Raw genomic sequence first — 230,686 nt, 5'->3', positions numbered from 1 at the left:
ATTTTCCTGGCAAACCTTTTGCGGAAAAGGCGGTGCCGTCCCATACAACGTCATCTTCACCGACTTCTAGCAGATGGGCGGCGATTTTGCGAGCCTTTTCGCGAATTCTGCGCGCGCAGAGCGCTGCAGCAGCACCTGCCGTTGGCGTAGAGCGGCTGGCGTACGTTCCTAATCCATAAGGGGCAGTATCAGTATCTCCTTCCTCAATCAACACATCATCCGCACTCAATCCGAGCTCTTCCGCGATGATTTGGGCGAATGTCGTCTCATGCCCTTGGCCTTGGTGCCGCACACCGAGCCGTGCAATCACTTTGCCAGTTGGATGGACGCGAATCTCCGCGCTGTCGAACATCTTAATTCCAAGAATATCGAATGTATTTTTTGGTCCTCCACCGACAATCTCCGTAAAAGTGGAGATGCCAATACCCATGAATTCACCGCGGGCTCGTTTCTCTGCCTGTTCTTTGCGCAATTCGTCATACCCAATCCGTTCTAAGGCAAGTTTCAACGTTTTTTCGTAGTCTCCGCTGTCGTACACCCATCCAGTCGGAGATTTGTATGGGAACTGGTCCTTGCGAATGAAATTGCGGAAACGCAGTTCGGCCGGATCGATCTTCAACCTTTGCGCCAGTACGTCCATTGTCCGTTCAATCAGGTACGCTGCTTCTGTGACACGGAAGGAACAGCGGTACGCCACACCTCCAGGAGCCTTGTTCGTATAAACGGCATCCACTTCGACGAACGCGGCCTTGAAATCATACGAACCTGTCACAATGTTAAACAGGCCAGCCGGAAATTTGGTCGGATTAGCTGCCGCATCAAAGGCACCATGGTCAGCGATGGTTTTCACTCGCAGTCCCAACACTCTGCCATCCTCGCGCGCAGCAATCTCGCACGTCATGTGGAAGTCGCGTGCGAAAGAAGTGCTTGCGATATTTTCTGTTCGTGTTTCAATCCATTTAACAAGCACACCCAACTTCAGCGAAGCAGCAACCGCAACGACGTATCCCGGATAGACACCTACTTTGTTCCCAAAACCTCCGCCAACATCAGGCGAAATAACTCGAATCTGATGTTCAGGAATACCGCTTAACATCGCGATTACAGTTCGATGGACATGAGGTGCTTGGGAAGTAACATAAAACGTCAACCGACCTGTCGCTGTATTGTAATCTGCAACACACCCACACGGCTCAAGCGGCGAAGGATGGACACGCTGGAAGCGCACATCTTGCTTGACGACAACCGGTGCATCACGAAAGACGTTCTCTGTTTCTTCTCGATCTCCCGACTCCCAGTGCCAGATGTGGTTCGACTTTTTCTCCCGATCTTCACGGAGGATAGGAGCATCCGGCTCAAGCGCCTTGAACGGATCCACCACAACCGGCAATGGCTCATAATCGACTTCGATCAACTGCAGAGCGTCTTCCGCTTGGGCGCGCGTCTCCGCAACAACGGCGGCGACTTCTTGGTACTGAAACAGAACCTTGTCTACAGCCAACACCATCTGTTGGTCGCCATTCAAAGTCGGCATCCATGCAAGGTTCATTTTGGCTAGATCCTCACCTGTGAGCACCAATTTGACGCCGGGCGCGGCCAATGCAGCTGATGTATCGATTCGACGAATGCGGGCATGTGCGTACGGACTGCGTAAAATCGCCATATAAAGCATATTCGGCAGAATCACATCATCCACGTAGCGGCCTTTCCCGCGAAGAAACCGCGGATCCTCTTTGCGGGCAATCGATTTGCCCATTGGGCGCAACTCAGTCTGTTGAAGTGCCACTTGTGGCCACCTCCTCTAATGATTCTTGAGTCGCCATCTTGCTTGCAGCGGACTTGACAGCCTTCACGATATTCACGTATCCTGTACAGCGACAAATATTGCCGGAAAGTCCCTCGCGAATTTGCTCCTCAGTCGGCGCTGGATTTTCCTGAAGCAGTGCGTAGGAAGCCATTAGCATGCCTGGTGTACAGTAGCCGCACTGCAACGCATGCTCCTCCCAAAATGCTTTCTGCAACGGATGCATTTCGCCGTCTTTTTCCAATCCTTCGACCGTCAACACTTCACGCCCATCTGCTTGCACAGCAAATACGGTGCACGACTTAACGGCTTTCCCGTCCAACAACACTGTACAAGCACCACAGCTGGTTGTATCACAACCGATATGCGTGCCCGTTAGTTTCAGTTCATCGCGTAAGTAATAAGCCAACAGCGTACGTGGCTCAACATCTGATTCGTACAGTTGCCCATTGACCTTGACACGGATCTTCATTGGACCTCCACCTTTCCTTGCAACTCTTCCGCGATTTCGCGGAGTGCGCGTGCAGCAAACACACGTAAAAGATCCTTCTTATAGTCTGCGCTGCCCCGTAGATCACTAACAGGATCAGCATCTTCCGGCACAAGTTTTGAAATGTCCTCAATCGTCTTCGCTGTCAGACGTTCTCCGATGAGAGCTTCCTCTGCCTTAACAGCTCGCAAAGGGATCGGCCCGCAATTGCATATGCCGATGCCTGCCTCAGACACGCGACCGTCACTATCAAGAGCGACCTGCACAGCCAGCCCTGCAATTGCGAAATCGCCTGCTTTACGTTTAAGCTTCATATAGCGAGCGGCCACAGGTTTAGTTGGAATCGGCAGGTGCACCGCAACGGCAAGTTCATTTTCGTCCAGTGATGAGGCAAATGTATCCACAAAAAACTCGTCAATAGGAATCAACCGTTCTCCCTTCGGTCCCCGAGCTTCTACCACCGCATTTACAGCAATCATTGCAGTCCCCCAATCTGAGGCAGGGTCTGCGTGAACGAGCGAACCAACAACCGTCCCGAGGTTGCGAACCAATGGATCTGCAACCCAGCGGGCAGTGCGAGACAGAATCGGAAATTGTTCACGGAGTTCTGTCGCATGCTCCAATTCGGCTTGACGTGTCACCGCACCGATCCGCAATTTTCCGTTAACCTTGCTCCATCCTTTAAGCTCGTTGAGATTATTAATATCAATAATTACAGCGGGAGCCGCGACCCGTAATTTCATCATTGGTATTAAACTTTGGCCGCCCGCCAATACTTTGCCGTCATAGCCATACTCATCCATTAGGCGGATCGCTTCGTCGACAGATGTCGGTGCTTCGTATTTGAATGCATTGGGAAACATTTAGAAACCCCCTTTTGTCTAAATGACGAGAGCATTGTGAACAAGTCTTCTTTGGATGAACGCATTTCGCGCTTTCTCCAATTGTTGGATTCCCTCTCACCATCTCTCGTCTGACTAAGAATTTCGTTTCAATGTTTGAACTATCACTTGAATCTCCACATGACTAAAGCCGGCAGTTTCTGGCGTACTAGAGTTTTTTCTGCACCTATGTGAAAACGCTTACTATTGTTCCTCCAAGCTTTCCTGGACAAACATCCCACTGGTGTTTAGCGTTCTGTCGGCTCGGATCAAAATCGCTTTCCACTTCGTCGCCAATGACTTAAGTCACGAGCAGTCGTGGCATATAGATTTGTAAATGGTTCTGACCCGAACACAGCTAAACTGATCACCGCGCGTATTCTCTTAGTTACAAAAGAATGCGCTTTCATATTTCATATCACTTGAATCAACCTGCACATGAAGGTTTCAAACTGAACTATGATCCTTTGTTTTTTAATAAAGAAAGCGTTTATATCGATAGATAGAAGTAAATTGAATATGTGTATTAGCGATAGTAGCCTTAATGCAAGATATATTCGGTTTTAAATAAAATATTAACCCCCTTTCTGATGTCAAATTTTGTAGCTTCACTGTTTTGGTGATAAAGATTGCTCAAAACTTGTTGAAGGGATACATTCATTAACAATGAGGCAAGAATCTGAGGTGATCTTTGCAATTATTATTTATAGTAATAAATATTCAGAATTGTCAACTGTTTTAAAACAGTGTGAAAGTAATGTTTATTTAGCATTTAATCCAGAATCTTTGACTTCATCAAGTTAGCAGAGTTATTTTAGTAGTTTAACGACTGCGGGAAAGCAAGAACAACTTAGAGATGATCCAAGGTATCGATTCAAAATATAACGATGAGAATATTCAATAGAAAAAATAAAGTAAACGTGAAGTTGTTAGACAACCTAACTCTATTTCACACCCCTTTTGCTGACATTCCTTTTTATGTGAAGAATTTATCATCCTAATCCCATGCGGATAAATAAATGACTGACATGCCGCATCTGAAACTACTGCAAAGATAAATTATTACAATTGGGAATTCAAATGGTTGGTCAAAAAGGAGAAGAAAAATGGTTAGATCAAAAGGGGGAGAAGCGTCGAAAGACTTTTTAGGAATCCAGGGCGATATTTGGGATACAAAATGGGATATGTTATGTTGCTTGATCGGATCTATTGTTGCATTGCTCATCTTTTCTAAACTACATAACAGACTGTTAAAAAATGATGGGGCTTCCTCTAGGTTTTAACGGGTTTGGTGGAAATAAAATAAAACCCAATATCTCCAAAGTTTTTGCACAATAAATTTTGTAGCTATTGATAGAAAGCAACACGAAAAGGGTGTTTTCTCGACGAGAAAACACCCTTTTATTTGGGAGGGGAAAATAAGTAAATGAGTTTTCCTTCTATAAGTTGCTGAAGAGTACTCCATACACATTTCTTCTGATTTTTTGGATAATAATTGTTGCCGATCTAGCATCTTTCCCCTCTATCCATTCGCAGTATTGCTAAGCGTGGACAGAAGCAATGTGGTGTTAATCCCTTCTTTTTACTCTAGTTGGAGGCTGTGAATCATAGCCACCTATTCCCTCCCACTAACTCCTGTATAACGGGCGATCTAGCGCATATAATCGTCGATATCTTTCCTCACTTTTAAGCAGTTGTTGATGGCTGCCATCCATGGTGATTTTTCCTTTTTCAAGGAAAATGATGCGATCCATTTTCTCCACGCCCATCAAATGGTGCGTTACCCAAATGATCGTTTTTCCCTTCAGTGTATCGAAAATGGTAGCCAATAGGTTCGCTTCTGTGATTGGATCGAGCCCAACTGTTGGTTCATCCATAATGACTATCGGGGTGTTTTGCAATAATATCCGTGCTAGTGCTATTCTTTGCCGTTCACCGCCAGAAAAGCGAGAACCTGTTTCATGCATGTTCGTCTCATATCCTTTAGGCAATTGCATAATCATCTCATGCAATTGAACCATCTTGGCTGCTTCGTATACTTCTTCATCCGTTGCGTCCGGGTTGCCAAGGCGGATATTGTTCATGACGGATGTATTGAATAAATAAGGCTTTTGGTTAAGAACAGCCATTAATTTTGGAACAGCCGAACCCAACTCATGTACATTCATTCCATTTATGAGCACTTCCCCACGAGTCGGTACAAGCGCTCCTTGAATTAGTTTCAACAACGTTGATTTTCCGGATCCGCTGCGCCCGATAATGGCAATTTTCTCACCCTGTCTTATTTTTAAACTAAAATCGTCCAGCAGCGGTGTTTCCAAAGTATATCCAAATGATAAATGGTTTATTTCAATCGTTGCTTGAGATAAGTCCAACAACTCTTTCCATCCATCTGCTTCTATCTGAGGTTGAAAGGACTCTGCTTGAATGGCTTCAAGACGCTTTAATGAATCTTGATAGGATGATGTTTCACTAACAGCCCCTGCAATCGGTAAAAATGATTCTACTAAAGACAGTGCTGCAAGACCGCAAGCGGCAATTATTGTGGGCGAGAATTCTCCTCTTAGCGTTTGCTCATTGGCCCAATAGATGGCTGTAACGACAATGGCGCCAAGCACAATCTGATTCAGAACGTCCCGCCAATTCACAAACGAACGTTTCTTCGTTTCAAGTTCAAGCAGTTTTTGTTCTTGTGTTTCGTATTGCCGAATATAAGTCTTGTATTTCCCGCTGAATATCCAGTCGCTGATGCCGAAAATCGTATCGGTGAACTGTTGATAAAGTTGGTGTCTTCCCCTTTTCCATTGTTCATTTTTTGTTTTCATATAAATGTATGAAATAATTGGACCAACAAAAATCAACAACCCTATGAATACAGCCAGAAGAATGGCGAATGGAATCGAAAAAAGTCCTGCACAAATAATAACCACTGTGTAAATGACTAATGAAACAATCGAAGGAAACAGTATTTTTAAGTAAAAATCCTGCAAATGTTCAATATCATCGGCGAGTGCACCAAGAACGTCGCCTGTGCGTAAGCGGGAACGAAAAAACAATGCCTGCGGCTCAATGATTTTATATAAACGGACGCGCATTTCAGAAAGTATTTTCAAAATGAATTGGTGTCCCGTCAGTCTCTCCACATAGCTAAGCACAGCCCGGCCAATACCGAATGCACGGACACCGACAATCGGCACATAAACCATTAAAATGGATTCAGGTTGTGTCGCCGCTTTAGAAATTAAATAACCCGAAGTAAACATCAATGCTCCGCCAAAGAGAATGGTAAGCGAACCAAGAAAAATAGCCAACGCAAACAAGCCGCGATATTGACGCAAATAAGGGTAGATCCAATTCTTCATCAGATGCCCTGGTTACTAAAATTAAAATCGACACATCGCGATGGAACCAGGAAACATCGCTTGCCGCTCAGGAAACCCCTGAGTTCCATCAGGAAGGGAATTTCCCTTGTCATTCACCGACCGTGAAAGACACCCCGTGGATCGCGGTTAGCGACGGCGCCTGTCGTGCACCATTCCTTCCATCGGTCAGTACACGACAACGATTTTAGCAACCAGGTCTACACCTCCTTTAGTTGAAGTTGGTACTGATTCATCCAGCAGAATTTGTGCAAGATGTTCCATAACGACCATTCATGTTCTTGTTTGAAATTTTCGATTTTTTGTAACATCATGATTAAATATTGGCATTGTTTCATTCCGCTTTTCGATTGCTTGTAGGATTCTTCCATCGACCCTAACATGGCAATCAAATGGCGTTTCACTTTCGTTTTTATGGTATGCATGAGTTCTTTTGGCAATCGTTCACGATACCCTAATCCTCGTCTGCCAATCACCAAAGCGGCACTTTCATGGACGGATAACCCATACTTTTTCATATACTTGAATCGTCCGATGACGCTGGTATAGGCAGGGTTCACCTTTTTGACGCGAAACCCAAGCCTTAGTCCCCGGCGAAAGATCGTTTCCGACATCTTTTTCTTTTTGAAATGGTGGGTCAAGCGATTGAATCGTTTGTCCGTATCGTGCCGCTGTCTTAGTTGAATGTTTTCGATGACCACTGCCCCCACATTCTCTTGAAGCAGCCAGTCATACACATCTCGTACGGTTTCTCCAACGATGTTGTTTCGTTTATTCGCCCGCACATATTCGAGTTCATGGCAGTAAAACACTTTTGATTTGATGAAGTTTCCTTGTTTCGAAACGATGCTCACGGCGATGCGGTCAATGTTGATGTCAATTCCTGCGATTCGTTCCGCTTGAATCGGTTCATCATAGGCAAGTTCCCTGCCATATACCTCTTTTTCATAGATGAGATGAATGTAATATTCCCCGTTTTTGCGTTTGATCTCAACGGTATATGGTCGATATTCGATAATGGGCTTTCCTTTTGCATTCACTCCGACTTGTTCTCCCATGACGAGATCGATGATTTCCTCTTCATATTTTTCAGGAACAGACACAGGAAAGCGTAAACGGGGAGCGTGTTTCCCATTTTGTTGTTCCAGCGGGTTGGCGATTTCTACATACCATTGATTCGTGTTGTCGTCATACACGAGGCGAATATTTAAATTTCCTTTTTTGCTTTTATCCCCTCTGGCATACAACTGATTCGATCGTAAATCTTTCCATTCTTCGTTCGTGATTTTTCCTTTCAAGCGTTTGTAAAAGTTTTGTTTTCCGCCAAAAATCACACGTGGAATCGTTCCTTGGTCGAGATGGTGCTTTAGCTCGGCTTCTTTGGATTTCAGTTTTTCTAATCGTCGGTGTAATCCGTCTAAACACGTTGGAAGATCGACTTTTTTCGGTGTTTTTCTTCCATGTTGATACTCATCGATTTTCTTTTCGGTTTTTTCGATTTTCGCCCGCACATCTTCCAGCCTTATTGGAAGCAACTCACGTTGGGAAGAAATCAGCGATTGAGCCAGCATCACCGCGTCTTCGGCGTACCGTTTGTTGAGCTGAAATTGGCGCGGAAGGTGCTTGATGATGTCTTTGGCGTTCCTTCCTTCCAGCAAACGGTTGAACGCATATCGCTTCGCTGAACAAAAGACGCGCATCAACTCGTCTAATAAGTGAAGTTGTGTTTCATCATCGGAAACGATTTTCATCACCCGAACCGTTTTCATCCACTTGCCATCCCCCTATGTTTGGATTCTTTAGAACATATATTCGCCAAATCTTCTTCATTTCCTACATAATGAAGGGGAGATATTTTTTATCATAAGACAGGAGATGATGGAAAAGATGGAGAGCGTACATTCCTTCCTCAATGTCCAATAACAGGAGATCTTTACTTTTTTAACAAACTACTTATACCTCCATTTGTGTTTTAACAAGCTGATAATAAGTGGATTTCTGTCTTATTAACTGTTCGTGTGTTCCGATTTCCATTATTTTGCCTTGATCAAGAACAATGATTAAATCCATATCCAGCATCCAATGCAAGCGATGGGTGGCAAAAAATACGAGCTTGCCTTTAAACAATTGCAACATCGTCTCTTTTAATTCGTATTCTGTTTCAATATCAAGATGGGCAGTTGGCTCATCAAGCATGATGATAGGACGGTTGCTTAAGAATGCGCGTGCGAGGGCGATCCGTTGTTCTTGTCCGCCGCTTAGGCTCCGTCCACCTTCCCCTATGATTGTCTCAAGTCCCTGTGGAAGCGATCGAATCACTTCAGTAAGGCCCGCTCTCTCTGCGGCCTTCTCTACTTCTTTTACAGTTGCCTCTGGATGATAAAAACGAATATTGTTTAAAATGGTATCGTGAAATATATAAGGGTGTTGGGGAATATACGTTATTTGACTTTGCCAATTCAACTGAGATAAAGTCGTTAGCTTCTTGCCGTTTATCTGAAATTCACCTGATGTTGGTGTTAAAAATCCGCTTAAAATATCAATCAATGTGGACTTTCCTGCACCGCTGGCTCCAATAATTCCAATTTTTTTTGAGCCTGAAACAGAAAATTGGATATCTTGCAAAGCTGGACGACCGCTCTCAGGAAAATGTACACTTACTCCTTTAACCGAAAATGTACTTGTTGATTCCCAATGAGGGATTGGATCCTGTTTTTGCTGCAACGATTCTTTATCTAGGATTTCTTGAATCTTTTTGCCTGCTTCTTTGCCGTCAAGCGTCGCATGGTAATCGGCCCCCACCTCCCTGATTGGCAGGAAATACTCTGGCGCCAGGATCAGAATAGTCAATGCTGGATGCAGCTCCATCTTCCCGTTGATTAAATCTATTCCAAGAAAAACGGCGACGGTCGCTATGGAAAGCATTGTAAAAAAATCCAATGCAAACGAAGATAAAAAGGCAATACGCAAAGTTCCCATTGTAGCCCGTCGATATCTTTCGCTTACTAAAATAATTTGATTGATGTGCTGCCGGCTTAATCCCAAATATTTGAGTGTTTCCAATCCTCTCAAAGAATCGACAAAATGATTGGACAGCATTTGATAGGACTCATATTGGCGATCAGCCTTTATTTTTGCCGCCAATCCAAGCAAAATCATAAAGGCAATAAGTATCGGAACGGCTAGGGCTAAAATGACAGCAGAGCGGATATTGACAAAAAAGATAAAGATGCAGATCATGGCAGGGATAATTGCCGAATTCATCAATTTCGGAAGAATAAGCTCCAAATATCGTCGGAATTTCATAATCCCTTCCATAACCAAGGTGACTGTCTGTCCGGAGCCTTCTTCTTTTACAAAACGAGGGCCAAGTTGAAACAGTTTTTGCAACAATGATTCCCGGAACTCTTTACTCGTTCTGGCAGCAAAATGGTAGGCTATATTTCTTTTCCAAACGGTAAGCAGTTGGCGAACAACTAACGCAAGAAAGAAAATAATCAACTTTATAAAGACATTGGCAAACGAATCTCCCCCGAAAAGGGAGGAGATTGCGTCTGCCAAAAAATAAGCCTGAATAATAATGATAGCACCTTGAATAGTCGTTAATATCGCCAGCCCAGCTAAAACCGGCTTAATTCCTTTGTAAGAAAACAACGCCTTATCCATCAGTACGTTAAATGCTCCTTGTCAGATACTCGTTTGCGGAATACGTAATAGCTATAAATAGTATACCCTAAAACAAACGGTAAAATCGTTACGGCTACAATTGTCATTATTTTTAGGGAATATGCCCCGCTGGATGCGTTGTAGACCGTTAAATTAAAGGCTTTGTTCAAGGAGCTGACCATTACTCTTGGGAACAGTCCAACGAAAATCGATGATACCGTTAACACGATTCCAAGCCCTGTCATGGCGAACGCCATTCCTTCACGTTTATTGGAAATGAAAAAGTATGATAAACCAACAGCCAGAACAATTAATACGGCAATAATAAGCTCAAGGATAGGGCGCACCTCGAAAATATCTGTCATAGACCAAGAAAGCCCTACAAAGACGACAAGTGATGCAAATACGGCCAACACCAATTTTTTAGCCAATGCAGCCGACCGCTGTCTGATCTCTCCTTCTGTTTTTAAAGATAGAAAAGTCAAACCATGCAATAAGCACAATAATGTAATCGTTAAGCCGCCCCAAATGGAATAGATATTAATAACATCCGAGAACCCGGCTTCCATATTCATATCTTTATGGATCGGCACACCCTTAAGCATGCTTGTAAACAGAACACCTAGAAGGAACGGCGGCAGCATGCTTCCGAAAAAGATCACCCAGTCCCAAACATTCGTCCAGCGCGCATCTTCAACTTTGCGGCGATATTCAAAAGCAACGCCGCGTCCAATTAGGCTCAGCAAGACTGCCAGCATCAGTAAGTAATAGCCGCTGAACATCGTTGCATACCAGTGCGGAAATGCGGCAAAAATGGCGCCCGCTCCAGTGATTAGCCATACTTCATTCGCGTCCCAGAAAGGACCGATTGTATTCACCATTACGGTCCTCTCTTTTTGATCACGGGCAAGGAAGCGAGTCGACATTCCTACGCCAAAATCAAAACCTTCAAGAAAGAAAAAGCCGATAAAGAGTACAGAGATTAAGACAAACCAAATTTCACTCAATTCCATCTTAAACACCTGCCTTACTGAATGGATCTATGGATACCGTTGAATTTGCATCTTGATGTTCTATCGGTCCTCGTTTAATTTCGCGAACCATCAAATAAACCATCACGCCTGCAAGAATCGTGAATATCAGTGTGTACATAATGATGGAAAATAAAACGGTCCCTGCAGAAACATTTGGTGATACAGCGTCAGCTGTCGTCATCAATCCAAATACCGTCCATGGCTGACGACCCACTTCGGTCATGATCCATCCGAAAGTGTTTGCCAAAAACGGAAATGAAATAGCAGGAACTAGGATTTTCAAGAACATACTGCTTTGCTCAATTCGTCCCTTTTTCCACAGATACAGACCAATCATCGATAACAATATCATCGCTGTACCAAGGCCAACCATTAAACGGAAGCTCCAATACGTCGTCTTGACTGGAGGAATATAATTTGTACCTTCACCAACGATTGGATCGTATTTTTCCGCATATTCAGCTTGGAGAGTTTTCATTCCTTTTAAGCTGCCTTCAAATTTAGAATAAGATAAATAGCTTAATGCATAAGGAATGTTTAGTTCAAACTTATTTTCTTGTTTTTCTGTATCAATCAAGGCAAATACTGACCATGGCGCAGGATCAGGCGTATCTTCCCAAATCCCCTCTGCAGCTGCCATCTTCATTGGCTGTGTTTTTACAAGATATTGCGCTTGGGCATGTCCGGTGAAAGCAGTCCCCAAACTGCCGATGAAACCAATGATTAAGGCGATATTCATGGATTTTTTGTAAAAATCAACATGTTTCTTTTTTAATAGATTATAGGCACTTACACCAGCAATGAAGAATGCTCCAGTACACAATGCACCTGTGATGACATGAGGAAACTCCACCCATAATTGTCCATTCGTTATAAGCGCAAGAAAATCAACCATTTCCGCCCTGCCATTTCTAATTTCATAACCAACAGGCACTTGCATGAAGGAGTTTGCCGTTAAAATCCAAAAACCGGAAAGCATAGACCCAATAGATACAAGCCAAATGCTTGCCAAGTGCACTTTTTTAGGCAAACGATCCCATCCAAAAATCCAAAGGCCAATAAAGGTAGATTCCATAAAGAAGGCAAGCAATGCTTCAATGGCTAGGGGGGCCCCGAAGACGTCACCGACAAATCTAGAATAATCCGACCAGTTCATCCCAAATTGGAATTCCTGAATAATTCCTGTTACAACCCCTACGGCAAAATTAATCAGGAACAAATGTCCCCAAAATTTCGCCATTTTTTTATAAATCTCATTTTTCTTCACTACGTATAATGTTTGCATCAAAGCGATAATAAATGCTAGACCAATGGTAAGCGGCACGAAGAAAAAGTGGTAGATTGTAGTCAAAGCAAATTGTATCCTTGCCAACATTACTGGATCCATCGTAGTTCCTCCTTTAAGTTAAGTATTTCCTCGGAATTGGCCTGAGGCGATGTTATGTTCATAATTTCACATAACTAACTATATGTTCAAAACTTCACATAACTAGCACTTACCCCATCGCATTCCTCCCTTAAGAATTCATTAGAGCATGATCTGAGGTGATATCATGTTCATAAATTCACAAAATTAAACATTATTAACATGAGTAACATAAAAACTGTACAAAAAACTGGCTACTTTCCGAAGTGACAAAAACAAATCTATTGAACGAGAAACTTACCAATACTATAACAAAAAAACGATCATAAATTCTTTGACAGTTTGACAAATGTGTTACAAAATTACGACGAAATTCGTAAAAGATCTTATACATATATTAAAAATCGCTATAAAAAGCAGAAGTTGGCATCATTGATGGAACAGTTATCCATAAATAGATGATTGACAGGGGGCAAGTACATAATCACATTTGAAAGCGAAACATATAGTACTGGTACCAAAAGAAAAAAGAAGGAAATATCCTTTTAAAATCTTCCCGATCTAAAAATCGAATATAAAAGCCAGCAAAACATTAAGGTAGCGACGCAAAAGCCAATCTCGATCGCCGGAATTTTCCACAATAATGTCGATTGTCTTCCCATCGACGAGCCGATAATAATGCCAACCATAATGATGCTGAAGGAAAGCAAAACAATGCTAAACGATAAACGATTACTGATTTGGTCTAATTTTCTCAATAGAAAATCCAGGTCAGGGATGCCGATCTCCAGGCGTACTTTCCCTTGATTCATCAGTCTCGTTAATTCTTTTATATTTTTCGGCAAATCCACAAGCAGTTCCCCATAATCGGAAAAGCGTTTCCATGCCATTTCTGCTACGTTTTTCGGCCGCATCCGCTCCTTTAGCAGCTGGCGGCCAAACGGTTCGGCAAAGTCGATAATACTAAAGTCGGGATCCAATTTTTCCACGATCCCTTCCACCGTCAATAGCGCCTTCCCTAACAACGTTAAATCGCTTGGGATGCGGATCGAGTGGCGAAATGCAACATGAAGCAAATCCTGAACCGCCTCGCCGAGACTGACTTTGCTCAACGGAATATGATAATATTTTTCTCTCAATTGCTCGATATCTTCACGCAGCTGGCTTACATTTACCTCATCCGGCACCAAGCCCATATCTCCGATCGTTTTCATGACTCCATCGGTGCTTTGGCGCATCAAAGCGATAATTAAGGAAGATAAATGATATTTCATTTCTGGAGTGATTCTCCCTACCATGCCGAAATCAATGAACGCAATCACGTCTCCCGACAAAGCTAACACATTTCCCGGATGGGGATCTCCATGAAAAAAGCCTTCCATAAAAATTTGCTGGAACATTCCCTTCGCCAGCCGCTCCGCTAGAATTTTTAAGTTATAGCCGTGTTGTTTCAGCCGCTCAAGTTCCCCGAGTTTGATACCTTCTACATATTCCATCGTCAGTACTTTTTTTGTTGAATAGTCCCAAAACACTTTTGGCACATAAATAGTTGGATCGCTTTGAAACTGTTTGGAAAATTTCTCGGCATTGCGCGCCTCTATGGTGTAATCGAGCTCTAGACGAAGCGATTTCGATAGCTCGTCCAATATATCACGTATCTGATATTGCTCCGCCCACTCCAAGCGGCGTTCCGCAAGAGCGGTCAAATCTTGAAGAATTTCCAAATCTGTTTCTATGACCGATGCGATATGCGGCCGCTGAATTTTCACCGCTACCCTTTCACCGGAATGAAGGACCGCTCGATGAACTTGCCCGATCGAGGCAGCGGCAAGCGGAACTTCCTCAAAAGAACGAAAAATATGGTCCAGCTCTTCCCCCAACTCCTCCTCGATAATGCGGCGAACATCGGCAAACGAAAAAGGCGGGACTTGATCTTGCAATTTTTCCAGTTCACGAATAATGTGTTCTGGAATTAAATCGGGGCGCGTGCTAGCCAGCTGACCTAATTTCACGAAGGTCGGGCCTAGTTCCTCGAGCACAAGGCGGATGCGCTCGCCAATCGTTTTTTCATCCTTCTTTTTGCCTACACGCAGCCGTTGCGGAAGGGAAAGAAACTGGGAAAAGCCGATTTCCTCAACCACCATTTCAAAGCCATGGCGGAGCAATGCAACAGCGATATCGCGATAACGGCTTATATGGCGCATTCTTTTTCCAATCAATCCGTCCAGCCCCCTTAATGGACATGGGCCCCCGTGGGACCCCTGTTCGATTACTAATCTTCTTTTTCTTCTAATTTTTCTTCTAAGCGGCGGATTCGTTGTTCTAATTGTTGCAGTTCGTCTTTCGTCACCAAATCGAATTTATCGATCACTTGTTTGATCTGTTCGCGCACGATGCGCTGCAATTCTGCTTTTCTTTCGTCTGTTTGCTGCTTCCACTGTTCAATAATATCCTTCGATTCTTCAAGCGACAATTCTCCTTTTTTCACCAACTCATCAATTAATTTTTCCACTTGCTCCTTGCTCGCTAACGCCAATCCGAGTCCAAACGCCAGTCCTTTTTTAAGAATGCTCATAAGCTTGCAGCCTCCTTTAAGTTTTTACATCATGATATCACTTTCACAACGTTGTGTCGAGCGCTCCTATTCTCCGTGAAAGCGCCCCTCCCATTGACCAATAAAACATTTCCCCGCTTTTTATAGATTTCCTCCCAAGATGTCTTTTTTGTTAATTTTCCTTTTAGACTGTCTTTTTATGAATCAATATTTGTCTTCTGTTTCAATAAGAAAAACGCACCTATTTATATAAAAAAGCACCGACTTTTTTGCAAAGTCAGTGCCTTCATCAACAAATTCATCATCTCCAAGCTTTCCACTCACCACTGTCCGGGTCGATAGAAACAAGGCGAAGCCAGCCGTTTTTCACTTTTCTGCGGAAATAAGGATCGTCTTCGAACAAACGCTCGATATTTTGCTGTGGTGCTTCGATAATGACGAGCAACCGAAGCGGAGAATGGAATATTTCTTCGTCAGACGCCATGACCGACTGCCACGGAAGCCCGGCGAGCAAATCGCTTGCGTTTCCTTGCATGACGCCGATCCCAGCCGTGACCGTTTGCATCGTTTTGTTTCCGCTTCCGTAATAATGCGGGGCGACAGTCGATGCGTAATATTGCAAATTAATCCATTGCGCCACTGTCACCGGCCCGGTGATGATGTTGGCGAGCGCCTCGCCGGATGGATCTTTGCGCCAGTCATAGCTATGGAGAAATACTCTCCCTTCTAAATTACAATGCTTTGTTAACTCGCGGCGGCCAATGATCAACGCCGCGTTGCCGGCAAGCCCCCATTCCGGACGGATTTCGCTCCAGTCTTCCGCACGGCGATGTGCTTCGGCAAGCGGATCTTTCTTCTTGCCCTCTAAGCCCGGCAGCTTCGACAATCGCTCGTTATTCGCATTGCGGCTTACTTTTTTCAGCTTTCCTTGCAGCATATCAAACGCTTTTTGAGCCGCTTCCGAAAGCGTTGGTACATAAAGCCAGCAAAGTTCATCGACCGTTGTCATATGCTCGGCAGCAACAAAAACAGTGTCTTCTGGAATAACGATTCCTTCCTTTGCAAGGCCTTCCCGCACCTCTTTCAGGTTACATAGCGCGGCAAACACACGAGCATTGAATCCTCCGGCTGCCCCGCCGCACGCACCGCAATCAAGCGAAGAGGCGTAAGGATTGTTCGTTGTTGTGCTTTCATGGCCACAGACAACAACAAGCGGCGCAAATTGACTTGTAAGCCCCATTCCTTTGAATAGTTGATATACGTATCGTACTTTTTCCTCGGTAGAAAAACCTACTGGAAGATCCGTTGTTTCTGTTGTTTCCAAAGAAGATTCCCGATTGAGCGAAAGTTCTGTTGCCGGCTTTTGCGCCCAATTGTCTTGAAACTGGCGAAATACGCGTCCCGCTCCGCTTGGCGCTATACTTCGAGCAAGCGTATGCAAACCGAGCAAAGGTCCACTTACCTCTGGAAGCAACAAACTAGCAAACAAATGCTGCTTCATTTTCTTAAACGTGTGGCTGACCGAAAGCAGCGCGTTCCGCCGCCTGCGATATTCCTTTTCGTTTGCTGCCGATGTAAATTCTTGAACTTCATGCCGCGGCTCTACAATCACCGGGCAAGAAGCGTGTGCATGGCTGCTGTCTAGTTCACGCGTTTTGATGGGAAGACCGAAAAAACCAGCGCACCCGTATGTTTCGAATGGTCCTGCCTGCTCTAAATGACGACGGAAAGGCTCAGAACGAATATCCATACAAAAGATAAGCTGCGCGGCTGCTTGTTTTGGCTCATTTTCTTGGGAATGGGATGTAATCATCTCCTTTAGTTGCGCCTCTTGCGTATCTTCCCATGCCTCGAGCCAAAGCCTGCCGCGAACGATTTTGTCGAAACGATAAGCAAACGATAAACGTGCTTTCTGCTCAGCCTGTGGCAATTGCAGCCACTCTTTTGGCGTCAACCCTCCCCAATGCATCCATGCGGCTAGAAGCGGAAGGAGAAACGTTTCATCGTCATCTTTTTGTTTCGCAAATGGCAAATACGGAGCGATCAATGCCCACTCAAGCGAAAGACGAATTGCTAAATAATCAATAAGCAGCAAATGCGCTTGGCCGGACTGCTGCGAACGCCACAGCAGCATTCCTGCCCAACCAGGCAAGGAAAGAAGATGCGCTTCCAAATAGTCTTTCATCGCGCCATGCGGTATGCCGAGCAACATCAACGCTTGTCGCAATGCTTCTTCGGCATCATGCGGCAAATCTTGCAATCTCTCGCGCTGCTGTTTGCGTAATGATGGATCGTTGATCACAAGCTTCCGCCATGCGTAATAAAATCCTTTTTCTCGATATGGCATTGTCCATGAAGCTTGCGATTCATCTAAAAATAATTTGCACCATTTGATCATTTGATGGTCAAGCATACGCGCCCATTTCTCTTCTCCTTGCTCTTCAAGGAGAAGGCTTAGCGGTCGGATTAGTAAACGTTTGAAGTCGTATCGGAATCGCATGTCTTTCATTTTTGCCGCCAAACTTTTTAATGATGAAGACATTAACAGCTCGTTAGGAATTTCTTCGTGTAAAAGCGCAGCGCGGCAAAAACGTTCCGCTTCCTCACGCGGCATCGTCAGCGGCTGCTCATCAAGCCAGCGCTGAAGCCGCATTTCCAAAAACTTCGGATTCAGTTCCCCTTTCCGTTGAGCCGCGCGAAACATGGACATGCTTGGGTAAAGGTCAATATCTCGCAATAATTTTAAGCGATGCGCAACTTGCTCAAACGAAAAGTGTTCTAGACCCATCCATGGATGACGCGCGACAAACGTGGCAATCGGCCAAAGCGGGGCAATTGCCTTGCTGGCGTTTTTGACAAGCGCGTTTACATTTATATCTGTTGCGACATTTTCTCTCCGTCGCTCATGCACATTAGGACGTTCAAGTGATACGGTTGTCGTATTCATCCCCTAAATCCTCTCCTTCTTCAAATAAGCTGCAAGGTAATGCGGATGGCTTTCCACCGACTCGGAACGCGGTTCGCCAATATGGACGAGCCACATATACAATCGCACAAATGAATCTGATGAACGATGTGTGGAAAACCATATGCCTGCCAATCCACCAGTGATTAAGATAAAGACAGCTGCCATTTCTGTGATGATAGATGTCCTAAATAACGGCACCGACGTATGCAATAGCTTCATGAAGCTAACGTGCACCGCTCCAGATGCTAAGGCTAATCCTGCCAATACGATTAATCCGATCGTTCGTCCATTTTCGAAAACGGCGATCCTCCCCCAGACAAACGCAAGCGACCATCCAAGAATAAGGGCGCTTAACAATTTTGCGTTTTCTTCTGGTGACGTAAGCCAAAACATTACTCCTACGGCAAGACCAGCTGCCGCTCCGGTAAATAGCCATGTTTTAGACAAGTTTCGTGATCGATGGATGGTTTTATTCGGATTCGGCACGACCGAACCAGATTGTAAAAATAATGTCGCTTTAAACAAACCGTGCAACACTAAATGAATGACTGCCGCAACATAAGCGCCTAACGCGCATTGAATGAGCATCAATCCCATTTGCGCCATCGTGGAGGCAACTAATTGCCGTTTATAGTCGACTTGAACAAAACTAATTCCTGTGCCGATGAGCACCGAAATGGAGGCGAGAACCAGCAACAACATTTGCGATATATCACCGCTAAACAATGGAGAAAATCTTGTCAACAAAAGACCGCCCGCATTGATCAAACCAGCATGCATTACCGCTGAAATCGGGGTTGGTGTAACCGCCGACTCTAACAGCCAGCGCTGAAATGGCCATTGTCCGGCTGGAATGATCGCTGCCAATATAAGCAGCACATTCACCCCTGTTTTTTCCCACCATTCGAGATGGCGGATGCTTTCTGAGGACAAGGCAAGCGACAGCTGCCAATGTCCGGTTGCACTCCATAACCACAAACCAGCAGCAAACAAAGCAAGCCAGCTTAGTGAAAATACCATAGCCATACGCACCGCCGCTGTTCGTGCCGGACGCCATTCCCTTTTTAATCGTGTCAGCTGCGCAAGCCCCAATAGCGGCAAGCCCCAAAAGAGAACAAGCAAACGAATATCATTGTTCATCCAAGTCAGCGCCGCGGTACTGACCGTAAAAGTAAGCAGGGAAAAATACTTACGATACGCACGGTCGCCATGCAAATAACGGAGGCAAAAACGCGCTATCATCCAGCCGAGCGTCAAAATAAACAGCGCCATAAACCAGGCGAGAATATCAGAACGCCATAATCCGGCCGCGGCATGATGATCAGCGAAAATCAGCCCCGCTAACGCCGCAGCAATCGGCAACACCATCACTCCCACATGCACCTGCACATAATATAGCGGCATGCGCCGATCTAGAAGCAATAAAGAACTGATGAGAGCCATTCCAACCGTTGCGAATAACAAGATGAACCAAACCAACCGAATCCCCCTCTCTCTTTTCCGCAACAAAAAAACCGGCTATGTCGTCCTCTATCCACCGTGTTTTCCCTTTTCCATCAAAAGGGTACACGAATGGCATCGAGTACACATAGCCGGTTTATCTTCAACGAGCCTATGAAGGCTTTTTGAAGATCTACCAAATGCACGTATTACTGTTCTTCGGTTTACTTTCAACCACTCCGCTCTAAACGGACTGTTTGAAAGTCTACCGAATGCGGAACATTCAGATTTTATTATTATGTTATTTAATCTATACAGAAACGTAAAGTTTGTCAATACCATATTTACTTTATATCACTATTGTCCCATGTTCGGTGAATCTTTTTTACATCAAAACAAAAGCGGAGGCCATCACCGCTAATTCATCGAAAAAGCTCTTCAGCAGCCGTTCGCTGAGCGCACCTGCCGCATAGTGAACGAAAAGAAGTGGAATAGTATCATTGACATTCGATGGAACGCCGCCCGCGAATCGGTAAGAAAACTGGCGGCATTGCAGCCAGAAACGGCTATTACAGGACATGGAGCGCCAGTATCAGGTGAAAAACTGCGGGAAGGATTAGCGAAGTTAGCGCGCGAGTTTGACCAAATCGCCATGCCGGATTATGGAAAATATGTTCAATAACAAATTCGCCTCCTGTAAACAGCGGGAGGCGCCACTTTTACTGGTGATACGCGTAATTGAATAGCACATACGCCGCAACAAGCAATCGTTCCCATTCTTCATAGCCTTCGTTCACCCGAAACGTATAACGCCAGCGCAACAGCCGCGAACGTTTCCCTTCGGCGATCATTTTTCCATCTAACCAGACTTCCGTGCGGGAAACCATTTCCGGTGACTGAAAAAACAGCGTTTTTCCCTGTATCTCTACGATCATGCGCTCACGCAGCTTCAACTTGTTTTTCCATGAATAATCCGTACGCGCCACTGCGACAACCGCTCCATTTTGCACAATATGCCACGTATCATTCACACGAAACAGTTTTTCCCGCTGCTCTATGATTTGTACCGAAGTTCCGTCCGCAAATGCAAAAGACAAATTTAAATACCACTGATTTTGATCGGACAAAATACTATTGACAATGCGCTGCCATGGAAGCGGAAAGAAGCGCCAAAACTCCCCCATCTTTTTCGTTCCCTTAAACAAGCGCTTTTTTCCAGTCCAAAATCGTTCCGCCATATGCGTATGCCAAACATCTTCGTCTTCCGCCCCTTCATAAGAGGCATCACGCCAAGCCTGCCAGCGTTCGATTCCCAAAATCAATAGCACCCCTGCTAGAAATCCCGAGACAATAAGCAGCTGTCCCCATTCAAATTTTCCTAAAACCAAAAAACGCAATGCCATCCCAATCGATGCAACAACGAAAAATAACCACAATCTCCCCAAAATTTCTCTCTCCTCTCCAAATAGCAGTAGACGAAAGAGGAGTGGAAAAAGTTACAATTCTATTAACAAATTGGATTTGCTTCGTATTATCTTATCATGTTTATGTTTACGATAATAGCGTACTATCATCGGAATGACATCACAAAATTCAGGCAATTAACTCCGATTTTTTGCAACACTGTTTGCGCCTCGGTTGCGTTGTAAACATGATGCAACTCAAATTAGTCAAACGCCTCTTTTTCCATACCGAGCCGCTTTCTTATCGTCGGTGTGCATGTTTATTATATTTTTTTAAGTTTAAGATTGCTATTGAATGAAAACATACTTTTCCATGATTCCTTACGAAAAATATCCCGTTGATGATCCCCTTCTGCCATACAGATTAGAGTGAGAGAGGAAAACTTTTCGGAAGGATTCATCTGTCTAGTACATAGAATGCGTTGCCGTTACGAGCGCTACCTGCCCGAGACTAATGCCGCCATCGTTAGACGGAACTCCTTCACCGATCCATACATGCATATCACTTTTTAAAAACAACTCTTTCAAATCAGCTAACAAAAGCGAATTTTGAAATACGCCGCCGGATAACACAACCGTATCGACCCCATAGGTCGCTCCTAAAGAACGAACACTGTTAAATACGCCTTCAGCGACACTTCGATGAAACGCGCGGGCAATAATCGCCACATCTTTGCCATTCAAACGATCTTCCACCATTTCTTTCAAAAGAGGACGGTAATCAAGTTCTTTTCCATCCCACGGAAAAGGATATATCTTCTCTAATGGAGCTGTACGAGCCAAATGCTCAAGCCAAATGGCTGCCTGACCTTCAAACGAGATAACCCCGGTAAATCCTAAAAGGGCAGCGGCCGCATCAAACAATCGGCCGACAGACGTCGTAGGAAAGGTGCGCAATCGTTTTTCTACCATCTTTAGTGCCGTGAAAAAACGTTCGGGAAGCGAGAGCCACTTTCCGACGTTCATGGCCAATTCCAGTTCATCCACAAAGAAACCAGCCAACGCTTGAAGTGGCATGCGTGCCGCCGCATCCCCGCCAGGAAGCATGGCATAACGAAGATGCCCGCACCGTTCTAATCCTTTTGTGGCGCTTCCAACAAACAGTTCGCCACCCCAAATTGCTCCATCGTCCCCAAACCCTGTTCCGTCGAACGCAACTCCGATCACTTGTTTCTCTAAAGCATTTCGTTCCGCCAGCACGGACGCCACGTGGGCGCGGTGGTGCTGGATGCCAAGGTGCTTGTAGGTTTCTAACCTATGGGCAAACGCAGTAGAACGATAATCAGGATGAAGATCATACGCTACAATCGTTTCCTCCAATGGAACATCATACATCGATAAAAGATCATAGACGGTCTGCTCAAACGCCGTATACGCCTCATATCGGTCCAGATCGCCTAAATGCTGGCTCATGATCGCTTTTCCATTGACGACTAACGTGACGGTGTTTTTTAAGTCAGCCCCAACGGCGAGAATAGGCCGATCGCTGGGCAATTGAGCGACGGGAAGCGGGGCATACCCCCTTGCCCGACGAAGTACGGCAGGCCCAAAGGCGCTCACACGGACAACGGAATCGTCGACACGTCGAGCGATGGGCCGCTCACCAATGAGCCAAGCATCAGCGATCCCTTGAAGGCTTTTCAATGCATCTTCGTCTTGATAGACGATGGGCTCACTGGAACGATTGGCGCTCGTCATCACAAGCACATCTGGTGCGCCGAAGTGAAACAATAAATGGTGAAGAGGAGTATACGGAAGCATCACTCCTAAATCGGAGTTATCGGGAGCTACTCCCGGCAGTAATCGGCGCGCTCGAGCCAACACGATAGGACGGGCTGAAGACGTAAGAAGTTCTTCCTCTTCCGCTGATATGTCGATAAGCGTTCTTGCCGTATCGATGTCTTTCACCATTAAAGCAAACGGTTTTTCGCCGCGGCGCTTCCGCCTTCTAAGCTCCCGTACCGCTTCTTCGTTTTTGGCATCGCACGCCAAATGATACCCGCCAAGCCCTTTGATCGCTACGATGCGCCCGGAACGGAGGAGCTCTGCCGTTTTTTCAATCGCTTTTTCATCCCCATGTATTTCCCCCTCCTGCCACCGAACATAATAATGAGGGCCGCATTCAGGACAAGCAGTCGGCTGCGCATGAAACCGGCGATCCATTGGTTCATGATATTCTGCCGAACAAGCCGGACACATAGGCCATGCGCGCATCGTCGTATAAGGACGGTCGTAAGGCAGACGCTCAATGACAGTATAGCGAGGGCCGCAATCTGTGCAATTGATGTACGGATAAAGACGGCGACGGTTACCAGGATCGAACAGTTCGGATAAACATGCCGAACAGACAGCGAGATCCGCAGGAATATGCACCGTCGGCCGATCATGGCGCGTGCTTGTAAAAATTTCAAAACCAGACGCTCCTTGTATAGCCGCATCTTTGATTTCCAAATTGGTTATTTTGGCTGAAACAGGGGGACGAGCCGTAATTTCCTGAATAAATTTTTGAATGACACCTGCATCCCCTTCCACATGAATTTCCACGCCGCTTTCTCCATTACGTACCCATCCGCTGAGTCCCAACCGTTTTGCTATCCGAAAGACAAACGGACGAAAACCAACCCCTTGCACAACACCATAGATGCGAATACGCCGAGCTATTTTCATGATGAATCACCTACTTTGTTTTGAACTACTTCTACTTTCACTTCATTTAGAAGCAGGGGATTCTTGGGTAATCCCTTCTAACGAAGAGAAGTTGACCAAGCTCTACGGACCTTTCCAGACCTAGATGCGAATTCCTTTTACGTTGGATTACGTTGGACTCGACACGCTGACGTGCAGCGCAGGTTTAGCATTTCGGTCAGCACGGCTCATGATAGGACGATTCATCTCCCACTTTCATTGGGCTGCAGTCTGCCCATTAGAATTGGGAGTCTTCTCTCCTTAAGATAAAGCCCCATTTTCCCTTGAGGACGGCAATGCAACAATACACCCGCGACCGGAAATCCCTACTTGAATGACTCGCCCATCTTCTACTAAGACGGGCACGGTGCCTCCTCCCGTCAAAGCGATAAGCCTCTTTAACGCTTCTTTGTCTTCTTCGACATCATACTCTACAAATTCTTTTCCGTCCCATAACAAACTTTCTCGCAATTCCTTTGTATAAGGACATCCTTTCGTACCATAAAGTTCCATCATCTTTGTTCTTCCCCTCCAACATGAGATGAATAGAGCGATTCTTTAACAGATACGTGGCAACGGGTCGCCGATAAGCATATCAATCATTCTCGTACCTCCATACCGAGAGCGCGCTAAAACCGCTTTTTTTGGTTCTGCTTGTATTTCACCAATGCGTTGCGCGTTCTCTCCGCCTGGCATGCTTCTAAGCGTTTTTAACGCGATATCGGCGTATTCTGGTGAAACGATAGCGAGAAACTGCCCTTCATTGGCAATGTGAAGTGGATCCAATCCTAAAATTTCACAAGCACCGCGTACTGCCGGGCGTACTGGAATCGACTCTTCATCGAGCATAACAGCAACTTGAGCGTCTCTTGCCAATTCATTTAACGCTGTCGCCACGCCGCCTCGGGTTGGGTCGCGCAGCCATCGCAACCCCGGAGCCGCAACCTCAATAAGGGATTCTACGAATGGCCAGAGCGGGCGAGTATCGGAAGTAAGATCGGCCTCCAAATCCAATTCCCCTCTAGCCAAGAGAACGGTGATCCCATGGTCTCCAATCGGACCAGACAGAATGACTTGATCACCCGGTTGAACGTTTTTGGACGAAAGGGAAACGCGCGGATCGGTGAGGCCGATACCGGCAGTCGTGATGAACAGACCGTCCGCTTTTCCGTGCTCCACTACTTTCGTATCGCCCCCGACCACAGGCACTCCAGCGCGTTGTGCCGCCTTAGCTATAGCTGCCACTTCCCGCTCCAACTCCGATGTCGCCAACCCCGCTTCTAAAATAAGTGTAATTACTAAAGCCAATGGTTTGGCTCCCCCCATCGCCAAATCGTTTATCGTTCCATTGACGGCAAGTTCGCCGATAGACCCTCCTGGAAAGACGCGTGGATTGACAACAAAGCTATCTGCTGTAAACGCCAATCGGCGCCCATCTGCGTCAATATACGCCACGTCATTTAATTCTGTCGGCTTGTCCCCCATCATATAAGGAACTAATAGCCCTTCGATCAGTCTCCGGCTGGCTTTCCCACCAGCGCCATGAGCCAATTCAATGTAAGAATCAGTGAAATGAACTTTGACAGTCTTCATGTTCGTCCTTCCTTTCTTCTTGATGCAACAATTTATTTAAGCAGTTCAGGCAAAATCGTCCAGATCATATAACTACCAAAAAATAAACTGACCAAACCTGTCATCGTCCGAATGCCAGAGCGTATCATTCTGCGCTTTGATGCCATCGCAAGAGCCGGCGCAGCAATGAATAAGGTCATCGCAAACATCCCAAGTGCTGTTCCCAAACCGAAAATCAAAAGCCAAAAGATTGCCATTTCTAAGCTTGGCGAAGCTTGCATGGCGAGCACAGCGACAGCACCGCTTCCCGCAAGACCATGCACAAGGCCGAAACCGAAAGTAATCCATTGCCGGCGCTCGAGTTTTACCGTCGGGTGATGATGTCCAGGACGATGAAAATGCGCGTGGATCGTTTCATCATGCGAATGAACGTCATAATGGACACGCTCTTTGATCACTTTCCAAAGCGTAGTTACACCGAGCAAAATAAGAAGAATCCCTACCCCCGTGTCAACAAGACCCTCAAAAAATGGAGGGATTTCTAAATGTAAGATTAATAGCGGAAGCCCAACAAGTGCGATCGGAATTAAGTGGCCTATCCCCCAAATAAAACCAAGCTTGGCGGCAGGCCAAAGTCTCCGTTCTTCGGAGACGAGAGTCGAAACAGCTACGACATGATCGGGGTCTAATGAATGACGAACCCCAAGAAAAAGAGCAACCCCAAGCAGAACAAGCCAATCCATAAAAATATCTCCTTCCCTTTATTTACCGACTGCATCTTGCAAATGAACGTAATGGTAATAGGCAGCACATGCTCCTTCCGATGACACCATAAGAGCACCCACAGGATGTTCCGGTGTGCATTCTTTGCCAAACAGTTTGCATTGATGTGGTTTTAACACACCTTTTAATACCTCGCCACATTGCGCCATTTGCGGATCGTTCACGCAAGCTCCCTCGACTTGAAAGCGAACTTCCGCATCCCACTTGGTGAATTCAGGACGCAATTTTAGCGCAGACAGAGGAATAGTCCCAAGTCCCCTCCATTCGAAAAGAGGACGAACTTCAAAAACTTCATTCATTACATTAAGAGCAGAAATGTTTCCTTCGGACGGAACAACACGACTGTATTGATTTTCCACTTCAAATCGGCCTTCACGCATTTGTTTCACAAGCATGAGGATCGATTGCAATAAATCTAGCGGTTCAAAACCGGAGATGACTATAGGTTTTCGGTATTTTTTCGTGATAACTTCATAAGCACGGGCGCCAATTACCGATGAAACATGGCCAGGTCCAATAAATCCGTCAATGCGCATATTCGGAGAATCCAAAATCGCCTGAATCGCCGGTATAATCAGAACATGATTGGAAAATACAGAAAAATTGGATACATCCAGTTCCCGAGCGCGCATCAGCGTCAATGCCGTTGACGGAGCGGTCGTTTCAAAACCAATCGCAAACAGTACAACTTGCCGATCAGGATGATCCATCGCTATTTTTAAAGCATCTAAAGGAGAGTAAACCATACGAATATCGGCCCCTCTAGCTTTTAGTTCGAGAGGCGTTTCATGCTTCCCGGGAACGCGCATCACATCACCAAAAGCAGTAAAAATCACGTTCGGCTGCTTGGCGATAGACAGTCCATCGTCCATACGTCCCATTGGAAGAACACAGACAGGGCATCCCGGTCCATGGACAAGTTCAATATTTTCCGGCAGCAGATTTTGCAATCCAAATCGAAAAATAGAAAAGGTATGTCCTCCGCAAACTTCCATAAAACGATAATGATAATTTGGATCGACGAGACGGTGGATTTCTTCTGATATCTTGCGGATTAATTCCGGGTCGCGAAACTCGTCAACATATTTCATCATCGGCATAAAATGGCACCTCCCATATTTGGTATCGCCTTACACGGAACGAATCATCATCGACAAGCAATCTATCCTTTTCTGTATCAAGCCTCCAACACTTGTCTATTCTGAGATGTTCAAATTTTTTCTTCATCAAATTGATAACCTTTTACTTCCTCTATCGCTTCGTCCGATTCATCTAACATGCTAAGCAATCTCAATTGTTCGGCCGCCTGCTCTTCACTAATTTTGCTCATGGCAAAACCGACGTGAATGAGCACCCAGTCTCCAAGAAGGAGGCGCTCATTTTTCAATAAGTCAATGTTAATTTTGCGACGCACACCGCAAACATCCACCACGGCATAATGATGATCATCATCGAACATCTCTACAATTTGCCCTGGAATAGCCAAACACATGGATGCGTCCCTCCCATTTTGTGATAAATCCGAAATTTCAGACACCAAATTTTGATCAAAGCAAGAATTCTTTCAAAAACACCGAAAATCTTTCTTGCAACTTAATAGATTATCAGGTTCCTCAAACTAGAAGATTCCTTTGCTTACAAGAATTCAAGACGCCAAATGATGACACGGTTATTTCCCGAATCAGCGATGGCCAGCCGATTTTGATGACACCAAATTCCGTACGGCCAGCATAGTGAATCCCTCGTCACGGCTTGCCAGCGATTTTCACCCATCCCCTCGAAATCCGCCTGACCAATAACGTACGAAGCAGGATGATAAGCGCCTTTTCGCGGCAGCTCAGTAAAAAGAAGGATGCGGCTGTTCGCTGTATCTGCCACCGCAAGCAAATTGCCGCATAATGCGATGCCGTAAGGGAACCGGAATCGCCGCGGGCCTTGCGGGACATGGGGAAGTTCAAACGACTGAGTAAAATCTTGTTGACCAAGAACTAAATCAGCTGGCCTATCTATCTCTGGAGGCGGTGTATAACCGAGGACGCGGTGATTGCCCGCATCCGCAACGTATAACGTATTCCCATCGCCCGCAAGAGCGTGAGGCCAGCGATACGTATCCATTCCTACGCCTTTTCCCCGATTTTCGCTGTTTACATAACCATTAGGTTGTCCAAGAATCAAATCGGGAACACGGCCATCGTCCGGTAAACCTCTCCATCCTAAAACTCTGCGATTTCCCGTATCAGCTACGTAAAACCATCCATTAATGTAAGCAAATCCATATGGCCAATAAAATCCTGTCGGACTGACTTTCCCTCCCCGATTAGGGGATGTTCCCGACAAATCGGCCTGTCCTAAGACATAATCGGGAGGCTGGTTATTTATTTTCGGCAATGTTTCCCAAATGAGTAGACGATGGTGCCACGCATCTGCGACAAATAGCTTTCCTTCAATGACGGCAACGCCAGTTGGGAGATGAAAGAGTTTTGGCCCCTCTGTTTCAAAATCAGGATGACCTAAAACGATGTCAGCCGGGGCATGATCGTTTTTCGGCCAGTCATACCAAATGAGTACTCGATGGTTGCCACTGTCTGCCACCACCACAACATCATCGTCTACATACACTCCCCGCGGTGCATAAAGATGAATCCGGTTTGGTTGAGCTGGTGGCAACGCAAGACCGCCGGGGGCCGGTCCCCCCAGCCACCGTTCGGGATAAGCGGTCAACCTAATCGTATCCATATTCTCTGATCCTCCACCCGCACTGGAAATGGTTCTAGTTGCACGTGAGGCGCCGTAATGCATTCCCCGGTTGATAAATCAAAACGAAAGCCATGCCACGGACAAGCAATAATGGAGCCATCAACAAGCCCCCCGTCAAGAGGCATCCCCATATGAGGACACTGGTTGCGAAATGCCATCACTTTCCCATCCATGCGCACTAGCAAAACTTCGTGCTCCTTATGCGAAAAGCGAACAGGACGGCCTTCTTCCAGTTCCGAAACGGATGGTCCTTGCACCCATCCATTTTGTTCTAAATGGCCGGTATCATCCATGACATGAAACGGCAAGTAGCCGGAAGCCACTTCATCTTCAGCCATGACAACATTTTCAATTTCTGGGATACGGGCTTTAATCGCTTCCTCAACCCCATTTTTCAGCGTCACAGCGGACAGGGAACAACCGGAACAAGCTCCTTGGAGGCGGACATAAACTGTCTTCTCTTCAACTTTAACCAGCTCCACATCACCGCCGTGAGAACGCATATAAGGACGTACTTCTTCAAGAACGGCAGCCACACGGGTGAACAAATCTTGTTTAATGATTCCGTGCATCAAAAACATCGCATAAATAGAAGGGTCTTCTACTGCCTTCAGCAGCAATTCTTTTCCTGCATCGGTCTCCCGAAACATGCGGACAAGCTTTCTAAGTGCGTGTTCGTGAAACGCTTCGATGGCTTTTTTCAATTCCATCGCCTTCATCCGAGCGTCTTCTGGCAATCCCTTAATCGAGGCCAACACCCGGTCCACCCGTTCGGCCAAAGCTTGAAAGTCCTCTTCTTGCTGAACTTTCATAATCAATCACCTCCAAAAGCCAATGCTTGTTCAAGTGCTTCTTCGGTTTTCCGATGCAATAAAGCAGCAAATGTTTTTTTGGCCATCTCCTGCAACATTTCTCCAATAGTAACACCTTCAACAATGTTAGAAAAATCGTTTATACGCTGATTGGCTAAAGCCTGCAAAATCAAGCAGGAACCTGCAGGATTATCAAGGAGAGCATCCCGAAAGAAGGCATCCACAAATTCATTCAGCCATATTCCCTCTCCATGGGGATTTGTACGAAGCCGTTCTAACGCTTTTTGTACCCCTTCATTGCGCTGGATAATACGTTCACTAAAACGGTCAACCGCCATAGCCAACAATAGATTGAAGTACTGTTGTTCATGGGGATTCATGCTACACTTCCTCTCTTCTATCCATTGCACTTTTTCTGATTTCTGCTTCAAGTTTGCTCATTGGAACTGCTTCCTTCCGCTTACAAGCAATTTCCGCTAAAATATCTTCGATGGCATTCGCTGCCTCATGTTCTCCATATGTACGAAACAATCGACTCGCCTCTTCCAATCGAGGTACCGCTCGAGAAAACGCACCTAGATGAGCCAAAGCATTCCCTTGATTGGCTAAGACGCGGGCACATCCTATCGGATCGTCTTTAAGCCGTCGCACTTCAAGCACCTCTTCATAAAGAGCCACTGCTTCCCAAAGATTTTCTTCTAGGTGAGATGTTTTCACATGTTGTAACGCATTGGCTAGATTAACCGTGGCGCTTGCCCAAAGTTCCGGATGTGTATCTTTTTTAAAAATGCGCAAAGTCTCTCTCAATGACTGAATCGCTGTCGCAGTGCGCAAATAGGCACTACGGTCTAAAGACGGCATGGCCAAATACACTAACGCAAGATTCATATGAATCGTAGCATACTCTTCTGGATAAGTATCTTTTCGATATACTTTCAGCGCTTCATGATAACATCTGACTGCTTCTAGAAGAGAGCTTTTCCGTCCTTCGGCGCCAGTTTGATACACTGAGCCTAATTGAAACCACAGTTCAGCCTTAGATTCCTGAAAGGACGACGTTTCTAAAAGAGCAAGGGCTTTGCGGTATCCTTCGATCGTTTCCTTTCCGTGATCACCAAGCATTTGTTTTGTCGCCGCCCATTCAGCATGAAGCCGAGCGGAAAAAACAGGAGACACGTCCTCTACTGTAGCGGCGGCTTCTAAAAGAAGGGAAAGCCCTGTCGGCCAATCTTTCCGTTGAAACGCATCGTACGCTTGAATTGCCAACAAAAATGCCCGTATTTCTCCTGTAGTATCACCAAGCGGCGGAGGAGTTTCACACAATTTAAGGCGCCACGCCACTGCATCCAAAAGAAGGGAGAAATCCCCTGAGAGCACTTCTTTGGCCAAAGTATACGTATGTGTTTGCGGATCCAAAATAAAACGGTTGTAAGCAGCTTCCGGTCCTTCCGGCAATAATGTTAAAACTTCATCTTCGCTTTTTCCCTCAATCGCCGCAGCAAAAAAGAGCCAGCTCTCCGGCCAACTATCCGGAAGATGTCCACGGAGAAGAAGGGGTATGAATTGATCTGCTTCTGGAACAGGTGGCAAAAGAAAAAAACCTGCCGCTCCAGGAAAAACACCGATTGGCTGTGGCTGCAGCACTGTTATTCCTCCTTTATAAAACTAAATGTGGAAACGAAAAAACGATAATTACTTCTCCGTCATCGTATCGGAACGAAAAAGCGGTATGCGAAGTGCTCCATATTGATCATCCCATACAGCATCGCGAATTCCTGGCGGCACACCTTCAGGCAAAATTTCTTGGACAAACATGCTTCGATCTCCACGAGAATTGCGTAGTTTTAACAGTAATCCTCCCGCTCCCAAATGACTTACCGGCATCACCCACAGCTCTTCACCACGTACTAAAGCGATGGCGTTTCCCGTAGGGAACCGCACCGCTTCTTCAGCGGGAATATGCAGATAGCCCGTTGACGTCAGTTCAAGCTTCACTTTTCGTTCCTCCTAAGCGTTGAAGTAACTCCTCCGCCAAACGATCTAAGGCTGCTTCCACTGTTGAAGACAATCCAAATCCGTACGATAAGTTTTCGGCTTCGATCAGGAAAACGGTCACTTTTTTCGGAAAGCGGCTTTTTAGAAGCCAACGACCTAAGGCAATTGCATGATCCCAGCGAAAATCATGAAGGTTGAGATCTTTTAAAGGAGGAGTTTCCACCTCTTCACCCGGAATTTCAAAAATCGTGCCCGGTTCAGCTCCTGACTTACAGGCATCTACAAGAATCAGTTCATCTGCATCCCCGATTTGAAAAGCTACATCCATGCCAGCTGTTCCACCATCAGCCAAACGGACTCCCGGGGGAACACCTTGTTCCCACAATTTGCGGATCAGCATAGGTCCCGCGCCATCATCACTTCGGAGCAAATTGCCACATCCAATAATAACGGTCATACAAATTCCTCCTTCTGCAAACATGCCACTTCAAGGAGCCACCATTCCCATTATCGTTCCCTTTTTCGATGTTTTACTAGACTATTAGGATTATAGTTGCATGTGAAACGTCCGCTGATAATTGCTGGCATGGCAGAAAAACGTTTCATCATAAACACCACATATCGAAATATCAACACATATTAATCACTTTATATTTGGCCAACTCTTTATGCGACTTAGCGTCATAAGCATGAACGGTGCAAACAAGGCACGAATCATAGCTTTGGGCTATGTGAGCCAATTCGACCGGATCTTCAGGATTTTTAATAGGTACACCGATCATCGCTGTTTCAATAGGTCCGCGCTGGCCGTGACGATCTCGCGGTCCAATGTTCCATGCTGTCGGGGTAACAACTTGATAGTTTTCAATCTTTCCATCTTTAATTTGAATCCAGTCAGCCAAAGCGCCGCGAGCCGCTTCCGTAGCTCCAAACCCGCGTCCTTCAGGCAATTCTTTCGGCTTGATATAAAACTTCTCGTTTAAATCGATTTGCTTCAACCATTCCTTCATGCGCAAATAATATTTCGCAGCTTCATGCAGACGTGCCAACACGCGCACCATCGCACTTGGCCCGATTTCTTTAATAATATTCAAAAAGAGAGGATCATAATCTTGCCACTCTTGTGCACCAGAGCGGCCAGCGATTACTTGGCGAGCCAACGGGCCTACCTCCAGCGGTGTCTCTCCAATGCCCGGAATATCATACCGTGGTGCTTTGGCAAACGTATACTTTCCTTCTTTTTGACCTTCGACCGGATCCAGTGGATCGGTTACCCCCTCAAATGGATGGTAAGAACCGCTGCCACGATAGAAAGAATAAGTGTGGTCTTCCCGTATCCGTGCTTGGTCAAAATCATGGAACTTTTCTCCATCAAATATTCCGGAACGGGAAATCAACGCAACATTGCGTCCTTCAATCGTCGGATATCGGTATTGCTGTGGGTTGAAAAAGTTTCCAGCAGCTAAATAGCGTCCCGGGCCCGCTCCGTATTTGTCCAAGCCGATTTCCATGCTGTAGCGAATGAATAAGCCAAGATCAGAATTACGGTGTTCCGGCTTCTCATCGAGCCATGCAAGAACATCTGCCCAAGTTTTGTTTTCCAACCAGCGTTCGACGGAACAGCCAAGAAGAATTTTCTCCAACCAGTTTTCCCGATAATATTCCAAAATCGAGATAGAACGGGTAATATCGGACAGTGTCGGCGCGCTAACAACTCCTCCAGGAACCATGAAGCTAGAGTGTGGCCATTGACCGCCAAAGATCGCGTAAATTTCCACTGGTTTAGCCGAAATAACGACACCAATCTCATAATGCTCTCCCTCAAAAGGAGCCCAACGACGAACCACTTCATCGTACAACTTGGAAGAAGCGTAATTTCGATGCGTTAAGCCAATCGCAAACAAAGCATAAAACCAACGAGGAATGCTTTGAATCGTTTCCGCCGCTTGAGCAATATTGCGGATGAGCGTCGCATTCGGTGGCACTTCGGTACCCCAGGCCGTATCTAGCGCATAAACTGCCTTAGTGAGATGGCTGCCGCCGCAAATGCCGCAAATCCGAGGGGTAACAATCAAACCAGCCTGCGGATCTTTTCCTTTTAAAATCATCTCAAAACCGCGGAACATGGTAGCTTCCGTCCAAGCGTCAACAACCACTCCATCTTCAACGACTACTTTTACATCCAAATCACCTTCAACACGCCCTAGAGAATGTACTTTAATTTCCTTTTTGTTTGTTTTTACAAACGTCCCCTGTTTTTTCATGCTCTTTAGCACCCCACTTCTAAAATGGTTTCCCATAAATAGAGACAGCTGAACCTCTGCACAAGAAAAATCGGCAGATTCTGACGTACTAAAAAGTTTTTCCTACGCCTGCATTGTTCCATTAAGTATCATGGCCTAACACCTTACTGATGCTTATCATCCTATCGCTCGGTTCAAAACCGTTTTCCACTTCATCCCAATGACACAAGTCACGGACTTTTGTGACTATATATTTTGTAAAGGTACGTTGTCCTTTAACTTTTTGTATTACGGTACAAACATATCTTCTTTTGCCCACTTCGGCGCCACCGCCCGCGCCAGTGCTGCATTCACAGAATAACTTAGCGGATCGCTTCCTTGTGGTACTTCTTTTGGAATCGAGCCGAGAACTTTCTGCGTCTTAAACACCGTTCCTGGTGCTAAGTCAAAAAACGGGAACTGAGGCTCCGTACAGCCAATGCAAGGCATTCCTGCCCGAGTTTTGGACGATTGACGATTCCATAGAATGCGGTTGCATGGCGAATGAGTCATTGGACCTCGACAGCCTTGCTCATAAAAGAGACAGCCTTTTCGCGTACCTTGTCCGAACTCTTCGACTGGTTCTTTCCACTCGAAATATTGCACACGCGTACAGCCCGTTTGGGTAAACGTTTTAAAGAACGTTTGTGGACGTTGAAGATCGTCTAAAGCAACGTCTTCTGCACGTCCAGTAGCAATAGCAACAAGAATTTGTGTCACCCAGTCAGGATGAGCCGGACAGCCAGGAATATTAATGACCGGCAATCCTGCTTTCGAACGGAACTGTGTTCCGAGGAATCCCCCACGTTCTTCTTTCATGTATTGAAGACCAATCGACTCAGACGGATTCGGCTTTGTCGCCGGAATTCCTCCCCAACATGCGCAGTCGCCGATCGCAACAACATATTGCGCCTTATGAGCGAATTCCCAAATCCAGTCTTTTTTCGGACGATCCATGAGCATATCATAGCGCCCAGTTCCGTTCGGTCCTTGAACAATTGTCCCTTCTACTACTAAAATATCCAATGGGATTTCATCATTGAGAATTTGCTCATAAAGATGGCGAACTTGTTCGCCGAATTCCATCGATATAGAATGATGATAGAGGATATTAATGCCGAAATCGGTCACCAAATCAATCACCGTCGGCTCTTCCGCATTTAAAAACGATTGAGTGTTTCCATTGCACGCACCGCCGTGCATCCAAAGGAGATTTACCACTTTCCCCACCTCCATAAAAATATAAGTTTTAAAAACTATATTTTCTGAACCTTTACACGACGAAAGTCGGCAAGTTCTGATGTACTAAAAAGTTTTGTGCAGGCACCCTATCTCGTTTCGTTAAGTATCATGGACAAACACCTCACTGGTGTTTAGCAACCTGCCAGAACGGTTCAAAACCGTTTTCCACTTCATCCCGATGACACAAGTCACGGGCTTTTGTGGCTGTATTTTTGTTACAGGGAACCAGACGCATGAACAAATGCAGATTTGTCCGCTTCTAAACGCGATATCCATTCGTCAATTCCTTCTCCGGTGCGAGCAGAAACTTCATGAATGCGAATGCCTGGTCGCACCTCATTCAGCGCTTCATAAAAACGGTGCCGGTGAAAACCTACCGCTTCAGCTAAGTCAATTTTTGTAATGATTGCTGTATCAGCGCTGTTGACGATGGTTGGATATTTTACCGGCTTGTCTTCTCCTTCTGTCACGGAAAAGAGAACGACACGTTGATTTTCTCCTAAATCATAACTTGCGGGACATACAAGATTCCCAACATTTTCAATAAAGAGAAAATCAATTTTTTCCAAGTCCCATTCTTTTAAAGTTCGCTCAATCATTTCCGCCTCAAGATGGCAAACGGTGCCGGTTGTAATTTGGCGCACTTTCGCTCCGCTTTGACGCAAGCGATCTGCATCATTTTCAGTGGCCAAATCACCAACTAAAGCCGCCACATTATACCTTTTGCCAAGACGAGTGAGCACTTCTGTAAGCAGCGTCGTTTTTCCTGCTCCTGGGCTTGAGACTAGATTGACGACATAAACGCCCGCTTTTTGAAAACGCTTCCGCATTTCTCTAGCAAGAAGGTCATTTTTCTTCAGAACATTCTGACGAATTTCGACAATTCGAGGATTCAACACCATCTCTTGCATTTTCTTCTCCACCTTCCAAAGCGTACAATTCCATCTCTCGTCCCGCAAGCACTTGACCTGTTTTCGTTCCGCACACAGGACAACGCATAGGAAATGGTTCGGGCAAAATGCGTGCTTCTTGGCAGTCTGGACAGAAAACTTTTACAGGAACATCTTCAATGATAAGCTTTGCTCCTTCCAAAGGAGTTCCTTGAACGACGACATCGAAGGAAAATTCCAAAGCTTCTTTTACAACCCCCGACAAAGCGCCGAGCTTTAAATACAGTGCTTTAACTTGCTTTATCCCCGAATTTTCCGCTGCTTCCATGGCTAATTCAACTAAGCTGTGGGCAATAGATAACTCATGCATTGCTGATCTCCTTCGATAAGTGTCGCGCAAAATTCAGGACAAAATTAAGCGCCGGCTGCACTTCTGGATCACTTAATGCCCGCATAAGACCAATGATCCCTACGCGTTTCGTTCCCGTTTCCATCGTCTCTTTAGAAGCCTGTAACAATGAACGAGACACTTTCCCAATCGTTTGCACCGAACGCACGTCCAAAACATCGGATTTGAACAGCTCTTGAACTTGCGGAGAATCGAGGAATTCTTGCATTCGCTGCAACGCCGTTAAGGCATGCTCAAAACGCGTAACATATTCCGGTCTGGATAAGCTTTGTCGCAAAAGAATAACGAGTTCGTTGATCGAATCAGCAAACTCTGGTCCGCGCCGAAGAAAATTTTCCAGCATATCTAGCAGAAACGTTACATTCTCCAGCTTATCGAGCAGGCGGACTAGTTGCTCCATCGTGTGTGGATCTGAAAGCTTTTCAACCAACAAGTGTTCAATCGGCTCCCCCACAACCGCTTCTTTCCCAACTTTACCCATTACAATCCCTCCTTTTCGATCCCCACATAATAAAAAGTGAGTCGTTTTAGCTATTTCTGTTTTTTGAGCAATTATCAATATGGTAAAATAATTAAGAATTTTGTGATAATTATACCATATCAAAATCCTATTTGTCCATCTAAACCAACAGAAAACTCTGACTGAGCCGCTGTTTCATACGTGTTGAACATCGTCTTTCGGCAGCAGGCACAAAATTTTTTCCTTCTGTTCCAAAAATGTTTTTTCTGCTTGTTCGTGAAAGTGGCTTTGCTCTAAAAAATGAACAAGTTCCATTTTGTTTCCTCCTAATTACAACAATTTGCCATGTAATATTCATCAACATATTTTCCGTTTATCAACAGAGAATGCCGTTTGATCCCTTCTTGTTCAAATCCCATTTTCCGGTATAACGATACAGCGCGTTGATTGTTGACGACTACCGTTAATTCCAACCGATGAATGCCTTTCGTGCGAGCCCAACGCTCCAATTCGGCAAACAGCATCGTACCGATTCCTTTTCCTCTATACGAAGCCAGCACGCCAATGACGATATATACCGTATGCTTATTTCGTCTCGCGCTCCCTCCTCTTGCCACTAGATACCCAACTAGCTTTCCGTCCGCCTCTGCCACCAGTATCGTGGAGTTTTCCTCATTCTGCATCGCTTCGATTTGGCTTCTCTGCAGATCTGGAGTGAGCGTTCGTTCCCCTGCCTCAAACAGCATAAATTCTGCTTCTTTTTCTACTTGCAAGATGAGGTGTGCCAACTCTTCTGCATCGTCTACCGTCGCATGCCTTACGTTCATCTTATCTCTCCTCCTCCAAATATTCCCGCGCCAAATCACGATTTCGATATCGCGCCATAGCGGTTTTCAGTTTTTTCAACCCTGCTTTTTGATAAAACTTCTCTTTTCCAGTAGTAGCAATTAAATGCACGCAAGAAACGTGCTTAAGCAGCTCAAGCAAATCCTCGATAATTGCTTTTCCGATGCCATTTGCTATTGTAGGTTTTACCTTTTTGGCAGTGTTCCGAGAAGGTCTTGAGATGGTCGTGTTTATGGTTCCGTTAACGTCAATAACCGATCCGGTCCTAAATATAGTACTCGGTGTATTAGGGATTATATCAGGAAATCTATGTACTTGGGAAAAAGATCAATGTAGAATACTTTTTCAATCTCTCCACTTTTTTACTTGTCATATTTGCTGCGGGATTTTTAGTAAGCGGAATCGGGGAATTTCAGCAACTCGGTTGGCTGCCATTCGGCAATGAAATCTTATGGGATACAAGTTCAATCTTGAGCAGCGACAGTGCTGTGGGGCACCTGTTGCACGCATTAGTAGGCTACACCGATAAACCAACAAGTTTGCAAGTGATCAGTTATGTTGTTTATTTAGTCTTAATTGGAATTTCGTCAGTAGTTCGGAAACGGACATAACAAGCAACTTGGCCGTTTGATTACACTTCATGTTCCCAGCTAATTTATCAATATCGGAGTCAGACGATAAGAGAAATGGAAAAAGCCGATTTTTCCTCAACGGAGGAAAAATCGGCTTGTATTATTATCTTTTCGACTCTAAATGCCTATTAATAACTTCTGATTAATGAAATGAATTATTTTTTAGCACTACCTATTACTTTTTATTCCACAAACTACATCGGCGGCTCTTCCTTGTACACTTCAATTCTCATAAAACACCTTCTCACGAATACGATAAAACTTTAATTCACTGATTCTCATTTCGTTATAGGCTTCATAATCGTATGGTTCATTAATTGATCAATTAAATCTCTCTTGATAAATTTTTTAATATAGTTATAATAGTTTAAAAGGCTTGGTATGAATAATGTTTCAACTAAACCGCCCTTTCATTGAAATAAGAAAATCAACGACACTCTTTAATAATCGAGCATTTAAAATAAAAAACGCCACCCCGACCGGAGTGACATTCTGTCTCAACATTTCCACGATACCATCATAACACGTCTAAACAAAAATATTCTGTCATTTTTTATATTCATTTGTTCATTAAATTTATTTCCTCAATTTGTGCTTTCAGCTCTTTTATATATTCATTGTTCTCGTTCACATAATTTTTCAACATCTTCCCAAGGTATTGAAGCCCATTTACAGCATCACTAAAAAACCCGTCTCTAACAAGCTCGTATAAACTATAAAACTTTCGCACTTTGTTGTCGTGTAAATATACTTTCTCTGGATGATTCTTCTGGATATTAAACACAATAACTTCATTTTCTTTCCGATCATATCCTAGTATAGGACCGAGTGGAGAACGAATTTTTATAGTTGGATGTGTAAAAACAAGACCTTTTTTAAAATACCAACTATAAATAGGCTTTAATTTTTCTAGCATGCTTTTAAGTAATCCTAGTTGTTCGTCCAGTAAATCTTCAATTTCTCTACTAGTAGTTTCATGCTCTTTATATTGTTGTTCCAATTTTTGTAACAAGTCTTCTACGTTGATATTTAAATCCATATATCACACCCCCTTTATGATGAGTTCATCAGAAAAGATCTTGTTTTAATGAACATCAAATAGGTAAATGAACACGGAAATCGTTTCTCTCGCCATACAATATATTAATGAAAATTTACTACCGTTTGTTTGTTTAATCACCCATGCTTTTTATCTTTTTTAGGATTTTAATGCTCACATGATTTGAACGCTATTTTGTTTCTTTATTTATCTACTCGTCTATTCATAGGGTTGTATCTAAATATAACGAGTAAGAAAATGGACGAGCATGTCGTCATATCTTTTACATAACACTAAAGAAGGAGGGTATGAGATAATGACATCAATTGAACTTTTCGCATGGATATTATCAGCAATCTTAGGGATTAGCTTTATTATTTCTTTAGCGGCAGTAGCAAAAAAACCAAGGTACATTGCTGAAACGGAACATAAAAGGATTCATCCCCCTGAAAAGGAAAAATAACCATAATAACGAAATATAACGCTATACTCGAACCACTTTTCCTTCTCACCAATGTAACTTAGTTACTCTTGTGTTTCTAACTTCGGAGTGGAACCATCCAAGAAAACGAGCAGCTCCATTCCAAAACTTCAAAAAGAACTGCCTCCTTCGGTTTTACGAAAATTTATTTAAAGCTTCTTTTTGAAACTTTGTTCATTCCACTTGCCCACTCAAAGCTCTGGCGATTTGCGCCAACATAAACGCATCACAGACGTTATCGCTCGCCACTGTGCTCAAATCCCCAGAGAACCATTTATCTTTTTTGCATTACCTTTACCGGTTGTAAATTTTTTTACCGAAGACGTTGAAACCTCGTGGCAGCTAAATTAAATCCTGCCTGAAGAAGCTTAGATCGGAGTATCCAATCAGTTTCGTACTGAACACTGACGGCAGATCCCTTTGAATCGTAAAAACCCTTGATGAAAAAACATCTTTTTCTGCATGTATTCCTAACTCTTTTAGCAATATCCGTGAATCTGTGTAGGGCCCGGCCCTTTTCTCTATCCGATTATTTCCTGCCAATATAGTTGCGTACACCACTTTCTCGCCGTATCATTTTATATAAATTCATACATAGAAAAGGGGGGCTCGCCATTGACAAAACAGCTGCCGCCAGGCCAATTTGAAACGGAAAAATGGCCGATTCTCCATGATGGGGATGTTTATCAATTTGATGAATCAACATGGGAATTCCGCTTATTTGGGGATGTAAAAGAAGAAGTCTCTCTTTCCTATCAGCAAGTAATGGAACTGCCAAAAACAATCTCGACGATCGATATGCATTGTGTGACGACATGGTCGAAATTTGATACAACATTTGAAGGGATTGCCTTTCGCGAGTTTTTGCGCTTTGTTGAACTGGCCCCAGATGTGAAATACGTGAAAATTTACGGCTATTTAAAAGGAGACCGCTTCGGCTATTCGGCGAACTTGCCGCTCGAGGCGCTGATGGGCGATGACGCGCTATTTGTGTACCGCTGGAAAGACAAACGTCATGACTGGCAGGATATTTCCCCAAAACATGGCTATCCGCTCCGCTTTATTCCACCTGCATCGTTTTATTTATGGAAAGGAACGAAATGGGCATCTGGAATCCAGTTCATGAAAAAAGACGAGCCGGGATATTGGGAACAACGCGGCTTCTCGATGACCGCCAATCCGTTTAAGGAAGAGCGCTTTGCCGATCCAAACGATAATGTAAAACTTTTTTGAAAAGTTCATTGTATTCACCCCTAAAAAACGAGAGCTTCTTTTTTAGAGTTCCTCTCAGCTTGCCGACAAAGTCGACAAGCTGAGAAAGAGTCTTTTCTAAGACAACCTCTTTTTATTTTTTGCACTCTTCATACACGGAAGAAACGGGCACACAACGATTTTCTTTTACTGCCATGTTGCCCATTCTCAACCTTTACATTGTCCTTTTTATACACTCTATCCAGTTTTTTTATTATTGTCTTGGCATCATTCGAGGTTTTTTACTTTTTTTGCATTTAGCACATATTTTCATTAGAAAACCTACTTAATGTGTATATGGCTGTTTAAAGGTGGTTCTTGCATTCCTTTGGTTGAAAATTCAGATAATTGGGATAATAAGTCGAAAAATTCTAATTTTTCCCTTTCCTGATATTTGCGAATATTAAGAAGCAGAAAAAAATAACTTTAGCATGGTTATTTAATAAGAGGCTGCCTCAAGAGGTCGATTCAACGGCCTTTTGAGGCAGCCTCGCTGCATATATGCACTATGCATGATGCGTTGCCGCTTGTTTTTGCATCCACTGGTGCAAACGGACAAACAAGAGCATAAATACAATCGTGATCATCGCGCCTTTTACTGCGTTAAACGGCAAGATAGCCGAAACAACCAATGCCCTTGTTTCCGGCGCGCTCATCGCCGGTGCGCCTAGAAAGATCGTATACGCCGGCAGAAACACGTAGTAGTTCAATACGCTCATCATCAGCGCCATAACGGCGGTGCCAATGACTAAACCAGCCAGCATTCCTTTTTTTGATTTTGTTTTATGATATACGTAATATGTCGGCAAAATAAACGTAATCCCGGCCATAAAGTTGGCGATATGCCCGACCGGAACGCCGGTAGGACTGCCGACCATGAAATAATTCAACACATTTTTCAGCAATTCAACGGACACTCCCGCCAGCGGTCCGTACAGAATCGCGGCGATCAATGCAGGAACGTCGCTGAAATCCACCAATAGAAAGTTTGGAAATGGCGGAAGCGGAAAGTTTAACAGCATCAGTAAATCGAGATGGCACTAAACACTCCAATTAAGACAAGCGCGCGGATATTCATTTTTCTCATGTCGATTCTCCTCTCCTTCTCGTGATCCATCCTCACAAGAAGAAGGCTGCCAACTTTGAGCGTCAAATAAAAAACCCTTAAGTGTTCACACTTAAGGGAGAAAAAGGGTATGCTCAAATAGACGTTCGATCGCGCAACATTCGAACGCCGGCAAACCTTCATCTTCTCCCATCCAGACTATACTGTCGGCTCCGGAATTGCACCGGATCGTGCCTATGCGGCTCGCGGGCTGAGAAGCAAATTGCTTCATCACCGCCGGTCGGGAATTTCACCCTGCCCCGAAGATGAATCGTATTATATTTTTTTAATATTATTATATAATTTCTTTATGCGTTATGTCTATCATCAATGCAGTGCATATGAATGCTCTTTTTTCTCACACCAACATGATTTTTCATTTTTATGATAAAATAAAGAAGGAAAAAGATAGTAAATAATAAGGAGCTGACTATCATGAAAAACGAAATCATTGAACGTTTTACGAAGTATGTTCAAGTTGACACCCAGTCTGACCCGAACAGTGATACTTGTCCCTCCACTCCGGGTCAATGGACGCTAGCGAGAATGCTAGTAGAAGAATTAAAAGCAATCGGCATGGAAGAAGTAACAATAGACGAAAACGGCTATATCATGGCAACATTGCCCGCAAATACCGATAAAGATGTGCCAACCATTGGCTTTTTAGCCCATATGGATACGGCTCCCGAATTTACCGGCGCCAATGTAAAACCGCAAATTGTCGAAAACTACGATGGCAATGATATCATATTAAATGAGGCGCTACATATTGTGCTTTCGCCGAAAGATTTTCCGGAACTTGCAAACTACAAAGGCCATACATTAATCACCACCGACGGCACGACGCTGCTTGGCGCGGACAATAAAGCGGGAATCGCGGAAATTATGACGGCGATGGCCTACTTAATCCAACATCCGGAAATTAAACACGGAAAAGTGCGCGTCGCGTTTACACCGGATGAAGAAATCGGCAGAGGGCCGCATAAGTTTGACGTCGCTAAGTTCGGTGCTAAATATGCGTACACAGTCGATGGCGGTCCGCTTGGCGAATTAGAGTATGAAAGCTTTAACGCCGCGGAGGCAAAAATCAAATTTAAAGGAAAAAATGTTCATCCAGGCACCGCCAAAGGCAAAATGATTAACTCGATGAAAATCGCGATGGAATTTCACGCACAGCTTCCTGCCAACGAAGCGCCGGAACATACGGAAGGCTACGAAGGATTTTATCATTTGCTTTCCTTCCAAGGAAATGTCGAAGAAACAGCGCTTCATTACATTATCCGCGACTTTGACCGCGAACAATTTGAAGCGCGCAAAGCAAAAATGCGGGAAATCGCGGCAAAACTGCAAGAAAAATACGGAAAAGAGCGAATCGCGATCGAAATAAAAGACCAATATTATAACATGAGAGAAAAAATCGAACCGGTCCGCGAAGTTGTCGATATCGCCTATGAAGCGATGAAAAACTTAAATATTGAACCGAAAATTTCGCCGATCCGCGGCGGCACGGACGGGTCGCAGCTTTCGTACATGGGGCTGCCGACTCCAAATATTTTCACGGGCGGCGAAAACTTCCACGGCCGCTATGAATACATTTCCGTCGACAACATGATCAAAGCAACAAACGTCATTATTGAAATTATTAAGCTGTTCGAGCAAAAAGCGTAACAGAAAAGCTGGTTCCAACGGCGTTTTGGAACCAGCTTTTTCATATTTAGCGAAGCTGTTGAATGCGGCCTTCGATTTGGGCATCAAATGGCTGAGGAAGCTGTTGAATATAATGGATGAGCGCCTCTAAATCGACTGGTCCTACTTCGCGGTTTTTCCCTTCCGTAAATACCGTGAAGTTATCTCCCCCATCAGCTAGGAAGCTGTTTGCTGTAACGGTGTATTCCGCATTTGGATCGAGTTTTGCGCCGTTTGGCAAATAAATATCGACGACTTTGTCTGTTGGTTTGCTTGCGTCCCAAGTATATGTGAGACCGGAAATTTGCAGCATGCGTGTTTGATTCGACTGCCATTGTTGGTTCAATAGCTTACGGATTTGCTCGCCCGTGAGCGTCATTTTTACGAGCTGATTGCTAAATGGCTGCACGTTATACAGCTCTCCCCATGTCACTTCTCCTTGTTCAATATTGGCGCGAATGCCGCCAGGATTCATAAAGGCGAAGTCGGTTTTCATCGCTGTCCGCTGCGCATCGGCAATCAAATTTCCTAACGCTGATTCACCACTTGCATTTTGCTCAGCGCTAATCGTCGTTTTTGCCATACCGATGACTTGGTTAATAATTGGAGATACCTTTGCTTCATACTTGTCAATGAATTTCGTAATCTTTGGATCAGGCTTGATGCTATCTTGGTAGGTGGTCACGATTTCCGCTTTTTTCGCAACAACGTCTTTTGTCCGCCGATCAATTGTTAAATCCACATCCGAAAAAGCAGTTCCATAAGAATATGATTGAACAAGCAGTTTGCCGTCCACTTCGGCGTTTAAATACGCATGATTATGACCAGCAAAAATAACATCGACTTCATCATCCACTGTTTTCGCGATGTCTACAATTTCTCCACTCGCGTTGGAACCATCTTTATTAGAAACCCCTGGATTATGCGCAAGGACAACGATTGCGCGCACCCCCCGCCGTTTTAGTTGTTTCACCGCCTCGTTAATCGCCTCCGCTTCATCCGTGAATGCAACCCCAGCCACACCGCTTGGAATGACGATGCTTGGCGTGTCGGATAAAGTTACTCCGATAAAACCAATCGGTATTCCTTTCACTTTTTTAATAACATAAGGCGGAAGAATCGGTTTGCCTGTCTTTTTATCTATTACATTCGCGCTTACGTATGGAAAATCCGCACCACGAAAATAGCCGGTTTTTGGATGCGTCCCCCCATAAATGAGGCGAAGCATTTCGTCGACCCCTTCATCAAATTCATGGTTTCCGGGCACTCCCACATCAAAACCTAACTTATTTAGAAACTCTATCGTTGGCTCATCCTGCAGCAGTGCCGATACAGGTGAACTTGCTCCAACGGCATCCCCTGCATGCACAAGAAGCGTATTTTTATTTTCCCTTTCCCGTTGTTTTAAATACGCAGCTAAATAATCCGCTCGCCCGACCGCTCTTCCTCCAACGTTTCTTGTTACATCAAGCTGTCCGTGAAAGTCGTTAATTCCTAGCAATTGTACATCGATATAACGATATGAATAGGAATTCGTCTGCTGCTTTTTCCCTAGATGGTCAGGTTGCCCAGCCGCAAATACACTTGCTGAAGACAGAGCAGCGGACAAGGCAAGCGCAGATACAGTCGTTTTAACCAGTTTGGATGAAAGTTTCATATTCATAACTCCTTTCCTCGTTTTCCTGTCATTATCATAGATTTCGTTTCATAGTAATAATAGAGCCAAAATACTTATTTTCTTCTAAAAATATTGTAAATTTTATACCCGTGGCGCTAGATAAAATCAGACAAGCATAAAAAATAGCCCTTGCATGAGGAACCCCTTAAAATGAAAGTGCAACCAAACATCAAAAGGAGAAGTTCCCATGCAAGAGCACTTTCATTTTACAACAGATCGTGTCAAACTTAGGGATTTCCTTGATTTACTCAATTGTTCGAACCACGGTGAATAGAATTTCTTAAATTTTTTTGTCTAAAATGAATAATTGAGGAAAAAAATGGGAGGTTATTATTAAAATCCATACAAATTTATGTTAAAATTTAGATAAAGGATAAAGGGAGGGTGAAAAAAGTGAATTTTTTTGGGCAGGATTATTATTTTGGTTGTTAATCGGAGTTTCGATTTTCTTTCTCATTTGGGGATTGATTAAAAAAAGGGCAATTCATTTTATACTTAGTGCTTTACTATTTTCACCTATTGCTTATTATTTCAGTGGAGCAGAGAATGCTTTTAAGTTAATTATGTTTTATCCTATAGTTCCACTATTGCTGGCGGTATTTTTCGTACCAAAAAAAACGTTAAGTAATTAAAAGGTTGCACTTAAAGATATTTTTGACACCAATCCCATAACAAGAAAATGTAACCAAATAAATGTGAAGGGAACATTTATTTGGAACTTTAAAAAAAGCTGCCCCCAAGGGATTTAGTAAATCCACTTTTTGGGGACAGCTTTATTTTTTTAGTTAGTTTCGATATCTAAGTCTAATGTTATCCAACTTTCACCCCAGCGTTCCCAATCAACTACATAGCTATATGTTCCATCGTTTTTTGCTGTTATGGAGATAATATGAGTTACTCTTGTTTCTTCATCATCATCTAAAAAGTCATAGTTTCTATAATAGCCATATCCTTTTTGAGTAAGTTGAGTTTTTGAAGAATTTAATGAATAGTTATCCAAAGTACTCCTTTTTACATTTCGCCTGCACACACTCATACGGTTTTTCGTCCGTTTTAAGGCGTGCAAACAGAAAGGCGGCCGCATTGGTCGTTTTTCCTTGTTGTTGCGAAAAAATCGTCAAGGTGACGTTATTCATGCCGATAATAAACGATAAAATCGTATAAATGACCGTACTTGCCACTGCGACCGCCGCAAGGGAATTTTCTCCTATCAAATTGCCAACCCAAAAACTATCGATAAATTGATAGGAAACTTGCAATAAGTTCGTAAACATAATAGGGAACGAAAAAGCGATCAGCTGTTTAGGAATATTACCTTTTGTCAAATCGTATTGCCGCGTCATTTCCCAGTCACTTTACTTCCATTGGAATCCCCCCTTGGTTGCCCAAGGGGGTATCGTTATGCTTTTGTCCATGTAGATTGCAACTGAACGCCGCCGCCTTTAGCGTCGTGTAAACAGGACAACGCGAATCGGTAATGCGCCGTAATTCGTCAATGCGCTCCTGTGATTCACTCGTTTTTGTCCCTCCTTGTTTTTACAAGTGTTTTTTCCCCTTCACACCATTAATCGAGTAGCTTGCCGTAATGTTGGCATTTAACGAATGGGATACAGAACAGTACTTCTCTTTCGACAATTGAATAGCGCGGACGACTTTGTCTTCTGGCAAATCCCCTTCTAACACATAATGAATGTGAATATCCGTAAACCGTTTTGGATGATCGTCTGCACGGGTTCCTTCCACTTCTATATAAAACGATCGAACTTCAAGCCGCATTTTTGTCAAGATCGATATGATATCAATTCCCGTACATCCGGCAAGCCCGTGTAAAATTAATTCCATCGGTCTCGCCCCGGAATCTTGTCCCCCTGCTTCTTTGGAAGCATCAATCGGAATTTGCACTCCTGATGCGCTCATCCCTGTAAACGACATTTGCCCGTTCCACGTTACTTTCGTTTTCATTTCTTTTCTTCCTCCTCTTTCAGTTCCAGCGATAAAATAACCATGTTATCATCTAGTTTACTTTGCCAAAAAAATAAATGCAAAAAAAATACCTTCCGTTGATATGTTCTATTTTCCTTCTAGCGTTTTTTTTCATGCATGGTAAAATAAAAACATGCACAAATTTGATAAGTAAAGGGTGTAGAGAGGTTGATGGAAAAAGCACTCATTTTGATCACAGCTTACCTTCTTGGATCGATTCCGTTTGCGCTCCTTGTCGGAAAAATAGGATACGGAATCGATATTCGCGAGCATGGCAGCGGAAATCTAGGAGGGACAAATACATTTCGCGTCCTTGGCGTAAAAGCAGGAATGATCGTCACATGCGGGGATATGCTAAAAGGGACGCTGGCAGCAAGCCTGCCTGTATTGTTCTCCGTGCACATACATCCGCTGTTAGCAGGAGTGTGCGCTGTCATCGGACATACATATCCGATTTTTGCCAAATTCCGCGGCGGGAAAGCGGTCGCAACATCGGCAGGTGTGATGCTGTTTTATTCACCGTTTTTGTTCGTTTCGCTTCTTACTGTCTTTTTCATTGTTTTATATATTTCCAAGTATGTTTCGTTATCTTCGATGTTAGCCGGGGTATATGCCGTTATTTATACCATCTTTTTTACTGATGACATTCCACTAATGATCGCAGTATCGTTATTAACGGCGTTTATCTTTTACCGCCACCGCGCGAATATAAAACGCATTGTCAACAAAACGGAACCAAAAATCAAGTGGCTGGGCGGAAAATAAACGATCTTATTATTTTGAGCAGCAAGAAAGGAGTTGGATCATTGAAATTACCAAGCGAATTCATCGAAAAAATGGAGAGGCTTTTGGAAGACGAAGCTTCTCGTTTTTTTTCCACCTATCATGAAGAAAAAGCAAACGGGTTGCGGTTCAACCCATTGAAAATCGACCGCGAGACGTTTTTAACGCTCGTCCCGTTTGTACTTTCCCCCGTTCCGTTTTGCCCAACTGGTTTTTATTATGACGCACACGAACAACCTGGAAAGCATCCGTATCACGCGGCAGGGCTCTATTATATCCAAGAGCCGAGCGCGATGTTTGTAGCTGAAGTGTTAAAGCCTAATCCAGGGGAGTTTGTTCTTGACCTTTGCGCCGCACCTGGCGGAAAAACGACGCAGCTTGCGGCAATGATGAAAAATCAAGGGCTGATTATCGCCAATGAAATTCATCCGAAGCGCGTCAAAGCACTATCGGAAAATATCGAGCGGTTTGGGATTACAAACGCGCTTGTTACGAATGAAACACCGGAAAAGCTCGCGAAATATTTCCCTGGGTTTTTTGACAAAATCTTAGTAGATGCTCCATGCTCGGGGGAAGGCATGTTTCGAAAAGACGAAGAAGCTGTGCAATTTTGGAGCCAAGCGCACGTCGAACAATGCGCCATCAAACAGCAGCATATTTTAGATTGTGCATACGAGATGTTAAAAGAAGGCGGCATTCTCGTCTATTCCACTTGCACGTTTTCTCCTGAAGAAAACGAACAGACCATAGAAGCTTTTTTACAAACATATGATGATCTTGAATTGCTGTCGATTGAAAAAGTTCATGGCATTCAGCCGGGAAGACGGGAATGGACGAACACGAACTTCGAGGAAATGGAGAGAACGGCTCGGCTATGGCCGCATTCGTTAAAAGGGGAAGGCCATTTTGTCGCGAAAATAAAAAAAACAGGCCCGTCCCCTTCATGGAATGGACGCTATGCCAAGCCAAACGCCTCCAAACAAATGGTTCGCGAGTATCGGCAGTTTGAACAAGAAGCATTGCAAACAGAAATCGAAAAACCGATGTATGCCTTTCAACACCATCTATTCGCCCTACCTGACCACTGCCCGAATTTCGATGGCCTGAAAGTCGTGCGGGCAGGTCTTCACTTAGGAGAAGCGAAAAAGCAGCGGTTTGAGCCGAACCATGCACTTGCCTTATCGCTAAAGCCGCAAGACGTTCGTTACTCCCTTGACTTGTCAAGCGACAGCGTAGAATGCCTAAAATATTTGCGCGGAGAAACGATTCAGACGGGAGAAGACCGCGGCTGGCTGCTTGTGACCGTTGATGGTTATCCGCTCGGGTGGGGAAAAGAAGTAAAAGGTATGGTGAAAAACTTTTATCCGAAAGGACTGCGAATCAACTAATAAATAGGGGCGCGCTTACAAGCGGCCCTTATTGTTTTGCCGATGTCGGAATCGTCAGCGTAAATACAATTTCATCCTTTGCCAAATCAATTTTCCGGGCGGAAACTTGATAACCGTTGCCGAAACGAATATCAGTAAGCGCCACATACACGCGGTTAACCTTCGGATCAATGATCACTTCATCCGGCAATGGCGCGTGTTTTCGTAAATATCTTAACACGTACGTGACCGGAAGCTCCCAATCGCCCAGCGATATTTCCGGACTTTCTAGCACTACATTTCCGCCTTTAACCACTTTCGGAATAAAGGAAACGACAAGGTCCATCTTCCGGCCAAATACAGGGAGCTTGCTTGCCACATACACTCGATCATCAAGCCAAACTCGATATTGCACGGGATGGTCTTTTGCTTTTTTACGAATATAATCATTGATCACCGTATTCAAATGTTCTTTGTTCGAATATACCGTAAACGTGGCTCCTTTTACTTTTTTCGGAGACGGCACCGATATCGGTTTAGCCGGCTGAAACAACCAAACAGCAAAAAGCATCACAACAGCAATATCCAATACCACCAATGTCCAAAACCATTTTTTCCAATTCATTGTTCCAAACTCCCTAACCACATTTCTTCGTGTTGCTGCAATTGTTCATACACACGTCTTGCGATTAATTCATACCCTACTTCATTTGGATGAAACTGGTCGCTATATAACACATCATCCCGGCCATCAAACAAATCTTTCACATTGACAAAAATCGTCCGATCATAGCGCGCCAACACCGCTTTGCTCCCATTATTCCATAGCTTGATAACATCGTTGATTTCCGGAATATTTGGAAGCAAGTTAGAAAATGGATTGTATAAGCCGACAAGAACAATAGTAGCATGTTGGTTATATGTGCGAATCATTGCCAAAAGATGATCCAACCGCTCGGCAAATCGTTTTTGTTCCTTCTCAAACAAAGTGTACGATAAATCAAAAAAATGGGAGCGAACAATTTTCATCATGTCATTGCCGCCGATGGTGATGAAAATAAGATCCGCCTGTCGGACTTCGTTTGCGTGCTCATGGACAACATCATCAAGCTTGGAAATCCGTAACCCTCGCTTTCCAAAATTGATGACCGAGAGCGTTCGCACCCCTTTATGCTGTAATAATTGTTGGCGCAACCGAGAAACATATCCGCCTTTTTGTTCATGATCCCCTACTCCCTCTGTTAGCGAATCGCCAAGAGCGAGCACGCGAATATCTTTTGGAAAAAAATCATTAGCAACCGTACGCGGTGTCAGCTTTATTTGCCGTTCAGGCAAGCTGGCAGCGTTGATTGCCTGCTCGGAAGAACAGCCCGCGCAATAGAGCAACAATAAAAAAATCAATCCCCATTTTTTCATTATTCTACACCTGCCTTACCTTGTAAACACACATGAAGAAAACACGAAAAGGCAAAAATGTATCTACATTTTTGCCTTTTATGACGATTGCAAAATCTCAATATGCTCTAAAATTTTTTCATACGGAACATCTTGCACCCCACTATAAGTTTGGACAATCGTACCGTTTTGGTCAACAAGATAAAACTCTGTTCCATGGATCACTTGATCCTCGTTTTTCGGTTTTTTTACAATCGTTTTAAAGTTTTTCTCGGCAAATTTCTCAATTTCTTGCTGGCTGTATCCTGTAAGCAAATGCCAATTTGATAAATCACCGTTAAACTTTTTCACATACTCTTTTAACTTTTCCGGTGTATCTACTTCCGGATCGACACTAAATGAGACAAATTCAACATCAAGCCCTTTTTCTTTCGCCTTTTTTTGCAACTTAGCCATATTGGCAGTCATTGGCGGACAAACAGTCTCACAATTGGTAAAAATAAAGTCGGCAACCCATACTTTTCCTTTTAAATCTTTTAAACCGAATGGCTTCCCATTTTGATCCGTATACGTAAAATCATCAACCGGCCAATTTTTTGCATCAGGAATGGTTTTTCCGCATGCAGCAAGAAGTACGATGACAAGTAGAACGACGAATCGCTTCATCTTTCCTTTCACCTTTCTCTTCACCTGTTTTCTTCTATTCTGCATAATACATAAGGCCAATGGCGCCCGGTCCGGTATGGATCGAAATCACCGGCGTTGTTGCGACAATATCGATGGAATGATATCCAGTCGCTTCCATGATCGATTGTTTCAGCCGTTCTGCTAATGCGAGCGCATCGGCATGGACGATCCCAACAGCCCGAATCGTTTTATTCGATATATCTTCTTTAAATTGATTTGTCAAATATTTGATGATTTGTGAATAACTGCGCGCTTTCGCAATCGGTGTATACATTCCATCGACAAGCGCTGCAATCGGTTTAATGTTTAAAAGCGAACCGACCAATGCTCTTCCACGGCCAATACGACCGCCTTTTACGAGGTTGTCTAATGTATCGACTGTGACGTACAATCGCGTACAGCGACGGACGTCGCGCAGACGGTTTACAATTTCCTCCACACTTTTCCCCAGTCTTGCCTGTTGCGCTGCTTCCAACACTTGAAATCCCAGGGCAAGCGAAATAAACTCCGAATCTACCACTGTCACATTTGCTTCCGCTAATGTCGCGGCATACTGCGCGGAGCGAACAGTGCCGCTTAGCTCACCAGCCATATGGATCGAGATAATATCGCTTCCATCTTCACCAAGGCGGTTATAGATTTCGAGAAACTCGCCGACAGAAGGTTGAGAGCTTTTTGGCAATTCCTCTGCTTCTTTCATTTTTTCCATAAACTCATCCGGGGTGATCGTTACGCGGTCGATAAACGCTTCCTCACCAATCGTAAAGCTGAGTGGGACTACCTCAATCCCATGCTCTTGCAACACCTCTTTCGGCAAATCGACCGTTGAATCTGTTACAACTTTCACGTTTTTCATGAATTCACTCCCAATATTTAAGCCATATGTACAATTATACAATGAAAAGAGGAAAATTCCTATAAAAATCTAGAATGTCCTGAAGAAAAGTGAATCTTTTTTTCATAAAGGGGGTGAACTGCATAAAAAGAGATAAAACCAAAAAAGCGATGGAATTTTCCACGTCTATTCATTTTATTATCATATCAACAATATGTGTGGAAAGTTTGAAAAAATATCGAAAGACATATGAACTTATGTGCGACAGTCACAAAATAGCAATGACTAAATAAAAAGTTGTTTTGCCGAAGCAAAACAACTTTTTTAGGTTTAAGCATTGTTTTTTAAAACATCGGCCTTAAAAATTTGCTCATAAACAGGCCATTTTAATACTTTTTTCAAATATTCCCGAAACGAGTAAACAGAACGAGCATTACGGGATCGATATACTTTGGCAATAAACGTTTCTAAGCGCAATTGAATCATAAATCGGTACGTGTTATCTTCCTCCAATACAGGAATTTCGATAATCTTCACCTTCTGCCCATAAGCATTTTTGAACTCTAGGCTTTTGAATAGCAAAATATCAATCCTCTTTTTCACCGATTTACTTTTATTATACACCAAATCGGTAAAAAAGCATGTCAGAAATGTGCGAAATATTTACGACTTTTTTCGTGTTTTTTCACTAAATGAGTAAATGGAATAAGTTTGGATTTTTATTCACTTCTTGAAACGGAAACCCTTTTTTCTTCATGCGCTCAATGAGCGGCTCGTAATCTTCGCGGCGTTTTAATTCAATGCCGACCAACGCCGGACCGTTTTCTTTGTTATTTTTCTTTGTGTATTCAAAACGAGTAATATCATCGGTAGGCCCTAATACTTCATCTAAAAATTCGCGAAGTGCGCCGGCACGCTGTGGAAAATTGACGATAAAATAATGCTGCAGTCCTTCATAAATCATCGAACGCTCTTTAATTTCCTGCATTCGATCAATGTCATTGTTTCCTCCGCTGACAATACAGACAACCGTTTTCCCACGGATTTTGTCTTTGTAAAAATCAAGTGCTGCAATCGGAAGCGCCCCCGCCGGTTCAACGACAATTGCATTTTCGTTATATAGCTCTAAGATCGTTGTGCATACTTTTCCTTCCGGTACGACAACAATATCGTCAATGATTTCTTTACAAAGCGCATACGTTTTTTCGCCAACCGTTTTGACTGCCGCTCCATCCACAAATTTATCAATCTCTTCTAATGTCACAACATGCCCTTGCTCGAGGGCAGCTTTCATCGATGGTGCACCTTCTGGTTCCACGCCAATAATTTTTGTAGCTGGAGAAATGCTTTTCACATATGTACCAATCCCCGACATCAATCCGCCACCGCCGATGCTCGCAAACACAAAATCAATCGGCTCTTCACAGTCGTTCAACACTTCTACACCGATCGTTCCTTGTCCGGCAATGACATATTCATCATCAAACGGATGAATAAATGTGCGTCCTTCTTTTTTGGCACACTCCATTGCTTCGTTAAATGAATCATCAAACGTATCGCCTACTAAAACAATGTCGACCATATCTTTTCCGAACAGCTGTACTTGCGATACTTTTTGTCTCGGCGTTGTCGCCGGCATGTACACCTTTCCATGCACGCCTAGCGCCCGACATGAATACGCTACTCCTTGCGCATGGTTGCCTGCACTAGCGCAGACAATGCCGTTTTTCCGTTCTTCTTCGCTTAAATGTTTCATCCGGTTGTATGCACCACGAATTTTGAATGAGCGTACGACTTGTAAATCTTCGCGCTTCAAATACACGTTACATTCGTAACGTTCCGATAATAACGGATTTTTTTGCAGCGGAGTATGGTGTACAACATCTTTTAACGTATGATAAGCGATTAAAATATCTTCAACATAAACGGTTCCTTGTTTTCGTTTAAGTTGTTGTTCCATGTTTTCGTTCCCTTTCTTTCTAAGTTGTCTTTTTAATTTGTAAATTATAGCACAAATTTTTAAAAAAGAAAGGGAATTTTCAAAAAGTTTACAAAAAATATTTCTCCCCATTTTTTTCTTGTTTATGATTATGCCATTTAAGTAGAATAGAATTAATCTTTGGCGTGCTTTTTTACGTATAACTAACATAAAAGACGACCCTCTTACGTGCGGTCGTCTTTCTCCTGATCATATTCCTCGGCAAACTCCGTCGCCCACCTTCCTTCGTCATACCACCGATACGCTTGTTCTTTTCTTTCCTCATCAAGCACACGGTTTTCCATAAACAGATGAAAAAACGCTTCGATCGCACCGATTGCCAGCGCGCAATAAAACGAAGCGTACGCCATATTGACAGTCGGTTCAATCAGTGCGTAGCTAGTGAGCCAAATAAGCAAAAACGCAAGCGGAACATCAGCAATCGCTGCTGCCAAATTGCCAAAGCGCGGCAGAATAAATAGATCACCGATGAGATAAGAAACTACAGCGGTTCCTGCCGTTATGATGAGTATGAGAAGCAACGGAGCATTAAAAATCGTAAAAATAGAAAGCAGCACTACACTCCACCCAATAAATTTAATCGCCAATGGAACGATATGCTTCATCGTATTCCTCCATTTCCATCATCTTTTACTGTTATCGTTCCTTTTTTATGCTGCTTCTATTCGATTGAAAAGAAAAACGTGTTCCGCCGAAAAGCGAAACACGTTAACGTTTGCGTTCATAAACGATAAACGCATAATCATATGGATTTTTTTCATCTTTTATTCCCTTCGTATAGGAAACGAGCCGCCACTCTGACTCTTCAAAATCCGGATAAAACGTATCACCCGGAAAATTCGCCTCAATTTTCGTTATGTAGAGACGGTCGGCAAACGGCAATGTCGCTTGAAACAATTCCGCACCGCCAATGACAAACACTTCATCATCGCGCTTAGCGGCAAACTGACGAATCGCTTCGATCGAATGGATCACCGTACATCCTTCTGCCTGAAACGACCGATTCCGCGTCACAATGACATTTTCTCTTCCCGGAAGCGGCCGCCCGATGGATTCAAACGTTTTGCGCCCCATAATAATGGCATGGCCCATCGTTACTTTTTTAAAATACGCTAAATCAGCAGGCAAATGCCATGGCAGGCGGTTGTCTTTGCCAATGACACGGTTTTGATCCATGGCGACAATATGTGAAATCATTCTATCTCTCCTTTATACGGCAACCGGCGCTTTAATATGCGGATGCGGATCATAGTCGACAATTTCAAAATCCTCGAATTCATATTCAAAAATCGAAGTAGGCTTCCGCTTGATCACCAGCTTCGGAAGCGGTCGCGGTTCTCTCGTCAGTTGTAGTTTGGCTTGCTCAAGATGATTTTTATACAAATGTACATCGCCGCCGCTAAAAATCAATTCACCGACATCTAAATCGCACTGCTGGGCGATCATATGCGTCAACAGCGCATAGCTGGCGATGTTAAACGGCAAACCTAAAAACGTATCAACGGAACGTTGCTGCCACATGCAAGAAAGCTTCCCGTCTGCCACATAAAATTGAAACGCATAATGGCAAGGCGGCAGTTTCATTTTATCTAGCTCTGCCACATTCCACGCGCTTACTAATAAGCGGCGGGAATTTGGGTTTCGTTTAATTTCTTCAATAACCCAGCTGATTTGATCCACCGTTTTGCCATCGGCCCCTTTCCATGAACGCCACTGCGCGCCGTATATTGGGCCTAACTCGCCGTTTTCATCCGCCCACTCATCCCAGATCGTCACGCCGTTTTCTTGCAAGTAGCGGACATTCGTATCTCCTTTTAAAAACCATAATAATTCGTAAATGATCGAACGGATATGTAATTTTTTTGTTGTTAAGAGTGGGAATCCTTCCTGCAAATTAAAACGCAGCTGACGACCAAACACGGATAACGTCCCGACCCCAGTACGGTCGTCTTTTTCTACTCCGTTTTCGAGAATATCTTCTAGTAATTGTAAGTATTGACGCAATGTTATCACCTCACGTTCTATCATAGCATAAAGGAATCTCATTCAGAAACAAAAAAAGAGCTCACAAACGAGCTCTTTCAGCCAAATGGCGAATAAACTGATACGTTTTTGGGGCAACAATTTGCAAATGCCTGCGTGTCTCATCGCTATAGTAATAGTACGCAAACGATTCGGCAAAATACTCTTCCGGATACGTAAGGAAATAATAGTGATCTGGAAACAGTTTCGCTGCTTCTTCCTGCCAAATCGAACGGAAAGCCGCCGTCTCATGAATATGATCGAACACGATGTAATCGATGGAATGTGCAAACTCATGCAATTCCAAATTGACCGAACCGTGCCCTTTTCCCTTCTCGCTGTGGCCGATTTTCACAAGCACTAAATGTGAGCCGCCAAGCCCTGGAACATCATCCCATGTTGTCGAAGAGGACAAATATCCGCGCGGCGTTTTTCCGTGTAAGTGCCTCGCCGACGGTTCATCGGTAATCTTTCCAGTCAACAGCTGAATGTAAATATGATGATCCGCCGCTTTTTGCAATATGGATGGGTCGATATGGGCAAGCGTATCAATCATTTTTTTCGCCTCATGATGGGAAAAGTTCGTTTCCGGAACAATGATCATTTTTCTTAATATATCGTGCGGCATTGTATGTTTAATGTCTATATTGCTATCAACAAGCAAAATGCCGTGCGCGGCAGGATACGGGGAAAGCGAAAGAAGCGGAACGATCGCCAACATTATCATGATCCAAAAAAGAATCCGTTTCATGATCCTTTCCCCCGCTTCTTTTACTACAAATATGAAAATCTCTTTTTCTATTAAATTGTAACACACAAAAAAACGAGGACAAATGTGTAAAATAAGGAAGCGGGATCAGCGGGAAACGTTCATGTGGAAACGGAGCAAAAAAACCGTTCACGTCCGCCATTGTGGCGGCGTATTTTTATCCCAATAAATTTTTCCTAGCTCGTAATGGGTTTGGAAATTGTCGTGGTACGTATGGTAATGAAATTGAAACCAATACCCATCTTGCGGCGGATGTTCGCGCCTGACGTGAAAACGGATAATATCCTCTCCTGTGTCGACGCGGTAAATATGAAAAATGCGCTCTCCCATCCCGCCTGATGGGTTTTCCGTCACCTCCAAATACTGCAGCTGTTCTTCCGGGTATTGCTCAGCAAGCGACGCAATCACTTCCTCAATGCGCGGCAAAATCACATCGCGAAACTCTTCTTCAATAACAGGAGCGATTTTGCTGCCAAATTTTTCGTACGATTGCACGACCGCTTTCTCCATCGTCTGCTCAATAAATTGCTGCCGAGTCAAAACCGGCGCTTGCATTTCCCGCTGAGCTGTAACGGACGTAATTGGCGATCCGCTATGATTATTTTGCCAATCAGAAGACGGCGAATCATCTGACGCTGGTTCATCAGCAGCCATTAACGAAGAAGGTGGTGTGACAAGACCAAACGTACATACCGTGATTGCGACAACGAGCGTTTTTCTTAACCACTTTGGCAGCTTCACGCATTTTCACCTCACTTTGCTGAAAAAATTCCGCTTTGTTTCAATTTTTCTACTGCCCGCAATAGTTTGTCTTCTCCTTCTACAAGCGCGATACGCACATACCCTTCTCCGCTCGGTCCAAACGCATGCCCAGGCGTAACGACGACACCGGCACGATCAATTAACGCATAGGTAAAATCAAGGGAATTCCATCCTTTCGGAATTTCCGCCCATATAAACATGCCCGCTTTCGGCCGGTCGACATGCCATCCAATTGAAGCAAGACCGTCTACGAAGCAATCGCGGCGGGATTGATAAATAGCCCGGTTTTGTTCGCAAAATGACGCACCTTCTGTTAACGCCGCAATCGCTGCTTGCTGAATCGGCAAAAATATGCCGTAATCCAAATTCGATTTAAATTTGCTAAGGATGCGGATGATTTCTTCATTTCCGCAAATATAACCAATGCGGCAGCCGGCCATATTGTAACTTTTCGATAATGAATTCAATTCAATTCCGACTTCTTTTGCTCCAGGTATGGATAAAAAACTAATCGGCTTATTGCCGTCATAATAAAGTTCGCTATAAGCAAAATCGGAGACGACGATAATGTTATATCGTTTTGCAAATTCAACCACTTCCCGGAAAAACGCTTCCGTTGCTAACGCGGGAACGGGATTCCCCGGAAAGTTTAAAAACATAAGCACCGCTTTTTCTGCTATCTCTTGCGGAATTTCCCGCAGATTTGGCAGGAAATCGTTTTCTTTTCGAAGCGGCATGAAATAAGGAACAGCTTCGGCCATCGCAATGCCTGTTGCATATGCCGGATAGCCGGGATCAGGAACAAGAATAATATCCCCCGGGTCCGCAAATGCCATTGGCAGGTGAACAAGCCCGTCTTGTGAACCGATGACATACATGATTTCTGTTTCCGGATGAAGCGATACATGATGCGCTGTTTGATAATAAAACGCCACTGCTTCATGAAATTCGCGTGTACCTTTCAGCGTATATCCATATGCTTTTGGATCGCTCGCATAACGGCTAAGCGCTTCCATGACAAATGGCGGCGGCGGTAAATCTGGACTGCCGATACTTAAATCAATCATATCATTTTTTTCACTGCATTTTTGTTTTATATAGATTGATAGTTCGCTAAAAATCGATGTGGAAAAAGCTTTCATACGCGCTGCCAACTTCATTGCTCCATCTCCCCCAACTTACGCATGGAAAAACGCTTTCTTTTTCCGCTTTAAATGATATATACTATGAATATATAAAGAATTAAATTATTTAAATTATATAAATAGTGTATCATACTTTACCATAGAAAACATATAGAGAAAGGCGGGAAACAGCATGAACACAATCTTTTTTGCGGCAAGCATTATTACGATTCTTTATTTTATTTATAGCTGTATTGCAAATGCATAAGAAAAACTCGCAGGTTGACTGCGAGTTTTTCTGTTAATCGATTTTTGTTTTCTTGCGGGCGGAGTCAAGCTCGTATGCGCCCGTTTCTGTTTGCGTTGTTCCTTGGCCTTTCACGTTTGGAGCGCCTAATCCCGCTTTGGACGGATCTTTTTTCCGTTTCGGCATCACATGTCACCTGGTTACTAAAATCTATAAAAATCGGCTCATCGCGATGGAACCAGGAAACACCGCTTACCGCTCAGGAAACACCCGAGTTCCATCAGGAAGGGAATCCCCTTGTCATCCACCTATTGTGAAAGACACCCCGTGGATCGCTGTCAGCGACGGCACCTGTCGTGCACCATTCCTTCCATCGGTCAGTACACGACAACGATTTTAGCAACCAGGTTTACACCTCCTTTAGTTGAATTTGATACTGGTTCAGCCAACAACATTTGTGCAAGATGTTCCATAATGACCATTCATGCTCTTGTTTGAAATTCTCGATTTTGCGTAACATCATCGCGATATATTGGTGTTGTTTCTTGCCGCTTTTCGATTGCTTGTAGGATTCTTCCATCGACCCTAACACGGCAATCCAATGGCGTTTCACTTTCGTTTTTATGATATCGATGAGTTCTTTTGGCAATCGTTCCTGATACCCCAATCCCCGCCTGCCAATCACCAAAGCGGCACTTTCATGGACGGACAACCCATACTTTTTCATATATTTGAAACGTCCGATGATGCTGGTGTACGCGGGATTCACCTTTTTGATGCGAAACCCAAGCCGCATTCCCCGACGAAGAATCGTTTCCGTCAGCTTTTTCTTTTTGAAATGGTGGGTCAAGCGATTGAATCGTTTGTCCGTATCGTGCTGCTGTCTTAGTTGGATGTTTTCGATAACCATTGCCCCAACATTCTCTTGAAGCAGCCAGTCATATACATCGCGCACCGTTTCACCAATGATGTTGTTTCGTTTATTCGCCCGCACATATTCGAGTTCATGACAGTAAAACACCTTTGATTGAAGAAAGTTTCCCTGTTTCGAAACGATGCTTACGGCGATGCGATCAATATTGATATCCATTCCTGCGATTCGTTCCGCTTGAATCGGTTCATAGTAGGCAAGTTCTCTGCCATACACTTCTTCCTCATAAATGAGATGCACATAATACTCTTCGTTTTTTCGTTTGATTTCCACCGTGTATGGCTGGTAGTCCATGATCGGCTTGCCTTTTGCATTCACTCCCACTTGTTCTCCCATGACGACATCGATGATTTCCTCTTCATATTTTTCAGGAACCAACACAGGAAACCTCAAGCGGGGAGCGTGTTTCCCTTCTTGTTGTCCAAGTGGATTGGCGATTTCTACATAACATTGGTACGTCTTGTCGTCATAGGTGAGGCGAATATTCAAATTTCCTTTTTTGCTTTTATCACCTCTTGCGTACAACTGATTCGAGCGTAATTCTTTCCATTCTTCGTTCGTGATTTTTCCTTTCAAGCGCTTGTAAAAGTTTTGTTTTCCACCAAAAATCACACGTGGAATTGTCCCTTGTTCTAGATGATGCGTTAGCTCGGCTTCTTTCGCTTTGAGCTTTTCTAAACGTTGGTGCAATCCACCTAGACATGTTGGAAGATCGACTTTTTTCGGTGTTTTTCTTCCATGTTGGTAGTCATCGATTTTCTTTTCGGTTTTTTCGATTTTCGCCTGCACATCCTCTAAGCGCATTGGAAGCAACTCACGTTGGGAAGAAATCAGCGCTTGAGCAAGCAAGACCGCGTCTTCGGCAAACCGTTTGTTGAGCCGAAATTGGCGCGGAAGGCGCTTAATGATGTCTTTTGCGTTCCTTCCCTCCAGCAAACGGTTAAACGCGTATCGCTTCGCGGAACAAAAGACGCGCATCAACTCATCTAATGAGCGAAGTTGCGATTCATCATGAGAAACAATTTTCATCACCCGAACCGTTTTCATCCCCTTGCCTTCCCCCTATGTTTGGATCCTTTAGAACATATATTCGCCAAATCTTCGTCATTTCCTTTTTACATGAGGAAGGAGGAGATGATTTTTTTATCATCAGGCAGGAGACAATACAAAAGATGGAGAATATCCGCCTCTTTACTTACGTCCAATAACAGGAGATATTTACATGATTTCATACCTTTTTATAGATGTTTAACAAACTACTTATATCCCCACCTTTAACATTCCCTTGCAACTTTCTTTCTATTCCTTTTCGTTAACCGTTCGCTCTTCATTTGTCGATGCTCGGTTCCTTTAAGTGAGTGATTGATAACGACGCATAAAAAAAGGATGCCTAAATAAGCATCCTATTCGCAATATTTTTCAAATGCGTTCATAATGTTTTCCATTACTGCTTCCATCGATTGAAATTCAATTTCCTCGCGTGGAATAAAATGAACGACCTCTTTTCCTTTTAAGAGCGCCATCGATGGAGAAGATGGTGCAATCCCAACGAAATACTCGCGCATTTTTGCCGTTGCTTCTCTATCTTGACCGGCAAACACCGTCACTAAATGATCTGGTTTTTTCTCACTGTTTAAAACAGCCTGTGTTGCCGCTGGCCGTGCCAATCCCGCTGCGCATCCACAAACGGAGTTGACCACCACAAACGTCGTGCCTTCGACGTTTTCCATAAATTGTTCTACTTCTTCGCTCGTGCGAAGTTCGCGGAATCCGGCGTTCACCAATTCATCGCGCATTGGCTGCACAAGCTGGCGCATATATTCTTCATAAGCCATGGACATAACCCAATCCCTCCAAACCATTTTTGCTGGCATCAGAATACTATTTTATTTCCAAAAAATCAATAAAAATAACTGATACGATCGTACTTACGTTATAAATGATGCAAACATTACACATAAAGACGTAAAAAGAAAAGGTGCAATCAAGTGTAGCGTGCCTTTTCCAAATTACTATTGACCTTTTCTTCTGCTTTCCGTCATTTGTTTCCAAACCGATCCTTTCGCTTCCTCGCCGCCTTCAATGCGCTCGATCGCCATTTTCACTTGCATGCTCACTTCAAATTCCGGATCGTTTTCCGCCGCCTTTAATGCCGGCAATGCCGATTCATCGCCGACTTCGTATAAAAACATGGCAGCGCGCCAACGGACAAGCTTGCTTGGGTCTTTCAGCGCCTCAATCATCACTGGAATGGCTTCCGGATCTCCAATATCGGACAAGCAGTCTCCCGCCGTCCGCCGCACGGAAACCGCTTTATCTTTCAGCGCTTCATATAAATACGGCAATACTTTTTTGCCGCCGATCATTCCTAAATACGCAGTAGCCAAGCGGCGAATCGCTACTTTTTCATCTTTTAGCGCTTTTGCGAGCACCGGTATATCGTCTTCTGTCGGCTCCGCCATTTGTTCTAGCGCCGCATATCGTTTCGTCCAATCCGGATCATCGAGCATTTCTTCCGTCACTTTGATGCTTATACGTTTTTGCGTCTTTGCTTGCTCGCCGCGGCGAAACATTTGAACAATGCGCTCTAATCGTTCCGGCGGGTATGCTGCGGAAAGTTCTTCGACCATTTCATTGCCGATTTCCTCAAAGGTGCCGTAACGCACGCCTTTTTCCACCCATTTTCGTTCTAACACGATATTGCCCGCATATTTCTGCGCTTCAATGACCGCATCCATAAACTGTTTCGGAAGCCCAACGCGATGCTCTTGTTCGCCATCTATTAATTTCACTTGCATCGGCAAACCATACAACATTTGTACATATACTTTCACTTCACCAAAATGTTCGTTTGGCTTTTTCGTTTCTCCTTGCTCGTTTTCCACTTCCTCTCCAAACACTTCGCGCACTTTCGTTAAAATCTCTTTCCAGTCGTATTTCGGATTGCGCTCAATGGCCAAAAAGTCAGCGACATGATAAATTCCTTTTACCCCTTCAATTTTCATTAGCTGTTGAATAAGAGGAGGCGCCGTATCGACATTGTCCGGTTTATAGTTATTTCTGGTGCCAGACGGCAGTTCCTCATCTAACAATACTTTCATCGTGTTTGGACTCGGGGTTGGTTCAATCGATTTAATTTTCAACAGCGTTCCCTCCTTTTTCTTTTTATGACGATTCTACGAGCTCTGATAACTCCGCCCAACGTTCCAAAAGCGAATCTAACTTTGCTGAAAGATTTTCATATTCTTGTGAAAGCTGCTGGATTTTTTCATAATTGCTCGCAAATGTTTCCATCTCTTCGGCTACTTGCTGCAATTTTGTTTCAAGTGCAGCGATGTTGGCTTCGATTTCTTCCCATTCTTTTTGTTCTTTAAACGTCAAACGGCGTTTCGTTTGTTTCTTTAGCGTTTTCGTTTCTTTTGGTGCTTGTTTTTCCTGTTTTTGCATTGATTTCCTCAGCAGCTGCTCTTCTAAGTATGCGGAATATTCGCCAAAGTAAGTGGATATTCGTCCGTTTCCTTCTAAAATCAAAAGCTGGTCAGCGACTTTATCTAAAAAGTAGCGGTCATGTGATACGGTAACGACAACGCCAGGAAATGACTGCAAATAATCTTCAAGCACGGTCAACGTTTGCGTATCGAAATCGTTCGTCGGCTCATCGAGCAATAAGACGTTCGGTTCCGTCATCAACAAGCGCAATAAATATAAACGGCGTTTTTCCCCTCCGGACAGTTTGCGAATCGGCGTTCCGTGCATATGCATCGGGAACAGAAACCGCTCCAATAATTGTGCGGCGGAAATAACCGTTCCATCAACGGTGCGAATCGCATCGCCCGCTTCGCGAATATATTCGATGACTCGTTTCTGCTCGTCCATTTCCACATGCTCTTGCGTATAATAGGCAATTTTGACAGTCGGACCGATTTCCACCTCTCCTTCTTCCGGCTGCAGCCGTCCGGCGATGATATTAAGCAAAGTGGATTTGCCGCTGCCGTTCGGCCCGACAATGCCAATGCGGTCACCCGGTTTGACAAGCAGGTTAAAGGAATGAAAGAGCTGCTTGCCGCCAAACGAATGGCTGATTCGCTTCAGCTCGATCACCTTTTTGCCAAGCCGGCTGCCGCCCAGCTTCATCTCCAGCTGCCCGCTTTTTTCCGTCGGCAGTGACGCTTCGAGCTGGGCAAACCGCTTCAGACGCGCCTTTTGTTTCGTTGTCCGCGCTTTTGCTCCGCGTTTTACCCATTCGAGCTCACGGCGGTATAAATGATGCCGTTTTTCCGCGGCAGTACGTTCTTGTTCTTCCCGAAGGGCTTTTGCCTCCAAAAATGCAGCATAATTCCCTACATACGTGTATAACTTGCCACGGTCCAGTTCAAAAATGCGATTGGTGACGCGGTCCAAAAAATAGCGATCGTGCGTGACAAACAATACCGCTCCTTGATAACGTGATAAATATTCTTCTAACCAACGAATGGCTTCATAATCAAGATGGTTTGTCGGCTCATCAAGAATCAGTAAATCTGGTGCTTCAATGAGCGCCTGCGCCAGCGCTACCCGCCGTTTTTGCCCTCCTGACAGCTCGCCGATTCGTTTCGTCATATCAGAAATGCCTAGCTTTGTCAAAATCGCTTTTGCATTGGCATTCGCATCCCATGCATTTTGCGCATCCATTTGTTGCTGGCAGGCATACAAGCGAGCCTGACGCTTTTCATCAAGGGGATGTTCTTCCAGCTCGGCAAGCGCCAGTTCATATTCACGCAAAAGGCGAATAAGAGGGGTATCCCGATGGAATACTTGTTCTAAAACGGTAAAATCATGACGAAACTCCGGCTCCTGCGGCAAATAACCGATCGTGAAATCTTTTGAATAAGTAATTTGTCCTTCATCAGGCGCATCCGCCCCGGCAATTATGCGCAATAATGTTGATTTTCCAGCACCATTGACGCCGATAATGCCGATGCGCTCCCCTTCTTTAATCGTAAAAGACAGTTGTTGAAATAACACCTTTTCTCCGTAGCTTTTTGCGATATTTTCCACCGTTAACATTTTCATGGCAACCATCCCACTCTCGTTTGAGCTTCTCGCCGACGAAAGTCAGCAGTTAGGCACCCGCACCTGCGTGCATTTCGTTCCGTTAAGTATCAGCGGCAAATGACCTATTGTTTCTTAGAACTCCATCCGGCTAAGACATATTAGAATGATAACAGAAATTTGCATGCTTTATAAACCTATAAAACAACTATATCTATCGGCAAAAAGCCGTCTTTCTCATCGGAAATACATTTTTTCCTTTATTACAACAGTTCTTCAATTTCGTTTTTTAACTCGCTCGGCTTCGTTTGTGAAGCAAAACGTGCGACCACATTTCCGTTTCGATCCACTAAAAACTTCGTAAAGTTCCATTTAATCGCCTTCGTTCCAAGCACACCTGGGGCTTTTTCCTTTAAATACTGAAAAAGCGGATGAGCATTTTCACCATTGACATCGACTTTGGCAAACATCGGGAAAGTTACCCCGTAATTGACTTGGCAAAACTGTTCAATCTCTTCTTCCGTGCCTGGCTCTTGATGGCCAAATTGATTGCACGGAAAACCAAGAACGACAAAACCGCGGTCGCGGTACTGCTCATATAGCTCCTGCAGCTCTTTATATTGCGGGGTAAAGCCGCATTTGCTTGCCGTATTGACAATCAGCAACACTTTCCCTTTATAATCCGCCAGCGACTGTTCTTCCCCGCGAATCGTTTTTACAGTAAAATCATAAACGCTCATCATTTTCACCTCTCTTTTCATCATAATGAATTTCCCGGCGTTTTTCCACTTCTAGGCCTTATAAAATGGCTGCAGCTGTTCAAGCGAATCAAGCATATACGGGATCATCGCCTGCAAATCATCGACATTGTCTTCATAAATAAGGCGGCCAAATTCGATCGTTACTTCGTTATGATACACAGATTCTTCATTAGGAAAATCATGGCTTAACGTTTGCCGAATGATTCGCTTGTCTCCCCAAATGCGAAGCAACGTGCTCTCAATAAGAGAGCACGTTATATACCGTCGGATCGGCAAAGAGAACGTAATCATCAGCTTGCATCCTGGGCGAACTGCGCGCTGAAGCAGTTCTTGCGCAATTTGTTCCAAGTCCATTTCCAATCGAATCGTACATGATATATTTTGTTTATGATCAGATGATAAACAAAACGTAATCGTATATGCACGCGAAAAGTGAGCCAAGTCGACCATATCGTGACGATCGATTACAATGATTTCTCCCGCTAAATCAAGGTCATATACCGCTCCTTCGAGCACTGTTTTCAAATTATCAAACGCAGTTGGATCAAACATCCAATCTCCCCTTTAAAATAAGCCGACAGCATTCCGTTTTCATCGACGTTCATGCGAAGCGCCGCTGGCTGTTTCGGCAAGCCTGGCATCGTCATCACATTTTCAACTCCACGCCAGTCGACGTCTTAAATCCACATACGTAATGAATGTAAACATATACATTTTACCACTTGTACAAATGGAAAAAAATTCGTTGAATAAAATTTGTAATGTTTTTATAATTAAGTTATTTAAAACAAAGAATGGAGGGTGAGACTGTTGCCAATCAATATTCCAAAAGACTTACCGGCAAAAGAAATACTAGAACAAGAAAATATTTTTGTAATGGATGAAGAACGGGCGTATTCTCAAGACATTCGTCCGTTAAATATAGTCATTTTAAACTTAATGCCGGAAAAAGAAAAAGCGGAAACACAGTTATTGCGTCTTCTTGGCAATTCGCCGCTTCAAGTGAATGTGACATTTTTGCGCCCGGCAACACACGAATCAAAGACGACAAGCAAGCATCATCTCGATCAATTTTATACCATCTTTCCACATATCCGCCATCGGAAGTTCGATGGAATGATTATTACCGGTGCTCCGGTCGAACAAATGCCGTTTGAAAAAGTAACATATTGGAACGAACTGACAGAAATTATGGAATGGACGAAAACAAATGTGACATCAACGCTACATATTTGCTGGGGAGCGCAGGCGGGGCTTTATTATCATTACGGCATTCCGAAATACCAGCTCCCACAAAAATGCTTCGGTATTTTCGAACATTCGCTTGAAGTAAAAAATGTCAAACTATTGCGCGGGTTTGACGATGTGTTTCGCATGCCGCATTCACGTCATACTGACGTCAAACGTGAAGACATTGAGAGAGTCCCAGAACTGACGATTTTATCTGTTTCAGAGAAAGCGGGCGTATGTTTAGTCGCCTCCAACGATGGCAAGCAAATCTTTTTAACTGGCCATCCGGAATACGATGCTACGACATTAAAAGAGGAATATGAACGCGATTTAGCCAAGGGGCTTCCAATTCACATTCCGGAATCGTACTTCCCGAACGACGATCCGACGAAACAGCCGCTTAACACTTGGCGCTCTCATGCGAATTTATTGTTTGTCAACTGGCTGAACTATTACGTTTATCAAGAAACGCCATATGAGTGGGAATAAGTATATTCTTTTGAATAAAATTCACTTATCTCTCCTAATAATTGCGTGGTCAAAATGTGGTCAAGAAGGCAGGAGGATGACTCCGCCTTCTTTTTTATTCTTACACTCGATGGTGCTGCCATTTTCACGATAAAACAGCATGGTCGACACATTCCTTTTCCCTTGCATAAAGCAAATAACCGCTCATGATACTCTTTTTCCATTGCATCGTGCGTCAGGAAATTGGAGATGATCGATTTTTCCTATTGACAAATATAAAAAAAAGAACTATCCTAGTTCGCGATTGTTCACGGAAACTTCCTATTCCTCGACAAAACTAGTCAAAGGATTCGACAGCCCCTGGAACGAAGTTAACAACATAGAATAAGACACATCTAGAAAGGAATGAGTGGCACGTGAGAGCGGAACGGAGAAAGCAATGGAAAACGCATTGGCGCAAATACAAACATTTATATAAGGGTGCCCGCGTAGAACGCCGCAATAAATGGCGACAAAAATGGGAAGAAAAATATACAGCGAGCTAAAAAAAACTTGGTAGTACACCAAGGTTTTTTCACTTTCTTTCTTACGATTGTCCCATGCATTTTCATACAATACGGCAGCTTTTGATAGGAAATGTACGGAAAATAGGTTGCAACGGCATTAGTAACAGCTTTGCGTGAATGGTTGTGTTGTTTATCTTTTTTGCCGAGAAGCTCCCCACCTCTAAACGAAGCATAGGTGGGGGATGAATCGGCATTTTTTGTTTTTTTAGTTCTTACGCAACATAAATAACCACATAAACGTCAGCGCTTGTCTTAGTTCGATGGATAACTGCTGGACCAGCTTTTCGGGAACTCCCCGTTTATAAACACCTTGTCCATCGACAACATCCCAGCCGTTTTCCCTCGCTAATTGTTCAAACTCCCACGGCATCATTGTATTGCAAATAACCGGCTTTCCGTATAAACGAGGATAGCTGTTGACGCGCGGCGCAGCGGTCGGCCCGAGAATGCCGACACAAAAACAGCCGCCTCGCTTTAACACCCGTTTTGCTTCTTTTAGCGCTTCAAGCGGCCGTTCCGTCCACTCCAACGAATTGATTGCCATCGCTCCAGAAAACGTTTCATCAGCAAACGGCAATTTCATTAAGTCGCCTTGAATAAAGCGCAGCCTTTCGTTCTCTCCCCGCGCTTTCGCTTTTTCCACCATTTCGCTCGACAAATCGATGCCGATAACATCGTATCCTGTTTGATGCAGCTTCCACGCTCCATAACCATCCCCACACCCTAAATCAATGACATTGCTTCCTTTTGGAATATATGATGAAAGGAACGGAATAATCGTTTTCCGGCTTCCCCGCTCCCACATCTCTTCACTGCTTTGATGCCAAAAATCCGCTCTTTCGTCCCACTGTTTTTCCGCTTCTTTATGCCAGTCAAAAATGACCATCGTAACACCTCGTTCGAATAAAAATTGTCCTTTTACAAAAAATAATAATGCTGAAAGAAGGAGTGATTGTTCATGAACGGACAAGAAACATTTGTCACTGTCCAAAAAAATCATCAAGGAGACATCATTGGATTTAAAACATCCAAAGGGAGCGTATTATCGTATCGCAAAGCATTAATGGAAGTGGAAAACGGTGCGATTACCGGTGTCCATGTCGTTACCGAACACGATGGAGAACAATATATACGCTCCAATCCCGACGGAGATGCCTCCAACAATCTTGATCAACTTCCTACGTTTTCCTAATACTTATTTGTGGAAAGGACGTGCTAGCACATGACAAAAAGACCGAATAAAGGAAGCAAAAATCAGAACGCACCGACACAAGATAAAATGTCGCTCTTAAACAGTCCAATCGCAGGCGACAACAGCAAAGGAAATAAACGTAATAAATCGCAAAACGACAAAACAGATCTTTATGAATGAATCAGAGAAGGGATGAGCTAAAGCTCAATCCCTTTCATTGCGGTAACGCCTTTCTCATAATCGTGTTTGATCAGTTTCATCTCCGTAACAATGTCAGCTGCCTCGATTAATTTCCTATTCGCCGAACGGCCGGTAATAACTAAATGAAGATCAGGTGGACGCTTTTCCATCAATCGAAGTACGTCTTGAACGGAGACGATATCATCGACCGGAAACCGGTCAATCGCAAGCGCATTGTTCAGTTCATCTAAAACAATCAAGTCGTACATACCCGATAACACTTTTTCTTTCGTAAATTCCCATGCCGCTTTCAATGCCTGACGATGCACTTCGGGCGTTTTCGTCCACGTAAACCCGGCGCCCATTTGATACATTTCGATCCCGAGTTTTTGAAATATAAGATGCTCTCCATACGTTCGTTCCGGTGACTTAATAAACTGAATGACGGCGACTTTTTTCCCTCTTCCCGCCGCTCGTATCGCCAATCCGAGAGCGGCGGTCGTTTTGCCTTTTCCATCCCCCGTGTAAACGATGATGCGCCCTTTCTTTTTATATGGTGGCAACCGTCTCACCCCGGTCCATCTCAGCGAACCATTGAATCGTTTCACGAAGCCGAACGACCTCTCCGACAAGAATAATCGCTGGGTGGGAAAGATTCGCTTTCTTGACGATATCGGCAATCGTCTGCAGCGTGCCGACAGCCGTTCGCTGTCTCCGTGTCGTTCCCCATTCGATCACCGCCACAGGAGTATTCGACGGCTTTCCATGTTCGATTAGTTTTTGGCAAATATACGGCAAATTGCCGACACCCATATAAAAGGCAATCGTATCGCTTCCTTTCGCCAACCCTTCCCAATGAAGACGGTCATCTCCCTTTTCTTGACGGCCGTGGCCGGTAACAATGGTAAACGAAGCAGCATATTCCCGGTGTGTAACCGGTATGCCGGCATAAGCGGCAGCTGCGATTCCCGCCGTCACGCCAGGAACGATTTCAAACGGAATGCTGTGCTGCGCAAGCACCTCTGCTTCTTCCCCAGCCCGTCCAAAGACGCAAGGATCGCCTCCTTTTAGACGAGTGACGATTTTTCCTTGTTTTGCTTTTTCGACTAACAGCTCGTGAATCCGCTCTTGAATGAGCGCGTGCTTTCCCGGCTCTTTTCCGCAGTAAATTAACTCAGCGCCGATTTTGGCGTATTTCAGTAATTTTTTATTAATCAACCGGTCGTAAATAATGACGTCAGCTTGTTGAATACATTCCAATCCATAGACAGTGATTAGTTTTTCATCACCGGGACCGGCACCAACGATATATACTTTTCCATTTGTCATGATTGTTTTCCTGCTCCTTCTACAGAATTTGAAATATGGGCAGAAGCAAATGTCGCCATTTCTTTTATCATCGCTGCCGCAAATGCCAGCAGCGGAAATGCAACAGCCGCACCGCTGCCTTCACCAAGTCGCATGCTTAAATCGATGAGCGGCTCTTTTCCTAATAATTCAAGAGCAATTTGATGGCCAATTTCTTGAGAACGATGACCGGCAATCATATAATCGGCAACATTCGGAGCAAAAAGCTTAGCTACAAGTGCAGCAACGGTACAAATAAATCCGTCCAATAAAATCGGAACGCGCCGCTCCGCTGCCGCTAGCATCGCCCCCACCATCGCGGCGATTTCCAAGCCACCGATTTTGGATAATAAATCAATCGGTTTAGACGGATCAGGCTGATGAAGTGACAACGCGCGGCGAATGACATTGACTTTATGCGCAATCTTCTCTTCCGAAATGCCTGTTCCTCTTCCGACAAGTTGTTCAATTGGCTTGCCGCTCACCGCCGCTAAAATCGCACTCGCGGTAGTCGTATTGCCGATGCCCATTTCACCGACAATGAGAGTACGCGCTCCTTGGTCGATTATTTCCTTTGCTTGTTCGTAACCAACTATTAGCGCTTGTTCCGCTTCCGCATTGCTCATCGCTTCCATTTTGCAAAAATTGTTTGTCCCGTACCGCACTTTCTTGGAAACTACTGCTTCATGTTCAATTGGTGAAGCGACCCCAACATCAATAACGGCAAATATTGCGCCAATTTGCCGGCTGAATACGTTAATCGCCGCACCGCCTTGAACAAAATTCCACACCATTTGTGCCGTCACTTCTGGCGGAAACGCTGACACCCCTTCTTTCGCAACACCATGATCAGCCGCAAACACAAGGATACCCGGCGGCGAAACATCAGGAAATTTGTTCCCTGTCATTTCCGCCAGCTCCACCGCTAACTGTTCCAAACGACCAAGGCTGCCAACCGGTTTTGTCAATTGGTCGACGTAAGCGCATACCTCTTTTCCTGTTTTTTTATCAAGCTTTGGAATCGAAAATAACATTACACATCCCTCCTTTGAAACATATACATTTTTTCTTCGATTTCTTCGATGCAGACGTGCCGCTTCACATGATCGGCAAGGCGGTCAAAAGCTTGTTCTCTTATAGTACGGAAAGACTGGCGCCCGTAAATAGGCGCTAATCCTTTCTCGCGGCGAATTTTGTTCAATAACGCCTCACGAAACGCATCATTATGAAAAAGATCGTGAAAATAGGTACCGATCACCCGTTCATCCTCGCTTTTACCGCCTTCTTTCCGCCCGTGCATCTCAATAAGAGAAATATGCCCTGCTAACGGTTCAGAGCGGCCCATATGAATCTCATATCCTTTCACAGCAAACCGCTCGCCGGAAAATGTTACGATTCCTTCCGATAGAATCGTCGTTTTTTCGCGCTCAAGCGTCGTTTCAATCGGAAGGAGATTCAATCCAGAAATTTCTCTTAGTGGTGTTTCCACACCAAATGGATCACGGATACGAGCCCCTAACATTTGATAACCGCCGCATATCCCTACGATCGTCACACGGTGATGTTTGTTGAGCTGTGCAATTTGTTCCGCAATGCCGTTTTTCTTCATATATAATAAGTCTTCTATCGTATTTTTGCTTCCCGGCAAAATAAGCAAATCTGGCTGGCCAAGCTGGGCGGCTGTTGCCACAAAACGGACGTGGCAGTCCGGTTCGGTCAAAAATGGATCAACATCTGTGAAATTAGCTATTTTCGGATATCGAATAACAGCAATATCAATGTCTTTATCCGGATTTACGGCTGTGGACATTTGTTCTAAACTAACGGAGTCTTCCGCGTCAATATGTAAATCTTCTAAATATGGAACGACGCCTAACACCGGAACGCCGGTATATTGTTCGAACCAATCGAGCCCCGGCTTCAATAGTGCCAAATCGCCACGAAACTTATTAATGATCACGCCGATGATCCGCTTGCGATCTTCTTTGTCAAGCAACTGCAATGTTCCTACTAAACTGGCAAACACTCCACCGCGTTCAATATCGCCAATCAGCACGACCGGTGCGTTTGCCATCCGAGCGACGCGCATGTTGACAAGTTCGCGGTCGTTTAAATTAATTTCTGCCGGACTTCCCGCTCCTTCGATTACAAGCCGGTCGTATTCATTCATTAAAACATCGAGCGACTCGCGGATAATCGCCAGCCCCTTTTCAAAAAATTCGCCGCGGTACGCGAACGCCTGCATATTTTTATACGGCTTTCCATGCACAACGATTTGCGATTCATGCTCGCGGCTCGGTTTAATTAAAATCGGATTCATATCCGTCGTCGCGACAACTCCGGCCGCTTCCGCCTGTATCCCTTGCGCCCGCCCGATTTCTTTTCCATCAACCGTCACATACGAGTTAAGAGACATGTTTTGCGATTTAAACGGCGCCGTTTTCCAGCCGTTTTTCGCGAAAATTCGGCAAAACGCCGTGGCAATAATGCTTTTTCCCGCGTCGGAATGCGTTCCTTGAAACATAATCGGCAACGCTTTAGCCATGGTCTTTCACCTTCTTGCATTTCGTTAGCCAATTTTCGACCATTTGCGGACAAGACGCAAAATGAAAATGGACATATCCTGCAATTAAGTTTTGATGCTGATAGCCATCTTTTTTCGTACCACGAAGCCCCGTTGTTTCATAGGCAAACGGAATCTCGCCGCGCGCTTCGTACGTGGAATAATGAAACTCATGCCCCCGCGCCCGCAGACCTTCCGGAAGCAAAAAGTTTCCTGGTTCTCCTTTCACCTCACGATATCCAAGCGCGACAAGCTTCGGCTGCATGACGATCCGTCCCGGAATGACGCCAACCATGTCATAATGCGCACCGTCCGTCGTTTCAATGCCTTCGGTTAAAAACATAAACCCCCCGCATTCCGCCAATGTCGGAAGCCCGCTTTCGATCGCAGTTTTGATCGACTGTTTGACGCTTTGCTGTTCGGACAGCTGTTTTGCGAACTCTTCGGGAAATCCGCCGCCGATGTATAACCCATGCACCCCATTTGGCAGCGGCTCACCGGCAAGCGGGGAGAAAAAGACTAACTCGGCGCCATACGCTTGTAACAGCTCCAAATTTTCCGGATAGTAGAAATGAAACGCCGCATCTTTTGCGACCGCAATCCGTACATCATACGATTTACTTATATCGAAATACGATTGTGGAACATTTAATGCTGGGGCTTCCGCCAGCTTTAGCAACGCGTTAAGATCCACCGTCTTGGCAATGCGCTCTCCTAATTCCGCAAAAAAGTGATCTAATTCCCCACGCTCAATCGATGGAATGAGTCCTAAATGACGCTCCGGAATGTGGAGCGCATCCTCTTTGGTTAAAAATCCGATCACGGGAATGCCGCATTCTTGTTCAATCGCCGTTTTTACAAGGCGAAAATGCCCTTCGCTGCCGACGCGGTTGGCAATCACTCCCGCAATGCGCACGCGTTCATCAAACGTTTGAAAGCCGCGGACAACCGCCGCCGCGCTCCGTGCCATGCCGGCGCAGTCGACGACCAATAACACCGGGCTATTCGTTAATACGCTGATTTCCGCCGTCGTTCCTTCGTTTGTCGTCGGCCGCTTCCCATCAAACATCCCCATGACTCCTTCGATAATGGCGATGTCAGCCCCTTCACAGCCTTTTGCGCAAATGGCTTGAACCGCTTCGTGTCCAACCATCCAGCTGTCCAAATTGCGCGACGGTCTGCCCGTGACAGCGGTATGATAGGTTGGGTCAATATAATCTGGGCCGCATTTAAACCCTTGTACAATGTAGCCTTTTTGTTTTAACGCCGCCATCAATCCAATCGTTATGGTCGTCTTGCCAACGCCGCTTCCCGTCCCGGCGATTACGATTCTTCTCATGTTGTTTTCCCCCTTAATGGTGTAAAAGTGCCACGGAAATCGTGACATTACCTGCTTTTTTCTTCACTAATTCCAATTTCTCTGCACCGCTATAAAGCTTCGCTGCTGGCTCGCTCACACCATAAGCTCCTGTATAGCGGTACACGGTTTCAGAAGGCTGTTCGATGTTTACTTGATTCAGTTGTTCAGGGGTATAATAGACGAATTCCCATCCGTATTTTCGCACCACTTCAAGCAACCCTGGCTCGTCTTTTTTTAATTCGATCGTACATACCGCTTTCACACTTTTCATTGAAAAGCGCAGCTCCTCTAATGTATCGCGAATGACGGCGTCAATTTCTTCCGCCGTTGTCCCGCGGTTGCAGCCGATACCGAGCACGATTACTTTTGGACGATACAAAACGCCGTTTTGCAAAATCGCTTCTTCCTCTTTCGTTAATAAACGATGGGTAACGACAAGCGCGGCGTCCGGTTTCGCCGCTAGCGCTTCATCAATCGAATCATAAATACGGATATTGTTTGGCAGCGGGGTATCATAGTTCCACCATTCTCGCTCCCCTGATTCCTGTACAATGGCAACATGTTGCTCATTGACGACGGCGGCGCTGACGGGAGTCAGCTTTTCGTCAGATTCCCACTCCCAGCCGAAGGAACGGCCAAATAAATCAATGGCAATCGTTTTTTGTACGTCAGACGCAGTCGTAATGACGGGATGGGCATGTAAAATCTCCGCGACTTGCCGCGTCAGTTCGTTCGCTCCGCCAAGATGTCCGGAAAGAACGCTAATGACATGTTCCCCTTTATCATCAATAACAACGATCGCCGGATCGGTTTTTTTATCTTTTAATAGCGGTGCAATCATCCGCACGACCGCACCAAGCGAAATAATGAGAATAAGCCCGCGGTATGTTTGAAAAAGCGACGGCAATAATAACCGCACGTTCCCTTCAAACAAACGAATGCCTTTTTCGTCTTCGTCTCCTCTCGCAAACTTATTCGTATAATACACACGGGCGTTTGGAAGCTCCTCGCCGACGCAGCGGGCAATATCAACACCATGCTTCGTAATCGCAACAATCGCATACAACTCCTCACACCCCCTGTCGATATCCGTGTGTGAACGTTTTATCATACAGCTTCGAGCGATAGTCGCGCTCGATAATTGCAGGGTCTAACGCCCATCCTGCTAAAATGAGGGCGTGTTTTCGGATGCCGTTTGCGCGCATATCCTCGTCCAGCGTGCCGACCGTCGAACGGACAATTTTTTGATCTGGCCATGTCGCTTTATACACAATCACAACAGGGGTATCATCGCTCCATCCCGCATCCCTTAGTGCCTTTGTTACTTTTTTTGTTAATGTAGCGCTTAAAAATAACGCTAATGTGCAACGATGTTTTGCTAAATCTTCCAGTTTTTCTCTATTTGGAACTGGTGTTCGTCCTTCCGCTCGCGTTAAAATAACCGTCTGCGTTAAATCCGGAACGGTTAGCTCCGCTTGAACAGCCGCTGCCGCCGCAAATACCGAACTGACGCCAGGGACGATTTCCACTTCCACCCCTTGCTTTTTGAATAGCGCGATTTGTTCAAGCGTCGCTCCGTAAACAGATGGATCTCCCGTATGAATGCGCACGACTTTTTTTCCTTGCTTAAGCTGTTCTAACATCGCTTCAACCATTTGCTCTAAATGCATTCCTGCCGTATGAAATACTTCCGCTTCCGGCTTTCGATAGCGCTCGATCAGTTCGCCATTAACGAGCGAATCGGTGTAAAAAATTGCGTCCGCTTCCTGAAGCAGTTGCGCGCCTTTCACCGTAATCAAATCCGGAGCCCCCGGGCCCGCGCCAATAATATATAGTTTCACTTTCTCACCACCAATAACGTTAAATATTCCAACTCTACTCCTTCAAGCTGTTCGATATTCCAAATGATTTCTTCCTTTGACGTCACCTTTGTCACCACGGCAGCGTTTTGCAATAAATTTTGTTCTCGAAGAAGACGGATCATCATGCCCATCACTTTCGCCACTTTCAAAAAAACGACACAATCATGGTCTTCAAGCGCTTTTTTCATTGCTTCATAGTCATCGCGCGCTGGAATAATCGCCACCTGTTCATCCCCGTCAGCAAGCGGGATCTGCAGTCTTGCTGCCGCTGCGTTGACGGAGGAAACTCCCGGAACAATTTCAATCGTGACATTTGGATACCGCTCTTTCATGATTTTCATCAGATGGATGAACGTGCTATATAAAAGTGGATCTCCTTCCGTCACAAACGCGACATCTTTTCCTGCGCTTAGCTGTTCCCAAATCGCTTCTGCTGTCTCATTCCATTTTTCTGTTAACACATCCATATTTTTCGTCATTGGAAAGACGAGACCAATCATCTCTTTTTCCGCTGGAGAAAAATATGCTTCAATAATTTGTTGGGCATAGCTTTTGCTGCCGCGCTGTTTTTTCGGATAGGTAATGACATGCGCTTCTTTCAGGCGGCGAAACGCCTTCACCGTCAACAGCTCCGGGTCGCCCGGACCAACGCCGATGCCATACAATGTTCCGCTCATTCGTCTTCCTCCCTCTTTGCCGTAATGATATAAATCGGATTAAGCGCCGAAAACCGCGTCAGCTCTAAAATCGGCTTACTTCTTGAGATTTGCGCGAGCGTAACGTCTACTTGAAAGCCGCGCTGCTTTAATCCTTCCACCGCCTGCGCCAGCGTTTCAATCGTAACTGCATTCGCAACGATGCGTCCGTTCCGTTTCAAGCGCCGGCAGCAAACATCAAGAAGCGGTCCCATTTCTCCTGATGTTCCGCCAATAAAAATCGCATCCGGATCGGCAAATTTGTCTAAATGCTCAGGTGCTTTGCCGTGTACAAGCGTAATGTCAACGCGGAATTTTTTTAAGTTTTCTTTACAAATTTCGATATCATGGGCATTTTTTTCAATCGCAAACACGGAGCCTTCGCGTGCGATTTTCGCCGCTTCAATCGCGACGGAACCGGTGCATGTGCCGATGTCCCAAACGACGCTCTTAGCATGAAGACGGAGCGCGCTAATGCTTAACACCCGAACCTCCTTTTTCGTAATCAGTCCTTTATCTGGTTTACGCTGCAAAAATTCGTCATCGTCAATTCCTAATGGCCACATCGGACCTTCTTTTGTTTTTTGTAAAATAACCACATTTAATGGAAAAAACTCGGCATCTGCCATCTCTTCTAATTCGAAAAAGCGGCACCGTTCATCTTGACTGCCAAGATTTTCTCCGACAAACGCACGGTATTCGGTCATTCCGTACGAAAGCAAATATTTCGCAATGGCATTAGGAGAATTCGTTTCATCTGTTAATATCGCTACTTTGTCGCATCCGTCAATGCGCTGGGCAAGTCCTTTCATGCTGCGGCCGTGGACGCTGATAAATTTGGCGTCCTGCCATTTTTCTCCCATTTTCGCAAACGCCCATTGAATCGAACTGACTGCTGGATATACTTCGATTGGCAGTTTGCTAGATAAATAGCTGCCGATTCCATAAAACATCGGATCACCAGACGCGACAATGACGGTGCGTTTCGTTTCATGGCGAAGCCGCTCGACAAGCTGTGATAGCCCTCCTCGAATCGTGAGCGTTTCGCCTTGATAATCAGGGAAAAAGGCTAAATGACGCTCTCCTCCGACCAATAACTCACTTTCATAAATCCAACGTTCATAAAGGTGCGGGAGGCTCGCTTTCCCATCGGCGCCAATGCCAATTAGTTTAATCGCCTGCATCGTTTCGTACCGCCTTTCCTAATAATTGACCGCCCATTGTGTATAGCGACGTTTCCACGGTCATGCCGCCGCCCACTTCACGTAACGCGGATAAACAACAATGGTCACATAATATTTCAAAAAAGCGCTCATTCCCTGCTTCTTGCATCATCTCGCCAACTTGTGATGCCGTATTGGCTTCGCGAACAGCGGCAACGAGTTCCGGCGAAGCTCCGGCTTGTTCAGCAATGGCTGCTAAAAACGAAAAATCAATGGGGGCGCTTTTCGAATGCACCATCATAATGCCTTGCGCCACTTTAGAAAATTTCCCCATCATCCCAACCATGGAAACGGTTCGGATGCCGAGCCGTTTGCATTGTTTCAGCGTAAAGCCGACAAAATCCCCCATTTCAATAAACGCTTCCTCAGGAAGATGAGGATATTGTCGCATCGCAAATTTTTCGCTTCGTCCTCCCGTCGTGATCACAACATGGTCGCATCCGTTTGCCTTTGCCACTTGAATTGCCTGAATGATGCTTGCGCGGTAGGCGGACGTCGAAAAAGGAATGACAATGCCGCGCGTCCCTAAAATCGAAATGCCGCCGATAATGCCAAGGCGCGCGTTTAACGTTTTTTTGGCGATTTCTTCCCCGTTAGGAACGGAAATAATGACGTTCACTCCACGGGAAATGCCGTATTGTTCCAATACCTCGCGCACTGTTTCGTGAATCATTTTTCGCGGGATTGGATTAATTGCCGCTTCGCCAACCGGCACCGGCAAGCCCGGTTTTGTGACGCGCCCTACCCCTTTTCCGCCATCTAAGTGAATGCCGGGTTGCTCCGCCCATGAGACGGTTGATACAATCGCCGCTCCATGCGTCGCGTCAGGGTCATCCCCGCCATCTTTGATCACCGTTGCTTTCACCGACTCACCATAAATCTCGCACGCTTCGATCGCAAATGTCGCCCATCGTCCGACTGGCAAATAAATGGTTGCCTCCGTTTGTATGATGCCGGTAATAAGCGCCGTTAATGCCGCTTTCGTTGCCGCTGTGGCACACGCCCCTGTCGTATATCCCTCGCGTAACGTTTTTTTCGTTTCCATTCGTTTACCCTCGCTCTGCCAACAGTGAAAGCGCGTTTAGCGCCGCCACTGTAATGGTGCTTCCTCCTTTTCGGCCGATATTTGTAATAAATGGAACATCCAATTTCGCCAATTCCGCTTTTGATTCCGCCGCCGACACAAAACCGACCGGCAGGCCGATCACTAATCCCGGACGTGCTTCTCCTTCTTTAATTAAACGAATTAATTCCAGCAATGCCGTTGGCGCGTTGCCAATGGCAAAAATCCCGCCTTCTGCCTCTTTAGCCGCTTTTCGCATCGCGACAATCGCTCTTGTCGTGTTGAGCCTTTTCGCCTCCGCAATGACATCTTCGTCGGAAATATACACTTTCACTTTGCCGCCAAACTTTTCAATGCGCACTTTATTTACCCCGACTTGTACCATTTGCACATCAGCGACGACCGTTTTGCCACTGCGTATTGCTTCGATTCCCGCACGGACGGCATCAGGGTGAAACAACAAGCTTTTTCCAAGCTCAAAATCTGCAGAAGCATGAATGACGCGCTGTACAATCGGATATTGTTCTTTCGTAAAATGATGTTCACCAATTTCTTCATCAATGATTTGAAAACTTCTTTCTTCAATTTGTTGCGGTTGGACTGTAATCGGACGAAATTCCGTGCGAAAATCCATGGTAAAACCCCTTTCTTTCATGAATGAATGGATAACGGTACTATTTGTTGTAGTGCCTTAACGACATCGGAAAACTGGGAATACACCGTGCCATACTGAATTGATGGACGGCGGATGACAATCGTCTCAATCCCTAGCTCCTGTGCGGCAGCGATTTTTTCATCGACAAACCCAACTTTTCCGCTTTCTTTCGTAATGAGCAACGTAACGCCAAAATGTTGGAAAAGCGCCTTATCGAGTTCTTTCGTAAACGGACCTTGCATCGCAACGATATTTTCTTGCGGAAACTTGAGCTCCTCACATTTCTCCATATTGTCTTTGCGCGGCAGCATGCGCGCAATCACGCGCGTATTCGGAAGCCCTAACAGCTTTTTTGCGAAAATGGATAACGTTTTGCTTCCGGTCGTTAGCATAATGACGCCTTGTTTTTTCGCAGCGAGCTCAGCTGCTTCTTCATAACTGTCAACAAACGTGACACGCTCATAAGCAACGTGAGCCGCTTGCCGCTCGTAACGGATATACGGAACCCCCGCCTCTGCGGTAGCTTGCATCGCGTTTTTCGACGCTTCTTCGGCAAACGGATGGCTCGCGTCCACCACTGCTTTCGCTTTCTTTACGCGGATCAACTCCGCCAATTGTTCCGACGTCAGCCGTCCAAGGTGCACCGCTAAGCCGGAAGCACGCAACTGATCCGCCGCATGTTCTGTAACAACCGTCGCTAACACATCATAGCCCGCTTGTTGGATACAAAGCGCCAGCTTTCGGGCATCGCTCGTTCCCGCTAATACAATAATCATGCATGTTCCTCCTTAATGATGATGGTGGTGATGATGGTGATGATGCTCCGCAGCATGAAGCCGGTATTGGCACATATCGCAGTTCATCATAACCGCCTTGCCAAGCGCTTCTTCTAATCTGTCAAGCACAATCGTTTTTAGCTTCGGATGAAATCCAAAGTAGCCTGCTAGCGCAAAATCGACTTGCGGATACTGAAAACGAAATTGTTTTACTTTTTCTCCAAGACGCTTGATAAGCACGCCGGTAAACAAAAAGTAAGGCAAAACCACCACTTTCCGCGCCCCTAGCTTCACGCATCGTTCCACTCCATCTTCTAACGATGGCGTCGTTACTCCCATAAATGCTGGTTCTACAAGGAAATAGTTCGTTTGTTCCCAAAATAAGCGGGAAATTTTATATAAATCGCTGTTCGCATCCGGATCGCTTCCCCCGCGACCAAGCAGCACTACCGCTGTTTCTGGGTCAGGGCTTTCTATATTTTCACCGATTTCTTGTAATCTCGTTTTTAAGATCGAAAACGTTTGCTCATGAATGCCAATTGGTCGGCCATAGATGAAAGCCACATGCGGATAATGCTTCTTTGCTTCATCGATCTCCGCTGGAATATGCAGCTTCGAATGGCCCGCTGGCAGCAAAATAATCGGAATGATGATAATTTCGCGAGCCCCGGCATCGACACAACGGTCAATCCCTTCGCGAATCGTTGGCAGTCCAAATTCTAAAAAACTCGTTTCGACATGTAAGGATGCCGCAATGTGCGGTTTTAGCTGCTCAACAAACTGCCGGACTTGGTCGTTTCCTTCCGGGTCACGGCTGCCGTGCCCGACAAATAATACTGCTTTCATTCATTTTCTTCCCCCTTATTCACCACAGACAGACACTTCGATTTTTGCCTCTTGCTTCGCTTCTTGATACACAAACCCGCCGACTTGTTTCACTCGCTTAAAAAACTTATGAAACCGTTCGTTCGGATGCGCGCGTTCCTTATATTCTTGAATAATGCGGGTGACAACGGACACAATCTCGCCAGGCGGAATTCCTTCAGCGACAAGTTGCCCAGGGTGTGCGTTTCTTCCGACCGTTTTTCCTCCTAAAAATAAGTCAAATGCTCCTTTCCGATAGACGATTCCGATATCTTCCCGCACCGCTCCGTAACATGCCATGCCGCATCCGTTTACACCAATCTTCAATTCTTTCGGAAGCGCCATTCCGCCAAGCTGATCGTATAACTCTTCCGCGTATGGAATCGCGTCTTTTTTCTCCCCGTCGCAAAAATCGCAAGCTTTCACCGTCAGTACATCACCAACAGGGGCAACGTCAAGCCCCGCTTCTTTCAGTCTAGCGATGATACGGTCTGGATCAGAAGCAGGCACTTCCAGCTTCAAATAATGATCCGGGGTATACATCATCGTTCCGTCTTCACCGACGATGTCAGCTAGTACCATCATCTGTTTTGGCGTAAAATTTTTGTTCGCTACTCCCGGGCTAACCGCGATTTCGAAAATCGCCGGCGCAAACGTCGTGGTGTCTTGGTGGCCAATCGCCAATGTTTGCAACGCTTCTTCTGCCATTTCTCTTACCGGTTCTCGTTTCGTTTGATCAAGCGCCCACGGTTCCGCTTCTTTGCGAAGCCGTTCATGTGGTTTCAGCGGCTGTTCGGAGGCGCTTAATGTATATTTTCGTTGGTATCCGCGTGGTGTGATCATCAGCCCGTCGTATACAAACGTTGAAGAATTGCCGATAATGACAGTCGTTAACATTCCGATATCGTAATCGAGCATATGCGCTAAATCCGTCAATACGATATGTTGCCGCGCGCGATAAGCGCTTTTCACTAATCCGACCGGAGTATTGGGCGAGCGATAACGCAAAAGAATACGCTGCGCTTCGACAATTTGACGCGTGCGTCGTCCGCTTTTTGGATTATATAGAGCGATGACAAAATCGGCAGCGGCCGCCGCTTCAATGCGCTTTTCAATAAGCGCCCACGGCGTTAGGTGATCGCTTAAGCTAATGGTGCACGCATCATGCATAATCGGCGCACCTAAAAGAGCGGCACACGAGTTAATGGCAGAAATGCCTGGGATGACTTCCACCTCGATATCGCTTTCTCGCGTCCAGCCTTTTTCAATGAGCACCTCATACACAAGCCCTGCCATTCCGTACACGCCCGCGTCCCCGCTTGAAATGACGGCGACCGTTTTTCCGCGTTCCGCCCATTTCACCGCCTCTTGAGCGCGGCTTACTTCTTCCGTCATTCCAGTACTAATCACTTGTTTATTGCCAATTAAATCCGCAACTAGGTCAATGTATGTTTTATAACCGATAATAATATCGCTTTCTTCAATCGCTTCCCGCGCTCGCTTTGTCATATGTTCCTTGCTGCCTGGGCCAAATCCGACAATCAGCAATTTTCCTTTCATTGTCTCACCTCAATTTCCATTTTCCTTGTCCATGTTAACTGAGCTCATTTGTCGAAAAAACTTGAACACTATATCACTTTTTCACTAATATAGAGGCTTGTATGCTCATTCATCCTCATCCATTGTTTCATTTCTTCCACATTCCGCGGGATGCGCATCTCGTGTGGAAACAACGTTTTCCATACAGAAGCAAGCAGCGGAACACCAAGACGCCATTTTTGCAATTGATGCTGCCTAGCAAATACGTCTTGCGGCGATCCTTGCATGACAATTTGTCCGTCATGCATGACAAACACGATATCCGCCCACTCTAAGACAAAATCAAAATCATGAGTAGCGATCAAAACCGTTGTGCCAGCTCGATGAATATCGTTGATCTTCTCGACAAACCTCTCGATTTGCAGGCGGTCTAAATACGCTGTCGGCTCATCGAGCACTAATAATTTCGGGTTCATCACCATTACGGCGGCAAGCGTCAGCCATTTTTTTTGACCGAGACTTAAATGATGAACGGGCTTGTCCAACCATGAACGTAATCCAAACTCGTCCAGCGCTTTTTCAATGAGCTCGTCCATCTCACTTTTTTTCATTCCTAAATGGTGCAGGCCAAACGCCAGTTCATCACGTACCAATGGCGCCACAAGCTGGTGTTCCGGATTTTGAAAAACGATGCCGACCTCTTTCCGCCATTTTTGCAATGTTGGACGCCGATAATCCATCTTCTCTCCATTCCAATAGATGTCGCCAGAGTCGGGCCGCAACAGCCCGTTCGCATGTAAAAATAACGTTGTCTTGCCGCATCCATTATGACCGATGAGTGCGCATTTTTTTCCACTGGGGACATGAAGGCTTAATCCTTTTAGCACACATGGTCCGTTCGGATACGTATAATATACTTCATCCATTTTCAGCATCTTCTGCCGCCCTCCTATCATCCAAGCCATAGAAGCAAACTTATGCCGATGGCTGCTTCCCACAGATAACGTTTGTTTTTTTCGTTGTATGTTTCCATATGAACATAGACAATTTCATTGGAAACTCCGCGCGCCCATAAAGCAAGGCGCAACGCTTCATAGGAATGCCATATTTTCTGAAAAAGCTGGAACACCAACATCCCGCCATGCCGCCAATGGCCTCCTCCATTTCTCGCTTTCATCGCTACGTATAGCTCTTCTGCTGCTTTCTCGAAAACAAATACAAACCGATACGTAAAAAATAACAAATCAATGATGATGGATGGTACTTTCATTCGCTTGAACACATACAACATCTCTGGAAACGGGGTAGTCACTAGAAGGAAAAATAAACAAGACCACGCTGCGACCGAACGAGATAGTAAAGACATCACAGTGGAAATTTGCGAACGATCAATAGAAACATGAAAAGAACTGTCAATAGAAACAAGCAAAGCTGGAAAACTGGCCATCAGAAACAATGCCACGACTCCGAGTGTTTTGGCGTAAACTTTCCACGAAACACGCGCATACCCGATAATCCATGCGGCAAGCCAAATCGTTATCATTACTTGTGTTTTCCAGCTCCCTATCATGGCCATCATTAATAATAGAAACGCAAATATCACTTTTTGTTCGGGACGTATTGTCCGCAGGCGGTTATCGTAAGCGATGGTGTCAAACTGCCGGATCATTTTGATTCCTCTCTTCGGTTCTCCCGGCCTTTATAGACACCGATAATGTAGCCAATAATTCCAGCCCCGACTGCCGCCTGCACAGAAAACAGCAACGTTTCCACCTCTCCGCCCGGCGGCTCGAATATGGTTTCCATCCAAGGTTGATAATGAGGAGCGATCTTTTGAATCATTTTTTCCGCCTGGCCATCCGTGCCGCCAAAATCAGAGTGATGAATGAACAATAACGGTGCCACTACCAGTAAAACAGCAATAGCAAGAAGAAAAAGACTTCTCTTCATATTACACTCCCCTCTCTAACTGGTTTAGTTCCTGGCTGCTGTAAGTGGATAAGAAATTCCAAACGACGACCGTAAGCAGCCCTTCTGTAATCGCCAGTGGTATTTGCGTAACAGCAAAAATGCCGGCAAATTTGGCAAACGAAGCGAAAACCCCACCTGTCGCATCCGGGAACGCCAGCGCTAATTGCAATGAGGTGACAACATATGTGGCCAAATCAGAGAAAAATGCAGCGAAAAAAATCGTCCAGCGCCTCGGTATATTCCACTTTTTCCCGAAACGATAAATGCTGTACGCCACAATCGGGCCAATGACCGCCATGGACACGGCATTCGCCCCTAATGTTGTCAATCCACCATGTGCCAGCAATAACGCTTGAAACAGCAATACGATGCTGCCCATCACCACCATCGTCCATGGACCAAACAGCACCGCACCGAGCCCCACCCCCGTTGGATGTGAGCTGCTCCCAGTAACGGATGGAATTTTTAAGGCGGACAGCACAAACGTAAATGCCCCCGACAGCGCAATGAGCAGCTTTAGTTCCGGATGCTCGCGTGTAATCCGAATTAGTGAACGCATACCGATGATAAAAAACGGCAAAAACACTAGCCACCAAAAAATCACCCATCCAACTGGCAAAAATCCTTCCATAATATGCATCGCAAATGCCGATGTGCTGCCGGTAAACGTAAAATAGACGACTAAACCGCAAAGGAAAAGGGCGACTTTCCATTTTTTCATGCTTTCGTTCCTCCCGTTGCTTTACATAATTTCGAGATTCCTAGAGGGGCGTTTGATTGTTTTGACATCATCAATCCTTGCTTCTCTTCATAACGGTACGTTATCGTTTCTTCCAACCATTCCCCATCTCGCAAATGCCTTCGCACAAGCTCCCTTGCTTTTTCCGGCGTCACACCGTTGTACCATACGCCTTCAGGGTAAACGATGACTACACACGCGTCTTGGCAACGGCCATTGCAGCGAGTCCGCGTCGTATGTACAATGCCATCTAACTCCAGCATCGCGATTTCTTCGCGGATGGCAAGCGTTACTTCTTCTCCCCCTTTACGCATGCAGCTGCCTCCATTGCAAATCAGCACATGATGTTTCATTCCGATTAAGTTCCATGTTGTCATGTTGTGTCTCTCCTTTTTTGCAAAATAAAAAGCACCTCTATACGCAGAGGTGCAGAAAAATGCATACAAATATATCAAAAAAAGTATACCATTCTCCCGCACGTCTACCTATAATCCCGTAGGTATCCGTCCGAACAAATAAGGCAGGTCTCCTGACTTAGGATCATCGCTTTATTGCGCCTTCCCGAAGTTTCCTTCAGTGACATGATGCAACAAAGCTCCCCATCACAGTGGCGGGTACCGTGACGGATTTTCACCGTACTTCCCTTTTAAGCCTATTCTCTAATGAGAAAGGCACCTTATTTGTTTGGCATATAATGTCGATTTTTCAAAGAACATTTCTGTTATTAATAGTAGTACAAATTTTCAAATATCGTCAACCACTTTTTTTCAATAAGTCCGTTTTCGCCAATACAATCCCGTCTTGATCAGCGTACACATAGGCGCCTGGTTCCCAACGAACGCCGCCAAATTCGAGCGCAACGTCCCGTTTTCCCTTTCCTTCTTTTTTGCTTTTCACCGGGCAAGTGCCAATCGCCATCACCCCAAGCGGCATATTGGCGATTTCTGCGGAATCGCGAATGCATCCGTGAATAATCACCCCGGCAAGCCCGCGCTCACAAGCGATCTGGACAAGACGGTCTCCGAGCAGCGCGCAATTTCGCGAACCTTTTCCGTCTACGACCAATACGGTGCCCGCTGGAACAGTTTCGAGCGCCTCACGAACGAGCACATTATCTTCAAATACATCGACCGTCGCGATCGGTCCGGAAAATTCCGCTTTGCCGCCGTAAGATTGCATCGGCAGCTGGCATACTTGCAATTCACTTAAAAATTCATCGCATAAATCAGCTGTTTTCATCACAATCTCCTCCTTGCCATGTCTTATATTTGACATCCTTTGTCAAAACTCCTTCTTTTTCAACAAAAAAACAGACAAGCGACATTGCTTGCCTGTTAGAGACTGGGCTAGCTGGATTCGAACCAGCGCATCACGGAGTCAAAGTCCGTTGCCTTACCGCTTGGCTATAGCCCAATGATATTCACGTTATCATTACCGCAAAAAATACCGCTAAATCAAACGTATTTTCCCATAGGCATAACATATTTTTGCCGTAACTGCCAACGTATTTAAGCGGTGTATCTATCTATAGTATGACCGTGTTGATATTGCGATATACGCGCTAAAAATAACAGGTATTACGTTTTTTTAGCGCTTTTTTACTATTTTTATATCGTATACCTTCCTCTTTATACAGCCAATATCCTTCTTCAGAATCCAAAAACATCGATTCATCAACAATACATAAATAAAAATACATTCCCTTTATCACTCTTAAATGGTCCGCATAATACTCTAAAGCTTTCTGGTAGTTATGTAATCCTTCATCATCAGTCGTTTAACATAATTTCCATCGCTTCTGAATATCGTTTCAAATATTATATTTAGACCGGCCTATAATCAGGAAACAGTTTTCGTACTTCTGTTAACACTTCCAACGACTTTTCGTAATAATTACCTAAAACGCGGTAAGTGCTGCCTAAACAAACGAATGCATCTTTTAGATTTTCTTCTTTCAGTCCTAAACGAACCGCTTTCTCACAAAATTCAACTGCTTCTTTTTCCAATCCCATCGAATCATGAACTAGCCCGCAGTGTAAATAAATTTCGGAATCGTTAGGATAAAGACAAACTAAAGAAGTTGTTTTGATTGTTCTAATTTCCCTTCTTTTTGTAATTTTATGGCAAGTGTTAATTGTTCTTTCACGTTTATTTCCCCATTTATCTGCTTATGCAGACGCTTTACAAACAACACATGATCATTTCCTCTGCCATCATAATTACTAAAAACAGATGTCCTGTCGACTACTTGATCTCCTTCCTCAATTTCAATCCCCTTATTTTTACGAAAAGCAACTGATGTACGATTGATGGGTTAAGTAACGCTTTTCAAAAAAGCGTTCATATAACTTCGAATTCCATTTTTTGCTTCCAGTATTCTGGGTGAACACCAACAAAATGAATGTATACTTGTTCAGGAAGGAAAAGTCTATTGTTTCAAGTAAAAGAATATATGCAAGATCGTTTTATCATTTCGGCTAACCGAAACAAAGTTTGTGAGTTCCTTGAGCGTTCTTACTGGGCGAACAATCGGAAAGGGGAAACGATTGTCAAATCCATAGAGCATTATTTGCTTTGTCTTGTACCTAATGGTAGTGTGCTTTTCTATTAAACACGTGAAAAATAATAGTTTCATCCCACTTGAAAAGAGTTGTGAGAATCCATTGTTTCGTTCTTAAAGTACCTCTCTGAATTTCCAGAAAAAGTACTCCAACGCATCGGACAGATACATTTGTCGGAAAATTAATCTGAACCTATACAGATGCTCAAAACGTACCTTCTAGACCGTCCTTAAATTTGATATCGTGGTGTTAAACAAAGACTTCCCGTAGCACTTTCTGTTGATGATGGAGAATCCCCTCTTAATGTAATCGTATCGAATCCAACAACGGTAAATGCAAGGCATTGTTGGTTTTCCAATGTAAAAGTTTTTATGACCGTTGCCCCTTTAGAAAATATAACGTCCACTGTTGTCATTCCAAGCGTAGCACTGGATAGCTCAATGGTTCCTGAAGCAGAAACAACTTTATTTGCTTGAAAAATGACTGTAGGAGTTTGGTTAAAAACAAGCCAATTACACTCCACGCAATCTTGTACAAGTTGGCGTTTGATTCCGCAACAAATCACTGTAGTATTACAACAACTCATTTGCATATCTCCCTTTAACTAGTTATGATTATTCATATGCTTCCATTTCCATTCATTGTGATTCTCCTTCGTAAAAATAGTTACTGTCAATCGGTCCATCCTTCTTTAGGAGCAGTCTGTCTTGCCATTTCGCAACTCTGTCTCCATTCATAAATAAACGGTTTTAATTCATACTCCAGTACATCAACGATTCCGATCATATCCTTATTCCACACATATTGATACAACTCTTTTACAATGGAAAGCAGTCCTTCTTTTCTCTCCATTAAGCTGTTAAAATGGAAATCAACCATCAACTCCAAATGTTCCAATGTGCGAATGAACTCTTCATAGCAGCCAGCATCATTCCCTTGCTTCCAATTTACGATACATGAAGCAATTATGTGCTCAAGCCGCTCCAGTTCCTGTACTATGTTATCCTCCACTTGCATCCACCTTCTCTTTCTTACAATCTTTTTTTCTAATGACCGCTAGACCGCATTGGGACAGTATTTCAAAATGAATCGAACAATCGGGAAAGATGTCTGTCAGTTCTTCCCATTCCAATCCTATGGAAGTGTAAGCAAGATATGGCTCTAATTTAGCCAATGCATCTTTAGTAAGATTAAGGGTAATAATGATTCCATCTTTGGAAAGCACTCTTAATAATTCCCGCCCTATTTTTTTTCGCAACGATTCGTCAAGAACGTGCATAAGAACTCCAAACACCAAAACGACATCGAAGTTTTGATCTTCAAAGTCAAGTTCGTCGGGGTATGCTTCGATAAATTGTATACCAGGTTTTGATAATTTCTTAGCATAATCAACAATTGGATGATAGAAATCGATACCGGCCAATCGTTCCGGCAATACTCCCCAATCCTGAAATTTTCTTAACCATCTTCCATCCCTGCACCCTATGTCCAGAACAGAAATTTGTTGAAAATTGTCATAACCATATGCCGATAACGTTTTAACTAATTTTCCTTCGTCCAGTTGCCCATGAAATGAAAAATAAAAATCATCGATTTTCACAAGTTCCTCTATCCATTTCAGCAAACGTTCTTTTTCTTTTTTTATCCGTTCTTCTCTCTCTTTTTGCTCAATGTATTCTCGATTGGGAAGAAACTTTTTCCACCCTATTTTTTGATACCAATATAAATTCTTTATAATTTGATCCAGCATGTTTTTTATTTTAAGATTCATTGTATTAATAAAATTTTTGTTTGTCATTATTTCTTCCCGTGACCACATGACATCAAGCAAGTCTTTCGCTTCTTTTTTCGTTTCTTTCAATAGATCTTTTATCTGCTCTTTTTCAGCTACTGCTTTTTCTTCAGGATTCACTGGTACTTCACTCCCCTTTATAAACTTATTCATTTGAAGTTGTCTCCTCTAGAGGGAGTTTTTCAACAGCGATTTGAAAATTCCTGATGAGACTTTTACAAATTACACATAAGTTATCAAATAATTCCATTTGGATTTGAAGAGCATAGCGGAGTTTTTCAGGAGTGTTGATGACACCTAGTTCGTTCATCTGATGATATCCGAACATTATGACTTGTTGAAAAAACTGGTCGTGTACATGTCTATGAAGAAATTTCATTATATGTTTGTTGTTTTGTTCAAATTCCTGGCGTAACTCTTGCCCTGCACCATATTTATCCTTTTCTAGCAACTGCTCAACGATTATCTTTCTTTCAGAAGTCAACTGATTGAGGGCGCGATAGATATCCATATACTTTATCAGTTCGATCCTTAGACTTTTTATTTTATTTTTCCGGGTCGATATATCTAAATTTTTTTTACTTTCATTCAGTAACGTATCCAGTCTGTATGGCAGGCTTGCTTTGCAATATTTTTCGATCACGTTTGTCAGCGTGTCGCATGTGGTTCCTTTGATTTTGGCACCGCCTTCGGTAGCATTGATGACTGTAACATGCGATGTCTGCTCAATCAGCCGTTCAAGTCCTTTCCGAAACTCCACCCATAGGGGATTCGATGGAACGAATGAATCCTCATTTCCTTCCACATAAACGATTGGCAGAGATTTCACCTTCTCAATATACTCCTGTACATCCTCTGTATACTTCGATTGTTTGCTATGAGTAAGTCCATCTAACCCGTAAGCAAAATTTTGTCCGACGAAAACAATCGGATTTGCTCCCATATAGACAGCTAACTCATAAGCAAGATGAGAGACATTCAAGCCTGCATATAGTCCGCTTCCATCGCCAACTATTCGATTGATCCATTCACTCGTAGACTCGAAACTTCGAAAAATAGGAACTTTAGGTCCTGCAAACGAGGCAAAAGTTCGCGGATCCGCAACAGCAAGAGCAAGTAAGGTAATGTCCTCTGGATACTTCTTGTTTTGAAAATGGTATAGATAGCTTTCTGGAGTACGTTCAAGTACACAAATGGCATCCGGTTTAATACCATTTTTCATCAATGGAACAATCGCTGACTCGCAGCAGAGAATCAATCCTTTTCCTTTAACCCGCTTTAATTCATGCATGTTTTGATCCAAAGACGGACCATTTGCCACAATAAACGCTGGAACATTAGTAAACTTATCCTTTAAACTGCTTAAATACGGATTCTCCAATACAATTTCAGCATTTTGAATCATGTTATGAAGTCCAAGCAATGAATCGTAATGATCATTACCAAATGCGGTGATTTGCTGTGTCAGTCGTTCAAAAACATGAGATTGAATGTTTAAATACTCTTTTTTAAACAGTCTTGAACTTGGCGTAAACAAGACGGAGGGAACAGTCAAATATAATAAGCCATAAGTTGAAATCAGATTTTGAAAATAATGCGAAAACTCCTCGAATGGACCAAGAAAAAAGATACATTTGTTGTGTGCACGGAAAATCGGCTCTAAATCGAAATAATGAAGCATTGCGATAAAAATAGGAAGGTTTTGTTCAAACACAACAACCACAGTATCCTCATGCACTCTTTTTAATAGTTCAATCAAAGGATATCCAAAGCCACATCCGTAAACAAAAAGCGTACTCATTTGGTTAAGCGGCAACTGATTGCACCAATTCTTCGCTTGTTCCCACGGATTCCTGCTGTTAATATGTTTTACCTTCCCATCTTTCTTGTATTTGCAGATAGGATAACCTTCCTCCGTATAGACGATATCAACCCATTTCCCTACCTCGTCTAAATCAACCTTTCGTATTTGTTGTTTTATATATTCAGGAAAACACTGTAAGTTTTTTTGAAACAACTCATTTCTTTCGTATAAGTTTGTGGGCGGCTTTGCCATGAACCTCACAACCCTTTCATTTCGAATGGAATTTAGAACGGATTAAAATTAATCGTTATATTTAATTCACCTGACGCAAAGTTGCTGTCTGAATTCATTTGGATCGTATCCACCCCAACAATCACAAATGATTTATACTCACCTGTTTGCACGACCAAGGTGAACGGAAGCATCCCGCCACCAATGCCCCCCCTTAAAAAATTCACGGTTACCGGACCTTTAGAAGCACTGTTATTAAGAACATAACCGCTGATGGCTGCCACTTGGTCGGAAGAGTAAGGAAAAATAGGCGCACCGAGAGTCCTCCACTGTATACTGATTTGGTTTGGAATAATTCGTGGTGAATTACAACATTTTTTCGAACAAACCACACTTGGAGCCTCCCCTCTACCTTGGCGAATTGCAATGATGTCCAATATTGACGATTCACAATATTATTTAATCGTTGTTTTATTATATTCTGAAAACGGTAGGAGAGTTGGTCAATTAACCTGTTATAATCAAAAATGATGAATACATCTAAGGTTTTATCATTTTTTTAAATAGTTAAAAATAGAGGGAGACCCAAAAGAGATGGGCACCCTCCATTTCGACACCTTCTATTTCTTATTCACTATAGTGGGTTGTTGTTTAGAACAACGTTAAGATCACCAGTTGTTGATGTACCAGCAGCAGTGGCATTTATTTGAATATTGTCTGCTCCAAGAACAAAGAAAGCTTGGTATTGACCTGGTGCAATATCTAAAGTTGTAACTGTAGCTGTTCCATTTCTAAATGTTACAGTTGCACTGCCAGATCCGGCGTTGACTAAGGCATACCCAGTTAACGCAGGAACATCTGATCCAAATTGTGCGTCAAAAAAGGTGGTAGCGGCAGTACCCGCGTTAAATTGAATTTCAACTTGTTTTGCCGTTGACTGCGGTTTAGCAAAAAGTCCACCTGACATTCATATCCCCTCCCTCCTTGTCTGACGTAATAATAAATATATTAAATGTTTCAGGTTTTGTCTCCGACATGCGACCTAGGGTTTGAGTGGATTTTAAAAAACGGGGACAAAAAAAGACTATGATAACTATACATCATAGTCTGAAAACCGGTAAAATCAACCGCAATAATTGCTTTCGTATAAGGAAAAATTTCTTTTTTGTTCCACTTTTATTTATAACAATATATCCCAACTTAATGGTGTTCCTTGTTTTACGTTTTTTTTCACTGCTTTTCCAAGCACTAAATCATAATATTTTGGTGCTAATCCATAACCTGGTCTAATAATCCTAATATTTTCTTTCGTTAATTTTTCTCCAGCTTTCATATCTTTTGCGACATAAATGGATCTTCTCAATTTCAATGATGCTTTTTCTTTCTCTGTCGGGCCATACTTCACCTCACCTAATGCTTGCCATGCTCTTTCTGTTTCAATGACCAATGCTTTCATTTCTTCTGGTTCCATGGAAAAAGCAGAATCAATCCCACCATCTGCCCTTGATAAAGTGAAATGCTTTTCAATGACTGTTGCTCCTAATGCAACACTGGCTACTGCCACGCCTATTCCCATTGTATGATCTGATAAACCAACCTGACAGTTAAATAATTCTCTCATATGCGGAATGGTTAGTATATTGGTGTTTTCAGGAGAAGCTGGATAGGTGCTTGTACACTTTAAAAGAATTAAGCCTTTACAGCCTGCTTCTCTAGCTGCGCGAACCGTTTCATCTAATTCCGCTACGGTTGCCATTCCTGTCGAAATAATCAACGGTTTCCCTGTTGAAGCCACTTTTTTAACGAGTGGAATATCGGTATTCTCAAAAGAGGCAATCTTATACATTGGGACATCTAGTTTTTCCAAAAAATCTACTGCTGTTTCATCAAAAGGAGTGCTAAAAGGAATCATTCCTAATTCTCGAGCCCGATTAAAAATGGGTTTGTGCCATTCCCAAGGAGTATATGCTTGTTGGTAAAGTTGATAAAGCGTATTCCCTTTCCACAAACTTTCCGGATCTTCAATCTTAAAGTCTTTATTATCTAAATTTAACGTCATTGTATCCGCTGTATATGTTTGGATTTTTAATGCATGTGCTCCTGCTTTAGCCGCAGCTTCTACAATTTCTAAAGCACGTTCAAGAGATTGATTGTGATTGCCTGACATCTCAGCGATGATAAATGGCGGCTGGTTTGGGCCAATTTTTCTTCCTTCAACAATAATTTCATTCATATCCTCATTCCCTCTATCATATGTTGTATTTTACTTTTTTGTTCTTTCCATTGTTTATGAAATAAAGCCATTAATATCACATCTGCGTATTGGTTATTTTTAAGGACATGCTCTTTTAAAACACCCTCTTTTCTAAATCCCAACCGTTCATGGTAACGGATGCTTCTTTCATTAGATTGGATAATCTCAGCACATAGTTTACGGATGTTTACCTCTTCAAATATAAAATTGATAGCTAAATATCCCATTAAAGTTCCTAACCCTTTTGGCGCACTTTGATCACCTATATAAAATCCCCAAAAACATTTGCCATTATCAAAATCTATGTTTGTGAAATTTACAACTCCAATCGGGACATTGTCCAAATAAAATACCTTTACAATTGTTGTCTGATCTTTTTTAACTCTGTCAAACCATTTCTTGTGTTCTTCTAATGAAATAACTCGATCATGAAACATCGCCGACCGAACATGCTCTTGATTTCGCCAATTTAATACCATTTCTAAATGTGAGGAATTTATATCCTTAAGCCTTGCACGCTCTAATAAATTCATTTCAGTTCCTCCATAATTGCTTTAACAACCGGATAACTATTTACAATTTCTTTATTTACAAGGTTTACAGCACGTTCAGATAACAATTTAACTTTTTTAGGGTGCTTAATTAAATCGTTTACAGTCTCAACGATCTGATTAGATGTAACGTTATAACTAAAGCCAAGATTAATAGTCGCCCCAAACTGACTAACGGCATCCGTCAACTCTGCTTGATTATCCGCTACAATAATTGTGATAGATGGAAGTCCTAAATAACATCTTTCCCATGTCGTCGTCCCACCAGCACCAATTGCTACATCCGCTTCATTCATTAATTCTGCCATATTTGAAACTTGGCAGTGAAAAAAGAAATTGGAGTGTTGACTACAGAATTTTCGAATTTCATCTTTTCGTTTATTAGATGCTCCTACGACAACATTTACTTTTATGTTATTTTCTAATAAAACTAATGCATTCAATGTCTTGATCGTTTCATTTGTAGGGTCCGTTCCGCCAAAAAAGACAACGATATTATGGATTTTACCGCTTCGTGCACGTTTTTGATGAAAAGCTTCAATAAATTCGTCTCTTAATAACACATAATTTGGTCCTAACAGTTGCCTGCATTCAGAAGAAACTAAATCTTTATATCTCTCTTCATAATTTAAATACCAATTTTGATCAAGAAGAACATCACAAACATGCTTCCGATTAGCCAAATCATCAATCACCATCAGTTTCTTTGTAAACGGCTTAAGCTGAGATTCCCATTTTTCATCTAACCCATAGTGATCAACAATGAAAAAATCTACTGAATGAATGTGCTTTTCCAACAGGTGTTGAGTTTCACAAACATCTTGTTTCCAATTTTCTTGATACCATTTAAAAATAGCGTTATTGTCCTTCTCACTAATCATAATTTTAGGTAAATTATAAACGGTAAACCCATTATCTTTAATAAAATTGATTAAATCTCCCTTATGTTCCCTACATATAAAAGAAATATTGGCATCCTTTTGTTTTAGCTGTTTTGCTAGTGTTAAACATCTCATCACGTGACCAGTTCCAATATCTGACGATGAATCAACTCGAAATACAACATTCATCTTTCAAACACAACCTATGTTTTTTTCTGTTCAATATGAGCATTAATCTTTATCCATTCCGGTTTGTCTTGTAAAACTTGAATAACATCTTCTAACGTAAACAAGGAATTTATTGGATACAATGTCTCTAATATATTTTTAACCAAGAAAAAATCTTCCGCCGTATCTACCGCCCAACGATGCTTGCTTTCGTCCTTTTCATTTGAAACATTACAAAGTCTAAATTGATCAGGATGATGATATATATAAGCAGTTACATGCTCGCGATGCGTTAATTCTTTGGCTTCTTCATGCACTCTTTTTAACACTTCATAAGGAAACACTTCTGTATCCAATCCTCTTGGATATGTGCGCGTTAATGTATTTGAAACATAGTCGTATTGATCCTGATTTTTTAAATAATATCTAACAACTTTATCAATGACATCCGGATCAATAATTGGGCAATCTGATGTTAATCGAACGATCACATCTACATTAAATTCCGTAGCAGCTTCATAATAACGTGATAATACATCCTCTTCCGAACCACGATAGTAGGGAATGGAAAGTTTCTGGCAAAGTTGAACGATTGGGTCGTCAATTTCTTTTGTAGTTGTAGCGATAATGATTTCATTAATCGTTTCCGCTCTTTTAACTCTTTCCATTTGATATTCAAGTAACGTTTTACCAAGTACTTTTTTCAACACTTTTCCTGGAAGCCTTGTGGACCCCGTACGAGCTTGAATAATTGCAGCAACTTTCACTTTTTCACCTTCTTACTTCTTATAATAATCTATCGTTCTCTTCACTGCTTTGATTACATCATGAACGTCTTCTTCGCTCATCGCAGGGAATAAAGGCAAAGTAATCATTTCTTCATACAATTTTTCTGCTTTTGGACAAATCCCTTTTTGATATCCTAATTGTTGATAATAAGGTTGTAAGTAAACAGGGATGTAGTGCACATTGACACCAATATTTTGTTGTTGCAATGCTTCAAAAATTTCCCGTCTTGACGCTGTTAATTGGTCTAAATTTAGTCGAATAATATATAGATGCCAACTGGACTCCCCATCTTCATGTTGAAACGGAATGATCACTTCATCCATATCTTGAAAAGCTTCATTATACATTGCGGCATATTTCCGACGAAGCTCAATAAACTTATCAACCTTCTTCAGCTGACTTGTGCCTAAGGCCGCTTGAATATCCGTCATGCGGTAATTGTAGCCAAGAAATTGCATTTCATAATACCATGGACCATGGTATTCATATAGTTTGTCTTTCTCTCGTACAATTCCATGAGAGCGGAATTGCAGCAATTTTTCATAATATTCTTCATTATTCGTTGTAATAATACCGCCTTCACCTGCTGTAATATGTTTTACTGGGTGAAAGCTGAACATGGTCATATCACTAATCGAACCGACTTTTCTTCCTTTATATGTTGCGCCTAATGCGTGAGCAGCGTCTTCAATGACAACAAGATGATGCTTTTGGGCAATTTCTATAATGCGATCTAATTCAACAGGCTGACCTGTAAAATCAACGGGAATAATTGCTTTCGTTTTATCGGTGATTTTTTCCTCCATTTTATTCGGGTCCATGTTGTATGTTCTTGCATCAATATCCGCAAAAATAGGCGTTCCACCTTGATAAAGCACACAATTGGCACTCGCTGCAAAGGTCATTGGTGTTGTAATGACTTCATCTCCTTCACCAATTCCAGCCGCGAAACAAGCACCATGAAGTGCTGCAGTACCATTTGAAAAAGCGACTGCATACTTAGCGCCGACATATTGCGCTACCGCTTGTTCAAATTTGGATACATATGGCCCTGTGGTTAAATAATCACCACGAAGCACGTTTACAACAGCTGCAATGTCCTCTTCATCAATCCATTGTCTGCCATAAGGCAAATAAGTCAATCGAACCTGAGAAAATATATTTTGCAAAATCCATTACACCTCTTAGACTAAATTTCCTTAACTAATTTTCTTAGCTCTTCAATAGAAAGCCATTGCGTATTCGTATCACTCGCATATTTAAATCCTTCAGGCAAACTCTTTCCATATTTCTCATACTCATGTGACCACCATGGGAATTCTGGTTGAATGACATAATATGTGTCAAATTCAACGGTATGTCGTGCATCATCTTCGGTAATCATCACTTCATGCAACTTTTCTCCCGGTCGAACTCCAACAATCTCGATTTCGCATTCCGGGGCAATAGCTTTTGCTAAGTCTACTACTCTCATACTCGGAATTTTTGGGACAAAGATTTCTCCTCCACACATCCGTTGCAAACTATCTAAAACAAACTGAACACCTTGGTCAAGTGTAATCCAAAAACGTGTCATTCTTTTATCTGTAATTGGTAATTTACCTGTATGGCGAATTTTTTTAAAGAACGGAACAACACTTCCACGGCTGCCAACAACATTTCCATAACGAACTACCGAAAATCTTGTTTCTTTGTCACCTACATACGAATTTGCAGCAATAAATAACTTATCGGATGCTAACTTCGTTGCCCCGTATAGATTTACCGGGCTACAAGCTTTATCAGTACTTAGTGCAATTACTCTCTTTACTCCACGATCAATAGCTGCTTCAATAACGTTTTGAGCCCCATGTATATTGGTTTTTATGGCCTCGAAAGGATTGTATTCACAAGCAGGAACTTGTTTCATAGCTGCAGCATGAATAACAATATCTACGCCATCAAACGCATGATACAACCGTTCCTTATCACGTACGTCACCAATGAAAAATCTTATCCTTGGATCTTTAAACTCTTGTGCCATTTCATATTGTTTTAGCTCATCACGACTAAAAACAATAATCTTTTTCACCTCATATTCAAGAGCCTTTTTTACAAACTTTTTTCCAAACGATCCTGTTCCACCTGTTATCAATATTTTTTTATTTCTGAGCATTGATGATCACCTAACTCCTATACTGGGTTGTTATTAATTTATGTTAGTGGAAACAAATGAGTGATTAACTTAGAATTCCCTTCACGCGCTTTTTCACATAGAATCCCCTTAACCTCCATTATCGTTTCTGCAGTGGTTTTCACACTTTGACATATCGAAATGATGATTACAATTTCCACAAAGGGGTTACACCGGTCGATAGGTGGAATAGCATAGGCCTCGCAGTCGAAATGAAGAATCTTGCACTCCAATTTCGTTCCAGGGGGTGCACATAGTAAGATAGTTTCAATTTCACTAAAGGGCACCGTACATGTCTTGCATAGATTTCCTGTCTTGTTGAAAAGTTGTATCGTAATAAATCCCTTTTTCTGCACAACAACTTTATTCAATGTTTGAACTTTTCCATCTGAAAGGGTCACTTGTGTGCTTTTTCTTTCGTCTGATATTTCTTCGCAGATCAAAGAACGGGGGTCAGATATATGAAGAGGGCGACCGTGGCAATCCGATAGAAAACACTTTACGTTTTTCAAATCTAATTCATCCACTGCAGGCTGGAAGTGAAGCACGATTTTGAATTCACCAATACAGAATCCAGAAACAGTCGGATTACTTTGACACAATAACTCGACAGATTGAAGGTCAACAATGGTAGTACAAAAAGATTGTCCTTGAGATAACGATGCTGCTGTTTTTCCATTAATAATTAATACCAATGGATTTCCACAGCCGGATGTATATTCAATGGATAGCGTTCCGGATATACTCTCAATCCCAGCTTTGGTCCAGAGCGTCGATGGAGTAGTTTTACTACAAGGAACTCGGAACTCACAGCATATCATGTCAGTAAATGTTTTTTGCTGATCCATGCAAATTTTTTCTTCAATCTTTATCTCTGACATTAACTTTACCCAGTCATAAACTTTTGTTACCTTAATACAGTGCGTCATTTGGTCGGTAAAAGATTGCTCATTACGCACCCGGCTCACTCCCCTATGGCCATTATATTTTTTATCATATGTGCGGCCTAATTATAAGTTTAATAAAATAGGCGACTAGGGTAGACCCAAATTATATGTTCCTGCATTAAATAATAATAATTGTAACTATTCAGCCCATTGCTACCTAATTTGCTGCTAAGCAACACAAAGAGGGCGTTTTCTTGCGAAAAACATCCTGTCTAGGCAGAAGCAGAAAATAAGCAATCGCGGTTTCCGTTCAGCAGTTGCTGGAAGGCATCCCATGCTCGTTTCTTCTGTTTTTTTGATCGTCGGGATGACGCTGTACACGAGGTAAAAATTCAATAAACCCATTTAAATTGCAAAATACAATTAAATTAATGTAAAAATCAGTGAACTTAGTGGCGATCATCTATTACAATCATTATTCATACTACAGATAGGCTGGGAATAAGATATGGATAACAAATATACAGGTGAACATTGGAATAATTGCAATAGTGAAGAGGACTTCGTGCAGGATTGCGTGGAGTGTGTATGGAGGACAACTTCAACAAACCCTCTAACCGTTTATATCAGCAATTTGGATGGAGACAATGTATTTGCCTCAGGGGTATTTAAATATACTAATGGTTTTGATAATAGTTTCGTAACGGTAACTTTCCTTCACAATGGAACGGCAATAGGCAATCCCATTGAAGTTTGTTTAGACAGCTGTGTTGCCTTCACGATATCCAAGTTTAATGAAATTAGAGTGATCCCTTCTGCTGCATCAGTAGATTTGCCCGCTGAAGGGGAAATCCATCTTACTATCCGCTATACCTTCCGTTTAACAAAATAGACTCCTAAAAGTTTTCATTTCGAGAGTCTCGACAACAGTCCATTCCAATCAATTCAAAGGTTGCTTCATAACAATTCGAATATCTATGTCAAGTATCCTCCATTCATGATTTTAAGATGATGCTATGCTATTTATTCTCCTGTTAGAAAACTTTTCCTCCAACATAAATAGATCCTGCTTCCTTCAACCGCTGAAAGAAGCAGGATTTAGTCTTTACGATCCCCTTATTCACTTTTACATGAAGAGCCTGGTAATCTCGAACATGGCTCTCATCCTCATAAATTAGGACCTTGTCTTCAGAGTTTTAATTCGTGAATGTGTTCTTAAAAGGCTTGTTGTTTGCGATGATCCGCACGCTTGAAGGTATACCAGTTTGATTTATATAGAAATAAGTATCCACTTTTAAGCTCTTCAGTTTCTAACATATGTTCTATCGAATAATACGCGTTCCGAATGTTTACTAATAGTGCAATCAAGCCAGCAGCAAGGATACATAAAAAACAAAATAAACAATCAACGCTACGTTTGCTTATTTTTTAATTAGATGCAAAAAATAATGTTACGATCAAAAAGAAATGGAAAAAATAACTTTCCCACTAAATGTGAAAGAAACCAACGCTTACGTCTTCATTTCTGCTTTACACCAATATTTGAAAAAACAACTGCTGTACGGAAGGAGAGTGAAGTGAAATGAAAAAATCAACGTTGATTAGATTATCTCTTTTTATATCATTTAGTTTTTTTACTTTCACACCGTACGCTTGCAGTACCGCGTCAACCGATACATCGGACACGCAACTTTCTGCAGCGCATCCCGATGGGAAACACATCGACGTCATCGCCCATCGCGGCGCATCAGGATACGCCCCAGAGCATACACTAGCCGCATACAAAAAAGCGCTGGAAATGAAAGCAGACTACATTGAACTAGACTTGCATATGACAAAAGACGGAGAGCTAGTCGCCATTCACGATGCCACGCTGGCCAGAACGACCAATGTAGAACAAGTTTATCCGAATCGTGCTCCTTGGAGAGTAAAGGATTTTACATTAGCGGAAATAAAACGGCTTGACGCTGGCTCATGGTTTAATAAAAAGTTCCCGCAATATGCTAGCAAGCAGTATGGCAAGGAAAAAATTCCTACTCTCCAAGAAGTAATCGATTGGCTTACACAAAGCAAGTCGAAAACAGCTCTGTACATTGAAACAAAAGACCCAAACGTTTATTCTGGCATGGAAGAAAAACTAGTCGGCATTTTAAAAAAGAACGGATACTTGCAAAAAGGAAAAGTGATTTTTCAGTCGTTCAGCGAAACAAGTTTACGCAAGCTGAAAGGTCTAGTTCCGCCAAATATTCCGCTCATTCAACTATATAGTGCGAGTACGATCAGAAACAAACCTATTGATCATATACTACGCCACGTTTCCAGCTATGCCGATGGCATTTCTCCCGAGCAAACTATCGTTACCCGCAAGCTAGTAACAAAAGCCCATCAGTATCATCTTGTCATTCATCCGTATACCGTCAATACAACGGAAGAGATGCGACGGCAAATTGCGCTCGGCGTAGACGGGTTATTTACCGATTACCCAGACCGACTCGTGAAAATGAACAAAAAGCAAGATAACGGGCAAGACGCCTTTACGCAAATAGAGCTACATTTTTGCCGCCCGCGCCAATTCCTCAAGCCTCCTTAACGCCTCCTCTTTGTCAAAAGAGCTATACCAACGGTCGTCATATACATCTAAAATGCGGTAATGCTTGCTGATAATGTTTTGCTGAAGGCGAAACGGACCCATCCGCTTAATTTCTCTCCACCATACTTTTCCGCCGAGAGTCTTTCCTTTTGGCGCATCAATTTCTTCATGTGCGATCGTTTCAATCACTTCAAGCGGGCTATCGCCAAGCACCGATTCGATAATTTCGCTATCACGAAATAGCGCGCATAGCGCGACGACTTGCGTCCAGTTCGCCTGCGTCCGCCCTTTTTCAATTTGCACGAGCGTTTTTTTCGAAATCCCTAACACTTCCGCCATCTTATCTTGCGTATATCCTTTTTCAACGCGAATTAACTTCATTTTGCTGGAGAGAAGATCGATTACTTCTTGTTTATCCATGGTTATCCCTTCTTTTGTTTACGTAATATAATTACTGTTACTCAAAAAAATTTCCCTTACAAGTGTAATCGTACAATTTTTAGCTCTATTCGTAAATATGCTAATTGCCATTTTCTAGTGATGAAAAAAATAATCTCCCCCTCAACATGAGGAAGGAGATTATTTTTTCGGAAACGAAAACACTATTTTTTTCTCCTTTTCATCCCACATTAACGCTGCATCAAACGTTTTCTCTCCTTTTTTAAACCCTTTGATGACGTTCGTTTTCCCATGCTGCAAAAGCTTTTTTACATTGGCTTGCGAAATCGTTTTGCCAAGAATTCTTTTTGAAATCGTAAATGAGCATTTCGTCTTGGCATAATTGGCGCAGCCATAAAACTCGCCTTTGTCAATGACCGTTCCGCCGCATAATTTGCATGTGCCGACTGGTTTTCCTAACGTCGCTTTCGATGTGGTGCGCTGAATTGATGCCGTATCGAATCCGGCAAAGTTCCAGTGCTGCGACGAGGCAAGCGCGTCTTCGACGATTTTTTTCGATAATTTTTTTACTTGCTCCATAAAATGGGCCGCTGACGCCTTCCCTTCGCCGATTTCGCTTAGACGCTGCTCCCATTTCGCCGTCATTTCCGGAGAGGCTAAAATTTTTTCGCCAATCGCTTCGATGAGCACTTTCGCTTTATCGGTCGCATATACTTGATTTTTCTTTACTTCGATATAATTTCGCTCTTTCAGCGTCGTAATGATGGCGGCGCGCGTCGCTTCCGTGCCAAGACCTTCCGTTTTGGCAAGCACTTTTTCTAATTCTTCGTTATCTAAAAATTTCCCTGCCGTTTTCATCAGCGTAATCAGCTGACCTTCCGTATACCGCTTTGGCGGCTGGGTCTTTCCTTCTTTTATACGGACGTCCAGCACATCGCCTTGTTCGCCTTCACGGAGCGAGGGAAGAATCGCTTCCTCGCCCTCTTCCCGCTGGCTGATGACTTTCTGCCATCCTTCCTGAATTTGCTGCTTTCCTTTCGAAATAAACCGGGCGCGCCCATCAACAAGCGTGATAACGGTCGTATAGTCAAACACCGCCGCTTCGTAATGAGCGGCAATGAGACGCCGCACAACCAAATCGTAAATTTTCCGCTCATCCGCCGATAACTTCGCCGGATCGGCCACTTGCTCCGTCGGGATGATGGCATAGTGGTCGGTCACCTTTTTTTCATTGACATAACGTTTATTATGTAAAATGGACGTGTTCGGCAATGGAAAAAACGGTTGATACTCCGGAAACGCCCGCAATTTTTGCAAAATGTCCGGAAATGTTTCCGCTTCGCCTTTGGTCACATAGTTCGAATCAGAACGCGGATACGACACGATTCCTTTTTGATACAATTTCTGCAAAATATCGAGCGTCTTTTTTGGGGAAAATTGGTACATCTTATTGGCCGCTGCCTGCAAGGAGGACAAGTTGAATAACAACGGCGGATGAAATGTTTTTCTTTCCGTTTGAACCTCTTTTACTTCGGCCGGCTTGTTTCGGCAAAACTGCGCGATTTTTTGCGCCAGCAGCTCCTCCTTGATACGCGTTTCCCCTTTTTCGTCCACCCATTTCCCTTCGTATTGCTTGCCGTCAATGTGAAACTTCGCCACCACTTCCCAAAACGGTTCGGGACGAAACTGCGCGATTTCCTTTTCCCGTTTCACGATGAACGCGAGTGTCGGCGTTTGCACTCTTCCTACAGAAAAGACATCATTCATCCCTTTTTGCTTTAGCAAAATGCTGTAAACACGAGAAGCGTTCATCCCGACAAGCCAATCGGCACAGGCGCGCGCGTACGCTTCTTCATATAAATTTCTTGTTTCGGCTTCATCTAACAGCTGGCGGAATCCTTCGTAAATCGCTTTTGGCGTTAACGACGAAAGCCAAAGCCGCTTCATCGGCTTTTTCACACCGCTCATTTGAATAATATTGCGGACGATCAGTTCTCCTTCTCTTCCGGCGTCACCAGCATGGATAATTTCCGTCACTTCCGGTTTGCGAAGCAGTTCTTTCACAATCGCAAACTGTTTTGCTTTCGCTTTTTCTACCTCATATTGAAAACGCTCCGGAATGATCGGCAGCGTCTCGAGCTTCCATTGTTTCCATTCCGGACGATACCGTTCGGGCGGAACGAGCTGGAGAAGATGCCCGATCGCCCATGTCATATACGCTCCTTTCGGAAACAATTCATTTGGAAAAATTTCAATATATCCTTGATGTTTTTTCGTCTGAAAAATCGACGCCAATGTGACGCCTTGATCTGGTTTTTCGGCGATAATCACTTTCATGATGAATTACTCCTTGTTGTTCGTTGTGGATTACGGCACTTCATGTCCCATCGAGCTTTGCAAAATGTCAAACCACTGCTCGCGGCGAAGCGGCAGCATAAGCGCGCGCACCGTCAGCATGGTCAAACGTCGTAATTCCTTGTTCGAGGCAAAATTCAATAAGATCAAGTATCTGTTCTTTGGAATAATTCCACTCCGCTAGTCTCCATGATCCGTGAATAATGCGGGAGAAGGTTAAATCTTCTGCTAAACGTATTCTCTCCACAAAGTCCCCTCCTCTTCTTTATCGTACACATATACATTCCACATCGTTTCCGCCACTCCTTTCCTTGTATCGAGTAATCTTTTCGTTTTTGCGCATACTACGTAACAACGGAAAAAACAGGAAAGGAAGAGGCCGATGATGAAAAAACGATCGTATGTATGGTTGATTGTCATACTGCTGCTTATTCCGCTTCGAACGGATGCGGAAGAAACAAAAATCAATGCAAAATACCAATGGAATCTAGCCGACATTTACGTGTCGGAAGCCAATTTCAAACGCGACTATCAAGCAGTCGCCGATGCGTTGCCGAAACTGTCCTCCTATGAAGGCAAGCTTGCACGCGCTTCCAACGTCGCCAAACTATTTGCCCTTAATGAAAGGATAGCACGAAAGCTCGAAAAATTGTCCCTTTATGCTCACTTAAAACAAGATCTTAACATTGAAGACAAGACGGCCGCTCATCTAAAAGCGCAAGTGGAAACACTGATTTCCGACTATGCGGCAAAAACGGCGTTTATCGAGCCGGAACTGCTGTCGCTTTCCGAACGGACGCTTGCCAAGCTGCAAAAAAGCAAGCCGCTTAAGCCATACCGCTATTATTTTGAAGAATTGCGCGAACGGAAAAAGCATACTCTTTCCAAAAGAGAGGAACAGCTGCTCGCCAAGCTTTCTCCCATCATGAGTGATCCGGAAAACATTTATAACAATGCCGCGCGCGGCGATTATGACCCGCCTTCTGTGCGCACACCGGACGGAAATACGGTTTCGTTGACGGATGAAAACTATACAAAAGCGCTTGAACATCCGGATCGCAACTATCGCAAGCGGGCGTTTCAAACGCGTTTTCAAAGCTATGAAACGATCGAAAACACATCCGCCGCCACGTTATACGCATCTGTGAAAGCGGACGAACTGTACGCGAAAGCGCGAAAATACAAATCTGGGCTCGATGCGGCACTATCGGCCGATGATGTGCCAAAACAAGTGTTTACCAATCTCATTTCTACCGTCAATACTCACTTGCCGTCACTGCATCGCTATGTCGAACTGCGCAAAAAGGCGCTCGGCGTCGACCGTGTCCACACTTACGATATGTCTGTACCGCTCGTTGAAGAGACCATCGCGAAAAAAATGAAGTTTCCGTTCGAAACGGCGCAATCGCTCATCCTTGAAGGGCTGAAACCGCTCGGAGACGACTACATCCAAAACGTGCGGCGCGCTTTCGAACAGCGCTGGATTGACGTCTATCCGCGCCCAAAAAAATATACGGGCGGCTATAATACGGGGGCGTACGACACCCATCCGTTTATTTTGCTCAACTACGACGGGTCGCTCGATGGCTTGCTGACGACCGCCCACGAAATCGGGCACGCGATGAATTCCGTCTATACAAACAAAACGCAGCCATACCATTATTCTAGACAATCGATTTTTACCGCGGAAGTCGCTTCCACCGCCAACGAATGGCTGATGATGGATTATTTCTTAAAGCAAGCAAAAACGGACGAAGAAAAGCTGTATTTGCTCAACCAGCAAATCGATCAAATTCGCGGCACATTATATACGCAAGTAATGTATTCCGAATTCGAACAAGCGATTCATGACAAAGTGCGGCAAGGCGGGAGCTTAACCGCATCCGAACTGAACGAGCTTTGGCTTCGCCTGTTGAAAAAATATTACGGCCCTGCCTACGCCGCCGATCCGGAAGCTGCGCGCGGCTGGCTGCGCATTCCGCATTTTTATGATGCGTTTTACGTATACAAATACGCAACCTCGCTCGCCGCTTCCTTTGAGCTTGTCAAGCAAATGAAAGCGGATGAAACCGGAGAGGCGACTAAACGCTATTTGCAGTTTTTGCGCTCTGGAACATCCGACGACCCGATCCGCCTTTTACAAAAAGCGGGAGTGGATATGACATCACCGAAGCCACTCGAGAACCTGCTTTCTTATTTCGATTCGCTCGTCCGCGAAATGGAACAGCTGTTGAAAAAACAAGGAAGACTGTAACCGGAAATAAGTCTGGCTCCAAAAGGTTACTTTCCAAGCCTTTTCGAGCCAGCGCTTTTTGATCCAATCGACAAACAACATTTACTTTACTTTAATGCGGAAAACATAGCTGCCGTCTCCTTGTTTCCAGCTCGCCATAAGATGATAAACATACATCCCGCTTTCACTTGGCGCAGTAATTTTTTTGCCGATCATCTTTACATTTATTTCTTTTCCTTCGTTCATCCTTCGCTTTACTGATAAAGAAACAGGTTCTTTTTCAAAATGTATTGCTATTTTGGAATGAGGAGCGACCTCAACCGGTTCGTGTACGTCTCCTACTTTCGCTGGAGGCGCATATGCCCAATCGACACACTTTGATGTAATAAATGCTTTCCAGCAGTAAGAACCTTGTGCAACAGGAATTTTTTGTCCCGACGCCGATATGTCTGGCACCGGAGGTTTGGAGCTGGCAGTCGCAAAAAAGTATGCTCCTAAACTGCATAAACCTGCGATCATCAATATAGCAAAAAATTTTTTCATGGCTACCTTCCCTTTTAGACCTTTTACTTATTAGACGGCGTTCGCTAAAAGATTGTTGCAACATATCATAAGCGAAGCGCATGAAACTTTCCCTTGATCCGTCTCTACGATGTTGTGGCTGTTTCTTTCAACCATTACCAATAAACCGAAAAAAGGCCACCGCGTATAGTCTTGCGGTGACCTTTCATCATGCCTATCGAAAATTAATGCTCCGTATCTCCCATCTTTTCAATCTTCTCTTTCACTTTCCGAATTTTCTCCATTTTGTTATCCCAACATGCTTGGCTTAAATCGACGGGATATTGCTCGGGATTCATCGTCCGCTTGTATTCGTCCCAAAGCAATTTTAAATTTTCTTTCGTGAATTGTTGAATTTCTTTTAGCGGAGGAGAAGTATATACGAGTTTTCCATCTTGGAAAATGGTATGATGCAAATCTCGCGCTTCAAAATTTGTCACAAATTTACTAATAAATGTATAAACAGGATGGAACATTTTCAGCCGTTCCTCTTTTTGCGGATTTTCGCTTTCAAGCGCAATATAGTCTCCTTCCGCTTTTTTGTTGATTTTATTAATAATGCGGTACACCCGTTTCAACCCGGGAGTTGTCACCTTTTCCGGGTTGCCGCTGATTTTAATTGTATCGACCATATTCCCGTTTTCATCCTCAATAGCGACTAATTTGTAGACAGCTCCTAAAGCTGGCTGATCGTAAGCGGTAATTAATTTCGTGCCGATTCCCCATGCATCGATTTTCGCCCCTTGGGATTTTAAATTAAGAATCGTTTCCTCATCTAAGTCGCTCGAAGCAAAAATTTTCGCATCTTTAAACCCAGCTTCATCTAACATTTTTCGTGCTTCTTTTGATAAATACGCTAAATCGCCGCTATCGATGCGTATGCCAATAAAATTAATTTGATCGCCTAGTTCTTTGGCCACTCTAATAGCATTTGGCACGCCTGATTTTAATGTGTCATACGTATCTACGAGAAACACGCAATCTTTATGGCGGCGCGCATATTTATGGAATGCGACATATTCGTCTTGATATGCCTGAACCAACGCATGAGCGTGCGTGCCAACAACCGGGATGCCGAAAAGTTTTCCTGCACGCACGTTGGAAGTCGCTTCAAAACCGCCAATGTAAGCGGCGCGCGCTCCCCACAGTGCAGCGTCCATTTCGTGCGCCCGGCGGCTGCCGAACTCCATCGCCATTTGATCGCCAAGAATTTGTTTAATGCGGGAAGCTTTCGTCGCAATTAATGTTTGGAAGTTGATAATATTTAAAATCGCTGTTTCGATTAATTGCGCTTCAATTAATGGAGCTTCGACGCGAAGAATCGGTTCATTGCCAAAGACTAGCTCCCCTTCTCTCATCGAGCGCAACGTGCCTGTAAAACGAACGGTTTTCAAATATTCCAAAAAATCGTCCCGATACCCTAATTCCGAGCGCAAATAGTCAATATCGCTTTCTGTAAACCGGAAATTTTGCAAATATTGAATAACCCTTTCTAAGCCCGCGAACACCGCGTATCCGTTTCCAAAAGGAAGTTTTCGAAAAAACACTTCAAATACGGCTTTGCGCTGATGAATACCGTCTTCCCAGTACGTTTCTGCCATGTTGATTTGATACAAATCCGTATGAAGAGTAAAACTATCATCTGTATATTTTTGATGCATTGCATTACCTCCAAAAACTAGTCAGTTTTAATCCGCTTGTCCAACACCAACACTTATTTTATTCCACTACTTCCGCGCCTAACGAATGTTTGAAGTGATCGAGCGCCCATTCGTGCCCGACAGGATTGAAGCTCGCAACCGCTTTTTTATGTACGACGATGCGAAATCCTTTGTTATACGCGTCGACCGCTGTATGAAGCACGCATATGTCGGTGCAGCAGCCTACCAAATGAACTTCTGTAATTCCTCGTTCCCTCAGTTTAATTTCTAAATCCGTGCCCGCAAATGCGCTATATCTCGTTTTATCCATCCAATATACGTTATCTTTATGCTTATTCGCCTGATAAACCGCTTCCAACTCTCCGTATAACTTCCGGCCTTCTGTGCCTTCGATATTATGCGGCGGAAACAGTTTCGCTTCTGGATGATACGTGTCGCCGGCTTTGTGGAGATCAATCGCAAATACGACATAATCGCCATTTTCGATAAACTCTTTCGTAATCCGCACAAGCTCTGATTCGATTTGCTGCCCCGGCTTTCCGCAAGTAAGCGCGCCGTGATCGGCAATGAAATCAATCGTATAATCGATGTTTATCAATGCTTTTTTCATACGCAGCTCCCCCATTATCCGAATTTTCACGTGTGAATAATGCGCAAGATTATGCTCTGAGACGCGGCATATGTTGGCGCAGAGACACTTTCTTTAGCAGTATATCATTCTTAGTGTCGAATAAACACGATTTAAATTTTCAACCAATACAAGTACAATTATATATCAATATTCTTAGAAAAATCGATATTTCTGCCTTGAGTTCACGAGTTTAGGGATTTTTTTTCGAACAAATCGCTTTGTTATGATGAAGTTTGTTTATCTTTCACTAAGTTCAGACCATTTCCCCTCTCATTTCATCAAGGAGTGTCTGTGCAATGTCAATATGACGACGGATGCGTAGCGTTGTTTCAGAGAATGGACAGAAATAAAAGTAGGCCCGAAACAATATGCTAATTTACACCCTCTTTTAAACACGCTTTATTTTGCACAGCGATTAGTCTTAAAATAAAAAAACTCGAAAGGCTTGTAGCCAATCAAGGTAATTAAGGTTTATCACTCACTTTTTTTCGTATACGGTAATAAATAATTCTCCGTCATCTTCTTCAAACACTTCCACGACTATATTCCGTTCCGGGAATCGATCTTTCAAACTAAGTGTCCAAAATACTTTCAGAACATTGCCTAAAACCTTTATTTGTTCTTCTATATCCTCCTTTTCGTCAACATTAATATGAAAAAAGTCTCTAACTTGGTACAGATTCATCATTTTTTCGATACATACTTTATCGTTTTGACAATCTTCTTTCCATAATTCAAAAATTTCTCTTGAAAACTTATCCTTTAATATTAGACATCCCTCTACTTCAAGAACGTCCGGATAAAAAAACTTCGCAAATGCAAGTGCAGTTTTTAAATCCGATTTAACATTAACATTTTCCATTCTTATCTCTTACTATTTCTGTTGAATTAGGTACGCCATATTCTTTCGGTTTATTTCTACTTTTTCCCTTCCCCTTTCCAACTACTTTATCCCCAGTATTGCCAGCGATATTCATTCCGCCTGGCGCATTACCGCGGCTGTTCGATAAAGCAGTTCCTCCGTTTCATTCAGCTTTTCTTCATATCGATGGAGCCAATGAAAAAGTTCGCCTTTGAGCTCATCGATGGCATCAGAGCCAACTCTGGGAATCTCCATCACTAAAGAGGGAAGTTCCCAGGAAAGCGTGGTCCGCGCGCGCTGACAGGCGTCTTCCGCATCGGGGACATGCTTTGCTACTGCTTCCAGATCTTCCGGCTGAACTCGAATCGCAGTCATTGTATTTCCTCAATCTTTCGCTCTATTCGGGCGGTTTCCCTGCTTATTTCATGAAGAAGATCGTCTTCGGTCACATTGTGTGCCTCGATTTGTCGCAAGTCCCCGTATACCAATTTTTCCAGATGACGATAGGGACTTTTTCCTTATCTATTATTCTGCTACGGTAAACATGTCAAAGTTCCTTCGAAAATTGCCTTGTTTATGGAACAAGCTTTTTCATGCGGGGAACGATGGCGGTAAAGAGAATGATCAGAAAACCTAAACAAAAAATAGAAAAATACAGAAGAAAAGGTAATAATATATAGATAGCATCAATACGTGTAAGGCGATAGACCAAATAAAAACCCGCCGCCTTCCTTACATAGAAAGCGGCGGGGCTGTTTATCTTGTCTATCCATTTTCTGCGGCTTTGACCGCTTTTAGTTGTGTACGTAAAATCAATGATTGAATGATCGAGAAGCAGCCGCCGACAACCCAGTACAAAGATAGTGCGGACGGAACGGAATTTGCCCCGATAAAAATCATAATCGGCATGATATATGACATCATCGCCATTTGCGGCATTTGTTGTTCCGTCATTGATGGCGACAACCGCACCGAGATGAATGTCGCGAGGCTTGCCAAAATCGGCAAAATGAAGTAAGGATCGCGATGGCCGAGCTGCACCCATAAAAACGAATGGAGCTTAATTTCTTGGGTGCGTGAAATTGCGTAATAGAGTGCCATAAAAATCGGCATTTGAATAAACACCGGCAAGCAGCCGCTCGCAGGATGAATGCCATGTTTTTGATATAGCTGCATCATTTCCTGCTGGAGTTTTCGTTGTGTCTCGATATCGTTGCCTTTATATTTCTCTTGGAGTTTTTGCAATTCCGGACGAAGCTTTTGCATCGCAATCGTTGTTTTATATTGCTTTAAGATCAGTGGCAACAAACAAAAACGAACGATTAACGTTAACACAATGATGGCAATCCCATAGTTATCTCCAAATAGATGCCCAAGCATTAAAAGCAATTTCGACATTGGGTAAACAAAATAATGATCCCAAATACCTTGGCTATGTTCGTCAATCGGCGCATTGCGATTGCATCCGCTTAATAAAACAACCATTCCTAGTAATGTAAAAATCCATTTTTTCATAAGAGACCTCCTTATTGTTTCATCAATGTGCGAAGAATAAAAGAGGTCTCCTTCCTTCTTCATCGGATTGATAGGAATGTTCCCGTACAGGAATTTTCTGCTTTTGCGGCGTGAAAATTCGGCGGAGAGGGATCATAGCACGCGTAAAATATACGTGATCTTTTTCCCGCTCTGCACGTGCAAGTGTAACGTCATATAAAAAAGCTTTCGTTTGCCGGTATTCGGTGATATAACATCGCATCACAACAAGCAGTGCGCTGACAAGCGACACATACGTCAGCAAATCGAAGGGTGCTTCCACTCTCCCACCTCTTTTCTATCGGGAAAACTTTCTCGTACTAACCATAGCAAATTCCACCGAGAAAGAAAAGAAAAATATTTGTTCAAGTGATGCCAACTTTTCACAAGGCGTTTTCTCGATTTATGGCCGCATGAAGGATGCAAATAATTTCTCTTCTTTTGCCAATTTAGAAAAATAACCAGTTTCATCTTCGTCAAGGATATACGCTAGTTCGGCTTCCGCTTCTTGCATTCGTCCGAGCTTGGCCAAATAACACGCCCGTTGGTAATGTGCCGATAAATCCACTTCATCGAAACGAAGCCATTCTTCCACTACCGAAAGCGCCTTTTCTGTTTGTCCACGTTCATCATATGCCCGCGCCAACTCACTCATCAACTCTGGATCGTTCGGATGATGGCAAAGACCGTTCGCAAGCACATGAATCGCTTCGTCATAGCGCTGCTTGTCATTATACAGTGTTCCTAACGCCAAAATACTGCGATATAGCAGCGGATCGGTTTCGATTAATGAAAGAAAGATACGCTCCGCTTTCTCTTCCTGCCCATCATCGAGAAGCAATAACGCCTTTAACTCCAGCATCGACAAATCGTTTGGTTGCTCCTCCAAAAGCCGCTCGATCCACTCTTTTGCTTCTTTTCTTAACTTGCTGCTGTCCGCATTGACTAGCAGCATGACAAGCTTTCGCGCGACCTCCGCATTCCATTCGTATTTTAACGCTTTACGAAGCGTTTTCATCGCATCATCGAACAACTCCCCCGCTTCGTAAAACTCAGCGAGGCGCTCATACGCTTCCATATTGCCGCGGTCTAGACGAATCGCTGTTTCATATAAATCGATGACGGAAGCAGCCGAGAAAAACTGTTTCGTCCATGCTTTTGCCCGCGTCCATATTCGTTTCGCGAGCGAACCTTCCTCTTCCTGACGCTGTGCGCTCATGACATACGAGGAAAGAGAAGAAGCGACATACATGTACACCAAACTTTTATCGTTGTTTTCCAGCTTCCATTTACGCAGCCGTTCACTAATCTGTACTAATCCTTTGATAGTATGCAAAAATGCTTGAATATACGTGTCATATAGTTCTTCATTGCGGACATCTTGTTCGATGAGCCGTTCGATAATGGCTATGGCTTCATTTATCTTTCCTTCCTTTATTAATACTTTCGCATAATGGTGCAGCAACTCCGCATGATCGGAATCGATGCGAAGCGCTTGTTCAACTGCTTCTTTTTCTTTGTTGAGCTCACCGAGCATTCCGTATACATAGCCAAGGCTGTCATAATACCAAATATCGCCTGCTTGGGCGCGTGCGGCTTCTATCGTCTCTATTAGCGAAGTGGGATTGTCAAACAATCGAACGGCATTCTCTACATGGACGTGAAGCGGATCGTGCTCGAGCGCTTTTTTCAAATGAAACCGCTGCTTGTCCGCATTTTCTTCGATTTCATAAAGAACGGCTAACCGAAGATGAGCAACTGTAAACGTCTCGTCTATCGCGAGACACGCTTCGTAATATCGTTTTGCCTCGTCGAATCGTTCCAACGTACGATACGTTTCGGCGAGACGATAGAGTGGAAACGTGCTTTTGCGAACCTCACTCGCTCGTTCATATAAACGGATGGCGTTGGCAAACAGGCCCATCTGCTCATAGAGCACACCGAGATAACAAAGCGCGTTGATATCGGTTGGCCGTTCGACTACTAACTTCTGAAGAAAGGTAATTCCCCGTTCGACAAGGGAATGGTCGATCAGTCGTTCGATATAAAATTCGTACGCTTCGGCCGCATCAAATTGTGCAAACCGCAGCCCGTCTTCCAGAAACGAAAACGCAACGTCACGGTCCTCCGATGCTGCTACTAACCCGTTTGTAAAGAGCATTTTCCCCGCGTTTAATAAAAACTCGCTATTTTGGGCAAAGAGTTGTTTTTTGTCAAACAAATACTGCTTTGCTTTATCGTCCTGTCCGTTTTGCACCCACACGTACGCCATGCCGAGATGGGCAAATACATCTGTCTCGTCCTGTGCGATCGCCTTTTTATATTGTGTTTCCGCTTTTTCCGGTTGTTCTTGTTCCATATACCAGTCGCCGAGACGGACGTATAAGATGGACGCATGTCCGGCCTTTTTGATTCCTTCTAATAAAATGGATTCGACTTTTTCCGGACAATCCAATTGGCCCTCATATAAATCAGCTAACGCCAAATACGGATACGGCTCCTGTTCTTCGAGCGCTTTGGCAACGAGAAAACCGCGCTCTGCCTTGCGAATTTTTCCTAGCTTTTCGTCGCATCTTGCCCGTTCATACCATAAATGCGCTTCGCGTTTGTGACGGCGCAACAGCTGATCAAAAAAGGCTCGCGCCTCCTGAAACTGTTCCGTGTGGAATAAAATGATGCCGTGATTGGTGCAAACAAACGGGCCATCAGGCTGTAGGGATAAAGCGATTTTCGATAATTCAACTCCTTTCGCTTCATTTCCGTAATACGTTTCGCTAAGTGCCATATAACTCCATACATCCGGCTGGTCAGGGTCAAGCTGAAGGGAAGAACGGAAATGTCTGCTTGCTTCTTCGTACCGGCTTTCGTAAAACGCAATCCGTCCCCGCAAATAGTGGTAGAGCGGACTGTGGTCTTTTCCTTTCACCCGCGCCAGCACCGCTTCGGCACGTTCGATTTCTTTCACATACACATACGCTTTCGCTGCTACAAGCAGCAAATCATTGATATCGCCGTATTGGGCAAGCACCCGCTCGGTATAGTTGATAAGCAACTCTTTCGCTTCTTCCGTGCCAAAATGTTTGACGACATACAGCCATGTATACGGAATATGGCCATGTTCGCGCAAAAACGCGAGAAACGGCGCCATATACGCTTGCTCATCTTCATCCATTTTTTCGGCGAAGGCATGAAGCTGACGGAAATATTGATCTTCCGCTTCCGGCAGCGATATAGCGATCGCTTCTTTTTCCCGGGGAATCGCAACAATCGACAAATAATGTGTTCCCGCATACCATTTTTCGACTTCATCATAAGCAACAACCAATGGCTCGAGCATGTTTGGGTCTTGCACGTAAAACGCACCAAGTCGCTCATCATAGCCAAATAATACTTGCACGTGAGACGAATGCTCGTAATCGACGCTTAACAACACCGGAATCCCTTCATCGATCAACCGTTTCCACCGCTCCGCAGAACCGATGAAAAAGCGGCACCAAAATCCAAGCGTTTCCAAATAATGAACGGTCGTTGACAATTTCGAACCACGCACATCGAAAATATGCTCGGCGATTTCATCTTGTGTAAGCGGTTTGCCCAACAAACAAAGCATCATTTCTAAACTCGCAGGCACGCAATAATTATGCTTTTGCACAACAGGCACAATCGGTAACATCACCTGGGCACCGGAGGCGCGTTCGAACACGCGAGCATATGGCGAAGAAGCCAATGATTTCTCCGTCTGAACGAGCGCTGCAAGCTCGTCCATTTTGCCGAGCTTATAGTACATTTGCGCTCGCGCATGGGCAAAATAGCGACGGTGTACATGATAAGGAGCTAGCCGATCAACCTCGTCCATCGCCGCCAATGCTACCTCGTACTCATGCAAATCTCGCAAACGCCGCGCTTTTTCCACATATAATGCGGGAACTTGTGGAAACCGTTCGATGCCGCGCTCCACGATTTCAAGCGCTTTTTGATGCTGCCCGTTTAACGCGTATAAATCCGCAAGCAGCAAATGGCACATATCGCCGCGTTCCCATTCCGCTAGCCCTTTTCGCAACACTTCTTCCGCTTTGTCACGATCGCCGGCTTCTATGTAAAAGTATCCCCACTTATCGTACATCGGCAATGTTTCATACTGCTCGACCACTTGCATCCATTCGCGAGCTTCTTCGATCCGTCTCATTTCAAGCAACGCTCGTACAAGAGTAAAAGCGGCGCGTGCCACATGTTCCCGGTTTTCCTCACTTACTTCGATCGCTTCCAACCGCGGCCGCAGTGCTTCCTCGATATCGAGCGGTCTTCGTTCTTCGAGCCACTCATCACATACCCACGTTAACGTTTGCAATGTGGAAAAACGGCGATGGGCGTAGCGCGCAAGCACCGCGCTATGGCGATACATTAATGCGTAATCAAATAGACGAATTAAATGATAAAACGGTTCTACCGTTTCAAACGAACGCAGCTGTGTTCTCCAATAAAAAAGCAAGCGCTTTTCTGTTTCCGCAAGCACCGGCTTGATTTCATTCAATGCCTCCATGATACGTTTTTCTTTGATATATGTGGCGATTCGTTCTATATTCATGTGCGAAACTCCTTTACTTTTCTTCTTTCAAAATATCTACGTAGCATAATGTTTTGCCATACAATCCCGCTTTGTGGACAAACATAATATATAACACTAGTGTAAAACGGATTTATAATTGAACTCTATAGATTTATAGATAAAGATTTATAGATAAAAGAACAAAAATGATGACGGCCATTTTTTAACAAAAAAGATTTGCCCGGCACTCGCCGAAACAAATCTTTTCATTCTTGAGAATTTATTTTTCGGAATACATTTCAAAAAAACGTAATGACAGGTCGACAATTTTTTGTTGATCATAATCAAGCGTTGCAACGTGATAGCTATTTTTCAACGAAACAAGCTCTTTTTCGCTGGAACTAATTTTCTCATAAATATGCTGAGAGTTGGAAGGTGGAACGACATGATCTTCTTCGGAAACGAAGATTAATGCAGGACATGTGATTTTATGAAGGTCGGCCCTCACCTTTTCCATGAGCATGACAATTTGTCGAATGGAGGCGACAGGGGTTTTCTCGTATGCTAATTCTTTCACGTCTGGATTTTTGATATCTGAGCCGATCGCATCCAGATACCTAGGCAAGTCTTCTAAATTTGTTGCGCTGGCCATCGTTGGAATGTCAATCGCCGCATTAATCGGGACAATTCCTTTTATTTCCGGATATGTTTCCGCCATATATAGGGTCAAGGTCCCGCCCATCGACAAACCTGTCACAAAAATGGTGTCGCAACGTTCTTTTAACCACTCATATCCGCTCTCGACCGATCGAATCCAATCTTCATATGTCGTTTGTTCCATGTCCTCATAATGCGTTCCGTGCCCTTTCAACCGCGGGCCGCAAACGGTATACCCCGCCTTTGCGTACGCCTCGCCTAACGGGCGCATGCTTTGCGTTGTACCAGTAAAACCATGGGAAACTAATATTCCTATATTGTTCCCTTCAAAATAAAACGGTTCTGCCCCTTTTAATACAGGATATTTTTCTTTCATCTCCTCTCCCCCCAAATGCGCAAAATGTATCCATTTCATCAATTCGCTGCTGACGTGTTTTTTCCTTTTTTTTATGTACAATTTTTATGAACGATCACATGAACGATCCGAATGATTTCCACCATTCATAAAACAAATTTTCTTTCGTCCCTATATAAACAAGCAAGGCAAACGCTGCGTAAAAGAGCGCTTTTTCGATGAAATTGCCTGTGCGATAGATGGGAATTTTAAATCGCTTTAAAGTGAACGGCCAAAAGAGCGGCACACCTTGGACAGAGAAAAAGTCTTCGAGAATATGAAACAAATAGCCGAGCACAAAGCCGACGGCAAATAACGAAGACGACTCCCACATCATAACAAGGGCGATGATTCCCCATACAACAAGCGAATGGGTCATGCCGCGATGGCCAAACGCTTCTTTTACTTTATTGGATACCCCCATTGAGCGCCGTCCGACGTACGACTTCGGTTCATCAATGTCGGGAAGTAAGCTGCCGACGACAATTCCCGCCGTATAGCTTACGCTAAACGAAAGTGATGTATGCGCAGCGACCGCTGCCCCAAAACATAATGACGTAACAATATGACTATGATATCTCAATGCGACCTCCTCATTATGTAAAACTTTTTCTCTATTATAACACAAAAAAAGAATGTTTGTTCGTTTTCGTTCACCATTTGACAGATTTGTGACAATCGAGCCAACTGTGACAAAGTTAACATCCCTTTATTTTCATTATGGCTATAGTAAAATTACACAAATTGATGAAGGAGTGAAACAAAATGAAACGAAAGCGATCTCCGTTATTGAATCGTTTCAAATATATGAAACCGATCGAACGATATGCTAATGACCATAGTGAGGTGACCTACGGCGACCGCGATTGGGAAAATGTTTACCGCCGCCGTTGGCAGCATGATAAAGTCGTCCGTTCCACCCATGGAGTCAACTGCACTGGCTCATGCAGCTGGAACATTTACGTAAAAGACGGAATCGTCACATGGGAAGGACAACAAATTGATTATCCGTCAACCGGACCGGATATGCCTGATTTTGAACCACGCGGTTGTCCTCGCGGCGCAAGTTTTTCTTGGTACATTTACAGCCCGCTCCGCGTGAAATATCCATACGTGCGCGGCGTGTTGATGGATATGTGGCGGGAAGCGCTACAAGAACATAAAAATCCGCTTGACGCTTGGAAAAGCATCGTCGAAAATCCGGAAAAAGCAAAACGGTATAAACAAGCGCGCGGAAAGGGCGGATTTGTCCGCGTCAGCTGGGATGAAGCGTTAACGCTTGTCGCTACATCACTATTATATACTGTCATCAAATACGGTCCGGACCGCAATGTTGGTTTTTCGCCAATTCCAGCGATGTCGATGGTCAGCCATGCGGCCGGTTCACGCTTTATGCAGCTGATAGGCGGACCGATGCTTAGCTTTTACGACTGGTATGCGGACCTGCCGCCTGCATCGCCGCAAATTTGGGGCGACCAAACCGACGTTCCGGAATCGAGTGACTGGTATAACTCCGGCTACATTATTACATGGGGGTCCAATGTACCGCTCACCCGGACGCCAGACGCCCACTTTTTAGCGGAAGTTCGCTACCGCGGTACAAAAGTCGTGTCAATCAGCCCAGACTATGCCGAATCGACAAAGTTTGCCGATGATTGGCTCAGCGTGAAACCAGGAACAGATGGCGCGCTCGCCATGGCCATGGGCCATGTCATTTTAAAAGAATATTACGTCGATCGGCAAGTTCCTTACTTCCAGCAATATGCCAAAACATACACCGATTTTCCGTTCGTTGTCACTTTGAAAAAAGATGGCAACAAATGGGTGGCCGACCGCTTCCTGCAGGCAAAAGATCTCGGCCGCAACGTCACCAACGCCGAATGGAAGCCGGTCGTTTACGATGAAAATAAAAAAACATTTACGATTCCGCATGGAACAATCGGTTCGCGCTGGGACGATCAAGGAAAATGGAATTTACATATGGTGGATGAAGAAACGGAACAGCCGATTGAACCTTGTCTATCGTTTTTAGGGAGCGAAGATGAGCTCGTTACGATTCATATTCCGTACTTTACTAATGAAGGAAGGGAAACGATTGAACGCGTCGTCCCGGCAAAAAAAATACAAACCGAAAATGGCGAAACGTATGTAACGACCGTCTATGATCTTGTCCTTGCCAATTACGGCGTCGACCGCGGGATTGGTGGAAACGTCGCCCGTACGTACAATGATCTTGTTCCATTCACGCCAGCATGGCAAGAAACGATTACCGGCGTCAAACGCGAGCTAGCGATTAAAATCGCGCGCGAGTTCGCGCAAAACGCGATTGACACCAACGGCCGCTCAATGATTATTGTCGGCGCTGGCATTAACCATTGGTTCCACTCCGATGCGATTTACCGCGCCGTATTAAATCTTGTCTTGTTCGTCGGCGCGCAAGGAGTCAACGGCGGCGGATGGGCGCACTACGTCGGACAAGAAAAACTGCGTCCGGCAGAAGGATGGCAAACGATTATGACAGCGCGCGATTGGACGATGCCGCCAAAATTGCAAAATGGTACATCGTTCTTCTACTTTGCGACTGACCAATGGCGCTATGAAGAAATACCAGTCGATGAACTTGTTTCTCCGCTTGTGAAAAAAGCACGTTATTCACATTATGCTGATTATAACGTTCTTGCAGCACGGCTTGGCTGGCTGCCTTCTTATCCGACATTTAACAAAAACGGAATTGACTTGTATGAAGAAGCCGTTGCCGCCGGCGCTTCGACACCGGAACAAATCGCGCAATATGTCGCTCGACAATTAAAAGAAAAAACACTGCGATTTGCGATTGAAGATCCGGATCATGAAGCCAACTTTCCAAGAAATTTAATCGTTTGGCGCGCAAACTTAATTTCTAGCTCGGGCAAAGGCCATGAGTATTTCTTAAAACATTTGCTCGGCACCACACACGGATTGATGAACGATGATCAAGACAGTTTGCGTCCGCAAGAAATCACATGGCGCGAACAAGCACCGGAAGGAAAGCTCGATTTATTAATCAACTTAGATTTCCGCATGGCGGGAACGGCGCTATATTCCGATATCGTTCTTCCTGCTGCAACATGGTACGAAAAACACGACTTAAGCAGCACGGATATGCATCCGTTTGTTCATCCATTTAATCCAGCGATTTCCTCGCCATGGGAAGCACGCTCAGACTGGGATATTTTCAAGTCATTAGCAAAAGCCGTTTCCGATGTCGCAAAACAAATCGGCATGAAGCCGGTCAAAGAAGTGGTGGCGACTCCTCTTCTTCATGACACGGCGCAAGAATTGTCACAGCCTTTCGGCAAAGTACGTGACTGGAGTAAAGGCGAGTGCGAACCAATCCCAGGAAAAACGATGCCGAACATTCATGTCATCGAGCGCGACTATACACTTATTTACGATAAAATGATCTCCCTTGGACCGAACGTGGCCAAACAACCAATGGGCACAAAAGGCATTGCCTGGTCGGCCAAAGACGAGTACGAAAAATTGAAAAAGACGTTAGGCACGATCAAACGCTCGTCGATTGCCGCCGGCTGCCCAGATATTAGCGATGCGAAAAATGCGGCGGAAGCGATCCTCGCGCTATCATCGACAACAAACGGAAAAGTTGCGGTCAAAGCATGGGAAGCGCTCGAGAAAAAGACGAACTTGTCGCTTGTCGATTTAGCGAAAGAACGTGAAGAAGAATGCTTTACGTTCGAGCAAATTACCGCACAGCCAAAAACAGTCATCACTTCACCGGCGTTTAGCGGCTCAGAAAAAGGCGGAAGACGTTATTCACCGTTTACGACGAACGTCGAACGGCTCATTCCTTGGCGGACATTGACAGGACGGCAGTCGTATTACTTGGATCACGAATTAATGCATGAATTTGGCGAAGCAATGGCAACGTTTAAACCAACCTTGCAGCATCGCCCATTTTCGAAAAAACGTCCGGACGTCAAAGGAAAAGAAATCGTTCTGAATTATTTAACACCACATAACAAATGGTCGATTCACAGCATGTACTTTGATGCGCTGCCAATGCTTACGCTGTTCCGCGGCGGTCCGACCGTCTGGATCAACAAAGATGATGCCGAAGAAGCCGGCATTCGCGATAACGACTGGATTGAATGCTTCAACCGCAACGGCGTCGTTGTCGCACGCGCTGTTGTCTCTCACCGTTTGCCGCGCGGTATGGCATTTATGCACCACGCCCAGGACCGACACATTAACGTTCCTGGTACGAAACTGACAAACAACCGCGGAGGCACGCACAACAGCCCGACACGCATTCATATGAAACCGACCCATATGATTGGCGGGTATGCGCAATTAAGCTACGGATTTAACTATTACGGTCCAACTGGAAACCAACGCGACTTGTATGTCATTATTCGCAAATTAGAGGAGGTCGATTGGCTTGAAGATTAAAGCGCAAGTCGGCATGGTCATGAATTTAGATAAATGCATCGGCTGCCATACGTGCAGCGTCACTTGCAAAAATACGTGGACAAATCGTCCCGGTGCAGAATATATGTATTTCAACAACGTCGAAACAAAACCAGGGATCGGTTATCCGAAACAGTGGGAAGATCAAGACAAATATAAAGGCGGCTGGGAGCTCAAAAACGGGGAGCTCCAGCTGAAATCCGGCTCAAAAACAACGCGCCTTCTCAACTTGTTTTATAATCCGTATCAACCAACGATTGATGACTATTATGAACCATGGAATTATGATTACGAAACATTGACCACTAGCCCCGAAAAACGCCATCAGCCGGTTGCTCGCCCGAAATCGGCGATCACCGGCGAGTTCATGGAACTATCTTGGGGGCCAAACTGGGAAGACGATCTTGCCGGTGCTCACATTACCGGACTAAAAGATCCGAACGTTGTCAAAATGGAACAAGCGATCCAAGCGGAATTTGAAAATGTGTTTATGATGTATTTGCCGCGTATTTGCGAGCATTGCATCAATCCGCCTTGCGTTTCAAGCTGCCCGTCGGGAGCGATGTACAAACGCGATGAAGACGGCATCGTCCTCGTTGACCAAAACGCATGCCGCGCATGGCGCCATTGCGTGACAAGCTGCCCGTATAAAAAAGTATATTTTAACTGGCAAACAAATAAAGCGGAAAAATGTACGCTTTGCTTTCCGCGAATTGAAGCGGGCATGCCAACGATTTGCGCGGAAACGTGCGTCGGCCGCATCCGTTATATCGGCGTGATGCTTTACGATGCGGACAAAGTGAAAGAAGCGGCAAGCGTGGAAGATGAAAAATCGTTATACCATTCTCAACTTGAAATTTTCTTAGATCCGCACGATCCAGAAGTCATCGCGAAAGCGAAAGAAGAAGGTATTCCGGACGAATGGATTGAAGCAGCGCAGCGTTCGCCGATTTATAAAATGATTGTCGACTGGAAAATCGCTCTTCCGCTTCACCCGGAATACCGCACATTGCCAATGGTATGGTATATTCCTCCGCTTAGCCCGATTATGAACATGTTTGAAGGAAAAGGAAGCAAAGCGAACGCGGAAGACATTTTCCCAGCGATTGATGAAATGCGCATCCCAATTCAATATTTAGCAAATTTATTAACAGCTGGAGATGAAACACACATCCGTATTACGTTGAAAAAAATGGCGGCGATGCGTTCCTATATGCGCGCGCGTCAAACAAACAAACAACCCGATATCAGCATGATAGAAGAGCTCGATTTAAGCGAACAAGATATCGAAGACATGTACCGTTTATTAGCGATCGCCAAATATAAAGACCGCTTCGTGATTCCGGCATCCCATCGCGAAGAAGTCGCCGAATTATACGCGGAACAAGGAAGCTGCGGTTTATCATTTGCCGGCGGTCCAGGTGCTTGCGGCACGCTCTCTTAATACGAGGTGATAAATGATGGATCAAGAACAAATGCAAACCGTGTTTTTATGCATATCCCATTTATTGTCATATCCTGATGAAGAATGGGCAAACTTGCTAGACGACTGCCTAGAAGCAATCCATACTGTACAAAATGATGCAATCGTCAATAATATCACGACTTTTATTCATCACATACAAACAATCCCTGCTCAGCAGCGAATGGAACAATATGTCGAAACGTTCGATTTCGGCAAAAAAACAAATTTGTATGTTACCTATATGAATACAGGCGAGCAGCGCGAGCGCGGTTTGGAGCTTTTGCAACTAAAACAGCGTTATAAAGCGGCCGGTTTTGATACGACCGACCAAGAACTCCCTGATTATTTGCCGCTAATGCTTGAGTTTGCCGCCTACGCGGAACAACAATATGTTGTTCCGCTCTTTGAAACATATGCAAACAATATCGATGAAATCCGAAAACAGCTCGCAGCCATTGAAAGTCCTTATACCGCTATTTTTGACGCTATTTTCCTGGCGTTCGAAGAACTTGGTGTGAAGCCAATCCCGAAAGGAAGTGTGTGATATGTTGAAACAATTTCTTTGGGTCATTTTGCCTTACGTTGTCCTAACGATTTTTATCGGCGGCCATATTTGGCGTTATCAATACGATCAGTTTGGCTGGACGTCCAAATCAAGCGAAGTATTGGAAAAAAAGCAGTTGCGTCTCGGCAGCCTTCTTTTTCATTGGGGAATTTTATTCGTTTTTATCGGACATGTCATGGGAATTCTGATTCCTGAGGCCGTTTACGAAACGATGGGCATTTCGGAAGAAACATACCACCTCATCGCCCTTGCTGGTGGTATTCCGGCAGGATTGGCTGCTCTGATCGGACTAATCATTCTGACCCGCCGCCGCATAGCGGTAAAGCGCGTTAGAGTAACAAGCAGCCGTGGGGATTGGATCGCTCTCTTTTTCCTCGCGATTGTCATCTTAACCGGACTTTTTTCTACGCTGCTTAATATCGATTCCAACGGCTTTGACTATCGAACAACAATCGGTCCATGGTTCCGCGGCGTCCTAATGTTCCGGCCAAACCCAGCTTATATGGAACAGGTGCCAATCTGGTTTCAAATTCATATTATCGCAGCATTAGGCATTTTTGCCGTTTGGCCATTTACAAGATTGGTGCACGTGTTTAGCTTGCCGCTCCGTTATCTTAGACGAAACTATGTCGTTTATCGTAAACGCATGCCTAAGCAAGCGGAGCAACTAAACAACATTCATTAATATAATATGCTCAAATCCCCCTTTCATATATATGGAAAAACGGGATACCCCTATATGGGGCATCCCGTTTTTCTTATATTTGGCTTATTTTTTCAGCCAATTCTTCTTTTTCTTTATCAGATAGCATGCGTTCGGCCATCGGAAATAGCACGTTTTCTTCTTTCATAAAGTGTTCCGACAAAATATGATATGCTTGGATAACCATATCGGCAAGCTCCATGGCGCTTTCCCGATCGGTCGTTTCTGGAAGCTCCGCTGTTTTTGTTAAAAAAGATGCGATTCGTTGTTTCGCTTGTTCGTGTTCATACTCCATGACCGCAATCGGACCGGATGTTCTTCCGATATATCGAGCCATCATTGGAAACAACACACCTTCTTCCCGCTCTGAGTGCGGATCTAACTCATAAATAAATGCTAGAACATTTTTCCGTAATGCAAGCAAGCGTTCTTTCCAATCTTGCACTTCATCATGGTTGCCAATAGTCTGTGCCAGTTCAAAAAAATCATGCATTTGCTCACGCAACGGCCCATGCTCCTGCTTTAAACGCTCTAAACCTGAACATAGCTCCACTTCTTCGTGCCCGCCCATATGACAAAATGAATGCATTATCCATTCCTCCTATTGCTTCTTTGTCTCTCATTTTATCCCGTTCCCTTTCAAAATGTTGTGCGCTATGTCACACAAATAAGCAAAGAAAAATCACGCAAGAAATTTCCTGCGTGATTTTTCTTCATCGCTATGACTGGCGTTCGAAATATTGCGACAATGTAACAATCATTGCGCCCATCCGCTCTAGTTCCGGAGCAACAACGCGGACAATCCCCTCTTCATAAAGCGCTTCAGCCGTAACTTTTCCGACCGCACACGCAATAACATGTTCGTTAAATGATTGCCGGAACCACTCAATATCTTTTTGTTCTTTTACAAATGAAAATAAAAAACGAACTTGCACCTCCGTCGTAAAACAAACAGCATCTACTTTTCGGTGAATCACTTCCTCGTACAGCTTTTCGAGCACTTCAGGATCTGGGGCAACATGGCGATACGGAAGCAGCTCGGTATATATCGCATGATTTTCTTCCAAAAACTCCTTTAATGTCGGAGACGTGGTTCCGTGCAATTGGACAATCACTTTTTTTCCCGCAAAGGAATATTCATTAAGTGAGCGAATAAGTCCCTTTGTTGTTCCATCATCACTGGCAGCAACAGGAGCAACTCCAATTTTCTTTAATGCCGCAGCCGTCTTATACCCCCGAACTGCTACGTTCGCATGCTGAATCGTTTTCACCCATTCCTCTTTCACTTTCCCTCTCTCTGCCGCTTCTAGTAACGTTTCCACTCCTATGCCTGTTGTAAAAATAAACCAGTCCGGGCGCATTGCAATAACAGCACGAATTTCATCTTCCAGCTCCCCTTCCTTTGAAAATAATATCCCTTGCGCCGGGCGCACGATCGCTATTCCACCTTGTTTTTCAATGAGTGTTGTCATTTCTTCTAATTTTCTTGACGCGCATAAGACGATGCGTTTGCCACGCATGTTTCCTCCCCCTCTCGCAATATGAATTACCTTCATTTTAAGGTAACGTCTTTCCGCTCTGCAATACATAAAAGGGAGCGTCCTCTTTTTTAATGAGTCCGCTCCCTTTCTTTTCACTTAATGGATATGTACAACTTGTTCTTCTCTTATATCAAACGATCCATAAATTCGGGTCGGTTCAATGGAAATGACCTTATCTAAAGAAATATTGATAAGCGTCATTTTCCGATTATATGCAAACAACTTATGGACATCTTTATAAAGTTTGACAGGCAAAAACGTAGCCTCTCCTTGATCAGTTTTAATTTTTACCGGCTGTTTTTCCTCAATCCAAATCATTAACTGCTTATATGACTCCCGCATATTAGGAAAATCCCCCTTTCATTACCAATTATAAAAATAAACCGCGGGAGAAAGAACAAAGAAAAATCAACAAATTATTATCTTTTTGTTATCTTTACATATCACATTTTGTCGACAACAAAAAAACATGAGAAGCGCTCATGCCTAAACCTTTAACGATATAATAAATTTTTCCGTTTAACGTTTGTTCCTGTTTCACTCGATGGAGTGCGGCACTTTCTCTTTTAGAAAGGCGCATACAGCTTTTTCAGCTTCAGCTGGTATGCATTTACAGACGTTTTCCCGCTTTTTTAAGCTTTCTACTAACTTTTCTTCGCCGGCAATCTCTAAATCGACAGATCCTCCTTTCTTTGCCGTATGTACAGCTGGCTCTTTTGTCCACACATTCGGTGCTGTTTCATTGAGCACATTCCATAACCCTATCCCCTTCTTCAACGCCAGTGCAGCTGAAAGATAGACCTCTTTTTCCAAACGATTCCTCTTAAGTTATATTTTTAGTTAAAAAATAGTTATAGAATAACTATCTGTTTTTTGTTGAAAAACGAAGATTTATGTCAAAAAAACACTATAAATTCACTCTTAACATCCGACATGTTTATTGTTTACAATGTAATATATTTAATCGTTAAATTTGCTTCTATATACCGTATTACGAGAAAGAAGGTGCTGCTATGCTTGCTATTTTAAAAGATTTTTTACTAAATTTGTTCTTTATTCTTATTCCAATTTTTATCGTTCCTTTATGGGTGGAAGAAAGAAATATACCTAGACATATCAAACAACATTTGTTCACCGTTTGTTTGGCACTCGTCATTATTTTATGTATCACCATTCCTGTCAGTTCGGATCCAGATTTCATTTTCGATTTGAGGCAAATACCTCTTTGGTTAGGGAGTCTATATAAAGGGCCAGCAACAAGCTTGTTTTTATGTTTAGTAACCATTGGTTGCCGCTTGTTGTTTGGAGGGGCCGGATTTCTCGTTACGGTCATTACCTCAATATTTATTATGATAACAAGCATGACTTTATCGAAAAAATTTTTGCAGCTATCATCTAAGCATCGTATATTGCTTGCTACTGCACTATGCGCGTTTTCGGGATCTTTATCCCTCGAACTGGCCCAAATGTTTCAAGGTATTTCATCATCGTCCTCTATCATGTCACTTACCTATTTGTTTGTTCAACCGATATTTATGCTGATTGTCTGCTCATTAAAAGAAATGATATATAAAAATATGGAATTGCGGAAACGAATTATCCGTGCGGAAAAAATGGAAGTAGTGAGTCATCTAGCAGCATCCATTTCCCACGAAATACGAAATCCGCTTACCGCTGCGCGCGGGTTTATGCAATTGTTGGAGCAACACCATCTTTCTCCTGAAAAACGGAAGCAATACATACAAATCGCCATTGAAGAGTTGGATCGTGCAGAAGCGATCATTACCGATTACTTAACTTTTGCGAAACCAGCCCCCGAATCGGTAGAAAAGCTGAATGTCAAAACAGAAATTGAGCGCGTGATTGACCTTTTACGCCCGTTTGCTAACATGAACAGTGTGGAAGTAAAAACAACATTAGCGCCGTTTACGATAACTGGAGAGCGCGAAAAATTCCGCCAATGTTTACTCAATATTATGAAAAACTCCATCGAGGCAATGCCAAACGGCGGTGTGCTGCAAATTTACGTTTCTATTGAAAAACAGCGCATGCTTATTCGAATTTCTGACACGGGAGTCGGCATGACAAAAGAACAAATCGATCGGCTAGGAGAACCGTATTTTACTGCAAAAGGAATTAAAGGCACTGGCCTCGGCATGATGGTAGTATACCGCATTATTGAATCCATGAATGGGACGATTCATATTAAAAGTGAAATACATAAAGGAACAGAAGTATCGATTTATCTTCCACTTTCTTCGTCAAATTCTCACGATCTCACAAACGAAGAAAAAAAGTTTCTGCAGCATTATAAAACGTCAACATGATCGAAGACCTAAAGAACGCTCTATTTCTAGCAGCCGGTACGATTTGTTACATACTTTCTTTTTTCATCAAAAACAGAGTGTTCGTGCTATTTTTTTCGGAAAATTACGTAAATTGGAAATCACCTTGCTGAGACTCCCTTTCGTTTATCTCTACACTATTTTTTGTTACAATACACAATAGATTTTGTTGCATTACGGCATATATAAATTTTATGATATTCATTTCCAAATCATTAATGAAAAGGAGATTTTCCATGATTCATGTAAAAACAGAAAGAGAAATTAAATTGATGCACGAAGCAGGAAAATTATTGGCAGCTTGCCATCAAGAAATTGCCCAGTTAATTAAGCCAGGAATTACCACAATGGAAATCGACCGCTTTGTAGAAACGTTTTTAGCAAAGCATGGCGCAAAACCGGAACAAAAAGGATATCGAGGTTATCCTTACGCAACGTGCGCTTCGATCAACGACGAAATTTGCCATGGTTTTCCTCGTAATGAGCCGTTAAAAAACGGGGATATTGTGACGATCGATTTTGTTGTTAATTTGCACGGAGCGCTTGCCGATTCCGCATGGACATATGCGGTTGGGGATGTAAGCGAAGAAGTGAAAAAATTGCTTTATGTAACAGAACAATCTCTATATAAAGGGATTGAACAGGCTGTTATCGGCAATCGCATCGGGGATATTGGCCATGCGATCCAAACATATGTCGAAGCAAACGGCTTTTCTGTCGTCCGTGATTTTACTGGACACGGAATTGGGCCAACGATTCACGAAGAACCATACATTCCTCACTTTGGTGAAAAAGGAAAAGGATTGCGCCTAAAAGAAGGAATGGTGATTACGATTGAACCGATGGTAAACATCGGCGCATGGCAAAGCAAAATGGATCAAAACGGCTGGACGGCAAGAACGGTTGACGGTTCTTATTCCGCACAATATGAGCATACGATTGCCATTACGAAAAACGGTCCGCTCATTTTAACGGCTCTTTCCTAATCACCAAACAGAAAAGGACTAACGGTTTCGTTAGTCCTTTTTCTAATCGGCGTATTTTAGTTTACATAATATTATTATAGTTATGTTAGTTTCATCAATGCGATGAACCAGCCATTGAAAACAAAATCTCATCGTGACGATCGATCTTAGGCCTTTACATGCATCTAAAAAATATTAGTGACGAAGGATGCCAGTTGTTTACCTTTCGACCACTTTCACATAAAACGTCCGTTGGCGCGGGCCGTCATATTCGCAAAAATAAATTCCTTGCCATGTTCCTAAAAGCAGCTTTCCATGCGTAATAATGACATGTTGTGACGCACCGACCGTGCTTGCCTTCATATGTGCCGCTGTATTCCCTTCCATATGACGATCAAGCGGATGCTCCCACGGATACGTTTCATCAAAACGCCGGATCATATCCCGCTTCACATCAGGGTCGGCATTTTCGTTAATCGTAATTCCGGCGGTTGTATGCGGACAATAAACAATCGCGAATCCTTCTCTCACTCCAGCTTGACGAACCGTTTGTTCGACGAATGAAGTGATGTCAACCATTTCATCCCGCTTTGTTGTTCGAATCGTAAATGATTGCAACATATTTTTCTTCACCACCAAGCAAAAATTTGTTACTGAAAAAATCATTTTGCTACTCTTATATTATAGCGCACATAAAAAGGGTGAAAAGCAGATGAAGAGATACGAAAACTTAGATGGAGTTTCGACAAAAAAAACGTTTTCTGATTTTCGCCGCTGGCAAAAGGAACGGAAAAACAAAAAGAAAGATTTATCGTATCAAGTTCCTCATGCCGACCCACCGCAATATCCACTTCTTCATACGAACCGTTTTCGCACATTGATTTCTTGGGTCGGGCATTCTACGTTTGTGATCCAACTAAACGGTATCACCATCGTCACCGATCCCGTATGGGCAACGCGCATGGGAACAGCAAAACGGCTTACGGAGCCCGGCATTTCACTGAATAACATGCCCAAAGTCGATGTCGTGCTTATTTCTCATGGCCATTATGATCATTTGCATTTTCCGAGCATTCGAAAATTAAAAGGAACGCCGCGCATATTCGTTCCTGTTGGGCTTGGCCGTTTATTCCGGCGAAAAGGATATAAGCAAGTGACGGAATTCGAATGGTGGGAAGAACAATCGTTTGGCGATGTGACCTTTACGTTTGTTCCGGCGCAACATTGGACAAGGCGGACTTTATGGGATATGAACACGTCCCACTGGGGTGGCTGGGTCATGCGGTCGAAGGAAAAACCGACGATATATTTTGCTGGCGATAGCGGCTATTTCCGTGGATTCCGAGATATTGGCGAACGCTTTTCGATTGACTATGCGCTTCTTCCGATCGGTGCGTATGAGCCGGAATGGTTTATGGGTCCGCAGCACGTCACTCCTGAAGAAGCGGTACAAGCCTTTGTCGACTGTCAAGCAGACTACTTTATTCCAATGCATTATGGCGCGTTTCGTCTTGCCGATGACACTCCGAAGGAAGCGCTTGACCGTTTGCTTGCTGAATGGAAGCGGCGCGGTCTGGACGAGAGCAGGCTAAAATGTCTAAAACTTGGGGAAGTGCTGGATTGTGATATACGTTCATAAAGAAAAGGAGCCTTGCAATTGGCTCCTTCTTTTCCTAGGATATATTCAATACAAGATGGGATGCTTTCGAAAATTTATTCAGTTCCTTTCTCATATCATAGTCATCTTTACCGTAATAAATGCTCGTATCTGGCCGCAAAAATTGCCGTTGGACAAACGGATCCTCGCTTTTGGTTGTAAATCCCCGTATGTCAACTACCCAACGGCTAAAGCCGTGGGCTTGCAACTAGCCTAATTGGCTGCCGCGTTCGGCTGGTTGACAGCAGCCCTGCGGATGTTTTCCGCAGCCACGTTGTCGGCAGGGGCAGCGTACCCACAAGCTCGACAACAAAACTGATCCCTTGACGGTCTGTGTGCATTGCATTGATTGGTTTCCATACAGTGAAATTCCCCCGTTTTGATATTCACACCGCCTAATAAGCTAACGGTTGCGTGATGTCCATACGTAGGGATTTGTTTTTGACGCCCTTTAACACTCCAAGTGGCCCGTAGAGTTTGGTAATCCCGAATATGGCTTTCATCTTCATAGATTATGACCATGTTGTCGGACAAGTTTTTTTTTATAAGTTCCATCTCCTGTTGAAACTCTTTTTGTTTTTGTGGATTGGCCCGTTTGAGGGTATACGTAGGGCGTGTATAGCGAAATCCCCATCGATGAAGCATATCACCAATACCGCCACGGGACATGGTGACAAAGCCGCTGGATTTTCGTTTTGGAAAAGGTTCTGGAGCGAAAAGCAATCTCGCTAATATAGTTGCATGCTTGGTTAAACCGTTTCATTGTTTCCAGCAGCGCATGAAACTGTTCAAGAGTTGGCATTAATTTAATCTTGAGAGTGCAGAGCATTCTTGATTCACCTACCTTTCTAAATCCAGTGTACTTATATTGAACGAAAAATTCAATATATATTGAAAATATAAACCCCGCCTTCCTCCCACAGCTAAAACAGTGGGCTTCCGGCGGATGTTCTCGTGAAAAACTTTTGCTTCTGAATCAAGCGTTGCTGCTGGAAGAAGCAAGTTGAAGAAATGTCTTCATCATATCGATAAGTTCTCCTTTTGCAACATTGCAATTGTTTATTGTACCATGAATTACTCTTTTATTCATGAAAAATTCATGAGAATCATCCTTCTATAAAAAAGCTGAGCGACAATCCCGCTCAGCTTTTTCTATTATTCCTCTACTTCTTTTTTCCACAAGCCAACCATCAAAGCAGTAATGATCGAACCGATCAAAATCGCTAATACGTATAATAAAGAACTTCCTTTTACAATTGGAATAACGAAAATTCCACCATGCGGAGCTGGAAGGCCAATGTGAAACAACATCGTCAGCGCTCCGCTGACCGCAGAGCCGACAATGATGGATGGAATGACGCGTACCGGGTCGGCTGCCGCAAACGGAATCGCCCCTTCTGTAATGAACGTCGCTCCCATGATATAGCATGTTTTTCCAGCTTCACGTTCCGCTTTTGTAAATTTCTTTTTAAAGAATGTCGTCGCAAGAGCCAGCCCTAACGGCGGCACCATTCCTCCGGCCATGATCGCTGCGTGCGGAGCATAATTTCCAGCATCAATCATGGCAATTCCAAACGTAAATGCCGCTTTGTTGATCGGGCCGCCCATATCAACCGCCATCATGCCGCCAAGAATCGCGCCAAGTAAAATTAAGTTTGCCGTTCCCATATTTTCAAGCCAATGCTTCATTGCCTCATTTAACGCCTTCACTGGATCGATAACAACATACATCATAATAAGTCCCGTAATGAAAATGCCAAAAAGCGGATAAAGCAACACTGGTTTGATTCCCTCAAGCGACTGTGGCAGATGGCTAAATACTTTTTTCAACCCAACCACTAAATACCCGGCAAGAAAGCCTGCGATTAACCCGCCTAAAAAGCCGGCGCCGCCATTTGCCGCCATGAAACCGCCTACCATCCCTGGCGCAAAACCAGGCCGGTCCGCAATACTCATGGCAATAAAACCAGCAAGCACTGGAATCATCAACGCAAAGGCGTTTCCTCCACCGATATCCATAAGCGCTTTCGCTATCGGATGATACGACGGATCTTTTGGATCAAACGCTTTAATACCGAAGATAAACGATATCGCAATCAAAATACCTCCGCCGACAACGAATGGAAGCATGTTGGAAACTCCGTTCATTAAATGTTTATAAAATCCTGTACGCGGCTTTCCTACCGTTGTCGCCTCTTTCGCGCCGCTTCCTTGATAAATCGGCGCATCCTGTCTGAGAGCTTGCTCGATTAGCTCTTTCGGTTTACGAATCGCTTGCGCAACCGGTACTTGAATCACATGTTTTCCTTTGAACCGCTCCATTTCCACTTGCTTATCCGCCGCAACGATGACCGCAACCGCTTCCTCAATATCTTGCTTGGTTAATTCGTTTTTCACTCCGCTAGAACCGTTTGTTTCTACTTTTATATCCACATCCATTTCCGCTGCTTTTGCTTTTAAAGCATCTGCCGCCATATACGTATGAGCGATTCCTGTCGGGCAAGCAGTAACGGCAATGACTTTTTTGCGCTTCGAAGGTGAAGATGCCGTATGTTCTGCTTCTTTCGTTTCCTCTGCCTCTTTTTCTGCAATCAACCGAATAAATTCCTCTTCGTTTGAAGCGCTTTCAATCCGCGCGCGGAAAGAGGAATCCATTAGCATGGACGACAAGCGGGCAAGCGCTTCTAAATGTGTATTATTCGCTCCTTCTGGCGCCGCAATCATAAAAAACAAGTGGCTCGGTTTTCCATCAAGCGCGTCATAGTCAATGCCGCTCTCAGAACGCCCAAACGCTACGGCAGGCCGCTTTACCGCGGCTGTTTTCGCATGAGGAATGGCAATTCCATCACCGACACCGGTCGTGCTTTGCGCTTCACGCGCAAAAATCGCTTCTTTGAACGCTTGTGCGTCACGCAACACTCCCGCTTCTTGCAGTTTCGCGACAAGTTCATCAATTACTTCTTCTTTTGTTTTCGCTTTCAATTGGAGAATAATTGTTTCCTTTGTAAGCAAATCGGTAATTTTCATCAAAATGGTCCCCCTTTTTCATATGACCTTAGAAACGCATGACATTTACTTCATGTACTAGCTGTTCGACACAGTCTTTTGTGCATAAATCTTCAGAAAATGCCGTTGCACTTCCAGATGCGACACTATAAGCAAACGCTTCTTCCAAACTTTTTCCGCTTGTATACGCCGCAAGAAACCCCGCCACCATCGAATCACCGGCACCAACGGAATTTTTTACTGTTCCCTTCGGTGCCTCAGCAAATAATGTCATTTCTTTATTAAAATAGAAAGCACCATCACCGGCCAGCGAAACGATGGCATTTTCTACTCCTAATTCTATTAATCGACGTCCACAAACCATGATCTCGTCTTTCGAGTGAAAGCTTGTCTCAAATAGCTCGGCTAATTCTTTATGATTCGGCTTTGCCAAAAATGGGTTCCGCGCAAGCAACGATTTTAATGCCGGACCGCTTGTATCTACGACGACTTTTGCTTTCACTTTTTTTGCTTCGTCAACGATTTTCCCATAAACGTCCGGAGACAAAGAAGACGGTATGCTTCCTGCCAAAACGACGATATCATTTTCCGTTAATGCGCGAATTTTTTCCATGAATTCCGCTTCATGTTCCGGCTGAATCATTGGCCCTTGACCGTTAATTTCCGTTTCTTTTCCTGATTTTAGCTTCACATTAATGCGCGTATTCCCTGGCACTTCGACAAAATCACAGGTAATGTTTTCGCTTTGTAATTGTTCGATAATGAACGCACCGGTAAATCCGCCGATAAATCCTAACGCCGTGCTCTCTATACCGAGCCTCTTAAGAACACGGGAGACATTGATCCCTTTTCCACCGGGGAATGTCAACGTTTTCACAGCACGGTTTAATTCGCCAATGCGAAGCTCGTCCACGTGCACAATATAATCAACAGATGGATTTAATGTACATGTATAGATCATTTTGTCACAACCTCTACTGCTGTTTTTGCTTTATATGGTTCTAGCCATTCTTCAGCTAATTCATTCGTAATCAGCGTTGCCTCATGCAGTTCAGCGATTTTGGCAAACGCGCTTTCATTAAGTTTTGAATGATCGGCAAGCACATACGCTTTTTGGGATAGCTGCATTGCTGTATATTTTACCATCGCCTCTTCCGGATCAGGTGTTGTGTACCCATATTCGTAGTGAACGCCGTTGGCACCGATAAAACATTTGTCAAAACTATAGCTTTTTAATGATTGCAATGCGCCGCGGCCAATGAGCGCTTTCGTTTTCTTTTTCATAAAACCGCCAAGTAAATATGTCGGAACGTCATATTCCAGAAGCATATCCAAATGCATAATACCATTCGTCACGACAACGATATCTTTGCCCTGCAGATGCGGAATCATTTCGAACGTCGTCGTCCCAGCGTCTAAATAAATGCAATCACCGTTTTGCACAAGACTTGCCGCATACTCAGCAATCCGCTTCTTTTCTTGTATATGTTTTGTTGATTTTTCTAAGACGCTTAATTCTTCCCGCTTCTTTTGAAGAAGTGTTGCTCCACCATGAATACGCCGCAATTTTTTCTCTTTTTCCAACTGCGTTAAATCTCGGCGAATCGTTGACTCCGATGAATTAGTCGCCTCGACTAGCTCTTGCAGCTTCACTACTTCTTTTTCTGCGAGAAGTTCCAATATAATCCGGTGACGTTCTTCTGTGAGCAACTATTCCACCTCCTCGGATGGAAATATCATTTTGTACTTTTATCATAAACGAAAGCCGTTTAAAAATCAATCATTTTCGTTCAATATCTTTCAAAATCAGTCGTATTATATTAAAAAAAACGTTCAAATTCAATCATATTTGCAAAAAGAAAAGCCGTCCTTTTATCATTGGACAGCTTTGTTATCATGATATTTCTCCGCTTGGTCTTGAACACGCGATAAGTATTTTTCTTGAATAAACTCTGTAAATAATTTAGCGTAAAAGGGGTCGAACTGTGTGCCTGCGCAACGCATAATTTCGGATACTGCCTCTTCAAACGTTTTCGTGCGTTGGTACGGCCGTTCTGTCGTCATCGCATCAAACGAATCAATAATACATAAAATACGAGCAAGTTTTGGAATTTCTTCTCCTTTAAGTCCATATGGATATCCTTTTCCGTCATAGCGCTCATGGTGAAGTTCGACAAGGGGAATTAAATCATCAAACTGTTTTTCCGCTGCGATAATTTCTTTTCCCCATGTTACATGTTTCTTCACAATCTCCCATTCATGCCGTTCCAATTTTCCTTCTTTGTTTAAAATATCCCTTGGCACTTCGATTTTTCCAATATCATGAATTAACGCTCCTAAAACAAGCGTTTGTCTTTCATGGTCAGTTAAATCAAGCATTTGGCTGAATTCGGATGCATATTTGAATACCCGTTTACTATGACGATATGTATAAACATCTTTCGATAAAAAAAACTTTACTTGCTGCTCAAGCATATCCAGATTTTCTTTAAATTTTATTTCATCAAAGCAAAGGTTATGTTCTTCGTATACTTGTACATTATTTTTTCCTTGTGCTTTTGCGTAATAAAGCGCCTGGTCTGCTTTATGAATTAGTTCACCGCTGTCATACATGCTTCTTTCCATCTCGGCAATTCCGCAAGAAAACGAAAGACAGCGGTAAGGAACATGCTCCACCCCGGAAAAGTATGTATCATTGACTTGTTTGCGCAACCGGTCTAAAAAGGCGTGCGCCTCTTCTTTCGTCGTATTTGGCATTAAAATTGCAAACTCCTCGCCGCCGTAACGAGCTGCTACAAAGTCTGTTCCGTCTACCGCTTTTTTCAGCATCTCACCAAAAAACTGCAACAGCTTATCTCCTTGTAAATGTCCATTGCGGTCATTATATTTTTTAAAATCATCTAAATCCAATAAAGCTAAACTAAATGGTTGTTTTAATTTTTTCGCGTCGGCAAACTGTTCTTGCAATGTCTCTTTAAAATAACCATGATTATAAAGCCCTGTTAAATGATCCTTATTGGCACGCTCTGATACTTCCTGATATAAATAAAGAAATTTGCGAAACACCGCCGATAAAATAACGACTAAAACAGTGAATAAAAACAGACCAAAATACCGTTTTTCATTTAATAAAATCGCTAAAACAAGGGATAGTAGTAACGTAACGCAATAGCTAATAGCTGATTCTAACAAAACTCCTAAATCAAAAGTTCCTTTAAATATGCGATCAAAAAAAACAAAAAATAAAAACATTAAACAAATGTTTAAACTAAAATAAACAACTAGACTAATCATGTACGGAAGCAAATTTTGAGTATTTATTTCACCAACATGCCCACCGGAAAATAAAAATGAATAATAGGCACCGACAATCATAATGGAATACATAGAAAAATTAAATAAGTGCTTCCACCATAACATTTTACGCTTATAGAGAAATTCAACAACGCTGCTAATAAGTAGAACATTCATCGCTAAATCAATGCCGTGTAAAAACACCACTGCTAAATAAATCGCCGAATCCATCGAAAACGAATTATCTTTTGGAGGAAGATGGATTAAAAACTTGTTTAGTAAAATAATAGATCCGGATAACATATAAATGAAAACCCAATCCTCTAAGGATTGAGCAGTAAAATCACTTTCTACTAAAAATATACCTGATCCTATCATTGCAATAATCGTTAAGTATATTTTTGCATATTTTTTAACATACATTATATAATCACTCTCATTTTTCACAAAATTTCAAGGAGAAGTTGTTGAATAACTTCTCCTGCATCCAATAAACCTAGTTATTATATTAGCTACCAATTTTATACCCAGACGTCAACGCAACTATAACAGAGCCGATAATAAATAGATTAATAAGTACTTGTTTTACTTTCACACTCATGCTTTTTCCTCCTTATAATATTATAATTTATTTATCTACTCGCAGGGGCGGTAGATGTTTTTTTGCTAGGTGCACTAAGCATTAGATGCTGAATAAATAAAAATGCCCCTACGTTCATTACGACATCGCCAATGCTGATGACTTGCTGACGCGGATATGGCGGTGAAAGCGGAATAATATCACCTAGAAACGGCAACAACGTCTCTTGCGTAATCGCTTGATGTTTGCCGTACACTCCCGCTTGCAATGCATCTATGTATTCACGGCCGAGAAATTGTGCAGCCTCAACCGACACAGGCATCCTTCCGCCGTTTACAGCCATAACGATAAAATTTAACAGCACTCCCGCAAAAATAACAATAAATCCAGGCTGGTTTCGGTTAAGCCAAAGAAAAAGAAGGCCAATCACATATACGAGAAGAAATAAGGTGTTGCTTAGTTTGGCAATAATCGCAACTTTATCTTGCAAGGCAAAAATAACGAACTGCACCACCAACAATAATGGAAACAGCCATCCCCCGCGCAGCTTCATATGCGCAAGCCCTTTCAAACTTCCTCCACGAAAAAAACCGATCACAAGCGATAATAAAATGCCATCATAAACCATTATGTTTTCTCCTCATCATTACATACACAGAAGATTCTATGTTTTCAAAACTATTTTCTTCTATACTTCATTAATATCGATTTTTTTCGACAATGTAAATAGTACTTTTTGACTATTTATAGTAATTTTTTTCTATTTTCCCTAAAATTCACGGTTATTAGATGCTCTTTCCAACTAAATTCGACATTCTTATCTGCAAGCACAAAAATAAGGATTCTCTATACTATTAATAGAGAATCCTCATATATTTATATACGATTTTCTTGTTGGTAAGGCGTGCAAGAACCTTGACAATTATCAGCAAGAGAGCAACTAGCACATTTTCCTTTTGAACTTTTCTTAATGTGGCGGACGAGCATCCAACCGGCATAACTAAAAATAACGCCACCGATTACAATATTTGCGATCATCGTTCTCGCCTCTTTTCCCAAATAATATTACTAGTTTTCGAGACTATAGACTCATGAAAATCCAAGCAACGTTCCACCTTGATAAATAACGAAAGAAATCACGTACGCAATGCTTAACGCGCAACCGATCGAAATAAACGTCCATTTTCGCGACCCTGTTTCTTTGCGAATGGTCGCAACAGTTGCTAAACAAGGAACATAAAGAAGAACAAACGTCATAAAGCTAAGCGCAGATAATGGCGTAAAATGCTGTGCCATTACTCCTTGTAACAAGTCCATATCTTTCGCATGATAAATAATATTCATCGTCGAAACAACGACTTCTTTTGCTAAAAATCCCGTAATAAGCGATGAACCGGCTTGCCATGTTCCAAAACCAAGCGGCGCTAAAATCGGTGCAATCACACCGCCTATCACCGCGAGAAAACTATCATCCATGGAAACACCAATTCCTTTTGGCCCAACATAGGTCAATAACCAAATCGCAACCGATCCTCCGAAAATAAACGTCCCTGCTTTCCGTATAAATCCTTTTCCTTTATCCCATGTGCTTCGCCACAACGTCAATGCTTGCGGCATTCGATATGGCGGCAGTTCAATAACGAAAATGGAACTTTCATTTTTGAATAAGGTGGAAGAAAATATTTTTGCAAGACCGAGTGCGACAACAATTCCTAATACATATAGCGAAAACACGACAATGGCTTGGTTTTTCGCAAAAAATGTACCAGCAAACAACGCATATACCGGCAGGCGCGCTGAGCAAGACATAAAAGGCAATAATAAAATCGTCAACAACCGTTCTTTCGGCTGCTCAATCGTCCGCGCTGCCATCACGCCCGGAACGTTACAGCCAAAACCGATAATCATCGGAATAAATGATTTTCCATTTAAGCCGATCGCTTCCATAAAGCGGTCCATTACCATTGCGACACGCGCCATATATCCGGAATCCTCTAATAGAGAAATGAAAAAGAATAAAATGAAAATTTGCGGTACAAATACAAGCACCCCGCCAACACCGGAGACAATTCCGCTAAGTACAAGCTCTTTAATAAATGGAGATGCTCCTATAAGCGATAACAGTTTTGACAGCCAATCGGTTAATGGGCCGGAAAAAAACTGATCAAGCAAATCGGCAAGCGGTGTGCCAAGCCAGTCAAACGTTAGCATAAACATGATATACATAAATAATAAGAAAATCGGCAAACCTAAATATTTATTCGTTACAATTGCATCGATTTTCTCCGTTAATGTAAGCGGATTTTGTTTAATGGCAACCGTTGATTTTTTGATCACATTCGTAATCCATTTGTCGCGCACTTTATAAATATGCTCTGCTAAAGTGCAGCCAAGCGCTTGTTGTACGTTATCGCGAATCAATATAAGCGGAGCAATATCTACATATGTCTGTAAATATGCATGAACTCGCTTGTTTCCTTCTAAAAATTGCAACGCAAGCCATCGCTTCGAAACCGGTAAATTATCAGGAAGTTGTTCGCCTATTTTTTGAACAGCAACCTCAACATCGGCCCCGTAATCAATAGAAAATTGATGTTCGTTTTGTTCGGATGCAGACAAAATAGCGCGAACAAGCTCTTTTGTCCCTTTTCCCGTCCGCGCAATAACCGGAATCACCGGGGCATTGATGCATTGTGAAAGCTTTTTTGCATCTACTTTTATTCCGCGCTTTTCTGCGACGTCAATCATATTTAATGCCATAATCAGCGGTTTGCCAAACTCAAGCAGCTGAACAGTCAAATGCAAATTCCGCTTTAATTGGGAAGCGTCCACAATGTTGACAATCGCCGAGAACGATTCTGTTAATAAAAATTCGGTCGCTACGCCCTCATCTTGTGAAATCGGTTGCAACGAGTATATCCCTGGGAGATCAACGACGGGAATACCATGCTGGCGAAGCATGCCAACCTTTTTTTCTACCGTTACCCCGCTCCAATTTCCGACATATTCATAAGATCCTGTTAAATTATTAAATAGTGAAGTTTTCCCTGTATTTGGATTGCCAAATAACGCAATAGATGATGACATCGATTATTTCACCCCAATACAAGCCGCCTCTTTACGTCGAAGACAAATATACTGGCCATCTACTTCTACCATTACTGGGCCGCCAAACGGCATCATGCATTTGACACAAACTTTTTCTCCTTCACGCATCCCCATATGAATAAGACGTTGTCTCACTACTTCATTGGTTACTGCCAGATTTGTAATAACGGCCTGTTCCCCTTTTTGAAGATCAGTCAAAACCATTTTTTCCGTCCCCCAGACAACAATGATTCTTTTTTTCAATCAGCAATATTTAATAAAGTGGTGTTTTGTATAGAACAATAATGATTATTTTTCTCAATTGATATAATATCACAATTTGAAATTTTAGAAGTGATTTTTTTCACACTCGTCACAATAAATTCACGAATACAATGAGATGTATGTACCTGTCTAGAGGAAGGAGGAGGCTAATTACACTAAAACAAAAAATTGTGTATAATTGAATTTTTCGGAATAATATATATAATATTTTTATACTCACTGCATAAAGGAGGACAAACAATGGAAATATTGGCTAAATTCAGCAATTTTGTTGGAAACACCTTTGCTGTCTGGGTGCTTCTTTTTGCCGCTCTTGCTTTTTATGATCCAAACGCTTTTACATGGATCGCTCCATACATAGTCCCGCTGCTTGGCGTTGTCATGTTTGGCATGGGTCTTACCTTATCACCCAATGATTTTAAAGAAGTATTCAAACGCCCGGTAGAGGTGCTGATCGGTGTAGCCGCCCAATTTCTCATTATGCCGCTTGTCGCTTTTTTGCTTGCTCGTTATTTGCCGGTTTCGCGGGAAGTCGCTCTTGGCATTCTTCTCGTCGGCTGTTGTCCGGGTGGAACAGCATCTAACGTGATGACCTATTTGGCCAAAGGAGATACCGCGCTGTCGGTCGCCGTGACATCCGTTTCTACGATACTGGCGCCGATTTTGACGCCGTCGCTGATGTTGCTGCTTGCCGGAAAATGGCTGTCCGTTTCTGCCGCGGCATTGTTTTGGTCAATTGTAAAAGTTGTCCTAATTCCGATTATTTTTGGGTTGATTGTACAAGCCCTTTTCCAAAAGCAAGTGAAAGCGTTCATCCCAGTCCTGCCGCTCGTTTCTGTCATTGCGATTGTCGCCATTGTCGCGGCTGTCGTCGGGCAAAACCAGCAGGCAATTGCAAAAAGCGGGCTTGCCATCTTCTTAATCGTCGTCATTCATAACGGGCTTGGATTATTGCTTGGCTATTGGTTTGCAAAATTATTTCGTTTGTCAGCGCCAAAGCAAAAAGCGATTTCCATTGAAGTCGGCATGCAAAATTCCGGGCTTGGGGCCGCGCTCGCAACCGCTCATTTTTCACCGCTTGCTGCTGTTCCAAGCGCTATTTTCAGCGTCTGGCATAACATTTCCGGTCCGATTGCCGCAACCTATTTCCGTAAAAAAAGCGAGAAGGAAGAAGCGGAACAATCGACGTTTTCGGCATAAAAACTGGTTCCCCACGGGGAACCGTTTTTTATGGCACCAATTTGATCGGAAACACAATTCGTTCCGCAAGCGATGGGATATCAATGAACGGATTGCGGTTTCCTTGAATGAGAAAAATAGCGCGGTTGCGATGCTTCTCATAAATGGTAACGGGAAATTCCTGATGCCAGCGAACAAGAAGGGGAACGTCAATTTTGTGGCGAAACGCTTTTGCGATTGTGTTCGGATAGCGAAGCAGAAAATACAGCATTGCCCGCGCCACCGTTCCTTTTCCGTATTCTGGTTCGAAATAACCGTTTTCCGCGACGCCGCAGCGGTTTTGAATCTTTTCTTCCGGTGACTCCGGCTTGTAAAACGAAAAATCGGCGTACGGAAAGTTAGAGCGTAACGTATTGCATTTAGGATGGCAGACAAAGAGATGGTGCAAATCCCCTTTCATCGGCTCTCTTGCTCCAAACCACGATTGCGGAACGACATGTTCAGCGTTAAACTTCCATTGCTGTTCGATTTTTTTTATTCGCCTAATTTCTATTTGTTCCCATTCTCTCGCTTTTTTCAGTAATTTCCGAAATTCGTCATGTCGTTTTTTCATCGTGTCGTAATCTTGAATAATTAATATCTTCGGATCTTTTCTCTCCCCCGAATATATGCTTCTTACTGACCCATCTGGATACAAATCAACCCATGTATACAAATATTCATCTTTGCTGAAAAAGTAAGGCAGCCTTCGCTTATGCGTCCGTGACACCAGCCTATGATACATAACAAATAACGTTAGTCCATCCCCATCTACAGGTACACGACGATAATATTGCTCCATCGCTTGGCGATCTTCTTGTTCATCATAATACACATTCTCATTAACTTCGATATATTGCTGGTTTTCTTGCAATATCGCTATTTGTTCACTACGGTCATCTCCTTGCCATTGCTGGAGTTCTTCCAACTGTTTCCGTATTTCCACCGTTCCACCCTACTTCCTCTCCCTGTTCCTTTTCTCTTTTTGTATACAGTTTACCATGGACGCTTTCGTTTGGTTATCCAAAAAATAAAGTTCTCCCTTTTTATTTCGGCGAACTTTTTTAATGAAGCTTACCGCACATCACAAACAACATGACACCAAAAAGAACAGCAGCCATCCCTGCCGCATGAACGCAGGGACTAATTTTGTACGCGCATATTTCATTACCTGCAAACCCAAAATCGTGCATAAGACCACTGTATTATTTATATTATTTAGAGAATTAAGTAAAATATAATCCAAAACAATGAATAAATGAAAGGGGAATAAGAAATAAATTTGAAGCCTGGAGATGTATTTACTTGGCAGCGTACGTTCACAGAAGAAGAAATATTGCAATTCGCCCAATTATCTGGCGACAAGGGAAGACATCAGATGGAACGCGATGAGAAAGGGCAACTTATGGTTCACGGGTTATTTACCTTTAGCTTTTGAAATACCTTCAAGTACGGAACTAACTTTGGAATACTTCGTTTACGATCAAGGAAATCTCCGGTTAAGGCAATCAAGTCAAGAGGAAAAACGGAGCTGTGAAACGACAATCATAGGAATAAATGCGATTGTTTTAAACCATTTGTAAAACGGATTCACAATCGAAAATGTTTCAAAACCCAATCGCTCACACCCTTTGTTTAACATTGTAATCCCAATAATTCCTTTAATTTCAGAAAACTGTTCATGATTGCGCAAGTAATTTGCAATATAAGGAAGCCCTTCTTTCACTTGTTCATAAATGTAACGACCTTTTTTAATTTCGCTGTTTAAATGAAGAAGTTCACGAGTTAAACGAATATTATGCAAATGAATTTTTAATAGCAGGTCGATTTTTTGAATTTTCGTGCCATCTGATAGCACAACTTCTCTTCCTTTATACTTCTATACTTCGTTACACGAACACGAAAAATAGACCGAAAGCCGTTCCATGTATCTTCAACGTACTCAAGCCTTGAACATGCATAATAAATTGGGTCAAATGCGCCCCAAACCGCCAAAACACACTGCCTCGCTTTCGCTTTCATATGCTCCCCTCTTCCGGTTATTGTTGATTTACATTTACATTGTGAGGCATTTGCCCGTTGTTTATAAATGGATAAAAAAGAGATCAGCAAATAGGAATTGGCGCTTTTACCGAACTGTTAAAAAAAATTTCTCCTAACGATCCGATTGATTATTATGTTCTTTGCGGGAAAAATGAGCAAATGTACAAACAACTGCAAAATGAAAACCACCCGCGCCTCATCCCTCTTCCTTATATTTCGTCGCGTCAGGAGCCGATAGAGATCACTTTTTTAAATTTATAGGAATCATCTTTATTCGTCACCCTCTCCACCCCGCTATGTTATATCTTCTAAATTATACTGATTTTTCGCCATTCATAATTATTTTTGTAAAGAAAATTAACATATTTTTTAATTTTATTGTAAAGTGGTTTAACAAAATTAATGTAGTATGAAGAAAAACATCGTAATATTAAAAGAAATAAATACGCGGAGGGAAAAAGATGGGAAAACTGATGCGCGCAGCAATTACGAAACAAAAGCGATTTTATATTGATAAGCTGTTGCAAACTGGCTTGTTTCACGACTCTGCTGCACTAAAACAATGGACGGTGAGTGAATTGCGGCGCGAATATGAACAGTACGGGATACGAATGAAGAAACGAGGGGAATGAACATGGACCCAAAAGCTCTTGAACTGGCCAGACGGATCGTAGAACTTGATTTGCAGCGCGACGCGATGTTGGAGCAGCTGATTCAATTAATCGGTGAGCGCGCTTATGAAGTGCTGCGTTTCATACAAAACCGCATATGACGCTCAAATAAGAGCGAAGGGAGGCTGTCTGCTTCCCTTCGCCGCTTAACGATATTATAGCAAGTTATTTTTTCTCAATTCAAATCGCCAAATAGAGCAGAAAATTTTCTTTGCCTGCTCACAAGCGTGGAATACTCATGTATTTACGCAAATCCAAACGCACCCTATTATTTCGGTTCCGTTACCACACCCTGAAAAGCGGATTGGTAAATCGTCCGTATATCGTCCTCTGACAGTGGAAGCGGACTGCGTGCAAGCAGTCGTTTCTGCTGAGCGGCATCTTTCGTTAAGCTTTCCAATGCGCTCTCGGGAATGTTAAATCCGCCAAGCGTTCTCGGGATGCCGACATCACGGACGATTCGCTCCAGCTCTTCGACACACCGGTAGGAAGCTTCTTCTTCGGAAAGAAAACTCGAGTTTCCCCCTAGCGCATTTAAAATATCAGCCATCCGTTTCGTGCAGCTTTTGCGGATATATCCCATCACATACGGAAGCAATACCGCATTCGATTCGCCGTGGGCGATATGAAACTGTCCACCGAGTGGATAGGCAAGCGCGTGAACTCCTGCGACGCCCGCGTTGAAAAACGCCAATCCAGCCAAATAGCTGCCGTTGCTCATATCGATCCGCGCTTGTTTATCCGCGCCATTTTCCACTGCTTTCCGCAGCGATCGCGCAATCAAACGAATTGCCTGTAGCGCTAAACCGTCTGACGTCGGGCTTGCGTTGACAGACACATATGCTTCTACTGCATGAGTCAGTGCGTCAATGCCTGTCGCGGCTGTGACGCGCGGTGGAACAGAAATGGTTAGTTGTGGGTCGACAATCGCTACGTCCGCTAATAAATAATCATGTGTCACCACATCTTTTGTCGTATCCAAAGAGAGTACAGAAATATTTGTCACTTCTGACCCGGTCCCTGATGTAGTCGGAATTAATATTTTCGGCAGGCCTTTTTTCTCAACTTTTTTCGTTCCCGTTAAATTAAGGTAATCGGCTACTTTCCCTTCATGTGCAGCCAAAACCGCCGCCAGTTTCGCCAAATCCATCGCACTTCCGCCGCCGACGCCGATAATGAGGTCAAACTTTCCTTCCTTCGTAAAGGAAACTAATTTCTCTCCCGTCTCCAGCGGAGGTTCCGGCACTACATCTGTATAAAGCTGAACGTCATACCCACGTTGTGCAAGCGGATCTGTCACACGTTGAACAAGGCCGATTTTCTCTAACGCTGGATCTGTCACGACTAGTATTTTCTTCGGAGAAAACCTCTCCACTTCCGGAAGCAAGTTATCCAATGCCCCCCAGCCGACATAGTTCAGCGGTGTAAATACAATTCGCGAAACACTCATTTCACTTCTCCTTTCTTACTCGTAATAGCCTTCCGTAGATTTGCGGAACTTTTTGAATTGCTCAGAATCATGACCGAACCATACTTGCGAGTTCGTTTCCCGTGCAATTCTCCGAATTCGTTCGACCGTATTCATATAACCAAGGGAGTCATAAATAATGCCTGGCGGCTTAATTGGCGGCCCGTAGCTTTCTGCCGTATAAATCGCATCCGAAGCGAGAATGATCCCGCCCGTCTCTGGAAGCTCCACATGCAATCCAAGCATTCCCCACGCATGGCCGCTTCCAAAGTTTAAAATTTTGACCCCCTCAGCGAGAATAATATTATCTTCATGACGTTTCACTGTGCGCCATTGGAGGTTATTTTTAATCCATGCATCAATGTCGGCCCAAATATATGCGCCTTCCTTTTGGTTACGAGCATAACATTGAAGAGCGCCATTGAATTCGTCTTCATGTACAATGATCGTCGCGTTTGTAAACATTTCTAGGCATCCTGCATGATCCAAATGTAAATGCGAAGCAACGACATATTTAATATCTTCCGGTCTTACTTTTAACTGCTCTAGCCGATTGTGAAGATAGCATTCTTCGCTTGCCGTCCACGGAAACATTTGTTGAGTCGCTTCCGCCCATCTCCCTTGAGGTCCCATCGAATTTGGATTACAAGCTGTATCAAACAAGATTTTTCCTTCTGGATGATCAATTAAAACTGTATAAATCGGAAACTCCACAAACTCCGTTTGCGCATTCGGGTTATGAATCGTCGCTGGATTATGCATAGCAATCATCCAGTTTTTATCCATTCTCATTCTCCCGTTATCCATTACATAAAGTTTTGGGCGCGATTTTATCATGTTGGACATAGGAACTCTCCTCTCTTTTTTTATTTAAAAATCTGTTTTAATCGAAACAAACTTTAATTCCGTCATTTCTTGTACAGCATATTTAACTCCCTCACGTCCGTAACTGCTCTCTTTCACCCCGCCATACGGCATATGGTCGACGCGGAACGTAGGGATGTCATTGATAATCACGGCACCAGATTCAATCTGCCGCGCTGCATATAAAGCGCGATGAATATTGGTTGTGTAAATTCCGATATTCAGTCCATATACAGAATCATTGACCATTTCAATAGCCTCTTGCAATTCTCGATACGGAACGATCGACACAACCGGCGCAAAAACTTCCTGGCACGAGACTGCCATATCCTTTTTTACGTCAAGCAACACCGTTGGTGAATAGATTGAACCATTTCGTATGCCGCCTAATCCAATTTTCGCTCCGGATTGAACCGCTTCTTCCACCCATGATTCAATGCGCTCCGCCTCCCTTCGATGAATCATTGTGCTCACGTCCGTATTTTCATCCAAAGGATCGCCGACTTTTAGCTGCTTTGCACGTTCAATAAAACGTTTGCAAAATTCTTCGTAAATCGTTTCATGTACATAAACGCGCTGAAGCGAAATACACACTTGACCGGCGTAAGAAAACGCTCCTTCCACACATCGCGGAATGACTTTGTCCAGCACAACATCCGGTTCGACAATTAACGCCGCGTTCGAACCAAGTTCGAGCGTCACTTTTCTTAATCCTGCCTTTTGTTTAATGAGTTTTCCGACTGACGCACTGCCGGTAAACGTAATTTTTTTCACTCTTTCATCCATTAACAAGGCATCACTAAGTTCACTACCGCTGCCTGTTATGACCTGCAATGCCCCATCTGGGAGACCTGCTTCTTGAAAAATTTCAGCGATCGCCAGCGCGCTTAAAGGGGTTTGTTCCGCCGGCTTTAATACTACCGTATTCCCCGCGGCAAACGCCGGACCAAGTTTATGGGCAACTAGATTAAAAGGAAAGTTGAAAGGAGTAATGGCCACGACAACCCCCAATGGTTCACGCCATGTCATTCCTATCCTGCCTTCTCCACCGGGAGCGGCATCCATTGGAATCGTTTCCCCATAAATCCGTTTTGCCTCTTCCGCCGCAAATTGGTATGTAACAATCGTTCTCTCCAGTTCCCCTCGGGCAGTACGAATCGGCTTTCCTGCTTCCTTAGCAACAATCCGCGCCAACTCTTCCTTGCGTTCTTTCAATAACTGCGCAACCCGGAATAAAATTTCCGAACGTTGATAGGCAGGTAGATTCTTCATCGTTTGAAAAGCTCGATGCGCCCCTGAAATCGCTTTTTCCACATCGCCCGCATCTGCCATACTGATGCGCGCTAATAATTGTCCATCATAAGGAGCGCATAATTCATACGTTCTTTGCTTTTTTACCCATTTTCCATCGATAAATAATCCTTTTGTTTCTTCGAGCATTCGCTTCCCCTCCTTTGTTTTTGTTCATTCAATAATAATGCAAATACCGTGCCAAGACTTAATATATCCATAAAATAAATAATTTTTTAACATATAAACAATAAATATGGTGAAAAAAATCACCGTAAAAAAGGAAAAGCTTGAAAAAACATCGAATAGGATTAGTAGTGATTTTTTTCACCACATGTTGAATTTTTTCACCATTAACAAAAAATAAGGAGGTCCTCTGTATGAAACAAACAATCATCGATCCGCATATATGGGAGAACATTTTTTTCTCCCTCCATAACGGGGTCATTGTTGTAGATCGAAACGGGAAAATTTTATTAATCAACGCTTCTGCCAAAAAACTTCTCCAGATAGAAAACGAAAATTGGGAAGGAAAAGATATTCGAGATCTTATTCCAACTACTCAGCTTCCTCATGTGTTAGAGAACGGAACAAGTTCGATTGGAGTAAAGATGAACATCGCGGGACGCCAATGTCTCGTCAATCGAACTCCGTTGTACCGAAATGGCGAACTAATTGGAGCGATCGGTGTCCTCGAAGATATATCGCAAATGGAACACTACCATACTCTTCTTAAGCAAATGGAAACAATTATTGAATTTTCTACAGATGGCATTTATGTTGTCGACCAAAACGGTATAACGACAATGGTAAACTCTGCTTATGAAGCCATTACAGGTTTCCGTCGAGAAGAGCTTGTCGGGAAGCATATGCATGATCTAGTGAAAAAAGGATATATTGATCAATCCGTTTCTCTTCTTGTTTTACAACAAAAAAAACGAATTTCCATTTTGCAAAAAATAGGTGGAAAAAAAGATGTCATTGTCACTGGAAACCCTGTTTTCAACGAGCAGGGAGATATTGAAATGGTCGTGACAAGCGTTCGGGACATCTCTCATCTCATCCAAATGAAAGCAGAATTAGAAAAAGCAAAAAGTTTCTCGGAAATGAGCCAACACCGCTATACTTTTTCCGTCGATGGCTCAAAGGAACAAATCGTCTTTCGCAGCCCGTCTATGAAACAGCTTTTTGACAAAGTCGAACAAGTTGCTCCTTACCCTACTACTGTTTTACTAACCGGTCCATCTGGCGTAGGGAAAGAAGTCATTGCCAACTTGATTCATCATCTAAGTCCGCGAAAAAATAAACCGTTTATTAAAGTAAACTGTGGGGCTATACCAGAACCATTACTTGAATCCGAATTATTCGGTTATGAAAAGGGAGCATTTACAGGAGCGCGACAAGACGGAAAAATCGGCCTACTGGAACTAGCAGACAAAGGAACCATTATGCTTGATGAAATCGGGGAAATGCCATTATCCTTGCAAGTAAAGCTGCTGAGAGTATTGCAAGAAAAACAAGTTCAACGAATCGGAAGCCATAAAACAAAAAAACTAGATGTGCGTATTATCGCCGCAACAAACCAAAATTTGAAAGAGCTTATTTCACAAGGAAAATTTCGTGAAGATTTATATTATCGGCTACAGGTCATCGAAATGCATATTCCTCCATTGGCTGAACGACCTGAAGATATCGAGCCGTTAATTGACCATTATTTTTCATTTTATTGCAAACTATATCGCATCAATAAACATTTATCTCCTAAAACAAAAGAGATTTTGCAACGTTATCACTGGCCTGGAAATGTAAGAGAGCTGAAAAACCTTATGGAAAATATGGTCGTTTCCATCCCATCCCAACTCATCGAACCTCACGACCTTCCATTGCACATTTATGACCAAACGACAGATACGCCCCCACTCACGCTCAAAGAACGCGTCGAACAGTTTGAAAGACGCCTCATCCAAGAAGCAATTGAAAAACATACATCGCTGCGTAAAGCAGCAAAACAATTAGGAATCGATCATTCCACACTCGTGAAAAAACTTAAAAAGTGGAAGAAAGATGAAAAAACGTTGCGCCGGTGCTAATGCACCGGCGCGTTGCCGCTTCTCGGGAAAAATGTTAAATTGTATCCATATAAATCATCATAATAATCTATTCATCCCCTCTACCACTTCCTTAACCTCTTTCATCAACAACCTCACAATCTCCCTCGCCGGCATGTCTTTCGCTAGGCGATAACCCTGCCCCGCCCATAAGGACATCATTTGCGGATCGCTTGCTTGGGCGGCTGCTTTGCGAAGATGCCTTGTCATGTGATGAATGTGCGGATACGCCGCAGGGGCCAGTTTATCATATTCGATCAGAAAACGATTTACTAATCCGCGCGCAGGACGTCCTGTAAACGCACGGGTGACGGCAGTTGCTTGAAATTGCGGGTCAATGAGCGCGTTTTTATGCAACGGATTCGCCCCACTTTCCGGGCAGCGTAAAAATGCTGTGCCCAATTGGGCAGCGCTCGCTCCGGCCGCAAGCACCGCGGCAATATCGCGTCCATGCATGATGCCGCCAGCGGCAATGAGCGGGAGGTCTACTGCCTCGCGAATTTGCTGCAGCAACACAAGCAAACTTACATTCTCATCTGCCGTTTCATCATTGCGAAACGTCGCGCGGTGTCCTCCCGCCTCCGGCCCTTGCACACATAACGCGTCCGCTCCTTGCTGTGCCGCTATCAATGCTTCTTCCGTTGATGTAACAGTCACAATAACAAACGAACCATTGTCTTTCAGTTTTGCGATGATATCAGACGAAGGGCAGCCAAATGTGAAACTAACGACAGGGACTTTTTCTTCATACAAAACAGAGAGTTTCGCTTCCCAATCGTCATCATCCCATTTTGCTTCCCCAAGCGTCACACTAAAACGCTCTGCTTCTTTTTCTAATACTTGTTGATAGCGAAGAAGCGCTTCCATATCAACATCCTCTTCATTTGGCACAAACACATTGACACCAAACGGGGCATCCGTTAGTGTGCGAATCGTCATAATCTCCTTTCGCATCTCTTCCGCCGTTTTATAACCTCCAGCTAAAAATCCGAGCCCACCTGCATTCGATACAGCCGCGGCTAGCTTTGGAGTTGAAACTCCTCCAGCCATTGGTGCTTGGATAATGGGAACTGAAAGTGTATGTAGCATTTTCCTCACCTTTCTCCATAAAGTAACTTCATATAAGTCTTCACAATATATCCACAAAATTCCTGCAGAAAAAATAATATTATGTCTAAGAGTCTTATCCATGATTCAATGCTAGTAAATCATTTTTGCAATCAACTTTTTGAAAAAACAATGCCATGTTCTGAAAAAACATAATTAAAACGAATAATCGTCGTTTATAATATAAGCAAGAAGCAAAAACAAAGGGGGGTGGATGTTGTTATGAGCTTCCCCAAAGAAGATTTTGTCTCTCTCGAAGAATTTTACAAAATGAGAGAAAATACTGAAAGGATATTAGAATATATTGACGGCATTGTCTTTATGTCACCATCGCCTTCTACTAAACATCAACGAATTTCAGGAAGACTTCACGCTAAATTATTCAATTTTTTAGAAGGCAAAGATTGTGAAGTGTTCCACGCACCTTTTGACATAGAACTAAAAAACGATAAAATGGAAGGAACGAAAATAGTGGTCCCTGATTTATCGGTTATATGCGATAAAAGCGGATTGATGGAAAATAAATTTGTTGGAGTTCCAACACTCATCATCGAAATATTAAGCCCCTCTAACCAATCCCACGATCTCGTTTTTAAACTGAACTTATATATGCAATATGGTGTAAACGAATACTGGATCGTCAATCCAATGCTAAATATTGTTCAAATTTATTCCCTAAATGATGAGGGGCAATATCAACAGCTGGATGCGTTGAAGGAAAAAGGGATAGCTCGATCCGAGGTGCTAAAAGGATTTCAAATCAACTTAGAAGATCTTTTCAAATGAAAAACCGACCTTAACATCTGGCCGGTTTTTTCTGTCCTATACAACAACTCCATTACTGGCAAGGTATATATTCTTAGCTAAATGATAGCCTCGTACCGTCAATAATTTTTCAAATACTTACAAAAAAAAACAATGAATCTTCTACATCATTAATCATTTTATGAAGCGACGTTCTTAACAGAAAACAGCCCTTGTCTAAAAGATTTTAAACAAGGGCAAGCCCTATTATTTCCCTTGAAACTTCGGCTTCCTCTTTTCTAAAAACGCGCGGACGCCTTCGCGATGGTCTTCGGTTTGCCGCATTTTTTGCTGTGCTTCTGTTTCAAGCTGAAGCACTTTTAACAATTCATCTTTTGTCAACTTGGCGTACAACGTTTTCGTGGCGATCATTGCCTGAAGCGGTTTTGCTTGCCATTCAGCGATTTTTTGTTCGATTTGTTTTTCATCTTCGGCAACAAAGTCAACGATGCCAAGCTGGTACGCTTCTTCGGCGTTCATTGGCTTTCCTTCCCAAATAATGTGTTTTGCTTTCACTTCACCGACTCGTTTCGCCAAATGAAAATGCCCGCCGCCGTCTGGGATGAGGCCAATGCCGATAAAATTCATCGCTAAGCGTGCTTCTTTTGTCGCGATGACATAGTCGCTTGCCAAAGCAAAACTTAGTCCTAACCCCGCCGCTGGCCCATGGACAATGGAAACGACGATTTTCGGCAAGTTGTATAATGTCATAATGACTTCTTGAATGGTGTTCATAATTTCAGGAAATTTTTCTGGGTCATCTACACTTAGCATCGTTTTAATATCGCCACCGGCGGAAAATCCTCTCCCTTTTCCGCGAATGAGAACAATCAACGCATCGCTTTGTTCAATTTCACGCAGCGCTTCTAGTAATTCATTTAGCATTTGCTCATTCATCGCGTTTAACGAATCTGGGCGATTTAGTTCCAATACGGCTACATTTCCTGAAAACGAAAGTACTACTGTTTCCATGTTCATCCCCCTTGTTTGACCAATTTCCCTTTATTAAATTCCTCACTGCATCCTAAAATTCCTTTTTTTCAGAAAAAAACCGTACCACCATCGAAGGTGATACGGATGATGATTAACGATTGCGATTGAAAATAACGAGTTTCAATTCCGTCATTTCTTCAATTGCATAACGAAGCCCTTCGCGGCCGACTCCGCTTTCCTTGACGCCGCCGTATGGCATATGATCGACACGGAAGGTCGGAATATCGTTGATGAGTACACCGCCGACATGCAATTTTTCTGCCGCTTCCCATGCAACATGTACGTTATCCGTATATACACCTGCCTGCAATCCGTAGCGTGAATCATTGACGAGCTCAATCGCCTCTTCGATCGAACGAACGCGGTTAATGAGAACGATTGGCGCGAATACTTCCTGGCACGATACTTTCATCGTTGGTTTTGCGTCTAAAATAACGGTTGGAAGTAATATATTTCCTTCTCTTTCTCCACCGAGGGCAATGGTTGCCCCATCTTGTTTTGCTTCTTTGATCCATTCGAGCGCCCGATCGACGTCTTTTGGAGTAATTAATGCCGAAACATCGGTGTTTGGATCCAATGGGTCGCCCACTTTCAATTGTTTCGCCGCAGCGATAAATTTTTCGACAAACTCCTCATACCGCTTTTCATGCACGTAAATACGCTGAAGCGAAATACATACTTGCCCTTGGAACGAAAATGCACCAAAGACGCAACGTGGAATTATTCGATCGATGTCCACTTGTTCATCGACAATGACCGCGGAATTAGAGCCAAGTTCGAGTGTTACCCGCTTTAACCCCGCTTTATTGCGAATGCCGATTCCCACTTCCGGGCTGCCGGTAAAGGTGATCATGCTGATGCGCGGGTCTGTCACGATTTTATCTCCAACGGTTTTGCCGCTTCCCGTTACGACGTTTAATGCTCCTTTTGGAAGCCCTGCGTTTTCAAATAGTTCCGCGATAAAGTACGCGGAAAGCGGCGTTTGGCTTGCCGGCTTTAACACAACGGTATTTCCGGAAGCAATCGCTGGACCTAGTTTGTGGGCAACAAGGTTCATTGGAAAGTTAAATGGCGTAATCGCGCCGATAACCCCAATCGGTTCTCTGACGGTGAAAGCAACGCGATTTTCCCCGCCTGGCGCAGCGTCAAGCGGAATCGTTTCGCCGTGAATTCGTTTTGCTTCTTCCGCGGCAAATTTATACGTTTGAATCGTCCGCGCTATTTCTCCTTTTGCCGTCGTAATCGGTTTTGCCGCTTCGAGCGCAATGATCTGCGCCGCTTCTTCTGCTCGTTCTTGCAGCTGTGCGACTACTTTTTCTAAAATCTCCGCCCGTTTGTATGCCGGCATGCTGGCCATTTCTTTTCTCGCTTCATACGCTGCAGCAATCGCCTCTTCGACTTCCTCTTCCGTCGCCACAGGAATTTCTGCCAACGCTTCACCCGAATAAGGAGATGTTAATGTGGTATACGATTTTGCTTCCACCCATTCACCATTAATATAGAGTTTCTTTTTATCCACCGTTGTTTTCATCGTTTCCCTTCCTTTCTTCCTGTTTTTAATCTCCTATTTCTTACATTACAACATGACGCTAATTTGGCTAATCGTTTTCTCTACACCTCCAACTGCCGGGCAATAAATAATAGTAAAAAAGTTTGCAAGCAGACACTGCGCACTTTTCGCTGTTGACACGCAACTGTTAATTCTTTATTCGGCATTTTATTTTGGAATCCTTCTCAAGTTCTTCAATGGCTTGTGCACAGCAACAATATGTCTTGCGATGTTGCTGACACGTCTTTGCGTTATACCTAATAGCTCTTTCATATGAAAACAGAACATGCATTCCTATGAAATGGTGCGTCGCCCTTATATTAATTATAGGAAAAAACACGTTCGCAAATATTTTTGTTCGCACTAGGCTCTTGCTTCAAGCATTGTGACAACTCATATCCAGACAATCCTCCCTATCCGAGACATAAGCAGACAAAGAGGCCTTGTTTCTTGTATGATAAAATTAATACCAATCATAGCAAGGAGTGTCAGGAGTATGAACATTATCCCTACCCATCTTCTTGACCGCTCAACTGTAAAGCAATTTTTTATCACCCATTGGGGAAGCCCGCAAATGGTCGTTTCAACGGGAGTGTATGATTGCAGCGAGCTGGACGGTTTTGCCGCTCTCCAAGACAACGGGGAAATAGCTGGGCTGATCACCTTTGTCATCCGTGGTGAGGAATGCGAGATTGTTTCGCTAGACAGCGTAATCGAAAACCACGGAATCGGCAGCGCTCTTTTGAAACAAGTAGAAACATTCGCCGCGCAGCATGGATGTAGCACGATCCGCTTAATCACAACGAACGATAATTTACACGCTTTGCGCTTTTATCAAAAACGGGGTTACCAGATTGTCGACGTTTTCCCGAACGCCGTGGAAAAAGCAAGACAAATGAAACCGAGCATTCCGCTCGTTAGCGCAGACGGCATTCCGATTCGGGATGAGTTTTTGCTTGTAAAACAGCTTCACACATCATAAAAACACATCCCCGTCCTATTGATGGGGATGTTCCTCCTTAAACTATAGCGTTCAACAATACGATGAACACAAACGCGGCAATGGAAATAATCGTCTCCATCACGGTCCATGTCATCAACGTTTCTTTGACAGTCATTCCGAAATACTCTTTAATCATCCAGAAGCCAGAGTCATTGACATGTGATAGAATGAGAGATCCAGCTCCCGTCGCTAATACGAGCAATTCTGTGTTCACACCAGGCATGCTGGCGGCAATTGGGGCGACAATGCCGGCCGCAGTCATCATCGATACCGTCGCAGAACCTGTCGCGATCCGGATAAGCGCGGCAATCCCCCATCCTAATAGGAGCGGAGACAAATGGGAATGCTTCGCTAAATCGGCGATTTGCTCGCCAATGCCTGAGTCAAGGAGCACTTTATTGAACGCACCGCCAGCGCCGATAACTAGTAAAATATTCGCAACTGGACCAAGGCAGTCGTTCGCAAATTTTAACACTTTATCGCGATTAAAGCCGCGCACGTAGCCAAGGCTGAAGAATGAATAAATCGTTGCGATTAACAATGCAACAATCGGATCCCCGATAAATCGCAGCACTTTAGACGCATCAGACGTTTGATCCAACGTTACATTGGCAACAGAAGCGATTAACATCAAAATAACCGGAAGCAAGATGGTGAATAATGTGTTTCCGAAGCCAGGCAAATCTTTCGTTTCTTTATGCTGCACAAGCTGTTCGGCAATTTCTGCCGGCACTTTTTTATGCATGCGCAACCCAATCCATTTTCCAAAGAGCGGGCCGGCGATAATCGCTGTCGGCAGCCCGACAATAATCGAGTAAAGAATCGTCATTCCAACATCTGCTTTAAATATACCGACTGCGGCCATCGCAGCTGGATGAGGCGGCACAAGCCCATGCACAACCGACAATCCAGCAACAAGCGGAATTCCAATCGTCACGAGCGAAATCCCCGTCTCCATTGCAATCGTAAATACAAGCGGAATTAATAGCACGAATCCTACTTGGAAAAATACAGAGATACCTACTAAGAATGCTACGACCATCATTGCCCAATGGACGCGTTTTTTCCCAAAACGATCAATCAACGTTTTCGCGATTCGTTCCGCACCTCCGGATTCAGCCATCATTTTTCCAAGCATCGTCCCGAGCGCCAAAACAATCGCTAAAAAGCCAAGCGTATTTCCAAGACCAGTTTTAATCGAATCAATAATTCCCGGCGTTTCCGGTGATGGCGCGACCAGCGGCATGCCCATCGCAAGCCCGACACCAACGGACGTTAAAATTAAGGCGACAAACGGATGCATTTTCGCAACCGTAATCAATAACAGCAATACAACAATCGCTGCAATGACAATAGCAATTCCCATGTTTGTTTCCCCCTCTGTTGTTCTTGATGTGAACTAAACCGATTTAGTAATGATGCATAACTATGAATTCTTCCGTTGAAACGAAGCAATAACATCAAATTCATCTTTTAATCGATCGTATAACCGCATATACATATCAAACAGTTCTGAATAAATAAGGGTATTTTCTTGATTTGGCACATGGCGTGATGTAATTTGAATCCAAGTTTTCACCGTATCTAGTGATGGAATGTCGCCAAGCGCATACAAAGCAAGCGCTGCGGCTCCTAATGCGGAAGCTTCGTGCGTTTCTGGGACAAGCAGCTCTTTCCCCATCATATCCGCAAGCATTTGGCGCCAGAACGGTGATTTCGCAAAACCGCCTGATACACGAATTTCCGACAGCGGTCCTGTAACATCACGAATCGCCAAGGCAACAGAAAAGACGCTCATGCACACACCTTCCATCACCGCGCGAATAAAATGTTCCCGCTTGTGATGAAGACTGATGCCGAAAAATGTCCCTCTTGCGTTCGCATTCCAGTACGGCGCCCGTTCACCGGATAAAAACGGCAGAAACAAAAGCCCTTCCGAACCTGCCGGAACCCGTTCCGCATATTTTGTAAGCAAATCATACGGATCAATGCCGAGCTTTTTCGCCACTTCACGTTCCTGGCCGCCAAATTCATCACGGAGCCATCTTAGCAAAATGCCGCCGTTATTCGTCGGCCCACCGACGACCCAATGGTTTGGTGTCAGCGCGTAACAAAACGTTCTCCCTTTTTCATCTGTTTTCTGAACAGAAGAAATCGTACGCACCGCACCGCTCGTTCCGATCGTAATCGCCGCTTCCCCTGGTAAAATCGCCCCGACACCAACGTTGGCCAGCACCCCGTCACTAGCCCCGACAACGACAGGTACGTCCGGATCCAAGCCCATTTGTTGCGCCCATTCTTTTTTCATTCCTCGCAATATGTGTGTCGTTGGCACTAAGCTTGACAACTGCGCTCTTGTAATACCGAGAAACTCGAGAACATCCGCATCCCAGTCAAGCGTATCTAAACGAAACAGCCCCGTTGCTGAAGCGATCGAATAGTCGACAACGTATTGACCGTATAATCGGTACAACACATATTCTTTCATGGACACAAATTTATGTGCTTGACGAAATAAATCCGGCTGTTCTTCTTTTAGCCAAAGCAATTTCGGAAGCGGGGACATCGGATGAATCGGCGTTCCTGTCCGCTTATAAATATCCAATCCATTCATTTCATTCAAAAGACGCTCTGCCTGTTCAACACTGCGATTATCCGCCCAGATGATGCAGCGGGTAAGCGGGCGTCCTGAGGCATCAAGCGCCATTAAAGAATGCATCGCCGCGCTAAATCCGATCGCTTTCACCTGATTAGAAGCAATATTCAATTTCGACATGACAGCGTTTACAGTTTGGACAACAGCCGAGAAAATCTCCTCTGGATCTTGTTCCGCCCAGCCTGGATGCGGCTGTACAATCGGATAATCAATCGCATGGGAGGCAAGCACTCGTCCCTGTTCTCCAAACGCTACCGCTTTTGTGCTCGTCGTTCCGATATCGACGCCAATCACAATTGGTTGTCCTTCTTTCATGTTGATTCCCTCTCTTTCCTATTACGTTTTTTCTTTTACCGATCCTCGTTCGATAAACGTAGGCGGAAAGCGAAAAATTTGCGGTTGATGCTTTTTTTCTTTTGTGATCTGCAGAAACAAGCGCTCTGCCGCTTTTTTTCCCATCGCAAACGTCGGTTGTGCGATTGTCGTCAGCGTCGGTGTATAGACATGGGCAAACGGAACATCGTCAATGCTAATGATGGCCAGTTCATCAGGAACTTTAATATGATTATCTTTAATAAAATATAAAACTTCCATCAACGTTAAGTCATTAATCGCAAACAACGCTTCCGGAGGACGACCAGAAGCAAATAATTTCGCTAATCCATTCTGAATAGATGGGATTTTCATTGTGATAAAATAATCATCAACAACTGGAAGCCCTTTTTCCACTAACGCTTGCCGGAATCCTTCAATGCGCTCCACCCTTGGAATGACATGGGAAACAAGCGGTGGAGCAACAACTCCGATGCGTTGGTAGCCACGATCGGCAAAATATTCGACCGCTAATGCGGCAGCTTTTTTATTATCAAGCAAGATTGCATCCGCTTCAATCCCCGGAACCATCCGGTCCACAAACACGAGCGGAAATCGCTCTTTGACCATTTTTTGATATATATCGGCATTTTTTCCTGTTGGGAAAACGATCAAGCCATCGACTTGTTTCGCGAGCAACATCTCAATATATTTTTTCTCTTTTTCCGGATCGTCATCGGAATTGCAGACAATGACATGAAAGCCGCGCTCTTGACATGCTTCCTCAATGGCATGCAGCACCTGCGTCGTAAGCATGTGCAAAATATTGAAGACAATGACTCCGATTGTCATTGTTGTTTTCTGTTTTAAGCTGCGAGCAATAATATTCGGTTGATATCCTAGCTCTTCAATTGCTCGAGCAATTCGTTTTCTCGTTTCTTCGCTCATATATTCATAACGTTTATTTAAATATTGCGATACGGTGCTTTTCGAAACATTGGCTAACTTCGCAACGTCGGCCATCGTTACTTTCTTCAAGGGGATCCCTCTTTCATTACTAAATCGATTTAGTATTTAGAAACGTTTTCATAAACCGGTTTAGTAGAATTATAAAACAAATTGAAAACGTTTTACAACCATATTTTAAAAGAAAAAAATAAACATATTTAACGAAATATTTACATTATTTAAAAAATAAGTTAACAAATCAATTGTATGATCATAATAAGTACATAATTATTGTAAGGAGGAAGCAAAATTGAAAAATATTGGGCAGAAAATTATCAGTTTTGCGTTAATCGGATCCCTCACAGCTGGCTCTTTTGCTTTCGCTGCGCGCGAAGAAGCAAAACAAGAGAAAAAACAAAAACCGATTAAAAATGTCATTATGATGGTGATGGATGGGGCAAGCGCCGGAGCTACGACATTAGCAAGATGGTACAAAGGAGAACCGCTCGCTTTAGACGAAATGGCAAGCGGCGCTGTCCGTACGTACTCAGCGGAATCGGCGATTACCGATTCAGCTCCGGCCGCAACAGCAATGGCTACCGGATTTAAATCAAATGATAAGTATATCGGGGTCCTCCCAAGTGTCGTCAATTCGCCTGGATTACAGCCGATTCCGAAAGAACAAGCGCTTAAGCCGGCAGCCAATGTACTCGAAGGAGCCGAACTAGTGGGAAAATCAACAGGGATTATCGCAACAGCCGCCATTCAACATGCGACGCCAGCTGGTTTCTCCGCACATGTTCCACACCGAAACTTGTTTCCAGACATCGCTGAACAACAAGTATATCAAAATATAGAAGTTGTCTTAGGTGGAGGAAAGGATGCATTGCTCCCTGGAAACAAAACAAACAACCGAAAAGACAACGAAAACATGCTAGAAGTTATTAAGAAAAAAGGATATGACATCGTAGAAACGCGCGAAGAACTACTTCGTTCAAAATCGAACAAAATTTGGGGCGTGTTTGCGGATGACGCGCTTGCGCAAGATATGAACCGTCCATATATAAGACCTAATGAACCAACGCTAGCGGAAATGACGAAAAAAGCAATCGATACACTGTCAAAAGATAAAGATGGATTTTTCCTTTTTGTCGAAGGAAGCCAAGTCGACTGGGCCGCGCATGCGAACGATCCTGTCGGCATCATCAGCGAAGTGTTAGCGTTTGACAAAGCGGTCAAAGAAGCGCTTTCCTTTGCGAAAAAACGCAACGACACGCTTGTAATTGCTGTGACAGACCATGGCAACAGCGGTATTACAATCGGAAACCGCAACACCGATCAATCATATCCTGAAACCCCTGTTTCCGCATATATCGACCCGCTGAAAAAAGCGAAAATGACATTAGACGGAGCAATGAGCCAATTAAAGGCAGACAAATCAAACCTAGAAGAAGTTGCCCGTTTATACGGATTAGATTCATTAACAGCCGAAGAGAAGAAAAGATTAAGCGAATCGACGAATCTTCGCAAAACATTCTCAGAATTGCTCGCCGCGCGTGCTAATCTCGGATTTACAACAGGCGGACATACAGGGGAAGATGTATTTCTCTATGCTTACGGTCCGAATCGTCCAATTGGCACCTTTGAAAATACGGATTTAGCCCACATCATGGCAAAAGCGATGGGCTTTGACTTAAAAGATTTAAATAAACGGTTATTTGTCAACGCCGAAAAAGAATTCGAAGCAATAGGGGCAACCGTTACGATTGACCAAACGGACGCACAAAATCCTGCCCTCATCGTAAAGAAAGGAAATACGACGGCGAAACTCCCTGTAAACAAAAACATCATGACCGTTGGAAACAAAACGTATGAATTAGAAGGACTTGTCGTTTACAGCGCGGACCAGTTTTGGGTTCCAAAACATGCCATCAAGCTCTTTCAACAAATTCGATAGTATATCAAAAGGCGCGAAACAATCATTCGCGCCTTTTGATTTTTAGAATAAAATCTTGGAAAGATACACGATCATCGTCACCGTCACCGAACTAAGCAGCGTTGACACAAATACCGCTTGGGCGGCATAATCCGGATGGTGGCCGTATTCGAGCGCATAAAGCGCGGTGTTTCTCGAACAAGGATACGAACTTGCGATGAATAAAGCTTGAGCGGTCACTCCCTCAAGATGCAGCGCAAAAATAATCACAACAGCAACCGCCGGTGAAAGAAGCAGACGGCTGAAAACGCTAAGATACAACAACGGCGGCAGCTGTCTCAAATTAATATAAGCCACTTGCGCTCCCAGCGTCAGTAAAGCAATGGCCAAAAATGCATTGGCGACATTTTGAAGAGGATTCCAAATAAACGATGGAACCGGAATATGCAGCGACCGAAAAAGCAATCCAAGCAACAGTGCGTATATAATCGGGTTTTTCAAAAATTCTGCCGTCACTTTTCCTTTCTTTTCGCTAGCAGATATAAAATTAAACACACCGTATGTATTCGTAAGGAAATTTTGGAAAATCGCCACGACAATTTGAATCGATAGCCCTAACGGCTGCTGGTGAAACACAAGCTGGCTTACTGGAATGCCGAAATTACCGGAATTATTAAGAACGATTGTATTTTGAAACGTCGCCGCTAAACTACGGTCCAGCTTCATTAATTTTGCCATGACTGTGCTAATGGCGATTAGCACTCCATTTTGCAGCAGTAAAAACGCGAGTACGCCCAACAGAACATCACCGTTCATGTTGCTTTCATAAATATTTGTAAACCCAACAGCCGGTAGTAGCACATAGACATTTAATTTGGACAAGGTATTCATGTCAAAATGGAAAATGCGATGCAAAAACGCCCCAAGGCCGACAAGAAAAAATAATGGCAGTATCACATGGAGTAAAATAAGAAGAAAAATATCCACTTCCCCTCCTCCTATCTTTTTATCTTACAAAATTTGTTCCGGGTATGTTCTGAAATAAAAAATGATAATGAGCCGTGTTTGGAGCTTGATGCTATCTCTCCCTTGACAGAAAATAGAGAAAGACTACCCGCCCAAGGAAGTAGTCTTTCTCTTCCATATCTTCGCTGGCAATGGCCGATTTTCCTTTTAATTCATGACAAACGCATAAATTACATAGGTTCAATCTTTAAAACTTCGACTTTACCTGGATACGATTCTAAAATCTCTGAATACCAAACTTTTACTTTTTGTCCATTTTCTATTCCCCTTAAAGTACCAAACCCCTTAATTAATAACTTACTCATATTATATTTTCTTCTTAATTCCTGTATTGTTAATTTGTTCGCGTCTTCCTGAACAAAATCTGGATCTTCAACTAAATATACTTCGCCTTCTTTCCTAATTATAAACCCTTCTAAAGTAGCTTCTTGGTTAAGAGATTGGTTAGTTCTATATTCGTTAAAAAAATAATTAATACTATAAAACCTAAAATAGCACTCACTAAAATATATCTTTCCATACACTTACCTCCTAATACATTATATCTGTATGAAAAAATTATCGTCGATTTCAGTAGATTTCAGTAGATAATGTTTACAATAAATCTTAAAAAAAAACAAATTATTCATATTATTCGGGAAGGAGGGGGTTCATTGATTTATTTTCATCAAGTGAACAAATATTACGGCGATTTCCACGTACTAAAAGATATCAATTTAACCATTCATCAAGGGGAAGTTGTCGTCATTATCGGACCATCCGGTTCTGGGAAAAGCACGTTAGTTCGTTGCATCAATCGTTTGGAAACGATTTCAAGCGGCGAATTAATCGTGGATAACGTCAAAGTCAATGACAAAAACATCGACATTAACCAATTGCGGCGCAATATCGGCATGGTGTTCCAGCATTTCAATTTATACCCTCATATGACCGTATTGCAAAACATTACGTTAGCACCGATGAAAGTGCTTCGCATTCCGGAAAAAGAAGCGAAAGAAACCGCGATGTACTATTTAGAGAAAGTAGGAATTCCGGACAAAGCGAACGCCTATCCGTCCGAGCTGTCCGGCGGGCAGCAGCAGCGCGTTGCTATCGCCAGAGGACTGGCGATGAAGCCGAAAATTATGCTATTTGACGAACCGACATCGGCGCTCGATCCAGAAACCATTGGGGAAGTGCTTGATGTCATGAAACAATTGGCAAAAGAAGGCATGACGATGGTCGTTGTGACACACGAAATGGGATTTGCCCGTGAAGTTGCGGACCGCATCGTCTTTATGGACCAAGGCCGTATTTTGGAAGAAGCACCGCCGGAAGAATTTTTCGCCAATCCAAAAGAAGAACGGGCAAAAGTATTTCTGAGCCGCATTCTCAACCATTAATAATCAAAAAAATGTTTTAAATCAAACAAAGGGGGTTTTTTCATGAAAGGAAAAACAGTTTGGAAAATGTGGATCACGCTTGCGCTTATCGCACTATTCAGCATCACTGCTTTAGCCGGGTGCAGCAGCGAATCGTCAACATCCAACAAAGGGGATGGGGCAAAATCGACGGAAACGTCGGGCGGAACGAACACGTTAGAAAAAATTAAAAAACGCGGCAAACTCGTTGTTGGAGTAAAGTATGACTTGAACTTGTTCGGTTTAAAAAATCCAGAAACCGGAAAAGTAGAAGGGTTTGATATTGATATTGCCAAAGGATTAGCGAAAAAAATTCTTGGTGATGAAAATAAAATCGAACTAAAAGAAGTGACATCCAAAACACGCATTCCAATGCTCAATAACGGAGAAATTGATGCGATTATCGCGACGATGACCATTACGGAAGAGCGGAAAAAAGAAGTTGATTTCTCTGATGTGTATTTCATGGCCGGACAATCGTTACTTGTCAAAAAAGACAGCAAAATTAACAGCGTAAAAGATTTGAAAAAAGGGATGACCGTATTAACGGCAAAAGGTTCTACATCCGCGCAAAACATCCGCAAAGTAGCGCCAGAAGTCAATGTATTAGAATTTGAAAACTATGCTGAAGCGTTTACAGCGCTAAAAGCTGGGCAAGGCGATGCGCTCACAACGGACAATGCTTTGCTTTTGGGAATGGCAAAACAAGATCCAAACTACCGCGTTCTTGACGAAACGTTTACCGAAGAACCATACGGCATCGCCGTCCGCAAAGGAGACAAAGAATTTTTGCAAGTCATTAACGAATACTTAAAAGAAATTAAAGAAAACGGCGAATACGACAAAATTTATGAAAAATGGATTGGGAAAAAACCGCAACAATAAATCATGAAAGAACAGATGAGCGAAGCCTGTTTCGCTCATCTGTTTCATCTTAGGTTAGGAAAGAGGTGGAATCATCATGTTAAGATATTCGATTTTGCTAGAACATTGGGATATGTATTTGCAAGGGTTTGCCAACACGTTAAAAGCAAGCGTTCTAGCTCTTATCGGCAGCTTGGTCATTGGCATCATTATCGCGATCTTCCGCATCGCGCCAATTCGCCCGCTAAACTGGATCGGAACTGTCTATGTAGAATTTATTCGCAACATTCCGCTTATTTTAATCGTCTTTGTATTCTTTGTCGGCTTTCCCGCTATCGGTATACGTTTTGATTCCTTTACAGCAGGAACATTAGGCCTTATGGTATATACCGCTGCATTTATTGCGGAAGTAATCCGATCTGGAATCCTTGCTGTTCCAAAAGGCCAAATGGAAGCGGCGCGTTCCTCTGGATTGACATACTTGCAGACCATGCGCTATATCATCTTGCCGCAAGCGGTCAAAATTGTTATTCCGCCGCTTGGCAACCAATTTATTAACCTTGTGAAAAACTCGTCCGTTTTAGGAGTCATCGCCGGGCTTGACTTAATGTATTTCGGTGATTTAATTTCATCCGAAACGTTTGTTACATTTGATGTTTATATTTTCGTCGCATTGTTTTACCTTGTGCTAACTATACCGTTAAGTTTAGGTGTTGGATATTTGGAACGCCGTTTGGCAAAAAGTCGGTAATCGAGGAGGTAAGGACACATGGACTTTATCGGCGCATACGCTCCAGCACATCTCTCCTTTTTACTGCAAGGATTTTTGGTCACGTTGGAAGTTGCGTTTATATCCATTATTTTTAGTTTTATCTTTGGAATTATCATTGGTGTGATACGCTATACAAAAATACCTGGCATTTCACAAATTTTTGCCGTTATGGTGGAAACGATTCGGAACCTTCCGCTGCTCTTGATCATTTTCTTTACGTATTTCGCGCTGCCGGAAGTGGGATTAAAACTGGATAAATTTTATGCCGCTATTGTCGCCCTAGTTGTCTTTGAATCGGCAATGCTTTCGGAAATCGTTCGCAGCGGATTAAACTCGATTGATAAAGGACAAATTGAAGCGGCGCGTTCGTCCGGACTCACCTATATACAAACATTATGGCATATTATCTTGCCGCAGGCATTGCGCCGAATGGTGCCGCCGATTGTCAGCCAATTTATTTCATTGCTGAAAGATACATCGCTAGCGATCGTGATCTCCCTTCCAGAATTGATGAACCACGCGCAAATTATTAATGGAAGAAATGTCAATTATGTGATACCGATTTTTATTCTTGTCGCGCTTATGTATTTTGTTGTCAATTATTCGCTATCTCTTGTTTCCAGAAGGCTCGAATATCGACAACGTTAGACTCATATAATGATTCTTTTTTTGAAAAATATGAAACTACTTCCACCTCATCTGTTATATAATAGAAACTGGGGTGGTGAAAAGGTGTGTGAAAAAAGGAAAAACGATGCGTGAACGGCTGTTGATCGTAACTATTCTAATATTGGCCACTGCTTTTTTCGGGGAAATGAAAATTAATCCGTTTAATAGCCCGTTCCGCTTCTCATTAGGGAGTGCTATCTTTTTTTTCGGACTTATTTCATTTGAGATGATTTCCCCGCTTTTTATTGGAATTTGCGCAGGATGTTTTGTCGTCGGATTCCGTATCGCCCTTGACATGCTGACTGGGCAAGCTGCGTTATCAGATAGTTTTTTTACTCATGCTCCAGCCGCGTGTTACTATATTAATTTTGCCTTGATCGTACAAATCACTCGCTTCCGCCGCTTGCTGGAATTTCCCATCCGCGCTGGCCTGCTTGGCGCAGTTCTTGATTTTTCGTCTAATGCATGCGAACTGTTCTTTCGTTATCTCCTTGATGAGTCATTCATCGTGACATACCAAGTGATGGTGGTAATGTTGTTATTCGCTATTTTACGAAGTTTCTGCGTCATCGGATTATATAATATTTTCGTGATGAAACATCTTCGCACCTTAGGGGAAGCGCGACAACAAGAGTTGGAACGTCTAATGATGATTAATACGGGGCTGTATGAGGAAACATTTTACTTGCAAAAATCGATGACATACATAGAAGAGATTACACGAAAAAGTTATGAGTTATATTCGCATTTGATGGAAGGAGAAAAAGTAAAACCACATGCCGTGCTTTATATCGCCGAACATATTCATGAAGTCAAAAAAGATGTACAACGTATTTTTGCAGGCTTATCGAAATTAATCGGGCAACAACCGTTGCGGCGGAGGCTTCCTATCAATGAACTTTGTGGAATGGTGGTACGCGCTAACGAAAAATACGCCGAGCTATTAGGAAAAAAGATTCAATTTATCCAAACGTGCCATGCGGATTTGTCGACCAACCATGTCTATGCCTTACTCTCTGTACTAAACAACTTAGTGGCAAACGCCGTGGAAGCCATTCCGACTTCTGGTTCGATTCATCTGCAAGTAGAATTACAACAAAGTAATCTCATTGTGGAGGTGACAGACACTGGGATAGGCATTGCCAAGGAAGATGCCGACTGGATTTTTCAGCCCGGCTTTACCACAAAATACGACCAACAAGGAAATCCGTCGACGGGAATCGGCCTTACCCACGCACGGGATATCGTACAAAGTCTTCATGGACATATACAACTTGTAAGCAGCAATCCAGGACAAACAACGTTTCGGTTGACCATTCCTACCAGCCAGTTGCTGCGAAAGGAGGAAATGTAATTCATGCCGCTTCGTTTTTTTCTTATTGAGGACGACGCCGTCGTACGAAAAATGCTTGAAAAAATTATTACAGAAAACCAGCTCGGCGAGGTCGTTGGTGAAGCAGAAGACGGCTTGAACGTTACAGCAGACCAACTGTATTCAGTCGATGTGGTGCTCATTGACTTATTGATGCCCGGACGCGATGGAATTCAAACGATGAAAAAATTAAGAGAAGAAGGGTTTAAAGGGCAATTTGTGATGATTTCCCAAGTGGAAAATAAAGAAATGATTGGACAGGCATACCTTCACGGCGTCGATACATACATTCAAAAGCCAATTAATCGTTACGAAGTGGTGGCAGTATTGAGGCGAGTAGCGGAACATATCTCTATCTCCCATTCCCTTGATTCGATTCGTCAGCTGCTGAAAGCATTAGATCAAACTGCAACAACCGCTTCCCCTTTACATCAAAAGGAACAAACGCAACTGGAACAACAAGTGCAACATCTTCTTCTTCTGTTAGGCATTGCCGGAGAAGCAGGAGCAGCAGATTTATTACTGATCATGCGCCACTTAGCAGAAAAAGAGAAATTGGGACAGACGATTCACGAATTGCCGTCTTTAAAAGAATTATACACCGAGCTTGTGCGACAAACACACCATCATCATGAATCCACCATTCAAAAAGAAGTGCGTGCCATGGAACAACGCATTCGCCGTATGGTGCTGCAAGCATTTACCCATTTATCTTCTCTCGGGCTCACGGACTATACCAATCCCACGTTCGAACACTTCGCTCCCCGTCTTTTTGATTTTGAAGAAATCCGAAAGCGTATGAAAGAGCTCGAAGCAGGAGAAAAAACAACAAAATGCCGTATTAATGTAAGAAAGTTTTTAACCGCTTTTTATATGGAATTAAAAAAGGCGTAACGCTTATTCTGATCGTTGGTGCGTCAAACGTTCCTTCCTTTCGTATCCGTTGTTGAACGTTAACTGTAAACTTTTTACTATTATGTAATTTTATCATAAACAGATAAATAAAACGCCACCGATATTCGGTGGCCATAAGCTTTATGCGCCTCGCACAAGGCGAAATTGTTGTCCTCCTTTGACATACGCAAGAAGAGGAAGATCGTCTTCGAAAATTCGTCCAATCACATTGACTTTCTCATCTGCTGGAAGATCTGTTAATGTGATTTGCAGCTCGCCAGCATATCTTCCATATTTTATATTATCAATGGTCACGCTGCCTTTTTGTCTTTCGATTGTACATGCTGGTGCTAATAAATGCTCTGGCCATGAGAAAGATAAGCGGGATTCGAGTGATCGAATGACGTCCCTTGCCGCGTCACGCCGATTCGTTTGAACCGTTTCCACCATGGAAAGCAGTTCATGTTGTTGCACAAGCGGCCGATAGCGCAGCGGAATAACCCCATCCCGAAACTCCTTCATTCGCGCAAGCACATCATCTGTCATCCCGCTATCGCCCACAAAAACTTTGTCTACGCCGCAATCCCGCACTAATTCCGCGTACGCGCAAAGCGGATCCATATATCGATGAGCCTCTAGCGTAGGAAGCCCTTGATGGAGCGGACCTCGTTTTTCTTTATTTCCCGGGATAAACGCGGCAATCGTTCGAATTCCTTTCCTGCGTAGAACCTGGTTTTTTTGAATGACTGTTTCTTTCGATAATCCCGTTTCCGGACGCGGATAAAAATTATGCCACGCTTCAATATGATTCCAGTTCACATCACAAAAAACAAGTTCATCGCATTCTTCTTCCGTCATCGTGCTCGCATTGAAAACAACCTTCATCCGGTGAGAAAACGTTGCTGCTTCTTTCATGGAAAATCCATCATCAAGCCGTAGTCCAATAATTCCTCCATCAAAAAGCAAATCAAGATTGTCTCCATTCACCCCAATTTTGGATAAAGAAGCCGGGGTAACGTCAGCGATGATCCCGACTCCGTATTTTCTCGCTAATTGCCCGATCTCCTGTAATCGCTTGCGATAAAAGGTAAGATCGTCTTCTGGAATATGAAGCGATGTAAATAGTTCCCGACATCCGAACAAATTTGCCTGTGCAAATCTTTTTTCGATTTGATCCGTTTGTTCTGATAAGTAGAAAGATAGATAGAACATCGAAACCACCTAGAATTAAATGTTTTCCGCCATTTCTTCTTTAAAGCCAAAGAAATACGTAAAAAGGAAACCAAACGTGTACGAAATGACCAATCCTAAGAAATAAAGAATATATTTATTGTCGGCGATTAACGGAATGAGCGATAAACCAGATACGCCGATTCCGAGCGCGGCTGTTTTCACAACTGCCTGAAACGCACCGCCGACTGCCGCGCCGAGACACGCGGTTAAAAATGGTCTTCCTAACGGCAGCGTTACCCCATACAACAACGGCTCGCCAATTCCTAAAAATCCAACTGGCAACGCCCCTTTAATAATGTTGCGAAGCCGTTTGTTTTTCGTTTTGACGAAAATCGCAATCGCCGCTCCTACTTGGCCTGCCCCTGCCATCGCTAAAATCGGAAGAATTGGAGTTGAACCGATTTTATTAATAAACTCCATATGAATTGGTGTCAGACCGTGATGCAATCCAACCATCACAAGCGGTAAAAACGTACCTGCCAAAATGGCGCCAGCAACCGCACCGCCAATATCCAACACTGCTTTGATTCCACTTGTAATGCCTAAAGATAACCATCCGGCAATCGGCTGAACGGCGATGAGCGTAAATAAACATACCATTAACACGGTTAAAAGCGGTGTCACAATAATATCAATCGCATTCGGAACGAATTTGCGGACACGCTTTTCCATGACCGCCATGAGCCATGCGGCCAACATCACCGCAAACAATCCGCCCCGTCCCGGCGTCAACGCTTCCCCGAACAGTTTAATATCGGCAAGCGCCGGGTTAAATACTAAAATTCCAGCAATCGCTCCCAACACAGGTGTACCGCCAAACTCTTTTGCCGTATTGTATCCGACTAAAACGCCGAGCGAAGCGAAAATGCCGCCGCCAATGAGCAATAATAGCTGCAGCCATGTTTCTGTTGGATCGACCCCGGCGTTTTTCGCAAAGTTAGCGATTCCGTTAATGATTCCCGATGCGACAAGACCTGGAATAAGCGGGATAAAAATGCTTCCGATTTTGCGCAGCAATCGTTTAAATGGCGTTTGGTTGCGTTGTTGAATCTCGGCTTTTTTCTGTGCTGCAATATCTTCCATCACTTCTCCAAGTTGTAACCCTGTTAATTCGCAAAGCGAAGCAGCTACCTTGTTAACGACTCCAGGGCCGACAACGATTTGCAATGTTTCATCTTCAATAACGCCCATGACACCTTCAATATTTTTAAGACCTGCGATATCGGCTTTTTGATGATCGCGCAATGACACTCTCACCCTCGTCATACAATGAGCAATACGTGTAATGTTTTCTTTCCCTCCAAGCCGTTCCAATATTTCAACGGCCATTTGTTGTTCCCTTTTCATTTCAACCTCTCCCCTTATTCACATATTTTTTTTATTGAAGCGCCTGGCGAACAAATCCATTCGCTTTTTGCAGACGCTCTGTCGCTTCTTCATAGCTGCATTGCAATAAAATCATGACAATCGCCGTTTTCACATGTCCCCGCGCCGCTTCGTAATAACGCGCCGCCGTCTTATCATCTACATCGGTTGCCTCCATAATAATTCGTTTAGCTCGTTCTTTTAGTTTAAAGTTTGTCGCCTGCACATCGACCATTAAATTCTTATATACTTTTCCGATTCCAATCATGGAAGCGGTGGAAATCATATTTAATACCATCTTTTGTGCTGTTCCTGCTTTTAAGCGAGTGGATCCTGTTAAGATTTCCGGGCCTGTTTCCACTTCAACGCTGACATCAGCGTATTTGCTAATTTCCGCTCCCTTATTGCAAGCAATGCTCCCAGTTGTGGCACCGATTTGCTTTGCGTATCGGAGCCCGCTGATCACATACGGCGTTCGTCCGCTCGCCGCAATGCCAATGACCGTATCTTTTGCCGTCAGTCCAATTGACTGTAAATCTTTTACTGCAAGTTCTTCGTTATCTTCCGCTCCTTCCACTGCGTTTGTAAGCGCTTCCAAACCACCTGCAATTAATCCTTGCACCATCTCCTTTTCCGTCCCAAATGTCGGCGGACACTCCACCGCATCTAAAATTCCGAGCCGACCGCTTGTACCAGCTCCCATATAAATGAGCCGACCGCCTTGCCGGAAAGACGCAATCACTTTTTGCACAAGCCTTTCGATGTGTTCTAATTCTTTCGAAACAGCAATGGCCACTGTTTGGTCTTCTTCGTTCATCACCTGCAAAATTTCTTTCGTCGTCATTTCATCTAAGTTCTGCGTTTTGTTGTTTCGTTGTTCGGTTGTTAAACGTTCTAGCAATCTTGTCACCTTCTTATAGATTTGAAATTTTATTTCTTATTTTAATTATATATATATGAAATAAAATATCAATTTTATTCTTCCATTTTCAAAAAATCTCCATAAAAAGAGAAAAGCAAGCATTGACTGCTCGCTTCCATAAATACTTATCTCCGCAACCGGACTACTTCTTCTCTCGTTTCATGAAATTTTTCCAGCACACGGCTTCCCACTTGATGGAACGTAATTAAATAGAGCGCATCAATGATATTCAGCTGCGTCATTCGCGATGCCATACTTCCGATCCGATGATCTTGCTCGACATCTGGAAGACATAGTTTGATATCTGCTTCCTTATACAATGGCGAAGATGGATCGAGTTTTGTAATCGCAATCACCGTGGCGCCTTGTTTTTTCGCAAACCGGGCAATTTCCAACACATCCTTTGTTCTTCCCGATGTGGAAACCGCGACAAATACATCATGTTTCTCTAAGTTTGCCGCAAGCGGAAGCATCGTATGAAAATCAGGAGACATCATCGACACATAGCCTAGCTTTGTAAATTTATAGCATGCATCCATCGCCGAAGAAGCTGATCCTCCGACTCCGTAAAATAAAATTTTTTTTGCATTGGCAATCGCTTCCGCTGCTTTTTCCAATTCCCGTTTATCAATCGTCGTCGTTGTCGCTTCGATCGCCGCTTTGTTGACATAGGTCACTTTATTAAATAAATCATACGGAGCATCTTGTTTTTCAATAATCGAAAAATCGTTAATGTTCATATCGGCAATCGTCAATTCACGGACAAGCGCCAATTTTAACGCGGTAAAGCTGCCAATGCCGATCGTTTTGCAAAAGCGAACGACACTCGCCTCACTAGATCCTGCGTTTTTCGACAGTTCCTTCGTCGTCATATTTGGCACAAGCTCCGCATGTTCCATAATATACGTAGCAATCTTTTTTTCAGCTGGTGAAAACCGTTCCATTTGATTTTCGATTTTCGCTAAAATGCTTAACTGCTTCATCATGATTCCTCTTCCTCTCTGTCCGCTTTCACACTTAATCTAATGTTATCATGCATCCATTATCAAGTGAAAGCAGCGCATATGTTGGTATTATACTTAGAAAAAACCGTTAGATGCGGCTTTTTGGATTAAGAGAGATGGATGCACATATTCATGTATTCATCCGCTCATTGATTGAGAAATATTAACTTATTTTTAAAATTTTTTAAATTTAAATAAAAAAATTTGAATTCAAGATATTTTTCAGATATGATTATTATAACCAAAACAAAAGGAGGAAAAAGGAACCATGACAAATTTTCAATTAGACAAAATTCATAGTTCCATATCTTTTCAAGTAAAACATATGATGATTGCTAAGGCAAAAGGAGAGTTCAACGAATTTGATATTGAAGTGGAAGGCGACATCAATCAGCTGGAATCTTCCAAAGTGAAAGTGACCATCCAAGCAGCTTCCATTGATACAAAAAACGAAGACAGAGACAACCACCTTCGCTCAGCCGACTTTTTCGATGTAGAACATTATCCAACCATCACGTTTATCAGCGATTCTGTTAAAAAGGTTTCAGATGATGAATATGAAGTAACAGGTCAATTAACGATTAAAGATGTTACAAAAACAGAGACGTTCAAAGTCGAATTTAACGGACAATCCAAAAATCCGATAACCGGAAGCATCGTAGCCGGCTTTGACGTAGAAGGAAAAATTAATCGCGAAGATTATGGCTTAACATGGAACGCGGCCCTTGAAACAGGAGGATTTCTTATCGGAAAAGAAGTAAAAATATTCGGAAGTTTTGAGTTTGTTGTCAGCTGATCTCTTCATGGCAAACGCCCTTAGCTTTTCAGTCAAGCTAAGGGCGCTTATTTCTTCACGATGGATGCCACATAAATCAGAAAGATATATCAAATCACGGGAATTTACACCATAGTTTTTAAAAGAGAAAGGAGACTAGCAATGCTTATTCCCCTATTCAAACTTCAATATCCCTTTTGTTACTTTTAATTCTCCATATTTCGGCATAATCTTCGGAATGTCTTGCAAAGTAAAATAATGGCTAATTAAAGGTTGTACTTTCACTTTTCCTTTTTCAATCAAGGAAATGGCCATTGGATGAGTGTTGTATTTCGATTTTCCCCCTTTTTTAATAAAACCGCCGCTTTCATGATTTTCCCTCCATCATACTTTTTTAGATAAAAAATCATCCGATCAAGCACTGCCGTTGATGGCTGATACGCTTAAACCGTCTAAAGAAATGGTCTTGCCATCTAAATGTCTAATCTTGATGATCTTTCGCTCCGATGGAAGTAGGTCGAAGAAGTTATCCGAAAAAATAATTTTTTCTGCCGGAAGTTCCAGTTTAACAAAACGCGCAAAACAATCTGTCCAAATTTCTACTTCTTGTTTTTCCGGCATCACTTTTACTTGCAATTTCGCCTTAGGCAGCTGAAGATCTTTATGATTTCTTAGGTAATAATAGTTTTCCTCTGCTTTTTTATTCAACGATTTTAAGCGGACGACAACTTGTTCAGCAGGATTGCCTTGTAAAACCTCCGCTTCTGTTAAGGAAGCAATTTGAACCGAAGCATTTCCTTTCACATGGATCAAAAATTCTTTCGAATACACTAACTCGCCATTAAATCGGAACACTTCGAATACCAGCGTATCTTTCACATCTTCTAATCGGTCATTCACAACCCATAGATGTAAATCATCGCCAGGGTCATGTTCAAGCGTATATAAAAGAGGGGCATTAAATTTTTTACTATAATAATATGAAGCCTTTGGCAACAAGTAATAATCGATCATCGACCAACTCGTGCCAGGCCAGCAATCATTCAATTGCCAGATTAAAGCCCCGCTTGTTTGCGGTTTATTGCGGCGGTAATGTTCCATTCCATACTTTAAACCTTCAGCCTGTGTGAGCATCGAATAATTCATGTATTCCTCAACATTTTTTGGAATGCCGGTATACCCTTCCATTAATAAGAGCCCTTTTTCATGATGAAAATCTTTATTGCGATATGCCAATTCATCGCTGCCCCAATAAAAAGTTCCCTCAGGCAGATTTTTTTCCAGCGTATAACGATTGGCAGAAGCATGCATGCCAAACTCGCTGCAAAACCGGGTGCGATCTTTTTTATAATTTCGAAACGAAACCCCCTCCACACTGATGTTTTGTCCTAAATTCTGACCGAATTTTCGAGGTTCCACATTCCCGTGCCAAACTTGCCAATTATGCCGGTCGCCTTCCTCTTGTGAGTTGTGATCATTGCCGCCATATGGCGAACTTGGCCAATATGGACGGGAAGGATCTAATTCTTCCAGTAGTTCAGGAATTAACTCATGATATATTTTTTCTCCATAAAAAGGAGTGTGAATTTTTCCAGCGGCATGCTCCACTTCATATAACCAATCGTTTTCGTTATTTCCGCACCATAAAGCGATGCAAGGATGATTACGAAGCCGCTTAATCACCGAAATCACTTCTTCGCGGACGTTTTCCATATAATTGCGGTTGTAATCTGGGTATAACGCACAGGCAAACATAAAGTCCTGCCAAACTAAAATACCTTGGCGATTGCATTCTTGATAGAAAATGTCTTTTTCATAAATCCCACCGCCCCATACACGCAGCATATTCATATTTGCTTCTTTCGCAAGCTGAATAAGATGACGATAGCGTGATTCCGGTACAGATCCTAAAAAGCTGTCAATAGGAATCCAGTTCGCTCCTTTCGCAAATATCTCTACACCATTTAAAACAAAGGTAAACCGCGGATTCCCTTCGCGATCTCTTTTCATTACTTCCACCGTACGAATCCCAATTTCTGTTTGATATGTGTCTAGAACTTCCCCTTCCCATTTTAAAACGACGGATAATTGATAAAGATTCGGTTCTCCTAAATCATGCGTCCACCAAAGATTTGGATTGTCGATGTTGAAAGTGAGTGTTGCTCGATTTTGATCAATATTTACGGTTTGGAAAAATTGTTGTTCTCGATCTTTTAACGTCACTTCCGCCTGTAAACTTTTTCCCTTAACAAAGTTTTTGGTGTAAATATCGATTTGAACAACGGCCCGAGAATCTTTCAAGTCAAGTGTTCTTGCGTAAACACTTTCGATTTTGGCAATTTTTCTTTTTTCTAAACGCACCTCTTTCCAAATTCCTACCGTTAGAATTTGCGGACCCCAGTCCCAGCCAAAATGATATTGAGCCTTGCGCGCCCATATGCGATCTTTTCCAAATCCAGCCCAATAATTTTTCTCTTTCTCCTTTAACTGATAGGAAACGGGATTAAATTTCACTGCCAAAACATTTCTTCCATCCACTATTTCTCTAGTAACATCAAAAGTATGAGAAATGAACATATTTTCCGTAGTCCCTAATTCCACTCCGTTTAAATAAACAGTCGCAAAGGTATCTAAGCCTTCAAAAATCAACTCTAACCGTTCATCTTTGTCTAGATTGTTTTTATCAAATGTAAATTCCGTACGATACCACCAAACCTTTTCTTCCACCCATTTCGATTTCAAATCATTGTAGCCGAAAAAGGGATCATCAATCAATTTCTTTTCCCGTAAAATCGAATGTACGTCTCCTGGCACCTTTGCTGGTATCCAAAAGTGATCAATATAGTTTGGATCTGCAATCGTTAAATCCCTTACCTGTCCTACATCAAAATGCTGTATCTTCCAATTTTTATTGATTAACATTCTTCATTCCTCCTTCCTGTAAAGAAAAAGAGACCAAACCTTGTTTCATATCGTTCACAGGCGGTCTCTATAAAAAACTTTTTTCGGCATCAGTTATATTTTTCCAACAAACCTTCACTTCAATACAAACTGCATTCCCTCTTTAAAGTTTTTGCTAAAGATAATGAATAGGACGAGAATTGGCAATGTCAGTAATACCGAAGCCGCATACATCGGTCCTGGAAACGCTCCATATGGACCAAACATTTGAGCTAGCAATACATTTAACGTTAACATATTTTCACTGTTAACCACCAGCATATCCCATAAAAGTTCTACCCATCTTTCCATAAAAAGGAATAGGAATATAATGGTTGTAATCGACTTAGACATTGGCAAGACAATTCTAGCAATAATGGTTAATTGTCCTGCTCCATCCATTTTGGCAGCTTCAATTAATTCATCAGGTATACTGCGGAAAAAGTTAGTGTACATAAATATCGCCCACAAATTAACGGCCTTTGGCAAAATCATAGCCCAATAGGTGTCGTACATCCCAAAGTAGCGGATGATTAAAAAAAGTGGAATTAATAGGATAACCGCTGGATAAAACATTTGAAACAAAATAATATTGTTGATCAAACGGCTGCCTTTAAACTTTAATTTAGCTAAAGCGTATCCTACTAGGATCGCTGTCACCATCATTAGCAAAGTGGAAGATAAAGTCACAACAAAGCTGTTAAAAAAGGCTCGGAGCCACGGTCTAGGAACAACATCATCCCCACCAGTAAATAACCACTCATATGAACGCAAGGTCAACTTAGTTGGAATCATTTTACGGTCCACTTGATCCCATGGGGCCAGAGAATTTAAGACCATATATAAATAAGGAAACACCATGATGATAAGGATAACAAAAGCCAAAATATACAACAGCGTGGTCTTTAATTTCTTACTCCCAACCATGTCTGGCACCCCACTTTTCCAAAAGCTTTCGAAACACTAGAATAGAAACGAATGTGACAACAGAGTTTATGATTGCTATTGCCGTTCCATATCCTGCATTTAATCTTTCAAATGCCTGGTTATAAATTTCTAACTGCCATGTATGCGTGGAATAATCTGGCCCTCCACCAGTTAATACATACGGTTCAGTAAAAATCCCAAACATTAGACCTACTGCTAAAATGGTGACGGTATAAAACGCTGGATGCAACATCGGTATAGTGACGTACCAAAATCTTTTCCAACCAACAGCACCATCCATTTCGGCTGCTTCATAGATTTCTTTAGGTATACTTTCTAAACCTGATAAAAACAGCAGCGCATAATAGCCCACAAATTTCCACGCCATCATAAGGGCAATGATTAGTGGCGCTAAAATTGGAGAACCTAACCAATCAATATCTAAACCTAAATGCTTACGAAAAAAAACGTTTAATGGACTGTTATAAGATAACACCCCATTGACAACAATGGAAGAAGCCACTCCTGATGCCAAGTAAGGTAGGAAATATCCTACAGCAAACAACCCTTTAAGTCTAGGCAAAGAATGAATAATTAAAGCTAAAAGGAGTGAGCCCGCAATAACGATGGGAACAAACATGAGCATAAATTTATAAGTTACCAAAAATGCGGCCCGTACGCTTTTGCTAAAAAAAGCTTCGAGAAAATTTTGAAATCCGACCATTTCATAATCAGGAGCAATGATGTTCCAATTTGTAAAAGCTAAATAAACAGCCCATAGCAAAGGAAACAGAAAGAATATGAGTGTATAGATAAGGTAGGGGCTGGCAAAAAGCCACCCCAACCATGTTGTCTTTTTATTCATTTACTTTAACACCCCGTTAACAGCCTTTTTCATATCTTTCCAAGCTGTTTCAGGATCTTTTTGGCCTTTGACAACAGGATTTAAGGCCTCTTTACCAATCAATTCTTGAATTTCTACCGTTTTTTCGTTATCCACAGGTGGGATTGCGTTTGGAATGTTTTCCGCGTACTGTTTTAATTGAGGGTTTTCTTCAAGATAGGATGCAAAAGCTTCATTAGTTGATAAATCATCACGTGCAGGTGGCAAGTTTGTTTGTTTGAACCAAGCTAAATCATTTTTCGCATCTGAAAATACCCATTTAATAAAGTCAAAGGCTGCTTGTTGTTGTTCTTTGCTTGCAGAAGCATAGATGACAAGGCCTTTTGTATCTGCAAATGTTTTAGAATTTGCTGGATCTACGCCGTCAGGCACAGGCGGCAACGATAATACATAAGTTTCATTGAACTTCATTTCCGGGAATTTCTCAGCCCAGTATGGGAATGTCCATGGCCCAAGATCCACCATAATGGATGTACCTGTTTCAAACGGGTCAGTCGCTTCTCGAGTCAAAAGCAATTTATTCTTGCTTAAATCATTAAAGAATTGGAGTGTTTTTACACCGGCTTCGTCATCCGCAATAAATTTGTTTCCTTTAATAAAGTTATTTCCATTCGATGCTGCATTGTACAACATAAAGAAGTCAAACCATCTTGCCCACCATGTCGGTTTTACTAAATCAGCTCTCGCCCAAAGAAACTTATCAGGATATTTTTCTTTCAATTTCTTGCCAACTTCAATGACTTCACTATATGTTTTTGGCGGTGCATCGTATCCAAGTTCTTTTAGAATATCGATTCTCCAACCAAACAACATGGCATTAGAATAAATCGGCAAAACATATTGATGGTTGTCTGCAAACTTCCAGCTTGAAATGGTTTCCTTCATTTGACGTTTATCAATTAACTCATCAAAACCTTCAAATTCATCCAATGGCACAATCGCACGGCTCGCCGCTAGCTGAGCTGCAAAACCGCGGGAAATATTTTCAGAGACCGCAGGCGCTTTCCCTGATGCAATCGCTGATTGAATCCCTGCTTCAGAAGTAGGGCTTTCCGGCATTGGCGTAACCTTAATTTTAACGTTTTTATTTTCTTTCATATAAGCCTCGGCCATCTTTTTCCAGAAAGCTTGTTGTGTAGGGTTTGGCGCAGCCCAGAACTCAAATTGAACAACTTTGCCAGCTTCATCATCTTTTGCGTTTTTCTCTTGATTCCCATTTTGCCCTTGACAGCCAGTAACAATAAGAACGGCTGCCAGCAATAAGGCGATGAGTTTCGCAAAACCTTTCTTTTTCATGTTTACTCCCTCCCACATTAATTTAATTTATAAATACTTTAATTTTGACATGATTTCCTGCAGACTAAGTTCCGCGCCGGCAATAGATTCATCAGCCGCGCCATAGTAGATTCTAACGGTATCTCCTTCTACAACTAAACCACAAGTAAAAACAACATTACCGAAGAAGCCGCTTTTTTCATAATCTTCCTCAGGTTCTAAAATAGGCTCTTCCGTTTTGGCCAGAATTTTGGCGGGGTTATTGAGATCCAAAAGAACGGCTCCTAAGCAGTAGCGATCATTTTTATCAGCAGCATGATAAATTTCTAACCAGCCTTTATCCGTTTTAAACGGAACAGCACCTCCGCCAATTCGCCCGCTTTCCCAACCCTTTTCACTAAGGCCTAACAAATATTGATGATTCCCCCAATAACGAAGGTTATCTGATTCTGCAATCCAAATTTCAGGCCTGCCAACTCCTTTTGGCACAGGTCGATGTAACGCATAGTATTTTCCATTAATTTTTTCAGGGAAAATTGCCACATCTTTATTTTCAGGAGGAAAAATTAAACCAAGGCGTTCGTAAGTCACAAAATCTTTTGTTGATATAAGTCCTACACCAATGCCTTCTGCTGATGCTGCACTATATTGAATATAATAAGTATCATCGATTTTAGTTACGCGAGGGTCTTCAACCCCCCATGCTTCACGCTTCGTTTCGGGATAAATAAAAGGTTTCTCATCAATGGTGAAGTTGCGTCCATCTTTGCTGCGTGCAATACGAATATAAGATATAGACGTAAGATACGCGACTCTTCGATTAGGATCGTTGTAAAAAATGACTCGCGGATCAGAAAAATCAAATCTCGAATCATCTTTATGTAAATCAATAATTTTCAGCTTTCCTTCTCCTCTTGAAAAATCAATAACAGACGTTCTGACAATATTCGGATCTTCACTAATGGGACGTTCAGCCACACGAAGCAATAATAAAATTTCACCATTGTATTGAGCGACACCAGCGTTAAAAACTCCTATCACTTCATGATCTTGATGGAATGGTTTTACATCGCCAGGAGTAATTAACGGATTTTCCGGAAACCGCTTGACTTTCACAGTAAATCTCCTCCAACTTCTAATATGCATTCCATAATAATTCCCTCTTTTTTCACTAGAATAATGGAACGAAAGCTAATTACCTCATCAGTTACTTAGAAAAGATTGCGGCTTTATCTTTTTAATGTATTTCCAATAATGTCAGAAAGCCCTGATTAGATGTACATCCCAGCGAAAACATTTTAAGATTATTTATGTAAAAACCAAATATATTTGTAACGTTACATATCATTTTTTAATTATCAATTTGTAATCTTTACAAGTAAATTATTCCATCTTTCATTTTTATAGTCAATAGATTTGTTAGGTTCATCATCACATTTATAATTTAGAAAAAAAACACTTACATCCCTAGAAATAATGCTTGGATGTAATGCTTTGTAAGCGAAAGAAAAAATTCATCTGATGGGTATTTCCCTCCATCTATCATCATCCTAGGATTGAACAGGAATCATAGAAAATAATGAAAAGGAATTTTTCATTAAAAGCTTTTTCTCATATGTAAAAAGCTTATGTTAACCAAAAATTACATACATTATTTAACTTTTGTAACATTAAAAAAGACCTTGATTTTCTGTTTTTAAAATGAAAAAATAATGTAATGAAATTTGTGCTCTACTGAATAAAAAGAACTTTACCTAAAAAATTTAACAAGTCCATTATCATTCCAATTCTGTTCATTTCATATTACAATATTAATTGTCACTCTTCCCCAGATTTTATGGCATCATCAATCACAGTATTTCATTCATTAGATTTTATACAATTGTAATCATGCCAACTTATTCATATGACTTGTTTTTGTGATACAAATGTTTGATTTTAATGCTTTCCTAAAAATGAATAATGGGTGTGGAATATGAAAAAGAAAGTAACAATGCAAGATATTGCCGATCGATTAAATATATCAAAAAACTCGGTATCCCAAGCTTTAAGAGGAAAAGAAGGGGTGAGCGAAGAAACTCGCGAACGAATTAAACGTGTGGCCGAAGAAATGGGGTATCAATATCCAGGAGCGCGCAAGAAAAAGAAACAAGGAAGAACGGGGAACATCGGATTAATCGCTTCGGATTTAACATTTTCCTTAAAAAATTTTTTTGGCGAAATTTACTTGAGCATCGAAAAAGAAGTCGTAAAACGAGGCATGAACTTACACATCCAATCGGTTAATCAAGAACAAAAAGAAAAGCTTATTTTGCCTTCATTTATCGAAAATAAGATGGTAGACGGAATCTTAATTCTTTCTCACATCAGTACGGAATACATTAATAAAGTGATTTCAACCGGCATTCCAACCATTCTTGTTGACCATCATCATCCTAATATCCACGCGGATGCCGTATTAACGAATAATCGCTTTGGCGCTTACTTGGCCGTACAGCATTTAATTGAATTAAATCATCGCGACATTGCTTTTGTCGGCAATGTAGAATATTCTCCTAGCTATGAAGAACGCTATGAAGGATATTTGCTCGCATTGCGGGAATATGGCATTGAACCAAATGAAGAGTTTATTTTCAAAAATGCGGAAGAAAAAGAAGAATTGATACTTCAGTACATTAAACAATTAGAGCGGCAACCGACTGCTTGGTTTTGTGTCAATGATGCATTAGGATTTTTAGTCAACTCATGCTTAAGGCAGCAAGGCATTCAAGTTCCTGATCAAGCATCCATATGCAGTTACGGTAATGGTCAATTATCGAAAATCTCTACACCGAAAACGACGACTGTTGACATTGACTTGGAACTTTACGGGAGAAGAGCGGTCGAACTGCTTTTTTGGAGAATGGAAAACAAAAATGAACCATTCCAAGAAATCCTGCTCTCCTCTAAACTAATTAAAAGGGAATCAACCGCCTTCGCACCAAAGCGATCTTGAAGGTTTGCTCCAAACAATGATGAAGGGGCTGATCCCAAACTCTGGGATTCAGCCCCTCCTTCATTTCAATATGATATTTTACGGAAGCAATTGCAAGTCTGTCCAGTGCGGATGTGCTTCGAGACGCTGTTCCATGTCACGGAATGCTTCTTTAGGCAAGTGAAGTTAATCTCTTAAAATATTATGGGAAATTTAGGCTATCTATTCATAGCGCTATATAAGCGTAAAATAGCTCTTGCACAAGAAATCTCGCCAAAATAACAATGTCATCCTACATCATGAAGAGAGATTTCTCATGCAAGAGCACCTTCATTATCCACGAGATTTCTCTGCTTTGAACCATTGGCGGACTCCTTCTTGCCTCGCGCAAACTGTGAGTTTCCACCGAGATGGATCGTCAAAAACGAAACAGATGAGGCGTTTTTTTTTCTGCGTTAACCGATCTTCTTCCATTCTTTCAACCTGTTTACGCTTGTCGCTCTTGGTGTGCCCTAGAGTATTTTCATCCTTCAATCTCTCGTGCCGTATGTTCCCAATCTATTTTGAAAAGAGGGGTGAGAGGCATTTTGCATTTCACTTTCTTTTGCAACTTGTCTTATTGATTTTAATTTGGTGGACAGCTCCATAAACCAGCTTTCATCCTTCGTTAATAAAGCCAAATCAATTAATGCCTTAATCGGTTCCTCACCATCAAAGGTCGACATCGGCAGTTTTTTCACCCAGTGTTTTAATGTTTCAACGGTTTTTCCAATGATTTGCTCATTATCACAATCCATCACCTTTATTTTGACAGTTCCTTGTAATGAATTTACTGCTTCAATATAACCGTATATCAATTCTCCATTTTTTGTTTTCCCTTTTACCCAATCCCCTACTTCCACTGGCGAATTACTTATTCTATCCATTGAATTCACCACCACTTAAAGTGTTATAATATCTTTTAAAAAAGACACGCAATTGGGAACACGCCTTCTGTAACAAAAATTATTACATTTTATTTATAGAAAATCAAACAATTGAATTTATCATAAATTTATTGTAAATTTATCTTTACACTCTTCTTACGATCATTAGAATGGCGGTTTTCGTATAAAAATTATGATAAGAGAGCGTTTTATTTGCGATAAAGAAAAAAGGAGGGCTGTTTTCTTTCGGCGTTCAAGTTCTCCTTTTTTTATCCTATTCATCTTTCAGCAAGCTTCAGGCAGCACGTATTCTATGATGAAACACTGCCCCGATAAATGAAGAACAGAGCCGCCAACATAAGTCCTAGACCAAGCAAGCGGCTTGCATTCATCGGAATTTTTTCCACACCGAACAAACCAAAATGGTCAATGATAATGCTGATGACCATTTGGCCAACGATTGCCGCGAAAATCGTTAAGGCCACCCCTACATTTGGTACACAAAGAATGACAAACGTCACAAAAAGGGCCCCTAACAAGCCGCCAAGCAAATTCCATTTAGGCACTTGAAACAAATGAGCGATCTGCCCTTTTCCAAAAAACAAGACGAAAAATGTTAAAAACAGCGTTCCGATAAAAAAGGAAGTAAACGCTCCTTCAACGCTGCCAATTTTTTTGCCGAGACTTCCGTTTATAGGCGCCTGAATCCCCGCCATCATCCCGCCCAACAAGGCTAAAAGAATGTACAAAAACTTCATTTTGTTTCCCCCTAACAAGTGATTAATTATAACTTATCATATTGCGGTTATAAAAAACGATAAAAAACGCTCATAAAAACTTAATTATTATAATTTTATGACAATATATAAACAAAAACTATAGTACCGTCAAGAATTTTGTTTAAATGTAAGATAAATAGGGCTTCTCTGAAGGAAAGATCGGTGATCAACCAATGGTCGAGCCTTTTTAACTGGTATTTCCTCTTTCCACGAAAAGTTTGACTGCATGAAATTTCCGTTCTTTATCAATACGTTTTCCCACGTTGGCGCTCCCTCCATGCAATTTGTTTTATAATAACGTTTCTTTTGGTGTGTCCACTTTTTTTAACTAAATTTCTGGTTACTCTCCTATTTATCAAAACAGGTGAAAGAAATAGTTATTCGTCCGAAACATTTTTCTATTTTTTTATTTAATTACAATAGGTGCGAAAGCATAAAACCATCTGAAAGGAAGAGATGCATAATGGCTTGCTTATGTAATGGAGGCTTATTTCCGCAATTGTTTTTTACACAATCATTAACCCCTCAAGCGCTAGCAGCTGCTACTAATCCAAATGTAGTGCTTACTCTTGGGCCAATCGTTACCCTTAGCGGAGAAAATTAGATTCGATCGTTGAATTAGCAATTACATCCGCTAACGCAGAAACAACTAACGTAACAGGTGCAACTTATATTCTACAGCGCTCTACAAACGGAGGAGCGTTCGTGGATTTGGCTCAGCTTGATATAGACACTCAAATAACTGGTGTTGCTACGGTTACTTTATATCCGAACCTTACTTGGGTGGACGTACCAGGCGTCGGAACACACACTTACCGTGTCGTTATAAACGTTGCCACTATAACTGGTGTCACTTATACTGCAGAAACTCGCGCATTAAACGCTCTTGTCGTTCGAGAAGCATAAATAAACAATGGCTGACTCAAACAGGACAAAGTAGATATTGAGTCAGCCTTCCTTATCTAATGGAAAACATGTCATTTTCCATTCACTAACGTTGCTAGCAAATCCATTTCACTTCTCTCGTCTTCATTTTTCTATGAACATTCCAATTTCGGTCAAATCATTTTTGCTACGCATGAATGACAATATTGTTCAAAGCCCGAATGCCATTTGGAAGTTGTTTGCAATAAAAAAACCCTTCCACTTTATAAGTCGTTTGTTCTTCACCGATATCAAACTTTAGCTGGAAATTAGAAAAAGATAACTTATGTCCAGCTTCGATCTTTGAAATGTGGACAGGCTTTAACCAAAATTCTCCTTTTTCCTCCACGATTTTATTCGCCTCCTCATCAATATATTGCCACGGTTCCATCACTAATGGATTCAAATGGCGGTCATATTGGACATCCTCACCAAGCTTAGCGGACAATATGGCACGTTCTTTTGGCATCACTTTCAGACATATAATAGGGTTTTCGAGCGGAACCGAACCGGTATTGTAAATGACAAAGTTTCCGATGACAGTTCCCTTTTGCTCTTCCGTTTTCGGCAATAATAGCGAATACGTGAAATAGGGAATGATACTTATTTGATCAATCCCTTTCCCCCGTTCTTTTGCTTTTTTTATTTCGTTCAATGTTTGCTTGACTGCCTGAATGTCCCGTTCCAGCGCATGAACTTTTTTTTCCACGTCCAAAAGCAGATCGCTCATTTTCCTCCTCCTTGCGAAATAAAGATTTCTTTCCATGTTATATGTATGAAAAAAAGAGGAGGAAATCCCCTCTTTTTCCAAATAGTGAGGAGTTTGGAACTCTCCTCATTTGCAAAATTATTCGTGGTTAAGCGGAAAGATAGTTGGACATTGCGGTGGAAATACATCGACTGGACATTCGTCCTCACAAATAATTTGCGGACGAGGTTGGCAAAACTTCGCAAACACTTCTAAAATAACTTCAAATGTGACGACAATATTTTGACAAACTCTTGCAAAAATTGTCGCAGTAATCGTATCCATATCTGCTGTTGGCGGTGTAAATGAAATCACTCGGCAGCCGTTGAAAGTATCTGATGTAGATGTACAACATACGGTTGTGCCTTCTGGTGCGCAAAGAATCACTTCTTCAGTTATTGTAATCGTTACTGGGCTGCTGGTTACAGTCACTTGTGCGCCAGCTTCGTTTGTTCCTGTCACTTCTAAAGTAACGGAAATCGTTTTGGTTAATGTAACGGCTTGAAGTTCGACTGTTTCATCTCCTACCATACATTCAATATCACGGCGACCCTCTTCCGTACATTCTAAAAGCGTAATTGAACAATCAGCTGTAAGATTTGTTAGACCAGCAAGAGAACCTGTAGGGAAAGTAAATGGGATATCTCGTGTGATCGCCACAACGTTTGTTGTCCAGTCATATACTTTACATACTTGAATACACTCAGGGCGAAATTCTTGGGCAAACTGCTCTAAGTTAATTGCCATCGAGCAACCTTCCTTTCATGATTTTTTCAGGCTACTCTATACTATGTAATTCGCCATCATGAGTGACAGTATCAATGCCTAAATTTCCTAATATGCGCAAATGGTTTTCCATGTCAACCTTTATTAGGCTCTTGCATACAATTGTAAAGAAATGGGCATTTCCTATGTGAAAAATCGCCAAAAAAAGGTGGTGAGGTCGTGAACGAAGAACATAAATGCATCCAATTGGAACAAAAAATTATCCACCTCAAATCAGAACTGGAAAAATACAAAACCTTGCTTGCTTCGTTTCAATCTGATCAACAACGGAACCATCTCCAAGAACAAATGGAACAGTTAACAACCGAAAACGCCCAGCTTAAAGAGAAATGCCATGATTATGAAGAAACGATTTCCACTCAAAATCATGAGATTGACCGCTTATCCACAGAGTTGGAGGAAACAAAAAAAGAAAATCGCTTATTGCATAATGAGATTCAAGAATTAAAAAATGAAAATCTCGTTCTTCAGCAAAAAGTAGAAGCAAATGAAGAAAAAATCCAATCCTTATTAAGTGACTTATCTAACTATAAACAAAGGCAAGCTGAACTGGAAAAAGAAAAAGAGATCATGGGGGAAAAAACACAGGCATTGGAGAGAGAACTCTCTTCCCACCGCGCTCTTATGAATGAGTATCTTTCATTCAAATCACAATTAGAATCATTTGCATCTTGGACAGAAAGGATCAAGACGATGGAAAAAAATAATGATTTTTTGAAAGAAAACATCGATAAGGTTTTAAGGGATTTTGAAGAGTTGAAAGACGTTTTCTTTACACAAAAACAAGAAACAGAAGATTTAAAAGAAGAAGTCCGCATCTTAACGAAAAAATTTCATACAATCGAAGAAATGTTATCAGAGTTAGACACGGGAAAACAAAAAGATATGGCGGTTTTACAAAAACATATTTTACATCAATATGTTGAAATTGAAACCCTTCTCGAAAAGACATCTCATTTTGCGACAGAGATAGAAAAAATATCAAAGCAGCTTTCCGCGTTAACAGAAATAGTGGAACAGAAAAACGAGGATTCTCCCAACTCAGAAACGAACGAAATGAAAGAAATGTTGTCACAATTAGTACAACTGTTAGCAACTCAACAAGAAGTTCCTCCTGTTAAAGAGAAACCAAAAGAAATAACTCCTTCGCAAAAAAGTCTTGTTATAAAGAAACAGACAGGAAACACGACATCACCACCTACCAATAGCTTTCTAAAATTACAGGAATTCATTGATGAAACACAGCAATCAATCGTTGTATCTCCGGTTAAAAAGAAAGGTCAAAACCAAATGAATCCGCAAACGTCCAATGTATATCCTCAGAAATCCAGCCAGATTAAAAATGTACGAGTTGAACAACCTTTCCAAAGCACTCGCCAACCATTTCAACATAAGCAGTCGGGAGAGGATGATGATAAATCACCCAATCCAGTAACACCAACACTATTAGACACAGACCCTCAAGATGATCTTTCAGACATCCAAAGCCTTACCCATACATTAGTTAGTGACGATATACTTGAATCAACTACCAAACTGAAAGCAGCAACAGAGGAAGAGCCCATCACACATATAGAGGAAAAGGCATCTGAGCAATGGATAACACATCCAGCTATGTCCAAACAGGCTGAAGAAGAAATTCATGATGATATAATTCTTATCGAACATGAAAATCCCACTGCTGTTCAAGAAGAAAAAAGCAAAAATATTGACGACCGCGAAATTTTTGAAGAGATAAAATCTGAAAATCCAGAAACAGAAAGCGAGGGTTTAGACGAAACAAACGTATCATCTCCAATAGAGAGCGCCGCTGTTTCCATAATGGTAGAGAATGTGCAAGAAACACTAGAGATAGAAACAAATGATTCTTCTAGCCAAGAAATTCAAGCAGCACCTCCACATCCGGCAGCAGAACCACCCTTTCATGACGAACCTCCAAAAACATCTTCCCAAACGCAGGATAAGGTTCTAAAAAATGAAACAACCTTTCTTAAAGCGGAAAATGAATCTGTCGAAGAAGATTTAGAAAACCATAAGCGAGGATTTTTCTCGTTATTAAAAAAGGCGAAAATATTCAAGTAATAAGCAGGAAGGGGGACTAATCCATCCCCTTCTATATTGCATTGCAATTCTCTGCTCGGGATAGGGAGATTCAGCGAATCACGACTTCTTCCTGACTGTAAATTAGCGCATTATTGGATTTACTTTTTCAAATTATTTCGATTCATTATCTGAATTATTATAGAATATTTTACCCCTACACTCATCTCCACATAATTTATTCCTCTCAGAGAGAGTTTTTCTACATAAAAATATCAAGCCGAAGCATTAGTAGAGCTGTCGCTGAGAGAAGAAGCTTTTGGGCAGGCATGGAACATTCCTGGAGCCGGTACAATTTCCGGAAAGGAAATTGCCAAGATCGCTGGAGAATATTTAAAAAAAGAAATCCGCGTAAAGCCGATATATAAATGGATGATCCAATTAGTCGGCTTATTTGACCCCTTTATGAGAGAATATGCTGAAATGATGTATTTGAACGAAAAACCCGTTGTATTAGACGGCAGCAATACGAGAGATTAATCGGTCCCGTTCCGCGAACTCCCTATGAGATAGGAATCAGAGAAACATTGAAACAAATGAAATCGTAAAAAAGCTGTCACCTTCCCGAATGTCTTGAAATTTCAAGAACTCGGACAGTGATAGCATCCATACAAATCATGATCCAGATATTAGGTTATAAAATGTTATGAGCTATTCAGCTTTAGTTGAAAAAGAACCATTTATTTATTTGATGAATATTTTGCATTCTAAGACTGCTTTCTTTCTCAATTTATATTTGTTTTATTCACCAGAAAAAGAATTAGATCATATATTTAACAAATCCAGTAAAAAAAGTCGGACTTGTGAGAGAGCAAACACCCTCTCCCGTCCGACGCTCGCTCTTATCTCCATAGCTGAAAGATAGGGATTCTATCGCTCGCATTTTTATTTTTGGCTCAATTTTGTCTCCACTTTTTCAAGAACTTTTTCTAATTTTTCAAGCGGCACTTCTGTGCTTTCAGAAATATTTTTCAAATCTTGGTAGGAAAGTCCTTTTGAGCTGCGGAGAAGATTTCTTTGTTCATGATCATGCAGCAATAACTGAACCGCATCTGGTCTGGAATAATGCCCCAATCCGTCAAATACCACTTTCGCCGCCTTGATCTCATTCGCATGGCAATCCGCGTAAACAATCGTATCCTCGTTATAAACCGGTCCGGCGATGTATTCACCAAATGGGTTGACGATCGCGGCACCGCCTACCGCCCAACTGAAATCCATTTCTGGGCTATCAATAAAATGCTTATATTGAGGTTCAAAGTCTTGTTCTCTTAACAAACCAGCCACGCTGATGACAAAGCTTCCTGATTCAAAAGCGTATTCTCTGATGGCAAACTGTAAATCGCATGGATCTCCTGGTTCCGTCGTTGCGTGGAAAATTCGTCCTTTTCTCTTGCCATCGCCGGTCTTTTGCCCGAACGTCCAAGTTCCAGGCCAGTTGGCAATATGGAACTCTTCACCCATCAACATTTGAGCGGCTCTGACTAAAATCGTATGGTGCTCCCAGCAAATAAGCATACCGATTCGCCCGATATCGGTTTGATACACTCTTAGATCGCTGCCATCTCCCAGCCCATGGTAAAGACGCTCATTAAAGGTAGGCATTAATTTACGGTGCCGTCCTAGTATGGAGCCGTCAGGACCGAAAAGGATTTGCGTATTATATAATGTGCGCGCTCCATCGGTATCATCGATCTCGTTGACCCCCATTACACAATAGACCCCTGCGTCTTTGCATGCTTTTCCAATGATTTCAGTATCTTCACTTGGAATGGCAATGGAGTTGCTTTGAAGCGCTACATTCCACTCATACCATTCATCGATTTGGCTCGCGTAACCGGCTTTATAGTATGCCGGAAAGACAGGTATGTAGGTTTCGGAGAACGCCACTAATTTCGCGCCGTTTGCCCCTGCTTCTTTGATTCTTTGGCAGGCGATTTCAATAGATTTTTCTTTGTTGAAAACAATTTGCGGTGCTTGCACTGCTGCTACGCGTACTGTCTCATGCCCTCCAAAAACGGATTTGTTCAACTTTTCATTTCGAATTTTAGCCATGACCGTTTCCCCCTTATATTATTTTGGATGGTATCCAATGAAATATATATATCGGTCTATTAACTTTTATGAATCAAAAATTAAATTAGAAATATGGAACAGCATTTAATCTTTCCTGTCGTATATGATGCCCATCTAGTGCTGTATTTCGGGAAAATGACGAGATCCATTCCCGGCTGCCTTAATTTCAAGATCGTGTTCGCAATCTTTTGCAGGCGTAGCATTGATAATTAACGGCCGCTACCTCATCGTATCATTGCTGCTAGAAATCACCAATTACTTGTTTTAATGGGCAACGACTTTTATTCCTTCATTTTTACAAAGAGATTGCTTTTTATAGCTATATCATCTCCAGGCGGTATTCCTTATTTAAAAGAGGGATTCTCTTTTCAACAGTCTGAAAGTTCGGATCAAATTAAATCCGAACTTTCTATTTTTTATAAGTATTAATGTGTTAACTATTGCTGAAAAAACAAAAAGGCTGACCCATCAGTGCCTGACCTCACGTGCATTTCACAATATATCGTTCATTGATCCAATATTTATGTCCTATAATTGCGCTGTGAAGTCTGACACTTGCTTTCGTTCAGCCTTTTATTAATCTTTCACCTAAACGTCTGATGTAAAAAAACATTTCTTGATGTTATGGACGGATGAAAACTTCTGTTCCGTTTGGCGCCATCGAAGCTAATTGTAGTACGTCTTTGTTGTGCATTCGGATGCATCCTTTTGACACATATTTTCCGATGGAAGATGGATTATTGGTGCCGTGAATGCCATAATGAATCTTCGATAAACTTAACCACATAGCGCCAAAAGGCCCCCCAGGATTCGGCTGGCGATTGACAATGACAAAGTCGCCAACAGGTGTTGCGGTCACCATTTTTCCAACACCAATCGGATACGTACGAACGATGCTCCCCTTCCTTTTTAACGTTAACTGCCGGCGGCTGACAGAAATATGGATTGTATATGGAATAGAACCTTTGGCAGGAAGATGAGGAATAATAATCGCCTGGCCGGGAACGAGGATAGAAGAGATGGTTAAAGGGAGCGGCCTTCATTAACTGAAACCAGCCAGAGATTTCGCATATTCGAAAGGAGTGGTCACTACTTTTAAATACATTTGCCTATCTTTGATCGAATAGAGAAGCAATTGGTGGTCATACAGCGGATGGATTTCGATTAGCCACACTTTTAAGTTTTCATCGATGATCAGATCAATACCCAAATCCGCATAATTCCCTCCGCATTGATCAAGGGTTTTGCAAGCTGAGACGCAAAGATCAATCATTTCCTGTTCTTTTAAAAATACTTCCCTTTCGTTCATTTGAAAAACTTTCCTCAACGCTTCCTTTCCAGTTAAAAAGATTCCTGACCGGTCAAAGTTGGCAGTAATTCCTGTTGTGTCTCCCAAACGGGCAATAATGCCCGAACAGTCCCAATGTTTAGAACTGTTTTTTTGCATAATGACTCGGAAATCAAGGCGGTGATCTCCATAGCTCTTGGCCGAAACTGCCTGTTGTATAAGATAGTCCTCATGCGTTATTAAGCTGTTAAGAAATTCCGCTGCTTCTTCTTTGGAATGAAAACATCTTTCCCCCTTAGATTCGTCAAGAAAACGATATCCGCCGCATGTTTGATCCACTTTGAAAAGTCTCTTTTCATTTTTTGTTTCTATCGGTTTTAAATAGACTTCTCCATACAAAGACAACATATGATCCAAGCTTTGAACGTTTTCCAACTGCTGGGTATATGGCAAGTGTTCGCGCAAATAAGGATATGGGGAGAGCCATTGCCACAATTCCCATTTATCAAACAAATAGGAATTGAACATATTTTCTCCAATTCCAGAAATAATTTGATCATACACTGGCTTTTTTACATCTATTTTCCGGTAGATGATGTCCGGATACGGAAAGAAACCATACTTCCATGGAGTTTCATCTTCTTTCGCAGCCGGGTCATAGTAATAACCTTCAACAGTTTGGGCGGATGAATGGATTCTATTGGCTGCACAAATATAAATGAGTCCTCGTATGTCTGAGTAGCTGCTTAAGTAGTCCTTATATGCATTTAATGACTCAGGCGTGATATCCCGTTCTTCCTTGAAGGCCATAAAGGCTATAACCGGGCCGAGATGTAGTTTTCTTCCTTTCATTTCTATTTTATATGGAAGGTGTTCCGGCAATTGGAAAGGCAGTTTTATTGCGCTTGATAAGCCAATCGTATTTTCAGGTATGCCGCTATCAATCTCCACTTCGACTTCCTGTTTCCATATGCCAACTTGTAAGATCATCCGCCGAGGTATAACTTCCCTTTCTTCTATGATTGATTCGGGAAGAAAAATCGTGTTGGATTTTTTCTCTGGAATCCATTTTATATACCACTTCATGATAACCCCTGGTTACTAAAATCTATAAAAATCGACACATCGCGATGGAACCAGGAAACATCGCTTACCACTCGGATTCTCACCGAGTTCCATCAGGAAGGGAATCCCCTTGTCATTCACCTGCTGTGAAAGACATCCCGTGGCTCGCTGTTAGCGACGGCATCTGTCGTGCACCATTCCTTCCATCGGTCAGTACACGACAACGATTTTAGCAACCAGGTCTACCCCTCCTTTAGTTGAATTTGGTACTGGTTCAGCCAACAACATTTGTGCAATATGTTCCATAATGACCATTCATGCTCTTGTTTGAAATTCTCGATTTTGTGTAACATCGTCGCGATATATTGGCGTTGTTTCTTGCCGCTTTTCGATTGCTTGTAGGATTCTTCCATCGACCCTAACAAAGCAATCAAATGGCGCTTCACTTTCGTTTTTATGATGTGAATGAGTTCTTTTGGCAACTGTTCACGATACCCTAATCCACGTCTGCCAATGACAAATGCGGCACTTTCATGGACGGATAACCCATACTTTTTCATATACTTGAACCGCCCGATGACGCTTGTATATGCCGGATTCACCTTTTTGATACAAAAGCCCAGTCTTAAGCCCCGACGAAGGATTGTTTCTGTCAGCTTTTTCTTTTTGAAATGGTGTGTCAAGCGATTGAATCGTTTGTCCGTATCGTGCTGCTGTCTTAGTTGAATGTTTTCGATGACCACTGCCCCAACATTCTCTTGAAGCAGCCAGTCATACACATCGCGCACCGTTTCACCGATGAGGTTGTTTCTCTTATTCGCTCTTACGTATTCCAGTTCATGGCAGTAAAATACCTTTGATTTAAGAAAGTTTCCTTGTTTCGAAACGATGCTTACGGCGATGCGGTCAATATTGATATCCATCCCAGCGATTCGTTCCGCTTGAATTGGTTCATCATAGGCAAGTTCCCTGCCATATACCTCTTCTTCATAGATGAGATGAATGTAATATTCCCCGTTTTTGCGTTTGATTTCGACGGTGTATGGTTGATATTCGATGATCGGCTTGCCTTTTGCATTCACTCCAACTTGTTCTCCCATGACGAGATGGATGATTTCATCTTCATATTTTTCAGGAACAGACACAGGGAATCGTAAACGGGGAGCGTATTTCCCTTTTGGTTGTCCAAGTGGATTGGCGATTTCTACATAACATTGGTACGTCTTGTCGTCATAGGTGAGGCGAATATTCAAATTCCCTTTTTTACTTTTATCGCCTCTAGCGTACAACTGATTCGAACGCAAATCTTTCCATTCTTCGTTCGTGATTTTTCCTTTTAGACGCTTATAAAAGTTCTCTTTTCCGCCAAAAATCACACGTGGAATCGTTCCTTGGTCGAGATGGTGCTTTAGTTCGGCTTCTTTAGATTTTAGTTTTTCTAATCGACGCTGTAATCCGTCTAAACATGCTGGAAGATCGACTTTTTTCGGTGTTTTTCTTCCGTGTTGATACTCATCGATTTTCTTTTCGGTTTTTTCGATTTTCGCCTGCACATCCTCTAAGCGCATTGGAAGCAGCTCACGTTGAGAAGAAATCAGCGATTGAGCAAGCAAGACCGCATCTTCGGCAAACCGTTTGTTGAGCCGAAATTGGTGCGGAAGGTGTTTGATGATGTCTTTTGCGTTCCTTCCCTCCAGCAAACGGTTGAACGCGTATCGCTTCGCGGAACCAAAGACGCGCATCAACTCATCTAATGAACGAAGGTGTGTTTCATCATTGGAAACAATTTTCATCACCCGAACCGTTTTCATCCCCTTGCCTTCCCCCTATGTTTGAATCATTTAGAACATATATTCGCCAAATCTTCTTCATTTCCTTTTTACATGAGGAAGAGGGAGATGATTTTTTATCATCAGACAAGAAACGATGAAAAAGATGGAGAACATCCACCTCTTTACGTCCAATAACAAGAGATATTTACATGATTTTATACATTTTTATAGATGTTTAACAAACTGCTTATACCTCCGGAAACCCGGCAAGTCTCTTGGCATAAAGCATATTCAGAAGCTTTATTCGATAAAACAGCGGACGATCATGAATATCAAGAGCAAACAACGGACTAGGGTTTAGATTGTTCATTTCAATGATCCACATCCTTCTTTGGGTGTCTATGCCGATATCAACGCCTAAATTTCCGCAATGTACCCCGCATTGTTCAATCCTTTGTGCGGCTTCATGTACGATACGCGATATTTCTTTCCGCCACTTAAAGACCTCTTCAGTGGAAAGGCCAAATATTTTTTGCAGCGTAATTTCTCCAATTTCGGCAGTGCCGCCCGCTAAAATATTTGTCACAATGCTGCCTTGCTGGCCATATTTGGCCACCATGCACATATCATTCCACACACCTGCCTGGTCTTTTACCATCACGATGCGGAAATCGATTTTCTTTTCTTCGAACGATATCAGGTCAAGAGCTTGCTGCAAAATATACTTTTTCCCCTTGAATTGGCTTTTGAAGAAATCAGCCAGGCTAAAGAGATTGGAAAAGGTTATCTCATAAGGGATGCCATCTTGATGATACTGCAATTTCAGGCCATGTTCCTCGCTTTTGGAAACCTTGAAAATTCTCTCACCCATGCTGCCATGAAGCGGTTTTACATAAATTTGCCGGTGAAGGTTCAAAAAAGATTCAAGATCCTCTGGCTTTTTGTAGAGAATCGTCTCAGGCAAATACTGCTTTAAGTGAGATGCTTGACTTAACCATTTATACATTTCCCACTTATTGAATACATAACTGTTAAATAGCCGGTTGCCGAAAATCGTTTGAAAATGATTTCTCCAGCTTTTGTTAAGATAAATCGTTTTAAACACGGCGGCTGGATACGAATAAACGCCTTGTTCCCATTCTTTCGTGTCCGGGTTAAACATATATCCCTCTATTGTATATTTGAAAGGATCCATGCCTTCTAGTGAAAAAGCAACAATCGCTCCGCCAATGCGGTCATAATCGTATAAGTAGTTGGATAAATATTGCACGCTATCGTCCAAACTGCTCTTCTTTGATGCGGTCAGAATACCTATATAAGGCCCGATTAGAATTTCATTTCCCTCCCGCCGGATTTCGTAACGGCCGCTGAGAGGAATCCTTAAGGACTCAATCACCCCAATCGATAATTTCATTTCGTTTTCGTTTAACCTAGAAGATATTTTCAGCTTAATTTCTAACGCTTGGATGCCAAAACGAAGAAACCATTTTTTTAGGGCGGAAATATTTTTTTGTTTCGCGGTGTTCGGATGGATCGTCAAACAGTCTTGAGCCTGCAGGTCCGGAATGATTTTATATTTCGGATTCATCGCTATCCTCCCAGCCAAAACCGGCAATAGAAGTTGAATAAAGAATGGGTTCGTAACATATCCGCCGGTAGATGTCATCATCCAATGTTTTAAATCCTTTAAAGGTTGGGCGAACATTAGCTTCTATAAACCAGTAATGTTTTTGTTGATCAAGAGCAAGATCCAATCCAAATTCAGCAAAATGGAATCCTGTTTGATCCATCATTTTGCAAAACTCCATCGAAATGGAGTGAATATCTTTTCTCACTTGTGTGGGATCCACTTCGGTACCAAAGGCTAATGTTAACGCTTCACTCAACTCAAGCGCTCTGCCTCCATTGGAAATGTTCGTAATCATCTTCCCCGTCCCTGCAAGTCTGCACTCTATTCCATTACAAACCCACTGCTTCCATCTGTTTTTTTGCATCACTACTCTTATATCCCAAGGACTACCGTTGATTCGCGCTAAATCCAAAAAAGGCTGAATGATATAATCGCGTTTTAAATATTTTCCTTCGTGCAAATAATCCTCCAATTGTGATGCGGGAATCGTAAAATTGGTAAACTGTCGATAATCATGAACTTCGAGGGTCCCGTCAGGCTTGGATGTGATAATCGATATCCCTCTGCCTCTAGAAAGCTTATTCGGTTTCAGAATGACTTTTGAATATTTATGAAGAAACGCTGATAAGCTGTCAACACCTAATAATGCCGTTTCTGGCAAATATGGGTTCAGCCGATCATTTTTCTTTAACTGAGTATACAACTGCCATTTATCAAACCTTACAGCATTAAATACTTCCCAACTGGAAACGTCGCTGCATTCGTTAACGAAATTATTCCTGGAATTAAATCCTCTTCGATAAACAACCGACGGCAGAGGCAATTTGCCATATACCCACTTTTTGTTCTCGTAGTTGAAGTATAGGCCATAAATACACTTTTCTCGCCAGCTTATGGAGCAGTGCCTGAACGCGATGAAAAGCCCCCCTACTTTTTCATAAACTCCCATAGCATCCGTTAATTCCTTTAATCTGCGATGGTGATAATAATAATGCTGGTCGCCAAGCAAAAAGCCAATAACTGGACCGATATAAATGGTTGTGTTGGTATAGCGTATTTGATACGTGGCAGATTTCTGAATCAAAAGCTGATCAAACACATTTTGGGAAAGCCGGATCAGAGCAGGATCATGAAAATGATCTCCCGTACATTCATCAATGGAGGATGAAGCTTGCACTGTGATGGGGATTTCGTTTTGGCCAAATATCAGTTTAGTCTGAGTTTTCAATTTGTCTGCCAGATTTTTTGAAACATATATCGTATTTCCTGAATCTTCAATCCCCCCCGTGTCCTCTCTCTCCACTTTGATCCACTTCATTTCGTTGCCCCCTTTCCGTTACATGGTTATACATTAGAAATAACAGATAATGAAAAGCATTATTCAGAAGGTTCGATTGTGCTTCCGAATCCATGTGACGATACAAGTATGGATCTTGTTCAAAACCAGCAACGTAAATGAGGTAGGGACAACCATTCTCATCAAATATATAATCAAGTGTACAACTCCCCATGAAGGGAATGTAAAAATCTAAAAATTCTCCTATTCGTAAAGAAACATCGGCTAATGTTTCCTCAACATTTTTGTTATGATAAGGATCGCAGAGTATATCACTTATTTTAGAAGAACAGAATGCATTTCTTGAAAATATGCCGTTCTTGGCCGCTATGGTTGTAACGGACCATCCTCCATTTGCGTCCTTTTGAAGATAGATTCTAGCTTCTAAGGGGCCGTTCTCCCACTGAAAGCATTCGATTCCCTTCATTAGAATATGTTTTTTGTTGTTCGTCATTTTTTGGATATAGTTAACAATATCGTTCTTTTCGCATATCTGTCCGTTTTGGCCGATACAAATCATGTAGTTGTCGTTCTGAGTTTTTTTGATAACGACAGCTTTTGGTGGATGGAACGTTTTTTCCGGCAGAAGAAATAGCGTATCGTACTTGTGAAGATACTCCGTTAAAGTTGCGGCATTTAATGTTACTGAGGGCAAGAGAAATTGTTCAGAGCCTGTTAAAGAGGCTAACATTTCGAAAATGATGCCCTGAACAAAACGATTAACAGGATTGATGACCATGATATTTTCCATTTTCCTTAAGTGCCTCATTTTCCCAATTTTATCTTCGGTCGAATGAAGGGCAAAATTATAAATAAGAGGGGGTAATTCGCAAAATCCTTGACTTACCCGATCTCCTTCTATGATCGTGCCGCTAATGGCCTGCTCCTCCAAATCCAGATTTTGTAATGTAAACAAGACGGTTCTTATGTTGTATTCTTCTGATAATTTGCTGAAATGGACAATCATTTTTGGAAAAATGTGCTGCTGTTTTTTTGCATTATATATAAAACCAAAGTCAACGGTTTCTGTTTGCACTAGTTTCACCTCTTTACTTCCGATCAGATAACAGCTTTCAATACTCTATCTTATGACTGCGTCATTTATTGGTGTATAAGTCCAAATAAATCATTTGGCATAAATAAAAAGCATTTAGGTCAAGCTCATTCAAGACGAAAGAGCAGAAAAGCGCGAACAGAAGCAGACTCGATGGAAGAAGTAAAAGGAACTATTTAAAAAAGCTTAACCCCCCTATTGACACCACATGTTTAAGGAGAGCAAAAAGGTTTATTGCTCTTGGGAATTCTGGGTGTTAGGCATAACAATAGGCTTTTGCGGCGGGAGTACATATCGCTCTGGAATAACCGGCCCTCTGTCTTCATGGCCTGGAATCACTTTTCCTGGTGTCCATGACCCTTCCGGCAGAATTCGTTGAGCATTATAGAAATGCAGTCCAAACCAGCGTCTAAAACCGCTGATAATCCCAATGGCTGTAGGAGCTCCACTTGCTGTGCAGATTACCGCTGGGTTTCCGTCGAGTTGCCCCATGTAAATCCCAACATGGCCGATGTAAAAAGTACCGTCGGGCCGCTGTTTCCACCAAGTGAGTATATCTCCGGGACGAAGGTTTTCTAACCCTTCGAGGCTCCAATACCCATCGACGATTTTCGTATAGACGCCTTCCACTCTTGTACCGATATTGTCATATTTTTTCGCGACGCCAGTTAATTCAAAACCAAAGTCGCCATAGACTAATTTCGTAAACCCCGAACAATCGACAACTCCGTGGGAATGGTATGAGTTGAAGCCATGGCCGTATACCGTATAGCCATGCTCCATATACCATATCGCGCGTTCTACGATTTGATCAGCCAGACTTCCCTTGATATGTTTATATGCTTCTCTATACTGAGCCACTTTCACCAATTCATTATTGACATAGTCATCATAATTCTTTTTGTATTTAGCGATCGCTTCTTCTGTTGTCAAAGATACATAGGAAACAGGCATCATTCACCCTCCCTCAATTAGGATTCGATGAAAAAAGGGTGTTCTTCTTCATTCAAACATTTCAAAATTCTTTCTTTATATGTTTTCCACTTCACCTTCTGCAAGGCCTCATCGATGGTAAAATACCCCGCATCTAAAGCATCGTCTCCTCCCGCTAATTCACCGCTTACCGGCGTCCCGAGAAAAAGTACCGTACATCTGCTGTTTTTGATATCTTGAATGATTCCACAAAATTTGGTCAAACGGACTTCAATGCCTGCCTCTTCCCTGACTTCCCTGATGGCTGCCTCCTTGATGGATTCGCCGTTTTCTACATAGCCGCCAGGGAATTCCCACCCTCTTTTCCAATTCTTAACCAATAGAATTTTGTTCTCACTATTAACAACAGCTACGGAAGCCGCTAATCTATGTTTTGGAATCGCCATGAATCTCCTTCCTTTCCGTGCAGTAACCTATGCTTATTAGATACTGTTCAAGTAAATTCACAAATAATTCCATGTCCTTATAGGTAATATCCCCGATATTTGCTACCCTGAAGGTATTCTGTCCTTCGAGCTTGCCGGGGTAAATGGTATATCCGTGGCGATAAAAATAATTATGCATCTCCTGAAAATCGTAGCTAGGGATATTCGGTTCCATAATGGCTGTTATGATCCGGGAATGATGCTCTTTCTTGACTAGATGGGTTAAACCCAAGCGAGTAATGCCATTGATCAGCACTTCCCATGATTTGGTATATCTCTCATACCTCTTCTCAATCCCTTCCAGACGCGTCTCAATGATCGCCTGCTTTAGTGCATAAAGTGTCTGCACCGGAGGGGTGAACCGCATCTGCTTCGTTTCTAAAAAATATTTGTACTGTGAATAAAGATGAAGATAAAAATTTCGCGGGCGAAGGTGTTTAGTCATTTCTAAATGATCCTTTTTCGCAACTACAAATGCAACACCGGCCATTCCTTGAAGATTTTTATTGGAAGACGCGGCAAGATAACTAATATTCATGGCTTCCATATCAATCGGGATCGCCCCGAAGGAACTCATGGCATCGACAATCATTTGGATTTGATATTTTTTGCATAGACGTCCAATGGATTCAATATCATTCAGGAGGCCTGTCGTTGTTTCATTATGAACGACGGCCAGATGGGAAATTTTACGTGCAGAGTTTTGAATCATCGCTTCTATCGCAGCAAGGTCCAAAGGTTCGTCTGGTCTGCTTCGATATTCGATATAATTTAACCCATAGGCTTTCGCAATCTGGCACATCCTCTTGCCATACGCGCCATTATTGACAATAAGCACAGCCTCCTCGCCAACAACCGAGCTCAAAATTGCCTCAACGGCCGCGGTGCCCGATCCCCCGAACAAAACAGTGGTATAATGCTCGGGGTCTGCAACAAATTTTGTAAGTTCATCGGAAATAAATTGCATGACATTGCCGAATTCTTCTTCTCTCGGACAGATGTCAGGGACTACTTGCGCGTATTTAACGGTATCCGTCGTTGTCGCAGGCCCCGGATTGAGCAAGATGTTTCTTTTTACCGGCGGAACATTCTTTTCTTTCGCTTTAATCATCGGATAGATATAACGTTGTGCGCGAAGCAAATGGTGTTCGTTGTCAATTTCGCACCAGGCAAGATCATCCAACTTGTGAACATATAGATTCACTTGATGGGAAATGCCGACAAGAGCGTGTTCATAATCGAGTTTAAGGTCATCATCAAAGCTCATTTCAGCAAATTTGCACATGGCTTGAAAGGTAGGATAGGAGATTTTCGTAATGCCTACTAACTCCGCATAGATATGGTTGAGTTCATTTTCTTTTTTTGCCATATTTCGCAAAAAACGATATTCATCGGCCTCGATAAATACTGCGTCATCCGAACCTGTCAACTCACTCGCCAAAATAACATCCGGCCTTTTATTGTTGATTAATATATCCAACGCTTTTTTTTCATAAATTAAGTCACTCTCAAGAAGAAGAAAGTCATCCGAAATATGATTCTTTAAATGGTAAAGGGTGTACATACTGCCTGTTTTTTCATATTCGTCATTGCGTACGCATGCAATTTGCGGGTATCGCGTGGCCAGACGATCGTAAGCTTCCGCCAAATAGCCTGTTCCAATCACGATCTTTTCGATTCCCATCTCAAGCAATTTACAAATAGACTGTTCTACAATTGGCTTTTCATCAAGCATTAAAAAGCCTTTAGGCTGATTTTTCGTTCTTTCTCCCAGTCTGGTTCCCATTCCCGCCGCTAAAATGACTGCCGTTTTAATCATGAAGAAACACCTTCAATCTTTCTTTCACTTCATATGGCTTCATTTTCGGCCGCCCGAGACCTTCTTTGGATCCTTTGGCTATTTTCATGTATAGAAACGTAAGACTTTTCTCTCTCTTCCAATCTTTGATACACGATTCCAATTCCTCAAGGTTATGAACGTAAATCGATTTCGAGTAGCCGCAAGCTGCCGCAATATCCACGAAATTGACGTTGTGTGATACAGTGCTCTGGCCGCCTGTCGAATCATGTGTGTTATTATCCAATAGAATATGCAGCATATTTTTTGGAGCGTAGTATCCATTTGTAGCCAGGCTTCCCATGCGCATAAGCAAAGCCCCGTCTCCTTCAATAACGACGATATCTTTATCGTTTTTTGCCAGTGCAAGCCCAAGTCCCAGAGAACTGACACAGCCCATGGAACCCACCATGTATAGATTATTCGGAGCATCTTCAATCTCGTAGAGCTCCCGTCCTGTTTTTCCGGTTGTGGCCAACTGAATGGTGTTGTTATCCTTTAATGAATTGATCCGCTTTAATGTTTCGATTCGGGTTGGAAGTTGATCATCTTTCGTTTTCCCGACCTTTAACACGTTTAAGTTAGATCGTTGTTTTTGATCCTTTAACGGCTCTTTCTCAAACGTATTTTTTTTCACGACAAAAAAGAAGGTTTGGTCCCTTTCGATATATGAATGAGCTCGCACAAGTTGATTTTTTGCCTGCTCGAAGTCAGCCGATAAATATTCCCATTTAATTTCCATAAGATCGAGCATTTTCGTTGTGATACGTCCCATCAATTCATGCTGCGGTTCATCAGGAATGCCTGGTTCGCCTCTTAGGCTTACAAATCCAAGCACAGGAATCCGAAAAGGATAATTCAGGGAAACCAATGGCGATACGGCATTGGTTAACCCTGAATTTTGCATGAGAACGACCGGCTTCTCGCCTGCCAGATAAGCCCCCGCGGCAATCGCCACCGCTTCACCTTCATTCGTTGCCGCAACATAGTCGCAATCATTAATCGCATAATTGATTAAGTTCTTTAGAAAAGAACACGGTACCCCGCTGAAGAAATGAAAGCCCATCTTTTTTAATTCTTCACCGAACATTTTAGTGTTTATCAAATAAATCACCTGCCTTTTGGAGGTCGCGGATGGTATCGATATCAAGCCATGAACCTTTGATATATTTCACCGCAATAGGGCGGAACGAACTAATGTAATTAAAAAGGTCCGCCATTGTCAGCTGTTTGAAGTCTTCTCTTTTTGATAGTTCTTCTAAAGCTTTTTTTACAATTTTAGAACCGTTTTTTGTCACCTTCCAGAGACCGATAAATTCACCATGGATTTCTTCTTCTTTCAAGTCCCCTGACATTTTGATAAACCGGACAGTGCTGGAGTAAAGTTTCTTAGAATAAGGTGTATCGGTGGATACGAGGTCTTTATCATGACTGATCGTTTCTACATCAGCGTCAACAATGAGGGTAATGTCGTTCATATCGTTCAGAAGATCGTTGAGGATATAGTTTTTGAAAATAATATCTCCATAGCTGATCACAGTATTCTCTTTAATTTTGTCCTTGGCTAGATATAAGGAGTAAAGTTCTTTCGTTTCTGCAAACAAGTCATTGTCAATAACCGAAAAATTCGCTGCGGCAACCTTATCTTTGGCAAAGCCTCTAACCACGCAAATATCTTTGATGCCAACCTTATTAAATTCATCAATTTGCGTCGCGAGCAAGGATTTTCCTCCGACCTCAAGCAGAGTCTTTGGAATCTCTGCAGTCAGCTCATCCATATCGCCTCTGCTCGCCGCCAATATAATGGCATTCACGTTCTTTCCAGAAGCCGGAAGATATCTTTTTTCGGCTTGTTTCAATTCATCTACTCCCTGAAGCCTGAACACTTCGTTCACGGAAACAACGTTAGGCTCTATATTCACAAGGCTTTGTTCTTGACGAATTTGCCGGCTCGTTTCCTGCATCGCCTTGATCGCTGCCCTTAGATTATGATTAGCCCAAATCACGAGGCTAACACCCAATTCTCTAAACTTCTGCGTTGGAACGGAATAATACTTTGTCGGTACAATCACGACTGGAAGTCTGTTGCCCCATTCTTTCATAAATACTTCGATCTCCGCAGCATCGTTTCTCTTGCTGTGTATCAAAATCGCGTCGGCCCCCGCCTGACGATAAGCCTCGGCGCGGCGAAGCGCCTCTCTGAGCCCCCATCCTGCGATAAAGGCTTCCACTCTCGCAACGACAACAAAGTCATCGTCAGTCTGGCTATCCTTCATCGCTTTGATTTTCCCGCAAAACTCTTCGATATCCGCAAGCGGTTGTGCTTCTCCACTGATAAAAGAATTGGTTTTCGGAAATAATTTGTCTTCTATACAGACACCGGCAATTTGCCTTGATTCTAATTTTTTTACAAGACGTCGGGCATTATTGAAGTTTCCGTAGCCGGTATCCCCGTCCAGCAAAATCGGTATGGACGTAGCATCGCTCATAAACTCCAAAACTTCCAGCACCTGTGTCCATGAAGCTTCGTTGTTGTCTCTTACTCCCATGGAAGCGGAGATGGACAGTCCACTCGCCCAAATTCCTTTAAATCCGGCCTCTTCCACAATTTTCGCCGACAATCCATTGTGAGCCTCCATGATAAATTCCAATGAATTAGAATTGATTAGATTCCTTAACTGAGTTGTCTTTTTCATCGCTGATCCCTTTCATTTATAAAATTTCATTTTTTGATATCGCATGAAATTTGAGTTAAGGCATTATTGCCTGTTTTAACTTTTGGAAAGAGTCCTGAACCATGACGCGGTGAGGGATTTTAAGAAGCACGACAGAGTCCTGGTTTAAAAAATGCTTAAGGATTTGATAGATTTCCGTTCCGCTGTTGGAAAAATAAACTTTACTTGGATCCATTCCGAGTTCTACGGCTTTTCTTCCGATTTCCTTCGCTTCATCCCCTACGACAAACAGGTAGTCAACCTGTGTTTCCACCACTTTTTCGCCTATCCTCGCATATTGTTGCCTTGCAAATTCACTCTCCCCAAGCTGGGGCATATATCCCAAAATCGCGATCTTCGTTTTCGAGCCGGAGGTTTCTTGAAGTACTTCAAGTGCGGACGCCATGGAAAGAGGAGCTGCATTCCATGTATCGTCAATGATGGTGCATCCGCCTGCTCCGTGACGGAATTGCAGATGTTCTTTCATCTGTTCAAAAGATGCCAATCGTTCGCAACATTCCTCTACACTCATGCCCGCGCTAGATGCGGCCGCGATAGCGGCAAGGGCGTTGTATACATTAGGCTTGCCGTAACCCGGCACAAAAACTTGGTAAGTTTGATCTTGATGCTTAAGAGTGAACTGCATTCCGCCATCCACGTTGCGGACATTTTTCGCTTGAAAATGGCATCCGTCACTGAAGCCAAAATAGATGACCCGTTGAAATCCGCTAACATCGAGAACCTTTTTTATGTTGCTGTCATCAGCGTTTAAGATGATAATCCCTGTCTTCGGATCTAATCCGTTTATGATTTCGGCTTTCGCCTTCATATAGGCTTCCGGTGTTTTGCAATCCTTTAAATGGTAGACATCAATGTTTAGCAAGACTCTGATTTGGGGTTGGAAATATTGAATGGTGTTGGCCAAATAACCTGGGGAAGCAACAGGCATTTCAAAGACAGCTGCTTGTGTCTCATCATCAATACCGAGCAAATATTTTAAATTAAGGGATCTTTGATTATTGCTGAGAAAGGTGGATTGGACTTTATAATATTTTCTTAATATATGCTTTACCATTTCTTTGGTCGTTGTCTTGCCACAGGTACCAGTGATGCCGATAATCGGGATGTCAAAAAGATGGCGATAATAGTTAACAAACTTCCAATAGGCCTCCTCTATATTTGGTACTTTAATAATCATGACATCCTTGCCTATATCTTGGAAATAATCAGGATTGTCTGTAACAACAACGACCGATTTGTACTTTTGAAATAATTTTTTGTCAATTTTCATATCGTTGTAACGGTAAAACAGCATCGTTTGGTCTTTCATTTTTTTGGGTCGATAGACGACATTTTGTATCAAGGGATTGCCGGATCCCTGTATGACAGTGCCACCTATCTCCGCAAGAATTTCTTGGAGATATAAACTTTTCATGTGCATTCTCCCCTTTATTCATGAAACGATGATTTTCGCCTTTAGTTCTTTAAATGAGTCCTGAACCATGACACGATGAGGGATCTTGAGAAGCACGATCGCTTCCTCGTTTAAAAGAGGGTGAAGGATCTCATAGATTTCCGTCCCGCTGTTGGAAAAATAAACTTTACTTGGATCCATTCCAAGTTCTAGAGCTTTCCTTCCGATTTCCTTCGCTTCATCCCCCACCACAATGAGAAAATCCACTTGTGTTTCGATTACTTTCTCTCCCATCTTGGCATACTCTTGCCGTGCATACTCTCCGTCCCCTAACTGGGGCATATATCCTAAAAGAGCGATTTTCGTTTTGGAACCGGCAATTTCTTTCATTACTTGAAGAGCGTTTGCCATAGAAAGAGGAGTTACATTCCATGTATCGTCAATGACGGTGCAGCCACCGAGCCCGGAATGGAACTCCAAATGTTCGATTACTTGATTGAACGACGCCAATCGCTCGCACGCTTCCTTTATATCCACCCCTGCACTCCACACCGCTGCGATGGCGGCAAGCGCATTATACACGTTATGTTTGCCATACCCTGGCACAAAGACGGGATAGGTTTGATTTTGATGACGGAGCGTAAACCTCATACCTTCTCGGTCATAGGCGACATCCGTTGCTTGAAAGTCGCATCCGTCGCTGAAGCCGAAATAGAGAATGATGTTGCGGAATTTACTCACATCAATTTTTTTGATGTTCTCGTCATCCGCATTTATGATGAGAGTTCCGTTCACCGGATCTAAATCATGCAGGATTTCCGCTTTCGCCTCCAGATAACGTTCCGGAGTTTTACATCCCACCAAATGATACACGTCAATGTTTAACAAAATCCTTATCTGTGGGCGAAAATATTTTATATAAAAAGTGATATCCCCTGGGGAGTCTACGCCCATTTCAATCACGGCTGCTCCTGTTGTCTCATCAATTCCAAGAAGATAACGATGATTTCGATGACCGCCGTTGAAACTCTTATAAGTAGCTTGGACTTTATAACGTTTTTCAAGAATATGTTTAATCATTTCTTTTGTTGTTGTTTTACCGCAGGTTCCTGTTACCCCTATAATGGGGATATCAAAAAGGCTGCGGTAATAATCAATGAACTTCCAATAGGCCTCATCTACATCTTCTACTTTTATGACAATCACATCATCGCCAAGATGGTTAAAGTCTTGTGGCTTTTCCGTTACAACAACAATAGGTTTATATTTTTGAAACAGCTTGGAGCGGATTTTTCTTTTTGTATATAAATCAATGAGCAGTGTATGATTATCTACCTTATAGCGTTTCGTTACCACATTCTTAATGAGAGGATTTCCCGTTCCTTGCACCAATGACCCGCCAATTTGAGCAACAATCTCGTTTAGATAAAGCCATTTCATATACGTTTCCTCTCTTCCTCATTTTCTCGGTGTGTAATATTGTATACATGCGATTGTGATGTGGTTACTGTATATTGGGCGGGAGCCTATTTATACGACCCGGCATTAAACAGATTTTAAGACATGATACGGCAATCAGATGTGAAAGGTTTGTGCCATTTCCCATCTGAAAACGAATGAAGCACAACATCTGCCGCAATGTTCTGAGCATTGTGCCTAAGTACGCTTATTTAAAACTAAATAAAAAATGGTCTACTGTATCTGCCAGTAGACCACCATCATAGATTGCTTGCCATGAAAAAACGAGAATATAACCTAAAAAATCGGAATAAGACTTCTGTTTTGTAAGACCATGCATATTCATTGTTCAAATTGAACCTCATGTCCATTCCCAGGTTTTCGAGCCTAATTATTGATAAAAAGCACCTTTCAGTAAAAAAACGTTTAATATATAGTAGCTTGGCTAAATGAAAAACATCAAAAAGGAGCATTCCTCCCGTCTTGGAAACCATATGCAGTGACTAAAAAACACACTTCCAAACGGTGAACATGATTTCCAATTTTGTTATTAAACGTGTAATGCCTAGCGAAACTGCCCCTCTTTTACCGGATTACCCCCTGATTTTGAGAACACCCTATCTGATTTAAGGTTATTCATGAACCTCTCCCACCTACACTCCGTTTGAGGTGGGAGTTTTTACTAAATTCATCAAAGAAGCTTTGACGAAGAAGAAGGACTCCTTCCCCTACTTGGATGAACCCATCGGAAGCCTTTTCGACGGAATAGTAAGCAACATCAGTTTTTCAAGTTTCCCATTATGAATACCGATGGACAATTCAATTTTTCCATTTTCATGGATGTTGAAGCCGTCTTTTACGTATTTAGTGAAGTCAATTGCAGAAGATTGAAAATTTTCTTTTTCCATATTTTCAATCGTCATTCATCATTTTGAACAAAATAGTTTGAGTGTGGGCTGGCATTTCATCATTTGTTTAAAATTTTCTCTTTATGAAACAAGTATCCAACAGGCTGTTTTGCTGAAACGTGCCCTTCTTTTTGAGATGTCAAATATGTATACAACGCTCCCATAAACAGGGCACCGCCGACAATATTGCCTAGTGTAACAGGAATAATGTTATGCACCACTCCTGCTAAGTCGATCGTCGCTGGATGCGGGACTGCTAATGCAATTGAAAAGAGGACGAAATTGGCAATGGAGTGTTCGTATCCAGAAGCAAAAAAGATAAAAACAATAAGAATCATCGAAAATACTTTTGCCATATCCTCTTTCATTTGCATTGGAATAAAAATCGCTAAACAAACAAGCCAGTTACAGAGAATTCCTTTAAAAAAGAGCTGCATCGTTGTTGCATGCATTTTTTTTGCCGCCACAAGAAATAATAAATGGTCTTGTGGAATATGATCAAAAACACCGGATTGCGAAATAAGAAAAGCGAAAAATACAGCACCTAATAAATTACCGCTATAACATGCAAACCAGTTCCGCAACGTATCTTTGATTGTCGTTTCTTTGTGCAAAGTACTGATTGTAAAATACATCGTATTACCAGTAAATAGTTCTGCGCCACCGTACATAATTAATACTAAGGCGATTCCGAAAAAAATACCGCTTACTAAATAAGTAGCAGGAGAATTCGCTTCACGGAAAAATTCACCTACACGAAAACAAAGAACAAGTGCAAATCCGATGTACACCCCTGCCAAAGCAGCCCGCATCACATATTGAACAAGGGAACGATCTAGAATGGTTCGTTTTTTTACAGCCAACTCTTTACATTTTTGAACTGCTTCCATCTCACCGACACTTCTCTTTCATTCTATTTTGTGATTTTTTTCACATTCTTTACGATATATAACATACGCCCTTCCCACCTATTTTTCAACATATCGATGGAAATGTTAAAATAAATGTCAACAATTCCATTTGTAACCGTTTACTAAAAAAAATAATCGTTGCAAATTCAATAATAGTTGTTTTAATATAACTAAGATATTAGTAGTTCTTTTCCAAGCATGATCTTGCTTCTCTAACACGTATTAATAAATTCATTTTTCAAGCATGTACAAAGTTTCGAAAAAGAGGAGTGTCTTCGTGTGGTAGAAAGCCCCATCGAATGGTTCCGATGGGGCTTTTAACTATTTCAATCAATCGATTTTAATTCCGTTAGCAAGGGATTGATTTCGTTCATCCAGATATCCTGCCAAAATATCTGTAGTTTGGATGTATTTTTGTGCATTTTTTATGAAAAACCTTTACAGCGGGACTGAATTTCATCTAAATCCGCTATGAGCTGCTTTATTTCTTCTTGTGACAATTTCACAGGCATTTGATCGTAAAGAATGAGTAGCTGTCCTTCTTCCTCATTTTGATGATTTTTCAGATAGTCTGACAGATGCTGCAGCTGATGTGGTTGGAGGACGGATTCAATAAAAAACTGTTTGAACTTTTGGATGGTAAAAACGTTCATTTCATTGTCATATTCACCGGAAATAATGCGCCCTTCGATCCATGGCATGCCTGTTTTTCCTCCAGTTTTTGTTTTCATTAGTATTCCCTAAAAAATCATTTTTTATCAAATTGCCGCTATTTCCCGCACGAATCCTCTTCCTTGCAAATAGTCTTAAAAGCGGCACTTTCTTGCAATCCATCGCTCTCCCGCCAAATTCCAACCTTCCACATCTTATAAAAGGAATTACACTTCTTCATCTGTCAACCGCATACCGTTTGCCCCCTCGCATTTTGTAGCCAGAAGCGGTCGACCAACATTACATATCAGTGTAAAACCATATATAGAAAAAGCCTTCTACAAATATATAAGATTAATTGTATAACAATGAGTTTGGGACATACTCTTGACAAACAAAAGGACATTATTATATTTTAAAAACATATATTTTATACTTAACTGCACAAAAGCGCAAAAGCATAAAAGCATAGAAGCATAGAAGTGTTTAAGTGAAAAAGTTTCGAAAAGGAATATATTAAAATGAAAAAACAACCTTTGTCTTAACAATCTTTGGTCATTATTTTACCTTTTCTTTCTAACATGTTTATTTCAGTTTTAGAATTCTATCATTGTTTAATATCGCGACAGAAAGGCAGGACAAACATGGAAAAAAATCATCAAGATTTAAAGAAAGGTTTATTGCCCAGACATGTTCAGTTTATTGCTCTAGCAGGCATGATTGGAACGGGTATTTTTAAAGGAAGTTCAGATACGTTAAATATAGCGGGGCCAAGTGTCGTTTTTGCTTACTTATTAGGAGGCCTATTATTATTTATTGTGATGGCGGCATTGGCGGAGATGGCCATTGTCTACCCCAACTTAAACGTTCAACATCTTGTATATAAAGCGTTTGGATTTCATATATCCTTTATCGTAGGATGGCTTTATTGGATCAACTGGACGATTGTCACCATTGTCGAAATTTTAGCGGCAGGAAGCTTCCTAAAATATTGGTTTCCATCCGTACCTTTATGGCTTTTAAGTTTCCTTTGTACCGTCTTGATCGTCGGAATTAACTTGTTTCATGTAAAGTACTATGGGGAGATTGAGTTTTGGTTCGCAGGAATCAAAATTATCGCATTAACCGCTTTTATTATTTTAGGTTTTTGTATTTTAGTAGGAATCATTCCAAGTGCTATTGACAATCCTTTGTCTAACTATACGGAACACGGCGGGTTCTTTCCACATGGAATCGAAGGAATGTTGAGCGCCTTTTTAGTCGTCATCTTTTCATATGGCGGGGCAGAATTGATTGGTGTCACTGTTACAGAAACAAAAGACGCAGAGAAGGTATTGCCAAAAGTAATCAAGGGAACCGTATGGAGAGTCATTCTTTTTTATATTCTTCCTATTCTTATTATATGCGGTTTAATGCCATGGAACAAAGTTTCGGGGGAAGACAGTCCATTTGTTCAAGTATTGAGCATCACAGGGCTGCCTGGAGCAGCACATATCATGAATTTTGTTCTTTTAACAGCCGTTTTATCAGCAGCAAACACGGGGATCTATGCAACTTCGAGAATGTTATATTCCATGGCTCAAAACGGTGAAGCTCCAAAAAGATTATTAAAGATTTCCAAACAAGGAATACCGATAAACGGTATTTCTATCGTCACCATATGTATATTGATTGGGGTATTTTTCGCTTATATGACTCCAGATCAAGTCATCAGCTATCTAATGACGATACCTGGTTTTACGGTTCTTTTAGTATGGATGAGCATTTGCTTGGCACAACTAAAGCTCCGCTCCCATTATAAAGAGAAACCGTTCTTTCAAGTAAAATGGTTCCCATACACAACTATTTTAGCAATCGTATCTTTATTGATCATTTTCATCTCTTTTCTATTTAATAAAGATAATATCATCGGTTCTACCGTTTGCCTTATCATATTAGTACTGCTTGCCACATTTTCTTTTTTGAACAGAAACGGAAGAGAAAAAAACTGTGAATATAAAGGAAAAAAGAGTCTGGTGCAAAATCTCTAAAATTTGGACATTATAGGTCTCGTGGGTTGTATTTCTAAAAAACACAGCCATTCCTAGTTATTATTTATGGCAATATCTTGTTATTAGCATTAAAAAACTCAGATTGAATAGTAAGCCTTAGTAAAATGGGACAAGGAAAAAACACCTCCTGAATCGAAGTATAACTTCATTCGATTGATGGAGGTGTTTGTCTTTATGGAGACAAGAGTTTTTAAATGAACAAAATAGTATTATGATAGATATAACCAGATTATGAAAGGAGCCTATATATGCATTCATTTGTAAAGCAGCCAACAGGTGTATTTCCATCGGTTTGTCCTCTGGATTGCCCTGATCAATGTGGGTTACTGGTACATAAACAAGATGGAAAAATTGTAAAAATACAGGGAGATCCGAATCATCCTGTGACAAAGGGAAATATATGCAATAAAGTACGGAATATGACTGAACGAATCTACGATCCAAAGCGCTTAAAATATCCAATGAAACGTACAGGAGCTAAAGGAGAAGGGAAATTTGAACGGATAAGCTGGGACGAAGCGATTGAGACAATTACTTCCAAATGGAAAGAGCTGATTGAAACAGATGGGCCTGAAAGCATTCTTCCGTATAGCTTTTATGGCAACATGGGAATGCTCAGCGCTGAAGGAATGGACCGGCGGTTTTTTCATCGGTTGGGCGCCTCCCTGCTAGATCGGTCAATTTGTTCGTCAGCTGGCTCGGAAGGCCTTAAATATACAATGGGAGGCGGCTTTGGAATAGACCCTGAAGATACTATTCATTCAAAATTAATCATCTTCTGGGGAATCAATGCTGTAAGCACAAACATGCATCAAGTTGTGCTTGCGCAAAAAGCTAGAAAGAATGGAGCAAAGATTATTGTCATTGATGTACATAAAAATCAAACCGGCCAATTCGCAGATTGGTTCATTCCAATATTGCCGGGTACCGATGCTGCTCTTGCACTGGGCATGATGCATATTTTATTTGCCGAAAACATGGTAGACAACGATTTCTTGAAGAAGTATACAGTCGGACATGAAGAGTTGCGTGAGCATGTTGTCCAGTACGATCCCATCACTGTTTCTGGAATAACAGGTGTTCCCGTTGAAGATATTTATAAACTAGCCAGAATGTATGGCCAAATCACACCTTCCTTTATTCGAATCGGCAATGGTCTTCAGCATCATGACAATGGGGGCATGTGTATTCGTACCATTGCTTGTCTTCCTGCCCTGACAGGACAATGGCTTGTAAAAGGCGGCGGTGCCATCAAATCAAATAGTGGTTATTTGGCCCTTAATACAAGGAGCTTGCAACGCCCGGATTTGTTGCAAAATAAACATACACGAATCATAAACATGAATCTGCTCGGTCAAGCATTATTGGAATTAGACCCACCGATAAAATCATTATTTGTGTACGGGACAAACCCTGCGGTTGTTGCACCGAATAGCAATAAAGTAAGAAAAGGTCTGGCAAGGGAAGATCTCTTTGTCGTTGTGCATGACTTATTTTTGACAGAAACAGCAAAATACGCAGATATTGTACTTCCTGCAACATCTTCATTCGAAAATACGGATCTTTATACATCATACTGGCACCATTATGTTCAAATTCAGCAGCCAGTTATTGAACGATATGGAGAGTCCAAATCGAATGTCGAAGTGTTCCAATTGCTTGCGAAAAAAATGGGATTCAAGGATCCATGTTTATATGAGACAGAAGCTGAAATGATTTCGCAAGCCCTAGATAACCCAAACAATCCTTACCTTGAAGGAATCGATTATGAAACATTGATTAAAAAGCAGTATGTAAAAGCAAATGTAAAACCATTGTTGCCAGGAAAATTGCCAACACCTAGCGGAAAAATTGAGCTTTATTCAAGGAAGATGGAACAAGATGGCTACCCTCCTTTGCCAACCTATACGCCACTTGTTAACGATGGAGACTTTCCATTTTTGTTTGTGCCTGGTCCTAACCATAATTTTTTAAACACAACCTTTTCTAATAATGAAAAACACATTTCTTTTGAAAAAGAACCACGTTTGCATATGAATATCAAAGATGCTTTATCGAAGGGGATCAAGGATGGGGATCAAGTCCGAGTGTGGAACAATCGAGGAGAATGTATATTGAAAGTTTCTGTTGGAGAAAACGTGCTTCCAGGTGTCGTTGTCACTCAAGGACTCTGGGCCGATTCCCCAGGTACGAAACATCTGGTAAATTCTCTTACTCCTGACCGAGTTGCCGATATGGGCAATGGAGCGACTTTCTTTTCAGGGAGGGTGAATGTGGAGAAAGTTTTGGATTGAAGAAAAAAGAAAAATTTGAACATATCCCTGTCAAGTAGACAGTATAATAACCATCCTTCTTCAGTGGCTTAGTTGAACCCCCTTGGGTGCCAAGGGGGTCTGTTTATGGAAACTTCCTTTAAGATGAATGATGTGAATATAATATTCGTGATTTTCGTTTATCTTTGTAGCCCAGGATATTGCCAAATTCCGGAATTCCGAAACAAGTCACGGTAGATCACAATCATTTCATCTTTCATTACTTTGTGTGCTTCCTCGATTGTTGGGTAGTCCAAATAAACAACATTGGTGAATTTTCTGTTGGTATGTTTGCCATTCATTTTATCATAGGCTCCGTTAATCAATACTGTTGATTAATTTAAAGCGGAAAATTATTGAAGGTATTGCACGCTGTATGTACGAAGCACCAAGCGTTCGATGCGAAGCGAATGATGCAGGACATCTTTGGCCTCGAAACGGCTGCTTGATGCCTATAGTCTCGATTCTCTAGACAACAAGGATGACACGGAGAAGCTGGCGCGATATCATCCATTCGACCTTGAGTCCCTAAAGGAGCTTAGCCGGCCTCTGCCTGATGACTAGACCGAACGAAGGAATGTAGGCACAAGGATGCCAAGAGACATGGGAGGGTTCGTCATCATCAGCGATGCAGAGATCCACGGTGCATCCCATACGCTTCCCCCACTACAACCAAATTTAACCAGTAGTGGCCGCGAAGCGTACCCCATCAATGTAAGATATACACATATTTAAGAAATAATGTTAGAAACTTTGTCGAAAAATATTTTTTTGACACCCCTGAGACGGCTACAACCGTTGATATATCAACATTTATAGAGGGAGGTAGCTTTTTATATGAAACGGATTCTAATTTCACTTGTTATATGTTTATTATTCTGGAATTTATCATTGTCCTACCAAGTTGTAGCAAAGACTAATATTACTGGCGAGGAAAAACATACTGATTTTTATGATGCTTTGTTAGTTTTATTGGACCCATATGCGAGGAAAGCAATAAACAACGAGTACCCATCTCGCAGTTATGGGTTATGGAATGCAGAAATATTAGAAGTGAATCGGAAAACTGAAGGATATTCTCAATATGACTTTACAATAAAGGTTAAATATGATACTTATACAGGTCCTCATAATCCACCAGAAGGTCCAGTCATTCTAACTTTTGATGTAAAGTTAGATAGGGTTACTGTAACTAAGGTTGAAGGATGATTTTTGAAATCGTTTTGTTTAAGCTAACGGGGTGCTTTAGTTGAATAAGAAAGGACATTACATATTAGTCATATACAATATGTAATGTCCTTTTATTTACTTATATTTCTTTAATTTAGGTCTTGATAAAAAAAGCCAGGGCCTATTTTTGCTTGAAACCATTCTGTTTGCCAAGATTTTTATATTACAAATAACAAATCTGGTTCGCTTAAATATTTTTTCAGTTCGTTTAAAGCTTTTTGCGCTAAAACGCCATCGATTAACCGATGGTCGTAGCTGAGTGATAAAGCCATCATCGAGGCGATTTCAATGGAATCATTGATGACGACAGGTTTTTTCTCCACTCTGCCGATGCCTAAAATACATGATTCTGGATGATTAATAATCGGCGTGAACCAGGAACCATCCGCTGATCCGATGTTCGATATCGTACATGTGGATCCTGTCATTTCATCCGCTTTGATGGAACCGTCTCTTGCTTTTTTCGCTAGCTCTTGAATTTCTTTGGCGATTTGGAACAATGGCTTTTGATCTGCGTGTTTAATCACCGGAACGACAAGGCCGCGGTCGGTGTCGGCGGCAAAGCCGATATGATATTCATCTTTTAAGATAATTTCTTCTCGTTCATCGTCCAATGAAGCATTTAACATCGGGTATTTTTTTAATACAGCTGTTAACGCTTTGACCACGTATGCTAAATAGGTAAGTTTAATTCCCTCTTCATCTGCAAATGGTTTTACTCTTTGGCGATGAGCCACAAGTTTGGTTACATTGGCCTCATCAAAATGAGTCACATGCGGAATCACCGATTTTGAATGAACCATGGCGTTTGCAATCACTTTTCGAATGCCAGTAAGCGGGATTCTTCGTTGACTTTGCGTGATCGTCTCTTTTTGCGTTGTTTCCTTGCCAGCTGCCGCTTCTTTCTCCGCTTCTGTTTGTTTTAATTTTCGTTTGGCAATGACAGCCTCGACATCGCTTTTTAGTATTCTTCCATTTGGTCCAGTTGGTGTCACTTCATCAAGGTTCACATTGTGTTCTCTCGCAAATTTGCGTACAGATGGTGCCGCTTTTACAAACCGGTTTGGTTGTTTTTCATCTTCGCTTTGCTTTGCCGCGTTTCGGATGTCTTCTTCCGTGACTTTGCCGTTAGGTCCTGTTGGAGTGACAAGGCGCCAATCGACCCCAAGTTCTTTGGCTAATTTTTTTACACGCGGAGTAGCTTTTCTCTCCACCGGAACCTCTTGCGCCACTTTTGGTTGTTCCTCTGTGGAAGATGCTGTTTCAATGACGGCCAATACTTCCCCAACGGCCGCAGTCTCGCCTCTTTTTTTCCGGATTTCTTTTACAACGCCTGACTCCGGAGCTTCAATTTCCGAAACAGCTTTTTCTGTCTGAACTTCAACGAGCGTATCGTTTTTTTCTACGGAATCACCTTCTAAAACGTGCCAGAAGGTGATCAAACTTTCATCATGAGTATCGGATAGTCGAGGTAATTTTACTTCGATTAACATGGCTACCTCCTGTATTGGAAAATCGATTTTATTCATTTACTAGTTTCATTGCTTCGTTAAAAATTTTGTCTGCATTTGGCAAGACAAATTGTTCAAGCGGACGACTGTATGGAATTGGCACGTCTGGAACGGCCAATCTTCTGACCGGTGCATCCAAATCATATAAACCTTCTTCGGCAGCGATTGCGGCAATTTCTGCCGTCATGCCGTATGATAAGTAATCTTCATCAACTACCAGCAAACGATGCGTCTTTTTAATCGACTGAAGGATCGTTTCACGGTCTAAAGGAACGAGAGAGCGCAAATCAATGACTTCCGCCTGAATGCCATGTTGTTCTAGCTTTTTCGCAGCTTCTAAAGCGTGATGGGTTGTCATTTGGATGCCTACAATCGTAATGTCTGTCCCTTCTCTTACTACTTTTGCCTTGCCGATTGGCACGGTGTACGCTTCTTCCGGAACATGGCCGACGGATGCATCCAATTGATCCATCCATCCTAGTCCTTGCAATGTCTTATGGAACATAAAGACAACTGGATTATCATCCCGGATGGCGGAAATCATCATTCCTTTTAAATCATACGGAGTGGATGGCGCTACCACTTTCATTCCCGGAAGGTGCGCAAAAGTGGCATATAATGTTTGCGAATGCTGGGCAGCGTCGCTGTATCCTCCACCAACGGCTGTCATCAACACCATTGGCAGCTTAACCCGGCCTCCTGACATGTACGGGATTTTTGCCATATGGTTATAAATTTGGTCCATACAGACGCCGAAGAAATCAACAAACATTAATTCAACAATCGGCCGCATTCCTTCTGCAGCGGCTCCAATGGCAGCACCGATAAATGCCGTTTCAGAAATCGGTGTATCGATCACCCTTTCAGGACCGAACTGTTGAAACAATCCTTCTGTTGCCCCGAATATGCCTCCATATACACCGACATCCTCTCCCATAACAAATACGTTTGGATCTCTTTCCATTTCTAATCTAATCGCTTCTGCAATCGCTTTATTTCCTGTTAATAAGCGTTGCTTTGTTTTTTGCATTTTGATGACCCCTTTCTATAGTGATTTAGACAAACAGATCTTTTAAAGCATCTTCCGGTTCAGGATAATCGCTTTCGCGCGCGAATTGATAAGCAGCTTCGACTTCTTGCTTCGCCTTATTTTCCAATTCGATCAGCTGTTGTTCTTCTATTCCGTATTCTTTGATTAAAATTTGGCGCATGCGAACAATTGGGTCTTTTTCTCTTAGTAAAGTAACTTCATTTTTATCTCTGTAAACTTCCGGATCTCCTTGGAAATGCCCTAAATAACGGTAAGTTTCAATTTCAATAATCGACGGCCCTTCTCCCTTTCTCGCTCGTTCCACTGCTTCTTTTGAAACATGGTACATTTCGAACGGATCATTATCTTTCACATAATATCCTTTAATTCCATAAGCGACAGCTCTTATATCATTGGATGGAACCGATGTAGATGCGGATTTAGGGACCGAAATTCCGTATTGATTGTTTTCAATCACGACAATAAGAGGCAAATTCCATAGTGCCGCCATATTTAAAGATTCATGGAAAGCCCCTTGATTGGCCGCTCCTTCCCCAATAAAAGCAACCGCTACCCAATCCGTTCCTTTTTTCTTTGCGGCAAGCGCTGCCCCAAGTGCATGCGGAATGCCCGCTCCGACAATTCCCCCGCAGGAAAATTTGACATCCGGATCAAATAAGTGCATATGGCCGCCTTTGCCTTTTCCGAGTCCGGTCACTTTGCCAAAGATTTCAGCGGTCATTCTATTTAAATCTACTCCTTTGGCGATCGCGTGATGGTGCGGACGGTGCGGAGACGTTACCGTATCTTCTTTCTTTAGATGAACACATATACCGACAGCAGCCGGTTCTTGTCCCGTTGCCAGATGCATTTCGCCCGGTACAGGCCCTGCACCGATATTAAAGACAGGGTTCTTTCCTTCGGCATAAGCTTCTGCCATTTTATCCTCGTAATAACGAATTTTGTACATTGTTTCGTACATCCAAGTAAGATGATCCAAAGAAATCGTCGTCAACTTGCTCTCCTCCTTCATTAAAAATAAAACGTTTTCATCTATATTAAGATGCAAAAAACGTGCCAACATAGGCGGATGAGAGGAAGAAAATCTATAAAATTGATCAGTTTCATCGTTCTATCAAAAAAATCTAGAAGTTTTCTATGAGATGTAGATTCTGCTAATAGTTTTTTAGTAAAAAAATAAAGTGTCCCATTTTGGAACACTTTGTTGCGACATACTGATACAATTTGATACAAAATGAAACAATTATTTACTTAATAGGAAATATTAAATTTTTTCATTTGCCGATAAAAAGTGCTTCTGGAAATCCCTAAATGTTTGGCTGCTTTCGTGATATTCCCGTTACATAAACGTAATGCCTGGATAATAGATTGTTTTTTGATCTCATCTCTATGTAACGACATCTCCTCCCTTTTTTGCCCTGGAAACATTTGAAACACTTCTTCCGGTAAATCTTTTGCAGATAAAATTGGTTTTGTATTTCGGTTTAACGTTCTTTCTAGTATATTTTGCAATTCCCGAATATTCCCTGGCCAGTCGTACTGAATGAGAGCTTCTAAAAAGTCTGGTCTGATTTCTGGAAACGGCTTGTTTAATTTTTTGCAAAGTTTACCGACAAAGTGATGGACAAGAAGCGGTATATCTTCTTTTCTTTCCCGCAAAGGAGGCAGAGTGATCGGCATGACATTGAGACGAAAGAACAAATCTTCCCTGAAACTTCCCTTTTGGACTTCCTCGCGGAGATTTTTATTCGTGGCTGCAATAATTCGGACATCCACTGGTATCACTTTATGGCCGCCGATCCGCATCACTTCTTTTTCCTGGATGACCCGTAAAAGAAGGACCTGCATTTCCAAAGACATTTCGCCAATTTCATCTAAAAAGAGCGTGCCGCCGTCAGCAAGTTCAAATTTTCCAGCGCTTCCTCCTTTTTTGGCTCCCGTAAAAGCCCCTTCCACATAACCAAACAGTTCACTGCCGAGAAGATCGCGAGGAATTCCGCCGCAATTGATGGCAATAAACGGTTTGTTTTTTCTCTTGCTCGCGTTATGGATGGCTTGTGCGAACATTTCTTTTCCCGTTCCGCTTTCCCCTAATATTAAAACGTTGGAATCGGTTGCTGCGGCAAGTTTGGCTTCATTTAGTTTTTGAATGAAATGCGGATGCTGTCCGATAATATCATCAAACGTTATTTTTGCCTGATTTCCGGATAAACAATTGACAAATTGGCGCACTTTTTCGATTTCTTTCAGCATGATCATCGAACCAATCCAACGTTTGTCTTTATAAATGGGGATTTTATCGATCATTACATGATGGATATTTCCTGATGGCTTCACTTTTAAATGGAGTTCCTTGTTTTGCAGATAGACAGGCTTATTCGAAACAATAGATTTATTTGTAAAAATTTCGTTGACCCTTTTCCCTTCTAGATGCGATTGATCGAGGCAAAGAAGTTTCTTCAGCTGATCATTGGCTTTTATAATTTTTCCTTCTGTATCAATAATTAAGATACCCTCTTTCATATTATTGGTTGTCGCTTCAAGAAACCTTTGCATCATGATATTTTTTTCCGTATTTTCATTTAATTTCAATTGATACTCAATGGCTTTGACTGCTGAAACCACCATGCCCAACGTATGAGGATGCACCTTTTCATATGGGCCGGAGACATTTAATACTCCGATAATGTTGCCTTTGGAATCATGAATCGGGGCTGCGGAACAAGTCCATGATTGACATATTTGCGAATAATGTTCCTCAGCAAATATTTGTACAGGCTGATCGATAACAATAGATGTTCCAATTGCATTGGTGCCCATGGTTTGTTCGCTCCAATCCGCTCCCTCGACAAAGCCGATTTTAGCAGCCATTTCTAGTGTATCGGGATCACCAATTGATTTTAATAGCTGTCCTTCTTCGTTGCAAAGGATGACTAAAAATCCAGATCCCTTTACGATGGAATAGAGTCCTTCCATTAATGGCATGGACCAATCAATAAGATTTCTATACCGTTCTATTTCGATTTTTTTTATATGGCCATATGGCTGAAAAGGATCTACCTTCCATTTTTTTGATCGAATCCATGAGTCTTTGACAATGGGGGAAAGCTTTTCATCTAGTTCATTTTCAAAAATAAAGCGCTTCCACATTTCTTTGACATCCTCCCGCCGACTATTCACGCCAAAACACCTCCGCCGCATATCAAGGGGTTGGTGGTTTATCCGTGAACTAGTTTGCTATTTTTCAGCATCAGAATGAAGTAACTATTAGACTTAGGATGTTTTCGGTGTTTGAATCGTTCAGACTGGCTCATTCCGGCTGTTTTTCTATATTGTAGCATTGAAAATTGGTATAATGCCAAAAAAAAAAAAAAAAACGGATTGAGTTGGACAATCAGTTTTGATAGATTTAAATTCATTTTCTATGCTTTCTTCTTTTGTTTGGCAGACAATACTCCCCCATAACATCTAGACGACCATCATCATATGATATACGGAAAATGAATGAAGGGGAAAAACGATGGAGATACCTGTTAGCGGATATTTAGTTCATTCCGATGATTCGGACACACATCACTCCCATAACCTGTATATTACTACTTGGGATGGCAGGCCTGTGCATGTCCACCAATTCTCCGGGGTTACTTCTTACGACGCGGGCCATAGACATCAATATGTTGGCGTGACAGAACCCGCGCCAATCGGTGTTCCACATACACACCGTTATTTTACATTTACATCCTTCGATGATGGGCATAGGCATGAGATAAGAGGCGTTACCGGACCGGCTATTCCACTTCCAGGCGGGGGACATTATCACGAATTCTCCGGCGTTACAGCAATCAGCGGATAAATTCCTCACTCGCATCGATACAGAGGAAGAACAAGCGGTGCATAAAACTAATGTTACCTGCACCGCGTATCAGTAGTTGACCGAAAATAATGGATATATGGCATCGCCAGTGAGCACCTGTATCTCTGATTCTACAATTCTTCTATAATCAAAGTGTTGCAAAGCAAAAACTCAAAATTTACGCATAATGGTGCGTGTAGTAATAGCGGTGAAATCCATATCTACGAGGCTACTCTAACCCATGCTCTTTCACTGGCTGAATGCATGTTCAATCGAATAGCGAAAACTAAACAGCCGCGCTCCTCCTTTTCAACAATGTCAGGGCAGATGACTGCAGTACCAGAAACAAGAATTCTGGCAGCTTACTGTAGTATAATGTTGTTGGAAATCAGCATGGAAGGAGACGAAATGAACTTTGAATGCAATGAATGAACTATTTTCCATAGAAGAAATCGAGCAGTTCGTAAGCAACCATCATTTAGCATTTTTATACATCTCGAAAACAAATTGCGGTGTTTGTCATGCGTTGCTGCCAAAAGTGAAAAAAGTCATGGCGGAATTTCCAAAAATTCATATGGCCTTTGTCAACGCCGATGATGTCCCAAACATAGCAGGACACCTTTCCATATTTACCGCACCTGTTTTGATTTTATATGTCGATGGAAAAGAAGTTTTACGAGAGGCAAGATTTGTTCATGTTGAACAGTTTAAAGAGAAAGTGAAAAAGATTTATTTTTTAGCGGAGCAATCATGACTTGTTTACGTGGTGAAGCCACCATTTTAGCTGTGGTTCGATCATCTTACAAGCGGAAACGCTAACGAATGTATGCATGCGTTGAGTCTTCGATATATGATAAGCCGATCGAATCATCGATCGGCTTGAAGTCATAAAAGGTATTCTCGTTCTACGAAGAGAATGGGGCTGCTTAAGCAGTTGGACTGCATAATCAAACGAAAACAAATAGTAACGCTTGATCTTTACTAACTAGCTCCTCAAGCAAAATCTTCCAATAATTAGAATGAGGTCTGGAATAAACGGAAACGCTTGGCCATTTCATTCATCGTTAAAGCTTTATGTTCTGCCAACTGTAATGATATCTTGGCGGTGCTTGAAATAACGGAATACACGCTCGAAACATTTCGTTGCTTTTCTTTTTTGATGTTTAATTTGAAACTCTAATAAAGGAAGTTTTCAATTAAGAAAAACACCTGAAATGACTTCACCATTTCACATAATCCTCCCGGACCAAAGACTACGGCTTGGTATTAAAAATTGGAACAATTTCAACAACAAAACTTCAAATTTCAAATTATATAAAACATATTACTTATTGTTTGTTATTTCGTTGCTTCTAACAATAGATCAACAATATGAACAGCTTTTACATCTTTTAGTCCTTCTCTTTCAATTCCAAGCTTCATTTGCATTAAACACCCTGGATTTGCTGTTACTACTGTCGTTGCTTTTGTTTCCTTCATTTTTTCCATTTTATGATCTAAAATTTTCATGGATGTTTTCGGTTCGACAATGTTATATATACCTGCAGATCCGCAACAACTATCAGCATTTTCCATTTCTATGAATGTTACTCCTTTAATTGAACGAAGTAATTCTCTGGGAGCTTTCGAAGTTTTCATGACGTTTCTTAAATGACAAGAATCTTGATATGTTACGATTTGATCAGGGAGAGAAAGACGATATTTTTTGTGAAAATTAAGCTCAAATAAAATTGCAGTAATGTCTTTTATTTTTGCAACAAATTTTTTAGCACGCTCTGACCATTGTGGATCATCTTTTAATAAATGGTCATATTCAATCAAGAAAGCACCGCATCCACCTGCGTTTGTAATAATAAATTCGACATTGCTTTTTTCAAATGCTTCAATATTTTGTTTCGCTAGTTCTTTCGCTAGTTCTTTTTCTCCACTATGACCATGTAAAGCACCGCAACATGCTTGTGTTTTGGGAATAACTATTTCACACCCAGCTTTTTGTAATAATTGAATCGTGGCGTTATTAGTTTCGAGAAACAACGTATCCATTAAACATCCGGAAAAGAAAGCAACAGTTGCTTTTTTCGTCACTTTCGGCGGTATATATTCAGATCGCTGTTTCAATGTTTTTCTCTTAGGAACATCAGGCAATATTTTTTCCATCTCCCTGAGATGATCATGAAATAGTTTCATGAATCCTATTTTACGTGCCACTTTTTGAAGTCCAGATCTTTGATAAAATCCAACTAAGCTAGTTATGTTTATTAAATTACTTTTCTTAAGAAATAGTTGTTTAAAAACCGCATTTCGAACTGCTCGCACAGGTAAAGAATGTTTTTTATTTTGGTTTATTATGTCTCTTGCTTCTTCTAATAAATGTCCATAATTCACACCTGATGGACATACTATCTCACACGCACGACATCCTAAACATAAGTTTAAAGACTTCTCAAATTCATCATCTGGTTGAATGACCCCATCATATACTGCCTTCATTAAAGAAATTCTTCCTCTTGGTGATTGGCTTTCTTTATACCCAGATACAATGTATGTTGGACAAGATGGTAAACAAAAACCGCATTTCATACAATTTAATAGCTCATCTTCGTCCATACGTTCCTTGAATGCTTTTTGAATATTTTGTTTTTCTGATTCCGTCATCATTTTGATATCACCACACGTTTTCGTGTATCTTTTGCGAATAATTTCCCAGGATTCATAATATTGTTGGGATCTAATGCATCTTTTATCGATTTCATCACACTGATTCCAGATTTTCCTAATTTCCATTCTAAATAAGGCGCTTTCATGGCTCCTACTCCATGTTCTCCAGTAATTGTTCCTCCAAGTTCAATGGCCTTTTCAAATATTTCAGCAAAAGCTTTTTCCACTCGTTCCATCTCATCTTTATTACGAATATCTGTCGTACATGTAGGATGAAGGTTTCCGTCTCCCGCATGACCAAACGTGCATATTTTTACATTATATTTTTTGGCTATTTCATTAATGGCTTTGACCATTTTTGCAATTTCTGATCTTGGAACAGTAGCATCTTCTAAAATGGTTGTTGGTGCCAGTCTGGCTAAAGCGGACAAAGCGGTACGTCTCGCTGTTCGTAAAGCTTCGGCTTCTTCTTCAGACTGGGCAATTTGTACAGATACAGCATTTTCACTTCTGCATATTTCTTCTATGATCTTCATATCTTTATTCACATTTTCAGGGGTTCCATCTTGTTCAATAAGTAATACAGCTTGCACATCTGTTGGGAGACCGATTTGTGAATATTCCTCCACTACTTTTAACGTAGGCTGATCTAAAAACTCTAAGGTTGCCGGGATTACTTTATTCGCAATAATTTTCGATACGGAACGCGCAGCAGCTTCTAAATTTTGAAATAAAGCGAGCATTGTCTTTTTTGACTCAGGTAGTGGGATAAGCTTCAATGTTGCTTCTGTAATCACTCCTAAAGTGCCTTCAGAACCTACAAATAATCGCGTTAAATCATACCCTGCTACATCTTTAGCTAGTTTTCCTCCTGTTCGAACAATTTCTCCATTAGGAAGAACTACCTCTAAAGCCAATACATAATCACGAGTTACTCCATATTTAAGTCCTCTTAACCCACCAGAATTTTCGCTTATATTACCTCCAATTGTTGATATTTTCATTGAGCTTGGGTCTGGAGGGTAAAACAAGCCTTTTTGTTCCACCGCTTTGATTAAATCAAGTGTGATGACTCCTGGTTGACAAGTGACGGTTAAGTTTTCCTCATCGATCTCTAAAATTTTGTTCATATGTTTAAATAGAAGAACAATTCCCCCTTCAACAGGACAAGTACCAGCGCTTAAGTTAGTACCCGAGCCTCGCGGAACAATTGGTATTTTATATTCATTACACAATTGAAGTATTTTAGATACTTCTTCTGTATTTCTAGGTGAAATTACCGCGTCCGGAATCGATTGAAAATTAGGAGTAGCATCATATGAATATACTAACCTTTCTACTTCAGAATCTTCAAAATTTTCTCCCCCCACAATATTTATTAATCGATTCTTCACATCAGGAGTAATCATTAAAACCCCTCACTTTTATCATTTTCGTTTTATTATAAAGAATGAAGGTCATATTATCTATGTATGATGATATAATTAAAATACAAAAAATACCTTTTTTATTGTTTTTTAGACCAAAAAGGTGGTGATACGAAATGCATTTGTCCCCAAAGCTAGCTTCTAAAATTATTTCAGAGGTTCAGGAAGTAGTCAAAGAGGATATCATATTAGTTGATATTAATGGGACCATTATATCCTCTACTGACGAAAGTAGAATTGGTTCTTTTCATGAAGGAGCTATGATTGTTATTAAGTCCAAACAAAAGCTTTACATTGATCAAGTCAAAGCACGAGTGCTTAAAGGTGTCAAAGCAGGAATCAATATGCCCATTATGTTTAACAAGAAAGTAATAGGGGTTATAGGAATAACTGGCGAACCGAAACAAGTGGAGCCTTATGCAGACTTAATTAGAAGAATGACAGAACTCATTATACAAGAAGCGTATTATACCGAAAGAAACGAATGGGAAATAAGAGGAATAGAATCGTATCTTTATGAATGGATCAACGCTTCATCTGTAGATAAAGATTTTTTAGAGCGCGGGTTTATGTTAGGAATTCCTGTGTATGACGCTCATATTTGTACACTCATGGAATTAGAGATACAAACATTAAATGATTACGACATTCATCGAATTCAAAAAGAAATCATAGAGTTGTTTTATGCTATTTTCGGGAAAGAAAAACATTTTATTGTCCGATGGGGGCAAGAGCGCTTTTTAACATTAAAAAAGATGGATGCTTCTTATAAACAAAATTATTTTTACAGTCAGTTAAATGATTTTAAAAAAAGATTCGAAAGCAGATACAAAAGCGCTTTAGCTATTGGTGTAGGAAAAACAGTTTGCAAACACATGATCAATAAATCTTTTAAAGAAGCACAAAAAGCATTAAAGGTAGCTCGAAAAAATAAAGGCATTGTATTTTATGAGGATCTCATATTAGAAATCATCTTGGAAGATATTCCAACAGAGATACAAAAGGATTTTTTTAAACGAACGATTCATACGATTGAAAAAGACCAAATTCTAGTCGAAACTTTACAACACTATATTAACAATAATCAATCGATCAAAAGAACTGCAGAGGAAATGAATATCCATATTAATACACTGCACTACCGTTTAAATAAAATCAAAGAGCTAACAGGAATTAACCCTAAAACAACAGAAGGAATTGTAATATTTTATATATCATTAATGTTATTGAATTCTTTGAATAATTAAGTCCGCATAATTGTGTAATATCAAGTGTAAATTAGCACATTATTTCAGAATCCCTTTTTCAAATTATTTCAGGCGGATTCGGAAATAATGTGCAAAATTTTTGCGGATTGTTCCGGATTTTGCACATTCTTTCGGAACGTTTGCACGCTCTT

The 230,686-nt window shown here is 42.5% G+C and carries 208 protein-coding genes, 1 tRNA gene, 12 pseudogenes and 2 riboswitches (1 of these 223 cut by a window edge); of the genes and pseudogenes, 46 read left to right on the top strand and 175 right to left on the bottom strand.

Going from position 1 to position 230,686, the window contains the following annotated elements; all coding sequences use genetic code 11:
• The 3 genes from B9L23_RS10435 to B9L23_RS10425 form a co-directional block, all read right to left on the bottom strand.
• A protein-coding gene (locus B9L23_RS10435) for an aerobic carbon-monoxide dehydrogenase large subunit (protein ID WP_245842475.1) crosses the window boundary here: on the bottom strand, positions 1–1,672 show its 5' portion. Its footprint begins 566 nt before the window's first position; 1,672 of the gene's 2,238 nt are visible here — the first part of the coding sequence; the start codon lies at positions 1,670–1,672; its stop codon lies off the left edge, out of view.
• 94 nt (positions 1,673–1,766) lie between these two features.
• Positions 1,767–2,276, bottom strand: a complete 510-nt coding sequence (locus B9L23_RS10430; RefSeq protein ID WP_062754077.1) for a (2Fe-2S)-binding protein — start codon at positions 2,274–2,276, stop codon at positions 1,767–1,769.
• Positions 2,273–3,157 (bottom strand): FAD binding domain-containing protein, encoded by an 885-nt coding sequence (locus tag B9L23_RS10425; RefSeq protein ID WP_062754079.1) that lies wholly within the window; start codon positions 3,155–3,157, stop codon positions 2,273–2,275. The genes B9L23_RS10430 and B9L23_RS10425 overlap by 4 nt, the downstream gene beginning before the upstream one ends.
• A gap of 1,133 nt (positions 3,158–4,290) precedes the next feature.
• Here B9L23_RS10425 and B9L23_RS10420 point away from each other — a divergent pair.
• Positions 4,291–4,458, top strand: a pseudogene (locus tag B9L23_RS10420) (DUF2238 domain-containing protein); the annotation flags it as partial.
• Positions 4,459–4,803: 345 nt separating this feature from the next.
• Here B9L23_RS10420 and cydC read toward each other — a convergent pair.
• The 9 genes from cydC to B9L23_RS10375 all read right to left on the bottom strand — a co-directional run bounded on the left by cydC (position 4,804) and on the right by B9L23_RS10375 (position 19,586).
• The gene (gene cydC, locus B9L23_RS10415; RefSeq protein WP_081188674.1) at positions 4,804–6,537 is read right to left on the bottom strand and encodes a thiol reductant ABC exporter subunit CydC; all 1,734 of its coding nucleotides are present in this window, start codon (positions 6,535–6,537) and stop codon (positions 4,804–4,806) included.
• Between the two features lie 218 nt (positions 6,538–6,755).
• Positions 6,756–8,324 carry an IS200/IS605 family accessory protein TnpB-related protein gene (locus tag B9L23_RS10410; protein ID WP_089097609.1) on the bottom strand — a complete coding sequence of 523 codons (1,569 nt, stop codon included), beginning with the start codon at positions 8,322–8,324 and terminating at the stop codon, positions 6,756–6,758.
• A gap of 184 nt (positions 8,325–8,508) precedes the next feature.
• The gene (gene cydD / locus B9L23_RS10405; protein ID WP_081188675.1) at positions 8,509–10,221 is read right to left on the bottom strand and encodes a thiol reductant ABC exporter subunit CydD; all 1,713 of its coding nucleotides are present in this window, start codon (positions 10,219–10,221) and stop codon (positions 8,509–8,511) included.
• Positions 10,221–11,234: a cytochrome d ubiquinol oxidase subunit II gene (cydB, locus tag B9L23_RS10400; protein ID WP_089097608.1), complete on the bottom strand. Its 1,014-nt coding sequence runs from the start codon at positions 11,232–11,234 to the stop codon at positions 10,221–10,223. Before cydB ends, cydD begins: the two co-directional genes overlap by 1 nt.
• A gap of 1 nt (position 11,235) precedes the next feature.
• Positions 11,236–12,642 carry a cytochrome ubiquinol oxidase subunit I gene (locus tag B9L23_RS10395; protein ID WP_062754088.1) on the bottom strand — a complete coding sequence of 469 codons (1,407 nt, stop codon included), beginning with the start codon at positions 12,640–12,642 and terminating at the stop codon, positions 11,236–11,238.
• A gap of 524 nt (positions 12,643–13,166) precedes the next feature.
• A complete protein-coding gene (locus B9L23_RS10390) occupies positions 13,167–14,840 on the bottom strand; it encodes an ABC1 kinase family protein (RefSeq protein ID WP_081188677.1) in 1,674 nt (557 codons plus the stop codon).
• Between the two features lie 53 nt (positions 14,841–14,893).
• On the bottom strand, positions 14,894–15,196 hold the full coding sequence (locus tag B9L23_RS10385) for a phasin family protein (protein WP_015863859.1): 303 nt from the start codon (positions 15,194–15,196) through the stop codon (positions 14,894–14,896).
• Between the two features lie 280 nt (positions 15,197–15,476).
• Positions 15,477–18,122 carry a DUF2309 domain-containing protein gene (locus B9L23_RS10380; RefSeq protein ID WP_089097607.1) on the bottom strand — a complete coding sequence of 882 codons (2,646 nt, stop codon included), beginning with the start codon at positions 18,120–18,122 and terminating at the stop codon, positions 15,477–15,479.
• A 3-nt stretch (positions 18,123–18,125) separates the two neighbouring features.
• On the bottom strand, positions 18,126–19,586 hold the full coding sequence (locus tag B9L23_RS10375; protein ID WP_245842474.1) for an NADH dehydrogenase subunit 5: 1,461 nt from the start codon (positions 19,584–19,586) through the stop codon (positions 18,126–18,128).
• A 502-nt stretch (positions 19,587–20,088) separates the two neighbouring features.
• Between B9L23_RS10375 and B9L23_RS10370 the strand changes: the two are divergent.
• Positions 20,089–20,265, top strand: a pseudogene (locus B9L23_RS10370) (MBL fold metallo-hydrolase); the annotation flags it as partial.
• Positions 20,266–20,302: 37 nt separating this feature from the next.
• On the opposite strand, the gene B9L23_RS10365 reads toward B9L23_RS10370, so the two are convergent.
• The 20 genes and pseudogenes from B9L23_RS10365 to B9L23_RS10270 all read right to left on the bottom strand — a co-directional run.
• Entirely contained in the window at positions 20,303–21,028 is a 726-nt protein-coding gene (locus B9L23_RS10365) for a tubby C-terminal domain-like protein (RefSeq protein WP_089097605.1), read from the bottom strand.
• Between the two features lie 423 nt (positions 21,029–21,451).
• Positions 21,452–23,713 (bottom strand): carbamoyltransferase HypF, encoded by a 2,262-nt coding sequence (gene hypF, locus B9L23_RS10360; RefSeq protein ID WP_089097604.1) that lies wholly within the window; start codon positions 23,711–23,713, stop codon positions 21,452–21,454.
• Between the two features lie 279 nt (positions 23,714–23,992).
• Complete coding sequence (locus tag B9L23_RS10355; protein WP_089097603.1) at positions 23,993–24,247, bottom strand: Uxx-star family glutaredoxin-like (seleno)protein; 255 nt, start codon at positions 24,245–24,247, stop codon at positions 23,993–23,995.
• A 42-nt stretch (positions 24,248–24,289) separates the two neighbouring features.
• A complete protein-coding gene (gene hypE, locus B9L23_RS10350) occupies positions 24,290–25,324 on the bottom strand; it encodes a hydrogenase expression/formation protein HypE (RefSeq protein WP_089097602.1) in 1,035 nt (344 codons plus the stop codon).
• A 32-nt stretch (positions 25,325–25,356) separates the two neighbouring features.
• Entirely contained in the window at positions 25,357–26,046 is a 690-nt protein-coding gene (locus tag B9L23_RS10345) for a HoxN/HupN/NixA family nickel/cobalt transporter (protein ID WP_089097601.1), read from the bottom strand.
• A gap of 18 nt (positions 26,047–26,064) precedes the next feature.
• Positions 26,065–27,186 carry a hydrogenase formation protein HypD gene (hypD, locus tag B9L23_RS10340; protein WP_245842384.1) on the bottom strand — a complete coding sequence of 374 codons (1,122 nt, stop codon included), beginning with the start codon at positions 27,184–27,186 and terminating at the stop codon, positions 26,065–26,067.
• A 110-nt stretch (positions 27,187–27,296) separates the two neighbouring features.
• Positions 27,297–27,578 carry a HypC/HybG/HupF family hydrogenase formation chaperone gene (locus tag B9L23_RS10335; RefSeq protein WP_089097600.1) on the bottom strand — a complete coding sequence of 94 codons (282 nt, stop codon included), beginning with the start codon at positions 27,576–27,578 and terminating at the stop codon, positions 27,297–27,299.
• A gap of 143 nt (positions 27,579–27,721) precedes the next feature.
• Positions 27,722–28,822 carry an NHL repeat-containing protein gene (locus tag B9L23_RS10330; protein WP_089097599.1) on the bottom strand — a complete coding sequence of 367 codons (1,101 nt, stop codon included), beginning with the start codon at positions 28,820–28,822 and terminating at the stop codon, positions 27,722–27,724.
• The gene (locus tag B9L23_RS10325) at positions 28,804–29,655 is read right to left on the bottom strand and encodes a NifU family protein (protein ID WP_089097598.1); all 852 of its coding nucleotides are present in this window, start codon (positions 29,653–29,655) and stop codon (positions 28,804–28,806) included. The genes B9L23_RS10330 and B9L23_RS10325 overlap by 19 nt, the downstream gene beginning before the upstream one ends.
• Before the next feature lie 2 nt (positions 29,656–29,657).
• Complete coding sequence (locus B9L23_RS10320) at positions 29,658–30,035, bottom strand: hypothetical protein (RefSeq protein WP_089097597.1); 378 nt, start codon at positions 30,033–30,035, stop codon at positions 29,658–29,660.
• A gap of 1 nt (position 30,036) precedes the next feature.
• A complete protein-coding gene (locus B9L23_RS10315; RefSeq protein WP_245842381.1) occupies positions 30,037–31,299 on the bottom strand; it encodes a tetratricopeptide repeat protein in 1,263 nt (420 codons plus the stop codon).
• Positions 31,300–31,347: 48 nt separating this feature from the next.
• Positions 31,348–31,650: a hydrogenase maturation protease gene (locus B9L23_RS20745; RefSeq protein WP_089097596.1), complete on the bottom strand. Its 303-nt coding sequence runs from the start codon at positions 31,648–31,650 to the stop codon at positions 31,348–31,350.
• Positions 31,640–32,107 carry a hydrogenase maturation protease gene (locus tag B9L23_RS20740; protein WP_089097595.1) on the bottom strand — a complete coding sequence of 156 codons (468 nt, stop codon included), beginning with the start codon at positions 32,105–32,107 and terminating at the stop codon, positions 31,640–31,642. The genes B9L23_RS20745 and B9L23_RS20740 overlap by 11 nt, the downstream gene beginning before the upstream one ends.
• A gap of 172 nt (positions 32,108–32,279) precedes the next feature.
• Positions 32,280–33,914 (bottom strand): nickel-dependent hydrogenase large subunit, encoded by a 1,635-nt coding sequence (locus B9L23_RS10300; protein WP_089097594.1) that lies wholly within the window; start codon positions 33,912–33,914, stop codon positions 32,280–32,282.
• Between the two features lie 267 nt (positions 33,915–34,181).
• Complete coding sequence (locus B9L23_RS10295) at positions 34,182–35,153, bottom strand: NADH-quinone oxidoreductase subunit B family protein (protein ID WP_089097593.1); 972 nt, start codon at positions 35,151–35,153, stop codon at positions 34,182–34,184.
• 236 nt (positions 35,154–35,389) lie between these two features.
• Positions 35,390–36,085 (bottom strand): hydrogenase nickel incorporation protein HypB, encoded by a 696-nt coding sequence (gene hypB / locus B9L23_RS10290; RefSeq protein WP_089097592.1) that lies wholly within the window; start codon positions 36,083–36,085, stop codon positions 35,390–35,392.
• Positions 36,021–36,434 (bottom strand): hydrogenase maturation nickel metallochaperone HypA, encoded by a 414-nt coding sequence (gene hypA / locus B9L23_RS10285; RefSeq protein WP_089098303.1) that lies wholly within the window; start codon positions 36,432–36,434, stop codon positions 36,021–36,023. Before hypA ends, hypB begins: the two co-directional genes overlap by 65 nt.
• The gene (locus B9L23_RS10280) at positions 36,427–36,954 is read right to left on the bottom strand and encodes a helical membrane plugin domain-containing protein (RefSeq protein WP_089097591.1); all 528 of its coding nucleotides are present in this window, start codon (positions 36,952–36,954) and stop codon (positions 36,427–36,429) included. The genes hypA and B9L23_RS10280 overlap by 8 nt, the downstream gene beginning before the upstream one ends.
• Positions 36,955–37,259: 305 nt before the next feature.
• On the bottom strand, positions 37,260–37,760 hold the full coding sequence (locus B9L23_RS10275; RefSeq protein WP_089097590.1) for a GNAT family N-acetyltransferase: 501 nt from the start codon (positions 37,758–37,760) through the stop codon (positions 37,260–37,262).
• A 1-nt stretch (position 37,761) separates the two neighbouring features.
• Positions 37,762–37,947: pseudogene (locus B9L23_RS10270) on the bottom strand (GNAT family N-acetyltransferase); the annotation flags it as partial.
• Between B9L23_RS10270 and B9L23_RS21715 the strand changes: the two are divergent.
• Both B9L23_RS21715 and B9L23_RS21710 read left to right on the top strand, forming a co-directional pair.
• Positions 37,943–38,011: pseudogene (locus tag B9L23_RS21715) on the top strand (hypothetical protein); the annotation flags it as partial. The pseudogenes B9L23_RS10270 and B9L23_RS21715 overlap by 5 nt on opposite strands.
• Before the next feature lie 73 nt (positions 38,012–38,084).
• Complete coding sequence (locus tag B9L23_RS21710; RefSeq protein ID WP_089097589.1) at positions 38,085–38,390, top strand: FTR1 family protein; 306 nt, start codon at positions 38,085–38,087, stop codon at positions 38,388–38,390.
• 580 nt (positions 38,391–38,970) lie between these two features.
• On the opposite strand, the gene B9L23_RS10255 is transcribed toward B9L23_RS21710, so the two are convergent.
• Entirely contained in the window at positions 38,971–39,450 is a 480-nt protein-coding gene (locus tag B9L23_RS10255) for a hypothetical protein (protein WP_081188682.1), read from the bottom strand.
• Between the two features lie 316 nt (positions 39,451–39,766).
• Here B9L23_RS10255 and B9L23_RS20435 point away from each other — a divergent pair, with 316 nt between their 5' ends.
• Positions 39,767–39,913 carry a hypothetical protein gene (locus B9L23_RS20435; protein ID WP_169712556.1) on the top strand — a complete coding sequence of 49 codons (147 nt, stop codon included), beginning with the start codon at positions 39,767–39,769 and terminating at the stop codon, positions 39,911–39,913.
• A 633-nt stretch (positions 39,914–40,546) separates the two neighbouring features.
• Entirely contained in the window at positions 40,547–41,164 is a 618-nt protein-coding gene (locus B9L23_RS10250) for a molybdopterin-dependent oxidoreductase (protein ID WP_089097588.1), read from the top strand.
• A gap of 524 nt (positions 41,165–41,688) precedes the next feature.
• Here B9L23_RS10250 and B9L23_RS10245 read toward each other — a convergent pair.
• Positions 41,689–42,269, bottom strand: a pseudogene (locus B9L23_RS10245) (ECF transporter S component).
• 156 nt (positions 42,270–42,425) lie between these two features.
• Positions 42,426–42,559: riboswitch (FMN riboswitch) on the bottom strand.
• Between the two features lie 163 nt (positions 42,560–42,722).
• Here B9L23_RS10245 and pepT point away from each other — a divergent pair.
• The gene (gene pepT / locus B9L23_RS10240) at positions 42,723–43,955 is read left to right on the top strand and encodes a peptidase T (protein ID WP_089097587.1); all 1,233 of its coding nucleotides are present in this window, start codon (positions 42,723–42,725) and stop codon (positions 43,953–43,955) included.
• 46 nt (positions 43,956–44,001) lie between these two features.
• On the opposite strand, the gene B9L23_RS10235 is transcribed toward pepT, so the two are convergent.
• The 4 genes and pseudogenes from B9L23_RS10235 to B9L23_RS10215 all read right to left on the bottom strand — a co-directional run bounded on the left by B9L23_RS10235 (position 44,002) and on the right by B9L23_RS10215 (position 47,613).
• Positions 44,002–45,630, bottom strand: a complete 1,629-nt coding sequence (locus B9L23_RS10235; RefSeq protein ID WP_089097586.1) for a bifunctional metallophosphatase/5'-nucleotidase — start codon at positions 45,628–45,630, stop codon at positions 44,002–44,004.
• 802 nt (positions 45,631–46,432) lie between these two features.
• Positions 46,433–46,651: a hypothetical protein gene (locus tag B9L23_RS10230; protein WP_089097585.1), complete on the bottom strand. Its 219-nt coding sequence runs from the start codon at positions 46,649–46,651 to the stop codon at positions 46,433–46,435.
• 82 nt (positions 46,652–46,733) lie between these two features.
• Positions 46,734–46,994: pseudogene (locus tag B9L23_RS10225) on the bottom strand (MATE family efflux transporter); the annotation flags it as partial.
• Between the two features lie 193 nt (positions 46,995–47,187).
• Positions 47,188–47,613: an OsmC family protein gene (locus B9L23_RS10215; protein ID WP_062754127.1), complete on the bottom strand. Its 426-nt coding sequence runs from the start codon at positions 47,611–47,613 to the stop codon at positions 47,188–47,190.
• 192 nt (positions 47,614–47,805) lie between these two features.
• On the opposite strand from B9L23_RS10215, the gene plsY reads away from it, so the two are divergent.
• Together plsY and B9L23_RS10205 are read left to right on the top strand one after the other, a co-directional pair.
• Positions 47,806–48,399: a glycerol-3-phosphate 1-O-acyltransferase PlsY gene (plsY, locus tag B9L23_RS10210; protein ID WP_081188688.1), complete on the top strand. Its 594-nt coding sequence runs from the start codon at positions 47,806–47,808 to the stop codon at positions 48,397–48,399.
• Positions 48,400–48,440: 41 nt separating this feature from the next.
• On the top strand, positions 48,441–49,805 hold the full coding sequence (locus tag B9L23_RS10205; RefSeq protein WP_081188689.1) for an RsmF rRNA methyltransferase first C-terminal domain-containing protein: 1,365 nt from the start codon (positions 48,441–48,443) through the stop codon (positions 49,803–49,805).
• Between the two features lie 28 nt (positions 49,806–49,833).
• Here the strand turns inward: B9L23_RS10205 and B9L23_RS10200 are convergent, their stop codons facing one another.
• From B9L23_RS10200 to B9L23_RS21370, 20 genes are all read right to left on the bottom strand, one after another.
• Positions 49,834–50,409, bottom strand: a complete 576-nt coding sequence (locus B9L23_RS10200; protein WP_081188690.1) for a YpmS family protein — start codon at positions 50,407–50,409, stop codon at positions 49,834–49,836.
• The gene (locus tag B9L23_RS10195) at positions 50,406–51,200 is read right to left on the bottom strand and encodes an SGNH/GDSL hydrolase family protein (RefSeq protein WP_062754128.1); all 795 of its coding nucleotides are present in this window, start codon (positions 51,198–51,200) and stop codon (positions 50,406–50,408) included. The genes B9L23_RS10200 and B9L23_RS10195 overlap by 4 nt, the downstream gene beginning before the upstream one ends.
• Positions 51,201–51,278: 78 nt before the next feature.
• Positions 51,279–51,845: an SCO family protein gene (locus B9L23_RS10190; protein WP_062754376.1), complete on the bottom strand. Its 567-nt coding sequence runs from the start codon at positions 51,843–51,845 to the stop codon at positions 51,279–51,281.
• A gap of 34 nt (positions 51,846–51,879) precedes the next feature.
• Positions 51,880–52,722, bottom strand: a complete 843-nt coding sequence (locus B9L23_RS10185; protein ID WP_015863838.1) for a DegV family protein — start codon at positions 52,720–52,722, stop codon at positions 51,880–51,882.
• A gap of 309 nt (positions 52,723–53,031) precedes the next feature.
• Positions 53,032–53,283: a YpmP family protein gene (locus B9L23_RS10180; protein WP_062754133.1), complete on the bottom strand. Its 252-nt coding sequence runs from the start codon at positions 53,281–53,283 to the stop codon at positions 53,032–53,034.
• Between the two features lie 106 nt (positions 53,284–53,389).
• The gene (ilvA, locus tag B9L23_RS10175; protein WP_062678652.1) at positions 53,390–54,661 is read right to left on the bottom strand and encodes a threonine ammonia-lyase IlvA; all 1,272 of its coding nucleotides are present in this window, start codon (positions 54,659–54,661) and stop codon (positions 53,390–53,392) included.
• Positions 54,662–54,864: 203 nt separating this feature from the next.
• Positions 54,865–55,305, bottom strand: coding sequence for a YndM family protein (locus B9L23_RS10170; RefSeq protein WP_081188692.1), 441 nt, complete (start codon positions 55,303–55,305; stop codon positions 54,865–54,867).
• 103 nt (positions 55,306–55,408) lie between these two features.
• A complete protein-coding gene (locus tag B9L23_RS10165) occupies positions 55,409–55,897 on the bottom strand; it encodes a dihydrofolate reductase (protein WP_015863834.1) in 489 nt (162 codons plus the stop codon).
• A gap of 12 nt (positions 55,898–55,909) precedes the next feature.
• Complete coding sequence (thyA, locus tag B9L23_RS10160) at positions 55,910–56,704, bottom strand: thymidylate synthase (protein ID WP_089097584.1); 795 nt, start codon at positions 56,702–56,704, stop codon at positions 55,910–55,912.
• A gap of 61 nt (positions 56,705–56,765) precedes the next feature.
• Positions 56,766–57,473, bottom strand: a complete 708-nt coding sequence (locus tag B9L23_RS10155; RefSeq protein ID WP_062754136.1) for an anthrax toxin lethal factor-related metalloendopeptidase — start codon at positions 57,471–57,473, stop codon at positions 56,766–56,768.
• A 147-nt stretch (positions 57,474–57,620) separates the two neighbouring features.
• Positions 57,621–58,232 (bottom strand): YpjP family protein, encoded by a 612-nt coding sequence (locus B9L23_RS10150; protein ID WP_062754137.1) that lies wholly within the window; start codon positions 58,230–58,232, stop codon positions 57,621–57,623.
• An 11-nt stretch (positions 58,233–58,243) separates the two neighbouring features.
• Positions 58,244–59,413, bottom strand: a complete 1,170-nt coding sequence (locus B9L23_RS10145; RefSeq protein WP_089097583.1) for an LL-diaminopimelate aminotransferase — start codon at positions 59,411–59,413, stop codon at positions 58,244–58,246.
• A 265-nt stretch (positions 59,414–59,678) separates the two neighbouring features.
• A complete protein-coding gene (locus B9L23_RS10140) occupies positions 59,679–59,810 on the bottom strand; it encodes a YuzL family protein (RefSeq protein ID WP_073967943.1) in 132 nt (43 codons plus the stop codon).
• Between the two features lie 223 nt (positions 59,811–60,033).
• A complete protein-coding gene (locus tag B9L23_RS10135; RefSeq protein ID WP_089097582.1) occupies positions 60,034–61,602 on the bottom strand; it encodes an IS200/IS605 family accessory protein TnpB-related protein in 1,569 nt (522 codons plus the stop codon).
• 356 nt (positions 61,603–61,958) lie between these two features.
• The gene (locus B9L23_RS10130; protein WP_081188696.1) at positions 61,959–62,396 is read right to left on the bottom strand and encodes a BrxA/BrxB family bacilliredoxin; all 438 of its coding nucleotides are present in this window, start codon (positions 62,394–62,396) and stop codon (positions 61,959–61,961) included.
• Positions 62,397–62,567: 171 nt separating this feature from the next.
• Positions 62,568–63,698 (bottom strand): conserved virulence factor C family protein, encoded by a 1,131-nt coding sequence (locus B9L23_RS10125; RefSeq protein WP_062754142.1) that lies wholly within the window; start codon positions 63,696–63,698, stop codon positions 62,568–62,570.
• A 22-nt stretch (positions 63,699–63,720) separates the two neighbouring features.
• Positions 63,721–65,607 carry an ABC-F family ATP-binding cassette domain-containing protein gene (locus tag B9L23_RS10120; protein ID WP_089097581.1) on the bottom strand — a complete coding sequence of 629 codons (1,887 nt, stop codon included), beginning with the start codon at positions 65,605–65,607 and terminating at the stop codon, positions 63,721–63,723.
• Between the two features lie 242 nt (positions 65,608–65,849).
• Positions 65,850–66,326, bottom strand: a complete 477-nt coding sequence (locus B9L23_RS10115; RefSeq protein WP_062754378.1) for a glutathione peroxidase — start codon at positions 66,324–66,326, stop codon at positions 65,850–65,852.
• Between the two features lie 51 nt (positions 66,327–66,377).
• Positions 66,378–66,899: a hypothetical protein gene (locus tag B9L23_RS10110; protein ID WP_089097580.1), complete on the bottom strand. Its 522-nt coding sequence runs from the start codon at positions 66,897–66,899 to the stop codon at positions 66,378–66,380.
• Positions 66,869–66,997 carry a hypothetical protein gene (locus B9L23_RS21370; protein ID WP_141103864.1) on the bottom strand — a complete coding sequence of 43 codons (129 nt, stop codon included), beginning with the start codon at positions 66,995–66,997 and terminating at the stop codon, positions 66,869–66,871. The genes B9L23_RS10110 and B9L23_RS21370 overlap by 31 nt, the downstream gene beginning before the upstream one ends.
• Before the next feature lie 160 nt (positions 66,998–67,157).
• Here B9L23_RS21370 and metA point away from each other — a divergent pair, with 160 nt between their 5' ends.
• Positions 67,158–68,066 (top strand): homoserine O-acetyltransferase MetA, encoded by a 909-nt coding sequence (gene metA / locus B9L23_RS10105; protein ID WP_062754147.1) that lies wholly within the window; start codon positions 67,158–67,160, stop codon positions 68,064–68,066.
• 750 nt (positions 68,067–68,816) lie between these two features.
• Here metA and B9L23_RS10100 read toward each other — a convergent pair.
• Positions 68,817–69,497: a class I SAM-dependent methyltransferase gene (locus tag B9L23_RS10100; protein WP_089097579.1), complete on the bottom strand. Its 681-nt coding sequence runs from the start codon at positions 69,495–69,497 to the stop codon at positions 68,817–68,819.
• A 72-nt stretch (positions 69,498–69,569) separates the two neighbouring features.
• On the opposite strand from B9L23_RS10100, the gene B9L23_RS10095 reads away from it, so the two are divergent.
• Both B9L23_RS10095 and B9L23_RS20430 read left to right on the top strand, forming a co-directional pair.
• Positions 69,570–69,803: a DUF3892 domain-containing protein gene (locus B9L23_RS10095; protein WP_062754150.1), complete on the top strand. Its 234-nt coding sequence runs from the start codon at positions 69,570–69,572 to the stop codon at positions 69,801–69,803.
• A 30-nt stretch (positions 69,804–69,833) separates the two neighbouring features.
• A complete protein-coding gene (locus tag B9L23_RS20430) occupies positions 69,834–69,983 on the top strand; it encodes a hypothetical protein (RefSeq protein WP_169712555.1) in 150 nt (49 codons plus the stop codon).
• Between the two features lie 17 nt (positions 69,984–70,000).
• Here B9L23_RS20430 and cobO read toward each other — a convergent pair whose 3' ends face one another.
• The 36 genes from cobO to B9L23_RS09915 all read right to left on the bottom strand — a co-directional run bounded on the left by cobO (position 70,001) and on the right by B9L23_RS09915 (position 100,803).
• Complete coding sequence (gene cobO, locus B9L23_RS10090; RefSeq protein WP_062678665.1) at positions 70,001–70,546, bottom strand: cob(I)yrinic acid a,c-diamide adenosyltransferase; 546 nt, start codon at positions 70,544–70,546, stop codon at positions 70,001–70,003.
• Positions 70,533–71,312: a uroporphyrinogen-III C-methyltransferase gene (cobA, locus tag B9L23_RS10085; RefSeq protein ID WP_015863818.1), complete on the bottom strand. Its 780-nt coding sequence runs from the start codon at positions 71,310–71,312 to the stop codon at positions 70,533–70,535. The genes cobO and cobA overlap by 14 nt, the downstream gene beginning before the upstream one ends.
• Complete coding sequence (gene cobT / locus B9L23_RS10080) at positions 71,309–72,364, bottom strand: nicotinate-nucleotide--dimethylbenzimidazole phosphoribosyltransferase (protein WP_089097578.1); 1,056 nt, start codon at positions 72,362–72,364, stop codon at positions 71,309–71,311. Before cobT ends, cobA begins: the two co-directional genes overlap by 4 nt.
• Positions 72,364–73,875, bottom strand: coding sequence for a cobyric acid synthase (locus B9L23_RS10075; RefSeq protein ID WP_089097577.1), 1,512 nt, complete (start codon positions 73,873–73,875; stop codon positions 72,364–72,366). The genes cobT and B9L23_RS10075 overlap by 1 nt, the downstream gene beginning before the upstream one ends.
• Positions 73,868–75,232, bottom strand: a complete 1,365-nt coding sequence (locus B9L23_RS10070) for a cobyrinic acid a,c-diamide synthase CobB (RefSeq protein WP_089097576.1) — start codon at positions 75,230–75,232, stop codon at positions 73,868–73,870. Before B9L23_RS10070 ends, B9L23_RS10075 begins: the two co-directional genes overlap by 8 nt.
• A 13-nt stretch (positions 75,233–75,245) precedes the next feature.
• Positions 75,246–76,319: a cobalt-precorrin 5A hydrolase gene (locus B9L23_RS10065; RefSeq protein WP_089097575.1), complete on the bottom strand. Its 1,074-nt coding sequence runs from the start codon at positions 76,317–76,319 to the stop codon at positions 75,246–75,248.
• A 4-nt stretch (positions 76,320–76,323) separates the two neighbouring features.
• Positions 76,324–77,094, bottom strand: a complete 771-nt coding sequence (gene cobM / locus B9L23_RS10060) for a precorrin-4 C(11)-methyltransferase (RefSeq protein WP_015863813.1) — start codon at positions 77,092–77,094, stop codon at positions 76,324–76,326.
• The gene (gene cobI / locus B9L23_RS10055) at positions 77,091–77,792 is read right to left on the bottom strand and encodes a precorrin-2 C(20)-methyltransferase (RefSeq protein WP_015863812.1); all 702 of its coding nucleotides are present in this window, start codon (positions 77,790–77,792) and stop codon (positions 77,091–77,093) included. The genes cobM and cobI overlap by 4 nt, the downstream gene beginning before the upstream one ends.
• Complete coding sequence (locus B9L23_RS10050; RefSeq protein ID WP_015863811.1) at positions 77,789–78,994, bottom strand: bifunctional cobalt-precorrin-7 (C(5))-methyltransferase/cobalt-precorrin-6B (C(15))-methyltransferase; 1,206 nt, start codon at positions 78,992–78,994, stop codon at positions 77,789–77,791. Before B9L23_RS10050 ends, cobI begins: the two co-directional genes overlap by 4 nt.
• Positions 78,981–80,078 (bottom strand): cobalt-precorrin-5B (C(1))-methyltransferase, encoded by a 1,098-nt coding sequence (locus B9L23_RS10045; protein ID WP_062678672.1) that lies wholly within the window; start codon positions 80,076–80,078, stop codon positions 78,981–78,983. Before B9L23_RS10045 ends, B9L23_RS10050 begins: the two co-directional genes overlap by 14 nt.
• A 4-nt stretch (positions 80,079–80,082) precedes the next feature.
• On the bottom strand, positions 80,083–80,730 hold the full coding sequence (locus B9L23_RS10040; protein ID WP_015863809.1) for a precorrin-8X methylmutase: 648 nt from the start codon (positions 80,728–80,730) through the stop codon (positions 80,083–80,085).
• A gap of 17 nt (positions 80,731–80,747) precedes the next feature.
• The gene (gene cobK, locus B9L23_RS10035) at positions 80,748–81,527 is read right to left on the bottom strand and encodes a precorrin-6A reductase (RefSeq protein ID WP_015863808.1); all 780 of its coding nucleotides are present in this window, start codon (positions 81,525–81,527) and stop codon (positions 80,748–80,750) included.
• Between the two features lie 12 nt (positions 81,528–81,539).
• On the bottom strand, positions 81,540–82,373 hold the full coding sequence (locus B9L23_RS10030) for a sirohydrochlorin chelatase (RefSeq protein WP_062678675.1): 834 nt from the start codon (positions 82,371–82,373) through the stop codon (positions 81,540–81,542).
• A gap of 15 nt (positions 82,374–82,388) precedes the next feature.
• Positions 82,389–83,951: a precorrin-3B C(17)-methyltransferase gene (gene cobJ / locus B9L23_RS10025; RefSeq protein ID WP_062754171.1), complete on the bottom strand. Its 1,563-nt coding sequence runs from the start codon at positions 83,949–83,951 to the stop codon at positions 82,389–82,391.
• A gap of 68 nt (positions 83,952–84,019) precedes the next feature.
• The gene (locus tag B9L23_RS10020) at positions 84,020–84,865 is read right to left on the bottom strand and encodes an energy-coupling factor ABC transporter ATP-binding protein (protein ID WP_089097574.1); all 846 of its coding nucleotides are present in this window, start codon (positions 84,863–84,865) and stop codon (positions 84,020–84,022) included.
• 17 nt (positions 84,866–84,882) lie between these two features.
• Positions 84,883–85,599: a cobalt ECF transporter T component CbiQ gene (gene cbiQ, locus B9L23_RS10015; protein ID WP_089097573.1), complete on the bottom strand. Its 717-nt coding sequence runs from the start codon at positions 85,597–85,599 to the stop codon at positions 84,883–84,885.
• Positions 85,596–85,880, bottom strand: a complete 285-nt coding sequence (locus B9L23_RS10010) for an energy-coupling factor ABC transporter substrate-binding protein (protein ID WP_089097572.1) — start codon at positions 85,878–85,880, stop codon at positions 85,596–85,598. Before B9L23_RS10010 ends, cbiQ begins: the two co-directional genes overlap by 4 nt.
• Position 85,881: 1 nt before the next feature.
• Positions 85,882–86,622: an energy-coupling factor ABC transporter permease gene (locus B9L23_RS10005; protein ID WP_089097571.1), complete on the bottom strand. Its 741-nt coding sequence runs from the start codon at positions 86,620–86,622 to the stop codon at positions 85,882–85,884.
• Complete coding sequence (locus B9L23_RS10000; RefSeq protein WP_015863801.1) at positions 86,619–87,017, bottom strand: (2Fe-2S) ferredoxin domain-containing protein; 399 nt, start codon at positions 87,015–87,017, stop codon at positions 86,619–86,621. The genes B9L23_RS10005 and B9L23_RS10000 overlap by 4 nt, the downstream gene beginning before the upstream one ends.
• Positions 87,018–87,142: 125 nt before the next feature.
• Positions 87,143–87,334: riboswitch (cobalamin riboswitch) on the bottom strand.
• A 59-nt stretch (positions 87,335–87,393) separates the two neighbouring features.
• Positions 87,394–87,879, bottom strand: a complete 486-nt coding sequence (rraA, locus tag B9L23_RS09995) for a ribonuclease E activity regulator RraA (RefSeq protein ID WP_089097570.1) — start codon at positions 87,877–87,879, stop codon at positions 87,394–87,396.
• A gap of 102 nt (positions 87,880–87,981) precedes the next feature.
• A tRNA-Gln gene (locus B9L23_RS09990) sits at positions 87,982–88,053 on the bottom strand.
• Between the two features lie 410 nt (positions 88,054–88,463).
• Positions 88,464–88,685: a tetratricopeptide repeat protein gene (locus tag B9L23_RS09985; protein ID WP_255265193.1), complete on the bottom strand. Its 222-nt coding sequence runs from the start codon at positions 88,683–88,685 to the stop codon at positions 88,464–88,466.
• Positions 88,686–88,711: 26 nt separating this feature from the next.
• Positions 88,712–88,834: a hypothetical protein gene (locus B9L23_RS21365; protein ID WP_255265190.1), complete on the bottom strand. Its 123-nt coding sequence runs from the start codon at positions 88,832–88,834 to the stop codon at positions 88,712–88,714.
• Positions 88,835–89,430: 596 nt separating this feature from the next.
• Positions 89,431–89,787 (bottom strand): S-Ena type endospore appendage, encoded by a 357-nt coding sequence (locus tag B9L23_RS09975; RefSeq protein WP_062754181.1) that lies wholly within the window; start codon positions 89,785–89,787, stop codon positions 89,431–89,433.
• An 86-nt stretch (positions 89,788–89,873) separates the two neighbouring features.
• Positions 89,874–90,212: a hypothetical protein gene (locus B9L23_RS09970; protein ID WP_062754183.1), complete on the bottom strand. Its 339-nt coding sequence runs from the start codon at positions 90,210–90,212 to the stop codon at positions 89,874–89,876.
• A complete protein-coding gene (locus B9L23_RS09965) occupies positions 90,202–91,146 on the bottom strand; it encodes a class I SAM-dependent methyltransferase (protein ID WP_089097568.1) in 945 nt (314 codons plus the stop codon). Before B9L23_RS09965 ends, B9L23_RS09970 begins: the two co-directional genes overlap by 11 nt.
• Positions 91,139–93,049 carry a motility associated factor glycosyltransferase family protein gene (locus tag B9L23_RS09960; RefSeq protein WP_089097567.1) on the bottom strand — a complete coding sequence of 637 codons (1,911 nt, stop codon included), beginning with the start codon at positions 93,047–93,049 and terminating at the stop codon, positions 91,139–91,141. Before B9L23_RS09960 ends, B9L23_RS09965 begins: the two co-directional genes overlap by 8 nt.
• A 32-nt stretch (positions 93,050–93,081) precedes the next feature.
• Complete coding sequence (locus B9L23_RS09955) at positions 93,082–93,420, bottom strand: S-Ena type endospore appendage (protein ID WP_062754188.1); 339 nt, start codon at positions 93,418–93,420, stop codon at positions 93,082–93,084.
• A gap of 242 nt (positions 93,421–93,662) precedes the next feature.
• Positions 93,663–93,995 (bottom strand): S-Ena type endospore appendage, encoded by a 333-nt coding sequence (locus tag B9L23_RS09950; protein WP_062754190.1) that lies wholly within the window; start codon positions 93,993–93,995, stop codon positions 93,663–93,665.
• 213 nt (positions 93,996–94,208) lie between these two features.
• Positions 94,209–95,261 carry a pseudaminic acid synthase gene (gene pseI / locus B9L23_RS09945; protein ID WP_062754192.1) on the bottom strand — a complete coding sequence of 351 codons (1,053 nt, stop codon included), beginning with the start codon at positions 95,259–95,261 and terminating at the stop codon, positions 94,209–94,211.
• Positions 95,258–95,815, bottom strand: a complete 558-nt coding sequence (gene pseH, locus B9L23_RS09940) for a UDP-4-amino-4,6-dideoxy-N-acetyl-beta-L-altrosamine N-acetyltransferase (protein WP_089097566.1) — start codon at positions 95,813–95,815, stop codon at positions 95,258–95,260. The genes pseI and pseH overlap by 4 nt, the downstream gene beginning before the upstream one ends.
• Entirely contained in the window at positions 95,812–96,903 is a 1,092-nt protein-coding gene (gene pseG / locus B9L23_RS09935) for a UDP-2,4-diacetamido-2,4,6-trideoxy-beta-L-altropyranose hydrolase (protein WP_089097565.1), read from the bottom strand. Before pseG ends, pseH begins: the two co-directional genes overlap by 4 nt.
• A gap of 14 nt (positions 96,904–96,917) precedes the next feature.
• Positions 96,918–97,649 (bottom strand): cytidylyltransferase domain-containing protein, encoded by a 732-nt coding sequence (locus B9L23_RS09930; RefSeq protein WP_089097564.1) that lies wholly within the window; start codon positions 97,647–97,649, stop codon positions 96,918–96,920.
• Positions 97,650–97,661: 12 nt separating this feature from the next.
• A complete protein-coding gene (gene pseC / locus B9L23_RS09925; RefSeq protein WP_240345799.1) occupies positions 97,662–98,840 on the bottom strand; it encodes a UDP-4-amino-4,6-dideoxy-N-acetyl-beta-L-altrosamine transaminase in 1,179 nt (392 codons plus the stop codon).
• Between the two features lie 20 nt (positions 98,841–98,860).
• A complete protein-coding gene (gene pseB, locus B9L23_RS09920; RefSeq protein ID WP_062754202.1) occupies positions 98,861–99,826 on the bottom strand; it encodes a UDP-N-acetylglucosamine 4,6-dehydratase (inverting) in 966 nt (321 codons plus the stop codon).
• 38 nt (positions 99,827–99,864) lie between these two features.
• A complete protein-coding gene (locus B9L23_RS09915) occupies positions 99,865–100,803 on the bottom strand; it encodes a BMQ_0737 family morphogenetic spore coat protein (RefSeq protein ID WP_062754204.1) in 939 nt (312 codons plus the stop codon).
• A 436-nt stretch (positions 100,804–101,239) separates the two neighbouring features.
• Here B9L23_RS09915 and B9L23_RS09910 point away from each other — a divergent pair, with 436 nt between their 5' ends.
• Positions 101,240–101,623, top strand: a complete 384-nt coding sequence (locus tag B9L23_RS09910; protein ID WP_062754206.1) for an S-Ena type endospore appendage — start codon at positions 101,240–101,242, stop codon at positions 101,621–101,623.
• 690 nt (positions 101,624–102,313) lie between these two features.
• The gene (locus B9L23_RS09905; protein WP_089097562.1) at positions 102,314–103,321 is read left to right on the top strand and encodes a glycerophosphodiester phosphodiesterase; all 1,008 of its coding nucleotides are present in this window, start codon (positions 102,314–102,316) and stop codon (positions 103,319–103,321) included.
• Here the strand turns inward: B9L23_RS09905 and B9L23_RS09900 are convergent.
• The 3 genes and pseudogenes from B9L23_RS09900 to B9L23_RS09890 form a co-directional block, all read right to left on the bottom strand.
• Positions 103,280–103,741 (bottom strand): helix-turn-helix transcriptional regulator, encoded by a 462-nt coding sequence (locus B9L23_RS09900; RefSeq protein ID WP_062754209.1) that lies wholly within the window; start codon positions 103,739–103,741, stop codon positions 103,280–103,282. The two genes, B9L23_RS09905 and B9L23_RS09900, sit on opposite strands and share 42 nt — an antisense overlap.
• Positions 103,742–103,900: 159 nt before the next feature.
• Positions 103,901–106,057, bottom strand: a complete 2,157-nt coding sequence (locus tag B9L23_RS09895; protein WP_089097561.1) for a DNA topoisomerase III — start codon at positions 106,055–106,057, stop codon at positions 103,901–103,903.
• 112 nt (positions 106,058–106,169) lie between these two features.
• Positions 106,170–106,322 (bottom strand): annotated as a pseudogene (locus B9L23_RS09890) (aldo/keto reductase); the annotation flags it as partial.
• A 135-nt stretch (positions 106,323–106,457) separates the two neighbouring features.
• Here B9L23_RS09890 and pepF point away from each other — a divergent pair.
• Entirely contained in the window at positions 106,458–108,329 is a 1,872-nt protein-coding gene (pepF, locus tag B9L23_RS09885) for an oligoendopeptidase F (protein ID WP_089097560.1), read from the top strand.
• Positions 108,330–108,410: 81 nt separating this feature from the next.
• Here pepF and B9L23_RS09880 read toward each other — a convergent pair whose 3' ends face one another.
• The 11 genes and pseudogenes from B9L23_RS09880 to B9L23_RS09830 all read right to left on the bottom strand — a co-directional run bounded on the left by B9L23_RS09880 (position 108,411) and on the right by B9L23_RS09830 (position 119,736).
• On the bottom strand, positions 108,411–108,851 hold the full coding sequence (locus tag B9L23_RS09880; RefSeq protein WP_089097559.1) for a hypothetical protein: 441 nt from the start codon (positions 108,849–108,851) through the stop codon (positions 108,411–108,413).
• Between the two features lie 203 nt (positions 108,852–109,054).
• Positions 109,055–110,530, bottom strand: a complete 1,476-nt coding sequence (locus B9L23_RS09875; RefSeq protein ID WP_015863797.1) for a nicotinate phosphoribosyltransferase — start codon at positions 110,528–110,530, stop codon at positions 109,055–109,057.
• Between the two features lie 58 nt (positions 110,531–110,588).
• Complete coding sequence (locus tag B9L23_RS09870; protein ID WP_015863796.1) at positions 110,589–111,140, bottom strand: cysteine hydrolase family protein; 552 nt, start codon at positions 111,138–111,140, stop codon at positions 110,589–110,591.
• Between the two features lie 499 nt (positions 111,141–111,639).
• On the bottom strand, positions 111,640–112,023 hold the full coding sequence (locus tag B9L23_RS09865) for a hypothetical protein (RefSeq protein ID WP_089097558.1): 384 nt from the start codon (positions 112,021–112,023) through the stop codon (positions 111,640–111,642).
• Between the two features lie 114 nt (positions 112,024–112,137).
• Positions 112,138–112,398 (bottom strand): annotated as a pseudogene (locus B9L23_RS09860) (pre-toxin TG domain-containing protein); the annotation flags it as partial.
• A pseudogene (locus B9L23_RS21030) lies at positions 112,395–112,526 on the bottom strand (DUF5082 domain-containing protein); the annotation flags it as partial. The pseudogenes B9L23_RS21030 and B9L23_RS09860, both read right to left, overlap by 4 nt.
• Before the next feature lie 262 nt (positions 112,527–112,788).
• Positions 112,789–113,538, bottom strand: a complete 750-nt coding sequence (gene yidC / locus B9L23_RS09850) for a membrane protein insertase YidC (protein WP_081188717.1) — start codon at positions 113,536–113,538, stop codon at positions 112,789–112,791.
• Positions 113,539–113,560: 22 nt separating this feature from the next.
• Positions 113,561–113,839, bottom strand: a complete 279-nt coding sequence (locus tag B9L23_RS09845; RefSeq protein WP_062678042.1) for a hypothetical protein — start codon at positions 113,837–113,839, stop codon at positions 113,561–113,563.
• A 120-nt stretch (positions 113,840–113,959) separates the two neighbouring features.
• Positions 113,960–118,141: a bacteriocin-processing peptidase family protein gene (locus B9L23_RS09840; protein WP_089097557.1), complete on the bottom strand. Its 4,182-nt coding sequence runs from the start codon at positions 118,139–118,141 to the stop codon at positions 113,960–113,962.
• Between the two features lie 241 nt (positions 118,142–118,382).
• Positions 118,383–119,135, bottom strand: a complete 753-nt coding sequence (locus tag B9L23_RS09835; RefSeq protein ID WP_062754222.1) for an alpha/beta hydrolase — start codon at positions 119,133–119,135, stop codon at positions 118,383–118,385.
• Between the two features lie 94 nt (positions 119,136–119,229).
• Complete coding sequence (locus B9L23_RS09830) at positions 119,230–119,736, bottom strand: metal-dependent hydrolase (protein WP_015863793.1); 507 nt, start codon at positions 119,734–119,736, stop codon at positions 119,230–119,232.
• Positions 119,737–119,918: 182 nt separating this feature from the next.
• On the opposite strand from B9L23_RS09830, the gene B9L23_RS09825 reads away from it, so the two are divergent.
• Genes B9L23_RS09825 through narI form a run of 4 tightly spaced genes read left to right on the top strand, consistent with a single transcriptional unit; the run spans position 119,919 to position 126,335 of the window.
• Entirely contained in the window at positions 119,919–123,602 is a 3,684-nt protein-coding gene (locus B9L23_RS09825; protein ID WP_089097556.1) for a nitrate reductase subunit alpha, read from the top strand.
• Positions 123,592–125,064, top strand: coding sequence for a nitrate reductase subunit beta (gene narH / locus B9L23_RS09820; RefSeq protein ID WP_089097555.1), 1,473 nt, complete (start codon positions 123,592–123,594; stop codon positions 125,062–125,064). Before B9L23_RS09825 ends, narH begins: the two co-directional genes overlap by 11 nt.
• A 16-nt stretch (positions 125,065–125,080) precedes the next feature.
• Positions 125,081–125,629: a nitrate reductase molybdenum cofactor assembly chaperone gene (narJ, locus tag B9L23_RS09815; protein WP_062754228.1), complete on the top strand. Its 549-nt coding sequence runs from the start codon at positions 125,081–125,083 to the stop codon at positions 125,627–125,629.
• A 1-nt stretch (position 125,630) separates the two neighbouring features.
• Positions 125,631–126,335 (top strand): respiratory nitrate reductase subunit gamma, encoded by a 705-nt coding sequence (gene narI / locus B9L23_RS09810; protein WP_089097554.1) that lies wholly within the window; start codon positions 125,631–125,633, stop codon positions 126,333–126,335.
• Between the two features lie 73 nt (positions 126,336–126,408).
• Here the strand turns inward: narI and B9L23_RS09805 are convergent, their stop codons facing one another.
• The 4 genes from B9L23_RS09805 to B9L23_RS09790 form a co-directional block, all read right to left on the bottom strand.
• Complete coding sequence (locus tag B9L23_RS09805) at positions 126,409–126,942, bottom strand: hemerythrin domain-containing protein (protein WP_015863789.1); 534 nt, start codon at positions 126,940–126,942, stop codon at positions 126,409–126,411.
• Between the two features lie 130 nt (positions 126,943–127,072).
• Positions 127,073–127,873, bottom strand: a complete 801-nt coding sequence (locus tag B9L23_RS09800) for a uroporphyrinogen-III synthase (protein ID WP_015863788.1) — start codon at positions 127,871–127,873, stop codon at positions 127,073–127,075.
• Between the two features lie 117 nt (positions 127,874–127,990).
• Entirely contained in the window at positions 127,991–128,236 is a 246-nt protein-coding gene (locus B9L23_RS09795; protein ID WP_089097553.1) for a hypothetical protein, read from the bottom strand.
• A gap of 195 nt (positions 128,237–128,431) precedes the next feature.
• On the bottom strand, positions 128,432–128,707 hold the full coding sequence (locus tag B9L23_RS09790; RefSeq protein ID WP_015863786.1) for a hypothetical protein: 276 nt from the start codon (positions 128,705–128,707) through the stop codon (positions 128,432–128,434).
• Between the two features lie 200 nt (positions 128,708–128,907).
• Between B9L23_RS09790 and B9L23_RS09785 the strand changes: the two genes are divergently transcribed.
• Positions 128,908–130,221, top strand: a complete 1,314-nt coding sequence (locus tag B9L23_RS09785) for an ATP-binding protein (RefSeq protein WP_015863785.1) — start codon at positions 128,908–128,910, stop codon at positions 130,219–130,221.
• Positions 130,222–130,475: 254 nt separating this feature from the next.
• Positions 130,476–131,225 (top strand): type I methionyl aminopeptidase, encoded by a 750-nt coding sequence (map, locus tag B9L23_RS09780; protein ID WP_015863784.1) that lies wholly within the window; start codon positions 130,476–130,478, stop codon positions 131,223–131,225.
• 198 nt (positions 131,226–131,423) lie between these two features.
• Here the strand turns inward: map and B9L23_RS09775 are convergent, their stop codons facing one another.
• On the bottom strand, positions 131,424–131,825 hold the full coding sequence (locus B9L23_RS09775) for a secondary thiamine-phosphate synthase enzyme YjbQ (RefSeq protein ID WP_089098302.1): 402 nt from the start codon (positions 131,823–131,825) through the stop codon (positions 131,424–131,426).
• A 91-nt stretch (positions 131,826–131,916) separates the two neighbouring features.
• Between B9L23_RS09775 and B9L23_RS09770 the strand changes: the two genes are divergently transcribed.
• Positions 131,917–132,843 carry an MBL fold metallo-hydrolase gene (locus B9L23_RS09770; protein WP_089097552.1) on the top strand — a complete coding sequence of 309 codons (927 nt, stop codon included), beginning with the start codon at positions 131,917–131,919 and terminating at the stop codon, positions 132,841–132,843.
• Between the two features lie 231 nt (positions 132,844–133,074).
• Here the strand turns inward: B9L23_RS09770 and B9L23_RS09755 are convergent, their stop codons facing one another.
• The 10 genes from B9L23_RS09755 to B9L23_RS09710 all read right to left on the bottom strand — a co-directional run bounded on the left by B9L23_RS09755 (position 133,075) and on the right by B9L23_RS09710 (position 143,053).
• Positions 133,075–133,506 carry a transposase gene (locus B9L23_RS09755; RefSeq protein ID WP_245842379.1) on the bottom strand — a complete coding sequence of 144 codons (432 nt, stop codon included), beginning with the start codon at positions 133,504–133,506 and terminating at the stop codon, positions 133,075–133,077.
• 1 nt (position 133,507) lies between these two features.
• On the bottom strand, positions 133,508–133,690 hold the full coding sequence (locus B9L23_RS09750) for a hypothetical protein (RefSeq protein WP_089097550.1): 183 nt from the start codon (positions 133,688–133,690) through the stop codon (positions 133,508–133,510).
• A gap of 326 nt (positions 133,691–134,016) precedes the next feature.
• Positions 134,017–135,888, bottom strand: coding sequence for a PTS fructose transporter subunit IIABC (locus B9L23_RS09745; RefSeq protein WP_089097549.1), 1,872 nt, complete (start codon positions 135,886–135,888; stop codon positions 134,017–134,019).
• A gap of 28 nt (positions 135,889–135,916) precedes the next feature.
• Positions 135,917–136,828: a 1-phosphofructokinase gene (gene pfkB / locus B9L23_RS09740; RefSeq protein ID WP_089097548.1), complete on the bottom strand. Its 912-nt coding sequence runs from the start codon at positions 136,826–136,828 to the stop codon at positions 135,917–135,919.
• The gene (locus tag B9L23_RS09735) at positions 136,825–137,577 is read right to left on the bottom strand and encodes a DeoR/GlpR family DNA-binding transcription regulator (protein WP_089097547.1); all 753 of its coding nucleotides are present in this window, start codon (positions 137,575–137,577) and stop codon (positions 136,825–136,827) included. Before B9L23_RS09735 ends, pfkB begins: the two co-directional genes overlap by 4 nt.
• A 165-nt stretch (positions 137,578–137,742) precedes the next feature.
• On the bottom strand, positions 137,743–139,584 hold the full coding sequence (locus B9L23_RS09730; protein ID WP_089098301.1) for a bifunctional diguanylate cyclase/phosphohydrolase: 1,842 nt from the start codon (positions 139,582–139,584) through the stop codon (positions 137,743–137,745).
• Between the two features lie 209 nt (positions 139,585–139,793).
• Positions 139,794–140,369 carry a DUF5317 domain-containing protein gene (locus B9L23_RS09725; RefSeq protein ID WP_089097546.1) on the bottom strand — a complete coding sequence of 192 codons (576 nt, stop codon included), beginning with the start codon at positions 140,367–140,369 and terminating at the stop codon, positions 139,794–139,796.
• Between the two features lie 248 nt (positions 140,370–140,617).
• The gene (locus B9L23_RS09720) at positions 140,618–140,779 is read right to left on the bottom strand and encodes a FeoB-associated Cys-rich membrane protein (RefSeq protein ID WP_073967954.1); all 162 of its coding nucleotides are present in this window, start codon (positions 140,777–140,779) and stop codon (positions 140,618–140,620) included.
• Positions 140,780–140,830: 51 nt separating this feature from the next.
• Positions 140,831–142,828, bottom strand: coding sequence for a ferrous iron transport protein B (gene feoB / locus B9L23_RS09715; RefSeq protein ID WP_089097545.1), 1,998 nt, complete (start codon positions 142,826–142,828; stop codon positions 140,831–140,833).
• A gap of 3 nt (positions 142,829–142,831) precedes the next feature.
• A complete protein-coding gene (locus B9L23_RS09710; protein ID WP_089097544.1) occupies positions 142,832–143,053 on the bottom strand; it encodes a FeoA family protein in 222 nt (73 codons plus the stop codon).
• A 300-nt stretch (positions 143,054–143,353) separates the two neighbouring features.
• On the opposite strand from B9L23_RS09710, the gene B9L23_RS09705 reads away from it, so the two are divergent.
• The gene (locus B9L23_RS09705) at positions 143,354–144,313 is read left to right on the top strand and encodes a bile acid:sodium symporter family protein (protein ID WP_089097543.1); all 960 of its coding nucleotides are present in this window, start codon (positions 143,354–143,356) and stop codon (positions 144,311–144,313) included.
• 28 nt (positions 144,314–144,341) lie between these two features.
• On the opposite strand, the gene B9L23_RS09700 is transcribed toward B9L23_RS09705, so the two are convergent.
• Entirely contained in the window at positions 144,342–145,277 is a 936-nt protein-coding gene (locus tag B9L23_RS09700) for an endonuclease I family protein (RefSeq protein ID WP_062754254.1), read from the bottom strand.
• Between the two features lie 330 nt (positions 145,278–145,607).
• Between B9L23_RS09700 and B9L23_RS21020 the strand changes: the two are divergent.
• Positions 145,608–145,763 (top strand): annotated as a pseudogene (locus B9L23_RS21020) (hotdog family protein); the annotation flags it as partial.
• On the opposite strand, the pseudogene B9L23_RS21015 reads toward B9L23_RS21020, so the two are convergent.
• The 3 genes and pseudogenes from B9L23_RS21015 to B9L23_RS21700 all read right to left on the bottom strand — a co-directional run.
• Positions 145,757–145,849, bottom strand: a pseudogene (locus tag B9L23_RS21015) (metallophosphoesterase); the annotation flags it as partial. The pseudogenes B9L23_RS21020 and B9L23_RS21015 overlap by 7 nt on opposite strands.
• Positions 145,845–146,189, bottom strand: coding sequence for a YkoP family protein (locus B9L23_RS21705; protein ID WP_425439783.1), 345 nt, complete (start codon positions 146,187–146,189; stop codon positions 145,845–145,847). The pseudogene B9L23_RS21015 and the gene B9L23_RS21705, both read right to left, overlap by 5 nt.
• Entirely contained in the window at positions 146,144–146,353 is a 210-nt protein-coding gene (locus B9L23_RS21700; protein WP_425439782.1) for a YkoP family protein, read from the bottom strand. The genes B9L23_RS21705 and B9L23_RS21700 overlap by 46 nt, the downstream gene beginning before the upstream one ends.
• Positions 146,354–146,835: 482 nt before the next feature.
• On the opposite strand from B9L23_RS21700, the gene B9L23_RS09685 reads away from it, so the two are divergent.
• Both B9L23_RS09685 and B9L23_RS20425 read left to right on the top strand, forming a co-directional pair.
• Positions 146,836–147,006 carry a Fur-regulated basic protein FbpA gene (locus tag B9L23_RS09685; RefSeq protein WP_073967949.1) on the top strand — a complete coding sequence of 57 codons (171 nt, stop codon included), beginning with the start codon at positions 146,836–146,838 and terminating at the stop codon, positions 147,004–147,006.
• 2 nt (positions 147,007–147,008) lie between these two features.
• Complete coding sequence (locus B9L23_RS20425; RefSeq protein ID WP_015863765.1) at positions 147,009–147,146, top strand: hypothetical protein; 138 nt, start codon at positions 147,009–147,011, stop codon at positions 147,144–147,146.
• Positions 147,147–147,313: 167 nt separating this feature from the next.
• Here B9L23_RS20425 and B9L23_RS09680 read toward each other — a convergent pair whose 3' ends face one another.
• The 3 genes from B9L23_RS09680 to B9L23_RS09670 are packed head-to-tail and all read right to left on the bottom strand — an operon-like array spanning position 147,314 to position 150,817.
• Positions 147,314–148,495: an iron-containing alcohol dehydrogenase gene (locus tag B9L23_RS09680; RefSeq protein ID WP_081189700.1), complete on the bottom strand. Its 1,182-nt coding sequence runs from the start codon at positions 148,493–148,495 to the stop codon at positions 147,314–147,316.
• Between the two features lie 15 nt (positions 148,496–148,510).
• Entirely contained in the window at positions 148,511–149,359 is an 849-nt protein-coding gene (gene ahlS / locus B9L23_RS09675) for an AhlS family quorum-quenching N-acyl homoserine lactonase (protein WP_062678413.1), read from the bottom strand.
• A gap of 24 nt (positions 149,360–149,383) precedes the next feature.
• The gene (locus tag B9L23_RS09670; protein WP_089097542.1) at positions 149,384–150,817 is read right to left on the bottom strand and encodes an aldehyde dehydrogenase family protein; all 1,434 of its coding nucleotides are present in this window, start codon (positions 150,815–150,817) and stop codon (positions 149,384–149,386) included.
• 230 nt (positions 150,818–151,047) lie between these two features.
• Here B9L23_RS09670 and B9L23_RS09665 point away from each other — a divergent pair, with 230 nt between their 5' ends.
• On the top strand, positions 151,048–152,757 hold the full coding sequence (locus B9L23_RS09665; protein ID WP_089097541.1) for a sigma-54 interaction domain-containing protein: 1,710 nt from the start codon (positions 151,048–151,050) through the stop codon (positions 152,755–152,757).
• Positions 152,758–152,814: 57 nt separating this feature from the next.
• On the opposite strand, the gene B9L23_RS09660 is transcribed toward B9L23_RS09665, so the two are convergent.
• Positions 152,815–153,864, bottom strand: coding sequence for a nitronate monooxygenase (locus B9L23_RS09660; RefSeq protein ID WP_089097540.1), 1,050 nt, complete (start codon positions 153,862–153,864; stop codon positions 152,815–152,817).
• A 240-nt stretch (positions 153,865–154,104) separates the two neighbouring features.
• Between B9L23_RS09660 and B9L23_RS09655 the strand changes: the two genes are divergently transcribed.
• Positions 154,105–154,668 (top strand): Uma2 family endonuclease, encoded by a 564-nt coding sequence (locus tag B9L23_RS09655; RefSeq protein ID WP_089097539.1) that lies wholly within the window; start codon positions 154,105–154,107, stop codon positions 154,666–154,668.
• A gap of 225 nt (positions 154,669–154,893) precedes the next feature.
• Here the strand turns inward: B9L23_RS09655 and B9L23_RS09650 are convergent, their stop codons facing one another.
• Both B9L23_RS09650 and B9L23_RS09645 read right to left on the bottom strand, forming a co-directional pair.
• On the bottom strand, positions 154,894–155,658 hold the full coding sequence (locus tag B9L23_RS09650) for an enoyl-CoA hydratase (protein ID WP_015863758.1): 765 nt from the start codon (positions 155,656–155,658) through the stop codon (positions 154,894–154,896).
• Between the two features lie 112 nt (positions 155,659–155,770).
• Positions 155,771–157,210, bottom strand: coding sequence for an aldehyde dehydrogenase family protein (locus B9L23_RS09645; protein ID WP_089097538.1), 1,440 nt, complete (start codon positions 157,208–157,210; stop codon positions 155,771–155,773).
• Between the two features lie 514 nt (positions 157,211–157,724).
• Here B9L23_RS09645 and B9L23_RS09640 point away from each other — a divergent pair.
• Positions 157,725–158,210 (top strand): GNAT family N-acetyltransferase, encoded by a 486-nt coding sequence (locus tag B9L23_RS09640; RefSeq protein WP_089097537.1) that lies wholly within the window; start codon positions 157,725–157,727, stop codon positions 158,208–158,210.
• 37 nt (positions 158,211–158,247) lie between these two features.
• Here B9L23_RS09640 and B9L23_RS09635 read toward each other — a convergent pair whose 3' ends face one another.
• The 3 genes from B9L23_RS09635 to B9L23_RS09625 are packed head-to-tail and all read right to left on the bottom strand — an operon-like array spanning position 158,248 to position 162,237.
• Positions 158,248–159,597: a GntP family permease gene (locus tag B9L23_RS09635; protein WP_089097536.1), complete on the bottom strand. Its 1,350-nt coding sequence runs from the start codon at positions 159,595–159,597 to the stop codon at positions 158,248–158,250.
• A gap of 60 nt (positions 159,598–159,657) precedes the next feature.
• Positions 159,658–161,202, bottom strand: a complete 1,545-nt coding sequence (gene gntK, locus B9L23_RS09630) for a gluconokinase (protein WP_089097535.1) — start codon at positions 161,200–161,202, stop codon at positions 159,658–159,660.
• Between the two features lie 21 nt (positions 161,203–161,223).
• Positions 161,224–162,237, bottom strand: coding sequence for a LacI family DNA-binding transcriptional regulator (locus B9L23_RS09625; RefSeq protein ID WP_062678062.1), 1,014 nt, complete (start codon positions 162,235–162,237; stop codon positions 161,224–161,226).
• A 220-nt stretch (positions 162,238–162,457) separates the two neighbouring features.
• Here B9L23_RS09625 and B9L23_RS09620 point away from each other — a divergent pair, with 220 nt between their 5' ends.
• Complete coding sequence (locus B9L23_RS09620; protein ID WP_089097534.1) at positions 162,458–164,104, top strand: alkaline phosphatase; 1,647 nt, start codon at positions 162,458–162,460, stop codon at positions 164,102–164,104.
• A 42-nt stretch (positions 164,105–164,146) separates the two neighbouring features.
• On the opposite strand, the gene B9L23_RS09615 is transcribed toward B9L23_RS09620, so the two are convergent.
• Both B9L23_RS09615 and B9L23_RS09610 read right to left on the bottom strand, forming a co-directional pair.
• Entirely contained in the window at positions 164,147–165,070 is a 924-nt protein-coding gene (locus B9L23_RS09615; RefSeq protein ID WP_089097533.1) for an AEC family transporter, read from the bottom strand.
• A gap of 209 nt (positions 165,071–165,279) precedes the next feature.
• Positions 165,280–165,633 carry a DUF3221 domain-containing protein gene (locus B9L23_RS09610; RefSeq protein ID WP_245842377.1) on the bottom strand — a complete coding sequence of 118 codons (354 nt, stop codon included), beginning with the start codon at positions 165,631–165,633 and terminating at the stop codon, positions 165,280–165,282.
• 129 nt (positions 165,634–165,762) lie between these two features.
• Between B9L23_RS09610 and B9L23_RS09605 the strand changes: the two genes are divergently transcribed.
• The 6 genes from B9L23_RS09605 (at position 165,763) to B9L23_RS09580 (ending at position 171,080) form a co-directional block, all read left to right on the top strand.
• Entirely contained in the window at positions 165,763–166,491 is a 729-nt protein-coding gene (locus B9L23_RS09605) for an amino acid ABC transporter ATP-binding protein (protein WP_015863749.1), read from the top strand.
• 42 nt (positions 166,492–166,533) lie between these two features.
• Entirely contained in the window at positions 166,534–167,394 is an 861-nt protein-coding gene (locus B9L23_RS09600) for a glutamate ABC transporter substrate-binding protein (protein WP_089097532.1), read from the top strand.
• Between the two features lie 76 nt (positions 167,395–167,470).
• Entirely contained in the window at positions 167,471–168,124 is a 654-nt protein-coding gene (locus B9L23_RS09595; protein ID WP_062754303.1) for an amino acid ABC transporter permease, read from the top strand.
• Positions 168,125–168,142: 18 nt separating this feature from the next.
• Positions 168,143–168,793 carry an amino acid ABC transporter permease gene (locus tag B9L23_RS09590; RefSeq protein WP_089097531.1) on the top strand — a complete coding sequence of 217 codons (651 nt, stop codon included), beginning with the start codon at positions 168,143–168,145 and terminating at the stop codon, positions 168,791–168,793.
• A gap of 106 nt (positions 168,794–168,899) precedes the next feature.
• Positions 168,900–170,168 carry a sensor histidine kinase gene (locus B9L23_RS09585; protein WP_089098300.1) on the top strand — a complete coding sequence of 423 codons (1,269 nt, stop codon included), beginning with the start codon at positions 168,900–168,902 and terminating at the stop codon, positions 170,166–170,168.
• A 3-nt stretch (positions 170,169–170,171) separates the two neighbouring features.
• Positions 170,172–171,080, top strand: coding sequence for a response regulator (locus B9L23_RS09580; protein ID WP_089097530.1), 909 nt, complete (start codon positions 170,172–170,174; stop codon positions 171,078–171,080).
• Between the two features lie 141 nt (positions 171,081–171,221).
• Here the strand turns inward: B9L23_RS09580 and B9L23_RS09575 are convergent, their stop codons facing one another.
• From B9L23_RS09575 to B9L23_RS09560, 4 genes are all read right to left on the bottom strand, one after another.
• Positions 171,222–172,292 (bottom strand): DUF871 domain-containing protein, encoded by a 1,071-nt coding sequence (locus B9L23_RS09575; RefSeq protein ID WP_089097529.1) that lies wholly within the window; start codon positions 172,290–172,292, stop codon positions 171,222–171,224.
• Positions 172,293–172,307: 15 nt separating this feature from the next.
• Positions 172,308–173,660, bottom strand: coding sequence for a PTS transporter subunit EIIC (locus B9L23_RS09570; RefSeq protein WP_089097528.1), 1,353 nt, complete (start codon positions 173,658–173,660; stop codon positions 172,308–172,310).
• Between the two features lie 31 nt (positions 173,661–173,691).
• Positions 173,692–174,579 carry an N-acetylmuramic acid 6-phosphate etherase gene (gene murQ, locus B9L23_RS09565; protein ID WP_089097527.1) on the bottom strand — a complete coding sequence of 296 codons (888 nt, stop codon included), beginning with the start codon at positions 174,577–174,579 and terminating at the stop codon, positions 173,692–173,694.
• Positions 174,580–174,725: 146 nt separating this feature from the next.
• On the bottom strand, positions 174,726–175,583 hold the full coding sequence (locus tag B9L23_RS09560; RefSeq protein ID WP_089098299.1) for a MurR/RpiR family transcriptional regulator: 858 nt from the start codon (positions 175,581–175,583) through the stop codon (positions 174,726–174,728).
• A gap of 289 nt (positions 175,584–175,872) precedes the next feature.
• Between B9L23_RS09560 and B9L23_RS09555 the strand changes: the two genes are divergently transcribed.
• The gene (locus B9L23_RS09555; protein WP_089097526.1) at positions 175,873–176,400 is read left to right on the top strand and encodes a YceI family protein; all 528 of its coding nucleotides are present in this window, start codon (positions 175,873–175,875) and stop codon (positions 176,398–176,400) included.
• A gap of 393 nt (positions 176,401–176,793) precedes the next feature.
• Here B9L23_RS09555 and B9L23_RS09550 read toward each other — a convergent pair whose 3' ends face one another.
• From B9L23_RS09550 to B9L23_RS09530, 5 genes are all read right to left on the bottom strand, one after another.
• Positions 176,794–179,301, bottom strand: coding sequence for a beta-mannosidase (locus B9L23_RS09550; RefSeq protein ID WP_089097525.1), 2,508 nt, complete (start codon positions 179,299–179,301; stop codon positions 176,794–176,796).
• A 114-nt stretch (positions 179,302–179,415) separates the two neighbouring features.
• A complete protein-coding gene (locus B9L23_RS09545) occupies positions 179,416–180,246 on the bottom strand; it encodes a carbohydrate ABC transporter permease (protein WP_041269645.1) in 831 nt (276 codons plus the stop codon).
• Complete coding sequence (locus tag B9L23_RS09540; protein WP_089097524.1) at positions 180,233–181,111, bottom strand: carbohydrate ABC transporter permease; 879 nt, start codon at positions 181,109–181,111, stop codon at positions 180,233–180,235. Before B9L23_RS09540 ends, B9L23_RS09545 begins: the two co-directional genes overlap by 14 nt.
• Positions 181,112–182,446 (bottom strand): extracellular solute-binding protein, encoded by a 1,335-nt coding sequence (locus tag B9L23_RS09535; protein WP_015863735.1) that lies wholly within the window; start codon positions 182,444–182,446, stop codon positions 181,112–181,114.
• 27 nt (positions 182,447–182,473) lie between these two features.
• Complete coding sequence (locus B9L23_RS09530; RefSeq protein WP_082798141.1) at positions 182,474–183,571, bottom strand: BtaManbiosPhlase; 1,098 nt, start codon at positions 183,569–183,571, stop codon at positions 182,474–182,476.
• A gap of 829 nt (positions 183,572–184,400) precedes the next feature.
• Between B9L23_RS09530 and B9L23_RS09525 the strand changes: the two genes are divergently transcribed.
• Positions 184,401–185,420, top strand: a complete 1,020-nt coding sequence (locus tag B9L23_RS09525) for a substrate-binding domain-containing protein (protein ID WP_089097523.1) — start codon at positions 184,401–184,403, stop codon at positions 185,418–185,420.
• 509 nt (positions 185,421–185,929) lie between these two features.
• On the opposite strand, the gene B9L23_RS09520 is transcribed toward B9L23_RS09525, so the two are convergent.
• Together B9L23_RS09520 and B9L23_RS09515 are read right to left on the bottom strand one after the other, a co-directional pair.
• Positions 185,930–186,325: an IDEAL domain-containing protein gene (locus B9L23_RS09520; protein WP_141103863.1), complete on the bottom strand. Its 396-nt coding sequence runs from the start codon at positions 186,323–186,325 to the stop codon at positions 185,930–185,932.
• A 311-nt stretch (positions 186,326–186,636) separates the two neighbouring features.
• Complete coding sequence (locus tag B9L23_RS09515) at positions 186,637–187,083, bottom strand: DMT family transporter (RefSeq protein WP_062754323.1); 447 nt, start codon at positions 187,081–187,083, stop codon at positions 186,637–186,639.
• A 484-nt stretch (positions 187,084–187,567) separates the two neighbouring features.
• Between B9L23_RS09515 and B9L23_RS21010 the strand changes: the two genes are divergently transcribed.
• A complete protein-coding gene (locus B9L23_RS21010; protein ID WP_240345800.1) occupies positions 187,568–187,708 on the top strand; it encodes a hypothetical protein in 141 nt (46 codons plus the stop codon).
• Positions 187,709–188,176: 468 nt separating this feature from the next.
• Here the strand turns inward: B9L23_RS21010 and B9L23_RS09505 are convergent, their stop codons facing one another.
• Both B9L23_RS09505 and B9L23_RS09500 read right to left on the bottom strand, forming a co-directional pair.
• Positions 188,177–188,758 carry a hypothetical protein gene (locus B9L23_RS09505; RefSeq protein WP_089097522.1) on the bottom strand — a complete coding sequence of 194 codons (582 nt, stop codon included), beginning with the start codon at positions 188,756–188,758 and terminating at the stop codon, positions 188,177–188,179.
• 117 nt (positions 188,759–188,875) lie between these two features.
• Complete coding sequence (locus B9L23_RS09500; protein ID WP_089097521.1) at positions 188,876–189,523, bottom strand: BMQ_0737 family morphogenetic spore coat protein; 648 nt, start codon at positions 189,521–189,523, stop codon at positions 188,876–188,878.
• A 198-nt stretch (positions 189,524–189,721) separates the two neighbouring features.
• Here B9L23_RS09500 and B9L23_RS09495 point away from each other — a divergent pair, with 198 nt between their 5' ends.
• Positions 189,722–191,644 carry a hypothetical protein gene (locus tag B9L23_RS09495; protein ID WP_089097520.1) on the top strand — a complete coding sequence of 641 codons (1,923 nt, stop codon included), beginning with the start codon at positions 189,722–189,724 and terminating at the stop codon, positions 191,642–191,644.
• A 903-nt stretch (positions 191,645–192,547) separates the two neighbouring features.
• On the opposite strand, the gene B9L23_RS09490 is transcribed toward B9L23_RS09495, so the two are convergent.
• From B9L23_RS09490 to B9L23_RS20420, 17 genes and pseudogenes are all read right to left on the bottom strand, one after another.
• Positions 192,548–193,717, bottom strand: coding sequence for a carbon-nitrogen hydrolase family protein (locus B9L23_RS09490; protein WP_062754331.1), 1,170 nt, complete (start codon positions 193,715–193,717; stop codon positions 192,548–192,550).
• A gap of 643 nt (positions 193,718–194,360) precedes the next feature.
• Positions 194,361–194,747: pseudogene (locus B9L23_RS09485) on the bottom strand (L,D-transpeptidase); the annotation flags it as partial.
• 33 nt (positions 194,748–194,780) lie between these two features.
• A complete protein-coding gene (locus B9L23_RS09480) occupies positions 194,781–195,878 on the bottom strand; it encodes a YheC/YheD family endospore coat-associated protein (RefSeq protein ID WP_169712554.1) in 1,098 nt (365 codons plus the stop codon).
• A 455-nt stretch (positions 195,879–196,333) separates the two neighbouring features.
• Complete coding sequence (locus B9L23_RS09475; protein WP_089097518.1) at positions 196,334–197,902, bottom strand: IS200/IS605 family accessory protein TnpB-related protein; 1,569 nt, start codon at positions 197,900–197,902, stop codon at positions 196,334–196,336.
• Between the two features lie 208 nt (positions 197,903–198,110).
• Complete coding sequence (locus tag B9L23_RS09470; RefSeq protein WP_169712553.1) at positions 198,111–199,277, bottom strand: YheC/YheD family endospore coat-associated protein; 1,167 nt, start codon at positions 199,275–199,277, stop codon at positions 198,111–198,113.
• Positions 199,278–199,434: 157 nt separating this feature from the next.
• Positions 199,435–200,811: a YheC/YheD family endospore coat-associated protein gene (locus B9L23_RS09465; RefSeq protein WP_089097516.1), complete on the bottom strand. Its 1,377-nt coding sequence runs from the start codon at positions 200,809–200,811 to the stop codon at positions 199,435–199,437.
• On the bottom strand, positions 200,768–201,865 hold the full coding sequence (locus B9L23_RS09460; protein ID WP_089097515.1) for a YheC/YheD family protein: 1,098 nt from the start codon (positions 201,863–201,865) through the stop codon (positions 200,768–200,770). The genes B9L23_RS09465 and B9L23_RS09460 overlap by 44 nt, the downstream gene beginning before the upstream one ends.
• A gap of 249 nt (positions 201,866–202,114) precedes the next feature.
• The gene (locus tag B9L23_RS09455) at positions 202,115–202,837 is read right to left on the bottom strand and encodes an NlpC/P60 family protein (protein WP_062754342.1); all 723 of its coding nucleotides are present in this window, start codon (positions 202,835–202,837) and stop codon (positions 202,115–202,117) included.
• Positions 202,838–202,854: 17 nt separating this feature from the next.
• Positions 202,855–203,262: an NUDIX hydrolase gene (locus B9L23_RS09450; protein WP_062754344.1), complete on the bottom strand. Its 408-nt coding sequence runs from the start codon at positions 203,260–203,262 to the stop codon at positions 202,855–202,857.
• On the bottom strand, positions 203,243–205,120 hold the full coding sequence (locus B9L23_RS09445) for a 2-aminoethylphosphonate aminotransferase (RefSeq protein WP_089097514.1): 1,878 nt from the start codon (positions 205,118–205,120) through the stop codon (positions 203,243–203,245). Before B9L23_RS09445 ends, B9L23_RS09450 begins: the two co-directional genes overlap by 20 nt.
• Positions 205,113–206,243, bottom strand: a complete 1,131-nt coding sequence (aepY, locus tag B9L23_RS09440; RefSeq protein ID WP_081189742.1) for a phosphonopyruvate decarboxylase — start codon at positions 206,241–206,243, stop codon at positions 205,113–205,115. Before aepY ends, B9L23_RS09445 begins: the two co-directional genes overlap by 8 nt.
• On the bottom strand, positions 206,230–207,834 hold the full coding sequence (gene aepX / locus B9L23_RS09435; RefSeq protein ID WP_089097513.1) for a phosphoenolpyruvate mutase: 1,605 nt from the start codon (positions 207,832–207,834) through the stop codon (positions 206,230–206,232). The genes aepY and aepX overlap by 14 nt, the downstream gene beginning before the upstream one ends.
• A gap of 55 nt (positions 207,835–207,889) precedes the next feature.
• Complete coding sequence (locus B9L23_RS09430; protein WP_089097512.1) at positions 207,890–209,287, bottom strand: Mur ligase family protein; 1,398 nt, start codon at positions 209,285–209,287, stop codon at positions 207,890–207,892.
• 18 nt (positions 209,288–209,305) lie between these two features.
• Positions 209,306–210,706 carry a UDP-N-acetylmuramoyl-tripeptide--D-alanyl-D-alanine ligase gene (locus B9L23_RS09425; RefSeq protein WP_081189739.1) on the bottom strand — a complete coding sequence of 467 codons (1,401 nt, stop codon included), beginning with the start codon at positions 210,704–210,706 and terminating at the stop codon, positions 209,306–209,308.
• A gap of 746 nt (positions 210,707–211,452) precedes the next feature.
• Positions 211,453–211,632: a hypothetical protein gene (locus B9L23_RS09420; protein WP_141103862.1), complete on the bottom strand. Its 180-nt coding sequence runs from the start codon at positions 211,630–211,632 to the stop codon at positions 211,453–211,455.
• 59 nt (positions 211,633–211,691) lie between these two features.
• On the bottom strand, positions 211,692–212,522 hold the full coding sequence (locus tag B9L23_RS09415) for a formate/nitrite transporter family protein (protein WP_081189836.1): 831 nt from the start codon (positions 212,520–212,522) through the stop codon (positions 211,692–211,694).
• A gap of 446 nt (positions 212,523–212,968) precedes the next feature.
• Positions 212,969–213,274: a hypothetical protein gene (locus B9L23_RS20420; protein ID WP_318282003.1), complete on the bottom strand. Its 306-nt coding sequence runs from the start codon at positions 213,272–213,274 to the stop codon at positions 212,969–212,971.
• A gap of 564 nt (positions 213,275–213,838) precedes the next feature.
• Between B9L23_RS20420 and B9L23_RS09405 the strand changes: the two genes are divergently transcribed.
• The 3 genes from B9L23_RS09405 (at position 213,839) to B9L23_RS09390 (ending at position 218,766) form a co-directional block, all read left to right on the top strand.
• A complete protein-coding gene (locus B9L23_RS09405; RefSeq protein ID WP_089097510.1) occupies positions 213,839–215,224 on the top strand; it encodes an amino acid permease in 1,386 nt (461 codons plus the stop codon).
• Between the two features lie 269 nt (positions 215,225–215,493).
• Positions 215,494–217,539: a molybdopterin oxidoreductase family protein gene (locus B9L23_RS09400; RefSeq protein ID WP_089097509.1), complete on the top strand. Its 2,046-nt coding sequence runs from the start codon at positions 215,494–215,496 to the stop codon at positions 217,537–217,539.
• A gap of 855 nt (positions 217,540–218,394) precedes the next feature.
• A complete protein-coding gene (locus tag B9L23_RS09390) occupies positions 218,395–218,766 on the top strand; it encodes a DUF3888 domain-containing protein (RefSeq protein WP_089097507.1) in 372 nt (123 codons plus the stop codon).
• A gap of 179 nt (positions 218,767–218,945) precedes the next feature.
• Here the strand turns inward: B9L23_RS09390 and B9L23_RS09385 are convergent, their stop codons facing one another.
• From B9L23_RS09385 to B9L23_RS09370, 4 genes are all read right to left on the bottom strand, one after another.
• Positions 218,946–220,280: a dihydrolipoamide acetyltransferase family protein gene (locus B9L23_RS09385; RefSeq protein ID WP_089097506.1), complete on the bottom strand. Its 1,335-nt coding sequence runs from the start codon at positions 220,278–220,280 to the stop codon at positions 218,946–218,948.
• A gap of 28 nt (positions 220,281–220,308) precedes the next feature.
• Positions 220,309–221,328 carry an alpha-ketoacid dehydrogenase subunit beta gene (locus B9L23_RS09380; protein ID WP_081189682.1) on the bottom strand — a complete coding sequence of 340 codons (1,020 nt, stop codon included), beginning with the start codon at positions 221,326–221,328 and terminating at the stop codon, positions 220,309–220,311.
• Between the two features lie 25 nt (positions 221,329–221,353).
• Complete coding sequence (locus tag B9L23_RS09375; RefSeq protein WP_081189685.1) at positions 221,354–222,361, bottom strand: thiamine pyrophosphate-dependent dehydrogenase E1 component subunit alpha; 1,008 nt, start codon at positions 222,359–222,361, stop codon at positions 221,354–221,356.
• Between the two features lie 239 nt (positions 222,362–222,600).
• On the bottom strand, positions 222,601–224,550 hold the full coding sequence (locus tag B9L23_RS09370) for a sigma-54-dependent Fis family transcriptional regulator (RefSeq protein WP_425439781.1): 1,950 nt from the start codon (positions 224,548–224,550) through the stop codon (positions 222,601–222,603).
• A gap of 319 nt (positions 224,551–224,869) precedes the next feature.
• On the opposite strand from B9L23_RS09370, the gene B9L23_RS09365 reads away from it, so the two are divergent.
• Complete coding sequence (locus B9L23_RS09365; RefSeq protein WP_089097504.1) at positions 224,870–225,202, top strand: YmaF family protein; 333 nt, start codon at positions 224,870–224,872, stop codon at positions 225,200–225,202.
• Between the two features lie 424 nt (positions 225,203–225,626).
• Positions 225,627–225,956: a thioredoxin family protein gene (locus tag B9L23_RS09360; protein ID WP_081189684.1), complete on the top strand. Its 330-nt coding sequence runs from the start codon at positions 225,627–225,629 to the stop codon at positions 225,954–225,956.
• Between the two features lie 584 nt (positions 225,957–226,540).
• Here the strand turns inward: B9L23_RS09360 and B9L23_RS09355 are convergent.
• Both B9L23_RS09355 and glcD read right to left on the bottom strand, forming a co-directional pair.
• Entirely contained in the window at positions 226,541–227,857 is a 1,317-nt protein-coding gene (locus B9L23_RS09355) for a (Fe-S)-binding protein (RefSeq protein WP_089098297.1), read from the bottom strand.
• Positions 227,857–229,269: a glycolate oxidase subunit GlcD gene (gene glcD, locus B9L23_RS09350; protein ID WP_089097502.1), complete on the bottom strand. Its 1,413-nt coding sequence runs from the start codon at positions 229,267–229,269 to the stop codon at positions 227,857–227,859. Before glcD ends, B9L23_RS09355 begins: the two co-directional genes overlap by 1 nt.
• 134 nt (positions 229,270–229,403) lie before the next feature.
• On the opposite strand from glcD, the gene B9L23_RS09345 reads away from it, so the two are divergent.
• Positions 229,404–230,534, top strand: a complete 1,131-nt coding sequence (locus B9L23_RS09345) for a CdaR family transcriptional regulator (RefSeq protein ID WP_089097501.1) — start codon at positions 229,404–229,406, stop codon at positions 230,532–230,534.
• The last annotated feature ends 152 nt before the right edge of the window (positions 230,535–230,686 follow it).

Origin of the sequence: Parageobacillus galactosidasius, from assembly GCF_002217735.1 — a bacterium.
GTDB lineage: Bacteria > Bacillota > Bacilli > Bacillales > Anoxybacillaceae > Parageobacillus_B > Parageobacillus_B toebii.
This window is presented reverse-complemented; position numbering and strand designations above follow the sequence as displayed.

What these genes read in the sequence shown, in the direction of transcription:
- feoB (WP_089097545.1), bottom strand. Translation starts at nt 142,828, where the DNA reads ATGTCATCATCTATTGCGTTATTTGGCAATCCAAATACAGGGAAAACT.
- B9L23_RS10110 (WP_089097580.1), bottom strand. Translation starts at nt 66,899, where the DNA reads ATGTTTGATCCAACTGCGTTTGATAATTTGAAAACAGTGCTCGAAGGA.
- B9L23_RS10185 (WP_015863838.1), bottom strand. Translation starts at nt 52,722, where the DNA reads ATGAAAAACGTGAAAGTTGTAACAGATTCAACGGTCGATTTGCCGAAA.
- pepF (WP_089097560.1), top strand. Translation starts at nt 106,458, where the DNA reads ATGATGAAAAAACGATCGTATGTATGGTTGATTGTCATACTGCTGCTT.
- cobI (WP_015863812.1), bottom strand. Translation starts at nt 77,792, where the DNA reads ATGAGCGGAACATTGTATGGCATCGGCGTTGGTCCGGGCGACCCGGAG.
- B9L23_RS09525 (WP_089097523.1), top strand. Translation starts at nt 184,401, where the DNA reads ATGAAAAAGAAAGTAACAATGCAAGATATTGCCGATCGATTAAATATA.
- B9L23_RS10335 (WP_089097600.1), bottom strand. Translation starts at nt 27,578, where the DNA reads ATGTGTTTGGCTATTCCAGGGCAAATTGTAGAGATGTTCGATGATGAT.
- B9L23_RS09585 (WP_089098300.1), top strand. Translation starts at nt 168,900, where the DNA reads ATGCGTGAACGGCTGTTGATCGTAACTATTCTAATATTGGCCACTGCT.
- B9L23_RS10355 (WP_089097603.1), bottom strand. Translation starts at nt 24,247, where the DNA reads ATGATGGAACTTTATGGTACGAAAGGATGTCCTTATACAAAGGAATTG.
- cobK (WP_015863808.1), bottom strand. Translation starts at nt 81,527, where the DNA reads ATGATTATTGTATTAGCGGGAACGAGCGATGCCCGAAAGCTGGCGCTT.
- B9L23_RS09595 (WP_062754303.1), top strand. Translation starts at nt 167,471, where the DNA reads ATGTTAAGATATTCGATTTTGCTAGAACATTGGGATATGTATTTGCAA.
- B9L23_RS09425 (WP_081189739.1), bottom strand. Translation starts at nt 210,706, where the DNA reads ATGAAATGGCTTTATCTAAACGAGATTGTTGCTCAAATTGGCGGGTCA.
- B9L23_RS09405 (WP_089097510.1), top strand. Translation starts at nt 213,839, where the DNA reads ATGGAAAAAAATCATCAAGATTTAAAGAAAGGTTTATTGCCCAGACAT.
- B9L23_RS09905 (WP_089097562.1), top strand. Translation starts at nt 102,314, where the DNA reads ATGAAAAAATCAACGTTGATTAGATTATCTCTTTTTATATCATTTAGT.
- B9L23_RS10075 (WP_089097577.1), bottom strand. Translation starts at nt 73,875, where the DNA reads ATGGCTAAAGCGTTGCCGATTATGTTTCAAGGAACGCATTCCGACGCG.
- B9L23_RS09385 (WP_089097506.1), bottom strand. Translation starts at nt 220,280, where the DNA reads ATGTTAATCGAAGTAAAATTACCTCGACTATCCGATACTCATGATGAA.
- B9L23_RS09450 (WP_062754344.1), bottom strand. Translation starts at nt 203,262, where the DNA reads ATGGCGATTCCAAAACATAGATTAGCGGCTTCCGTAGCTGTTGTTAAT.
- B9L23_RS20435 (WP_169712556.1), top strand. Translation starts at nt 39,767, where the DNA reads ATGACATCAATTGAACTTTTCGCATGGATATTATCAGCAATCTTAGGG.
- B9L23_RS09505 (WP_089097522.1), bottom strand. Translation starts at nt 188,758, where the DNA reads ATGAGCGATCTGCTTTTGGACGTGGAAAAAAAAGTTCATGCGCTGGAA.
- B9L23_RS20420 (WP_318282003.1), bottom strand. Translation starts at nt 213,274, where the DNA reads ATGAAAACAAAAACTGGAGGAAAAACAGGCATGCCATGGATCGAAGGG.
- B9L23_RS10000 (WP_015863801.1), bottom strand. Translation starts at nt 87,017, where the DNA reads ATGACAACATGGAACTTAATCGGAATGAAACATCATGTGCTGATTTGC.
- B9L23_RS09580 (WP_089097530.1), top strand. Translation starts at nt 170,172, where the DNA reads ATGCCGCTTCGTTTTTTTCTTATTGAGGACGACGCCGTCGTACGAAAA.
- B9L23_RS10050 (WP_015863811.1), bottom strand. Translation starts at nt 78,994, where the DNA reads ATGCAGGCGATTAAACTAATTGGCATTGGCGCCGATGGGAAAGCGAGC.
- cbiQ (WP_089097573.1), bottom strand. Translation starts at nt 85,599, where the DNA reads ATGATCCGGCAGTTTGACACCATCGCTTACGATAACCGCCTGCGGACA.
- hypB (WP_089097592.1), bottom strand. Translation starts at nt 36,085, where the DNA reads ATGCAAGAGATGGTGTTGAATCCTCGAATTGTCGAAATTCGTCAGAAT.
- B9L23_RS10030 (WP_062678675.1), bottom strand. Translation starts at nt 82,373, where the DNA reads ATGAAAGCAGTATTATTTGTCGGGCACGGCAGCCGTGACCCGGAAGGA.
- B9L23_RS21010 (WP_240345800.1), top strand. Translation starts at nt 187,568, where the DNA reads ATGGCTTGCTTATGTAATGGAGGCTTATTTCCGCAATTGTTTTTTACA.
- hypA (WP_089098303.1), bottom strand. Translation starts at nt 36,434, where the DNA reads ATGCATGAGTTATCTATTGCCCACAGCTTAGTTGAATTAGCCATGGAA.
- B9L23_RS09965 (WP_089097568.1), bottom strand. Translation starts at nt 91,146, where the DNA reads ATGAATAAGTTTATAAAGGGGAGTGAAGTACCAGTGAATCCTGAAGAA.
- B9L23_RS20740 (WP_089097595.1), bottom strand. Translation starts at nt 32,107, where the DNA reads ATGACCGTTATTATTGGATGTGGCAATTTGCTCCGAAGTGATGATGGC.
- B9L23_RS09755 (WP_245842379.1), bottom strand. Translation starts at nt 133,506, where the DNA reads ATGCTTCATCGATGGGGATTTCGCTATACACGCCCTACGTATACCCTC.
- B9L23_RS09745 (WP_089097549.1), bottom strand. Translation starts at nt 135,888, where the DNA reads ATGAAAATTACCGATTTGCTTACAAAGGAAACAATTATTCTCCAATTG.
- B9L23_RS09365 (WP_089097504.1), top strand. Translation starts at nt 224,870, where the DNA reads ATGGAGATACCTGTTAGCGGATATTTAGTTCATTCCGATGATTCGGAC.
- cydD (WP_081188675.1), bottom strand. Translation starts at nt 10,221, where the DNA reads ATGGATAAGGCGTTGTTTTCTTACAAAGGAATTAAGCCGGTTTTAGCT.
- B9L23_RS09480 (WP_169712554.1), bottom strand. Translation starts at nt 195,878, where the DNA reads ATGAAAGGAAGAAAACTACATCTCGGCCCGGTTATAGCCTTTATGGCC.
- B9L23_RS09910 (WP_062754206.1), top strand. Translation starts at nt 101,240, where the DNA reads ATGGATAACAAATATACAGGTGAACATTGGAATAATTGCAATAGTGAA.
- B9L23_RS09835 (WP_062754222.1), bottom strand. Translation starts at nt 119,135, where the DNA reads ATGAAAGAAAAATATCCTGTATTAAAAGGGGCAGAACCGTTTTATTTT.
- B9L23_RS10235 (WP_089097586.1), bottom strand. Translation starts at nt 45,630, where the DNA reads ATGAAACTTTCATCCAAACTGGTTAAAACGACTGTATCTGCGCTTGCC.
- B9L23_RS09380 (WP_081189682.1), bottom strand. Translation starts at nt 221,328, where the DNA reads ATGCAAAAAACAAAGCAACGCTTATTAACAGGAAATAAAGCGATTGCA.
- B9L23_RS09665 (WP_089097541.1), top strand. Translation starts at nt 151,048, where the DNA reads ATGAAACAAACAATCATCGATCCGCATATATGGGAGAACATTTTTTTC.
- B9L23_RS09655 (WP_089097539.1), top strand. Translation starts at nt 154,105, where the DNA reads ATGAGCTTCCCCAAAGAAGATTTTGTCTCTCTCGAAGAATTTTACAAA.
- B9L23_RS09720 (WP_073967954.1), bottom strand. Translation starts at nt 140,779, where the DNA reads ATGATCGCAAATATTGTAATCGGTGGCGTTATTTTTAGTTATGCCGGT.
- B9L23_RS10135 (WP_089097582.1), bottom strand. Translation starts at nt 61,602, where the DNA reads ATGAAAACGGTTCGGGTGATGAAAATTGTTTCTCATGATGAATCGCAA.
- B9L23_RS10165 (WP_015863834.1), bottom strand. Translation starts at nt 55,897, where the DNA reads ATGATTTCACATATTGTCGCCATGGATCAAAACCGTGTCATTGGCAAA.
- map (WP_015863784.1), top strand. Translation starts at nt 130,476, where the DNA reads ATGATTCATGTAAAAACAGAAAGAGAAATTAAATTGATGCACGAAGCA.
- B9L23_RS10325 (WP_089097598.1), bottom strand. Translation starts at nt 29,655, where the DNA reads ATGAAAGTTCAGCAAGAAGAGGACTTTCAAGCTTTGGCCGAACGGGTG.
- cydB (WP_089097608.1), bottom strand. Translation starts at nt 11,234, where the DNA reads ATGGAATTGAGTGAAATTTGGTTTGTCTTAATCTCTGTACTCTTTATC.
- B9L23_RS10375 (WP_245842474.1), bottom strand. Translation starts at nt 19,586, where the DNA reads ATGGCTCTCATCAGTTCTTTATTGCTTCTAGATCGGCGCATGCCGCTA.
- B9L23_RS10045 (WP_062678672.1), bottom strand. Translation starts at nt 80,078, where the DNA reads ATGGAAACGAAAAAAACGTTACGCGAGGGATATACGACAGGGGCGTGT.
- B9L23_RS09800 (WP_015863788.1), bottom strand. Translation starts at nt 127,873, where the DNA reads ATGCGTGGCAAACGCATCGTCTTATGCGCGTCAAGAAAATTAGAAGAA.
- B9L23_RS09975 (WP_062754181.1), bottom strand. Translation starts at nt 89,787, where the DNA reads ATGAGTTGTTGTAATACTACAGTGATTTGTTGCGGAATCAAACGCCAA.
- B9L23_RS09515 (WP_062754323.1), bottom strand. Translation starts at nt 187,083, where the DNA reads ATGAAGTTTTTGTACATTCTTTTAGCCTTGTTGGGCGGGATGATGGCG.
- B9L23_RS09895 (WP_089097561.1), bottom strand. Translation starts at nt 106,057, where the DNA reads ATGAAAGTGATTATCGCCGAAAAACCAGATCAAGGCGTCACATTGGCG.
- B9L23_RS20425 (WP_015863765.1), top strand. Translation starts at nt 147,009, where the DNA reads ATGGACCCAAAAGCTCTTGAACTGGCCAGACGGATCGTAGAACTTGAT.
- ilvA (WP_062678652.1), bottom strand. Translation starts at nt 54,661, where the DNA reads ATGGAACAACAACTTAAACGAAAACAAGGAACCGTTTATGTTGAAGAT.
- B9L23_RS10385 (WP_015863859.1), bottom strand. Translation starts at nt 15,196, where the DNA reads ATGAGCATTCTTAAAAAAGGACTGGCGTTTGGACTCGGATTGGCGTTA.
- B9L23_RS09590 (WP_089097531.1), top strand. Translation starts at nt 168,143, where the DNA reads ATGGACTTTATCGGCGCATACGCTCCAGCACATCTCTCCTTTTTACTG.
- B9L23_RS09865 (WP_089097558.1), bottom strand. Translation starts at nt 112,023, where the DNA reads ATGGAAAATGTTAATGTTAAATCGGATTTAAAAACTGCACTTGCATTT.
- cobJ (WP_062754171.1), bottom strand. Translation starts at nt 83,951, where the DNA reads ATGAAAGGAAAATTGCTGATTGTCGGATTTGGCCCAGGCAGCAAGGAA.
- B9L23_RS09710 (WP_089097544.1), bottom strand. Translation starts at nt 143,053, where the DNA reads ATGGTTTTGACTGATCTTCAAAAAGGGGAACAGGCCGTTATTACAAAT.
- B9L23_RS20430 (WP_169712555.1), top strand. Translation starts at nt 69,834, where the DNA reads ATGACAAAAAGACCGAATAAAGGAAGCAAAAATCAGAACGCACCGACA.
- B9L23_RS09475 (WP_089097518.1), bottom strand. Translation starts at nt 197,902, where the DNA reads ATGAAAACGGTTCGGGTGATGAAAATTGTTTCCAATGATGAAACACAC.
- B9L23_RS09360 (WP_081189684.1), top strand. Translation starts at nt 225,627, where the DNA reads ATGAATGAACTATTTTCCATAGAAGAAATCGAGCAGTTCGTAAGCAAC.
- B9L23_RS09415 (WP_081189836.1), bottom strand. Translation starts at nt 212,522, where the DNA reads ATGGAAGCAGTTCAAAAATGTAAAGAGTTGGCTGTAAAAAAACGAACC.
- B9L23_RS10425 (WP_062754079.1), bottom strand. Translation starts at nt 3,157, where the DNA reads ATGTTTCCCAATGCATTCAAATACGAAGCACCGACATCTGTCGACGAA.
- B9L23_RS10120 (WP_089097581.1), bottom strand. Translation starts at nt 65,607, where the DNA reads ATGAAAATGTTAACGGTGGAAAATATCGCAAAAAGCTACGGAGAAAAG.
- B9L23_RS09900 (WP_062754209.1), bottom strand. Translation starts at nt 103,741, where the DNA reads ATGGATAAACAAGAAGTAATCGATCTTCTCTCCAGCAAAATGAAGTTA.
- ahlS (WP_062678413.1), bottom strand. Translation starts at nt 149,359, where the DNA reads ATGTCCAACATGATAAAATCGCGCCCAAAACTTTATGTAATGGATAAC.
- pepT (WP_089097587.1), top strand. Translation starts at nt 42,723, where the DNA reads ATGAAAAACGAAATCATTGAACGTTTTACGAAGTATGTTCAAGTTGAC.
- B9L23_RS09540 (WP_089097524.1), bottom strand. Translation starts at nt 181,111, where the DNA reads ATGAATAAAAAGACAACATGGTTGGGGTGGCTTTTTGCCAGCCCCTAC.
- B9L23_RS09660 (WP_089097540.1), bottom strand. Translation starts at nt 153,864, where the DNA reads ATGCTACATACACTTTCAGTTCCCATTATCCAAGCACCAATGGCTGGA.
- B9L23_RS10200 (WP_081188690.1), bottom strand. Translation starts at nt 50,409, where the DNA reads ATGAATTGGAAAAAATGGTTTTGGACATTGGTGGTATTGGATATTGCT.
- cobT (WP_089097578.1), bottom strand. Translation starts at nt 72,364, where the DNA reads ATGTTATTTTCGATTCCAAAGCTTGATAAAAAAACAGGAAAAGAGGTA.
- B9L23_RS10145 (WP_089097583.1), bottom strand. Translation starts at nt 59,413, where the DNA reads ATGAAGTTGGCAGCGCGTATGAAAGCTTTTTCCACATCGATTTTTAGC.
- B9L23_RS10380 (WP_089097607.1), bottom strand. Translation starts at nt 18,122, where the DNA reads ATGAATACGACAACCGTATCACTTGAACGTCCTAATGTGCATGAGCGA.
- yidC (WP_081188717.1), bottom strand. Translation starts at nt 113,538, where the DNA reads ATGAAAAAATGGATTTTTACATTACTAGGAATGGTTGTTTTATTAAGC.
- rraA (WP_089097570.1), bottom strand. Translation starts at nt 87,879, where the DNA reads ATGAAAACAGCTGATTTATGCGATGAATTTTTAAGTGAATTGCAAGTA.
- B9L23_RS09500 (WP_089097521.1), bottom strand. Translation starts at nt 189,523, where the DNA reads ATGGCAATTAACTTAGAGCAGTTTGCCCAAGAATTTCGCCCTGAGTGT.
- B9L23_RS10215 (WP_062754127.1), bottom strand. Translation starts at nt 47,613, where the DNA reads ATGAAAACGAAAGTAACGTGGAACGGGCAAATGTCGTTTACAGGGATG.
- B9L23_RS09545 (WP_041269645.1), bottom strand. Translation starts at nt 180,246, where the DNA reads ATGGTTGGGAGTAAGAAATTAAAGACCACGCTGTTGTATATTTTGGCT.
- B9L23_RS10300 (WP_089097594.1), bottom strand. Translation starts at nt 33,914, where the DNA reads ATGAAAAAACAGGGGACGTTTGTAAAAACAAACAAAAAGGAAATTAAA.
- B9L23_RS09730 (WP_089098301.1), bottom strand. Translation starts at nt 139,584, where the DNA reads ATGTATGTTAAAAAATATGCAAAAATATACTTAACGATTATTGCAATG.
- B9L23_RS10100 (WP_089097579.1), bottom strand. Translation starts at nt 69,497, where the DNA reads ATGGTCATTTTTGACTGGCATAAAGAAGCGGAAAAACAGTGGGACGAA.
- B9L23_RS10330 (WP_089097599.1), bottom strand. Translation starts at nt 28,822, where the DNA reads ATGGATACGATTAGGTTGACCGCTTATCCCGAACGGTGGCTGGGGGGA.
- B9L23_RS10130 (WP_081188696.1), bottom strand. Translation starts at nt 62,396, where the DNA reads ATGTCCATGGCTTATGAAGAATATATGCGCCAGCTTGTGCAGCCAATG.
- B9L23_RS09400 (WP_089097509.1), top strand. Translation starts at nt 215,494, where the DNA reads ATGCATTCATTTGTAAAGCAGCCAACAGGTGTATTTCCATCGGTTTGT.
- B9L23_RS10155 (WP_062754136.1), bottom strand. Translation starts at nt 57,473, where the DNA reads ATGAAACGGATTCTTTTTTGGATCATGATAATGTTGGCGATCGTTCCG.
- B9L23_RS09750 (WP_089097550.1), bottom strand. Translation starts at nt 133,690, where the DNA reads ATGCTCTGCACTCTCAAGATTAAATTAATGCCAACTCTTGAACAGTTT.
- B9L23_RS10095 (WP_062754150.1), top strand. Translation starts at nt 69,570, where the DNA reads ATGAACGGACAAGAAACATTTGTCACTGTCCAAAAAAATCATCAAGGA.
- B9L23_RS09575 (WP_089097529.1), bottom strand. Translation starts at nt 172,292, where the DNA reads ATGTTCTATCTATCTTTCTACTTATCAGAACAAACGGATCAAATCGAA.
- gntK (WP_089097535.1), bottom strand. Translation starts at nt 161,202, where the DNA reads ATGAAAGAAGGACAACCAATTGTGATTGGCGTCGATATCGGAACGACG.
- plsY (WP_081188688.1), top strand. Translation starts at nt 47,806, where the DNA reads ATGGAAAAAGCACTCATTTTGATCACAGCTTACCTTCTTGGATCGATT.
- B9L23_RS09950 (WP_062754190.1), bottom strand. Translation starts at nt 93,995, where the DNA reads ATGTCAGGTGGACTTTTTGCTAAACCGCAGTCAACGGCAAAACAAGTT.
- B9L23_RS09375 (WP_081189685.1), bottom strand. Translation starts at nt 222,361, where the DNA reads ATGAAGGAGGAGAGCAAGTTGACGACGATTTCTTTGGATCATCTTACT.
- B9L23_RS10005 (WP_089097571.1), bottom strand. Translation starts at nt 86,622, where the DNA reads ATGAAAAAATGGAAAGTCGCCCTTTTCCTTTGCGGTTTAGTCGTCTAT.
- B9L23_RS10280 (WP_089097591.1), bottom strand. Translation starts at nt 36,954, where the DNA reads ATGGGTAAAGTTGGGAAAGAAGCGGTTGTGGGGGAGCCGATTGAACAC.
- B9L23_RS09805 (WP_015863789.1), bottom strand. Translation starts at nt 126,942, where the DNA reads ATGCATTCATTTTGTCATATGGGCGGGCACGAAGAAGTGGAGCTATGT.
- B9L23_RS10190 (WP_062754376.1), bottom strand. Translation starts at nt 51,845, where the DNA reads ATGAAGCGATTCGTCGTTCTACTTGTCATCGTACTTCTTGCTGCATGC.
- glcD (WP_089097502.1), bottom strand. Translation starts at nt 229,269, where the DNA reads ATGATTACTCCTGATGTGAAGAATCGATTAATAAATATTGTGGGGGGA.
- B9L23_RS09785 (WP_015863785.1), top strand. Translation starts at nt 128,908, where the DNA reads ATGCTTGCTATTTTAAAAGATTTTTTACTAAATTTGTTCTTTATTCTT.
- aepX (WP_089097513.1), bottom strand. Translation starts at nt 207,834, where the DNA reads ATGAAAAAGACAACTCAGTTAAGGAATCTAATCAATTCTAATTCATTG.
- B9L23_RS09570 (WP_089097528.1), bottom strand. Translation starts at nt 173,660, where the DNA reads ATGAAAAGGGAACAACAAATGGCCGTTGAAATATTGGAACGGCTTGGA.
- B9L23_RS09645 (WP_089097538.1), bottom strand. Translation starts at nt 157,210, where the DNA reads ATGAAAACAACGGTGGATAAAAAGAAACTCTATATTAATGGTGAATGG.
- B9L23_RS09390 (WP_089097507.1), top strand. Translation starts at nt 218,395, where the DNA reads ATGAAACGGATTCTAATTTCACTTGTTATATGTTTATTATTCTGGAAT.
- B9L23_RS10255 (WP_081188682.1), bottom strand. Translation starts at nt 39,450, where the DNA reads ATGGATTTAAATATCAACGTAGAAGACTTGTTACAAAAATTGGAACAA.
- B9L23_RS09880 (WP_089097559.1), bottom strand. Translation starts at nt 108,851, where the DNA reads ATGAAAAAATTTTTTGCTATATTGATGATCGCAGGTTTATGCAGTTTA.
- hypE (WP_089097602.1), bottom strand. Translation starts at nt 25,324, where the DNA reads ATGAAGACTGTCAAAGTTCATTTCACTGATTCTTACATTGAATTGGCT.
- B9L23_RS10140 (WP_073967943.1), bottom strand. Translation starts at nt 59,810, where the DNA reads ATGCCGAAACGGAAAAAAGATCCGTCCAAAGCGGGATTAGGCGCTCCA.
- B9L23_RS09770 (WP_089097552.1), top strand. Translation starts at nt 131,917, where the DNA reads ATGAAGAGATACGAAAACTTAGATGGAGTTTCGACAAAAAAAACGTTT.
- B9L23_RS09725 (WP_089097546.1), bottom strand. Translation starts at nt 140,369, where the DNA reads ATGGTTTATGATGGCATTTTATTATCGCTTGTGATCGGTTTTTTTCGT.
- B9L23_RS09795 (WP_089097553.1), bottom strand. Translation starts at nt 128,236, where the DNA reads ATGCGGGAGTCATATAAGCAGTTAATGATTTGGATTGAGGAAAAACAG.
- B9L23_RS09640 (WP_089097537.1), top strand. Translation starts at nt 157,725, where the DNA reads ATGAACATTATCCCTACCCATCTTCTTGACCGCTCAACTGTAAAGCAA.
- B9L23_RS21700 (WP_425439782.1), bottom strand. Translation starts at nt 146,353, where the DNA reads ATGAAAGCGAAAGCGAGGCAGTGTGTTTTGGCGGTTTGGGGCGCATTT.
- B9L23_RS09600 (WP_089097532.1), top strand. Translation starts at nt 166,534, where the DNA reads ATGAAAGGAAAAACAGTTTGGAAAATGTGGATCACGCTTGCGCTTATC.
- cydC (WP_081188674.1), bottom strand. Translation starts at nt 6,537, where the DNA reads ATGAAGAATTGGATCTACCCTTATTTGCGTCAATATCGCGGCTTGTTT.
- pfkB (WP_089097548.1), bottom strand. Translation starts at nt 136,828, where the DNA reads ATGATCTATACATGTACATTAAATCCATCTGTTGATTATATTGTGCAC.
- B9L23_RS09530 (WP_082798141.1), bottom strand. Translation starts at nt 183,571, where the DNA reads ATGCATATTAGAAGTTGGAGGAGATTTACTGTGAAAGTCAAGCGGTTT.
- hypD (WP_245842384.1), bottom strand. Translation starts at nt 27,186, where the DNA reads ATGCCGATGATGAAATATGTTGACGAGTTTCGCGACCCGGAATTAATC.
- B9L23_RS09430 (WP_089097512.1), bottom strand. Translation starts at nt 209,287, where the DNA reads ATGAAAAGTTTATATCTCCAAGAAATTCTTGCGGAGATAGGTGGCACT.
- cobA (WP_015863818.1), bottom strand. Translation starts at nt 71,312, where the DNA reads ATGACAAATGGAAAAGTATATATCGTTGGTGCCGGTCCCGGTGATGAA.
- B9L23_RS09840 (WP_089097557.1), bottom strand. Translation starts at nt 118,141, where the DNA reads ATGAATATAGAACGAATCGCCACATATATCAAAGAAAAACGTATCATG.
- B9L23_RS09445 (WP_089097514.1), bottom strand. Translation starts at nt 205,120, where the DNA reads ATGATTAAAACGGCAGTCATTTTAGCGGCGGGAATGGGAACCAGACTG.
- B9L23_RS10410 (WP_089097609.1), bottom strand. Translation starts at nt 8,324, where the DNA reads ATGAAAACGGTTCGGGTGATGAAAATCGTTTCCGATGATGAAACACAA.
- B9L23_RS09825 (WP_089097556.1), top strand. Translation starts at nt 119,919, where the DNA reads ATGAAACGAAAGCGATCTCCGTTATTGAATCGTTTCAAATATATGAAA.
- hypF (WP_089097604.1), bottom strand. Translation starts at nt 23,713, where the DNA reads ATGAAAATAGCTCGGCGTATTCGCATCTATGGTGTTGTGCAAGGGGTT.
- B9L23_RS10070 (WP_089097576.1), bottom strand. Translation starts at nt 75,232, where the DNA reads ATGAGAAGAATCGTAATCGCCGGGACGGGAAGCGGCGTTGGCAAGACG.
- B9L23_RS09535 (WP_015863735.1), bottom strand. Translation starts at nt 182,446, where the DNA reads ATGAAAAAGAAAGGTTTTGCGAAACTCATCGCCTTATTGCTGGCAGCC.
- pseB (WP_062754202.1), bottom strand. Translation starts at nt 99,826, where the DNA reads ATGCTCAGAAATAAAAAAATATTGATAACAGGTGGAACAGGATCGTTT.
- B9L23_RS10020 (WP_089097574.1), bottom strand. Translation starts at nt 84,865, where the DNA reads ATGCTGAAAATGGATGAAGTATATTATACGTATCCGAACGGACCATGT.
- B9L23_RS09960 (WP_089097567.1), bottom strand. Translation starts at nt 93,049, where the DNA reads ATGGCAAAGCCGCCCACAAACTTATACGAAAGAAATGAGTTGTTTCAA.
- narI (WP_089097554.1), top strand. Translation starts at nt 125,631, where the DNA reads ATGTTGAAACAATTTCTTTGGGTCATTTTGCCTTACGTTGTCCTAACG.
- B9L23_RS09455 (WP_062754342.1), bottom strand. Translation starts at nt 202,837, where the DNA reads ATGCCTGTTTCCTATGTATCTTTGACAACAGAAGAAGCGATCGCTAAA.
- B9L23_RS09520 (WP_141103863.1), bottom strand. Translation starts at nt 186,325, where the DNA reads ATGGATAGAATAAGTAATTCGCCAGTGGAAGTAGGGGATTGGGTAAAA.
- pseG (WP_089097565.1), bottom strand. Translation starts at nt 96,903, where the DNA reads ATGAATGTTGTATTTCGAGTTGATTCATCGTCAGATATTGGAACTGGT.
- B9L23_RS09680 (WP_081189700.1), bottom strand. Translation starts at nt 148,495, where the DNA reads ATGAGTGTTTCGCGAATTGTATTTACACCGCTGAACTATGTCGGCTGG.
- B9L23_RS09635 (WP_089097536.1), bottom strand. Translation starts at nt 159,597, where the DNA reads ATGGGAATTGCTATTGTCATTGCAGCGATTGTTGTATTGCTGTTATTG.
- B9L23_RS10395 (WP_062754088.1), bottom strand. Translation starts at nt 12,642, where the DNA reads ATGGATCCAGTAATGTTGGCAAGGATACAATTTGCTTTGACTACAATC.
- B9L23_RS09650 (WP_015863758.1), bottom strand. Translation starts at nt 155,658, where the DNA reads ATGGAAACAGTAGTACTTTCGTTTTCAGGAAATGTAGCCGTATTGGAA.
- B9L23_RS09370 (WP_425439781.1), bottom strand. Translation starts at nt 224,550, where the DNA reads ATGCGGCGGAGGTGTTTTGGCGTGAATAGTCGGCGGGAGGATGTCAAA.
- B9L23_RS09345 (WP_089097501.1), top strand. Translation starts at nt 229,404, where the DNA reads ATGCATTTGTCCCCAAAGCTAGCTTCTAAAATTATTTCAGAGGTTCAG.
- B9L23_RS09470 (WP_169712553.1), bottom strand. Translation starts at nt 199,277, where the DNA reads ATGAAATTATCGATTGGGGTGATTGAGTCCTTAAGGATTCCTCTCAGC.
- B9L23_RS10345 (WP_089097601.1), bottom strand. Translation starts at nt 26,046, where the DNA reads ATGGATTGGCTTGTTCTGCTTGGGGTTGCTCTTTTTCTTGGGGTTCGT.
- B9L23_RS09490 (WP_062754331.1), bottom strand. Translation starts at nt 193,717, where the DNA reads ATGGCTAAAATTCGAAATGAAAAGTTGAACAAATCCGTTTTTGGAGGG.
- B9L23_RS09685 (WP_073967949.1), top strand. Translation starts at nt 146,836, where the DNA reads ATGGGAAAACTGATGCGCGCAGCAATTACGAAACAAAAGCGATTTTAT.
- B9L23_RS09465 (WP_089097516.1), bottom strand. Translation starts at nt 200,811, where the DNA reads ATGAAGTGGATCAAAGTGGAGAGAGAGGACACGGGGGGGATTGAAGAT.
- narJ (WP_062754228.1), top strand. Translation starts at nt 125,081, where the DNA reads ATGGATCAAGAACAAATGCAAACCGTGTTTTTATGCATATCCCATTTA.
- pseI (WP_062754192.1), bottom strand. Translation starts at nt 95,261, where the DNA reads ATGAATGAAATTATTGTTGAAGGAAGAAAAATTGGCCCAAACCAGCCG.
- B9L23_RS09355 (WP_089098297.1), bottom strand. Translation starts at nt 227,857, where the DNA reads ATGACGGAATCAGAAAAACAAAATATTCAAAAAGCATTCAAGGAACGT.
- B9L23_RS10115 (WP_062754378.1), bottom strand. Translation starts at nt 66,326, where the DNA reads ATGAGCGTTTATGATTTTACTGTAAAAACGATTCGCGGGGAAGAACAG.
- B9L23_RS10170 (WP_081188692.1), bottom strand. Translation starts at nt 55,305, where the DNA reads ATGAAGCATATCGTTCCATTGGCGATTAAATTTATTGGGTGGAGTGTA.
- B9L23_RS10430 (WP_062754077.1), bottom strand. Translation starts at nt 2,276, where the DNA reads ATGAAGATCCGTGTCAAGGTCAATGGGCAACTGTACGAATCAGATGTT.
- B9L23_RS10320 (WP_089097597.1), bottom strand. Translation starts at nt 30,035, where the DNA reads ATGAATCCCCATGAACAACAGTACTTCAATCTATTGTTGGCTATGGCG.
- B9L23_RS09870 (WP_015863796.1), bottom strand. Translation starts at nt 111,140, where the DNA reads ATGAAAAAAGCATTGATAAACATCGATTATACGATTGATTTCATTGCC.
- B9L23_RS09775 (WP_089098302.1), bottom strand. Translation starts at nt 131,825, where the DNA reads ATGTTGCAATCATTTACGATTCGAACAACAAAGCGGGATGAAATGGTT.
- B9L23_RS10040 (WP_015863809.1), bottom strand. Translation starts at nt 80,730, where the DNA reads ATGGATTTTCGCACGGAATTTCGTCCGATTACAGTCCAACCGCAACAA.
- B9L23_RS09420 (WP_141103862.1), bottom strand. Translation starts at nt 211,632, where the DNA reads ATGGAAAAAGAAAATTTTCAATCTTCTGCAATTGACTTCACTAAATAC.
- B9L23_RS10010 (WP_089097572.1), bottom strand. Translation starts at nt 85,880, where the DNA reads ATGAAGAGAAGTCTTTTTCTTCTTGCTATTGCTGTTTTACTGGTAGTG.
- B9L23_RS09705 (WP_089097543.1), top strand. Translation starts at nt 143,354, where the DNA reads ATGGAAATATTGGCTAAATTCAGCAATTTTGTTGGAAACACCTTTGCT.
- B9L23_RS09670 (WP_089097542.1), bottom strand. Translation starts at nt 150,817, where the DNA reads ATGCTCGAAGAAACAAAAGGATTATTTATCGATGGAAAATGGGTAAAA.
- B9L23_RS09550 (WP_089097525.1), bottom strand. Translation starts at nt 179,301, where the DNA reads ATGTTAATCAATAAAAATTGGAAGATACAGCATTTTGATGTAGGACAG.
- B9L23_RS09560 (WP_089098299.1), bottom strand. Translation starts at nt 175,583, where the DNA reads ATGAAGCAGTTAAGCATTTTAGCGAAAATCGAAAATCAAATGGAACGG.
- B9L23_RS09555 (WP_089097526.1), top strand. Translation starts at nt 175,873, where the DNA reads ATGACAAATTTTCAATTAGACAAAATTCATAGTTCCATATCTTTTCAA.
- B9L23_RS10275 (WP_089097590.1), bottom strand. Translation starts at nt 37,760, where the DNA reads ATGAACGTAAGGCATGCGACGGTAGACGATGCAGAAGAGTTGGCACAC.
- B9L23_RS10195 (WP_062754128.1), bottom strand. Translation starts at nt 51,200, where the DNA reads ATGAAAAAATGGGGATTGATTTTTTTATTGTTGCTCTATTGCGCGGGC.
- pseH (WP_089097566.1), bottom strand. Translation starts at nt 95,815, where the DNA reads ATGAATTTATTAGAGCGTGCAAGGCTTAAGGATATAAATTCCTCACAT.
- B9L23_RS09875 (WP_015863797.1), bottom strand. Translation starts at nt 110,530, where the DNA reads ATGCATCAAAAATATACAGATGATAGTTTTACTCTTCATACGGATTTG.